The following is a 227,675-nucleotide window of genomic DNA, read 5'->3' on the forward strand; positions in this document are numbered from 1 at the left end:
CCCTCTTGCTGCCACAGGTCATCCTCGAAATGCCTGTCACAGAAATTATCGTGTCTCACTTAAGGGGTGCAGTCCACTGTCCAGTCCCGCCACGAAAAATATTCTTGTTTCTTTTTTTCAGAATTCATGGTTGTATCACCCCATCCCGCCCGATCGAGAGGGGCGCTTCGCGAACGTCACGAAACGTTGGTGCGGGATGCGATGGCCGGTTCTCGTCGCAGCGTGCGTCAAGCGCGCGGACGAACGATGGGAGCCGGACGGCGAAATCGCGTGGTCCTGATACTCCGACGCTAGTATCAAGTTCGCGAAGATGCTTGCGTGTCTCGCGGATGACGGTGGCCAGAAAGCCCGGCGCACCGGGGAGATCGCGTATAAGCCGTAAGCCCGTTGCGCAGGGAAGGCCGGATGTCCGGCTGATCCTGTGGTAACCGCCGCGTGCTTCCTTTTTTGCACGCGGGCCATGGGTGTCAGTCGACGCCCGGCCTTCCCTGTGCCCTCTCTCGATGGAGGGACGAACGGCAGACACATCTCGGACGCCCTGCGCGTCGCGAGGATGCGAGCGGCTGTCCCGTCAGATCTCGCGCGCCAAAAAAACAAAACCTCTCGCGGCACGGGCACATGAGAAACTTTCATCTCCATATGAACAGATCTGCAAAATTGCGCAGGGCTCACGATCCTGCGAATGATCCTGGACAATTGCATGCAACTGCCTGTTTGGGAGATTGCCGAATGACACCATCCTTCAGCGGCCTGCGCCGCGCGCGGCCCTTGCATCTCGCCCGTCGCGGCGTCCTGATGATGGCCGCGGCCCTGCTCGGCGCACTCGCCACGTCGCAAGCCGACGCAGCCGAGACGCTGCGCATCGGCTATCAGAGATCCTCGACCCTGATCGCCCTCCTCAAAACCAATGGCGAGTTGGAGAAGGCGCTGGCGCCGCTCGGCATCAAGGTATCGTGGCACGAATTCTCCAGCGGCCTGCCGCTGCTGGAAGCGATCAACATCGGCAGCATCGATGTCGGCGCCGATGTCGCCGATACCGTCCCGGTGTTCGCGCAGGCCGCGGGCGCGAGGCTCGCTTATGTCGCCGAGGAGGCCGCCTCGCCGTCGGCGCAGGCGATCCTCGTGGCAACGGCTTCGCCGGCCAAGACGCTCGCTGAGCTGAAAGGCAGGAAGATCGCGGTGACCAAGGGCGCCGGCAGCCACTATCTGCTGCTCGCCGCGCTCGCCAAAGCGGGTCTCACCTTCAAGGACATCACCCCCGCCTATTTGCCGCCCGCCGACGGCAGGACCGCTTTCGTCAGCAACAATGTCGATGCCTGGGTCGCGTGGGATCCGTTCCTGACCAGCACCATCCGCCAGTCAGGGGCGCGCGTGCTCGCGGACGGCAGCGACGGGCTTGCCAGCTACAAGCGCTACTATCTCGCATCCGCCGACTACGCCGCCGGGCATGGCGACGCCCTCAACGTCATCTACGGCAAGCTCGTCGAAACCGGCAAATGGGTGAAGGCCAATCCGGCCGCCGCGGCGAGCCAACTCGCTGCCCTGTGGGGCATCGATGCCGCCACCGTCGAGGAGGCCAACAGCCACCGCTCCTACCAGGTCGGCGCGGTCACCGCGGCCGGCCTGTCGGAGCAGCAGAAGATCGCGGATGCTTTCCTGGCGGAGCGCGTGCTGCCGGCGAAGGTGGACACATCTGCGTTGGCGATCTGGACTCCCAAAGCACCGTGAGCCACACAGGAGCCGAGATTGTGCCCCGCAGCGAAGCGCGGCACGAGGCCCGGCGACGAGCCTGAACGAAGGAGACCACCCGTGACTGCCCATCTTCCCCCGCCGACCGACCGCATCACCGAGCATCCGGCGCATCGCATCTTCGTCGATCGCTGGTCGCCGCGCGGCTTCAGCGACGAGGCGCTTCCCGAGACGGAGCTCCTGACCTTCATCGAGGCGGCACGCTGGGCGCCCTCCTCCTACAATTCGCAGCCCTGGCGCTTCCTCTACGCGCTGCGCGGCTCGGCCGAGTTCGACACCTTCCTGGCGCCGCTGGTCGAGTTCAACCGCGGCTGGGCGCAGCATGCCGCGGCGATCGTCTACGTGCTGTCGAAGAAGACCTTCATCCCGGCGGGCAAGACCGAGCCGGCACCGACGCGCACGCATTCCTTCGATGCCGGCGCGGCCTGGGCCAATTTCGCCAACCAGGCGGCGGTGTCCGGCTGGATCACCCACGGCATGAGCGGCTTCGACGTCGCCGCCGCGCAGGCAGCGCTCGGGGTGCCCGACGGTTTCGCCGTGGAGATCGCGATCGCGGTCGGCCGCAAGGGCGATGGCGAGAAGCTGCCGGCCATGCTCAAGGAGCGCGAGAAGCCGAGCGCACGCCTGTCCATCGCCGAGATCGCCTCGGCCGGCCTGTTCCCGCAGCGCTTCGGCGGCTGATCGATGTCTCAGGGGCGGCGCACCGCGCCGCTCCTGACTGACGGCGAAATCTGTGGCAGAAGATGCGATCTGCTTGAGGAGAGTTGATCCGCATGCCGCCGCCGAAACCGCCCGCCTTCGAAACCCTGAGCCTGCACGCGGGCCAGCACCCGGATCCTGCGACCGGCGCCCGCGCGGTACCGATCTATCAGACCACGTCCTACGTGTTCGACGACACCGAGCACGCCGCGGCGCTGTTCAATCTCGAACGTACCGGCCACATCTATACCCGCATCTCCAACCCGACCACGGCCGTGCTCGAAGAGCGGCTCGCCGCGCTCGAAGGCGGCGTCGGTGCCGTCTGCACCGCGAGCGGCCAGGCGGCGCTGCATCTGGCCATCGCCACGCTCCTGAATGCGGGCGATCACATCGTGGCCTCCTCCTCGCTCTATGGCGGCACCATCAACCTGCTCGCGCACACGCTGCCGCGCTTCGGCATCACCACGAGCTTCGTCAAGCCTCGGGATCACGACGGTTTCCGCGCCGCGATCAAGCCGAACACGCGGCTCCTGATCGGCGAGACCCTCGGCAATCCCGGCCTTGAGGTGCTGGACATCCCCAAGGTCTCGGCGATCGCGCATGCGGCCGGCGTACCGCTCCTGATCGATAACACCTTCGCGACGCCCTATCTGAGCCAGCCGATTTCCCAAGGCGCCGACATCGTGATGCACTCCGCGACCAAGTGGCTCGGCGGCCATGGCATCGCGATCGGCGGCGCGATCATCGATGGCGGCCGGTTCGACTGGCGCGCGTCCGGCAAATTCCCGCAGCTCACCGAGCCCTATGCCGGCTATCATGGCATCGTCTTCGACGAGCAGTTCGGCGCGGCCGCCTTCATCATGCGCGCGCGGACCGAAGGCCTGCGCGATTTCGGCGCCTGCCTGTCGCCGACCAACGCGTTCCATCTGCTGCAGGGCGTCGAGACGCTGCATCTGCGCATGGAGCGGCACGTCACCAACACCCGCGCGGTGCTGGAGGCGCTGACGGCCAACAAGGCCGTCGACTGGGTGCTGCATCCATCGCTCGAGACCCATCCGGACCATGCGCTCGCCAAGGAGCTGTTGCCGCGCGGCGCCGGCTCGATCATCTCGTTCGGCATCAAGGGCGGACGTCCCGCGGGGCGCAAGTTCATCGAGAGCCTGAAGCTGATCAGCCATCTCGCCAATGTCGGCGATGCCAAGACGCTGGTGATCCACCCCGCCTCGACCACGCATCAGCAGATGGACGCAGCCCAGCTCGCCGCGGCCGGAATCGGCGAGGAGCTGATCCGGCTCTCGGTGGGCATCGAGGCGGCCAGCGACATCATCGACGATCTCGGACAGGCGCTGCGCGCCTCGCAGAAGGTGTGAGCCATGCAGCTGTCGATCGGAGATCATGAGGTCTTCGCCGCCACGGGCGGCCGCGACTTCGATTCGTCCCTGCCCGCCGTCGTCTTCATCCATGGCGCCGGCTTCGACCATTCGGTCTGGGCACTGCACAGCCGCTGGTTCGCCCATCATGGCTTTGCCGTGCTGGCGCCCGATCTGCCGGGCCATGGCCGCTCGGCGGGACCGGCGCTACCGACCATCGCTGCGATGGCCGATTGGATCGTCGCGCTGTTGCAGGCGTTGAACGCGAAACCCGCTCACCTGATCGGCCATTCGATGGGCTCGCTGATCGCGCTGGATGCCGCGGCACGCCATCCCGATCGCGTGTCGGCGCTGAGCCTGATCGGCACCGCGGCGACGATGACGGTAGGGCCTGACCTCCTGAAGGCCGCCGAAGCCAACGATCACGCCGCTATCGACATGGTCTCGATCTGGGGCCTCGGTTTTGCCGCCGAGCTCGGCGGCAGCCGCGCGCCGGGCTTGTGGATGCATGGCGGCGCGCAGGCGACCTTGGAACGCTGCGCGCCCGACGTGCTGTTCAACGATCTCTCGGCCTGCAATGAGTACCAGGATGCGCTGGCATCGGCGGCCAGGATCAAGGTGCCGACGCGGCTGATCCTCGGCGAGAAGGACATGATGACGCCGCTGAAGGCCGGCAAGGCGCTGGCGGCTGCGATCGCGCAATCGCGCACGACCGTCCTGCCCGGCGCGGGACATACGATGATGACGGAGTGTCCGGATGCGCTGCTCGATGCGCTGATCGATTAGCTTGCGGTCACGGTTCCGGTCCTGGATGCGACCTCGTGCCGCCGACATGCTCCTTCGCGGCGCGGAACGGAGGGCGACGGCGAGCCGTTGCCCCTGCATGGCCAACGAAACGGAAAAGAGCACCCAGATGGATCTGCGCAAGCTTTTGACGGTCGCCACCATCGGAACGATGGCGCTCGCGGCCGCATCGCCGCTCGCCGCAGCGCCGTTGCTGCCGAACCACCCGGCGCCGACCCCAGCGACGCAGAACGCGACCGAGCTGCAGCAGGTGCAATATCGCCACTGCGCGGCGGTTACGGTCATCGCCACGGCTATTACGGCCATCGCTCTTACGGGCATCGCCACGGCTATGGTGCGGGTGCCGCCGCCCTCGGCGGCCTCGCGGCCGGCGCGATCATCGGGGGCGCCATCGCCAACAGCCGCGCCGAGGCCGCCAACGCCCAGGCCTATTGCGCCCAGCGGTTCCGGTCCTACGACCCGGGCTCAGGCACCTATCTCGGCAATGACGGCCTGCGCCGTTCCTGCCCGTAACGACACCAAGGTCGATGCCCCCCGGCATCGACCGCCGCCTGGACCAATGGCGCGTGACAAAACGTCCGCTGCGACAAATGCAACGAAGTTCGTCTCGTCCGGTTGAGCATAGCGCTGAATCAACGGGAGACATCAGGATGGTCACCTTCAAAGCCGCCGCGACGCTCGCCATCGCCGGCGCACTTTCTGTATCCACGCTGCACTCGGTCTCGGCTGCGCCGCTGACGTCGCTGTCAGCAGCCGCCAAACCGAGCGCCGAAAGCTCGAATGCCGTGCAGGTCCGCTACGGCGGCTGGCATGGCGGCTGGGGCGGCGGTGCCGCAATCGGCGCGGGGCTGTTGGCGGGTGCCCTGATCGGATCGGCGATCGCCGCACCCTCCTACTATGGCGGCTACGCGCCCTATCCCTACTACGGCGGGTATCGCTACGCCGCCTATCCCTACGGCTATGGCGGCTACTACCCGGCCTACCGGCCCTATTACGGCGGCTATGGCTACAGCTACGTGCCGCGCCCGATCTATCGCAGCTACGGCTATTCCTATGGCCCGCGGCTGTGGCGGCACAGCTACGGCTACTACCGCGGTCCGGGTTGGGGCCATCATGGCTGGCACGGCGGCCGTCATTTCGGACACCGCTACGGTCATGGCGTGATCCGCGCCCATCATCGCTGGTGATGTGAATTCGCTGGTGCGTGGGGCTCGCCCGACGCACCGGCACGTCGATGCGCAACCTCCGCCGCGCGGATGACGTACTCGTCATGATCGCGCCAGACGAACACGACAGATGTCGCCAACGCCTCATTGCGCCGGGCGCGATTACCCACCAGATCTGCTTGAGAGCCATGAACGTGGCGACGAAGGCGCAGACGACTCCAGTGCGGAATTCCTTGGCAGCTCGACGTCCTGATCATCCTCTTCCCGCAGATGGAGCTGCTGGACTTTCGCGTTTTCCTTGACCCGCCCATACCCACCCCACCGATCCCGCGCAGCGCCGCTGTCGAACGTCGCAATCGCAAGCCAGGCAAGTGAGAGGTCCGCCGACGAGATGCCCGCCAGCGAGCCGCATGGTCTGAATCGGCAGTCCGGCTCTGCTGGGCCCGCACGATGTCCCGAAACTCACCGCAGGTAACTGGCCAGGTTCAGGCTCTGGATCTTGGAGATGGCGGTATAGCTCGCCGTGAGCTGGGCTTGATAAGTCGAGAGCTGGGCGGTGACCGCAGCGACGTCCACGCTGGTCAGGTCGGTCGCCAGACTCTCGGCATAGCTCTTGTAGTCGGTCTGCTGAGACTTCGCGCTCTCGATCCGGGACGCTGCATCGGAGACCTTGGCCTGCACCGTGGCGACATCGTCCACTGCTTGATCGGCAAGCGTCAGCGCGGAGGTGATGTCGGTTCCGGACAGGGTCGAGCTATTCGCAACGAACTTCAGAACACGCATGACCTCCTCGAAAGCAGGGTTGTCGGCGGTCACGCCATACGTCACGGACTGCCCATCGGAAACCCGGACCGAGGAAAGCTCGCTGTCGCCCTGATAATAGCTGGTATCCATCGTGGTCAGCGATCCCGAGCCGGACGCGAAGGTCGAGGTATCGACAGCCGGAGTCGAGGTGCGCCCCCCGCCGAACAGATATTGCCCATCATACTGGGTGTTCAGAATGCCTGTCATCTGCTGCAGCAACTGCTGCGCGGTACTGATCGCCGACGTGGTTCCCGTGCTGCTGCCGGAGCTCGCGGAGCTCAGGGCCGTGCGCAGCTGACTGACGATGTCGGACACCTGCCCCACCGCGGAATACATAACTTGCACCTTGCTGTCGGCCAGGGTCGCAGCATCGATATAGGATTGCGCCCGCGTGACCGAGACCTGAAGATTGACGACGTGCTGGGTGTCGGCGCCGTAGCCGGCGAGATACTCCGATTTCAGCCCCGAGGCTTCCTGCACCTGGAGATTGGCCATGGTCGCCTGCGTCCGCAGCGCGCTCGTGATCATCTGGTCGGAGTTCGAGAATGTCGCAATCCGCATCGTCATGATCTGCGCTCCGGACTAGGTCGATTGCACGGCAGTGAGCAACGAAGAGAACATGCTGTTGATCACGGAGATCAGCTGCGAGGCGGCAGCGTATTTGTTCTGCAGCGAGCTCAGCCGCGCGGTCTCCTCGTCGAGATTGACGCCCGATTGCGAGGACAGCGAGCTGGCATAGCTCGACTGGGCCGTCGACTTCGCGGTGTAGGCAGTGGAGGCCTGCGAAGCCTTGCTGGCGACATTGGCGACGATCGCCGCGGCATAGTCGGCAAACGAGCCGGTCGTTGCGCTCAGGCCTCCGGCCGACGCAAAGCTGGTCGAGCCGGTGAGCTTGTCGATGAGCGCATTGATAACCGTCGCCGAGCCGGCCGTCAGCACCTGGCTGCCGGTCGTCAAGGTCGCAGAACCGTCGAGCGTGCCGGTCGGCAGACCAGAAGCGCCGCTCAAGATGCTGCTGTTGACGGCAAAATTGGCGGCGCTCGTGCCGGTGACGAGATCATTCATGCCGAAATAGTTGGAGAAGCCGCTGCCGCCGACCGCACTAGTCATATCGTTGATCGCGATGCCGTTCGACGACGACGTGGCGCTGATCGACAGGTGTCCGCTGGAGTCGATCGAGGCAGAGACCCCGGAGATGCCGTTGAGTGCCGTGACCAGATCGCCCACCGTCGCGTAGGACGACAGATCGAGATCCTGGTACGAAACGAGATTGCCGCTCTGGTCAGCCACGGCGATGCGGACCGTTCCGGACGCCGACAGGGCGGTCGTGCTGCTGACGCTCGCCGACCCGGTCAGAGTGGCCGGAGGTGGCACGGCCGACGCGCCATTGCTGATCTCATTCAGCGCCGATTTCAGCTGCGAAGCCAACTGATCGAGCTGGGTCTGCGCGGCCGGCAAGGTTTCGTCCCGCAACGTGACCAGCGAGCCGATCTTGCCCGACGTGATCTGGGACGTGACGTCGACGTCGTCGACCATGATGCCGCTGAAGCCGCCGGACGCATAGCTCGAAGCCGCCGAGACATTCGCCGAGGCCGTGTAGCTCAGCGCGTGCGCCGAGCTGTCGACGAGGGCTCGCCCCGACGAGGTATAGACTTGAAGATCGCCATTCGACGCCGTGTAGTAGCTGACGTTCATATAGGACGACAGGTCCTGCAGCGCGGCATTGCGTTCATCCTCGAGATCCGCGGTCGATTGGCCGGACGCTGCCATTCTGCGGATCTCGACATTGAGATCGGCGATCTGCTGCAGGTCGTCGTTGACGCTCTGAACCGACGACGCGATGTCCTTGTCGGCGTTGGCGCGCAACGTCTGCACGCCACCAGAGGTGCTGCGCAGCTGGCTGGCGAAATCGTCCAGAGCGCTGACGACGGCCGATTGCAGCGAAACACTGCTGGGCGAGCTCGCCAGCGACGACAAGGCGGACTCCAGTGATGCAAGAGAGTTTGCCAGCGACGTTCCCGTCGTCGAGGTGCCGGATGTGGACGCGCTGCCGAACAGCTGCTGCAGTTGCGTCAGGTAGTTGTTGGTGGTGTCGGCCGCGCCGAGCTCGGAATTGGATCCGATCAGGGATTTCAGCAGCAGCTTGTCGACATTGCTCGAAATGCCGGTAATCGAAACACCGGTCCCAACTCCTCCGGTCACATTCGTGACCTGGTTGGCCGTCTTCTGCGTATACCCCTTCGTGTCGGCGTTCGAGATGTTCGACGACGCCACGCTGATCTGCAGCTCCGTGGCCGAGATGCCGCTGAACGCGACCAGCCGTGCTATATCGAGCGACATCACCCTACTCCCGCTGCTGGGCGGCCATCATGCCCTGACATTGGTTCCACAGGACGTCGCACGCGCGGTGCGACGTCCGCCTGCGCCATAGGGCGAGGCATTCGCGATCTGCTCGCGGATTGCCTGCATGACTGCCTCGATGCGACGATTGCTGGCTTCGATCGCAGCCCGCAGCCGAACGAGGTTCTCGTCCATCGCGCCACGCAGGTTAAAGATGTGCTCCATGAGCTGTTCGCGCAGGACACGGTCGCGGACGTCGAGACTCGCCGTTCGCCTGGCGCATTCGGCAACCCGCTGCTCAAACAGCCCGGCGAGCCGATTCTTGTCGTCAAGCTGCTTGGAGCGCGAGGCCGGGAGCCCTTTGGCAAGCTCCGCATTCTCCTCCGACACCACCGCGATGAGTTCGTCGATCAGCGCGATCAAGGTCCGCACTTCATCTTCGCTGGCCGGCCGCTGATCGGCCTGAACTGCGTGTTTCATCCTGTCGCTCCCATCCTACTGTTCACGCTGCGGTCGGCGGCTGATCTGCGCGACACGGGCGTAGGTGTTCAGCGCCGTCACCCTCACGGTGGCGACCTTGAGCTCTTCGTCGAGCAGCGCGCATTCACGCAGAAGCTTTCGTCGGACCGTTTCGATATCGTCGATCAAGGCCAACAGTTGCGCGCGGTCATCCTTGCCTGCCGTCGCAGCGCACAATCTCAGCCGCCGCAGCCTCTTCAGCAGAGCCTCGCCCTCGCCGAGCCGCGCCCTCTTCAGGTCGGCCATGATCTACCTCATCGACGAAATCAGTGTGTCGTACATCTTGTTGACGGCCGAGATCACCTGCGATGCGGCCGAATAGGCCTGCTGAGCCGAAATCATGTTGCTGAACTGGCCCGTGGTGTCGGTTGTGCTCGACTCCAATTCACTGCCGTAGATGGTTCCTGCACCATTCTCGCCGGATGCCTGCAGGGTCGCATTGCCCGATGTCGCGGTCGACGTGTACATGCCGCTGCTATGCGCCACGAGGCCATTGGGATCGGCGAAGGTCGCCACCGCGATCTTGTAGATCGGAACCGTCTGGCCGTTGGAATACGTCGCCTCGACGAGGCCGTTCTTGCCGACCGAAATGCTGCTCAGCGTACCGAAAGAGATGCCATCGGAATTGGCACTGAAATTGGAGACGCTCGGCGTCGTGCTGCCGGATGACAGCTGGGTCAGGCCATCGGTGCCGCCGCCCGTCGTGCCGAAGCTGAGCGCGATCGAGCTGGCCGCCGCGCCGTTATTCCAGGTGATGCCGAGATTGGTCGAAGAGACCGTGCTCAGCGAGCCATCTGAGTTGAAATCGATTGTATAGGTGCCGTTCGTCACGGTGCCGTCCGACGCCGTGGCCGGCGCGAAATCGGCGGTCCATTCGTTCGCCGTCGCCCCCTTGGTCCAGGTGACGTTGAGCGTGTGCGATTGCCCCAGCGAATCGTACACCGTCATCGAGCTGCTGAAGGTATCGCCGCTCGCGGCATCGGCCGGCAGGTTGGCGGCGAGCGACGTCTTGGTGGTCGCTCCACCATTCGTCAGCGCAACCTTGGTGTTGATCGATTCGAGCCCATTGCCGACCACGTTGCCGCTCGCATCGGTGCGCCAGCCTTCGAGATAATAGCCGTTGTTCTCAAGGTAGCCGGCATTGTCCGTCGTGAACGCGCCGTTGCGGGTGTAGAAGGTCTCGCCTCCGGCCGAAGTCGAGTTGGTCGCGACGAAGAAACCCGAGCCTTGGATTGCGACATCGGTCGCGTTGGTGGTGGCGGCCAACAGCCCCTGCTGCGTGATATTGGCACGGCCGGAGACCGAGACGCCACCCGAGGAATAGGCTTTCGAGCTACTCGATGCCGTCACCAGCTGCTCGAACAGGCCGGACGTGGTCTTGTATCCGGTCGTATCGGCGTTGGAGATATTGTCGCTGATCATGGCGAGCGATGAACTCTGCGCGTTGAGCGCCGAGATCGCCGATGACAGGGCTCCAGAAAGACTCATGATTGTACTCCGGGTAATGCCGTCAGGAGGTGACGCCGATAATGTTGCTGGCGCTGACAGGAATGCCGCCGACGGTGAGCGACGGCGTGCTGGTCGAGGTGTCGATGCCGGTTACGGTCCCGGTGATCGTCGTGTAGTTGAGAACCGAGGTGCCCGCGGAGTCCGTCGCCGTCACGGAGATCGTGTACTGGCCGCCGTCGCTGAGCTGATTGCCGCTGGAATCGGTGCCGTCCCAGGTGATCGAATTGGCGCCCTTGTTGCCGGTCCCGGTGCCGGTCCAGACCGTGCTCCCGGAGGAATCCTGGATCGATATCGAAACGTTCGATGCCGCCGACGAGAGCGAATAGCCGAAGGTCGCCGAGCCGTTCGAGAGAACGGCGGTGTCACTCTTGGCCTCGACGGTGTGACCGATGTAGTTCACCGAATTCAGCGTCACCAGGCTCGAGAACGAGCCGGCCAGCGAGGTCATGCTGCTGTTGAGCGACTGCTGCGAGGTGTAGTTGGCGTAGGACGTCATCTGGTTGATGAAGTCGGTCACGCTGGTCGCATTGAGCGGATCCTGGTTCTGGAGTTCGCTCACCAGGAGCTGAAGAAAGTCGGTCGAGCTGAGTGTCGTACGAGATGTGTCGCTGGATGATGAGGTCGATGAGGTGGTCGCAGTCGACGAACTCGCGGCAGAAACGGTCATGACAGAACTCCGGCTCGCGCCGCGAACGGCGGCGGGACACAGCACGACCACGCGGTCGTGAAGGCGTTTGCTGATCAAACGGCCGGAGCGCCGATTCCAGGCGCACAATTAGTCGGTCGAATTAGTTGATCCGACGGCAGAATTTGCCGCCGCGCGGTTGCGCTGAGTGGGCGAAAATCGCCTGGTGCGAGGCCCCGCTCTGCATCGGCATCGCGGCGCACTCGGCCGGTGGGCAGGACGAGACCAGCAGAGAGTATGGACGGCGCGACCAGGAGATCGGCTGCAACCGTCGCGTCATCTCTGCGCCACGGCTCGCGTCGTCGCACTCGGGCGCCCCCGACTCATGCGCAAACGAGCTCGACAAATTGAGGGAGATGGCAGCGGTGATGGTGTTGCGGTTCCGGCGCCCACGGCCCAACCGGCCGAAGCGCAGTCGCCCAAGCTCGACCCTGGCGGAGGCTCAGCCGGGCTGGTGGGCGTCAGCCGGGGCGGTTGACGCTTCCTCTTGGGTCAGGCGATGGGCCGCAGCAAGGATGCGCGACGTCAAGCCCGCGGGTGCACGAACCGGCGGCGACGACAGCGCCTCACGAACAAGACGTGCCTCGGACAGCAATCGATCGGCTTCGGGAGAGGATGCAAGCAGATCAGCAGCCGATTGACGCTGCTCGGCTGGCCAGCGCGAGATGTCCTCACCCAGCCTGCCGATCAGATCCTCGAATTCCCTGACGTCCATCGTCCGCCCAATCCAGCGCTTCCGGCTTGGTCATAAAGCATTCAGCCCGCGAACGAAATTGATATCGGCAATTGTGACGATCGACCGCAACCGGACGCAGGAAACTCCGTATTTTTCGGGAGCCGTCTGCACGCGACGCCGCACTGGATACCGAAACGGGAGACAATGCAGCCCGTTTCTGATCGGTTTCCCAAGATTTCCGCGGTGCGCGCAGGTGCCTGATTCGGCCAGAGCTACCGACGGTTGGCCGAATCACCGGCTGCTCGCTTTCCCCGGGCTGCCGCATCGACAGCCTCCCACGCCTCCCGCAGCTCCAGCACACTTTGAGTGATCCGCTGGAAATTCTCGCGCATGTGAGGTCGACCGTAGGCCCGCAGCGCGGCCACGATCAGGGCGTTGTAGGTTCCGAACAGCTGGTCGGCGACCGGCCCGCCGCGCGTCGGATCGAGGTGAAGGCTCAATCCGCGCAGGATGGCGGTCGCCCGGGTCACATGGATGTGCCCCTCCTCGAAGCGGCGAGCCTCCTGCGCCTGCAGCGACTTCTGCAAGCTCATCATCGCTCCGTTGAGCAGCATGATGACGGCCCGCAGCGGCGGAACGGCCACTGCAGCGCCGCGATAGGCCTGACTTGCGAATTGCGCCATCGAATTCTGGGTCATCAGTTACTCGAACTCGCGTTGAGAAGGGCTTTCAGATAAGTGAGCGTGTTGTTGGCGCTCTCGATCGCAGCCTGATATTTGGCGTACTGCGCCGTAAGCTGCGTCTGGAACGTGGCGGCCGAGCTCTTGATGTCATCGACCTTGGCCTGCATCGTGTCGTCCTGCGAGGTCAGATTGTCGATCAGCGTCTGCAGCGATCCCGTGCTGGATGATGCGGTCTTGGCGATCTGGTAGATCTGGGTCGCGAGCCCCTGTGTGGAGGTCACGGTGATCGATTGCGACGTCGAGCCGGCATAGGTGAAGGCCATCCCGGCATAGATCGTCCCGGAATTGCCCACGATCGTGTTGCCGCTGACCGTGAACAGCGAGCTGTCGCCGCCGACCGACGCGGTCGTGAGCGTCCCCGACGAGTCCACGGTCAGATCCAGGGTGAACGACTGCGGCGACGACCCGGTATTGACCACGCTGAGCTGGCTCGACGAGGTCTTGGTCTGCGCCGACAACAACGTCGTCACGCCGCTCAGATTGGTGCTGAGGATCGTCGACAACGTGCCGGTATCGAGCTCGAGCTCGTTCTTCTCGTTGAACGACAGGCCAAGGTCGGCCATCGTCAGCCCGCCGACCGAGGTTCCGAGCACGGCCTGAAGCGAGTTCATGATGTCGCGCATGGTGCCGTCGCCGAACAGGACGGAGCTCGAGGACGCCGTCCCGTCCGAATTGGTGGTCTGCTGCGCGATGACGGCATCGCGGAATGCATTGTAGTCGGTGACGAATGTCTGCAATGCCGACGAGATCTGGCTCGTGTCCGTCCCGATCGTGACGGTCAGCGTCGTTCCGGACGGAGTCGCCTGCAGCAGATCGAAGGTGACGCCGCTGAGAACGTCGGTGATGTCGTTGGTGTTGCGCGTCAGGCTGATCCCATCGAGCGTGAATTCCGCCTCCTGCGCCGTCTGCAGCACGGTCGTGAAGGCACCCGAGCTGTCGGTCACGCCAAGCTTGTTGAGCACGTCGTCGCCGGACGAGCTGGCATAGGTGATGTCAGCGGAATCCTGGGTTCCCGTCAGCACCAGCTGATACGATCCGCTCGATACCTGGACGATCGACGCCTCGACATTGGTCGTGGAGGTCTGGGCATTGATCGCGTCGACGACATCCTGCAGCGACATGCCGCTGGTGATGGTGATGTCGGCCGTGCTGCCGCCGGATAGGCCGAGCGAGAACGTGCCGGAATAGCCGAGCGCCGCGGTCTGGCTCGACTGCGTCGTGCCCGTCACCTTGTGTGCGGTGGCGATCTGGCCGATCGTCAGCGTGTGGCTGCCGGTCGCGGCTCCGTTGCTCACCGACATCGACAGAGCCGATGAGGCGCTGACGTCGCCGGTCGCGCTGATGGTGGCGGCCCGCGTGGCGAAGGCGTTGGTCGCAAGCGAGTTCACCGTCGACGTCGCCAGTGACGACAATCCCGAGGACAGCGTCTTCAGCGCGGTCTGCAGCGTCTGGTAGGCCGTGATCTTGGCCTCATTGGCCGTGATCTTGGTCGAGATCTGGGTCGCTTGGGTGAGCTTGGCATTGACCGCGGATTCGATCAGCGCAGTCCAGTCGATCGTGCTCGTCGTGCTCGTTCCCGACGTCGTGAGCGAGCTGCTCGAACTCGTCGATGATGAGGAAGAAGACGACGTCGTGCTGCTCGTGCTCGAGGTTGCGCTGCTCACCGTCATCTATCGTCGTCCTCCGAGGGAAGGGCCGGACCGGCGTGGCGCCGGCCCGGCAGATCACAACTCAGCCCAGCAGCTTCAGGAGGTACTGCGGGATCTGGTTGGCGGCGGCTTCCGCCGACACCGCGGCCTGGGTCTTCACCTGCGCCGACGACAGTTTCGCCTGCTCCGACGCGATGTCGACGTCCTTGATCGCGGAGTTGGCCGATTGCAGGTTCTGCGTCTGCGTGGAGATCGAGTCCGCCGAGAAGTTGAAACGCGATTCCTGCGCGCCGATGTCGGCGCGGGCCTTCGACACGGTGTCGATCGCGGTGTCGAGAGCGGTCAAGGCTGCGGTCGCGCCGGTCTGGGTGCTGACGTCGAGCGACGAGACGCCGAGCGTGCTCGCGGTGAGATCCGACAGCGTGATGTTGATGGTGTCGGACGCGGACGAGCCGACCAGGACCGAGACGCCCGACGAGAAGGTGCTGGTGCCGTCGAGCAGGCTCTGGCCGCTATAGCGCGTTCCGGTCGCGATCGACGAAATTTCGCTGATCAGCTGCGAGAATTCCGACTGGATGTAAGTGCGGCTGGTTCCGACCGTGGTGCCCGATGCGGACTCTGAGGCCAGCGACTTCATGCGCGCCAGGATGTCGCTGATGTTGGACGCGCCGCCATCCGCGGTCTGCAGGATCGACGTCGCCTGCGCTGCGTTGGTCGCGGCCTGCTGCAGCGTGGTGATGTCCGAAGAGATGCGCGTCGAAATGGCGAGACCGGCCGCGTCGTCCGAGGCTGACGTGATGCGTGAACCGCTCGACAGCTTGGAGAGCGAGCTCGTCTCCTGGTTGGAGTTGATGTTCAGGTAACGGACGGCGGAGTTAGCGGCGATGTTGGTGGAAATTGCGGGCATGGTGAGGACTCCTGAGTGATCGGCAAAGCACGCCGCATCGTGGAAGGACTGACGGTGCGGATCGGCCCCGTCTGACCGATCAAACGGAAGCGCCTGCGGGATTCAGGCGGGAATTCTCCTGCGCCGAGAATTCTATGGTTAGCAATCCGTGAAGGCCCCGCGAATGTCGCGCTCGTGACGCCGCAGCATGTCGCGCAGTTGCTGGCGTCCCCGCTTCAACAGCGACTCCACGGCGGCCACCGTCGTATCCATCACCTCGGCGATCTCGCCGTTGCTCATGTTCTCGTGATACGACAGGATCACGGCGATCCGTTGCTGCTCCGGAAGTCGCTGCATCGCCCCCTCCAGGAGGACGCTGAGCTCCGCACGCTCGATGACGCTCACTGCATCCGGCTTGCCGTCCGCAACCTCGGGTACCACGTCGACATTCTCGGTCCGCGGCTTGCGGCGGATGTCGATGCAGCGGTTGCTGACGACGCGATAGAGCCAGGTCGAGAATTTGGCGCGACCGTGCTGCCACCGCCCCCGGTGAGTCCAGACCTTCAACATCGTGTCCTGCACGACGTCCTCGGCGTCGGCGGCATTGCCGACGATGCGCAACGCAATCGCATAGGCGCGATCGATGTGGCGCTCGACGAGAAGACGAAATGCGAGCTCCTCTCCGGTGGCGAGCCGGTCGAGCAGGTCCTTGTCCTCGTCGAAGACCGCGGTCTCGCCTGGCGGCGCGGAGTCGGGAACGGTGCTGGCCGACTCGCTCGACGACAGCGCCGCGACGTCCGGGGACCCCGGCTCTTTCGAAGATATGCCATCGGCCGGGGCCCAGACGTCCAGCGCGTAGCTCATTTCCGAATCTCCAACCCGCAATGCCGAATGCGGCATTCGCAGACGGCTTCCGATCGTTGAACGCGGCGACCGAAAGAAGCAGGCGAAGATTTTTTGTGACTTTTCAGGTAGTTAGATGGAATGTTTTGCCTAGGGACAGGCAAATTCTGCCGCACGCGGATCGAGCGCCCGACGATCGTTGAGAAAGAGAGGCCGATGTTCGGCATGGCGGGGGATTCATTCCAGAAGACGAATTCAGCAGAAAACGCGAGCTGCAACGCTTACTAACAGCATCCGTGGATGCATACCGCGCACACAAAGTCCGCGGTTGAGCAAGGTTCGGAATTCCTGCGAAACGATCATCTCGCCCGGCAATTTTTTCCGAATCACCTCGACGAAATTATCGCATTTTTCCACTCTGTCAGTTGCCGCGGACGCGATTTTTGAATCGCGTGACGATTTTTTCGACATTGCGCGCCTGATCCATCGCGTTCGTACGTTGTAGTTGCTGATAGCACGATAGATGAAGCGATCGACGCGCCGCGTCGCGCGTCGCCGACGCGCGCGTAGACGGCCATCATGTCTATAGCGTCAACAAATATTGCTGAATGTTTCGATCTGCATCGAGGCTCCAGAGCGTCACCGCACTCGATATATCCGGTGTGAAGCTCGTGATCCGCACTGCGACTTCGTTTGCGAGATCAATCGCCCGCTTCGGTCTTGAAAAGGCGCATCAGATCGAAGTGATTGCGAATACTTCTGCTCGCGCAGCCACGGTGTTGGTCAATCTGTCGCGGCTTCGAGCAGCGCGCCCGGCAACATTGCGAAACGAAGTTCGCGTTTTCCGCGTCGAAAGCCAGGTCTTACTCGCATCATCGCAAGACACCGACGCAAGCGCATGCGCGATCGACGCGCCTGATTGGCCGACGTGGTCCGTTCTATTGTGCGGGAGGGCCCGGCATGACGCGACAAGATCTGAAGACCAACGACCACGACCCGGTGCAAAGCCTGCGCGCTCACGGCGTCAGGCTCGGTCAGCGGCAAGGTGATCGTCTGCAATGGCTGTCGCGAACATTCGGGCCGGTGGTTCACTGCGATGACCTTCCACCGCCTGGCCGTGGTCGCACTATCGTCCTGATCGACCCGCCAACGGGCGCCGGGGCGGAGCTGCTGTACGGCGCGCTGACCTCGCATGACGCCGTGGTGATCCCCTTCGGCGAAAACCCCGCGTTCGATTTCCTGAAATCCAAGTTGACCGAGTTCGGCACCGTCGGCACCTCAGCCGACGGCCCGCACGAATTATGGTGGGGCGGCCGCGACTGGCCTGCGCCGGACGCAGCACCGGCAACTGCGATGCGTGTCGTGTCCTGCCATCCAACGACGGTCGGCGACTTGCACGTCTATCATCTCAGACGCTCGTTGCAGCGGCTCGGGCTCCCATTCGACATCGAGGCGATCGATCGCCGCCCCGGCGAACGCCTGAGCGCTGCGGACAAGGCCGACTTCATCGCGCGGATGTGGCAGCGGAATCGCGAACCGCTGTTGTACGTCGAGGCCGACGTGATGTTCCAAGCACCTCCGGACCTTCCTCATCTGGCAGGCTGCGACTTTGCCGTCCATAAGTGGAACGGCTGGGAGATGTCGCCGCGCACCCTCTATTTCGGCCGGTCCAAGGCGGCCGGGACAATGCTGACGACCTGGCGTGAGATCGCCTCTTCATATCCCGATATATGGGACGGCTATCAGATCGATCAGGCCTGGAGTGCGGTGAGCTCCCAGATCGCGCTCGACACGGTCTGGCTTCCCCGCAGCTACCATGCCGTCGCAGGGGAAGCCGGAGTCCGCAACGCGACGATCGTCCACAATCTGAAGCCGACAAAGGCTGATCTTGGTCCCGACCCGGACTTTGCCGAGGTGGCGCGGTCGCCCCGGCGGGCCGGGCGCGTCGGCGCGTTGGAGTCGCTGCTTGTGGTGCGCTCGAAAGTAAAATCCGGCAGAGGTGTCACGGTCATCCTGCGCGACGTCGGAAGCAGCAGCGCGCGCGCCGCCGCTGACAGCATCGAGAAGCTGACCAGCGCCTTCGTCGCTGATTGCGGCGGCTTTGGCCGCCTCGAGCTCTCACTGTGCTCGTGGCAGCCGGAGGTTCGCATCGCGCGGGAGGCCGCTGTGCTGGCCGACAACATGGTGCTCGAGATCATCCCCGGTCAGGAGCTGCCGGCCAATTTGTTCGCCGCGACGGCCACCTCGGGAGCTGCGCACCGGACCGCCACCTTCAACGCCCATCGCCGCTGACGCCAACCAGGACAAATCATGTTCGACACCATCATTCTTCTCACCGGCAGCCGCGACCAGCAACTCGCGCTGTCGGAGCTGCTACGGGCGCACAACCGTGCACTCGCATTCCGCTGCGCGGTGAGCCTGCAGGACCTCGAAGCCATCGAACGCGATGTGCTCGGCAGATCCCGCCTGCTTGCCTTCACGACCGGCGTCATCGTGCCTGCCGACATCCTTCAGGCGCTCGGCCACGGCGCCTACAATTTTCATCCGGCCCCGCCGGATTATCCGGGCTGGGCGCCGGCTCATTTCGCGATGTACGACGGTGCGACGCGCTTCGGCGCAACGGCCCATGTGATGGAGACCCGTGTCGACTGCGGCCCGATCGTCGGTGTCGAGACGTTCGACATCCCGCGCGGCGTGGATGTCCGTGGTTTAGAGCAGATGACGTTCGTGCGGCTCGCCTATTTGTTCTGGCGCATGTCGCGCGACCTCGCCTGCGACGCCGGCCCGCTGCCGGCGCTCGGCGTCGGTTGGAGCGGAGCGAAGAGCACCAGACAGATGTACGCCGCCATGTGCGACATGTCCGCCGACATCGATCCGGCCGAAATGGCGCGCCGCATCCGCGCCTTTCACGACGACTTCCGCGGCATTCCACTGACCATCAACCTGCACGGCACACGGTTTCAGCTCATGAGCGCCGCGGGCGCTGTTGGCGAGCCAAGGACGGTTGACGCACCGGCGTTGGCGCTCGCATCGTGACCTAGCGCTTGAGCGGCTTGATCACTGTCTGGTCGAGCCGCGTTTCCCAGCCGTGACGCTCCAGTTCGGGATCGTCATGTTCCTCCTGCGGCCAGCCGACGCAGAGATACGCAATCAGGCTCCAGTCGGACGGCAACGCGAGTTCGCGACAGATAGCCGCTGGGTCCAGGATCGACACCCAGCCCACGCCGAGACCTTCGGCACGCGCCGCCAGCCAGAACGTCTGGATCGCCGCCACCACCGAGTAGCGGAGCGTTTCCGGCATCGTGGCGCGGCCGAGCCGATGACCGGTGGCAGCGCCCTCGTCGGCACAGACGGCGAGATGGATCGGCGCCTGCGTCAAGCCTTCCAGTTTGAGGCTCGCATAGAGCGCGCGTCGCTCTCCATCATAACCGGCGAGCGCGGCCTGGTTCGCGCGCTCGAAGTTCTCGATGACCGTCGCGCGGCGTTCGGGACTCTCGACGAGCACGAACCGCCAGGGCTGGCAGAAACCGACGGATGGCGCATGGGACGCGAGCGCGAGCAACTGTTCGATCAGCTCTGGGGAGACCGGATCCGAGCGGAAACGGCGGACATCGCGACGCCAGCGCACCAGCTCGGCAAAGCGCTGCCTGAAGGTCGCGTCGAACTGCGGAGGGCTTCGGCCTGGCTCGCTCATGCGCCCTCCCCGCTCAGGACGTGCAGGAACGATCCGGTCACCGACCCGCGCCGGGCGCCGCGCTCGGCTACGACGCCGCCCGACGCATCGCGGCACGCGATCAGCGGATCGTCGGCCTCGCTCAGGATGGTTGCATAGTGGAATTCGTGACCGTGAACGACGGCGCCCCTTCGGCCGAGGCTGCAATCGGCCAATAGGGTCGCTTGACGGTAGCCGAGATGCAAGCGGCGTCGTGCGAACGAGGTTTCCAGCGACAGCAGCCCCGCCATCGCATGCCGGACACCGTGGGCATCTTCGAGTCCCGCCCCTAGCGTCATGTAGCCACCGCACTCGCCGTGGATCGGCACGCCGCGCAAGGCCATCGCGCGCAGCGCATCGAGGAACGACTGCGCCGAGGCCAACCGTCCAGCATATGATTCGGGGTAGCCGCCTGGCAGCCACACCGCGTCGGCTGCGGGATCGGGAGCCTCGTCGTTCAACGGCGAAAACGGGACGGCCTCCGCGCCCTGAGCGCGCCAGTGCCGCAGGAGATGCGGATAACTGAACGAGAAGGCCGCATCTGCGGCGAGCGCAATGCGCTGTCCGGGCGGTTTGATGCCAAGGCCAGATGTCTGCGCAGCGAGATCGGTAGAGCGGATCGGATTCGCGAGACCCAGCAGCGCCTCGAGATCGACGGCTCCGGAGACGCTTGCCGCGAGACGCTCGAGATGGGCTTCGAGGGCCGTGATCTCCTGGGCCTGGACCAGTCCGAGATGACGTTCGGGAAATGTCAATTGCGCGTCCCGCGCCAGCGCGCCGAGCACCCTGATTCCGATGGTCGCAAACGCCGGCTCGATGAGCGCCCTATGCCGCTCGCTCGCGACCCGATTGAGGATCACGCCGGCCACGTGAACATCGTCGCGAAAACGCGCGCAGCCGAGCGCGACGGCAGCGGCCGTCTCGGTCTGCCCACTCACATCGAGAACGAGCACCACCGGCCAGCCGGTCAGGGCTGCGAGATCCGCGGCCGAGCCGCTGCCCGCGCGTCCGGGATTCGACGCGCCATCGAACAGGCCCATGACGCCCTCGACGATAGCGATATCGGCGTCGGCGGCAACGTCGCGGACAAGCCCCAGCAGTTGCGGCGCCGACATCGCCCAACTGTCGAGATTGTAGCTCGTCCGTCTTGCCGCAGCCGTGTGAAAGGCGAGATCGATATAGTCGGGACCGCATTTGAACGGTTGCACGCACGCGCCGCGCCGACTGAGCGCACGCAATAGCCCGAGCGTGACCGTCGTCTTGCCGGCGCCCGAACGCGGCGCGGCGATGATGATCCCGCTGGGTGTCACCATGGTCATGGCCGCAACGCCGCCGAGGCATGGCAAAATGTGCTATGCGAACGGACATGATGGAAACCGCGGATCCGCCGAACCGACCGCTGAAGCGTGGCTGGACCACCGGCAGCTGCGCCACGGCCGCGGCCCGCGCCGCCTACGAGCTGCTGATCACGGGCAACTGTCCTGCCATGGTCGAGATCGCCCTGCCGGGCGGACGTCGCGTCGGCTTTGCAGTCGCGATGCACGAGGCCGCCGGCGCGAAGGCAACCGCCGGCGTGATCAAGGATGCCGGTGATGATCCTGACGTCACGCATGGTGCGCTGGTCAAGGCGACTCTGCGGCGCGGTGCAGACGACTCCGGCGTGACGTTCCGCGCAGGTCCGGGCGTCGGCACCGTGACGCGCCCGGGGTTGCCGCTGCCGCCGGGAGAACCTGCGATCAATCCGGTGCCGCGGGAGATGATCGCGGCGGCGATCGGCGAAGCTGCCGCAGCGCTCGGCGCGACGGGCGACGTCATCATCGAGATCTCCATTCCTGGCGGCGAGGAGCTCGCCAGGAAGACGCTGAACCCGCGCCTCGGCATCGTTGGCGGCCTGTCGATCCTCGGCACCACGGGAGTCGTCGTGCCGTTCAGCTGTGCCGCCTGGATCCACTCCATTTATCGCGGCATCGACGTCGCGCGCGCCGCCGGCCTGCCGCACATCGCCGGCGCGACGGGAAGCACGTCGGAGAAGGCCGTGCAGCAGCTCCACGGCCTGCCGGAGACGGCGCTGATCGACATGGGCGATTTCGCCGGCGGCATGCTGAAATATCTGCGCCGGCATCCGGTGGCCCGCATCACCGTGGCCGGCGGCTTCGCCAAGATGACCAAGCTCGGCCAGGGCCTGCTCGACCTGCATTCGCGCGCCGGCGAAGTCGATCTCGGCTGGCTCGCGAACACGTTGCATGACGCCGGCGCGCCGGACGCGTTGGTCACGACCGCGCGCACCGCCAACACCGCGCTGCAGGTGCTTCAGGAGGCCGAGCGGCTCGGATTTCCGGCAGGCGAGGTCGTCGCGCACGCCGCCTGGCAGACGGCGCGGCGTGCGCTGGGCGACAACGACATTGCGCTCGATGTCGCCGTGTTCGACCGCGATGGCCGGCTGGTCGGACAGAGTTACGGGCCGGCTCATTCGCCCCTCCCGCGGAAGCGTCGCTGATAATCGGCATCGTACAGCGCGCTATTGCGAAAATCCTCAGCTGCGAGCGCGCGGCCCACCAGGATCAGCGCGGTCCGCTCCACGGCGGAAGTCGTGATCTGCCCGACGATCGTCGCCAGCGTGCCGGTCAGGATCAACTGATCCGGCCAGCTCGCGCGATAGACGATCGCCACCGGACAGTCGTCGCCGTAGTGCGGCCGCAGCTCCTCGACGACTTTGTCGAGAACATGGATGGAGAGATGGATGGCGAGCGTGGCGCGCGACTGCGCGAACAGCGAAAGCTGTTCCGTCTCGGGCATGGCCGAAGCGCGGCCGGAGGTACGCGTGAGCACCACCGATTGTGCGAGTCCCGGTAAGGTCAGCTCGCGACCGAGCGCCGCCGCCGCCGCCGCGAACGACGGCACGCCGGGTGTGATCGTGTAGGGTATCCTCAACGCGTCGAGGCGCCGCAGCTGTTCGCCGAGCGCGCTCCAGATCGAGAGATCGCCGGAATGCAGCCGCGCCACATCTTCGCCCGCGAGCGTGGCACGCTCGATCTCGGCCACGATCTCGTCGAGCGACATCGGTGCCGTATCGACGATACGCGCACCGGGCGGACAATGATCGAGCAGCGCCTGAGGAACCAGCGAGCCCGCATAGAGACACACCGGGCAGCGCCCGATCAGGTCGCGACCACGCAAGGTGATCAGGTCGGCGGCGCCGGGACCGGCGCCGATGAAGTGCACCGTCATGGCGCAGGCTCCGCATCGGTGACAGCCTCGCCCTCCGCCAGCGCGCAGGTCGCCGCGGCGTTTGCGACACGCGCGAGGATCAACCGGGCATTCGCGCCGGCGGCAGCAAGCGCGGCCGTCTCGGCCACCGAAGGTACACCCTTCAAGCGCCTGACGCGATCGCTTCGCGTGATCGCGCGATCGGCGACAGCCGTCATCGCTGCAGAGGCAATTCCGAGCAGCGGACGGCCAAGCCGCTGCGCGGCGCAGATCACGCCAGGCTCGCTGACCTTGTCGGCCGCAGTGGCGAGCACCGCCACGTCCGCGGGTGCGAGGCGCGCAAGCGAGAGCGCATGTGCAATCACCGCCTCGATGTCTGCGACGCTGGCGGCACGGCGGCAGCCAATCCCGAGCGCGATCATGGCTTCGTCACCCGCCACTGCGTGATCGGCATGGCCTGCCGCCAGCCATGCATGCGACCGACCGGTTCGATCCGCGAAACGGCGATGCGGACCAGTTCACCGCCATGCTTGCCGAACAACTCGATCAGCCGCGCCTCGCCTTCGAGCGACACCACGTTGGCGACCAGGCGGCCACCGGACCTCAGCCGTGACCAGACGGCTTCGAACACCCCCGCTTCCGAAATGCCGCCGCCGATGAAGGCCGCATCCGGCGTCTCAAGATCCGCCAGCACCGCCGGCGCGCGCCCCGTCACCAGTTTCAGCTCGGGAGCGCCGAGCGCCAGCGCGTTGCGCATCGCCCGGTCGGCCCGGTCCTGGCGCGCCTCGATGCCGATCGCGCGCAACGAGCCATGACGCAGCAGCCACTCGATTGCCACCGAACCCGAGCCCAGCCCGACGTCCCACAGCAGTTCGCCTGGACGTGGCGCCAGGGCCGACAACGTCACGGCGCGGACCTCGCGCTTGGTCAACTGGCCGTCATGCTCGAACAGATCATCGGCAAGACCGGTGGTCAGCGGGATCACGGGCGCATCAACCTCGGCATCAACGTCGATCGCGATCGTGGTCAACGGATGGATATCGGAAAGATCGAACGCATCCGCCAGCGCGCTTCGCACCCGTTCGTGCGCGCCGCCGATCGCTTCCAGCACCGTCAGGCGCGAGCGTCCCATGCGGCGTGAGGTCAGCAGCGCGGCGAGCCTTGGGGCGGTGGATCCATCCCAGGCCAGCGCCAGAATGCGCGCTCCCGGCGCAAGATGGCGGATGATCCCTTCGAGCGCGCGGCCGTGCAACGTCACCTGCGCCACGTCCTGTAGCGGCCAGCCGAGCCGCGCCGCCGCAAGGCTGAAGGCCGAGGGCTGCGGGACACACAGCATCTCGGCGGACGCGAAACGCTGCATGAGCTGCTTGCCGACGCCGTAGTTGAAAGGATCCCCGCTTGCGAGAACCACGACGGGCTCTCCTCGTCGCGCCGCGATCTGATCGAACGCGAGCTTCAGCGGGCTGGGCCAGGCCAGCCGTTCCCCCGCAATCAACGACGCTGCAAGCTCGATATGACGGGCGCCGCCGACCACGAGGGCCGCCTGCGCAATGAGACGTCGCGCAGGCGCCGAGAGGCCGTCGACGCCGTCCTCGCCGATCCCGACGATGGACAGCCAGCGCTGCGCGTTGCAGGTTGCGGCCGAGTTCACCATGGACGCTTCCCCGCATGCGTATCCTCATTCTCGGCGGGACGACCGAGGCTTCGGAGCTGGCGAAGCTGCTCGCCGGCGACGACCGGTTCGCAGCGACGCTCTCGCTCGCCGGCCGCACCGCTTCGCCCAAACCGCAGCCGCTGCCGACGCGCATCGGCGGCTTTGGCGGCATCGCCGGACTGGAAGCCTGGCTGCGGGATCATGCGATCGACGCCGTCATCGATGCCACGCATCCCTACGCCGACCAGATCTCGCGCCATGCCGTCGCAGCCTGTCATGCGCTGTCGGTGCCGCTGGCGTCGATCCGGCGCGCGGCATGGCAACGCCAGGCCGGCGATCGCTGGATCGAGGTCGACAGTGCCGACGACGCGGCTCCGGCGCTCGGAGCCGATCCGGTGCGTGTGTTCCTCAGCCTTGGTCGCCTGGAGCTCGCAGCCTTCGGGGCAGCCCCGCAGCATCACTATGTCGCCCGAACCATCGATCCGCCTGGCGACGTCCTGCTGCCCCCCGACATTCGCTTCGTCCATGATCGGGGGCCGTTCGACGAGCCGACAGAGGAAGCCTTTCTGATCCAGGAGCGCATCGCCTTCGTGGTGTCGAAAAACTCCGGCGGAGCCGCGACCTATCCGAAGATCGCAGCCGCGCGACGGCTCGCGATTCCGGTGGTGATGATCACCCGCCCCGAGAAGCCGCATGGCGTCGCGCTGGACGGCGCGCGGGCCGCGTTGCTGTGGCTGGAGGCGCAGCTCGCTCATGCGCCGCCCTCGACTTCACGACGCAGCGTATAGGCGAAGGGCGGCTTGCCCCCGCGCGCGATCAGGCGCGTGGCCGTCGATCCGATCAGCACGAGCGTGCGCATGTCCGCCCTGTCGGGATCCACCTCGCCCAGCGTGGTGATGATCTGTCTGACATCACCACTGCCCGCGGCCCGCACCAGGATGACGATGGTCGAAGCCGGCTTGATCTGCCGTAGCAGCGCGAACGCCTCCCCCAGCTGATGCGGGCGCGCCTTGGACAGCGGATTATAGAGCGCGATGACGAAATCGGCTGCAGCGGCCGCCTCCAGGCGGCGGCGGATGGTCGTCCAGCTCTTGAGATTGTCAGACAGCGAGATCGCACAGAAGTCGCCACCGAGCGGCGCCCCGACCTCAGCCGCGGCTGCCAGCATAGCCGTGACACCAGGCTCGACGCGGATGTCGAGGTCGCGCCAGGCTGCCGGTCCCGCCTCGACCGCTTCGAACACCGCTGCGGCCATCGCGAACACGCCGGGATCACCGCCCGACACCACCGCGACCTGCTTGCCGTCGCAGGCGAGCCCGAGTGCGTGGCGGGCGCGGTCGAGCTCGACGCGATTGTCGCTGGCGTGCCGGATCTGGCCCGGACTCGTCGTGGTCACTCTGTCGAGATACGGTCCATAACCGATCAGATCGGTCGCGCGAGCGATGGCGGCCGAGGCGGCCGGCGTGATCAGTTCGGCTCGCCCCGGGCCGACGCCGACAATGGTCAGCGTGCCCGTCATAGCCGCCGCCCCTGTCCGGGGATCAGGATCATCGAGAAATAGGGGCCGCGCTCCAGCTCCACCTCGGCCAGGGGCGCGACACGCTGCGCTTCCATCGTGCCGCGCTCGACATAGAGCGCACGATCGAGCAAGCCGGCGCTGATGATCGCACGCTTCACCTTGGTGAGGTTGCGCCCGACCTTCATGATGACGGCGGCCTCACAACGCGTCAGCCGGTCATGCAGGACGTCCTCGCCCAGCGTGCCCGGCAAAACGGAGAGGACGTCGTCGCCCCAGGTGATCGGAACATTGGCCTTGGTCCAGCAGCCGGACATGCCGGTGACGCCCGGGACGACCTCGACCGGATGATCGCGCTCGAGCCGCCGCCACATATGCATGAACGAGCCGTAGAAGAACGGGTCGCCTTCGGACAGCAGACCGACCGATCGCCCCGCCGCCAGATGCACGGTGATGCTGTCCGACGCACGTCGGTAGAAGTCGGCGATCTGGGACTGATAGGACAGGTCGGCAACGGGCAATTCTTCCGTGACCGGATATTCGAGCCGCAGCTCGTGGCGGCCCGATTCCATCAACGGGGCGACGATCCGCCGCGCATTGCCTTCCATGCCGCGCTTGGCAAAGAACGCCACCACGTCGACGGATCGAACCAGACCAGCGGCGCGCAAGGTCAGATAGCGAACGTCGCCCGGACCGACGCCGATGCCGTACAGCGTACCCGGATCGGCCGAGCCCGCGATGGTGTCGAGCAGGCTCATTCGACGTCGCTCGCGATCGCATTCACCGCCGCAACCGCCATGGCGCTGCCGCCCTTGCGGCCCTTGACGACCAGATACGGTACCCGACCATCGGCCGCGAGCGCCTCCTTGGACTCGCGGGCTCCCACGAACCCCACAGCCGTTCCGATCACCGCCGCCGGTCGCGGCGCGCCCTGATCGAGCATGTCGAGCAGATGAAACAACGACGTCGGCGCATTGCCGATCGCCACCAGGGCGCCGCTGAGATGCGGCCGCCACAGCTCCAGCGCTGCCGCGGATCGGGTCGTGCCGAGCTGCGCGGCGAGCGCCGGCACCTCCGGAGCATCGAGCGTGCAGATGATCTCGTTTTTCGCCGGCAACCGCGCCCGCGTGATCCCCTGCGCCACCATCTTGGCATCGCACAGGATTGGCGCGCCACGATCGAGCGCCGCCCGCGCTTCGGCGGCGAAGTGTTCGGACATGGCGATGTCGGAGGTGATCTCGACCATGCCGCAGGCATGGATGATGCGCACGGCGATCTTCTCTTCCAGTCCGTGGAAGCGCGACAGATCGGCCTCGGCGCGGATGGTCGCGAACGAACGGCGATAGATCTCCGCCCCGTCCTTGATGTAGTCGCGCAGCTCAGACATCGGCCTTTTCTTTCGTTTCGAACAGCCCGTCGACGTCGGTCTCAGTGGGATCGAGCATGCCGCAGGATTCGCTCTTCACCGTGCCGTTGCGGACGATGTGATAACCTTCACCCTCGCCGACCAGCACGACGTCCGCGGCTGCCGAGCGTGCGCAGCCCTTGGCGCAGCCGGAGACGTGCAACGTGCCATTGAATCCGGTCCGGGCCATCGCATCCGCGAGCACGCGGGCATGCTGTCGCGTCGCCAGTCCGGTCGATGGACAGCAGCCGGCGCCCGAGCAGGCGTCGATGCGCATCAATGGATCGGCATCGTCGACGACCAGGCCGAGCCGGGCTGTATCCGCCACCAGTTGCTCCGCGGTCACGGCGCCCGCGGCGACATACAGCGCGCGCCATGGCGACAAGCGGACCTCGGCGACATCGTGTGCCGCAAGCATGGCCGCGAGCCGCGCCAGCGTGCCGCTATCAATGCGGCCGAACGGCACGCCGAGACCGACGGCGCAGGTTTGATCCGTCAGAGCGATGACGCCGCAACGTCGCTGCGAAATGGTTGCTGACGCCGTCGCGATGGCGTTTGAAACATCGAGGCCCAGTTCGGCGCGGATGGCAGCGCTCGCTTGCGGCTGCAACGTCGCGGAACGTCGCGTCGGGCTGTGTTGCAACACCAGCCGCGCGAGGTGAACGGCCGTCGACGCCGCGTCGGTCACGGCTGCCGTTCCCAGCCACACATAGTCGTTCGAACCGGCAATGCCGACGGCGATCCGCCTTGCCTCAGTACCACCACAGCCGACGAGACGAACATCCGCGGCGAGCCCGGTCAGCGGCAGCCTGCCGCCGCCATCCAGCGCAAAGCCGAACTTGGGCGGCAGAGCATGGAGCGCCTGATCCGAGGCCAGCAGCGTCTCCAACTCGGCGGCGACGGGACGCATGTCGACCCATTCGGCCGGGTCGAGTCCTGCCAGCGGATTGACGACGATGTTGCGGATGGCCTCGAGCTCGGCGCTGTCATCGAGCAGTCCGAGCGATGCCATCAGCTCCCACAGCGGCACAAGCGTCTCGGACGATACGCCGCGAATCTGCAGATTGGCACGGCGCGTGAGGTCGATCTGGCCATTGCCGTAGCGCTGAGCGGCCTCGGCAAGCTCACGCAGCGCCGACACCGGCAACGCGCCCCCATGCGGCCGGACACGAACGATAAGCCCGTCGCCGCTCGGCATCGGACGCCGCGCGCCCGGGCACCAGCCCTTGATCTCGACCAAGGCGGTCATGACGCGCTCTCCGCTTGCGTCAGGCGCGTGCGGGCATGCGCAAGCTCATCGGCGACCGCATTCCGGCGCGGCACCCATAGCTGCCGGCGTAGCGCATCCTCAAATCGCGAGACGATCGCGGCGACCGCCGCCGGATTGCGCGCGACCATGTTGTCCAACACAGCCTCGTCACGCAGCAGCGCCCCGTGCGCCAGATCGAACAGGTGCTCGGCGACGGCGTCAGAGGTGGCGGCAAAGGCATAGAGCGCGTCGACGCCCTGCGCGATCTCGGCGACGCCGCGATAGCCATGCGCGAGCATTCCCGCAATCCAGCGCGGATTGGTGAGACGGCCGCGCACCACGCGGGCAATCTCCTCGCTGAAGCTCCGCGCCGCCGGCGCCTCCGGACGGCTGGTGTCGAGATGCAGCAGTACGGGCGACGCGCCGAGCGACGCTGCAGCGGCTGCGAAGCCTCCGGCAAAGTCGGCGACCTCCTCGCCATCGAGCAGGTCGCGCTCACGATCGTCCTGCGGATGCACGAGGGCGTCGGCGCTGCGGACGCGGGCGCGGAACGTGTCGGAAGCAGACGCGCCGTCATGCGTCCCGCCAAAGCTATAAGCGGCGCTCTCGAGATACGCCTCGCCGAGCTGCGACCGGCTCGTCCAGTCCATTCCGAGCGCAAGGTCGGCGGCAACGGCACCGTAGCTGCCAGGCGCCCCGCCGAACACGCGCGCGAGGCTCTCGCCGCGCCGCCGCGCCGCGGCCAGCGGATTGTCGGCATCATCCTCGTCGAGAGACGCCACTTTCTGCACGGCGAGATCGAACAGCGCGATCTGCGCTTCGAACAGGTCGCGAAACAGCCCCGAGATCCGCAGCGTCGCATCGATGCGCGGGCGGTCGAGCATCGCCAACGGCAGTACGTCGACGCCGGTGACACGATTGGAGTTCAGGTCCCAGCGCGGCCGCACGCCCAGATAAGCCAAGGCCTGGGCCAGATCGTCACCGCCGGTGCGCAGCGATGCGGACGCCCAGAGATCAAGCATGAGCGCGCGCGGGTAGTCGCCATGATCCTGCAAATAGCGCCGGATCACCTCGTCAGCCGCGCGTACGCCGACCACAGCGGCGGTCCGGGTCGGGATCGCACGCGGGTCGATCGCGGTGAGATTGCGCCCCGTGGGCAACACGTCGAGCCGGCCGCGGCTCGGCGCGCCGGCGGGACCGGCAGCGACGCGGCGACCGTCGAGTGCCGCGAGCAACGCGCTGCGTTCGGCTGCAGCGCTCGCGGCGATCCGTGCGGCGATGTCGGCGCGATCGACCGTCGCGGCCGCCGGCCCCATGGCCGCCGTGATCGCATCCGCAAGCAGGCCGGTCGCCGCCGTGTCGGGCGCTTCCCCGAACACATGCAGGCGGTCGCGCACCGCGAGCTCCTTGATGTCGCAGAGCTGCGCATCGAGCTGTGCGATCGCCTCGCGTCCGGTCATTGCGCGGTCGAGCCCGCAATCGGCGGCCAGGCCGCTCTGCCAGGCCCGCGCGACAATCTCGTCCTCCAGGAGTCCGAGCCGGCGCTTGTCGAGGCCATCCGCCTCGGCATATTCCTCGACCAGCGCCTCCAGCTCCAGCAAGGGTCCGTGCAGACCGGCCTGCGACAGCGGCGGCGTCAGATGCCCGAGCGTCAGCGCCGACAATCGCCGCTTGGCCTGCATCGCTTCGCCGGGATTGTTGACGATGAAGGGATAGATCACCGGCAGCGGGCCCAGCACGGCCTCCGGCCAGCACGCATTTGAGAGCGCCAGCGCCTTGCCAGGCAGCCATTCCAGCGTGCCATGCGCACCGAGATGAATCAGCGCATCGATCCGCTCGGCCTCACGCAGATGCGCATAGAGCGCGACATAGGCGTGCCGCGGAGGCACGCTCGTGTCATGGTAGCCGGACTTGCGATCGGCGCGATTGCCACGATCCGGCTGTAGCAGGATCGAGAGTTTTCCGGCGTGCAGCACCGAAAAACGAAAGGCGCCATCTCGAACCGCCGGGTCGGCTTCCGCCTCTCCCCAATTGTCATGCAAGGCACGCTGCAGATCGTCCGGCAACAGCGCCAGAGCACACCGATAGGCCGCGAGCGGCACCACGAGCTCATCTGCCTCGTCCCGCAGCAGCGCGTCGACATCTTCGGCGGTCGGAGCTGCGCGGCCGATATCGTACCCCGCCTCCGCCAACTGCCGCGCAATGGCGGCAGCGCTTCCGCTGGTGTCGAGACCGACAGCGTAGCCGCGGCGCCCGCCGCGCGCCGGATAGTCGGAGAGCAGCAGCGCCACGCGCCGCTCGCTTGCCGGCAGCGCCCGCAGCCGCGCCCATCGCGCCGCGAGCCGAGCGACGTAAGCGATGCGGTCGTGTCGGGGCACATAGCGCATCGTGCCGAACTGCAGACGCTCATCCGCGGGCGTTTCGCCCTTGAACGCAATCGGGCGTGCCAACAGCCGGCCGTCGAGCTCCGGCAGAACGACATTCATGGCCAGATCCGTCGGCGACAGTCCGCGCGCCGACGAGGCCCAGGCCTCTTCCGTGCTCTGCGCCTGGATGATTTGCAGAACTGGTGCATCGGCCACGTCGAGCACCGTGGCGCCGTCGTCGCGCAGCGCCGAGAACGCGGTGGCGTTCAAAATGATCGCAGGACGCCGGCGCTGGACGAGTCGCGCCAGTGCATCCCCGATGTTGGGATCCTTCAGGCTGGTCACCGCGACCGCGACTGCCGCCAGCCCTTCACCTTCGAGCGCCCGCATCAGCTCCGCGATCCCCGCCGTATCGGCGGCGAGCAGGCCCGCACGGTAGAACACGATCAACGCGGTGGGCCGCGCATCATTGTGGCCGCAGAGATCATCGATGCCGACGGCTCCGCGATCGGGCATGAAGCCGACGATCGAACCGATCGCGACCGGCTCCGCAAAATGCGCGTCGCGCCCGAGCAGCGTCGCGAGATAGCGCAGGGCCTCGCGCGCATTGCCGACGCCGCCCTCGTGCAGATAGCCGTAGAGACGCGAGGTCGCGTCCTTCGGCAGGGTCGAGAGCGCATCGAGCCTCTCGTCGGCGCGATCGTCACCCGGCAGTGCCGCAAACGGGATGTTGCGGCTGCGGCAGACCGATGCGATGCGCTCCAGCCCGTAGCGCCAATAGTCGAGCCCGCCGAGACAGCGCACGACGACGGCGCGCGCGCCCAGCACGACGCGGTCGACATAGAGATCGACCGACATCGGATGCTTCAGCCGTTTCAAGCTGGCGAGGCGCAGGCTCAGCAGCTCATCCGACGACGCGGTCCAGGCCTCGGCCAGCGCCGAGAGGTCGGTGTCCGAGAACGACAGCACGACGATCTCGGCCGGCGACTGTGCAAGATCCACGGCCTGTTCGAGGTCGTCGAGATCCGCGCCCGTTGTCGCCAGCAGGTGCATCGGTGACGCCTATCCTGTGATCAGGCTCTGGATGGCAGCGGCATCGAGGCCGCGCTCGCCGATGATCACCAGCCGCCCCTGCCGCGATTCGCCCGAGCGCCACGGGCGCTCGAACTGATGCTGGATGCGGCTGCCAACGGCCTGCACCAGGAGGCGCAGCGGCTTGCCGGCGACTTCCACGAACCCTTTCACCCGCAACACATCATGCGCGTCGACGGCGGCCGCGATGCGGTCGACGAGCGCATCGGGCGAAGCCTGCGCCGGAACGTCGAGCACGAAACTCTCGAAATCGTCGTGATCGTGCTCGGCCTCGTTGTCGTGATGTGACGGTCGGGCCGCGAGATCGTCCTCCGCTGCGGCACCGAGCCCGAGCAGAATTGAAGCCGACAGCCTGCCGTGCTCCGTCGCGATCACCTTGACGGCACGCTGCACCTTCGCCGCGATCTCGGCCGCGACATCCTTGCGCTGCTCCTCGCTCATCAGGTCGCTCTTGTTCATCACGACGAGATCGGCGCACAGCAGCTGATCCTCGTAGACCTCCTCCAGCGGGTTGTCGTGATCGAGCGAAGCATCACTGGCGCGCTGCGCGGCGAGCGCCTCGGGATCATCGGCGAAGCGTCCCGCGACCACCGCCGGACCATCGACGACCGCAACGACGCCGTCGACGGTGACGCGCGTCGCGATCTCGGGCCAATTGAAGGCCTGCACCAGCGGCTTCGGCAGCGCCAGCCCCGAGGTCTCGATCACGATATGCTCCGGCGGCTCCTTCTGATCCAGCAGGCTCCTGAGCGCGGGCACGAAATCATCGGCAACGGTGCAGCACAGGCAGCCGTTCGACAGCTCGACGATGCGATCCTCCGGACAATCCGGCACGCCGCAACCCTTCAGGATGTCGCCGTCGATGCCGACATCGCCGAACTCGTTGACGATGATGGCGAGCCGGCGACCGTTCGCGGTCTCGATCAGGTTGCGCACCAGCGTGGTCTTGCCGGCGCCGAGGAAACCGGTGACGATGGTGCAAGGCGTCTTGGCGAACGACTTCGTCATGGCGATACGATCTCTCGTTTCAGCGTGGTGCTGACAGCGCGGGAACGCGCGCAACGGTGTTCTTGCGGATGTATTCGGGACGCTCGCGCCAGGCCGGCAGGCCGGCGTCATGGCGCTGATGCAGCTGGGCGAATGTCAGCACATCCTGAACATGCAGATCCGGATCGAGCGCGCCGAGCACATAGGTCCATTTGCCCGGCGCCGTCACTGCAACCGTGCACGCACGATTGCAGTTGGACAGGCACTCGACGCCGACCACGGCGACACCGGCGCGCTGCGCGGTCGGCAACGTCTCGATCGCGGCGAGCAAACGGGCTCCGGCCCGCGGCTGATCAGGCGGCGTAGGTTCCGTCCCCTGCGAACGGCAGGTGACGCAGACGAACAGCGTCGTCTCACCAGTCTCTGATGCGGTCATCAATCAGCCGATCACGCCGGCCGCCGTCGCCGCGGCGACGCCCCCCACCAGCACGATGGCAGCGCCCGCGAGCCGCAGCGCCAGCGGCGCAGCCGCTTTGGCCTTCGCCGACAGCAGCCTGGTGCCGAGGAACGCGCCGGCGGCGATGAGGGTCTGGATCACGAGCAGGCCGGCGAGATAGGCCCCGAGCGGGGTGTTCTCTGCCCCGACGATCGATTCACCCAGCGCATAGCCGTGGACGAGGCCGGTCACAGCGAACAGGCCGGCGACGGGCAGCACGCCGAAACCGCCACGCATCACCACCACCAGACCGACCACGGCGGTGGTCAGGCCGACCAGCAGCTCGGCAGCCGGGATGTTGGCCTTGGCCACATGAAGACCGACGCCCGCGATCATCGCGGTGGTGAAGGCGAGCACCGGCGCGAAGCCGCGGCCCAGAAATGCTGCGACGATGCCCGCACCGACGATGGCGGCCAGATGGTCGATTCCGATCACAGGATGGCCGAGGCCGGACAGCAGGCCCTGCGCAAACGTCTGCGGCAGCTTGCCCCCCATCATGTGATGCGCGAAGGCGGGATCGGCGGCGAGCAGCACCAGGCTCGCGGCTGCAAAGGTCGTGGTACGGGTCAACTTCATGGCCGTCTCCGTCGCTTGCCGGCTCCCCAGAGGACCGGACGATGCGCTGCATCCGACGGCATCCCACCCATCCCGGCGGGATCAGAACCAGCATCGCGACTCCCCGCGCGACGGGTCGGCCAACAGCAATGTCGACGGCAGGTCTCCTGGCTCTCGGGTCACCGCGTGAAGCCACCTTCCCGGTTTCCCAGTGGTGTCTTGGCCTCACACTCGCCGATTACAGTTGCGGGGGCAGCCACGGCCTTGGGTCAAGAACCCGCACCGTGTTCCCTAAATCTCTCCTTTCGGAGAACCGTCATCTGTTAGATACGGGTCGCGCCAAAGCCCGTCAATCGGAATCGTCCCCCATGGTCCCCGCCCGCCCGCATCCCGCCCTGCCGCGCCTGACCCTGGTGCTCGGCGGCGCGCGTTCCGGCAAGAGCCGTCATGCCGAGGCGCTCGTGACCGCCTTTCCCGCACCTTGGACCTATGTTGCGACCGCGCAGGCGTTCGACGATGAGATGAAGGACCGAATCGCGCAGCACAAGGCGCGCCGCACCGAGGGATGGCAGACGTTGGAGACCACACATGATCTTGCAGGCCTGGTCCGTGCACGGGCAAATTCGAGCGTGCCGATGCTGATCGATTGCCTGACGCTGTGGCTCAGCAATGTGATGTTCGCCGACATGGACGTGGCGGCAAGATCAGCCGAGTTGATCGACGCGCTCAGGAACGCGCATGGCCCGATCGTGGCCGTGTCCAACGAAGTTGGACTTGGCATCGTGCCGGACAACGCGCTCGCGCGCGCCTTTCGCGATGCCCAGGGGCGACTGAACCAGGACGTCGCGGCCGTGGCCGATCGCGTGATCCTGATGGCGGCGGGACTGCCGCTGACGTTGAAGTGACTAGGAGAAAATGTCGATGACCGGAAGCGCCGACGATTCACGCCACAAAGCGAAGATGGAGAACCGCAAAGCGGTGCAGGATGCTGAGGTCGCCTCCAAGACCGTGGAGAAGGGCCTGCTGATCGTTCACACCGGCAAGGGCAAGGGCAAATCGACGGCGGCGTGGGGCTTGATGCTGCGCGCACTCGGTCGCGGTTTTCGCATCGGCGTCGTGCAGTTCGGCAAGGGCGCGTGGGAAACCGGCGAGCGCAAGGCGATCGAGAAGTTCGGCGATCAGGTGTCGTGGCACACGCTCGGGGAAGGCTTTACGTGGGAGACGCAGGATCGGGCGCGCGACGTCGCCGCGGCGGAGCGCGCCTGGGCGAAGGCAAAGGAGCTGATGGCGGATCCGTCGATCCGGTTGCTCGTCCTCGATGAGCTCAACATCGCGCTGCGCTATGATCACCTTGATATCGCAGACGTCGTCGCCACGCTGGCAGGGCGCCGTCCCGATCTGCACGTCGTCGTCACCGGGCGCAACGCCAAGCCGGAGCTGATCGAGGCCGCCGATCTCGTCACCGAGATGAACCTCGTGAAGCATCACTTCGCAGCCGGCGTGAAGGCGCAGGAAGGCATCGAGTACTAGGCTCATGAGCGCGCGCGCCATCATGTTCCAGGGCACCGGTTCCGACGTCGGCAAATCGCTGATCGTCGCGGGGCTCGCGCGCGCGCTGACATTGCGCGGCCTCAAGGTGGCGCCGTTCAAGCCGCAGAACATGTCGAACAACGCCGCCGTCACCGCTGATGGCGGCGAGATCGGCCGTGCCCAGGCGCTGCAGGCGCGCGCGGCGCGGCGGCCGATGACGGTGCACATGAACCCGGTGCTGCTGAAACCGCAGAGCGAGATCGGCTCGCAGGTCGTGGTCCAGGGTCGCGTCATCGGCAACGCCAAGGCATCCGCCTATCAGGCGATGAAGCCGCAACTGATGGCGGCCGTGCTCGACAGCTTCCATCACCTCGCAGCGGATGCCGACATCGTGCTGGTCGAAGGCGCAGGCTCCGCCTCCGAGATCAACCTGCGCGCGGGCGACATCGCCAACATGGGCTTTGCGCAAGCGACGCAGATTCCGGTGGTGCTGATCGGCGATATCGATCGGGGCGGCGTGATTGCAAGCGTGGTCGGCACCAAGACTGTGATCCCGCCGGACGATGCCGCGCGCGTGGCAGGTTTCCTCGTCAACAAGTTTCGCGGCGATCCGGCCTTGTTTGCGTCGGGCATGAACGAGATTGCGCAGCGGACGGGCTGGACATCGCTCGGGCTCATTCCGCATTTTCCGGATGCGCGCCGCCTGCCAGCGGAGGACGCGCTTGGCCTGGCTGAACGCGGATCATCGGGAGGACAACGGCCGAAGGTCGTCATCCTCGCCTACCCGCGCATTTCCAATTTCGACGAGTTCGATCCGTTGCGGCTGGAAGATGGAATCGATCTGCAGTTTTTGCGGCCAGGCACGCCGATCCCCGGCGACGCATCGATGGTGATCCTGCCGGGCTCGAAGGCGACGATCGCCGATCTCGCCGCCCTGCGTGGCGCCGGCTGGGACATCGATCTTATCGCGCATCTGCGCCGCGGCGGTCGCGTGCTCGGCATCTGCGGCGGATATCAGATGCTGGGGCACGTGATCAGCGATCCCGACGGACACGAGGGAGCACCTGGTTCCGTCGCGGGACTTGGCCTGCTCGACGTCGAAACGACATTGACCGATGACAAGGCGTTGCGCGAGGTCCAGGGCACGCTGACGGAAGATCAGCTGTCGTTCCGCGGTTACGAGATGCATATCGGCCGCACTGACGGACCGGCGACACAGAGCCCCTTCCTGACCTTCTCCGACGGCCGTCGCGATGGCGCCATCGCAGCGAATGGCCTGGTTACCGGCTGCTACGTGCATGGCCTGTTCGCCGATGATGGCCTGCGCGCCCATTGGCTGCGCGGCCTCGGCGCGACGACGAGCGGCTTATCCTATGAGACCGATGTGGACACGACGTTGGATGCACTCGCGGCGCATCTCGAGCGCTACGTCGACGTGGACCGAATCCTCGCATTGGCGAGCAAGCCCGCGCCGGCCGTGGCGGCTACAGGATCCTGACCAGGACGAATCCTGCGACGACCAGGACCTGAACCAGACAGGCCAGCCGATAAAGCCGCAAGGCGCTCCGGATGTCGGAGGCGTTGAGATCGGCGCGCCCGTCGCCCATCCAGGCATCGGTGACGAGATGACCGTGATAGACGCGCGGCCCCGCCAGGCGCAGTCCGAGCGCACCGGCCATCGCCGCTTCCGGCCAGCCGGCGTTGGGCGAACGGTGCTTCGACGCATCACGTGCAACAGCTCGCACCGCGGCCGAAGCCGAGGCGCTCGGGATGCAGGCCGCAGCGGCTGCGATCCACAGCGCGGACAGGCGCGAGGCCGGCAAGTTGACGAGATCGTCGAGCCGCGCCGCCGCCCAGCCGAACGCGCGGTGCCGGTCCGAGAGATGACCGATCATGCTGTCCGCGGTGTTGAGAGCCTTGTAGATCAGGATACCTGGAAGACCACCGACGACGAGCCAGAACACAGGTGCGACGACGCCATCGGAGAAGTTTTCTGCCAGGCTCTCGATCGCGGCCCGCGCAACGCCGGCTTCATCCAGCCGATCGGGATCGCGGCCGACGATCATCGAGACGGCTCTGCGGCCGCCCTCGAGCCCCTCCTGCTCCAGTCCCTCTGCAACCGCGGCGACATGCGTGTCGAGACTGCGCTGGGCCAGCAGGCTGCTTGCCGCCACACCAAGGATGATGGTTGCGGCCGGCTCGCCGACGAGCGCCTGCATCACCCATGCTGCGGCGAGGCCGATGGTCATCATGCCGGCCACGAGCAGACAGACGAGCCCGACGCCGCGCGCTCGTCGCGCGGCAAAGCCGTCTGCTGCCCCGTTCCAGCGGCGGTCCGCCCATGCTATCAGCGCACCCATCCACATCACGGGATGGCCGATCCGCCGCACCAGGACCTGGGGATAACCGACCGCCGCCTCGACGAGCAGCGCCGTGAGCGCGAGAGAGACGAACATCGATCTCCGCTGAAGGAAAGACATGTAAAGGAAAGAGATGGACGACAGAGCGACTAGCATGCGCGCGGACCAGCCGGAAGCGATCCTTCACGGCGGCGATCTCGCTGCGATCAGCCGTCGCTATCCGGATGCGCCACAGCCGTGGATCGATCTGTCGACCGGCATCAATCCCGTAGCCTACCCGGTGCCGACCATCCCGCCCGCAAGTTGGGCGCGCTTGCCGGCCCAAGCCGAAGACGACGCGCTGTGTGCAGCGGCTGCTGCGCGCTATGGCGTGGCGGGGCCCGAAATGATCGTTGCCGCGCCCGGCACGCAGGCGCTGTTGCAGATCCTGCCGCAGCTGCGCCCACGCTCGAGGGTTGCCGTGCTCGCCCCGACCTACGAGGAGCATGCGCTGTGCTGGCGCCGCTGTGGGCATCGCGTCGGTCTGGTCGATGATGTCGATGCGCTCGCCGATGCTGATGTTGCCATCGTCGTGAATCCCAACAATCCCACCGGCCGCCTGCTGCCCCGCGATGTGCTGGTCGGATTGGCCGCGACCTTGCGCCGGCGCGACGGCCTGCTGATCGTCGACGAAGCATTCGTAGATCTCCATGCCGCCGATGCCAGCCTCGCAGCCGACCTGCCGCCGGCGACGATCGTGCTGCGCTCGTTCGGCAAGGCCTACGGCCTTGCCGGCGTCCGCCTCGGTTTCGCGATCGGCTCCGCAGACGTCGTCCGCCGACTCCGCGACGAGCTCGGGCCTTGGGCCGTATCCGGACCTGCGCTCGCGATCGGAACGACGGCCTTGGCCGACGCTGCGTGGCTGGAGCAGACACGTGCGCGGCTGGCGAACGACTGTCAGCGCATCGACGATCTTCTGAGCAAGGCCGGCTGCGCGGTCATCGGCGGCACGCCGCTGTTCAGGCTGATCACATCGCCGAACGCGCCTGACATCGCCGAGCGGCTCGCCCGGCACGGCATCCACGTCCGACGCTTTCCGGCTCAGCCGAGCTGGCTGCGCTTCGGCCTGCCGGGCAATGCGTCCGAGTGGCACCGGCTGGCGCCGGCGCTCGGCGATGCCTTCTAACCGAGCACGCAGGCGGCAAGCAGCAGCGTTTCCGTGACCTCGATGCTGGCGCCATGGCAATCGCCGGTGATGCCGCCGAGCCGCCATTGCCAGTAGAACGCGACCGCCGGAACGAGACCAATCGCGATCAGCGTCGGCACCGCGCCGGCCAGCGCGCCGATCGCGAGTGCGCCGCCCCAGGCGACGATGACGTTCCAGCCGACGCTGTTCGAGATGCTCGCCCCCAGCCCCGGCTTCAACGACAGCAGGGTCTTATTGCAGATCAAAGTCCCCCAGCGTGCCCAGGCCGGGATCAGCACCAGCGCCCAGGCCGTCGGGCCCGTCGCCAGCTCGGCGATCAGCACCAGCTTGGCGGCGATCTGCAAGCTGATCGCGACGACGGCAAAGCTGCCGGCATGGGGATCGCCCAGCACGGCGATGAAGCGTTCCGGCTTGCCATGCGAGGCGCCGAACGCATCGGCGACGTCGCCGAGCCCGTCGAGATGCAGCGCGCCGGTGATCCAGATCCAGGCGACCAGCACGGCCAGCGCAACGATCCACGGATCAGCGCCGTGGAGCAGCCGGGCGACCACCGCCAGACAGGCTCCGACCGTCAGCCCGGCTGCCGGAAACCAGCCCGATGCCCGCGCCAGGTCGTCCGGTCGTGACTCCGCGACGTGCGGTGTCGGCAGCCGTGTCAGGAATTGCAATGCGATCCAGAATTCACGAAGCATCATGGCTGGATGATCTCGACGATTTCGCCCCAAGGTACACCATCATTGCCCTGCCCCGCTTCGAGCGTGATCCGCGTGCCGGGCCGGATGCGCAGGCTCCACAGCTGGCGCAGCGGCCATCCGAGTAGCTGCGAGAGCGCTGCGCGCATGGCGCCGCCATGGGTCACCACGAGAACCGGCACAGGCTCGGGCCGGACAAGGATACGACGTGTTGCGCGCGCCACTCGCGCCTGCAAATCGGTCCAGCTCTCACCGTCCGGCGCCCGGACCTCAGCATCGGCATGGAAGGTGTCGAGCAAGGCTTCGCCTCCGGGCTCGGCAGCGATGTCGCGATGCGTCCGCCCGTCCCACAGGCCGAAATCGACCTCGCTCCAATCCACGTCGATGTCCAGCGCGCAGCCGGTCAGCCGGGCATAATCCTCCGCTGCCGCACGTGCGCGCGCCAACGGCGAGCTGACGACGCTGTGCCAGATCCGGCTTTGCGTCTGCCGCCGGAATTGATCCCAGCCGGGTTCGCTGAGCGGTGGGTCGGTGCGGCCGTCGAGATAGCCGTCCCGTCCTGTCGTCCCGTGCCGCAGCAGATCGATCCGCATCAGGACTTGGCTCCCGAGACGGCGGCCTCCGCAAAGGTGGCCATGCCCCCGTGGAGCGCACAGGCCAGCCGGATGATCGGCAGCGCAGTGGCGGCGCCCGAGGCCTCGCCAAGCCGCAGATCGAGGTCGATCAGCGGACGGGCACCGAGCGCGTCGAGCACGATGGCGTGGCCGCGCTCGGCCGAGCGATGCGAGAACAGCAGCCACGGACGGCAGGAGGGATTGAGGCGGACGGCGACCAGCGCCGCGACAGAGACGATGAAGCCGTCGACCAGCACCGGCCAGCGCCGCTGCGCGGCGGCGACGATCGCGCCGGCCATCGCAATGATCTCGAAACCGCCGACGGCGGCCAGGACGTCCGCGACGGCCGCTCCCGTCGTGAGCCCGTGTCGCCCCAACGCATCGGCAATCACCGCAGCCTTCCTGGCCCGTCCGTCGGCGTCGAGCCCAGTGCCGCTGCCGACGATGTCCGCGGGCGCGCATAACAGCAGCGCGGCGGCAATCGCTGCCGCCGATGTCGTGTTGCCGATCCCCATCTCGCCGAAGATCACGAGTTGCGGCGCGTGATCGGCCTGCCGCACCACCGCGCGCCGTCCGGCTTCGGCCGCGAACGCAACCTCCTCCAGCGTCAGCGCCGCCTCGGTGCTGAAGTCGCGCGTGCCGCGCCGCGGCTTGTCGACGATCACGCCGGGCACCGGCTCGCTCGCCAGCGTGCCGACGTCGACCACCTCCAGCGGACAGCCGAGGCTGCGCGACAGCACCGAAATCGCCGCACCGCCGCCGGCGAAGTTGTGGAGCATCTGCACCGTCACTTCAGGCGGATACGCCGACACGCCCCGTGCCGCGATGCCGTGGTCCCCCGCGAACAGCACCACCGGCACCCGGTCGGCCCCTGGACGTTCCGACGCCTGCAGCGCGGCCAAATCGACCGCCACCTGCTCCAATCGCCCAAGGGCGCCAAACGGCTTGGTCAACTGGGCCTGGCGTTCCAGCGCGGCCTGCCGATGGAGCTCGGACGGGGCCACACAATCAAGGCTGATCCATTCGGGAAGCACCACGGATCCTTTCAGCGTCACTCGGGTTCGGGACGATTGCCACTGCGAGGCGGCCGAGACAAGCTCCGTGAGGCGCCCTATTGTCATCGAACCGTCATCGAACGTGACGACAGGTGGCTGCCCACCCAGCCCGAAAGACTCTCATGGAATACTTCCGCCGCTTCACCTTCCTGTTCGCCGCGCCGGTCTTCGATACCGACGATCTCGCCGGCGTCCGCTTCAACCAGATCATCGAAGAGATCCAGCGCTCGGGCTTCGAGGTGGTGCGCGCCCGCAAGCTGGAGGACGCCGAGATCGCCGTGCAGACGGATGCCGCGATCGGCTGCATGGTCGTCGATTGGGGCAAGAAGGGCCTGGAAGGCAAGACGGCGTCGCTGATCAACCTGATGCGCCGTCGCGGACTGGACTTCCCGATCATCCTCCTGATCCGCCGCAAGCGGTTCGAGGATCTGCCGGTCGAGGTGCTCGATTTCATCGACGGCTACGTGTTCCTGTCGGAAGAGACTCCAGCCTTCATCGCCAAGAACCTGGTCAGCCGGCTGAAGCAATATGCCGAGACACTGAAGACGCCATTCTTCGGCGCGCTGGTCGACTACGCCGAGGAAGGCAACCAGCTCTGGACCTGCCCCGGGCACAATGGCGGCGTGTTCTATAGCCGCAGCCCGATCGGCCGGGTCTTCGTCGAGCATCTCGGCGAGGCCGTGTTCCGCGACGATCTCGACAATTCCGTGCTCGATCTCGGCGATCTCCTGACCCATGAGGGGCCGGCGCTGCGCGCGCAGAAGGAAGCCGCGCAGATCTTCGGCGCCGAGAAGACCTATTTCGTCCTCAACGGTACCTCGACCTCCAACAAGGTCGTGCTCGGGGCCCTGGTCACCGACGGCGACCTCGTGCTGTTCGATCGCAACAACCACAAGGCCGCTCATCACGGCGCGCTGCTGATTTCGGGCGGCGTCCCGATCTACGTCCCAACGGTTCGCAACCCCTGGGGCCTGATCGGCCCGATGCGCTGGGATCTGCTGGACGAAGAGCATCTGCGACAGCAGATCCGCGACAACCCGCTGGTCAAGGACCCCGACGCCTGGCGCAAGGAGCGGCCGTTCCGCGTCGCGGTGGTCGAGGAGTGCACCTATGACGGCACGATCCACAGCGCCGAGATGATCCTGAAGCGGATCGGGCATCTCTGCGACTACATCATGTTCGACGAGGCCTGGGCGGGCTTCATGAAATTCCACCCGCTCTACACCGGCCGCTTCGCCATGGGCCTCGGCGACCTCGGACCCGACGCCCCCGGCATCATCGCCACGCAATCGACCCACAAGCAGCTCGCGAGCTTCTCCCAGGCCTCGCAGATCCACGTCAAGGACCGCCACATCAAGGGCCAGCGGCGGCGGGTCGAGCATCGCCGCTTCAACGAAAGCTTCATGCAGCACGCCTCGACATCGCCGTTCTATCCGCTGTTCGCGTCGCTGGACGTCGGCGCGCAGATGATGAAGGGCCGCTCCGGCGAGGTGCTGTGGGACGACACGATCCGGCTCGGAATCGAATTGCGCAAGAAGATCAGGGCGATGCGCCGGGAATTCGAGGAGAAGGAGAAGGATCCGGCGCGGCGCTGGTTCTTCGAGCCGTTCGTGCCGGACCGGGTGTCGATCCCCGATGCGGCCAATCCCGGGGCTAGCCATGACGTGGCCTGGGAGGCGATCTCGACCGACCAGCTCGCAACCGATACCGCGCTGTGGCAGCTCGCGCCGGGCGCGGCATGGCACGGCTTTCCGGATCTCACCCCCGGCTTCGCGATGACCGATCCGAACAAGCTGACCCTGCTGACCCCGGGCTTCGATCGCGCCACCGGCGGCTATGCCGATCACGGCATCCCGGCTCCGATCGTCGCGCAATATCTGCGCGAGAACCGCATCGTGGCGGAGAAGAACGATCTCAACTCGCTGCTGTTCCTGCTGACGCCGGGGGTCGAGGCGAGCAAGGCGGGAACCCTGATCAGTGGCCTGGTCGCCTTCAAGCGGCTCCACGATGACAACGTGCTGCTGGAGGACGCCATTCCGGAGTTCACCCGCAAGCGCTTTGCGCGTTACGGCAAGCTGCGGCTGCGCGACCTCTGCGCCGAGATGCACCGCTTCTACCGCGAAGCCGAGGTGAGCGCGCTGCAGGCAAAGCAGTTCCAGCCGCAGCACATGCCGGAGATCGCGATGTCACCACGCGAGGCGGCGCGTGCGCTGATGCGCAACGAGGTCGACTACCTGCCGATCGATCGGATCGCCGGGCGCATTGCGACGACGCCGTTCGTGGTCTATCCGCCAGGCATCGCCACCATCGTTCCGGGCGAGCGGCTATCCGACCGCGCCCAGCCGATGATCGATTACCTCAAGATGTTCGAGCGGGCATTCAACACCTATCCCGGCTTCGACGTCGAGATCCAGGGGCTGTACAAGGAGCTCGACGAAGCTGGCCGGATCCGGCTCCATACCTATGTCTGCGCAGAGTAATTCGAACGATGGACAGCGCGATCACGGCTCGCGACACCGAGCCGCCGGTCCTCGTCAGGCCGTCACGCGACGGCTATATCGACGCCGATAACGTCGCCTCGCTCGGCATTCATGAGCGCTTCGGGTTCGTCAGGGTGGGGCTGCTGCCGGGAGTAGCCTACCGTTACGGCCGCTGGTGCGACACCGTGATGGTGCAGCGCTCGCTTGGCCCCGGGGCCAGCGACGCACCGGCTGGGCTGGGCCGCTGAGCCGCAGGTCAGGACGGAAAGTCGGCCGCCTTCACCTCAATGCGGTCGGCATGCAGCGACCAGTCGCGCACCTCCTGCTGTTCGCAGAACCTGGACTTTGCGATTTCCGCGGCTTCGCCTTCGCTGTCGGCCTCAACCTCCAACGTGCTCTGGCAAATCTCGCACTGGCGGCCATTCTCGCCCAGCACGTCCTTCATGAAATGGATGACATAGCGCGACATGCAACCTCCTGCCTCTCACGCAGTGCTCGAAGGTGATGTTACCGCGCTTCTCCTCCCGCTGTTCACCGATATCAAGCGGCCGATGCAAATATTTGACGCAGCGGTGGAACCGGCGCTCAGGCGCCCACCGAAGGCAGGCTCGCGGCGGCGATCGCGACGAACTCCGAGACGGCGCGACGGACGCGGCCGTGGGTCGACTTCAGGATGGCGTTCAACCGGCGCATCGGACCAATTTCCCTTCCGCGCCGAGCGAAAAACGTGGCCTAAGCTCATGGCGCCCCTGGAAAAATGATCAGCCACCACTGGGCTGTCGAGACGGCTCCGAAAATAGCAATGTCCGCTTCGCCGAAGCCGCCCTGGAGAGAAGATTTATTGCTGCATCGCAGCTTGCGACGCATGAAATCTTCTCCCCGCAATCTCTTCTCTCCTGGCTACGAGGGCGTCACTCCGAACGCCTCGCGGAAACGAGCGCTGTAGCGCGGCCAGGCCTCGGGATTGATCAGGCGCGGCGGCCGGCCGCCGTCGAGCGCGACGAGCAGTTGCTCGGCCGCGATCCGGCCCATGTTCTGCCGCGCCTCCCGCGTCACGCCGGCGGTGTGCGGGCTCGCCAGCACGTTGTCGAGCTGCAGCAGCGGATGGTCCGGCGGCGGCGGCTCCTTGGCCCAGACGTCGAGCCCGGCGCCGGCGATGCGCTTTTCGCTGAGCGCGGCGAACAGCGCCTCCTCGTCATGGATGAAGCCGCGGGCGGTGGTGACGAAATAGGCGCTAGGCTGCATCAGCGCGAACTCGTGGGCACCGATCATGCCGCGGCTTTCCTTCGTCAGCGGGCAGTTGATCGAGACGAAATCTGAGCTCCGCATCAGGTCATGGAGTTCCACCTTCTCCGCGCCGCGTGCGGCGATCTCATCGGACGACAGATATGGGTCATAGGCCAGCACCGTCATGCCGAGGATGCCGCGGCACAGCTCGGCCACCCGGCGGCCGACATTGCCAAGCCCGACGATGCCGATCGTCCGCCCCTGCACCTCGTTGCCGATCAAATCGTTGCGGTTGACGTCACGCTCCCGGCGCAGCCGGCGGTCGGACTGGATGATGCGCTTCGACAGGGTCAGCATCATGCCGAGCGTGTGCTCCGCCACCGAATGGGCGTTGCCGCCGGACTGGTTCACGACGAGGACGCCGGCCTCGGTGCAGGCGTCGACGTCGACCGGGTCGTATCCGGCCCCGTTGCTGGACACGACGAGGAGGTTTGGGGCGCGGCGCAGCAGGTCTGCATCGACGTGGAAGCGCGGCGCGAGCTCGTCGCGGGCCGCCCCGATCTGGTAGGCGTGAGCCGCCGCGAGGATCGGCGCCGTCTCGGCCTCGGAGCTCTCGTTCTCCAGCCGGTCGAGCCGGACGTCGGGGCGCGCGGCGAGCAGCTCACTGAAGATCGGGTGGGCCAGGTATTTGACGTAGAAGACGCGCTTGGAATTCGCGACCATGAACAGCCGACCTCCTGGTTTCTTGGTTCTTGATTTCGGACTTGAAAGGCGGATGCCTGACCGGCCGGGCCGGCATGTTGACAATCGTTCCGGTGCCGTCAAGCTCAGCGCCAAGCCCCGTGCGCCGGGCCCCATCAGGAACGACCGGAGGAACAGCAATGGCCGCCGATGCCGATGCGGCGCGATCAGCAACCGCTGTGCCGAATTGGCACGAGATCGTGCTGCAGACGTTGAAGCACAACGCCGTCGACCTCATCCCCTACGTTCCCGACCGGGTGCTGACGCCGCTGATCCAGAACCTGCACGACGATCCGTTCTTCACGGCCTTTGCGACTGCGCGCGAGGAGGAAGCGGTCGGCATTCTCGCCGGCGCCTGGATGGGCGGCCGGCGCGGCGCGCTGTTGATGCAGACCTCGGGCTTCGCCACGCTCGCCAACGTGCTGGCCTCGCTGATCGTGCCCTGCCAGATCCCGCTGATCATGATCGTGTCCGAGCGCGGCACGCTGGGCGAGTTCAATGTCGGCCAGTCGCTGGTGTGCCGAACCATGCGGCCGGTGCTCGATGCGCTGGCCATGGAGCACCACACCATGACGCGGCTCGACGAGCTCGAATTCGTCGTCGACCGCTCGATCAAGCAGGCGGTGGCGACCCAGGCGCCGGTGGCGCTCATCCTGTCGCCTTTGCTCACCGGCGGAAAGGTGTTCGCATGAGCGCCCCTCACAGCAACACCAAGATCATGAACCGCTACGACCTCACCTGCCGTCTGGTCGCGAAGCTCAAGCACGAGGAAGCCGTCATCGGCGGCATCGGCAACACCAATTTCGACCTGTGGGCCGCCGACCAGCGGCCGCAGAATTTCTACATGCTCGGCAGCATGGGGCTTGCCTGCCCGATCGCGCTCGGCGTCGCCCTGGCGCAGCCGCAGCGCCGGGTGTTCGCGCTCGAGGGCGACGGCTCGCTGCTGATGCAGCTCGGCTGCCTCACCACGATTGCGACGCTGGCGCCGAAAAATTTGGCCATCATCGTCATGGACAACGGCATCTACCAGATCACCGGCAGCCAGCCGACCTCGGCCCGGCAGGCCGACATTGTCGCCATTGCCGCCGGCTGCGGCATCGGCGCCAGCCATTGGGCCGCAGACGAGGAAGATTTCGAACGCTTGATCGCTCTTGCGCTCGAGTCGCCCGGCCCGGTGCTGATTGCGGCGAAGATCGACGACAAGCCCGGTGTGGGCGCCACCAGGCGCGATCCGGCACAGATCCGCGAGCGCTTCATGCAGGGTCTGGGAGTCCGGCAGCCGATCTGAGGCGCCGGACGAAAGCTGTTCGCGGTACGATGAGAAGGCCATGTTCCGGCTTCCGAGCCACGTTAACTAAACCGGTGCCTCAAGCGACCGTGACCCCGGTTCGTGGCCCGGAACGTGCTAAGCAGCGTCCATGATGATCGTCATTCGCCTCTCGGCCTGGCTGCTCGCCGCAGCCGTTGCCTTCGCAACGCTGGGCCCGCCCAACTATAGGCCACATTCGCACCTGGGACAGGACGGCGAACACGCCCTCGCCTTCATCCTGATCGGCCTTGCCTTCGGCCTCGCCTATCGCAGTCATCGGCTGCTGACCACCGGGATTGCGGTGATCCTGATCGGTGCACTCGAACTCTCGCAGTTCCTGGCGCCGGGACGCCACGCGCGGCTGGAAGACTTCATCGTCGACGCCGCGGCCGCCTGCCTCGGATTCGGCCTGTCCGCGGCCATCGACTGGCTCATCCGACAGATCCGCACGCAGACCGCATGACGAGAGGCCCCGTCGCTGATGCGACGAGGCCCCTGTCCGTCAGAACGTCAGATCACTCGATGATCTTGATGACGCGGCGCGTGCGCGGATCGACGATCACGCGGCGATCGTTCACGACGGCGTAGCGATACTCGGTGTAGCGCGGCACCGGACGCAGCTCGACGGTGGCGGGCAGCGGCTCGCCGACCACGACGCGCTCATGGACGACCACCGACGGCGCGCGCTCGGCCTCGATCGAGTTGATCACCGCGTTCGGAATTTCCAGGCCCGCACCGACGGCGGCGCCGACCGTGCCACCCACCATGGCGCCGACCGGACCGGCAACGGCGCCGCCGGCCGCAGCGCCATTGGCAGCACCTTCGACGGTCGTGGACTGTGCGAACGCAGCGGTCGACGCCAGCAGCGAGGTGGCGATCAGCGAAACGGCAAGACGGGTTCTCATCATTGTCTCTCCTCCAGTGCTTTCGAGATGCCGATCAACACCAAGGGATCGCCTGCAGTTCCGGTTCCAAATGGCCGAAACTTCATCATGCCACCGGAACCAAACCTCGAACTCTTCACCATCGTCGGAGATGATGGAGAGATTGCTCAGTCGCTATCCACGTTTCAAACAACCACGCGCACGTTCGCACTCTCGCGGCGGATCACGCCCGAGTCCTGCGATCGACCGCCCTTCGATGAATCGAGAGGGCGCAGGGAATGCCGGGTGAAGGCCTCACCCATGGCCCGCCTGCGAAAAGAATGCAGGCGGCAGGAACCACAGGTTCAGCCGATCAACCGGCATTCCCTGCGCGGCGGTCTTAACGCTTCCTTCGAGCTCTCCTCGGGGACCGGCTGATTGACCCCGTCGCCCGCGCGAGGGCATGAGCCCTCGTCGCGCGCTTGACCTCGGCACCGGGAGGCCAGGACCACACGACTTCGCGTCCGTGCTGCGTCGTTCGTCCACATGCGCGTAAGCGCATGCTGCGACACCTCACGGCCACCGCATCCCTGCCTCACGTGTCGTGACGATCGCGCGCAACGCCCCTCTCGGCGAGACAGGATGGGTGCATCATGCATGATTTCTGTAAAAAAGAAACATCTATTCTCACTTCCTCAACGGCGATCGATGACATCTGATTGAGCAAGTTAGCGATTTTCGAATCGATTCAAGGACACACCTTCGGCGATCCGACCGCGAAATGGGACGGCGCATGCCAAGTCCCATCAGTGATTTGCCCGACGAGCACGAAAGAAGGCCGCGACACGAGCTCAACTCTGACGTTTCCAAAGACGTTGAAATCAATGACGACAGCAGACACAGCTACTGCTGCTTTGTCTTACGCACATCGTTCCTGATTTTTGTCACGATGGCAGACACTTTATCATGAAACTCCTTCTCCAAAGCCTTCATCTCCACTGGAGCAAAGGACTTTCCATGACTTGAATATGTATCGAAGACAACTTGTCTGTTTCTGCTGCATCCTACGAGTGCCCCTTGCTCAATCGTGTCGATAGGATCTTCGGACGTTTGAGCCAACCGCCGAGCAGTGCCCTCGAGACAGAAGGAATAGGCGCGCACAGCTTGCTCTTCGAACGCCTTATCTGGATCCGTCTTCAAGAGCTGCTCCGTCCGGTGCTGCAGTTCGACGATCCAGGGGATCTCCTTGAAGAATGATCCTACGGCCTCGTCAACGTAGGACCGCTCATCTGCGCGGTGCGCGCTATCCAATGCGCTCTGCCGACAGGCCTAAAACAGGTCATTAACAATGTCAGTTCTTGCACCGTCCTCCGCGCGGTTCAGTCTGTCTGGACCATTTGCGATGACGAAGCGGCGCAAAGTCGCGGGCAGTTCGTGCTTCACGCAGTCGTGGAAATATTGCAGCTCGTCAGCGGCCGTCGCCCGGTGCGGGTGGAGAAGCCCGAGACCCATGACCAAGATGCGTAGAATCATAAGGCACGGCTGAGATGATCGGCTGGGCTTCATTCCAACTCCTCTATCAAGCTCCAATCATATTGACCGCAGATTGATAAGCCATGAAATGATCGCTTCGAAAGACGCGCGATGGTCATGTCTGCTTGCGGCCCGAGGCGGCGGACCTTCCGACTGGACGCAAGAAACGTCTGTTCTCTGAGAGCACCGTTGCGGGGGCTTCATCCACAGCTTGCTGGTCCATGGCGCACCGGACATTTGCACATCGAAGAGGTCGACCCCAAGTTCCCTGTACCCGATCCAGCCGACGGAACATTCCGGGTTGACACCGGTTCGCCCAAGTTCCAGTGCGCTTGGAGCCGACACGCGTTTTCTCAAGGGGTCCGCTGATGTCATCGTCCGATGTGGTCAGGAGTGCTCACGGCCGCCGTCAACGAAGGCTGCTGATCGTGTTGGCCTTGGGATTTGTCGCCTTTGGCGCCGCTGCGGCCGGCCTGTTCTACGTCTTGCAACCCGAGACTCTCCGGATCGCCGTCGGACCGGCGGCGAGCGACGACCACAAGGTGGTCCAGGCGATGGCCGACGCCTTCGGTGAGGAAAGCAGGACCGTCCGGCTCTCCCCGATCACGACCGGCGGAGCGGCTGAATCCCTGGCCCTGCTGGCCGCCGACAGAACCGATCTGGCGGTCGGCCGCGGTGACCTCGGCATGCCGCCCGACGCGCAAACGCTGGCGGTCCTGCGCAAGAACTATGTCGTGCTGTGGTCGCCCTCCGGGCGACGCGGCAGCGAGCCCAAGCAGAAGGCCGGCGGCAAGATCGGAGATATCGCCCATCTGGCAGGTCACAAGGTCGGCATCATCGGGAGGACCGGAGCAAACGTCGCTGTGCTCCAGACCATTCTGGAGGGGTCCGGCGTGCAACCCGATAAGGTTGCCACGGCTCAATTCGGGACAGACGAGATCGAGAAGCTTGCGCAAGACCCCACCCTCGATGCGTATCTCGCCGTCGGTCCGCTCGACAGCAAGATCACGGTGGACGCCATCACCGCGACCTCCCGAGCCCGCGGAGCTCCGACGTTTCTTCCGATCGAAGCATCGGAGGCCATTGCCCTGAAGCATCCGCGCTACGAGGCCGAGGAAATTCCAGCCAGCGTCTTCAACGCGAAACCGGCCTGGCCGGAGGACAAGGTCGACACGATCAGCGTCAATCACCTGATCCTGGCCAAGAAGGAGCTTTCCGAAGCCAAGGCGGCGGCCTTCTACCGGCAGCTTTTCGCGGTCCGCGACACGATCACGCAAGGCCTCGCCGGCGCTTCGCACATCATGAAGCCCGATACCGAGAAGGAGACCGAGCCTTCCGTACATCGAGGCGCCGCGGCGGTGATCAACGGCACGGAGCGAACCTTTCTGGACAAGTACAGCGACTATTTCTGGTTCGCCTTGCTCGTACTTTCCGGCATCGGTTCGGCCGCCGAATGGCTGCGCCGCTATCTGAACCGGGATGAACTGGAGGACGACACCAGCGGCCGCAACCGCATTCTTGCGGTGGTTTCGGAGGTGCGCAATGCCGGCTCAGAACACGATCTGCTGACCTGGCAACGAGAGGTCGACGGGATCATCGCCGAGACACTCAAGGGCTATGACGATGGAGCCATAGAACCAGAGGACTTGGCGGCATTCGGCTTGGTCCTCGAACTCTTCAACCATGCCGTCGCCGAAAGGCGAGCGACGCTGCAGAGCGGCGCCCCCGATCAATCATGGACGACAGGTCCAACCCTCGCCTCTCGGCGATAGGCTCGGCTCATGAGGAGGAGATTTCGTGCGTCGACACCAGTTCGAACGGACCTTGCCACCAGACTTTCTCCATGTTCTGGACGGAGGAAGCCGGCGTGGCGAGCGCGTAGCCGCGTCCGCAAACAGCCATCGGGCGCGACAGATCGACGCCATTGCGATGCCGCCGCGCCGTTCAGTCGATGATGCCTGGCCCTTCGGTCATTGCGCGCGCAACGCCCTCCTTCATCTGCCTCACCACATCCGGCGCGTGCCCCTGCCAATGAACGACCTCGGCAATGACGCGCAGCGGCGCGCGGGATCGATGAGACCGCGTCGGATTTCCCGGGAACTTCTTGTCCGTCAGGTTCGGGTCGTCAACGAACGGACCTGTGGGCTCGACGACGTAGATCCGTCCCCGTCCGTCACCGGTAGCCAACTCGGCGCCCCAGATCGCGGCATCCAGCGTCGCCGTGAAGTAGACCCACGACAGCGGCTCCGCCTCGGTGAAATTGGAGGCATATCCGACCGCGATCATGTCGCCCGGCCGCAAATCGGCTCGCGTGCCGTGAAAGAAGGATTGTGCAAACACGGTCGCAACAGATGACATCGGTGACCTCGGATGGCGTCTTCAGCGGCCGTCATATGTCGCGGCGCGGCGTCGAATGCAAATGATCGTTTCGTCGGTTGAAGACTCTGTCGGCGAGCTACCCGCCTCTCTCGTCCCGCCACTTAGCTGGTCCACCAGCGCCGCGTGGCCTGGCACGTCTCCAGGGCCCGCTGGTAGCCGGCACGGGCGCGCAGCCGCGTCATGTAGGCTTGCACACGATCATCGAACACGACACCGACGTTCTTCCGCGCCATTTCGAGCGCGTAGCCCACGGAAATGTCCGCTGCGGTGAACGCGTCGCCAGCCATGTAGGGCGCGTGCGCCAGTTGCCGCGTCACCAGGCTCAACCGGGTCGTGAACACGTTCATCGCCTGACGCGCGCTCCAGTTGTTGCGCTCGCTTTCAGGCGCAAGGTGCCGGGCTCCCGAAACGAAATAAAGCGAGGCTGCGAGGCCGGCCTCACCGAGGTGGAGAAACTGCTGATAGGCAGGAGAAGCAACATCATGTGCCGCGGGCGCCAGCGCTGTCGGCCCATACCGCCCCAGGATGTACTCCATGATCGCAACGGACTCGACCATCGTGACATCGCCATCGCGGATCGCCGGAATGAATCCGGCGGGATTGATCGCCAGGAACTCGGCGTCGTTCTCGACCCCGGCCAGGAGGTCCACGTCCCGAAGCCGGTATGGGAGTTCCATCTCTTCCAGCAGCCATACGACACGGAAGCCTCTGCCCTCTCCGAACACCGTGATCATCGTTCGCAACCTCCTCCGTTGTCCGCTCCCAGGACGGCCCTCCGTTCGTCAACCCGACATGCGGCCGGAGATTTTCTCAGCGGCTCCTCGAACTCCGGCTTGGCGCAGCACATCGTGATCAGACTCGAAGATGAAAAGACGCACTAAAGATGTCGGCGGCTAGCCATCCCAAACCGTCCAAACAGGTGGGAGCACAGCCCGCTTTCAGGTCTGAAGCAGAAGCAGGCGACCAAGGCCCTCAATGGCTGCATTTGACCCGAAGCGGACCTCCGCACTCAGTCTGCCGCCGACACTTTCACTCTCTTCAGGACTGCACGCGCGAGCGTTTGACTTCATCGCAAGTCGCAGGCAAAGAGGGCTTAGCCGTGATCGTGCAAGCCCGTGTCTAAGACCGTGAAGGTTGCATTCTTGCCGAGCCGTTTACGCCGAAGCCTTGCCAGCCCGCGCTCCACGCAATAGCGGATGACCGGAGGTAGCTTTTTGCGATTGAGCACCAGCACCCCACTGTGAGGAGCCCGACGCTCGGCGTTGACGGTGCGCAAAAACTCCATTGCACGCATATATTTTTTTTGCTTGTCCTTGCTCATCCTGCTTTCTCGATTGGAAGTACCCAGGGGTTGGGAACCAACATCAATTAACGAGACTCTGGTACACCTCTCAGGTGGAGTAAACGACATCTCTTTCTTGTCTGATGTTGGCCCTCAGTAGGCGAACGAAGCCACCGTCGACACGCCGGCCGCACATGATATTCGCCACAGATCAACTTGGCGGCTGCTCCAGCCGCGACCGATGCTTGGCTAGAATAGTACGAACGAAGGGCGTAGCCCAAAACTGCTGCTCTGGGTCGTCAGGGTCCTCAGCATCGAGCACAGACCAATACCAGACAGAATGAGCATGGAGATCAATGTTCTGGTCGAGGATCTCGAGGACGCGTTGCCATCGTGAGTCAGGATCGGGGCGGTCCTCGAACAACTGAAGGTCCTCGAACGACTGAAGGATGGTCTCCATCAGCGTGAAGCGCTCGTCGTCGCTCAGGTCCCCACTCTCGTATGCAGAAAGGAATTCGTCTATCCGCGCCGCATCTGCCACTTCCCACTGCCAATCTTGCATAGAAGGATCGTTCGGGAAACCAAACCGTCGGCACAAGGCGTCAACAGCCTCACGCGTAGGGTATCGCCGGAGGTTCTGATACATGGAAAATCCATCTCGATCGGGCAGATCTCACTGAGGTTTCGCCGCCGACCATGTCCGGTCTACACCTAGGTGCTCGTCAGCGCGAGATGTAAGACGACTTCCGGTTATGGCCCATCGCGAACTGTGGGACAGGCAGCGAAGATGTCCGCTCTCGAGTAAGTGGCCGGAGCACTGAAAGGCGGCTCCTGACCCGGAGCCGACTTCACCACACCGCCTTCGATGCGCATCTATAGGTTGACGTGTCTCAGCGTGACTTAATAGGGTCGTGGTTCGGATGGCCGATAAGAGATGTCAATTTTCTAGATTTGTCCCGGAGATATGATGGGATGCATCGGGGCCGCCGTGAAGGGACGAGAATGACCCATGCCGACGACCTGTCCGCCTATGTGACCTTCGCCCGAAGCGATTGGGCAGCACTACGCTCCAACACATCGCCGACCCTCTCCGACGCCGACCTCTCGCTGCTCCGCGGTTTGAACGAGCCCATCACATCTGCCGAAGTCGCCGACTTCTACTTGCCGCTCACACGCCTGTTGAATCTGCATTTCTCGGCAGCGCGCAACCTCATGCACGTCAAGGCGGAGTTCCTCGGCCGGCCGGCGCGGGGGTCACCTTACATTATCGCGCTGGCAGGGAGTGTTGCGGTCGGCAAGAGCACCTTTGCCCGCGTGCTTTGTGCGCTTTTGGCCCGCTCGGCGGATCGGCCTCGCGTCGAGCTGGTCACGACTGACGGTTTCCTGCATTCCAACGGCGTTTTGGAGGAGCGTGGGCTCATGCGACGGAAGGGCTTTCCCGAGAGTTACAACCTCCCGCGGATGTTGCGCTTCCTCTCGGCTGCAAAGGCGGGCGAACATGAGCTAGAACTGCCCGTATATTCGCATCTGATTGGCGATATCGTGCCTTCGGAACGTCAGGTCGTCCAGCGAGCAGACATCCTGATTTTCGAGGGCCTCAACGTGCTGCATGCGCGCGGCACGGAGCCTGTGGTGGTCTCTGACTTCTTCGACTTTTCGATCTATCTTGACGCAGATGAGGTTGACATCCAATCGTGGTATGTCGAACGCTTTCTTGGCTTGCAGCGAACAGCTTCCGAAACCCCGCTTCATACTTTCACCACTACAGGGACCTTCCACCCAAAGACGCGCGCGAGGTTGCCGACAGGTTGTGGCGTGAGCATCATCGCGCCAATCTCCGAGAGAACATTCAACCCACGCGGATCCGGGCCGACGTTGTGCTGCGCAAGCGATCTGATCATTCGATTGGTGAAGTGTGGTTGCGGGAAACGTAGTTCCGCTTTTGGCCCAACGCGGACTTTTCAGCCGACGCTGGCGACGTCGGCTCGCAGACATTAACTGGAAAAGGCCGGTGAAGGGACCAAGGAATCAAGCTCAGCTCGCGGGAACGACCGCGCGGTCCGTCAGCCACCCTAAGCCCTCTCCCGTCGTCGTCCGCGGCTTGTACTCACAGCCGATCCAGCCGCGATAGCCGATCGCATCCAGATGCCGGAACAGGAACGCATAGTTGATCTCGCCGGTGCCGGGCTCGTGGCGGCCAGGATTGTCGGCGAGCTGGATGTGAGCGATGCGGGCGAGATGCTTCTGCATGGTGCGCGCGAGATCGCCCTCCATGATCTGCATGTGGTAGATGTCGTACTGGACGAACAGATTGTCGGACTCGACCTCCGAGATCAGCTGCAGCGCCTGGGCGGTGCGGTTGAGGACAAAGCCGGGAATGTCGAGCGTGTTGATCGGCTCGATCAGGAGCTTGATGCCCTGCGCCTTCAGTGCGGTCGCAGCGAAGCGCAGGTTGCGCACCAGCACCGCGTTGAGCTCGCGCGGGTCGGCATCATCGGGCGCGATGCCGACGAGGCAGTTGAGCTGACGGCAGTCGAGCGCCCGCGCGTATTCGATGGCGCGACGAACGCCATCGCGGAATTCGTCGACGCGATCCGGCAGGATCGCGATGCCGCGCTCGCCCGTGGCCCAATTGCCGGCGGGCAGATTGTGCAACACCTGCGTCAGCCCGTGGCGCGTCAGCTGCTCGCGCAGCTCCGCCTTGTCGAAATCGTACGGGAACAGATACTCGACGCCGCTGAAGCCAGCCGCCTTGGCGGCGGCAAAGCGGTCGACGAAAGGAAGCTCGTTGAAGAGCATCGTGAGATTCGCAGCAAAGCGCGGCATGTCATGGTCCTCGAATTGGTCCTCGAATGAGAGCGGTCGCTGCGATCAGGCCGGCTGCAAGGTGCGCGGCGGCTCGGCCGGGGTGTCGTCGACCGGCAGGTCGAGCACCTCCTCGAATTCGACGACGTTGTCGATCTCGGTCCCCATCGCAATGTTGGTGACGCGTTCGAGCACGAACTCGACCACGACAGGTACCTGGTACTCCGCCATCCATTCGCGCGCGGTCGCGAACGCCGCCTGCGCCTTGTCGGGATCGGTCACGCGGATGGCCTTGCAGCCGAGACCTTCGGCGACGGCTATGTGATCGACGCCATAGCCGCCGACCTCCGGCGCATTGATGTTCTCGAACGACAGCTGGACCTGGTAGTCCATCGAGAAGCCGCGCTGCGCCTGGCGGATCAGGCCGAGATAGGCGTTGTTCACGACGACATGGATGTAAGGCAGGTTGAACTGGGCGCCGACCGCGAGCTCCTCGATCAGGAACTGGAAGTCGTAGTCCCCCGAGAGCGCGACGATCTCGCGCTTCGGATCGGCAGCGCGCACACCGAGCGCGGCCGGCAAGGTCCAGCCCAGCGGGCCCGCCTGCCCCGCATTGATCCAGTTGCGCGGACGGTGGACGCTGAGGAACTGGGCGCCGCCGATCTGCGACAGGCCGATGACGCTGATGTAGCAGGTGTCGCGGCCGAAGGCCTTGTTCATCTCGTGATAGACGCGCTGCGGCTTGATCGGCACCTGGTCGAAATCGCTGCGCCGGAGCATGCTGCGCTTGCGGTCCTGGCACGCCGCGGGCCAGGCCTGCCGCTCGCGCAATTTGCCCGCCTTGCGCCATTCGCGCGCGACGCTGAGGAACATCTCCAGCGCCGCCTTTGCATCCGAGACGATGCCGAGGTCGGGGTTGAACACGCGGCCGATCTGGGTCGGCTCGATGTCGACATGCACGAAGCTGCGCCCTTTCGTGTAGGTCTCGATCGATCCGGTGTGCCGGTTGGCCCAGCGATTGCCGATGCCGAGGACGAAATCGGACTCCAGGAAATTGGCATTGCCGTAGCGATGGCTGGTCTGCAGGCCGACCATGCCGGCCATCAGCGCGTGATCGTCGGGAATGGCGCCCCACCCCATCAGGGTCGGCACGACCGGCACGTTGACGGTCTCGGCGAACGCGACCAGCAGATCGCTGGCATCGGCATTGATGACGCCGCCGCCGGCGACGATCAACGGGCGCTCGGCGGCGTTGAGCATCTCGAGCGCCTTTTCGATCTGCTTGCGGGTTGCGGCGGGCTTGTAGACCGGCAGCGGCGCATAGGTCTCGTCGTCGAACTCGATCTCGGCGAGCTGCACGTCGAGCGGCAGGTCGATCAGCACCGGCCCCGGCCGGCCCGAGCGCATGATGTGGAAGGCCTGGCTGAACACGCGCGACACGAGCCCTGGCTCGCGCACCGTCACCGCCCATTTGGTCACGGGCTTGGCGATCTGCTCGATGTCGACGGCCTGGAAATCCTCCTTGTAGAGTCGCGCGCGCGGCGCCTGCCCGGTGATGCAGAGGATCGGGATCGAATCCGCAATCGCCGCATAGAGCCCGGTGATCATGTCGGTGCCGGCCGGCCCCGAGGTGCCAATGCACACGCCGATATTGCCGGCCTTGGCGCGGGTGTAGCCCTCGGCCATATGAGAGGCGCCCTCGACGTGGCGGGCGAGAATGTGGCGGATCGATCCACGCCGCTGCAGCGCGGAATAGAGCGGATTGATTGCAGCTCCGGGAACGCCGAAGGCGCAGGTGACGCCTTCCTTCTCCAAGATACGCACCGCAGCATCGATCGCCCGCATCTTCGCCATCTCGCGCCTCCCTCTGGTTGATGCGCGAGCTTCGCTGCTGGCAGCTACGATCTCAATTCACTCGTCGATTTTTCCCACGATGCGGCACGCTCGGCAAAACAGCGGCGGCCTCAGTTAGTTAGGACAGAAGTCAGCTGACATGTCCTAACAGCATGACGGCTCGATCACGCTATTCGAACAGCGGCGCGAGCTCCATCTGCGGCACCAGCACGAGGCCCTTGTCGGTGATACGAATTTCCGGAATGACCGATAGGGGAATCAGATTGAAGCCCATGTAGGGAATGGTGCAGCCCGCCTCCACCCATTCGGTCTTCAAAAGCTTGACCTCATCGGCGACCTCGGTGACGCGCTTGTCCGACAGCAGGCCTGCGATCGGCAGCGGCACCATCGCCCTCACCTTGCCATCGGCAACGACGCAGACACCGCCCTGGTGCGCGCCGATCGCGGCGACGGCCGCCTGCATGTCCGCTTCGTTGGTGCCGGCGACGATGATGTTGTGGCTGTCATGGCCGACGCTGGACGCGACGGCGCCGCGCTTCAGGCCGAAATCCTTCAAGAGCCCATGCGCCACATTGCCAGCCGACTTGCCGTGGCGCTCGATCACCGCGACGAAACAGAGCCCATGGCGCGCGAACAGCGTTTCCCAATCGTTCGCCGGCTCGATCGCGACCTTGTCATGGATCAGCGTGATGCCCGGCAGCGCCGTCTTGATCGCATTCACGGTGCACGCCTTGGTCGGCAGCTCCGGCGTCAGTTTCATCTGCGCCGGCAGCTTCACCGTGGCATAGGCGGCCTTCGGATACTGATAGCGCTGCGACAGCGCCTGATCGAGACGCGGCGTGATCCTGCCCTTGTCGACGACGAGCTCGCCGCCATACCAGGTCGATTGCGGCTTCAGGCCGTCGTCGAGCAGCACAAGGTCGGCGCGGCGCCCGCCGCCGAGGCCGCCGATCTCTCCGTCCATCGCGAAGCGCGTCGCGCCATGCAGCGAGCCCATCGACCACGCCTGCTCCGGCGACATGCCGGCCTTCACGGCCTCGCGCACCACCCAGTCGAGGCCGAACAGCAGGAGATCATCGGCATCGCGATCGTCGGTGCACACGGCCGTGCGCTTGTGCGAGGCGCCGAGCTCGGTGACGGTACGGATCGCCTGCGGCAGGCTGTGCCACGGGGTCGTGGGCGGACCACCGCGCAGAAAAATCCAGACGCCGGCGTCGAGCAGATCATCGGCGATGTCGCGATCGATCGCCTCATGGGTGTCGGTGACGCCGCTCGCGGCATAGGCGGCGACGAATTCGCGGCCATAGACATGGCCTGACACCGGCCGTCCCCGCTGCAGGGCCGCCGCGAGAATGGCATGGCTGCGCTCGTCGCCCATGACAACCGGCACGAAATCCATTTTCTCGCCGAGCGCGACCGCCTCGGGCCAGCGGTCGAACAGGCCTGCGATCTTGTCCGGCGTGAGGTCGCCGCCGGCGGTCTCCAGAGCGGCCGATGTCGCCGGCACCGTCGAGGGCACGGTGAGGAAGATCGACAGCGGCGCCTGCCGCGCATCCTCCAGCATGGCCTCGACGCCGGCGACGTCCATCACGTTGCCGATCTCGTGGCTGTCGCAGAAGATCGTCGTGGTGCCGTTGAGCAGCGCGGCCTCGGCATAGGCGCAGGCCGTCACCATCGAGGATTCGATGTGGATGTGCGGATCGACCAGCCCCGGCGCGATGATGCCGCCGGCCGCGTCATGGATCGCGAACCCGCCGGGAAGCGCCTTGTGCGCCCCGGCAGGCTTGACCGCTGCGACGCGGCCGCCGGTGATCCAAAGCTCGCGGTTCGGGAGGATGCGCTCCGAATAGGTCGACAGCACGCGCGCGCCGGTGATCACGAGATCGGGCGCAACGCGGCCCGAAGCGACATCGGCGAGGCGCCGCGTCATCGTGTGCAGAGGGGCGACCGAGAAGCGGGTGAGTTTGGTCATGGCACGAACTCGCTGGACGTGTTGGGCGATGCACCGCGATGGTTGCGCGATGCACGCGTCCCGGCAAGCCCAAATAGATCGGCAGCCCTGACCACGGCTTGAGCAGCGGGTGAATAGCCCCCTCCTCCCTCCCCTCGAAATGCCCATTGTCGTCGGAGACGGACCGCAACATCGGATTGCCCAACGCTCGAGCCGACGACCAAGGGAGCTCGACAGCAACTCAGGCGGCGCCGAAGCGTCCTTACGGACGCTCCTTCACAACGCGGGAATGCTCACTGCTGCTACGGCGCGCAGTCGCAGGTGCAGCCGTTTGCCGTGAGCCTCATGTGCGGCTTGTTGGGTTTGATGCAATGGTCTTGCGTGAGGACGCAATGAGGTCCCTTCGGGTGCGCACGCTTGACGGCTGTGCAAGTCCCCGGGCCCGGGGCCTGGGCGAATGCCGATTCGGAAGCAAATAACAGGCCGAGGACCAAGGCACCGATGATCGGAATGCTCCCGCCCCTCCTTTGCCGATGCCACGCAGTCAAGTCGTCGTCGTGGTTGGCTGATCGCGATTTCGTCCGCACATGAGTGGCCATATCAAGCTCCCTTCGTTTGCAAGGCCTTCATAATCAGGCCGCGGCTTCAGAACGTTGGCCGGCTTCAGGGCGAACAACATTTGTCATCGCCCGACGCTCCAGCTTTGCGGGACGATCGGCGCACCGACTCCGCTTAGCCTAGTAAGTGTGACAGCAATTTTAAATTACATTTCTCAGCATAGTATCATAGAGATTGTATATCGGCAACGAGCAGAGGCGCGAAATCGCTCAACGGCACGCGAGGAAAGGGTTGAGCTGAATTTTGAACAGAAGGCGCCCCAAGCGACGAACGAGGGAATCATTCCGGTGATGGTGCACTCACCCCTCCGCCCGTGCGTTGGAGTCAGTTGCACTGTCATCGAAACGTTGCACCCTGCCGAAACGTCCTGTTACGGAAACGTTCCGGCCGGCGGCGTCACGCCGCCGAGCGCCGCCGTGAGCTCGGCCGCGACATCCCGCACCATTGCTCCGATCACAGCCACCCGCTCATCGGTCAGCCGGCTCGCCAGACCCGAGACCGAGATCGCCGCCAACGGCTCGCGGCAGGAATCGTGGACGACGGCGGCGATGCAGCGCAGGCCGATGCGCGCCTCCTCGTCATCGACGGCATAGCCCTGACGCCTGACGGTCTCCAGCTCGCGGAACAGGTCGCTGGCGCGGATGATGGACTTCTCGGTCAGGCGCGGCATGCCCTGGCGGTGGATGATGCCGTTGACGTCGTCATCGGAATAGGTCGCGAGCACCGCCTTGCCCATCCCGGAGGCGACCATCGCCAAGCGGCCACCGACCTTGGTCAGCGAGCGCATGATCTCGCGGCTGTCCAGCCGCATCAGCACCATCAGCGATTCGTCATCGACGACGGCGAGATTGGCGGTCTCGCGCGACTGGTCGCGCAGCCTTCGCAGATAGGGAATCGCCAGCGCCACGAAATTGCGCCGGCGCGTGAAGGTCGCGCCGACGGCGAAGCTCTGCGCGCCGACGTGCCATTTCGACTCCATGCGGTCGAACTGCACGAAGCGCCGCTTTTCCAGCGTCGTCAGCAATCGATGGACGGTGGAGGTCGACAAGCCCGCACGCACAGCGAGATCGCTGAGGCGATAGCCTTCATCGTCCTCGGCGAGAATTTCAAGGATCTGCAGGGCGCGTCCGACGGATTGCACGCCGCCGTCGCGGGGCTCGGCCGCGGCATCTGCGCGGGGCTCAATCGTCTTGCGACGGATCACGTGGCGCCTCTTTGCACCGTCATCGAAGGCGGCGCCGTTGCAGGACGGACGGATCTTGCTTGGGTATGCCTACAAAGAAAGTGCCGCTCCGGCGAGGGGCCGGAGCGGCATTCGCGTCAGATCGATCAGAGCAGGCCGGCGCCGCGCGCCCACTTGTACTTGGCGCCGAGCACCTCGACCGGCAGCTCGGTCGAGTAGGCATAGGCCGGGATGCCGTTCTGGTAGAGATATTCGGCGGCTTCCTCGACCTCGACGTCGCCGGCGAGCGAGGCGACGATCGGCTTGACGAAGCCCTTGGCCTCCATCTCCTTCTTCACCTCGACCATGTTGCGCGCGAACACCATCGGCGGGGTCACGATCGTGTGCCAGTAGCCGAGGATCAGCGCGTGGATGCGGTCGTCCGACAGGCCGAGCTTGACCGTGTTCACATAGGTGATCGGCGGCTCGCCACCGGTGATGTCGACCGGGTTGCCGGCGGCACCGAACGGCGGGATGAACTTGCGGAAGGCGGCATCGAGATCCGCCGGCATCGCCATCAGCGACATGCCGTTGTCGACGACGGCGTCGGAGAGCAGCACGCCCGATCCGCCGGCGCCGGTGATGATGACGACGTTCTCACCCTTCGGCGTCGGCAGCACCGGCACGCCGCGGGCGAATTCGAGCAGCTGGCGCAGCGAGCGGGCGCGGATGACGCCCGACTGCTTCAGCACGTCCTCGTAGATCTTGTCGTTGCCGGCAAGCGCGCCGGTGTGCGACGAGGCCGCCTTGGCGCCGGCCGAGGTGCGGCCGGCCTTGAGCACGATGACCGGCTTCTTCTTGGAGACGCGCTTGGCGGCTTCGGCGAAGGCACGGCCGTCCTTGAGGTCCTCGCAGTGCTGCGCGATCAAATTGGTGTTGGGGTCCTGCTCGAAGAAGGCGAGCAGATCGTCCTCGTCGATGTCGGACTTGTTGCCGAGGCCGACGATCGCCGAGACGCCCATCTTGGCCGAGCGCGAGAAGCCGATGATCGCCATGCCGATGCCGCCCGACTGCGACGACAGCGCCGCATGACCCTTGACGTCATAGGCGGTGCAGAAGGTCGCGCAGAGATTGGCCGGCGTGTAATAGAAGCCGTAGATGTTCGGGCCCATCAGGCGGACGTTGTACTTCTTGCCGATCTCGACGATCTCGGCCTGCAGCTCGGGCTCGTTGGCTTCGGCAAAGCCCGAGGGAATCAGCACCGCGCCGGGGATCTGCTTCTCGCCGCATTCGATCAGCGCGCCGGCGACGAACTTGGCGGGAATCGCGAACACCGCCGTGTCGATCACACCGGCCACGTCCTTGACGCTCTTATAGGCCTTGTAGCCGAGGATCTCGGAGGCCTTGGGATGGATCGGATAGATCTCGCCCTTGTAGCCGCCATTGATCAGGTTCTTCATCACCGAGTTGCCGATCTTGCCGTCCTCGGCGGAGGCGCCGATCACGGCGATCGCCTTCGGCATCATGATCCGCTTCATCGCGGTGACGATTTCCTCGTTCGAGCGCGGCGCCGGACGCGGCTTGTAGTCGAAATCGACGACGATGCGGACGTCGGCTGCGATCGCGCCGTTCTTGGTCGCGAACACCGGGTTGAGGTCGAGCTCGACGATCTCCGGGAAATCGCTGACCAGCTGCGACACCTTGACGATGACGTCGGACAGCGCCTCGCGGCTGACCGCGTCGCCGCCGCGCACGCCCTTCAGCATCTCATGCGCCTGGATGCCGTCGAGCATCGACAGGGCGTCTTCCTTGGTGGCGGGGGCGAGGCGGAATGTCACATCCTTCAGCACCTCGACCAGCACACCGCCGAGGCCGAAGGCCACCAGCTTGCCGAACGATCCGTCGGTGATCGAACCGACGATCACCTCGGTCCCGCCGGTCAGCATCTGCTGTACCTGGATGCCTTCGATCTTGGCGTCGGCCTTGTACTTCTTCGCATTCGCGAGAATGGTCTCATACGCCTTCTGCGCGTCGTCAGCGGTCTTGACGCCAACGATGACGCCGCCGGCTTCAGTCTTATGCAGAATGTCGGGCGATACGATCTTCATGACGACCGGGAAACCCATGTCGCCGGCCAGCTTGGCCGCCTCGGCGGCGGATTTGGCCAATCCCTCCTTCGGCACCGGAATGCCATAGGCGTCGCAGACCACCTTGCCTTCGGGGGCGGTGAGGCTGGTGCGCTTGTCGGCCTTCACCCGATCGAGCACTTCGCGGATCGTGGCCTTGGCGTTCGGGATGGCGTCAGACATTGGGGGCTTCCTCCTGGGGATTGGTCGTCGTTTATGGCATTTGGTATGCCAGAAGCAAACTTTGTCAAGCGCATCGAAGATGTGGAAACGCGGAAAAATCGGTCGCCTTGACAGTCTGGCATCTGGCATGCCAAAAATATTGGACGCAAAATGCTGTACACAGGCATCTCCCAAGGAGAGGAGATCGGTCTTGTCTACAGAGAAAACAAACAAGGCATTGCCCATCATGGCCGAGGCCGACATCGCGATCACTCGCATCGCCCCGGAGACGAGCTTCAAGAATAAGGCCTACGAGGCCTTGAAAGAAGCCATTCTCAAGATGGACATCTACGCGTCGCCCGAGCCGGTGATGCTCGACGAGCGCGCTCTGTCCGAGCGCCTCGGTGTCAGCCGCACGCCCATCCGCGAAGCGATCGCGATGCTGGAGCAGGACGGTTTCGTGAAGACCGTGCCGCGGCGTGGCATCGTCGTGGTGCGCCGGACCAAGACCGAAATCGTCGACATGATCCGCGCCTGGGCGGCGCTGGAGAGCATGGCGGCGCGCCTGATCACGACGATCGCGCGCAAGAAGGACATCAGCGCGCTGCGCGACTACTTCAAGGATTTCGGCAAGGACCGCCCGCCGCAGGAGCACATCGAGGAATATTCGAAGGCGAACATCGCGTTTCATCAGGCGCTGATCTCGCTGTCGGAATCGCCCGTACTCGTCGACATGACCAACGACATCCTCCTTCACGTGCGCGGCTATCGCCAGCTCACGATCGGACGCACCGATCGTATCGCGGCCTCCCTGCCCGAGCATCTCGCGATCATCGAGGCGCTGGAGGAACGCAACACCGAGCTCGCCGAGAAGCGCGCCCGTGATCACACGCTGGGCCTTGCGACCTATGTCGAGACGCACGGCCAGGAATTATTCAGCTGACAGGTTCAAACAGAAGAAGACGCCGCAAAGCGCCTTCACAGACGACCAGGGAGAGAGGCGCATGGCGCAGACTGCTGTTAAGACCGAGGCACCGGACACGCACGAGGAGCTCACGGACGGCTTCCATCTCGTCATCGACGCGATGAAGCTGAACGGGATCGACACGATCTACAACGTGCCGGGCATTCCGATCACCGATCTCGGTCGCATGGCGCAGGCTGAAGGCATCCGCGTGCTCTCCTTCCGTCACGAGCAGAACGCCGGCTACGCCGCCGCCATCGCCGGCTTCCTCACCAAGAAGCCGGGCGTCTGCCTCACCGTCTCCGCTCCCGGCTTCCTCAACGGCCTCACTGCGCTCGCGCATGCGACGACGAACTGCTTCCCGATGATCTTGGTCTCGGGCTCCTCGGAGCGCGAGATCGTCGACCTGCAGCAGGGCGACTATGAAGAAATGGATCAGCTCGCGATCGCCAAGCCGCTGTGCAAGGCGGCGTTCCGCGTGCTGCACGCGCAGGACATCGGCATCGGCTTCGCCCGCGCGATCCGCGCCGCCGTCTCCGGCCGTCCGGGCGGTGTCTATCTCGACCTGCCGGCAAAGCTGTTCGGCCAGGTGATGAACGCGCAAGCCGGCGCGGCCTCGCTGGTCAAGGTGATCGATCCGGCTCCGGCGCAGATCCCCTCCCCCGACTCGGTCAAGCGCGCGCTCGATCTGTTGAAGAACGCGAAGCGCCCGCTGATCATCCTCGGCAAGGGCGCTGCCTATGCCCAGGCCGACGAAGCGATCAAGACCTTCGTCGAGAAGAGCGGCGCGCCGTTCCTGCCGATGAGCATGGCCAAGGGCCTGCTGCCCGACCTGCATCCGCAATGCGGCGGCGCCGCACGTTCCACCGTGCTGAAGGACGCCGACGTCGTCATGCTGATCGGCGCCCGCCTCAACTGGCTCTTGTCGCACGGCAAGGGCAAGAGCTGGGGCGAGCTGCCTAAGAAGTTCATCCAGGTCGACATCGAGCCGAAGGAGATGGACTCCAACGTCGAGATCGCAGCCCCCGTGGTCGGCGACATCGGCTCGGTCGTCACGGCCTTCTCCGAGGCGATGGGCAGCAACTGGGCCAAGGCACCGGTCGAGTGGACCTCTTCGGTGCAAAAGAAGCGCGAGGACAACGTCGCCAAGATGGCGCCGCGGCTGATGAACAACAACTCGCCGATGGACTATCACGGCGCGCTCGGCGTGCTCCGCACCATCATCAAGGAGCGTCCGGACGCGATCCTGGTCAACGAGGGCGCCAACACGCTCGACCTCGCCCGCGGCGTGATCGACATGTACCAGCCGCGCAAGCGCCTCGACGTCGGCACCTGGGGCGTCATGGGCATCGGCATGGGCTCGGCCATCGCCGCCGCGGTCGAGACCGGTAAGCCGGTGCTGGCGATCGAGGGCGACAGCGCCTTCGGCTTCTCCGGCATGGAGGTCGAGACGATCTGTCGCTACAATCTTCCGATCTGCGTCGTTATCTTTAACAATGACGGCATCTATCGCGGCACCGATCAGAACGCGGCGAGCGACGACCCGGCGACCACCGTGTTCGTCAAGGGCGCGCGCTACGACAAGATGATGGAGGCGTTCGGCGGCGTCGGTGTCAACGCGACCTCGCCAGATGAGCTGAAGCGCGCCGTCAACGAAGCGATGGATTCCGGCAAGCCGACCTTGATCAATGCCGTGATCGATCCTGCAGCCGGATCCGAGAGCGGCCGTATCGGCAACCTCAATCCGCAGAGCGTGCTGACGAAGAAGAAGTAAGGCCACCCGCAAGACATCACCTGCCCGCGAGTTGCGGGATGACCATTCGTTACGGAGAGCAACACATGACCAAGGCGCTCGAGGGCGTTCGCATTCTCGACTTCACCCACGTCCAGTCCGGACCGACCTGCACCCAGCTGCTGGCCTGGTTCGGCGCCGACGTGATCAAGGTGGAGCGGCCGGGCGTGGGTGACATCACCCGCGGCCAGCTTCAGGACATTCCCAACGTGGACAGCCTCTATTTCACGATGCTGAACCACAACAAGCGGTCGATCACGCTCGACACCAAGAACCCCAAGGGCAAGGAGGTTCTGACCGAGCTGATCAAGAAGTGCGACGTGCTGGTCGAGAATTTCGGCCCCGGCGTGCTCGATCGCATGGGCTTCCCCTGGGAGAAGATCCAGGCGATCAACCCAAAGATGATCGTCGCCTCGATCAAGGGCTTCGGCCCCGGACCGTACGAGGACTGCAAGGTCTACGAGAACGTCGCGCAGTGCACCGGCGGCGCCGCCTCGACCACCGGCTTCCGTGACGGCCTGCCGCTGGTCACCGGCGCGCAGATCGGCGATTCCGGCACCGGCCTGCACCTCGCGCTCGGCATCGTCACCGCGCTCTATCAGCGCACCCACTCCGGCCGCGGCCAGCGCGTCACCGCCGCGATGCAGGACGGCGTGCTCAACCTCTGCCGCGTCAAGCTGCGCGACCAGCAACGCCTCGATCACGGCCCGCTCAAGGAATACAGCCAGTTCGGCGAGGGAGTTCCGTTCGGCGACGCCGTGCCGCGCGCCGGCAACGACTCGGGTGGTGGCCAGCCGGGCCGCATCCTGAAGTGCAAGGGCTGGGAGACCGATCCCAACGCCTACATATACTTCATCACCCAGGCCCCGGTCTGGGAGAAGATCTGCGACGTGATCGGCGAGCCGACCTGGAAGACCGATCCGAACTACGCCAAGCCCGCCACCCGCCTGCCGCGCCTGAACGAGATCTTCGGCCGCATCGAGCAGTGGACCATGACCAAGACCAAGTTCGAGGCCATGGACATCTTGAACGAGTTCGACATCCCCTGCGGCCCGATCCTGTCGATGAAGGAAATCGCCGAGGACGAGTCGCTGCGCAAGACCGGCACCCTGGTCGAGGTCGACCATCCGACCCGCGGCAAGTATCTCTCGGTCGGCAACCCGATCAAGCTGTCGGACAGCCCGGCCGACGTCACCCGCTCGCCGCTGCTCGGCGAGCACACCGACGAGATCCTGCGCCAGGTCCTCGGCTTCAGCGACCACCAGGTCGCCGAAATCCACGACTCCGGCGCGCTCGATCCGCCGCGCAAGGAAGCCGCGGAGTAAGGCGGCAGATCAACGCCTAAAGAAGCCAGGTGCGGCGAGATGGTCGCCCTTGGTCCTCCATCAAACATCAAGCCGCCGGCATCGTCCGGCGGCTTTCATATTGAGCCAAGTCTCTTGCTGGCCAAGACTTACGTGCAAAAACAACGGGGCCGAACTCGAATGTGCGGGTGGTGATTTGTCGGGATCTAGCACAGACGAACAACTGATGATGAAATTGGAAGCGGTCACAGACGCCAGTTCACTCCTGGCGTTCGTTCACGCTCTGGTGGCCGACCGAGAGTCTGCGGTGCAGCGCGAGAAGGCGGAGCCGAGCTCGCCCTGGGGGCCCGATGCAGGTGGTTGGGAGAATATCCGAATCGAAACCTACCTCGAAGCGGCTGCCGCGTGGGCAGAATCTACCGACTTCGGAGTTAACCAGGGGCTCGCCGCAAACAATCTCTGGCGCCGCTTCGCTGAATTCCTGAGCGCCGGAAAAAACTACGAGTAGTCGTATCTCAGCATTTGACCCGAGCCAGCATCACCAGATCCGTGAGCTTCCGTCGGAGACGAATGCGACGGAGCGAAGCCCAACATGGCTGAACGAAATATTCGGCAGCATCGAGACCCGAAGCGATCCGTTGTCGTTTGCCTCTATCGATGGCAGTTTGGCGGTATTGCGCTAGACGCTCCGGGATAGTCGCATGGCAGATCACCTTCGTATCGAAATGTCGCCTCCCGTCGACGGAGGAATGATGCTGCGCATCTCCTCGGGCCCGCAAGAATTTGCGGCGGACTTCACAACACAAGTCTGTCCCTTCTTCGAGGCTTTTTGCGATGCGATTCGCGTTTTGCATGACGGCTTCATCGATGATCGAATCCGACTCCTGATAGGTGCGCCAGAATGCGATCTCCTCCTGCAGGCTGCGGCGCACTCCTCGCAGGCTGTCCTGAAGATAAATCTTTGGCCCGACCACAAGCGCAGCACCTTGGTCCCGGAGCCGACTGTCTTCAGGTTCGAAGGTGCACGACAGGAGATCATATCACCGTTCGTCGCAGCCCTCACGAGCGTGCGAGCAGGCCTGAGCGATGCGGAATTTGCGCAGGCGTATCGAGCGCCGTTTCCAACTGCGGCGTACGCTGCGTTGATGCGGCGAGTGCAAATGACGGCTTCTGACTCGATCCGCACCTAGACATCATTGATTGTGACAGCCCTGCTGGGATCAGGGCTCCAGCGAAGCTTTGCGCATCTACTGGATCATCCCCTCCATTGAAAGGTGAAGAGCTACGTCCTATTGCATTGGCGCACGAAACGTGGCTTGGAAGCCGAGCCTCTCCTTCAAAACTAGGTCGAAGCTCGGGCGCGTCCGTCCGTCCTGGAACACAACGCCGTCCGGGCTGAAGGCGACCTTGCCGAAGCCGCCGTCAAGCGTCTGCCATTTGTATGACAGAGCGACGATGCCATAGGCCGAAACCGGCTCGACCTCGCCGGGGTCTGCGACACCATTGCCGTTGACGTCGCGCCACAGGGCGAGGCCGGCCAGTTCGTTGCCGGTCAAGACTCCGTCGCGGTCGTCGTCTAGTGCGGCCAGCGGCGCATATCCGTTGTTCCAGAACATCCAGAACGTCACGTTGCCGAACAACTGCCGTCCGCTGGTGATCTTGCCATCGCGCGTCGGGTCGCTCACCAGCCAGGCCGCTTTGGGGGTAATCCAGCTCCATTCGCGACCCAGCCCGCTGCCGTCCACGTCGAACGTCACCCCCGCGTCGGGGGCTTCGAGGTCGGCGGGAGTAAGCCCATCGGCCAGCGGCACGGCAACGGGAGTGAGCGCGTACGGCAGCTTCCCCAGGGTGGCGACGCGATCCTTTAATGTCTCGATCTCGCGCTTGTCCCACACGGCGCTGAGAAGCGGGATGAGGTAGGAGGCGACTTCGCCGGTCAGCGTCTGCCCGCTGAGACCAAGCATCGTGAGGCTCTTTTCCTTCTCCCAGGCGGCGGTTGCGATCTTTCGATATAGCTTCACCGCATCGTCCTTGTTGCCGGCCTGCTCGGTCAGCCAAGCGAGGCCGAGCTGGATGACGAGGTCGTCCTTGTCCAGCTCCAGTGCCTGCTTGTAGGCTTTCAACGCGGCTTGGAGATGAGCCCAGGAGGCCGCGTTCAACGCGGGGTCAGCGGCAGACCTGACCACGCCAAAAGGAACGACCGGCGGCGCCATGCCATGGTAGGCCTTCGGCACCGCCAGCGGGTCGGCCTTCTGGGCATAGGCCATGCCATGCGCACGACCAAGGTTCACCCATGCCTCGAGGCTGGCCGGATTGTCCCTGACGATCTTTTCCAGGTTTGCAATGAGCCGGGCGACCGGGACCTGCTCCACTTCCACGGCCACAAACCTGCCGAGCGCCGGCGACGTCGTGGCAAAAACAACCACAAGAAGCAATATACGCACGCAACAACTCCATTCTGCAGGAACCCGTTCACCGACGGCGCGAGCGGCTGGATCACGCCTGTGCCGCACACATGCCCAGCGCCGATTGGTCGTCGGTTGCCGTGGTTCGGGTTCAGAAGGGAACGAGATCTTTTACGAACCTCGCCACGAAGTACCGTGGCAGAAATACGGTGGAACACACGATGACAGTGTATAAAACTCCTTCGGGCCTCGAAGCACATGATCATTCGGCGCGTCGCGCCATCGCCGCCGGGCTGAGTTCAATGCACTGTCACCAAACCTTCGGCGTCCTCCTAAGCCTGCCCATGTGTGACGGAAAGCTGTCGTTGCTCAGCGAGGTTACAAGTCAAAAGGGATCGCGCCAAATGGCTGGAGCTTTCGGAGACAATGCTGACGAAGCGCGGATCGTGATCGCAAGGGTCGCCCGGCGCCTGATTTTACGCTTCGTCGTTGCCGCGATGACCCCGGCCGTGGGTCACGCCTTTGCGCAGGGCGCATTCCCAGCGCCGCTACCGGGGCAGGCCGCCGCCCCTCCACAGTTCGACAGCGCGCCGGCGACTGCTGGCGGCCCTTCGGACGTCTGCAAGGGATTTTTTCCCTTGCGCGAGGAGGCACAGCGGCGCGGGCAGCTGATCAAGGCTGCCGCAGAGCGCCGCGCAACGCCGGAAGACGCCTGTGAACTAATTCGCAGTTTCTCTCAGGCCGAACTCAAGATGATCGAATATGTCGAAGCTCATTCGACCGATTGCAGAATTCGGCCTGACGTCGTGGATATGCTCAAGGCCGGCCACAAGAAAACCGAGACCTTGCAGACGAGAGTCTGCACGATCGCGCAGTCGGGCAGCCTAGGTCAAAGCGACGTCCTGGGGCCGCCCAAAAGAGAACCGGCTGGACCAGTTGGCGATTTCTGGATGTTTCGATAGGCAACCGCACTGCCCCATCAAAGCCTGGTGTGGCGCGAGGGCGGACAGACTCTTCCGTCCAAGTCCGATCACTTCGGACTCTGTGAACCGGGCGGATCAAATCCAGCACGCTTTCGAAACCGCTTCTCGATCATTCGGTGGCGCATCACGCGATGGATGGCTGGGCCGTATTGTTGAGCGCCAAGCGTGTCGCACGTGCTCAGCGCACATACTCCACCAGGGTGTGATCCTCCTCCTCGAGCTCGGCGTCGATGATCTCTGCGATCAGTGTTCAATCACCCTTGGCCAAACCGGCGCCGATCTTCGGATAACCGATTCGGTGCTCGGGATATCTGAGTTTCACTTCCTTCATGACCGCTCTGACGGCAGCGGAATCAACGAGAACGCCGGGCCCGCGCCAGTGGAACTGGGTGACGGTCGCCGCCGATATGGCTCCCACTTTTCGCGGCTGCCCTTCGTCGTCGACAGATCGGCCGCACAGGCCTCGGGAAAGGATCCCTTGATGCGCTTCGCAAGCCCTGCCCCATGGCGCACTGGCAATTGCAACCATGCACGATCACGTCGAAATGCCCGTCCAGCGCGAGTTTCATCAGATCCCCCTTGATGATCTTAATCGAACGCAACTCATACGGTTGCTGTGTTCCGTCGACGCGTCAGGAGCGCTTGAGCTCGGTGAAGTCGGACAGGTCGCTGCAGGACTCCGTTCCGAGAAGAATGCTGCGCATCTCCCCGTCCCGGTAGGCAAAGACGAGATTGTCCCTCACCACGATTCCGAACGCGTTCGCGCGATACAGCGCGACGCACACGGCCGGCATCGTGCCGCCGCGCAGCAGCCCGCCATAGCGCTGGTAGGGCGGCGTGATCTTGGCATCGCGCAGCACGTGGCGATAGCGGTAGAACGCCCGGATCTGCTCGGCCACCAGCGACCGGTAGTTCCTGGGCATCTCGGCCGCAACGGCAGCTGTCTCTCTCGGGTCGGGCCTCTCAGGCGGGAAAAACGCGCGCCGCTCGGCGCTACTGCACGCCATGAGCGTCAACGCACAAACGACAATGCCGCTCAGGGACGCCAACCTCTTCCCCGGCCGCCACGTTCGCCCCATGAACGCCCCCTCGATCCCTGCCAGCCCGATAGCGGGCAACTATCACTACACCCCCTCCTTCACAGTCAACGGATTTCTGGAGCAGCAATGGTCGGCTTGGAGATTTGCCGGCATGTGAGTTGACCGCACCGCCGATCCGCTCGATTCTGCTCGCATGGACGAAAACGAACTGCTCGCCCGCTTCGGTCTCACGCCGGTTGCGGAGGATCTTCCTGAATTCCGCCGTCTCATCCAAGCCGAGACGGCCGACGCCGCTCGCGCCAGCAATGAGCCGTTGCTGCTGCTATGCATACAGCTGTTCTCGGCCGGCAACGCCAGTGATGCTCTTCTGATCTACGACGCCAAGATGTCGTCCTTCGACGCAGGATGCTATATCGACATTCAGTTCGTCTGCGGGGCTGGTCTCGAAGCCACTGAAGAATTCCTGCGTTCGAGCAGCGCCGCCGAAGCGAAAGAGCTTCTTGCCAGACTTCAGGATGATAAGCGCACCGGCGCTTTTGATGGTTTCATGCCGCGGCAACACCTTGCTTTCTACCGGCGCTGCTACGGGCTCGCTTCCTAAGCTGCCCGTGCCTGCTTGATCTAAGCCGTGATCAACGAATGGTGGCTGACGCTCCTGCGCAGCCATGCGGCCCGACGGGCCGTCCTCGAACAGACAAGCTTGCCTTAGACGTCTTCCAGCTCTTTCGAGGTTGAACGCTTACCTGCCGAATATTCCGCCCACCACCCGATGCATCGCGCCGCCGATCGCGCCGATCGGACCTCCCACATTCCGCTGATGTCGCGCGCGTCCCGTGCTGCGACGGGCCTGGCGGTCGGATTTGGCAGCCTCAGTGGCCGCGTCCATCAGCGCCTTGTGCTGGGCGGCGTTGAGGAAGCCGGTCGCGGGGTAGCCGCGCTCCTCCTGCCAATGGGCGAGGGCCGCGCGGGTCGAATCGTCGAACGTCCCGTTGATCTTGGTGCCGAACCCGAGCCGGGTCAGCCCACGTTGCACGGCGCGACGCTTCGCCTTGGTGAGGCCGATCTGATTCTCGGCCTGCTGATTGGCGTCCTGGGCAGCGATCACGGTATCGGCGGGTGCCGACGCTTCACGAGGTGTGCTGCTCAGACCAGCGTGAGCGACCTGCGCGCTTCCGGCGATCGCCAGGATGGACAGTGCCAGGATCAAGGCGCGCATGGCCTTTCCTTCGCCCTCAGGTCTGCTGATGATACGTTTCGAGGAATACAGCGCGACGGACTGAACGATCAACATCCGGCGGCGCCACTCCGCTTCATTGCAGAGTAACTGCGGCCCGGGCAGCACAGTTCCCTCACCTCGGGCCGATTGTTCCGTCGCGTTGCTCGCGGGGGGATAGACGAACGGGATGGCAGCTCTCAGCAGTCGCCGAGATACCCAGACTTTGCCGGCTCGGTCCGCCAAGCAGGATCGAGACGATCCGGTGCCCAGGTTGGGCGGCTCTTTCCATATGAAAATGCCGCCTTCGATAGGGAATTCAAATTGTGGCATTCCTGCTGCAGCGCAAAATCCTCATGCCGCTATGCAATATCACGCGTTGTATCTGGCATCTGGTATACGTAAATTCTCCTCAGTCGGAACGTCGTACCGCCCAACTGATGGAGACAAACCATGGCCAAGACCGCCGCCCTCCCCCTCGTTCAGCCCGTGTCCCTGTTCGGCCGCCTGCTGGCGACCCTCGATCGTGTTCTCATGACGAGCGCCCGCGCCGCCAACCGCAACGGCGACCTGCCATATTTCGGCCTCTGAGGCCGGCGCGCTTCGCGCGCGCAAGCAGCAGCGAAGCCCAATCAAGAGCCCCGGACCTCCGGGGCTTTTGCTTTTGCGCCCCCCCCCCCGCGGCCTGCGACAAATTGGCCCCGTGAGCATCCCAACCGATCTCCTCAATTGCGGTCGGTCACATCTTCATACCAAAATCAAATCGGTCGATTTGCTGCGGATGCACGTCTTGCTGCATGACCCAGGCCGCCACTACAACTTTTGGCTGCATGGGCCTTGCGAGAGAGTCCAAGGCCGGCGACGACCTGAAGCGCGTCACGGTGGAGGATGACACCAGCCGGACTCGACGGTCAGTGGTTCGATTGGGCATAGCGGCCGGAAGAAGCCGTGCGGTCCGGGAATGAAGGGGAGAAAGCGTCGATGAAGCGTTCCATGCGCGTGGCCGTTGTGGCCGGCCTCGCCCTGATGGTGGGGCATATCCCGGCTCTGGCGGGATGGGAGCCCGTCCGGCCCGTCGAGTTCATCGTTCCGGCCGGAACCGGCGGCGGTGCCGACCAGATGGCTCGGACGATTCAGGGCATCGTCACCAAGCACAATCTGATGAAGCAGCCGCTGGTCGTCATCAACAAGTCCGGCGGTGCCGGTGGCGAAGGCTTCCTCGACGTCAAGGCGTCAGCCGGCAACCCCCACAAGATCATCATCACCCTGTCGAACCTGTTCACGACGCCGCTCGCGACCGGCATTCCGTTCAGCTGGAAGGACCTCACACCGGTCGCCATGCTGGCGCTCGACGAATTCGTGCTCTGGGTCAACGCCGACAAGCCCTACACGACCGCCAAGGACTACATCGACGCGGTCAAGCAAGGCGCGGGCACCCTCAAGATGGGCGGCACCGGCTCGAAGCAGGAAGACCAGATCATCACGGTGGCCATGGAGAAGGCGACGGGCGCCAAGTTCACCTACATCCCCTACAAGGGCGGTGGCGAAGTGGCCGTGCAACTGGTCGGCAACCACATCGACTCCACCGTCAACAATCCCATCGAAGCGGTGGCGCAGTGGCGCGGCGGCAAGGTCAGGCCGCTCTGCGTGTTCGACGACAAGCCGATGGGCTACGGCGAGCCGATCACCGACGGCAAGGCCTGGAAGGACATTCCGACCTGCAAGTCGCAGGGCCTCGACATCGAATACCTGATGCTGCGCGGCATCTTCATGTCGCCGCGGGCCACCAAGGACCAGATCGAATACTACGTCGACCTGTTCAAGAAGGTGCGGGAAACCCCGGAGTGGCAGGATTTCATGAAGACCGGCGCCTTCAACACCACCTTCATGACCGGTGCGGACTACGCGAAGTGGGTTGAGACCGAAGAGAAGCGTCACGAGCTCCTGATGAAGGAAGCCGGCTTCCTCGCCTCGAACTGAGCGGCTCGCATGAGAAGCCAGGGAGGATCCGCCGGGCCCAGCCACAAGGCGGTCGAACTCGGCGTCACGCTCGCGATCGCGCTGTTCGGGATCATCGTGATCCTCGGCAGCGTGAAGGCGGGGATCAATTGGGGCGCCGAGGGGCCGCGCGCGGGATTCTTCCCGTTCTACGTCGGCCTGTTCATCATCGCAGCGAGCGCGATGAATGTCCGCAACACGCTGCGCGAGGCTGACGGCAGCGTCTTCGCCGAATGGCGTCAGCTCCGCCAGGTCATGAGCGTGGTGGTGCCGACGGCGATCTACGTCGGCGCCCTGCCCTTCACCGGCCTGTACGTCGCCTCCATGATCTTCATCGCCTGGTTCATGCGCTGGCTTGGCAAATATGGCTGGCTCACGGTGGCGGCGGTCGCGATCGGAATGCCGGTCGTGACCTATCTGATCTTCGAGCGCTGGTTCATGGTCCCCCTCCCCAAGGGGCCGGTCGAGGATTGGCTCGGACTCTGACACGAAAACTCATCCGCTGAGGGTTGCAGGACCAAGCTGGCATGGAAGAACTCGCCAATCTATTTCACGGCTTCGCCGTCGCGCTCCAACCCTTCAACATCATGGTGATGATCCTCGGGATCGTGCTCGGGGTGATCATCGGCGTGCTGCCGGGATTGGGCGGCGCCAACGGCGTCGCGATCCTGCTGCCGCTGACCTTCAGCATGCCGCCGACCTCGGCCATCATCATGCTGTCCTGCATTTATTGGGGTGCCTTGTTCGGCGGCGCCATCACCTCGATCCTGTTCAACATACCCGGCGAACCATGGTCGGTCGCGACCACGTTCGACGGCTACCCGATGGCGCAGCAGGGCAAGGCCGGCGAGGCGCTCACGGCAGCGTTCACCTCGTCCTTCGTCGGCGCGCTGTTCGCGGTCATCATGATCACGCTGATCGCGCCGCTGGTGGCCGGCTTCGCGCTTCAGTTCGGCCCGGCCGAGAAATTCGCCGTCTACTTCCTCGCGTTCTGCAGCTTCGTCGGCCTGAGCAAGGAGCCGCCGTTCAAGACGATCGCGGCGATGATGATCGGTTTCGCGCTCGCCGCAGTCGGCCTGGATTCCATCACCGGCCAGCTCCGGCTCACCTTCGGCATCACCGAGCTGCTCAACGGTTTCGACTTCCTGATCGCCGTGATCGGCCTGTTCGGCATCGGCGAGATCCTGCTGACGATGGAGGAAGGCCTGAGCTTCCGCGGCGGCAACGCGCAGATCAATCTGCGGGTGGTGCTGCACACCTGGAAGGAGATGCCGGCGTATTGGCTGACGTCGCTGCGCTCCTGCGTGATCGGCTGCTGGATGGGCATCACCCCCGCCGGCGCGACACCGGCGTCGTTCATGAGCTACGGCATCGCCAAGCGCCTCTCCAAGCGCGGCAAGAATTTCGGCCATGGCGAGATCGAGGGCGTCGTCGCGCCCGAGACGGCGGCCCATGCGGCGGGCACGGCGGCGCTGCTGCCGATGCTGTCGCTCGGCGTACCCGGCTCCCCCACGGCGGCGGTGCTGCTCGGTGGCCTCCTGATCTGGGGCCTCCAGCCCGGCCCGATGCTGTTCGTCGAGCAGAAGGAATTCGTCTGGGGTCTGATCGCCTCGATGTATCTCGGCAACCTCGCCGGCCTGCTCGTCGTGCTGACCTGCGTCCCGGTCTTCGCGGCGATCCTGCGCATTCCCTTCAGCATCATCGCCCCGCTCATCCTGGTGCTCTGTGCGATCGGCGCCTATTCGGTGCACAGCAGCACGTTCGACGTCGTGCTGATGCTGGTGTTCGGCGTGCTCGGCTATCTGTTCAAGAAGTGTGGCTATCCGCTCGCGCCGCTGGTGCTCGCCATCGTGCTCGGCGACAAGGCCGAGGAGGCCTTCCGGCAGTCGCTGCTGGGATCCCAGGGATCGCTCGCGATATTCTTCTCCAACGGACTGGTCGGCACCATCATGGCGCTCGGGTTGATCGCGCTGTTCTGGTCGGCGATCCAGCAGGGCTACAACCGGTTGCGGGCGGTCGCCGCATAAACTCGCCCCTACTCCGATAGTTGAGCTACAAATATCCTCTGCTGCGTCGTATTGTCGCTGCAGCGATTTGCCTTGCTTCTGCAGGCTTTTTTCGTCGATCGCTGGTCTACCAGACCGCACGGGGTCGATGAATCCGCTTGTCTATTGGCATATCATATACCAAACTCCGCATAGCTGTTAGGACAAAATAGACAGCCCTGGAGGAAACATGACGGACTTGGCTCACGCGGGGGCGCCCGCATCTGCAAGAGTAAGCGACGCCTATCGCTGGACGCAGCTCGCGGTTGGCGTCCTGGCGATGGTGATGATCGCCAACTATCAATATGGCTGGACCTTCTTCGTCCCGGATATCGCCAAGACGTTCGGCTGGGATCGCGCCTCGATCCAGTGGGCCTTCACCCTGTTCGTGCTGTTCGAAACCTGGCTCGTGCCGGTCGAGGGCTGGTTCGTCGACAAATACGGCCCGCGCATCGTCGTGCTCGTCGGCGGCGTGCTCTGCGCGATCGGCTGGATGATCAACGCCTACGCCACCTCGCTCAACGGCTACTATCTCGGCATGATCATCGCGGGCATCGGCGCCGGCGGCGTCTACGGCACCTGCGTCGGCAACGCGCTGAAGTGGTTTCCCGACAAGCGCGGCCTCGCGGCAGGCATCACGGCAGCCGGCTTCGGCGCCGGCTCGGCGCTGACAGTCGCGCCGATCCAGGCCATGATCCGCGACTCCGGCTTTCAGACCACCTTCCTGTATTTCGGTCTCGGCCAGGGCATCATCATCGTCATCCTCGCCTTCTTCCTGTTCGCGCCCAAGGAAGGCCAGGTGCCGGCCGTTGCTCAGAACACGAACCTGGTGCAGAGCCGTCGCAACTACAACCCGACCGAAGTGATCCGTCAGCCGATCTTCTGGCTGATGTACTTCATGTTCGTGATCGTCGGCGCCGGCGGCCTGATGGTGACGGCCAACCTCAAGCCGATCGCCGGCGACTGGAAGGTCGACAACATTCCGGTGACGCTGATCGGCATGACCATGACGGCGGTGACTTTCGCAGCCACCATCGACCGCGTGCTGAACGGCCTGACGCGTCCGTTCTTCGGCTGGATCTCGGACAACATCGGCCGCGAGAACACGATGTTCATCGCCTTCGGCATGGAAGGCATCGGCATCTGGGCGCTGTACATGCTGGGCCATGATCCCGTGTGGTTCGTGATCCTCTCCGGCTTCGTGTTCTTCGCCTGGGGTGAGATCTACTCGCTCTTCCCCTCGACCTGCACCGACACGTTCGGCACCAAGTTCGCCACCACCAATGCCGGCCTGCTCTACACCGCCAAGGGCACGGCCGCGCTGCTGGTGCCGATCGCGAACTACATGCAGCAATCGAGCGGCAACTGGGATCGCGTCTTCATCATCGCGGCCGGCGCCAACATCCTGGCATCGATCCTCGCGATCGCGGTGCTCAAGCCCTGGCGGAGGGTCGTGGTGCAGAAATCGACGCTCTGACGCATCCCTTCGCGCTGCAACAAAAATAAAAAAAACGCTTCCAGATTGACGACGCTCGGCATTTTGCCGAGCGTTTTCTTTTGCTTGGCGGAGATTTCGGTCTCGCTGCAAAGCAACATGTCGCGCCCTGTGTCGCAGGCCATATTGCGGACTGGAATATATTATACCAGAATGGTTCAGTGCGCAGATGAGGAGCGCGCTCGCAGCGGCATCCTCCAAGAGAGCGCGTTTGGGAGGACACATGGTTTCCAGCACAGAGGCAACACCGCCTGTCCAGGCACAGTCCAGCGGCTTCCGCTGGATCCAGCTCGCAATGGGCATCGTCTGCATGGCGATGATCGCCAACCTGCAATATGGCTGGACGCTGTTCGTCGATCCGATCGACGCGAAATATCATTGGGGTCGCACGGCGATCCAGCTCGCCTTCACGATCTTCGTCGTCACCGAAACCTGGCTCGTGCCGGTCGAGGCCTGGTTCGTCGACAAATACGGTCCGCGCGTCGTCATCATGTTCGGCGGCGTCATGATCTCGCTGGCCTGGATGCTGAACTCCTACGCCGACTCGCTCACCCTGCTCTACGCCGGCGCCGTCATCGGCGGCATCGGCGCGGGCGCGGTGTACGGCACCTGCGTCGGCAATGCGCTGAAATGGTTTCCCGACCGCCGCGGCCTCGCCGCGGGTGCCACCGCCGCGGGCTTCGGCGCCGGTGCCGCGCTGACCGTGGTGCCGATCGCCAGCATGATCGCCTCGAGCGGCTATCAGAGCGCCTTCTTCACCTTCGGCATCGGCCAGGGGCTGGTCGTGTTCGTGCTCGCGATCTTCCTGCGGCCGCCGACGGTCGCGGCGCCGGCCCGCAAGAAGCAGCTCAATTTGCCGCAGAGCAAGATCGACTACACCCCGCCGCAGGTGCTGCGCACGCCGATCTTCTGGATCATGTATCTGGTGTTCGTCATGGTGGCCTCGGGCGGCCTGATGACCGCCGCCCAGATCGCCCCGATCGCCCACGACTTCAAGATCGCCAACGAGCCGGTGACGCTCGCCGGCTTCCAGATGGCGGCGCTGACGTTTGCGATCTCGCTCGATCGAATCTTCGACGGCTTCGGCCGCCCTGTGTTCGGCTGGATCTCCGACACGATCGGTCGTGAGCACACCATGTTCATCGCCTTCGGCACGGCCGCTTTGATGCTGCTGACGCTGTCGAGCTACGGGCACAATCCGATCGTGTTCGTGCTCGCGACCGCCGTCTATTTCGGCGTCTTCGGCGAAATCTACAGCCTGTTTCCGGCGACCTCGGGCGATACGTTCGGCAGCAAATACGCCGCGACCAATAACGGCATGCTCTACACCGCGAAGGGCACCGCCTCGCTGCTGGTCCCGCTCGCAAGCCTCGTCTCCGCAAAATATGGCTGGCAGGCCGTGTTCGTGATCGGCGTCGGGCTGAACGCGACGGCCGCATTGATGGCGCTGTTCGTGATCAAGCCGCTGCGCCGCGCCTTCATCCTCGGCAAGGAGCCGGTTACCGAGCCGGTGACGCAGGACGCCCGGATGGCGTGACGCCACTGTTTCTTCCCGCGACTTCGGGAGGCGCACCACGGTGCGCCTCTTTTTTTGCGCAGGAGCAGGACGCTGGCGGTCATATCCGGCAGCTCCGGCAGTGTCGCTGACGTGTTTTTTCGGTGGCCGAGCGCGCGAAAAGCCGTCAAACCCGATTGACTTCTGGAATAACGTATACCAGACTTCCCTCCGTTCACTATCAACAAACGGGAGGGTGCCATGAAAGTCGGAGACATCCTGCGCAACAAGACGGCGCGCGTGATCACGGTGCGAATGAACGAGACCGTCGGCGTCGCGGCGCAGCTGATGCGCGCCAGCAATGTCAGCGCCCTCGTCGTCAAGGACGTCGTCCGCACCGAAGGCAACACCGCGGCCGGCATGTTCACCGAACGCGATGTCGTACGCGCCATCGCCGAGCATGGCGCCGCCGGCGTCAACCTGAAGGTCTCGCAGTTGATCTCGCCGCAGCGGCTGATCTCCTGCAGCACCGAGGATACGCTCGAGCACGTGCGGCACCTGATGAACGTGCACCACATCCGCCACCTTCCCGTCATCGTCGACTTCGCGCTCGCCGGCGTCATCAGCATGCGCGATGTCTCCAGCGCCTTCGACGAAGCGGAAGCTCCGGTCGCCGCCTGACGCGTCCAGCCCCGTCAGCGGAACCAGTTCATGACTGAGAGAGTCTTGTCGGAGCAGCGCGCCGCCTGTTAGGCGGTGCGCAGAGAGGAGCGGCACAGTAAGGTCGCCGCTCATGCCGACCCGACAGGATTCCTCGCGATGAAAGCCTATGTCTACGGCGCCCAGGGCGCCGCGATCACCGATATCGCCAAGCCCGCGCCGAAGGGCACGCAGGTCCTGGTGCGCGTGCGCGCCTGCGGCCTCAATCGCGCCGACCTCGGCATGACAAAGGGGCATGTGCATGGCGCCGCCGGCGGCGTCGGCACCGTGCTCGGCATGGAGTGGGCCGGCGAGGTCGCCGAGCTCGGTCCCGACGCCAGGGGCGTCAAGATCGGCGACAAGGTCATGGGCTCGGGCAGCGCGGCGTTCGCCGAATACACCCTTGCCGACCATGGCCGCCTGTTCCACGCGCCGTCGAACATGAACTTCGACGAGGCCGCCACGCTGCCGATCGCGCTGACCACGATGCACAACGCCGTCATCACCAACGGCGCTTTGCAGCCGGGCCAGCGCGTCCTGGTCCAGGGCGCGAGCTCCGGCGTCGGCCTGATGGCGATGCAGATCGCAAAGCTCAAGGGCGCCTCGCTGGTGATCGGCTCCTCGACCGATGCGATGCGCCGCCAACGGCTCAACGAGTTCGGCGCCGACCTCGCCATCGACTCCAGCGATCCCGCCTGGGTCGATCAGGTGCTGCAGGCGACCAACGGCGAGGGCGTCGATCTGATCATCGACCAGGTGTCGGGCAAGGTCGCCAATCAGAACCTCGCCGCGACCAAAGTCCTCGGCCGCATCGTCAATGTCGGCCGGCTCGGCGGCACCCATGGCGACTTCAACTTCGACCTCCACGCGGCGCGCCGCATCACCTATGTCGGCGTCACCTTCCGCACCCGTTCGATCGAGGAGATCCGTACGATCTTCGACGAGGTGAAAAAGGACATCTGGAGTGCGGTCGAGCAGCGCACGCTGCGGCTGCCGATCGACCGCGTCTTCGCCTTCGACGACATTGGCGCGGCGTTCGCGCACATGGAGGCGAACAAGCATCTCGGCAAGATCGTGGTGACCTTGTGAACGCAACCTTCTGAGATTTAGAAGCACTCGAAACAGCGCGCGGTCCACGCCCATGGACCGCGCGATCCCGGCTTTCATGGTGCGGCCTCGGCTGCTACATCCGCCGCCATGAGAGACGCCGCCTCCCATGTCGATTCCGGGAAAACCCGTGTCGCCGCGATCTCGATCGCGGCGAGCGCCAGCATGGCCGCGGCGAAGTTCATCGTCGGCATCCTGATCGGCAGCCTCGCGCTCGTCTCCGAGGCGCTGCACAGCGCCGTCGACGTCGTCGCCACCGTGATCACCTGGATGGTGGTTCGGGTATCGGACCGGCCGGCCGACGACGAGCATCATTACGGCCACGGCAAGCTGGAGAGCCTGTCGGCGCTGGGCGTCATCGCCCTGCTCTACGTGCTGGCCGGCGGCGTGCTGGTGGAATCCGTCAGCCGGCTGCGCGAGGCGGCACCGCCGCCGTCGCTGTCGGCGATTCCGTTCGTGGTGCTGCTGGTCGACATCGCCGTCAACTTCTGGCGCGCCCGCGCGCTGCACCGCGCCGCGCACGAGACCCACAGCCAGGCGCTCGCCGCCGACGCGCTGCATTTCGCCTCCGACGTGCTCGGCTCGATCGCCGTCATCGCCGGCCTCTTCCTCACCGCGTTCGGGTTCTGGTGGGGGGATTCCGCCGCCGCGGTCGCGGTCGCCCTGATGATCTCCGTGCTCGGCCTGCGGCTGGCGCGCTCCACCGTAGAAACACTGCTCGACCGCGCGCCAGAGGGTGCGGCCGAGAAGGCGCGCGCCGCGATCCGTTCGATCAATGGCGTCGTCGATGTCGAGCGGCTACGGGTCCGGCTCGTCGGCGCGACGCATTTCGTCGACGCCACGGTGCAGGTGCCGCGCACCTACCCGATCGACCGCGTGCACGAGATCAAGCGCGATGCGCAGGCCGCGGTCGATGCCAGCCTGTCCGGCGCCGACGTCACCTTCACGACGGTGCCGGTCGCGCTCAGCAACGAGAGCGTGCGCGAGCGCATCATGGTGATCGCGCGCAATTCCGGCCTCGCGATCCATCACGTCACCGTCCATGACGTCGGTGGCCGCCTGATCGTCGCGATCGACCTCGAGGTCGACGGCGACATGAGCCTGTTCGGAGCGCATGCGATCGCGCACGAGCTGGAACGCAGCATCCGCGACGAATTCGGCGCCGACGTCGAGGTCGACACCCATATCGAGCCGCTCGAGCCCGAGCTGCCATTCGGCGTCGATGCGCCGGCGCAGCGGATCGCCGAGATCGCCGAGGCCCTGCAGCGCCTCGCCGCCGAGACCGACATGTACGACGTGCACAATGTCCGCGTCCGCAACACCGAGGCCGGCGAGATCGTCAACTTCCACTGCCGCGCCGCACCGTCGATGAGCGTGCTGAAGGTGCACGACAATGTCGACCACATCGAGCGCGGGGTGCGTCGCGCCTTCCCGAGCGTCAAGCGCGTCATCAGTCACGCCGAGCCGCCGCACGGCTGAAGCATGAACGTCATGCTGCGTTCCCGCTTCGGACTCACTCTGCCGGCTTTTCGCCATGGCAATTCCGCATTGGATAAGATTTATTAGCTTTTGCCAAATCGTTGACTCTCGACAGCCCGACAAATCTGGATTCAAATCAACTTGATTCGGAAGCGGCTGGGGCTCTTTCGAAATTCGGGTATCCAAGAAGTTTCGGGGGTCTACAGCATGGCGCGTGCGCATGCCGCGAACGCGTGCGTCCAATCTTCTGATTCCATCAAAGGGTTGGCGCAATCGATCGCGAAACCGGCCTATCAAAGACTGCTGACTGCTGAGCCGGTATTGCGTCGTGCTGTCCCTACTTTGATCATCGCCTTTCTCGTCACCATCTGTCTCGGCGCCTTCGTCCAGGTGCTCGACCAGAGCCGTCAGAAGCGCGGCGCGACCAAGCGCGACCTAGCCGCGATCTCCGACCTGCTCGCCGACCGCATCGGTCATCTGGCGATGCGCCCGGACCGCATCGCCCACATCGAGCATCTGCAGAGCCTGCTGCCCGACCTGATCCCCGCCTGGGGAGCGGCGGCCGGACGCCACGTGATCGTCACCGGCGCCGACCACCGCATCCTGGCCCGGGTTCCGGTCGACGCAGCGCTCGGCGAGAACGACCGCATCCTCGATCTGATCTCGACCGCGCAGCTCTTGGCCACGCCCGGCCTGCAGGGCGCGGTCACCGAGATCACCTTGCCGAACGGCCGTCCGGCCTTCGCGGTGTCACAGTTGATCAAGGCGCTGCCCGGCCGCGTCGTCGTGATCCAGGAGAAGCTCGAGCCGATCTGGGGCTCGGACGCCGCGCTCTCCGTAACCTTGTCGGCGACGACGGGCTTCGTCGTGCTGATCCTGGGCTTCGCCTTCCACTGGCAGTCGACGCGCGCCCGCGAGGGCGACCTGATCAACGACGCGGTGCGTGGCCGCATCGACACCGCACTCAACCGCGGCCGCTGCGGGCTGTGGGACTGGGACCTGTCGCGCGGGCGCATCTTCTGGTCGAACTCGATGTTCGCGATGCTCGGCCTCGAAAACCGCACCGACCTCCTCACCTTCGGCGAGGTCAACGCGCTGGTGAACTCGGACGACATCGACCTGTTCGCGATCGCCGACCAGCTCGTCGCCGGCGGCATCCACCAGATCGACCAGAGCTTCCGGATGCGCCACACCGAGGGCCACTGGATCTGGCTCCGGGTCCGTTGCGAGCTCAGCCAGGGCACCTCCGACTCCGGCCTGCACCTGATCGGCATCGCGGTCGACGTCACCGAGCAGAAGAGCCTGGTCGAGAAGACCGTCGAGGCCGACCTCCGCCTGCGGGACGCGATCGAGACGATCTCGGAAGCCTTCGTGCTGTGGGACGCCAACAACCGGCTCGTGCTGTGCAACTCGCATTTCCAGAAGCTGCACAAGCTGCCGGACTCAGCCGTGATCCCCGGCACCTCCTACGAGACCGTCATCGAGGTCGGCAAGATGCCGGAGATCCGCACCCGGCTGCACGACCACAGCCAGCAGGCGCCGGGCGGGCGCACCTTCGAGGCCCAGCTCGACGACGGCAGTTGGCTGCACATCTCCGAGCGCCGCACCAAGGACGGCGGCTACGTCTCGGTCGGCACCGACATCACCCGCATCAAGGAGCACGAGCAGAAGCTCGTCGACAACGACCTGCGCCTGCGCGCCACCGTGATCGACCTGCAGCGCTCGCAGAGCGCGCTGGAGCGCCAGGCGATCGAGCTCGCCGACCTCGCCGAGAAGTACTCGCAGGAAAAGACCCGCGCCGAGGAAGCCAACCAGACCAAGTCGAAATTCCTCGCCAACATGAGCCACGAGCTGCGCACGCCGCTCAACGCCATCATCGGCTTCTCCGAGATCATGGGCAGCGGCATGTTCGGCTCGCTCGGCTCGGAGAAATATCAGGAGTATTGCCACGACATCCTGACCTCTGGTCAGTATCTGCTCGAAGTGATCAACGACATCCTCGACATGTCGAAGATCGAGGCCGGCCGCATGAAGCTCGACATGGAGCCGCTGGACCTCGCCAAGACGCTAGCCGAATCCCTGCGCGTCGTCTCCGGCCGCGCCCAGGACAAGAGCCTGGTGCTCGACGCCGACATCGGAGGCAGCATCCCCGTCGTCGCCGACCGCCGCGCCACCAAGCAGATCATGGTCAACCTGCTGTCCAACGCGGTGAAGTTCACTCCCGAAGGCGGCCGGGTCACGATGCGCAGCCGCGTGTTCGAGGACAAGGTCGTGCTCATCATCGCCGACACTGGCATCGGCATCCCCGCCCAGTCGCTGGCGCGGCTCGGCCGACCGTTCGAGCAGGTCGAGAGCCAGATGACCAAGACCTATCACGGCTCCGGCCTGGGGCTCGCGATCGCCCGCTCGCTGGCCCAGCTGCACGGCGGCTCGATGCGGCTGCGCTCGCGGCTGGAGTTCGGCACCGTGGTCCGCGTCACCCTGCCCCGCGACGCCCATAAGGCAACAGCGAGCATCTCCGTCGCGGCATGAGTTGCGTGCGTGGTGCCGTAGGGTGGGCAAAGGCGCGCCCGCGAGACGCGCGTTGAGCTGTGCTCTCTCGCGCGCCGTGGCCACCGATGTTCGCGACGCAGACGGTGGGCACGCGCCGCCCTGCGGGCGGCTCTTTGCCCACCCTACGCCAGCTACAAAAACGTCGTCGTGCACGGCTGCATCGACAAAGACCGCTGTCGTCCCAGCAACCTCTCGCGGTACATGACGCCCAAGGTCTGCAATCATCTGCCCTTTTCGCCGCGTGCGCTGACATCGGCCTCGCACTTAGTAAGCAACATTGGCAGAATGTGGTATTGACGCACCTGCGCATCGGCAACTAAGGCAATCGCTCCGAAATCTGGAGTGCCGAGCGTGATCATCGCCTTCATTGTCGCCGCCTTTGCCTATCGTTTTGCCATGCTCGCCGTCTCGATCCGCAACGAGAAGCGGCTGCGCGCCAACGGCGCGACCGAATACGGAGCGTCGGTTTCGCGCTGGCTTGCGATCGCCCATGTCGCCTTCTACCTGGCCGCGACGACCGAGGGCCTTGTCCGCGACGCCCCGGTCGACGCCGTCAGCATCACGGGGTTCGTGATCTATCTGTTCGGTGCGGTGATGCTGTTCGTGGTGTCACGGCTGCTCGGCCGGTTTTGGACCGTCAAGCTGATGATCGCGCGGGATCATGCGCTGGTGACGCATCCGCTGTTCCGGATGGTCCGCCATCCCAACTACTTCCTCAACATCCTGCCCGAGCTGATCGGCTACGCCCTGACGCTGCACGCCTATGTCACGCTCGTGGTCGGCATGACCATCTATGCCGTGCCGCTCGTCTTGCGCATCCGGCAAGAGGAGAAAGTGATGCGGGAGAGGTTTGCGGGCTATTAGTCCTGCCACGCCACGATCACCCTCAATTCGGGGGGCGTCAATGGGAGGGCGCGAAGCGGCCTCGCTGACGATGGAAGCTGGAATCTCCATATGGTTCGGGACGGCGGATTCCGAGTTCAAGACCTATAGGTCTTGCCCCGGAGCGATGGTGGCTGTCTGACACATCGGTCGCAGAAAGCGCAATTTTGACCAAGTGCACTGCCACCGGCCTGTGCGAGTTCTCGGGTGAACATCATCACGACGGAGGACGATCAGATGCTGAAGCGTATATGGCGCGGCTGGACCAGGGCGGCGGATGCCGATGCCTATGAGGAGCTGCTGCGGTCAACAATCTTTCCGGCCATTGTGGATCAGGCAATCGAAGGATTTCTAGGCATCGAGCTGCTGCGCAGACCGCTGGAGGCCGAGGTCGAATTCGTGACGATCATGACCTTCGTCGATCAGGCGGCGGTGGTTCGCTTTGCGGGTCCAGCGCATGACACGGCGGTGGTGCCGCCCGCGGCGCGGAAGCTGCTCAGCCGCTATGACGGCCATGCCGCGCATTATGAGCTGAAGACCACGCGCCACGCGCAAGGTCAGGGTTCCGCGACCGCATGAGAGCCCGAAGTCTGCCGATGACGCCAGCGAGGTCGGTGACGACGCCGACCGTCGCCACGGCAGCAACCTGGATTGCCTCGTTGCGCTCGCAATGACGGGAGGAGACAATTTGCGCCGTCATGGCGAGCGCAATCCAGGGGCATTGTTCACCGCCGGTGGTGAGACACGGCGTCAGCGGCAACTCAGCTGCCGGACATGCGCCTCACGCCTGCAGGCTCGGTGCGACCTCGCGCGCGACCTGCACCAGGGCTGCGATCAGCGGCGTCATCGGGTCACGCTGCGGGATGACGAGGCCGATCTGGTAGTTGATCACGGGATCGATGATCGGGATCGAGCGCACCTTGTCGGCGAGGCCGAGCGTCTCGGCAAGCTTGGCCGGCATGACACTGGCCCAGCGGCCGGTCTTCACATGGGTGTAGAGCACGAGCAGCGAGTTCGAGGTGAGCGTTGGCGTGACGTCGTTACCGGCGGCGCGCAGCGCGCGATCGATGATGCGGCGGTTCTGCATGTCCGGCGTCAGCAGGCACAGCGGCACCTGCCCGACCTCCTGCCAAGTCACCTGCTCGCGATCGCCGAACATCGCGTCGGGCGCGGTCAGCAGGCGGTAGCTTTCGTTGTAGAGCGGGATGGTTCTGACACGGCCAATCGGCTCGTTCTCGATGTAGGTCAGGCCGGCATCGACCTCGAGATTCTCCAAGAGGCCGAGCACGTCGGCCGACGTGCACGACATGATGCGGAACCGGACCTCCGGATGCTTGGCGCGGAACGGCGTCGTCAGCGAGGCCACCATGCCGAGCACGGTCGGCACCGCTGCGATGCGGATCTCGCCCGACAGCTTGTCCTTGAGGCCGTTGATCTCCTGGCGCATCGCCCGGAAGTCGCCGACGATCCGGCGCGCCCAATCCAGCGTTCGCTCGCCTTCGGGCGTGAACCCCTGGAACCGCGATCCCCGCTGCACCAGCATCACGCCAAGGATCTCCTCCAGCTGCTTGATGCTCGTCGACATGGTTGGCTGGGTGACGCCGCACGCCTCCGCCGCACGGCCAAAATGACGCTCCTTGGCCAACGCCAGCAGCAGTTCGAGCTTGTCGATCAAGAGGTCGGCCTTCCAGCGGTTGAACGGCCCGGTTCCGCACGTTTTCGGCGTTGCCAGCCATGGTGAAACCCTATCACGACGAGGGGGGCGCCGACATGGTAAAACACGCCGCAGCCCTGTCGCGCGAACGCCTGTTTTTCGTCAACTTCTAGCTATCTCTCGATTGCGTTTCGCTATCGCAGCACGGGACTGCTTTATTGATATCTTGAGCAATTCCAATTTGGATGTGCGAAACGCTTGCAACGCAGAATCGGGATCAGGATGACGCCGGTGTACGAAAGTTGGGACGCGGCGCGCGGCGCCGAGATCATCGCCGAACATAGCAGCATGGAGGGCGCAACCTTGCCCATCCTCCATGCGTTGCAGGAGACGTTCGGCTACGTGCCGGAGGATGCCATTCCGATGATCGCGTCCGCCCTGAACCTGTCGCGCGCCGAGGTTTACGGCGTGTTCACGTTCTACCATGATTTCCGCGCCAAGAAGGCCGGTCGTCACGTGCTGAAGCTGTGCCGCGCCGAAGCCTGCCAGGCCGCCGGCGGTGATGCGCTCGCGGCGCGCGCCGAGGCCAAGCTCGGCGTCGCCCTCGGCAACACCACGGCTGACGAGCGCGTCACGCTCGAGCCGATCTACTGTCTCGGCCTGTGCGCAACCGCGCCGTCGGCCATGCTCGATGGACGCCTGGTCGGCCGGCTCGACGAAGCCCGGATCGATGCTCTCGTCTCGGAGGCCCAGCGATGAGCGTGCGTCTTTTTGTCCCGTGTGATGCCGGCGCGCTCGCTGTCGGCGCCGATGAGGTCGCGCAGGCGCTGCACAAGGCGGCGCTGGAGCGCAATGTCGACATCGAGATCGTCCGCAACGGCTCGCGTGGGTTGTATTGGCTGGAGCCGCTGGTCGAACTGGAGACGGCGCAGGGCCGCTTCGGCTTCGGTCCGGTGACAGCCGACGACGTGCCGTCGCTGCTCGACGCCATCATCGCCGACAAGTCGCACAAGCTCTCGCTCGGCCTGACCGAGGAGATCCCGTGGCTGAAGCGGCAGACCCGCCTCACCTTCGCCCGCTGCGGCATCGTCGATCCGCTGTCACTCGAGGACTATCGCGCCCATGGCGGCTACAAGGGTCTGACGCGCGCGCTAACGCTGTCGCCGGATGCGGTCATTGCCGAGGTCACGACGTCGGGCCTGCGCGGCCGCGGCGGCGCCGGCTTCCCGACCGGCATCAAGTGGAAGACGGTGGCGCAGACGGCGGCCGACCGCAAATACGTCATCTGCAATGCCGACGAGGGCGACAGCGGCACCTTCGCCGACCGCATGCTGATGGAAGGCGATCCCTTCGTGCTGATCGAAGGCATGACCATCTGCGGGATCGCGGTGGGCGCCACCAAGGGCTACATCTACACGCGCTCCGAATATCCGCACGCGATCGCCACCATGACCAAGGCGATCGACATCGCCCGGAAGGCCGGCCTGCTCGGCGACAAGATCGCCGGCTCCAACCACACCTTTGATCTTGAGGTGCGCACCGGCGCCGGCGCCTATGTTTGCGGCGAAGAGACCGCGCTGATGGAAAGCCTCGAAGGCAAGCGCGGACTGGTTCGCGCCAAGCCGCCGCTGCCCGCCCATCATGGCCTGTTCGGCAAGCCGACCGTGGTCAACAACCTGCTATCGTTCGCCGCGATCCCCTTCATCCTCAATGAAGGCGCCAAGGCCTATGCCGATTTCGGCATGGGGCGCTCGCGCGGCACGATGCCGATCCAGATCGCCGGCAACGTCAAGTTCGGCGGGCTGTTCGAGACCGCGTTCGGCATCACGCTGGGCGAACTCGTCGACGACGTCGGCGGCGGCACCTTCACTGGCCGCCCTGTCCGCGCGGTGCAGGTCGGCGGGCCGCTCGGCGCCTACTTCCCGCGCGCGCTGTTCGACACGCCGTTCGACTACGAGGCGTTCGCGGCCAAGGACGGCCTGATCGGCCATGGCGGCATCGTCGTGTTCGACGACACCGTCGACATGTCGAAGCAGGCACGCTTCGCGATGGAGTTCTGCGCCATCGAATCCTGCGGCAAGTGCACGCCCTGCCGCATCGGCTCGACGCGCGGCGCCGAGACCATCGACAAGATCCGCCGCGGCGAGCGCGTCGCCGAGAACATCGCCCTGGTCGAAGACCTCTGCGGCACTATGAAGCTCGGATCGCTCTGTGCACTCGGCGGCTTCACGCCCTACCCTGTGCTCTCGGCGCTGAAGCACTTCCGCGAAGATTTCGGCCCCCAGCAGCCGCGCCTGCAGGCTGCGGAATAAGATATCGGGAACAAGGACACCGACCATGTCGCTCATCCACGAAACCGATTACGGCACACCGCTCTCCAAGTCCGAAAAGATGGTCACGCTCACCATCGACGGCCAGAGCATCACCGTTCCCGAGGGCACCTCGATCATGCGCGCGGCCATGGAGGCCGGGACGCAGATCCCGAAGCTGTGCGCGACCGACATGGTCGACGCGTTCGGCTCGTGTCGCCTCTGCCTCGTCGAGGTCGAAGGCCGCGCCGGCACCCCGGCCTCCTGCACCACGCCGGTGGCCGCGGGCCTCGTCGTCCACACCCAGACCGAGCGGCTGAAGAAGCTGCGCAAGGGCGTGATGGAGCTCTACATCTCCGACCATCCGCTCGACTGTCTGACCTGCGCCGCGAATGGCGATTGCGAGCTGCAGGACATGGCCGGCGCGGTCGGCCTGCGCGACGTCCGCTACGGCAACCAGGGTGAGAACCATGTGTTCGCCGACGCCTGCGGCGAGGCCAATCCGGCCTGGCTGCCGAAGGACGAGTCGAACCCCTATTTCACCTACGATCCCTCCAAGTGCATCGTCTGCTCGCGCTGCGTCCGCGCCTGCGAGGAAGTGCAAGGCACGTTCGCGCTGACCATCTCCGGCCGCGGCTTCGACAGCCGGGTGTCGCCGGGCATGAGCGAGAGCTTCCTCGGTTCGGAATGCGTGTCGTGCGGCGCCTGCGTACAGGCCTGCCCGACCGCGACCCTGACCGAGAAGAGCGTGATTGAGATCGGCCAGCCGGAGCATTCGGCGGTCACCACCTGCGCCTATTGCGGCGTCGGCTGCGCCTTCAAGGCGGAGATGCGCGGCGAGGAAGTCGTCCGCATGGTGCCGTACAAGGATGGCAAGGCCAATCGCGGCCACTCCTGCGTCAAGGGCCGCTTCGCCTATGGCTATGCGACCCACAAGGAGCGCATCCTCAAGCCGATGATCCGCGAGACCATCGACCAGCCCTGGCGCGAGGTCTCCTATGACGAGGCCTTCAAGTTCGCCGCCGACAAGCTGCGCGGCATCCAGGCCAAATACGGCCGCGACTCCATCGGCGGCATCACCTCGTCCCGCTGCACCAACGAAGAAACCTATCTGGTGCAGAAGCTGATCCGCGCCGGCTTCGGCAACAACAATGTCGACACCTGCGCCCGCGTCTGCCACTCGCCGACCGGCTATGGCCTCGCCACCACCTTCGGCACCTCGGCAGGCACGCAGGACTTCGACTCGGTCGAGGACAGCGACGTCATCATGGTGATCGGCGCCAACCCGACCGACGCGCATCCGGTGTTCGGCTCGCGCATGAAGAAGCGGCTGCGCGAGGGCGCCAAGCTGATCGTGGTCGATCCGCGCAAGATCGACCTCGTGAAGTCAGCGCACGTCAAGGCGGACTATCATCTGCCGCTGCTGCCCGGCACCAACGTCGCCATCCTGACCGCGCTGGCGCATGTCATCGTCACCGAAGGCCTCGTCAACGAGACCTTCGTGCGCGAGCGCTGCGACTGGAGCGAGTTCCAGGACTGGGCCGAGTTCGTCGCGCTCGAGAAGAACAGCCCCGAGGCGATCGCCAGCATTTCCGGCGTGGACCCGGAAGCGATCCGCGGCGCGGCCCGGCTCTACGCCAAGGGCGGCAACGGCGCGATCTACTACGGCCTCGGCGTGACCGAGCACAGCCAGGGCTCGACCACGGTGATCGCGATCGCCAACCTCGCGATGGCGACCGGCAATATCGGCCGCCGCGGCGTCGGCGTGAACCCGCTGCGCGGCCAGAACAACGTGCAGGGCTCCTGCGACATGGGCTCGTTCCCGCACGAGCTGCCGGGCTACCGGCACATCTCGGGCGACGCCGTGCGCGACCAGTTCGAGGCGATGTGGAACGTCAAGCTCAACCCTGAGCCGGGCCTGCGCATCCCGAACATGTTCGACTCCGCGATCGAAGGCACCTTCATGGGCCTCTACGTGCAGGGCGAGGACATCCTGCAGTCGGATCCCAACACCACGCATGTGGTGCAGGCGCTGTCGTCGATGGAGTGCGTCATCGTCCAGGACCTGTTCCTGAACGAGACCGCCAACTACGCCCACGTGTTCCTGCCCGGCTCGACCTTCCTGGAGAAGGACGGCACCTTCACCAACGCCGAGCGCCGCATCCAGCGCGTGCGCAAGGTGATGAGCCCGCGCAACGGCCTCGCCGATTGGGAGGTCACGATCGGTCTCGCCAAGGCGATGGGCTTCGAGATGAAGTACAACCATCCGTCCGAGATCATGGACGAGATCGCGGCGCTGACGCCGACCTTTACCGGCGTTTCCTACCAGAAGCTCGAGGAGATGGGCTCGGTGCAGTGGCCCTGCAACGAGAAGTTCCCCGAGGGCTCGCCGATCATGCATGTCGACGGCTTCGTCCGCGGCAAGGGCAAGTTCGTGGTCACCGAGTATGTCGCGACCGACGAGCGCACCGGCCCGCGCTTCCCGCTGCTGCTGACCACCGGCCGCATTCTGTCGCAGTACAATGTCGGCGCCCAGACAAGGCGCACCGACAACGTGGTGTGGCATGGCGAGGACGTGCTGGAGATCCATCCGCACGACGCCGAGCAGCGCGGCATCCGCGACGGCGACTGGGTGCGGCTGACGAGCCGCGCCGGCGAGACCACGCTGCATGCGCTGATCTCCGAGCGCGTGGCGCCGGGCGTGGTCTACACCACCTTCCACCACCCGCTGACCCAGGCCAACGTCATCACGACAGACTATTCGGACTGGGCGACCAATTGCCCGGAGTACAAGGTCACGGCGGTGCAGGTGTCGCAGTCCAACGGACCATCGGACTGGCAGAAGGCCTATGACGAGCAGGCCCGCAACTCGCGTCGCATCGCCCCGATCGTGGAGGCGGCGGAGTAGCATGACCGATGCAGTGCGCATCGCGGATCGTCTGGTCTGGCGCGACGGAGCCCTCACCGAGGGCCACCGCCGCGTGCCGGAGGAGACCGCGGTCGCGCTGACCTATAATGGCGGCACCCAGGCCGTCATGATGGCGACCCCGCAGGATCTCACCGACTTCGCCATCGGCTTCAGCCTCAACGAGGGCATCATCGCCAGCCGCGACGACATCATCTCGCTCGATGTCGTCGAGCTCACCGACGGCATCGAGCTCAGGATGTGGCTGCCGCCGGAGCTTGCTGTGCGCATGGCAGAGCGCCGGCGCAGCCTCGCCGGTCCCACCGGCTGCGGACTGTGCGGCATCGACTCCATCGCGGAAGCGGTGCGGCCGGTGGCGCGCGTGCCCGCGGGCCGGCGCTTCGCGCCGCGCGACGTCATGACCGCGCTCGCCGCGATCGAGCCGCTGCAGAAGCTCAATCGCGAGACCCGCGCCGTGCACGCCGCGGCGTTCTGGACGCCGGCGCGCGGCATCGTTGCGCTCCGCGAGGATGTCGGCCGCCACAATGCGCTCGACAAGCTCGCCGGCCACCTCGCGCAGGCGCGAAGCGTTGCGACCGAAGGCATCGTGCTCATGACGAGCCGCGTCTCCGTCGAGCTGGTGCAGAAGGCCGCGGCGATGGGCGCACCCGTTCTGGTCGCAGTGTCAGCACCGACCGCGCTCGCCATCCGCATGGCCGAGTCCGCCGGGATCACGCTGATTGCGGTGGCCCGCAACGACGGCTTCGAAATCTTCACCCATCCCGACCGGATCGTCGCGAGCGCCGAGACCGGCGCGCGATCAACACAGACGGACAACACCCATGTCGCATAACCCCTCCGAGCGCCTCGTCTACATGGCCAACCAGATCGGCAAGTTCTTCCAGAGCCAGGGGCAGGAGAAAGAGGTCGCCGGCGTCGCCGAGCACATCAAGAAGTTCTGGGACCCGCGGATGCTCAAGACGATCTATGCGCATCATGATGCCGGCGGCGCCGGCCTCGACCCGGCGGTCAAGGAAGCGATCGGCCGGCTGAAGCAGGCGGCGGTCACCAAGGAAAAGGCATAGGCGGCCGGCTGTCCTACCGCGCGCCTGGTCCGGTCATCCCTCCACGAGTGCGGTGAACACGCGCCGCACCTCGGTCTGCGTTTCGCGCAGCCTCGCCTCGAGCGCCGAGAAATCCGGCGCGTCGCCCGCCCGGGTCATCACCCGCAGCAGGTCCTCGCCGGCCTGATCCGGCTTGAACTTGTCGCTGACGCACAGCCGCACGATCTGCGTCAGATCGTGATACAGCCGCGCGGCCTGACGCAGGATCACGGCTTCAGCACGCGGTAGCACGCCGAGCCGCTCGGCATTGTCCAGCACCGCAAGCGTGCTGACATCGAGAATCTCCGGCTTCGTCGCAGCATGGACGAGCTGCAGATATTGGGCGACGAAGTCGATGTCGACCATGCCGCCGGCGGCGTGCTTGAGATCCCACAGATCGGCCTCGCCCTTCTCGGCCGCGATCGCGCGGCGCATGTCGGCGACGTCGCGCGCGATCGCGCTCCTGTCGCGCGGCCGGCGCAGCGCCGCCTGGATGATCTCCTCGATGCGCGCCCGAAACGCCGGCGACGCCGAGATCACCCGCGCGCGCGTCAGCGCCATGTGCTCCCAGGTCCACGCCTCGTGCTCCTGGTAGTGCGCAAAGGAGTCGATGTGCGAGGCCAGCGGACCGGCGCGACCCGACGGCCGCAGCCGCATGTCGATGTCGTAGAGCACGCCGTAATTGGTGCGCGACGTGAAGGCCGAAATCAGCCGCTGGGTGAAGCGTGCAAAATAGTGCGCGCCCTGCAGCGAGCGCTCGCCGTCGGAATCCGGCGCGTCGGCATCGAAATCATACAGCAAAATCAGGTCGAGATCGGAGGAGGCCGTCATCTCGCGCGCGCCGAGCCGCCCCATCGCGACGATCGCGGTCTCCTGGCCCTTGATGCGGCCATGCTGGGCGGCAAAGCGGTCGGTCACGAGGTCATGCACGGTGTGCACGATGCCCTCGGCGACATCGGCGAACGCGGTGCCGGCCTGCTGCGCCGACACCGTCCCGGAGAGGATGCGCGTGCCGATCAGGAACAGGCTCTCCTGGCCGAACAGCCGGAGACGATCGAGAAACTCCTCATAGGTCCCGGCATCCTGCAGCGTCGACGCCAGCCGGTCCGACAATTCGCGCCGGTCCGGGATGGCGCCGAAGAAGCGCGGATCGATCAGACCGTCCATCAGCCGCGGCTGCCGCGCCAGCATGTCGCCGAGCCGAGGCGCCGCCCCGAGCACGAGCGCGACGAGCGCGACGAGATCGCGGTTCTGCCCGAGCAGGGTGATCAGGCGGCCGCCGAGCTGCAGTGCCTGCAGGAAACGGTCGAAGGCGACGACCGCGCGATCCGGCTCGTCGGCATGGGCGAGGCCATCGATCAGCGCGGGCAGAAAATCGGTGAACGCGGTGCGCGTCGCATCGGTGCGGAACACGCGGTACTCGCCCGCGAGCCATTGCTGCAGGGTCTTGGCGACCATCACCGGATCGCGGAAGCCCAATCCGGCAAGATGCTCCATCAGGCGCGGCTCGTCGGGACCGGCGCCGTAGTTCACCGCCGGCAGGCTGACGGTGCCGGTGGGATCGCCCTCGAACAGCCGGGCGTAGTGTCCCTGCACGACGTCGAGATGGAACAGCAGATCGGTCGCGAACCGCTCGCGGCTTTCATAGCCGAAAAAGCATGCGAAGCGGCTCACGCCCTCGATATCGTCGGGCAGGCTGTGGATCTGCTCGTCCGCCATCATCTGCAGCCGGTGCTCGACCCGGCGCAGGAACTCATAGGCCGTGGTGAGCTCGTCACGCGCCTGCTCCGTGATCCACTTGCTGGCGGTGAGCACGTCGAGCGCCTGCAGGGTCGGACGCACCCGCAGCTCGGGGTGGCGGCCGCCGGCGATCAGTTGCTGGGTCTGGGCGAAGAACTCGATCTCGCGAATGCCGCCGCGCCCGACCTTGACGTTGTGGCCCTCGACCGCGATCTCGCTGTGGCCGCGGTAGACCTGCATCTGCCGCTTCATGTCGTGGACGTCGGTCAGCGCCTGGAAGTCGAGATGCTTGCGCCATACGAACGGTGACAGCTCCGCCAGCATCGCCTCGCCCGCGACGACGTCGCCGGCACAGACCCGCGCCTTGATCATCGCGGCGCGCTCCCAGGTGCGGCCCTCGCGCTCGTAGTAGTGCAGCGCCGCCTCGGTCGACATCGCCACCTGCGTCGAGGCCGGATCCGGCCGCAGCCGGAGATCGACGCGGAACACATAGCCGTCCGCGGTGCGGCTCTGCAGCAGCCGCGCCATCGCTTGCGTCACGCGGACGAAGAACGGCTGCGGCTCGATGTCGCGCGCCAGCGAGTTGATCTCGGGATCGAAAAACACGATCAGGTCGATGTCGCTCGAATAGTTGAGCTCGCCCGCCCCCATCTTGCCCATCGCGAGCACGAACAGGCCGCTGCCGTGCTCCGGATCGTCGGCATCAACGGGCGCAAGCCGGCCGCGCACCGTCTCCAGGCGCAGCAGATACCGCAGCGCCATCTGCACCGAGGACACCGCGACGTCGGTCAGCGCCGCCGTCACCTGCATCACCGGCCAGACGCCGCCAATGTCGCACAGCGCGATCAGCAGCGCCGCCTCGGATTTCAGCCGCCGCAGCAGGCTCATCACCTCGGTTTCGCTGGAGGCGGCGAACACCTCGCGGCCGGTGCGGGCGATCAGCTCGGCGAGATGCGCCTGCGGCTCGCTGCGCAGAAGACGGTCCAGACGATGGCCGTCGGCGCGCACGAGATCGAACAGATAGGGCGAGCACTCGGCAATCCCGAGCAGGATGGTTCGCGGCCAGCCGCCGGCGAGCAGCGCGCGGAGCGAGACGGCCAAGGACGGCTCGAGCTCGGCGAGCCACTCGTGGAGGCGGTGTTCGGCTTTGTCGGGCGCACGGACATGCGGGCCGGCAACGAAACGTTCGGCCAGCATCTGCCCGTCCGCGTTTCCCGGCGCGGATGAGGTCATGCGGCCTTCTGTGGCACATCCTGCGCCGGCGCCGCAAGCTTCGCGGGCACGCCGGCACCGGCCGGCAGCACCAGGGTCGCGATCAGGCCCGGCTTGGCATCGCCGAGCCGGAGCTCGCCGCCATGCAGGGTCGCCACCGCGGCGGCGAGGCTGAGGCCGAGGCCGGACCCCGGCAAGGTGCGGGACGCCTCAAGCCGGACGAAACGCTCGACGGCGCGCTTGCGCTCAGCCTCGGGAATGCCCTCGCCATGATCGGTGACGCTGAGCAGCACCTGCCCGCCCTCGCGCCGCGCCTCGATCAGGATCTCGCGGCTATCAGCGGCGGCGGCGGCATCGAGCGGCAGCGCGGCCGGCTTGCCGTATTTGATCGCGTTCTCGACGAGATTGGCGAGCGCCTGGCTGATCAGCTCGCGATTGCCATGCACCGGCGCGGCCGCGGCCTTGACCCGCAACGTCATCTCATTGTCCTCGGCCAGCGGCTCGTACAATTCGTGGATGCCGCCGGCAACCTCGGCCGCGTCGAACTCGACCATGTCGCCGCGCGCCTGCCCCGACTCCGCCCGCGCGATCATCAAGAGCGCGTTGAAGGTGCGGATCAGGCCGTCGGATTCCTCGATCGTGCGCTCCAGCGCGGCGCGATATTCGTCCTCGGAGCGCGACTTCGCCAGCGCCTCCTCGGCGCGGTTGCGCAGCCGCGTCAGCGGCGTCTTCAGGTCATGCGCGATGTTGTCGGAGACCTCCTTGAGGCCGGTCATCAGCGCCTCGATGCGCTCCAGCATCGCGTTGAGATTTTCCGCCAGGCGATCGAGCTCGTCGCCGCTGCGCCCGACCGGCAGACGGCCGGAGAGATCGCCATCCATGATCCGCCGCGTCGTGCCGGTCATGGCATCGATCCGGTGCAGCACGCGCCGCGCGACGAAGATGCCGCCGCCGATGCCGAGCACGACCACCACCAGCACCGACCATTGCGCCGCCTTGGCGACGATGCCGAACAGGCGGCGGCGCTCCTCGAGATCGCGGCCGATCAAAAGCCGAAAACCGCTGGAGAGCTGCGTGACATAGACCAGCGCGCGGTGGCTATGCTCGGTGCTGTCGTCGAGCCGCCGGTAGAACGTCTCCGACCAGCCGGACGAGCCCATCACGCCCGGCGCCAGCGAGCCGACATTGCCGGCGATGGCCTGCCCGGTCGGCGTGGTGATGAGATAGAGATTGGCGCCGGGCCGGAGCGCGCGGCTCTCGATCGCGCCGACGATTCCGCGCAGGCCCCAGCGGGCGAAGATGTCGGTCATCTCGCTGATCTCGGAGGTGACCGTGGTCGAGATCTGCTCGGTGATGAGGCGGCGGGTGTTCCAGGCGAAATAGCCGAGCAGCGAGGCTGCGAACAACGCAAACAACAGCAGATAGACCAGCGTCAGCCGGAACGCCGTGGTGCGGATCAGCTTACCGAAGGCCGTCACGGATCATGTACCCCGCGCCGCGGATGGTGTGGAGCAGCGGACGGTCAAAACCCTTGTCGATCTTGGAGCGCAGCCGCGAGATGTGGACGTCGATCACGTTGGTCTGCGGATCGAAGTGATAATCCCAGACGTTCTCGAGCAGCATCGTGCGCGTCACCACCTGCCCCGCATGCTTCATCAGATATTCGAGCAGGCGGAACTCGCGCGGCTGCAGGGTGAGCTCGTCCTTGCCGCGCGCGACCCTGTGAGAAAGACGGTCGAGCTCGAGATCGCCGACCTTGTAGGTCGTCTCCTCCGCCGGTCCGCCATGGCGGCGCGACAGCACCTCGACGCGGGCGAGCAGCTCGGCAAAGGCGTAGGGCTTCGGCAGATAGTCGTCGCCGCCGGCGCGCAGGCCCTTGATGCGGTCGTCGACCTGGCCGAGCGCCGAGAGGATGAGCACCGGCGTCCGGTTGCCCTCGTCGCGCAGCGCGCCGATCAGCGACAGGCCGTCGCGCTTGGGCAGCATGCGGTCGACCACCAGCACGTCGTAGTCCCCGCTTTCGGCCATGGCGAGCCCCTCCTCGCCGTCGCTGGCGAGGTCTGCGACATGTCCGACCTCGCGGAACGCCTTGACCAGATAGTCGGCGGACTCGCGGTCGTCTTCGATGATCAGGAGGCGCATTGCGGAAACGGGGGCGGTGGTCACGGTTGGTGTCCATCTACATGGACCGGCCGCGGTTTCCGTGCAAGGCGGCGTGGGCCCGGGGTTGATCGGCAGCAAAGTGGGCGGTGAGGTTGGGGGACCTCACCGCCCGAGTTCCTTCCGACGGAGGGGGGCGTTGTCCAACGGAAGGTCTGTGGGAGCGGAACTTTAAGCCCGCCCCAGGGAGAGCCGCCGACGCGGGGGCACTTGCCGGCGGCCTCCCATCTCGTAAGGGCTCTTAGCCCTTGGCCAGCGGCACCGCGACGAAGCGCGACTGGCCGCCGCTCTTCACACGCATCAGCACGCTGTTCTTGTTGTCGGCCTTCGCGGCGTTGATGGCCTCGCGGACGTCGCCGGCCGAGGTCACCGACTTGCCCGCGACCTCCAGGATGACGTCGCCTTCCTTGAAGCCGCGATCGGCGGCCGCGCTCTTCGGATCGACCTCGGTGACGACGACGCCGTCCTTGCCGGCGCCGGCAACGCTCGACGCGGGCGCGACGGTCATGCCGAGCTTCGGCACGTCGGCGCCGCGGGTCGGGCTCGCATTGTCGCCGCCGGTGTCGGCCTTGGCCTCGATCGTGTTCGGCAGCTTGCCGAGCGTCAGGTTGATGGTCTTCTCCTGGCCCTTCTGCAGGACGTTGAGCTTGACCGAGGCGCCCGGCGCAATGCCGCCGATGGTGCGGGCGAGCTCACGCGCGTCCTTCACCGGCTCGCCATTGACCGCGGTGATGACGTCGCCGGACTGGATGCCGGCCTTCGCCGCCGGACCATTGGCCTGGGGCTCTGCGACCAGCGCGCCCTCGGCCTTCTTCATGCCGAGGCTGTCGGCGATATCCTGCGTCACCGGCTGGATCTGCACGCCGATCCAGCCGCGGCTGACCGAGCCGCTGTCCTTGAGCTGCGCGATCACGCTCTTGACCGTCGAGGCGGGGATCGAGAACGCGATGCCGACGCTGCCGCCGGACGGCGAATAGATCGCGGTGTTGACGCCGACGACATTGCCGTCGACATCGAACGCCGGACCGCCGGAGTTGCCCTTGTTCACGGGGGCGTCGATCTGGATGAAATCGTCATAGGGGCCGTTGCCGATGTCGCGGCCCACCGCCGAGACGATGCCGGCCGTCACCGTGCCGCCGAGGCCGAACGGATTGCCGACCGCCAGCACCCAGTCGCCGATGCGCGGCTTGCCGTCGGCGAGCTTGGCGAACGGGAAGTTCGTGCTGCCCTCCACCTTGATCAGCGCCAGATCCGTACGCGGGTCGGTGCCGATCACCTTGGCGCTGTAGGTCTTGCCGTCGTCGGTCGTCACTTCGACCTTGTTGGCGCCATCGACCACGTGGTTGTTGGTCACGGCATAGCCGTCGGCGGAGATGAAGAAGCCGGAGCCCTGCCCGGTCACGGCGCGACCACCGCCGCGGCCGCCGCGACCCGGCATGCCGGGAATGCCGTTCTCACCGCCGAAGCGGCGGAAGAAGCGCTCCATCGGCGAGCCCGGCTGGAACGGCGTATCGTCGTCGCTGTCGTCCTTGGCGACCTTCTCCGCGATGTTGACCTTGACCGAAATCACCGACGGCTTGACCCGCTCCACGATGTCGGCAAAGCCGACCGGGCGCGCGACCTTGCTGACCTCGTTCGCGACCTGCGCGTGCGCCGAGGTCGAGAACAGATCGACCGGCGCCCCCTGCGGCGACAGGCCATAGGCGGCGACGCCGAGGCCCGCGACCACGGAGGCCATCAGCGCGAACTTGCGCGCCGAGAACAGCCCGCGCCGGGGCTGGCGATAGGACGGAAGCGAGGACAGGTCGGTCGGACGGTCAGTCATACGGTTTTCTCCGCAAGCGATTTTGGTCAAGGTCTAAACTTGGGTCCCGGGCTGTGCGCCCCGTTCGCCAGTGAAGATGGGGGCCGCCGCCTTACGGCGTGCTGGCTGCGGCGTTAAACTTCTGTAATGGATGGACACGAACACTGCGGCGGAATGGCGCAGATGCAGGGCCGCGGACGAAAAGACGTTTAAGCCCAATAGCTTGCCAAAGCCTCGGTCGCCCTCTGGCGGCCATCATTTTGGCCGCTCCAACCAAAGTCGCACCCCGCGCCCCTCCCTCGCTCCAGGGCAGGTTAGCCGCAGGGCTAATCCTGCCGCCACGCCCCCGGCTCCGCAAAACGGCGGACGACGCTGGCGCTCATCGGCCCTCCTTATCCCGCCCGCGTCGGCGACCGGCCGTAGCCCGCATGAGCGAAGCGACATGCGGGGATCACCGAAGCTGCGAATGTCGCGCAAACCCCCACCCCACCCTCACCCGTCATTCCCCGCGAAAGCGGGGAATCCAGTACGCCGCGCCCTCTCGGCTCACAATGACCGCCTCGGCGTACTGGATCCTCCGCTTTCGCGGAGGATGACAGCGGTGCTTGAGGCTTACTACTTGCCCCCGACTCCGTCATTGCGAGCGGAGCAACATCCCGATCCACATTGTCAAACATCACTCGGAGATGCGTAACGACGAGAGACGAGCCCTATCATCCTCGCGACGCATCCCGCGCCCGAGCTATGCCCTTGAACTCGCACCCTCGCATCGAGGGCACAGGGAAGGCCGGGCGCTGGCCGCGCCCGTGGCCCGCCTGCGGAAAAAAATGCAGGCGGCAGGTACCACAGGTCTGGCCGAACACACCCGGCCCTCCCTGTGCGATGGTTTTAACATTTATACGTGCTCTCCCCGGGGACCGGCTCATTGACCCCGTCGCCGGCGGATCATCACCACCGGCTTGGCCTCAGCACCGGGAGGCCAGGACGACACGATTTCCTGTCCGCAGTCAGCCGTTCGTCGGCGAGGCAAAACCCCGCTGCAGCCGCCCGCATCCATCGCATTCCGCAACCCGCGTCCGTGACGATCGCGATACGCTCCCTCAGCGGTACGGAACGGGCGGAGCATACGGGTGATTTGGGGTGGGAGGCAAGAGGATTTTCGTTTTTCGGAATGCATTGACTGCTTTTCCGAAGAACGGATGATCTAGGCGACGGGCAAGGGGTGAAGTTGGTACTGCCCTATCCAATACTCGGACGACAACCAAGCCTTAGACAAAAGCCGTTCGGAAATCCTCCGTTTCGCTTCTGCAAAGCTTCTGATTACCACAGGGTTCATAGGTTCAATGAGGCTGCCATGTGTTCATTTCCGAAGTTCGACCCTGCGGAGCCGACATTTCGATCTCGGCGCAGCGATTCATTGCTCTGTACTTTATGGGTACTCTCCGGCCGTAAAGGCTTATACTAAGAGTGGTGGGGAAATGGGATGGCACATCGAACTGCATCGGCACTTGTTGCTGGCCTGCTGATTTTGGGGGCAACACCCTGCCACGCGGGCGCGATTTGGTACTGCTCGATTCTTGATGACGGCAAGCCAAAGGTTGTGAAGTATACAATCAACCAAAGCCAAGTGGTCGTTGAAGACGGGACCACTCAAGGTCAATCTCAAAAGCGACTCACGCTTATTGAAGATAACGCCAATGGCCTAATAGCGGTGGCTTTGGGCGTATCAACCGAGCCGTCAAACGAACTTATCGAAAAATATCTCAACGGCGGCAAGCCCGACTACAGGACACGAGTGCTGATCTTGAACAAGAAGACTGGCGAGATGAGCGATGTGCAGGTATCAACTCGTGACAAGCCTGTTGAAACTACCGGATCGTGCAAAGACTGAAGATGGACACTGGTAGGAGCACCGTGCTGCATGCCAGCAAGCTTAGCCCGGACGAGGGTAGCGACATCCGGGTTCACCTCTACAGGTCGTTAGATCCCGGATATCGCTGCGCTCATCCGGGCTACGAATATCTCCTCAACTCGCCTTCACGCTCACTATGAACGCATCCACCTCGCGCTTCAGCGTCTCGGCCTGTTGCGACAGCTCGCCGGCGGCGTCGCGAGCCTCAGAGGCGAGGCGGCCGGTTTCGGCCGAGGTGGAGGTGATCTGGGCGATGTGGTTGGAGACGTCGAGGGTGCCGCGGGCGGCTTCCTGGACGCTCTTGGAGATGTCCTGGGTGGCGTTGCGCTGCTGCGAGGTGTCGACCTCGATGCCGGACATGATGGCGCTGATCTCGGAGAGCGTGGTCGAGATGCCGTCGATGGCGCCGCGGGTCTCGGCGGTGATGCCCTGGATGCTGGCGACGTGGGCGGAGATCTCGTCGGTCGCCTTGCTGGTCTGGTTGGCGAGGTTCTTCACCTCCGACGCCACGACCGAGAAGCCCCTACCGGCCTCGCCGGCGCGGGCGGCCTCGATGGTGGCGTTCAGCGCCAGCAGGTTGGTCTGCGAGGCGATCGCCTGTACCAGCTGGACGACGGCGCCGATCTTCTCGGCGGCGTCCGACAGCGAATGGATGGTGTTCTTGCTCTTCTCGGCCTGCGACGCCGCGCCCTCGGCGCGCTGGGTGGCGTCGGAGACGCGGCGGCTGATGGTGCCGATCGAGCTCGACATCTCCTCGGCCGAGCCGGCCACCGTCTGCACGCTGCGATTGGCGTGGTTGGCGGCGGCCTCGACCGCATTGGCCTTGGCGGAGGTGTCGTTGGCGGCGCGCGACAGGGTCTCGGCATTGCTCTTCAGCCGGACCGCCGAGGACGCCACGCTGCCGACGACGCTGGCGACGAGCTCGTTGAAGGAATGGATGCGGCCGTCGAGAAAGCGCGAGCGCTCGCCCTGGCGCTGCGCCTCCTGCAGCTCGCGCTCCGTGAGGCGCTGGCGCTCGATGCCGTTGGTCTTGAACACCTCCAGCGCGCCGGCGAGCTGGCCGATCTCGTTGCTGAGGCCGAGGCCGGGAATGCGCGTGTCGAATTTCTGGTCGGCGACGTCGCGCATGGCGCTGACCATCGCGGCGAGCGGGCGCAGGATGCCGTTCTGCACGGCGGCATAGGTCATCAGGCAGACGGCGCTGGCGAACACGGCAATGGCGACGCAGGCCATGAGGAAGTAGGAGAACGCCGACTGCGCCTGCTGATAGGTCAGCATCGCATGATCGCGCGCGGGGCCGCTGAGACTGGCGAAATCCGACGACAGGCTGGTGATCTGGTTGTTGAGATAGAGCACCGCGATGAAGCCGGTGCCGCCGCCGATCGCCAACAGCATGAGGAGAGAGGCCACGACGCCCCCCACGAGGAAGCGGATCGTCAGATTACTGTTGGAGAACATCGGATTTGCCCGGGTACGTCAGACGGAATGTCAACGCACACTTCCAGACAAAGGTAAAATAAGATGAAAGCACGGGGGCGGGGCGAGCACGGGGTTTTGCGGGCTACCGGCCGAAGCAAGATGGAGCATCGAAGGCATGCTGGACGCTGACCATGAGCACTCCGGCCACGTTCTGCCTTCCGCTCCTCACCCTGAGGAGCCCGCCGCAGGCGGGCGTCTCGAAGGGCGAGGCCCGCGCTGTGGCCTCATGGTTCGAGACGGCGCTGCGCGCCTCCTCACCATGAGGGTGAGCTCCGAAACCGGCGCGGCGCATCGACCATAAGTCGCGCACTTCATGTCGCCGGCGGCGGCTTTTCCGCGGCCATCAGCGCCGCAAGCCGCGCCTCCTCCTCCGCCGTCAGCTTCGGCGTGGCCTCCGGGCCGCGCTGGCCGCGGCGGCGCACCTGCAGCCACAGCGCAAGCCCGCCGCCGAGCAGCAGCACCGGCGGCAGCAGCCACAGCAACAGGGTCTGGCGCTCGAAGCGCGGCTTCAGCAGCACGAACTGGCCGTAGCGCGCGACCAGGAAATCCAGCACTTGATTGTCACTATCACCGGCGGCGAGACGCTCGCGCACCAGGAGGCGCAGGTCGCGCGCCAGCGGCGCATCGGAATCGTCGATCGACTGGTTCTGGCAGACCATGCAGCGCAGCTCGCGCGACAGCGCGCGGGCGCGCTGCTCCTTGGCCGTGTCGGCCATGACCTCGTCGGGCTGCACCGCATGCGCCACCGGCGCCGCGACCAGCAGCAGCGCGAGCGCCGCGAGACCGAGAATGCGTCGCATCCGCCCTACTCCGCCGGCTGCAGCGCGTGCGCGGCACGCGCCGGCCGCGGCGCGCCGACGCGCAGGCGCCGGTCGGACAGCGACAGCAGGCCGCCGAACGCCATCAGCACCGGACCGAACCAGATCAGCAGCACCAGCGGCTTGTGATAGATGCGCACGGCGAGGCCGCCGTCGGCGGTGGCATCGCCGAGCGAGACGTAGAGCTGGCTGACGCCGCGGGTCATCAGCGCCGCTTCCGTCGTCGACATGCCGCGGGTGGCGAAGCTGCGCTTGCTCGGCGTCAGGACGCTGAGCTGCCTGCCGTCCTCGCTGATGACGAAGGTGCTGACGACCTCGCTGAAGTTCGGGCCCTGGCGCTGGGTCATGCCGTCGAACTTGATCTGGTAGCCGGCGAGATTGCGGACGTCGCCGGGACGGAGCGTGCTGATCAGCTCGCTGTTCCAGGTGGTCTCGCAGACGATGCCGAGCAGCGCGACGCCGAGGCCGGCATGCGCGAACGCCGTGCCCCACACCGAGCGCGGCAGGCCGCGGGTCCGGTGCAGCGCGGTCCTGAACGGCACGCGGGCCACGCCGCTGCGCTCGACCAGATCAACGACGGAGCCAGTGATCACGAACACACCGAGGCCGATGCCAACAGGCGCCAGCGCGCTGCCGCCGCGCGCCCACGCCCAGACGATCGCGATCGCCACCAGCGCGGTGATGCCGGCCGCGAGCAGCCGCTGCATCGCGGCGACGAGATCGCCGCGCTTCCACGCCAGCATCGGGCCAAACGGCACCATCAGCAAGAGCAGCGCGAACAAGGGGCCGAAGGTGATGTTGTAGAAGGGCGCGCCGACCGAGAGCTTGAAGTCGAGCGCCTCCATGATGACCGGATAGAGCGTGCCGAACAGCACGGTGGCACAGGACACGGTGAGCAGCAGATTGTTCAAGACCAGCGCGCCCTCGCGCGAGATCGGCGCGAACAGGCCGCCCTGCTTCAGCGCGGTGGCCCGGCCGGCGAACAGCGTCAGGCTGCCGCCGATGAACAGCACGAGGATGCCGAGGATGAAGACGCCGCGCGTGGGATCGCTGGCGAAAGCGTGCACCGAGGTGATGACGCCGGAGCGCACCAGGAAGGTGCCGAGCAGCGACAGCGAGAAGGTCAGGATCGACAGCAGGATGGTCCAGACCTTGAGGGCGTTGCGCTTCTCCATGACGACGGCGGAGTGCAGCAGCGCGGTGCCGGCGAGCCAGGGCATCAGCGAGGCGTTCTCGACCGGGTCCCAGAACCACCAGCCGCCCCAGCCGAGCTCGTAATAGGCCCAGTACGAGCCCATGGCGATGCCGAGCGTCAGGAAGATCCAGGCCATCAGGGTCCACGGCCGCACCCAGCGCGCCCAGGCGGCATCGATGCGGCCCTCGATCAGCGCGGCGATGGCGAACGAGAACGAGATCGAGAAGCCGACATAGCCGAGATAGAGCATCGGCGGATGCACGGCGAGGCCGATGTCCTGCAAGACGGGGTTGAGGTCGCGGCCCTCGATCGGCGGGGTGGCGAGGCGCGTGAACGGGTTCGAGGTGGTGAGGATGAACAGATAGAACGCGGTCGCGACCCAGGCCTGCACGGCGAGCACGCGGGCGCGCAACGACAGCGGCAGGTTGTTGCCGAAGGCCGCGACCATGGCGCCGAACAGCGCCAGGATCGACACCCACAGCAGCATCGAGCCTTCGTGGTTGCCCCACACGCCGGTGACCTTGTAGAGCAGCGGCTTCATCGAGTGCGAGTTCTCGAACACGTTGGCGACGGAGAAATCCGAGGTCACGTGCAGGGTGATCAGCGCGATGAAAGACAGGCCGGCGAACAGCAATTGCGCCAGCGCCGCCGAGCGGCCGACATTCATCAGCGCGACGTCGCGCTGGGCGGCGCCCAGCATCGGCACGGTCGACTGGATCAGCGCCAGCGCGAGCGCCAGCACCAGGGCATAATGTCCGCTCTCTGCAATCACTGCGTCGCTCCTGCCGCGCTCTTGTCAGCCCCCTCGCGCATCGACACCGGGCTTGGTGTGGCTGCGCCGGCTGGCTTGGCGCCGGCTTGCGGCTTGCCGTAATCGTCCTTCCAATGACCCTGCTTCTTCAGGCTGTCGGCGACTTCCTTGGGCATGTAGGTCTCGTCATGCTTGGCGAGCACGGTGTCGGCCTTGAACACGCCGTTGGCATCGAGCGCGCCCTCGGCGACGACGCCCTGCCCTTCGCGGAACAGATCCGGCAGGATGCCCTTGTAGGCGACCGGCAGCTTGGCGCCGCCGTCGGCGACCTCGAAGCTGATGTCGAGATCGTCGCCGCGCTTCAGCGAGCCCGGCTGCACAAGGCCACCGAGCCGGAAGCGCTTGCCCGGGCCGATATGCTTCTCCGCCACCATGGTCGGGGTCGAGAAGAACACGATGGAGTCGCGCAGCGCATTGAGCACCAGCCCTGCCGCGACCGCGAGCACGAACAGCGCACCGCCGATGATCGTCAAACGCCTCTGCTTGCGTGTCATCCCGTCATCCCGTTGGCGGCGGAAGCGCCGCTCATCCATCCAAGCCGAAAGTCTTCACGCCCTCGTTGAGCTGCCGCAACCGCTCGGCATCGCCGGACACCGCCTGCCGCGCATCCGACAGCGCCCCCTTGGCCTTGTCGAGATCGCCCATCACGACATAGGCGCGCACCAGGCGCAGCCAGCCCTCGACGTCGTCGCCGTTCTGCTTCAGCCGCGCCGCCAGCCGGTCGACCATGCCGCGGATCATCGTCTCGCGGTCACCGTCGCTCATGCTCTTGGCCGCGGCCATCGCCTCGCTCGGCAGCGCCGGCACCTCGCCGCCGCCGACCCGGCCGAGCGCCGCCGTCACCAGCGGCCGCCACGGCGCATCCGCCGGCGCCTTGCCCAGCATCGCCCGCCAGATCGCGCCCGCATCGTCCTTGCGGCCGTCCTGCTCGGCGGCGAGACCGAGATAATAGTTCGACTTCGGCTCGTCGGCCTCGAGCGCATGCGCCCGCTCGAACTCGGCCTTCGCCTCGGCGGTGACGACGCCGCCGGCGGCGGCCGTGATCACCTCGCCGAGATCGGCGCGCTTGGCCGCGCCGTCGCCGGCATAGGTGATCATGTTGCGGTAGGCGCGAATCGCGTCATCGGTGCGGCCAAGCCGCGCCAGCACCGGGGCGAGCACGGTCCAGCCGCGGCCGTCGGTCGGGTTCTTCTGCAGGTGCTGCTCGACCTGTGCCACCAGCGTTTCCAGCGGCTGCGTCCCGGTGGGCGGCGCCGCGCGTGCGGTGAGCGGGAAATCCGGCAGTTGCGGCGAGCCGAGCGGCAAATAGACCGCGAGCGCCACGATCGGCACGCCGATCAGCGCCAGCACGGCCGACGCGCGGCGCAGGCCGAGGCTCGGCTTCACCGTGGCCTCGCCCTCCTGGTCCGCAGCGGCCAAAAGGCGGCGGCTGATCTCGACCCGCGCGGCCTCCGCTTCGACCTTGCCGATCAGCCCGGTTTCGACGTCGCGCTCGATCTCGGCCAGCTGGTCCTTGTAGACGACGACCTCGCGACCGTCCGACGAGGCCCGCGCGCCCAGGCCGAGCGGCAGCAGGACGGCGAAGATCGCCGCGGCCGTCATCACGGCGAACACGAACCAGAGAGTCATCGGACAGAGTTCCAGTCAGCGCCCACCGGCAGGCGCGCCTCGCGCCGCTTTTAACCAGCACCGTTCCCGGCGGCAATTCACATTTGCCGCCGTGGTAGCCCAGCCGTCCGCGCCAAAAAACTCAGGAGGATTACGTAATTAGGGGACCTCGAACTCGGCGCTCTTGGCGAGAAAGCTGCCGCGCCCGTTCAGGGCCACCAGGAAATAGGTCCCCGGCCTGACATGGTCGGTGAGCCTGATCCGCAGCGACCCGACCGGGACCGGAGAGGCGATGGTGGTGACGGGATCGGCGAGTGGCGCCCCGCTCGTCTTGTCGACGAGCACGACCTTCGCCTTGATCATGAGGTTGCGATAGGTCGCGCGGACAACGCGGTTCTCGACCTCGACGAAGTTGATGACGGAAATCATGGTCTTGATGAAAAAGGATGGAACCTGGCGGGAACCTATGCGTGGCCCCGGGGCGGGGTCAACCTGAAATTGCAAAATCAAAAACGTAAACAGATTAGCAGAAAATCTCAGCCGGCGCGCGAGGATTTTCGCTCGCCGTTCATCGCGTTCTCGGCCGCCCTGCTCATCAATTGGGCGTAGTCGTTGCCGAACAGGACGTGACAGAAGCGGATCGCCGCCGACACCTGCGACTGCCGATAGGCGCGCGCCCGCGCGTCGCCCGAGCGCAGCGACTGCACCAGCGCTTCGGTGGCCTTCTCGACATATTGCTGCAGGTCGGAATAGGTCCGCAGCGTCACCTCGTTGATCGCGAGCTCGCTGGCATAGTTGCGGCAGACGGCGACGAACTCGATCAGCGCCGCCACCTCCTCGACCTCGCTGCCGTCGACGCCGGCGCCGGCCGGAATGTCCTTGTCGGCGCGCTGGCGCAGGATGCGGCGGACGCGGCCCGGCACGCTGTCGATCTCCGATTGCAGGGCATTGGAGATGTCGGCGCGGATCGCGGTGAGCTGCTTGCCCCAGTTCGATTCCGAGCGCAGGTCGAGCTCGGTGCGCAGGCCGCGAACGCCGTCATGCAGCGTCTTCAGCGTATCGCCGAGATTGGAGAAATGACCGCGCCGGATGTCGGCGCGCAGCACCGAGGCGAGCCCGGCGAGATCGTTGAGCGCGATGGTGACGGCGACGCCGAACGGAGTCGCCGCCACGCGGATCTCATCGTCCGATGCCGCGATCTTGGTGGCGAGCCGGATGATCTGCCAGGGCGCGGCGAGCCGCTGCATCACCAGCGACAATGCAAACGGCAGCATCAAGGGCGTCTGCAGCGACGGCACGTTGATGGCTTCGGTGACGGAAGCAATCTGCGAATCGCCGAGCACGCGGATGATGCCGGGCAGCCGGCCGTTGAGGCCGTCGAGCGCCTCGCGATTCTGCAGCACCAGCGCGATCGGCAGCAGATCCTCGATCACGCTGGGGGCGCCGATGCGGGCCAGCGCGCGCTGGCGGTCGCCGGTCGCGTTGGGGCCGACGAGGTTCATCAGCGCGTCGGCGGCGGCGCGCTGCAGCTTGCGCGCGGCCATCTCGACCTCGCGCGAACTGTCGCTGGAGACCGCCATCGCGGCCTCGAATTCGGCGTAGCGCTCCGGCGCGCCTTCGCGGCCGAGCCACTGCCAGACCGGCAGCAGCGAGGCACGGCGGATCTGGCCGGGACGGAGAGGACCGGTGGAATCGGTGAGGAACGGGTCGAGCGGCCGGAACAGCCGACGCGGGCCGTCGCCGCTCTGGCGGCGCTCCTCGCGGGCCTGCGGACGGGCGATCTCGATGGCGGGTTGGGGCCGCGCCGGGTCGGCAGATGGAGCGGGAGCCGCCGGCGCGACGGGACGCACCACCTTGCGCAACTGCTCGAGCACCAGGGTCGCCACGGCGACGTCCTGGCCGCGCTCGATGGCGCGCTCGAATTCGCGCATCAGGAGCGACTGCGCGTTCGGCGGCAGCTGCCCGAGATATTCCCTTAACCGCTCGTGAGCTGTCTGACCCATGCGCCGGCGTGCAAATTTCCACGGCGAGAGCGCACATCGCGCACCCCTGCCCGAACCATAGCGTCCGCGGTATTAAGAACACCTTTAGGATGGCGAAATTCGCCGCCCCGTCAAACGCCGGGCAATCTCAGCTCCGCCCGCAGTCCCCCGGTCGGGGCATCGCCCAGGGTCAGGCGGCCGCCATAGAGCGCGGCCAGATCGGTGACGATCGACAGCCCGAGCCCCGATCCCGGCTTGGATTCGTCCAGCCGCTGGCCGCGCCGCAGCACCTGGGCGCGCTCGGCGGCCGAGAGGCCGCGGCCATCGTCGTCGACCACGATCCGCAGCATCGGCGACGCCCCGGACTGGGCCGGCGGCTCCACCGTGAGCTCGACCGAAACCCGCGAAGCCGCCCATTTGCAGGCATTGTCGACCAGATTGCCGACCATCTCCTCCAGATCCTGGCGCTCACCGCGAAACCTCGCGGCGGGATCGGCGGTCGCCTCGACCACGATGCTGCGGTCGCGGTAGATCTTTTCCATGGTGCGCCGCAGCGCCTCGATGGCCGGCGCCACCTCCGTCACGGTGGATACGATGGTGACGCGCGCGGCGATCCGCGCCCGCTCGAGGTGGTGGGCGACCTGGTCGCGCATGACGTCCGCCTGCTCCATCACCTTGGCCGCGAAGGGGTCCGCCGCATGGGTCGCCGCTTCGTTCACGATGACGGAGAGCGGCGTCTTGATGGCATGGGCGAGATTGCCGACATGCGTGCGCGCCCGCTCGACGATCTCGCGATTGGCGTCGATCAGGGCATTGGTCTCGCGGGCCAGCGGCGCGATCTCGACCGGAAACTCCCCTTCCAGCCGCTCGGCGCGCCCGGACCGGATGTCGGCGATCGATTCGGAGATGCGTTTCAGCGGCGCGAGGCCATAGCGGACCTGGAAGATGGTCGTGAGCAGCAGCACGATCCCGAGCGCCGTGAAGGTGCCGCCGAGGTAATAGTCGAAGCTGCGGGTCTCGTCGAAGATCTCCGATGCATCGCCGGCGACGCTGACCAGGAATTTGCCGTCGGAGCCGAGATCCACCGGGCGCTCGACCATGCGCAGGTCCTGGTTCTCCGGCCCCTCGACATAGCCGATCCGGATCCCGGCCGCCGTGAGCTCGACCCCCTGCTCCTCCAGCTTGGGCAGCTTCTTGTCCCACAGCGAGCGCGAGGCCCGTACCTCCGGCTTCTCGGCGTCGGTACGGGTGATCTGCCAGTACCAGCCGGACAGCGGCAGCTCGAACAGCGGCTCGCCCAATGACTGGAATTGGCGGTCCGGTGGATCATCGGGGGTGGCGACCTCGGCGATCAGGGTGCGCAGATAGAGGTTGAGCCGTCGGTCGAAGGCGCGCTCGGTCGCGTTGCGATAGACCGAGGACAGCACGATGCCGGTGATAGCGAGAATGACCACGAGCCACGCGGTCGCGGACAGGAACAACCGGGTGGCAAGTGAACTCTGGCGCATGACCGCAAACTAGCGAAACGGCCGGCGCCCGGCCACCTCGAATGGCTGGCTCCGGAAATGGATCAGGCGCCTGCGGCCGGCGGCGGGGTCAGCAGGTAGCCGAGGCCGCGCACGGTCTGGATGACGTCGCAGTCGAGTTTCTTCCTGATGCGGCCGACGAACACCTCGATCGTGTTCGAATCGCGGTCGAAGTCCTGGTCGTAGAGATGCTCGACCAGCTCGCTGCGCGAGACGACGCGACCGGAATGATGCATCAGATAGGACAGCAGGCGGTATTCGTGTGAGGTCATCTTGACGGGGTTGCCCGACACGCTGACCTTGCCGGTGCGGGTGTCGAGGGTGACCGGCCCGCAGGTCAGCTCGCTCTGGGCATGGCCGGCCGAGCGGCGCAGCAGCGCGCGGATGCGCGCCAGGACTTCCTCGAGATGGAACGGCTTGGCGACATAGTCGTCGGCACCGGCGTCGAAGCCCTGGACCTTGTCGCTCCAGCGGTCGCGCGCGGTCAGGATCAGCACGGGCATCGCCCGGCCATTGCGCCGCCAGGCTTCCAGCACCGAGATGCCGTCCATCTTGGGCAGGCCGATGTCCAGCACGACAGCGTCGTAGGGCTCGCTGTCTCCCAGATAGTGCCCTTCCTCACCATCGAACGCACGGTCCACAACGTAGCCGGCGTCGCTCAGGGCCGTGGTGAGCTGACGGTTGAGATCCGGATCGTCCTCGACAACGAGCAGACGCACGCTTGCCTCCAAAGCTGAACTGCACGATTTCCGCCCTCAAGATGAACCGGAAGGCCGTGAACCGTGCATGAACGGAACCCGAGCGACCAAGTTACTTTTTGGTCATCTCGATCCGGACCGCCGGCAAGGGCCGACAGAATTGGGGCGGATATAAGCTCTGGAGGATGGGCATGTGAAGACCCGCCGCGCCGATGGCGGGGCTCGAACGCGGACCTGCGGGGACGCGGACGGACGTTGCTCCCCCGGTCCCCTCCCCGGCCACGCAACTGAGCGGGTCGAACGGTCCTCGTGTCAGGTGCGGAAGAACACGAACCAGATCAGGCCGAGGACCAGCAGCGCCAGTCCGGTGGAGATGGCCAGGATCGCCAGGACCGACGGTCCAGGCTCACCCTGCCGCGCTTCGGTGGGGGTCTCGACGATCTGCGTCGGTCGTCTGGCTGCCATGGTGCCCTCAGCTGACTGTTATCCGCGTTCGAGCGGTAAAGCGCTCTGTCACGCACTCTCGTTGGCAACGTCGGCAGCCAGGTGATGTTCCGGTACGGCGCCCCCCTGCGACGGGTTAACGCCGATCCGAGAATCTGCCGGCCAGCTTGTTGAATCCGCAGCCTCGGGTGTTATCCTCGCGGCTGCCGCGAGCACGACGTCCGCAGCAGCCCGGTTCGGAGCAAGCCGTTAGTTCGGAGTTAAGTGGAGTAGGTCATGGCCCCGCGCGCCAATTGGAAGGGTTTTCTGCGCCTGTCGCTCGTGACCTGTCCGGTCGCGCTCTATCCGGCGACGTCGGAGTCCGAGAAGGTCTCCTTCAACCAGATCAACCGCAAGACCGGCCACCGCATCAAATACAGCAGGGTCGATGCCGAAACCGGCGAGGAAGTCGCCAATGACGACATCGTCAAGGGCTACAAGGTCGACACCGACACCTACATCGAGGTCACCAAGGACGAGCTCGAGGACATCGCGCTGGAATCGACGCACACGATCGAGATCGACGAGTTTGTGCCGCGCACCGACATCGACAGCCGCTATCTGATCCGCCCCTATTACCTCGTCCCTGACGGCAAGGTCGGCCATGACGCCTTCGCGGTCATTCGCGAGACCATCCGCAGCATGGACAAGGTCGCGATCGGCCGTGTCGTGCTCACCAACCGCGAGCACATCATCGCGCTGGAGCCGCTCGGCAAGGGCCTGATGGGAACGCTGCTGCGCTACCCCTACGAAGTGCGCAACGAGGAAGAATATTTCGACGACATCCAGGATGTGAAGATCACCAGCGACATGCTGGATCTCGCCAAGCACATCGTCGAGAAGAAATCGGCCGACTTCCAGCCGGAGAACTTCGAGGATCACTACGAGGCCGCGCTGATCGAGCTCATCAACAAGAAGCGCAGCGGCGTGACGATCGCCGCCAAGACCGCGCCGAAGTCGAGCGGCAACGTCATCAACCTGATGGACGCCCTGAAGCGCAGCCTTGCCAGCGAGGGTGACAAGGCGCCCGCCGCGGCCGCCCCCGCGCCGAAGGCCAAGGCCAAGAAGCCGAAGAAGCGCGTCGAAGGCCAGCGCGAGATGCTGCTGCCGATCAGCGGCAAGAAGGCCAAGGACGAGACGAAGAAGGCCGAGGAGCCGAAGAAGTCGGAGAAGCCCGTGCGAACCACCGCACGCTCACGCAAGGCGAGTTGAGGCTTCGATACGGCGAGCGACCTCCGGACCTCTGCACGGCGTACGGGTCCTCTGCATAACGGTCGCTCGGCCGCGACTGCCGCGAGTTCCAGGTGTTGCAGCGGGCACGCCACACCGCGCGTGGCGCCACAGGTCTGTCATCCTCCAAGGACACCGCATCGATCGCTGCCGTCCCATTCACGGCGGAAACATCTGCCTTGGTCAGGTAAGTTGATCCTGCGACGGTGATCCAGCGATCAGGCGCGGATTTGTGATCGTTTCGACATCGCTCCGATGCTTGCGGAATGATCACGTCGCGCCTAGCTCTGCGGCGCGGGATGGTGATCCGGGCGTACAGCTTCCTGATGGAAGATCGATGTGCCTGGTCGGTCGGGACGACGCTGGCGAAGTCGTCCCAGCCGCACGACGCGGCGTATCAGGGGGATATGGATGTTTCAGCACGATGCGGACCAACGCCGGGCGCAGTACGCCTAGCGATGGCACGGGTTCAGCTGTCCGAGCTCTCCGCTTTCGCAGCCGTCGCGGATTCGTTGAGCTTCACCAAGGCCGCCGCTTATCTCGGCTGCTCCTTGCCCACCATCAGCCAGACCATCAAGAGCCTCGAGGAGCGGCTGGACGTCAGGCTGTTCAACCGGACGACACGCAGCGTGGCCCTCACGGAGGCCGGCGAGCGCCTGCTGGCGGAGATCCAGCCGATTCTCGAACGGGTCGACCAGGCCATCGAGAGCATCAACGCGTTCCGCGACAAGCCGATGGGCACCCTGCGCCTGACCGTATCCCGCGTGTTCGCCGTAAGGGGGCTGGGCCCCCTGATCAGGTCATTCCTCGCCGAATACCCGGACATCCATATCGAACTGGCTGTCGACGACACCAACAGTGACATCGTGCGCAATCGCTTTGATGCCGGCATCAGATCCGGACACCGGGTGGAGCGCGACATGAAGGTCATCCGCGTCTTCGACGAGTGCAGCTTCGTTGCGGTTGCCGCCCCCGGCTATCTCGCGGCGCATCCCGCGCCGGCCGTTCCCGAGGATCTCCAGGCCCATAATTGCATCCGGCATCGGGTCCCTGCCGACGATACGCTGCAGCCCTGGATCTTCGAAAAGGGCGGCGAGCGCACCGAGATTGCAGTGGACGGCTCCCTCATCGTCAACGACTTCGATCTTGCGCTGAATGCCGCGCTCGACGGCATCGGCGTTGCTTATCTCGTCGAGCCGATGATCGAGCCGCATCTGGCCGAAGGACGGCTAATGCGGCTGCTGCCCGGCTGGAGCTACGCGACGCCCGGACTGTTCCTGTACCATCCGAGCCGCCGGCAACCGCCGATGCCGCTGCAGGTCTTTCTCGACTTCGTCAAGCGCTGGCGCAGCGGCGTCACCCTGGACGCGATGTCGCGCGCGGCGGATTACGGCGCACACGGGTTGGTAGCAGCGACGTCACATCGAACGTCGATGCACGTCGAGCCCAACCGCCGCTGAGATCACGTGCGAGGCCGGAGAGATCATTCGCGCGTCGGCAGCGACGCTGCGAAACGCCATGATGCGCGCAGTTTGCGATGTGCAGCGGGATTGTTCGGGATTCCCATCTAACCTATTCACGATTATCACCATTAACAAATCGACACAGCGAGGCCAAAACCGCGGCGTGACCGCGTCGACGCTGGTGCGTGCGAGCAGCGTGTTAACGACGATCGAGTGTGCCTCGAACAAGCAGAGCACATTCATCAAATCGAAATTGGCTCATGCACACTGCATTCAACCATTCCGCCAGTCGCGCCGATCAAGCCGTCGACGGAATCAAATGTGTGAGAGCAGCAATCTGGCGAAGCCAGAGGCGACACGCGGGGGGCCGTGTGCATCGCCGTCAACCGGAGAAACGGAAATGAAGACGTTGAGGGGCCTGCTACTCGGGACGGGAGCAGTGATACTGTCCGCCGCAGCGGCTCAGGCCGCGGATCTTCCGCTGAAGGCCAAGGCCGTCGAATATGTGAAGGTGTGCTCGCTGTATGGCACCGGCTTCTACTACATTCCCGGCACCGACACCTGCATCAAGCTCGGCGGCTATCTGCGCGCCGAGACCGCGCTGTGGACCAACAGCAACTACGGTGGCGCCTATTCAGGCCAGGCCGGCGCAGACAACCGCCTGAGCAACCGCTATCAGACCCGTTCGCGCCAGGATCTGAACATCGATACGCGCACCGCGACCGAATATGGCGTGGTGCGCACCTACTTCGAGACCGTGCTGAACTGGACTTCGGGTTCCTATGGCGGCGCGGGCGCCGGCGCCACCTCCTACACTGGCGATGCCATCTCGGGCGGCATCGTCGGCGTCTACTACGCCTTCATCCAGTTCGCCGGCTTCACGATGGGCAAGGCTGTGTCGACCTTCGACGCGCCCTGGACCAACTATCCCGGCAACAATTTCGACGGCCTGGTCGGCGGCAGCGGCTCCAACAACGGCGTCAACCAGTTCACCTACACCGCCGATTTCGGCCAGGGCATCACCGCCGCGGTCTCGCTGGAAGACCAGACGCAGTTCTTCACCACCAACATCTGGAACACCTCGGGCATCACCGCGGCGGGCGTGCTCGGCGGCGCCTACGGCACCAGCAGCATCGGCGGGAACGTGTCTCCCGACATCATCGGCATGGTTCGCGTCGACCAGGCGTGGGGCATCTTCCAGGCGTCGTTCGCCGCGCATGACAACCATGCCGCCTATTACGGCGCGACCGAGACCTCGGGTCATCCCTCCGACAAGTGGGGCTGGGCCGCGCAACTGGCGCTGTCGATCAAGAACATCCCGACCGGTCCGGGCGACGTCGTCAACCTGCAGGCGGTCTACACCGACGGCGCGAGCCGCTACAACTTCCAGAGCCTCGCCAATACGACCTACGCGATGTACGGCGGCACCAACGTAGCCGGCGCCTATCAGAGCATCGGCTTCGCCGGCGTCGCCGACGCGGTGTTCGGCACCGGCACGGGCCTGTCGACCGTGCAGACCTGGGGCATGCGCGGCGCCTTCACCCACAATTGGGATCCGCGCTGGAATACGGCGCTGTACGGCGCCTATGCCCAGGTGCGCTATGGCCAGACGGGATCGAGCCTCATCTGTGCCGGCATTGCCGCCACCGCGATGCTGACGGCGGGCTCGACCTGCAACCCCGACTTCAATCTCGGACAGATCGGCCTCATCACCCGATGGACGCCGGTCAAGGGCCTGACCTTCTCGGCCGACGTGACCTACAGCCACCTCGACCAGAAATATTCGGGCACGGCGATTGCTCCGGCCGTCACGAGCACGGCGAAGCCGGCCGCGATCTACCAGCTCAAGGACCAGGACACGGTGAGCATGCTGCTGCGCGCCCAGCGCAACTTTTGAAGCTGGGCTGTTGAACCTCTGACTGCTCGACGAGCTTCCGGCGATGCCCCCGCCGGAAGCTTCGTTCGTGGAGACTGGCGGCGCGTCGCATGCAACAGAATGGGATGGGGCACAATGCAGCAGGCGTCGTGCACAATCACGACGCCTGTGACTTGATCGGCCAATGAGTTGATCACGCGCCGACTTGATCGCGCGGCAATTTGACCGGCGGGCTACTTGATCGAGGTGTTGATCGCGGTGAACTTGCTGCTCAGTCCCGAGCCCAGGCCATTGACGGCCGCCAGGATCACGATGCTCAATCCGCCGGCAATGATGGCGTATTCGATCGAGGTCGCGCCAGCCTGATTCTTCAGGAAGCTCGCAATCAACTGCCGCATCTACCTCTCCGGTCGGGCTCGATCATCTGACGCGCCGGAAGGGCGCGCCGAGGCCGGGATGGACGCCCCGCCGGAAACCCTCCGTCATCGGCTTGAACAATCGGTTAACCCGATGAGGTACCTGCTCGGCCCAGATTCGGAGCCGGCATTCCATCGTAGGCCCGCCCTCACCCGACGTCCGAGATCCGAACCGGAGTGCAAGCAACTGAACTTGCTTCGCTTTATTCTCAGTCCGCGGCCCCCTGGCCGGTTGGCGGCAAAGCCGAGCCGCTGAATCCTCGTCCGACACATTCAGAAAAAATTCGGCTTATCCGCCAGATGCCACGTCATGATCTGGGTCAACGGCGATGGCGTGGACCGCCTTAAAGGTTATCCTGGTCGCCATGAGCACAACAGATTCCGCCCGCCCCCAGCTCAAGATCCGCAGCGTCGCGCTCGACACCGGCCGCGAGAACGTTGTCGTGATCTCCCGCCGCTCGAAGGCGCTGCGGCCCGAGGTCTTCCGCGGCTTCAGCCGCGTCGAGCTGCGCTGCAACTCGCGGACGCTGCTGGCCACACTCCTGATCACCGACGACGACGCACTGATCGGGCCCGACGAGATCGGCCTGTCGGAGCCGGCGCTGCGGCGCTTTGCCGAGCCGGCCGGCACGCTCGCGACCGTGTCGCCCGCGACGCCGCCCGACAGCATGGAGGCGGTCCGGGCCAAGATCCGGGGCGAGACCTTGAGCGACCAGGCGATCGCTGCCGTGATCGAGGACCTCACCCACTACCGTTACTCGGACATGGAGATCGCAGCCTTCCTGATCGGGTCGGCCAGCTTCATGACCTCGGGTGAGCTGCTGGCGCTGACGCGCGCCATGGCCAATGCAGGCACTCAGCTCAAATGGCCGGACCCGGTCGTGGTCGACAAGCATTGCATCGGCGGCATCCCCGGCAACCGCACCTCGATGGTGGTGGTGCCGATCGTCGCCGCCCACGGCCTGACCATCCCGAAGACCTCCTCGCGTGCGATCACCTCGCCGGCCGGCACCGCCGACACGATGGAGGTGCTGGCGCGGGTCAATGTCGGCGCGGAGGAGATGAAATCGATCGTCGCCGCCTGCAATGGCTGCGTGATCTGGGGCGGCCACGTCAACCTGTCGCCGGCCGATGACATCCTGATCTCGGTCGAGCGCCCGCTCAGCCTCGATACCCGCGAGCAGATGGTCGCCTCGATCATGTCGAAGAAGCTCGCTGCCGGCTCGACGCATCTGCTGCTCGACCTTCCGGTCGGCCCGACCGCCAAGCTGACCAGCGGCGCGGACGCGATGCGCCTGCGCAAGCTGTTCGAGTTCGTCGGCGACAGGTTCGGTCTCAAGGTCGAGGTGATCACCACCGACGGCCGCCAGCCGATCGGCAACGGCATCGGGCCGGTGCTGGAGGCGCGCGACGTGATGGCGGTGCTGGGCAACGAGCCGTCGGCCCCGGCTGACCTGCGCGAGAAATCGCTGCGGCTGGCGGCGCATCTGCTCGAATATGATCCGAAGCTGCGCGGCGGCGCCGGCTATAACAGGGCGCGCGAGCTGCTCGACAGCGGCGCGGCGCTCAAGCAGATGCTGAAGATCATCGATGCGCAGGGCCCACCGGAATGCCGCAGCGAGCTCGGCGATCTCGCCTTCGACGTCAAGGCCGAACACGACGGTATCGTCTCCGCGATCGATTGCCTGCGGCTCAATCGCCTCGCGCGCACCGCCGGCGCGCCCGTGAACAAGGGCTCCGGGATCATGCTGTTCAGGAAGATCGGCGATCGTGTCGACCGGGGTGAGCCACTCTATCGCGTGTTCACCTGCGATCTGTCGGAGCATGATCTGGCCGCAGCCGCGGCCGCCGCCAACCACGGCTATAGCTTCGCCGACGGCGCGAACGGTCGTTCGTGATGAACCGTCGTCGAGCATCGATCCATCGTCCTCGGGAGACCGCCGCATGAGTGTGACCGTTCGATTCTGCGGTGCGGCGCACACCGTCACCGGGTCCTGCTATCTGGTCCGGACCGACAACGGACAGATGCTGATCGACTGCGGCCTGTTCCAGGGTCAGAAGACGCTGAAGGAGCTCAATTACGGCGACTTCCCATTCCGTCCCGCCGAGATCGACGCAGTGCTGCTGACGCATGCGCATATCGACCATAGCGGCCTGCTGCCGAAACTGGTGCGCATGGGCTTCGACGGCAAGATCTTCGCGACGCGCGGCACCATCGATCTCTGCTCCTGGATGCTGCCCGATGCCGGCAACATCCAGGAGCAGGAGGTGCTGGCGCTGAACCGCCGCAACACCGCGCGCGGCCGCGGCGAGGTCAGCCCGATCTACACCCAGGACGACGCCATCGCCGCGCTGCAATACTTCCAAGCCGTCCCCTACGAGACCTGGACCGAGATCATTCCCGGCGTCCGCGCCCGCTACTGGAATGCCGGGCATCTGCTGGGCTCGGCCTCGATCGAGATCGAATTCGCAGGACAAGGCGCCGACGGCGCGCCGCTGCGGCTGCTCGCCTCCGGCGATGTCGGGCCCGACGCCAAGCTGCTGCAGCCGGACCCGAAAGCGCCCGAGGGCTTCGACTACGTGATCTCGGAGGCGACCTATGGCGACCGCATCCGTGAGCCGACCACGCCGGAGCTGCGCCGCGGCCGTCTGGCCGGCGAGGTGCGCGACGCGGCGGCGGCCCAGGGCGCGCTATTGATCCCGGCCTTCGCGGTGGAACGGACGCAGGAGCTGATCGTCGATCTGGTCGGCCTGATGGAGCGTGGCGAGATTCCGGCCGCGCCGATGTTCCTGGATTCGCCGCTGGCGATCCACGCCACCGAGGTGTTTCGCGCGCACACCGAGAGCCTCGACGGCGGCAGCGATGTCGGCCGTCTGTTGTCGTCGTCGCATCTGCGCTTCACCGAGACCGTCGATGAAAGCAAGGCGATCGCCAAGCTGACCGGCTTCCACATCATCATCGCCGCCAGCGGCATGTGCGATGCCGGTCGCATCCGCCATCATCTCAAGCGCTGGCTGTGGAACAACCGCGCCACCGTGCTGCTGGTCGGCTACCAGGCCAACGGCACGCTTGGGCGCTTCCTGCAGGACGGCGTCAAGGCGGTGCGCATCCAGGGCGAGGAGATCAAGGTTGCGGCGCGCATCCGCATGATCGACGACTATTCCGGCCACGCCGACGGCGCCGAGATCGCGCGCTGGATCGCGGCCCGCCGCCCGATCGCGCGTGGCCTCTTCCTGTCCCACGGCGAGGACGCTGCGATCGCGGCGCTGGCGACCCGCGTCGCCGAGCGGATCGTGCCGGCGGCGAAAGTGTTCTCGCCCCTGCTCGACGACGTCTATGAGCTGACGAGCGCAGTGCCGACGCCGCTCGACGTCGCGCGCCGACGGCGGCTGGCGCCGGAGGCGGTCACCCGGCTGGACTGGCACAACGACATGTCGGGTCTGCTGCTCGACATCCACGAGCGGATCGAGCAGGCCGCCGACGATCGCGCCCGCGGCGTCATCATCCGCCGCCTGCGCCGGGCGCTGGAGGAGTGATACGCTCCGCATTGTCGGGACGGCTGCCCGGTTGCGGTCTTCGTCGTCGAACGGTCATACTTTGATCGCACCCTCAGGAGGGATGGACGCGGCCGAGGTTCGCAGACGACGACGCTCTCACAGCTTGTGCATAGTGAAGGACACAACGTGCCGACGGCTGGTCTCGGATGGCTGTTCTGATAGGCTCGGCACGTGGTTCATGACAACGGATCGATCCGGGTGAACCGGGCGCAGGTGGGGAAACGAGGGGCTCTCACATGCATCAACCATCGAAATGGTGGGCAGGACTGATCGCTGTTGCCGTGCTGTGGCTCGCGGCCATGAGCTTCAAGACGGCGGGGGTCGAGGACGATATCGCACCGCGGGCACGTGCCGCCGTTGCCGCCGCCGTCCCCCACACAGCCGCGGCTCTCAAGGTCTCGGTCGCGGGGCGTGACGTTCGCATCGAAGGGCCGGAGTTCAGTCCCGATCAGTCGACGAAACTGGAGGACGCCGCGTCGGTCAACGGCGTTCGGCTCGTCGACGGCACCTACGACAAGCTGCCGACACCGAAGCCGTATGCCTTCCGCGCCACGCGAAACGGCGGCCAGCTCGTGCTCGAAGGCGCGGTGCCGACGCCCGCCGTTCGGAATGCCGTGCTCAATGCCGTCCGTTCGTCCGGCGGTGAAGTGGTCGATCGCCTCGGCTATGCGCTGGGAGCTCCGGCCGACTTCGCGGCCATCGCGAGCCACGGATCGGTCCAGGCCGCCAAGCTCAACGGCGGCACGTTCGCGCTCGCGGACAAGGCCTATTCGATCGCAGGTGCCGCCGCATCGTCGGACGCCTATGAGGCCGCCATCGCCGCGACGCGGCAGTTGCCGGGCGGCGCCGTGCTCGACAAGGTGGCGATCCTGCCGCCGGAGGCAAAACCGTTCATCTGGAGCGCGGTTCGCGAGGGCAACACGCTGGTGATGTCCGGCGTCGTTCCGGATGACGACATCAGGCGCGCGCTCGAGGCCGCCGCGATCAAGGCCTGGCCCGGCGCGTCGGTGATGCATCACATGCAGATCGCGCGTGGCGCGCCTGCTGGCGATTTTGGTGCCTACACGTCCTATGCGCTGACGGAGCTCACCAGGCTGAGCACGGGCCGCGTCGTCATCTCCGACGCCACCTACACGATTTCGGGCGAGGCGCCCTCGACCGCCGCCTATGACGAAACGATGGCCGGTGTCGGCAAGCTGCCGACCGGGCTGACCTTGGCGAAGGCCGACATTCTGCCGCCGGAGATCAAGCCCTATCGCTGGTCGGCGGAGTTCGACGGCACCGGCTTGAGCCTCACAGGTCTCGCGCCGAGCGGAGCGGCCCGCGATGCGATGCTGGGCTCCGCCAGCGGACAGTTCGACGGCAAGCCGATCAAGAGCCAGATCGGCATCGCCCGCGGCGCCCCGGATGGCGACCTTGCCAAAGCGAGCGCGAGCCTGCTGCAGCAGCTCGCCCGGCTTTCGCAGGGGCGCGCCGAGATCAACGACACCCAGGTCTCGCTCAGGGGCGTCGGACTCGCCAACGTCACCGGCGCAGCCGTGCGCGAGCAACTGGCCGGCGCCCTGCCCGCGCCGTTCGCACTCGCGTCCATCGACGTCCGCGACGGCCCGGTCTCGCCTTACGCGTTCGGACTGCAGAAGCAGGACGGCCGTGTCATGCTGAGCGGCTACGTGCCTGATGATGCCGCCCGCCGCGATCTCGTCGACGCCGCCACGTCGACGTTCATCACCGAGACGGTCGAGGACGGCCTGAAGATCGGCGACGGCGCGCCAAAGGATTACGTGCAGTCGCTGAAGGCGACGTTCCCGGCGCTGGCGCGGCTATGGTCCGGCGCGCTGACGGCGAAGGACGCGGCGATCACGGTCGACGGGCTCGCCATCTACGACAAGTCGGCAGAGCAGGTCCGCAAGGAGCTCGCCGATGCGGTCGGCAGCGGCTTCAAGCTCGACGACGTCAAGATCGGCCTCAAGCCGGAAAGCCCGCCACTCGCGGTCGCGGAGTGCCAGCCGGCGTTCAACGGGCTGCTCGCCAAGGGCCGCGTCCGCTTCAGCACCGGCAGCGCCGAGCTCAGCCGCGAGTCGCTGGCGCTGCTCGATCACTTGGTCGAGGTTGCGCAGCGCTGCAAGGATGCCGAGATCGCGATCGAAGGCCACACCGACAATGTCGGCGACGAAGATAACAACATGGACCTCTCCAAGCGCCGGGCGGCGGCGGTGGTCGGCTATATCGGCGACGCCGGCATCGACACCTCGCGCATGACCTCGGAGGGCTACGGCCAGACCAAGCCGGTCGCCTCCAACGACACGGCCGAAGGCCGCGCGCAGAACCGCCGCATCGAATTCGTCGTCAAGTGAGGCGCTGACATCATGATGTACGACCTTACGACATTTCCGTTCTGGATCATCCTCGCCGTCGGCATCGGCGGCTTTGTCGGCTGGCGTACCTGGTCGGACGAGCCGCGGCCGGATTGGCTGAGAAGCTGGCTGCTGCCGGCGACGCTCGCCCTCGTCATCGGGATCGTGATGGCGCTGCTGAGCGTGCTGCCCGGACGTGCCGGCCTGTGGCTCGAGGTCGGCCTGCTGATGGTCGGCGCCTATCTGCTCGGCTGCCTGATCGGCGGACAGCTCAAGGACTATGTCGGGCTGGGTGACACCAGTGCGATGTCGCCGGGCGGTCCTGGACACAGCGTTGCGTTCGCCGGCGCAACGGCGGCGGCCAGTCCTTGGGCGGACAGCCCATCCCCGGCTGCGCAAGCCGCAGCCAGCGTCGAGGCCGATCGCCTCGCCACTGAAGCCGCCGCAAAAGCCGAAGCCGAAGGTGTTGCGGCCGAAACCGCGGCACGGGCGGAGGCCGAGCGTCTAGCCGCCGAAACGGCCGCAAAGGCCGAGGCTGAGCGGCTCGCCGCGGAAGCCGCGGCAAGGGCCGAGGCTGATCGTCTGGCGGCTGAAGCCGCAGCGAAGGCCGAAGTTGAACGTCTCACTGCCGAGGCGGCGGCGAACGCCGAGTCCGAGCGCCGTGCTGCGGAGGCCGCCGCGAAAGCCGAAGCCGACCGCCTTGCTGCGGAAGCAGCCGCGAAAGCAGAGGCCGATCGTGTTGCGGCAGAAGCGGCCGAAAAGGCCGAAGCTGAACGCTTGGCCGCCGAAGCAGCGGCGAAAGCCGAAGCGGACCGTCTTGCGGCGGAGGCCGTTGCGAAAGCCGAGGCGGAAGCTCAGCGTCTCGCGGCCGAAGCGACCGCCAAGGCCGAGGCCGATCGCCTGGCCGCCGAAGCGGCCGCAAGGGCGGAAGCCGATCGCCTAGCCGCAGACGCCGAGGCGGACCGGCTTGCAGCCGAGGTCGCCGCATCATCGGCGCCGGAGATCCCGGCCACAGCCGACGGCAGGCCGCCGGCCCTGCCTGCGCCCAACGGTGCCGCCGATGATCTCAAGCTGATCAAGGGCATCGGACCCAAGAACGAGCGCGTCCTCAACGACATCGGCATCCACCATTTCAGCCAGATCGCGGCCTGGTCGCCTGACCATGCGAGCTGGGTCGGCCATCACATGGCCTTCCCCGGCCGCATCGAGCGCGAGCATTGGATCGCGCAGGCCAAGCTGCTCGCCGCGGGCCTCGACACCGCGCATTCGACTGCGGTGAAGTCCGGCGCGATCACGATCGATGATCAGGCCGACGCGCCGCTGAGCGAGGACGAGGCCAGCTACCTCCTGGCCCACCTGCCGGCGCTGATGCCGCCCGTCGAGAACGAGGACGCCCATGGCGGCAGCCGGCCGCTCGGGCTGGCGGCGCCGCGCGGCGGGCAAGCCGACGATCTCAAGCTCATCAAGGGCATCGGCAAGCAGAACGAGGCCCGGCTGCACGGCCTCGGCATCTGGCATTTCGAGCAGATCGCAGCCTGGACCGCCGAGCACGCCAAATGGGTCGGCTCGTATCTGGCGTTCGCCGGACGGATCGAGCGCGAGCGATGGATCAGCCAAGCCAGGGAGCTGGCGAACGGCCGATCGACCGAATTTGCGAAACGCGTCGAGGCTGGTCTGGTGAAGTCATCGCTCGACGACGGCTCGCGCGGGCAGGACAACATCGAGATCCTTCAGCCGCGCGAGTAGCGGCCCCAACTGACGAACCGTAGGGTGGGCAAAGGCGATGCTGTGCTCTCTCCTCACGTCCCATCGTGGTGACGCCGTGCCCACCATCTCGCCGCGGGCTGTGCTTGACGACGGTGGGCACGGCGCGCGACAGGGTGCCTTGGAACAACGGCTGTGCCCGGCGCCTTTGCCCACCCTACCTGTCTTTCCTATTCCGCCATCTCCACCGGCTCGGTGCGCGACGGGCCGGCCAGCGGCCGCTCCTCCATCAGCATCATGCAGACCGAGGCGCAGGCCAGCATCGCGGTGGCCGCGGCATAGACGAAGCGGAAGGCATGGATCATGTCGGCTTCCGCGATGCCGCTGACCGCGCCATGGGCGCCCTCCGCCAGCGAAATGTCGGCGCCCAGCGCCATCAGCAGGATGGCGCTGAAGGCCGCGACCGTGAACGAGGACATCATCGAGCGGAAGAAGTTCATGGCGCCGGTGATGGTGCCGATCTGGGAGCGGTCCACCGCGTTCTGCAACGACACCACGGAGATCGGGAATGCGGTGCCGAGCCCGATGCCGTAGATCGACAGCAGCGCCATCAGCACCCAGAGCGAGGGCGTCGTCACCGTCATGACCGCGGCGGCGATGGTGCCGATGATCGTGCCCACGATGGCGACGCGCTTGTAGTGCTTGACGCGGGCCATGGTGCGGCCGGCAATCGCCGCACCGAAGGTCGAGATCGCCGCGATCGGAATCAGGCCGAGGCCGGCCTCGCTCGGCGTCAAATGATAGACCAACTCGTAATAGAGCGGCAGATGGACCGTGAGCCCGATCAGCGCGCCGAGTGCGCAACCGCTTGCCAGCATGCCGTAGGGCACCACCGTGCCGCCCATCAGCGACAGCGGCAGGAACGGCTCATCGGCCCGTTTGGCGTGCCAGACGAAGGCCAAGCCCAGCGCCACCGCGCTGCCGATCATCGCCAGCAGGGTCGGCGACAGCCAGGCCAGCTTGTGGCCACCCCAGGTCAGCACCAGCATGAACACGACGGCCGAGGCCATCAGCAGCAGGCCGCCGGCCCAGTCGACCTTGCGCAGCCGGTGATAGACCGGCAGCCGGCCCATCTTGGGCAGCAGCAATGCGAGAGCGGCGATCGCGAGCGGGACATTGATCCAGAAGATCATCGACCAGTGCAGATGGTCGGCGAAGAAGCCGCCGATCACCGGCCCGAGCAGGCCGGCGAGCAGCCAGACGCCGCTGAAATAGGCCTGGTACTGGCCGCGCTCGCGCGGGCTGACGACGTCGGAGATCACGGTCTGGACCACCGGCATGATGCCGCCACCACCCAACCCCTGCAGGCCGCGGGCGAGGATCAGCACCGGCATGTTCGGCGCCAGCGCGCAGACCACCGAGCCGACCACGAACAGGCTGAGCGCGGTGACGATCATGGAGCGGCGGCCATAGATGTCGCAGAGCGTTCCGAACACCGGCGCCACCGCGGTCGATGCCAGCAGGTAGGCGGTGATCACCCAGGAGAGATTGGTGACGTCCTGGAACTCGCGGCCGATGGTCGGCAGCGCGGTCGCCACGATGGTCTGGTCGAGCGCGGCCAGGAACATCGTCAGCAGCAGGCTCATCAGGATGGTCCGCACCTCGGCCTGGGTCAGCGGCACCGGCGGAGCGAGCGGCGGCGCATCCTCGATCGCCTGCACCTGCGGCGGAATGGCCGGCAGCTCGGCGGCGATCTCTTCGGGCAGGGATTGGGACGCGGCAGGACAATGGCTCTGCCGATCGAACTTGTTCATGGGATGAATGCTATGCCGGGCGCGACGAACGCCGCGCGGATTCGCTGACTGGCGAACTACTTAAGGCATAAATTTCCCCCGCGGCAGCCGGCCGGGCGCATGGGTGCATCCCGACAGCACGAGAACGGTCGCATCATCGTGATTTGCTGCGAACGCGAGGTGATCGAGCCTATTTCGGCCGTCGCTTCAGCTTAGCCCGCTTCGGCAGCAGCACCGGCCATTGCACGATGTGGTCCTCGAGCTGGTCGTCCGGAACGTCGTCCTCGGTCCCTTCGACCCGGCCGCGCACCGAGACGCCGGCTTCATGCACCGTCTGAGGATCGCCCGAGATCAAGGGATGCCACCAGTAGAGATCGCGCCCCTCGGCCACGAGTCGGTAGCCGCAGCTCGGCGGCAGCCACGTCAGGGTGCGGACGTTCTCAGGCGTCAGGCGAACGCAATCCGACACTTGTTCGGAACGATTCGGGTAGTCCTTGCAGGCACATAGCCCGGCATCCAAGAGCTTGCACGAGATGTGGGTGAAGTAGATGTCGCCGGTATCCTCGTCTTCCAGCTTCTCCAGGCAGCAGCGCCCGCAGCCATCGCACAGGCTTTCCCATTCTGCCTCGGACATCTCTTCCAAGATCTTGGTTTTCCAGAACATTCCCTCCTGGCCCGAGGGACGTTTGAGCGGTGCGGTCATTCGGGCGATTCTCAAGGAGGGCGTGGCGTGGCCGCCATCTAGGTGCCCGGCCCCGAGCCGCGCAAGGGGCTTTGCCGATTACGGCGGCAGGTTAGCTTTGTGCATCAAATTGTGAGCGGAACCATTGGTTTGTGACCTCCGCTCGGCTAGATAGATGGTTGAGTCACTCCGGCGCGGCGCCGGCAACGCGGCTTGGGGTCAGGTGCTCGGGTTCGGGCGGCTGACTGTGCAGTGCCATGGGTTTGCCGCAACAATCGCGCAAGACCCTTCGATGGCCCCCAGCCCCACTTGCTGAGTGCTTTCGAAGCCAGCTGACACGCTTTCGAAACGACCAGGGTTCCCGTGCGGCAGATCATTCCAGACGATTGGAAGAAGCGGATCAACAATTTCCGCCTGGATCTCGACGCCCGCTTCGATTCGGCGCTGTTCTCCTCCCTGCGCGGCACCCGCGAGCTGTATGAACGCTATTCGGCGTTCATGGACCGCTTCTATGTCGGCGGCTGGAAGCGCTGGGTGTTCGTCGAGCCGTTCTCGGAGGCCGCCACCATCGGGCTGGGCGGCCTGGTGCTGATGCTGGCGCTCGCGATCCCCGCCTTCCGGGAAACAGCCGACGAGGACTGGCTGAAGAAGTCCGACCTCGCCGTCACCTTTCTCGACCGCTACGGCAACCCGATCGGCAGCCGCGGCATCAAGCACAACGACTCGATCCCGCTGGAGGACTTTCCGGACAATCTGATCAAGGCGACGCTCGCCACCGAGGACCGCCGCTTCTACGATCATTTCGGCATCGACATCGCCGGCACGGCGCGCGCCCTCGTCACCAACGCCCAGGCCGGCGGCGTCCGCCAGGGCGGCTCCTCGATCAGCCAGCAGCTCGCCAAGAACCTGTTCCTGTCCAACGAGCGCACCATCGAGCGCAAGGTCAACGAGGCGTTCCTGGCGATCTGGCTGGAAACCCGGCTGACAAAGAACGAGATCCTCAAGCTCTATCTCGACCGCGCCTATATGGGCGGCGGCACCTTCGGCGTCGACGGCGCGGCACACTTCTATTTCAACAAGTCGGTGCGCGACATCAACCTCGCCGAAGCCGCGATGCTGGCCGGCCTGTTCAAGGCGCCGACCAAGTTCGCCCCCCACATCAACCTGCCCGCCGCCCGCGCCCGCGCTAACGTCGTGCTCGACAATCTGGTCGACGCCGGCTTCATGACCGAAGGCCAGGTGTTCGGCGCCCGCCGCAACCCGGCCTTCGCGGTCGACCGCCGCGATGAGAGCTCGCCGAACTACTTCCTCGACTACGCCTTCGACGAGATGCGCAAGCTGGTCGACACGTTCCCGAAGTCCTACACCGAGCGCGTCTTCGTGGTGCGGACCTCGATCGACATGACCGTGCAGCATGCGGCCGACGAGGCGATCGAGAACCAGTTGCGCCAGTTCGGCCGCGACTATCATGCGACCCAGGCGGCGACTGTCGTCTCCGACCTCGACGGCGGCATCCGCGCCATGGTTGGCGGCCGCGACTACGGCGCCAGCCAGTTCAACCGCGCCGTGGACGCCTACCGGCAGCCGGGGTCATCTTTCAAGCCCTATGTCTACACCACCGCGCTGCTGAACGGCTTCAAGCCGACGTCGATCGTCGTCGACGGTCCGGTCTGCATCGGCAATTGGTGCCCGCAGAATTATGGCCATTCCTATTCCGGCTCGGTCACGCTGACGCAGGCGATTACGCGCTCGATCAACGTCGTGCCTGTGAAGCTATCGATCGCGCTTGGCGGCAGGGAGGGACCAAAGGCCGGCCGCGCCAAGATCATCGAGGTCGCCCGGCGCTTCGGCCTCAAGGCGCCGCTGCCCGACACGCCGTCGATGCCGATCGGCTCCGACGAGGTCACGGTGCTGGAGCACGCGGTCGCCTATGCGACCTTCCCGAACAAGGGCAAGGCGGTGACGCCGCATTCCGTGCTCGAGGTCCGCACCGGCGGCGGCGACTTGGTCTGGCGCTGGGACCGCGACGGCCCGAAGCCGAAGCAGGCGATCCCGGCCTCGGTTGCTGCCGACATGGCGGGCATGATGAGCCACGTCGTCAGCGAAGGCACCGCACGCCGCGCCGCACTCGACGGCATTCCGACCGCCGGCAAGACCGGCACCACCAATGCCTATCGGGACGCCTGGTTCGTCGGCTACACCGGCAACTTCACCTGCGCGGTCTGGTACGGCAATGACGACTATTCGCCGACCAACCGTATGACCGGCGGCTCGCTGCCGGCACAGACGTGGCACGACATCATGGTCGCCGCGCATCAGGGCATCGAGGTCAAGGAGCTGCCCGGAGTCGGCATGGGCGAGAAGCTGCCGCCGCAGCCCGCGTCCGCCGCGATGGCGCAGGCCGGCCAGCCGAAAACGCTGGAGATCAAGCCCGGTCCACCGCCGGTCCTGACCCGTCGCGGCGCCGACGTCCTGGTCCAGGTCGAGAAGATGCTCGACGACGCCGCGCGCGTGGCCGAAAAGGCGGCGCCCGTCGATCCGCGCAAACCCGCCAAGCCGGTGTCGTCGAGCGCGCTGGCCTTTCCTGAAAACTACGTCGCAGCAACGGCCGACGGCGTAACCACCCCTGCCCTGCGCAAGAACTGACGTCAGCGAATTCCCGTGCGGCTGCTCATCATCACCCTGCTTACGCTCCTGATCGCCACCGGCGTCGGCATCGGCGCGACCTGGATGACCACGACCCGCGGCACCGAATTCGGCACCTTGACGATCGGCGCGTGGACGGCGCGTCCGAAGACGGGCACGGCCGACGTCGACCCCTATGCCCGCGCCACCATCACCCGCAACGGCGAGCTGCCGATCGGCACCGGCGACGGCGTCGCCTTCACCGCCATCGCCGACGACAAGAAGAAGCCGCTCGACGGTCGCTGCGACATCCTCGTCAGCGGCGTCACGCCCCCCGCCCGCTTCTGGACGCTCACGCTGTACGACCGCAAGGGCCACCTCGTCGCCAACACGCTGCAGCGCTACGGCTTCACCAGCCAGGAGCTGGTGCGCGGTGCCGATGGCTCCTTCGAGATTCGCGTCGCCGCGCGCTCGCGCTCCGGCAACTGGCTGCCGACCGGCGGCATCGAGCGCTACGCGCTGATGCTGCGGCTCTACGACACGCCAGTCGGTGTCGCGACCCGCACGCAGCGCGACGCGCCGATGCCGTCGATCACGACAGTGGGCTGCCCATCATGATCCGGCTGCTGTTCACGGTCGTCGTCGGCGTGCTGCTCGGCGGCGTGGTCCATCTCGTCAGCGTGCTGGCGTTGCCGCGGATCTCGACCCAGGACGCCTATTCCCGGCTGACGCCGATGACCAAGCTGAACGCCGTGACGCCCTTGCCGCTCGCCGATCCCGGCAATTCGCCGATGCCGTTCATGGACCCGGCTTTCGCCATGGCGATCTGCCGCTACGATCTGTCCGACGGACCGCTGAAGCTCACGGTTCCGGTGAGCCAGGCCTATACGTCGGTGTCGTTCTACACGCGCAACGAGATCGCCTACTACGCCATCAACGATCGCTCCGCCGGCAAGCGCGTGATCGAGCTCAACCTGATGACCGAGGCGCAGCATGAAGACCTGCCCGAGGACGAGGAGATCACGGCCGCCGACCGGCTGATCATCGATTCGCCGACGACGACCGGGTTGATCGTGCTGAAGGCCCTTGCCGCCGAGCCGGGTCTCATGCCGCAGGCGCAGGCCTCCCTTGCAGCGGCAAGCTGCGGCGTACAGACCGAGGCACCAGCCAAGGCCGAGAAGCCGCGCGGCAAACGATAAGTCAATACGACGTCCTGGATGAATTCGACAACAGTCTCTTCATCCTTGGTGGCATAGTCGTTGTCGCGCGCCGCTGCTATGACGTATCAGGACGGCGGCGCTTCGCTCAACATCAGGTCATGGCTCTCGAAATCGAACGGAAGTTTCTCGTCAAGTCCGATGCTTGGCGGGATCAGGCGACGCACAGTGAACGCCTGCGCGACGGGCTCGTCGCACGTCAGGACGGCCTCAAGGTTCGCGTTCGCTGCTATGGCAACCGGACGACGCTGTGCGTGAAGAGCGGCCGCCGCGGCCTGACCCGAGATGAATTCGAGTACGATATTCCAGCGGACCACGCCGCGGTGCTGTTCGCGCATTGCAATGGGCGCATCCTCGAAAAGACGCGTCACTACGTGCCCGCGGAAAGCGGCGTCTGGGAGGTCGACGTCTACCACGACGCGCTCGAGGGCGTCGTGATCGCCGAGATCGAGCTGCCGACCGAAACGACCGTCGTGCCCCTTCCGGACTGGGTCGGCGACGAGGTCACCGGCGACCCGCGCTACAGCAAGGCCAACATGCTGACGGAGCGCTCGCGCGCCGCGAAGGTCCGGGAGCTGCGGCGCGCGCGCCTTGCAGGGCTGTGATGCACGCACGGGCCGTTGCGGCTTGACCCCTGTCAAATCACCCGTCGAGGGCCCACCTTAAACAGCGCGGACTTGGCGGTCTGAACGATCGCGCATGGAGTTTGCACGATGAGTTCATCGCAGGTGATGTCACAGGCGCTGCGCGCCAAGATCATGTCGGCGGACGAGGCTGCCGCGCTGGTCGAGCCCGGCAACCATGTCGGCATGAGCGGCTTCACCGGATCGGGCTACCCGAAAGCGGTGCCGCTCGCGCTGGCGCGCCGGATCGAAGCCGCACATGCGCGCGGCGAGCCGTTCCGCATCGGCGTGTGGACCGGGGCAAGCACCGCGCCCGAGCTCGACGGCGCACTCGCCCGGGCTGATGGCATCGACCTGCGCCTGCCCTATCAGTCCGATCCGGCGACACGACAGCGCATCAACGCCGGCAGCATCGACTATATCGATCTGCATCTCAGCCATGTCGCACAGTTCGTGTGGTTCGGCTTTCTCGGCCATCTCGACGTCGCCGTGATCGAATGCGCCGGCATCCTGCCAGACGGGCGGCTGATCCCATCGACCTCGATCGGCAACAACAAGACCTGGCTCGATCTGGCGGACCGCGTCATCATCGAAGTCAATTCGTGGATGAACCCGGCGCTGCTCGGCATGCACGACATCTATTACGGCACGCGCCTGCCGCCACATCGCAAACCGATCCCGATCGTGGCGCCCGGCGACCGCATCGGCGAGACCACCTATCGCTGCAATCCGGACAAGGTCATCGCGGTCGTCGAGACCCACGCGCCGGACCGCAACACGAGCTTTGCCGCGCCCGACGATGTCTCCGGCGCGATCGCCGGGCACATCCTGGAGTTCTTCGCACACGAGGTGAAGCAGGGCCGCCTCCCGCGCAATCTGCTGCCGCTGCAATCCGGCGTCGGCAATGTCGCGAACGCCGTCATGGCCGGGCTCGACGACGGGCCGTTCCCGCATCTCACCGCCTACACCGAGGTGCTGCAGGACGGCATGCTGAATCTGATCCGCTCGGGCCGGATGGATCTCGCCTCCGCGACCGCATTGTCGCTGAGCTCGGAAGCTGCGATCGAATTCAATCGCGAGATCGAGTTCCTGCGCGACCGCATCGTGCTGCGGCCGCAGGAGATCTCCAACCATCCCGAGGTGATCCGCCGGCTCGGCGTCATCGCCATGAACGGCATGATCGAGGCCGACATCTACGGCAACGTCAATTCGACCCATGTCCGCGGCAGCAGCATCATGAACGGCATCGGCGGCTCCGGGGACTTCGCCCGCAACGCCTATCTGTCGATCTTCATGACGCCCTCGACGGCAAAGAATGGGACGATCTCCTGCATCGTGCCGATGGTCACCCATGTCGACCACACCGAGCACGACGTACAGGTTCTCGTGACCGAACGCGGCCTCGCCGATCTGCGCGGCCTGTCGCCGAAACAGCGGGCCCGCGCCATCATCGACCAGGCGGCGCATCCCAAATTCCGGCCGGCGCTGGCGGACTATTTCGAACGCGCCTGCCGTGATTCGACCGGCAAGCACACGCCGCATCTGCTCGAGGAGGCGTTCCGCCTGCTCAGGCCGGAATGAGCGCTGCGGTCCGATCACCGCAGCGGCACATCTCGTAGGCAACAGGATCGTGGCTGTTCACGATCGTGACCCGGTCGCCATGGTCGCATTTCAGGCGCCGCAGCCGCTCCTGGTTGGCGATCCGCATCGTGCGATCCTGATCGCCCTTGCGCTGGAATAGCCCGAGCAGCAGCGGCATGCGTGGCCACGGATCAAGCTGGCCGTGGAAGAAATAGGCATCGCCGGCGTGCAGCAGCCATTTGTCGCCGCGACGCACGGCGACGCCGCAATGCCCGCGCGTATGGCCCGGCAGAGGAATAATCAGGATGTCGCCGCTGCGATCAGCGGCAGCGCGGACACCACGAAAGCCGAACCAGTCCTCGCCGTCATCGCCGTAGAACTGCCAGTCGGGACGATGCCGCCATTGGCCGGCGACGTAGCGGCCGCGCGGCGGCGCCGGAGCCCCCTCGACGGCCATCGCATGCTCCGCGTGATGAACGTGCACCTTGGCCTTCGGGAAATCGCCGATGCCACCGGCGTGGTCACGGTCGAGATGAGTGAGCAGGATGTGCCTGACGTCATCGGGCGAGAAGCCCAATGCCCGCACCTGCTGCAGCGCCGTCTCCGACGCATCGAGAAGCGGCGCGGCCTGCCTCACCCAGCGTGCCCCCAATCGTGCGGGCGCGGCGATGTCGCCAGTGCCGATGCCGGTGTCGACGAGGACCAGGCCGTCATCGCTTTCGATCAGCAGGCAGTGGCAGACGAGGCGGGCGCGCGCGAACAGGCCGCCGCTGCCGCTCACCAGCCGACCGCCGCGTGGACACATCGTGCCGGTGTTGAGGTGGTGGACGCGCATCGATCTCCTCCTTCATTGCCGATATCGGGCGCATCCTTGCGTGCCGGCCTGAGATAAGTAAAATATTGATCAGTGATACGCATCATAGGCAGCTCCTATGGATATCCGCGAGCTCCGTTATTTCTCCGCCGTGTTCGAGGAACGCAGCTTGACCAGAGCCGCGGCGCGCTGCTTCGTCTCGCAGCCATCGATTTCGCTGGCGATCGCCAATCTCGAGGCCGAGCTCGGCACCGAACTGTTCCTCCGCCACCGCAAGGGTGTCGTGCCGCTGGAGGCGGCTGAACGCCTGCAGCCGATCGCCCGCCGGATCGTCGGCGAGGCCGATGCCGCCCGCAACCTGTTCCGGCACCGCGCGCCGAAGCAGGCGCTCAAGCTCGGGCTCATGCGCACCCTTGACGGACGCCGCGTGACCGCGCTGCTCAAGCCGCTCACGGCGCGCGAGGATCTCAGGCTTCACATCGTCGGTCCGACCGAGCGGGCCGACGGACGCATCGTCTCAAAAAGCCTGGTCGGCGACGGCGAGCATTTCCTGCCGCTGTGGAGCGAGCACTATGTCGCGGCGCTCCCGCTCGCGCATCCGCTCACGCTGAAGCCGCGCTTGCGCGCGGCCGACCTCGCCGACGTGGCGATGATCGACCGCTGCCATTGCGAGCACAGCGCACTGGCGAGACGCAGCGGCGGGCCGCGCGAGATCGCCGCCATTGCTGAAACCGAGGATTGGGCCCTGGCGCTGGTCGCCGCCGGCGTCGGCGTCGCGATCGTTCCCGAAGGCGTCGTGCACGGCCGAAGCGACGTTGCGGTCCGCGAGATCGAGATGACGTTGAAGCGCCAGGTCGGCCTCGCCTACTCCGCCTCGCGTGCTCCATCCGAGGCGCTGAAGATCCTGATCGCGACGCTGCGCGCGGCGGCGCCGCAGAAGCTCCGTGCGACAGCAGGGCGGCAAAAGGGAGCACCGGCCAAGCGAGGCCGGCGCCGGAGCAAGGTCGCGCCGGGCTAGCCCCGCGTCGTCAGCGGCCGTTCGATCAGGGGCCGCGCCGCGACCGGCGGATTGGCGGTCTGAGCCGCCAGTTCATAGATCAGGCGATCGGCGTCGGCGGCCAATCCGTCGGGAGCCTGGAGCACCAGGCGCTCCAAGGCCCAGCGGTAGGACGAGACGCGCTGCTCCAGACTGATCTGCACCCATTGCACGATCAGCGAGTTCTCCTGCATGCGCGCGACCGCATCGGCTTTCTCGCGCGGCGAGAGCTCGGTCATGTATCTCATGCTGGCATCGCGCTTGCGGTCGAGATCGATGACGCGGATGGCCGATGCGAAGAACGGCTCGAAGCGGGTGATGTCGTCACGCACGTCGTCGATCAACTGGGCGTAGCGCGAGGCGTGCGAGCGGTGCGGCTCGTCGATCAGGGCGCGGCCATAGGCGGTGCGGTCGAACACGACCTTCTGGCGCCAGGGCGAGGCCGACGGCTGATAGTCGCCGAACACGCTCTTCCAGGCAGGGCGCGAATGCGGCGGCTCGATCAGCGGATAAGCGAGATCGCGCAGTTGGCGCTCGTTGTCGGTCAGTTGGAACTGCGATGGGTTGACGCCCACGCTGGCGGTGGCTTCCGCCCCGATCCATTTGTGCATGTCGTCATTGCGCATGTCGGCGCGGGTGCGGCCGAAATCGCCGCCGCTGCAGGCGCCGAGCAGTCCGCCGACGAGAACGAGTGCGAGGACCGGCAGCGCGCGCCGGACCGGATTCACGATGGCCGGCATTCCCGTTTCCCCCGACCTTGTCAGCGGCGACGGCGGCGGCGGCTTGGCGCTGTGCCCTCGCGGGGCCCGCGGTCGTCGGTCGGGGTCTCGCGCTCGATCCGAACGACGGGAAGAATCAGGATCGTTCCCATGCCCTCCTGCGGCGCGCCGGTCACGGCAGGCCGCGCGCGACGCGCAACGTCCGCCGGGAATTCAATGATGGTCGCCATGTTGACTCTCTTTCGTGCCCGAAGTTCTGACCCCCTGAAAACTCCCTGTCGCCCGAACTTCGCAGGCAAGAGGGCACGCAGAACTGACGATCACGAATGCCGGCGCATGAAGCTGCACTTTGGCATTCGGCGCGGCGAAGATCAGGCTGGCCGCGTGACGCGGCCAAGGCGAGATCATCGAACGGATCGATTAAGATCAGGACGTGGTTAAGAGGATATTAATGCGCGGGCCGCCCAACACGGATCGCGTGTACCGGCGGGAGAGAAGGCAAGCCAGCGTGGCGCCTTTGTCTCACCGGGTCATTTCGGCCCATCTTCACCGATTGTTTTCCTTAACGCCGCATTAAAACAACTCCGCTCTAATCGGCGCAACGATTGCCGAAGTTGCGTACCCCGACATGACAAGATCATCGCTGTTCCCCGGCTTCGACGGGTTGCTCACGCTCTCGCGCCGCGAGGGCGTGGACATCAAGCCCACTCTGCTGCGCGTGCTGACCGACCTCTATGTCCAGGCGAGCGCGCATTCCGCCGACGAGGAGCGGCAGTTCGTCGAATTGGCCTCCCGTCTGGTCGACGACGTCGATGATGCGACCCGTGCGGCGGTGCGAGCGCGGCTGGCGATCTATCCGGCGACGCCGATCGAGATTTTGAACAAGCTGGGCTTGCGCCCGGCGCAGAGCGAGCCGACGCCGCCGCTCGCCGGCCCCATTCCCGCATCGCTTCGCTCGTCGTCTCCGATCCCGCCGCGCGACGACGCGGCGTCCGGATTGTCGATGCAGCCGAAGGATGCCGCCGAGCTCAGCGAGATGTTCATGCGCGCCGCCTCGCACGAACGCATCGCCATCCTGCAGAACCTCGCCACCACGCCGCTGAGACCTGCCGCGCCGACGCCGTTGCACCGCGCGGTGCATGCGATCGAGGCGCTGGAGATGGCCGCCTTCAACGCCGACGTCGAGACGTTCACGATCGAGCTCGGCGAGAGCCTGATCCTGCCCTCACGCATGACCCACGAGGTCGTCAACGACCCGAACGGCGAGCCGCTGGCCTGCGCCGCAAAGGCGCTCGGCATGCCGGCGCCGGTGTTCGAGCGCGTGCTGCTGTTCCTCAAGCCGGAGATGGGCCAGTCGGTCCAGACCGTGTTTCGGCTGTCACGCTTCTACGAGCGCCTCAGCGAGCGCGCGGCGCTGATCATGCTGGCGGCCTGGCGCGGCTCCGGGATGGCCGCGATCAGGGCCAAGCATCGCACGGCGCTCTATGACGACGAACGTCAGCACGTCCGTGGCAGCACGGCGCGGGCCGGCACCGCGACGAGGCCGATCGTGCGCACGGGGACCGACGGCTTCAAGCGATGACGCGCGATCGCTGTCCCGAATCTTGGCGATGATCAGGGACGCTCGCGCACGAGATCGAGAAAATGACGGCCCTGCCTGTCCTCGGTCTCGATGATCCAGGCGTCGGGATCGAAGCGCAGCTCCTTGACCAGGCGTTCCTCGATCTGCGCTTCCTCGATCGGCTGCGGCGATATCGGTACGAAGAAGCGGTCGATCGGCCGGCTGTCGTCATAGACGGTCTGCGGCGCGGGAACATAGAGCTGGGCGGTGCCGTCCATCAGCGCGACCTTGACGAACACCGCGCCGGCTTCCTCCGCGCCACGGTGGCGGATCGCGCTGAACGCGCCGGCCGACTGGCAACGCCGCAGATAGGCGCTCACCCAGATGCTGCTCTTCAATCGCATGATGGTTCGATGCAGGTGCAAGCGCGCTGCAAGTCGCAGCCGCCCCTGCTCTATTCGATCGGATGACCGATGACAATCGCAAGCTCGCGCACCAGGCGGTCCGACACCTGGCCCGTCACCGGCAGCTTGCGCTCGCGCTCGAACTTCTGGATCGCGGCCTGGGTGTCGGAGCCGACCATCCCCGTCGGCTTCAACTGGCCATAGCCGTATTCGGTCAGCGCACGCTGGACCGCGGCGACACGGCGGACATTGCCGCCCTGCTGCGTCGGCTGCGGACGCGGCACGTTGCCCTGACCGCCGCTGACCGAGCGGACGAGATCAGCCAGAGGATCGGCATATTTCTGATCCGGACGCGCCTCGGTGGCGCGCTGCTCAACCGCCCTCTGCTCTGCAGCCCTGGTTTCAGCGGGCCGCGTCTCGATGACCTTCGGATCCAAGGGCGAGATGTCCATCGGCCGGGGCCGCGGCAGCGGATTGGAGCTCGTCAGATTGGGCGGAATGGTCACGATAGACCCGAACATCGGCGCCGGATGCGGTCCGGATTGCAGGAACAGGGCATTGACGATGATGGCGCTGCCGGCCGCGCAGGCCAGCAGGCCCGCAAACAGATCCTTGGGGCTGTAGAGCATGGCCCGCAGCAGCCAGCCGCGCTCGTCCGCGACGACGGCCGCAGCCGCGGCAGCGCGCTTGCGACGGCGCGGCGGCGCCGGATCATCCTCTGCAGCTCGTCTAGGCACTCTTCTTCACCTGCATGACCTGCCCTGGCAGGGCGGAGCGCGAGGGCGACAGCGGCGTGATGGTGGCGCCCGCGGTCGCCTCGGCCACGAAGTTGATCGGCAGCGCGATCGTGACCGTGGTCCCCTCGTCGATCTTGCTTTCTATCGACATTTCGCCGCCGTGCAAGTTCACAAGGCTCTTGACGATCGACAGACCGAGGCCGGTTCCCTCGTGACGGCGCTGGTAGGTCTTGCCGGCCTGGAAGAACGGATCGCCGATGCGCTTGAGATCATCGGCGGCGATGCCGACGCCGGTGTCGGTGATTCGCAGCAGCAGGCGCGCGCCGTCGACGCCGGCAGAGACCGTGACACGGCCGCCGCGCTCGGTGAACTTGATGGCATTGGAGACGAGGTTGAGCACGATCTGCTTGAAGGCGCGCGGATCACCGGTGACCATCGGCAGGTCCTGCGGCACGTCGGCCGACAGATCGACACCGTTCTCGCGCGCCCGCAGCGCCAGCAGGTTGCAGCAATTGATCAGCGCCGCGCGCGGCGCGAACGGCTCCGGCGTCAGCTCGAAATTGCCGGACTCCATCTTCGACATGTCGAGAATGCCGTTCACGACCGACAGCAGATGCTGGCCTGAATCGTTGATGAGCTGCGCATATTCGCGGCGCCGCGCGGCGTTCAGCACCAGCACCTGCTCCTGCATCAGCATCTCGGAGAAGCCGATGATGGCGTTCAAGGGCGTGCGCAGCTCGTGGCTCATGGTGGCGAGGAATCGCGTCTTCGCGGCGTCGGCGCGCTCGGCGGCGCTGCGCGCCAATTCGAGCGCCTGCTCCTGCAGCTTGCGGTCGGTGACGTCGCGCATGACCGCGACCACCTCCTGCTCCGATCCGCCCGGCGCCACGCCGGTGCGGTCGAGGGGGCGGCAACGCATTTCGACCCAGATGAAATCGACCGGATGCTGAAAGCCGCGCCCCTCGCCCGGCGCATCGCGGCGCAGGCGGAACTCGACGCTCGAGGCTTCGCTGCCGCCTGCCGCCTCCGACAGCGCCGTGAGATAGGCCGGCCGGTCGGCAACATGGACACGTTCGAACAGGCCATGGCCGTGCAACTGCGCGACCGGCGCGCCGAGCAGCGTCTCGACCGCGGGCGAGATGAACATGACAGCGCCGTTGCGGCGATGACGGGAGATCACGTCGCTCATGTTGCGCGCGAGCAGGCGATAGCGCTCCTCCTCCATCGACAGCAGCGTCACGCTGGTGCGCGCGAGCGTATCGGCGGCAAAGGCGAGCACGGCCGCATAGAGCGTCGCGGAGGCGACGCCGAAGGCGAGCAGCACGGTGCGCAAGGCGGGGGTGGTCTCGGGCTTCGGCAGCCAGCCGAAATGACCGATGAGGATGAGCAGCAGCGCGCAGCACAGCGCGAGCCCCGCGGAGAACACGACGACGCGGCGCGAGGCCGAGAACGAGGCTTCCAGGGGAACGACGATCAGCCACACCGCGGCAAAGGATTCGATGCCGCCGGTCCCGATCGAGACCGCCATGATCAACGCCGACAACGCCAGCGACGACAGCGCGCAGGCGCTCTCGTAGCGGCCGGTGCGCGACAGATACCAGGACAGCAGGATGGGCGCGATCAGCCACGACAGCGCGCCGACCTCGAGCGCGCTCGGCGCACCGCGCATCGCGAGATAGGCAGGAAACACGGCGAAGACGGCGAGGCTGCCCAGCAGGCGCGGCGCGATGAAGGCGCGGTGACGCGCGCGCGTCATCGCATCAGTTCGAGCCGATGGATGCAATAACGCATCGAGACAATCGCGGATGATACTCAACACAATCACGGCTCTCGCGCCTCGGCCTGTCGGTCGTTCTCACAAAGAGAACGCGCCGGGACGCCCCCTGTCGTCGGAAGTCACCGTGTCAGACTCGCATTAAGCGAACGCTAAGGGCCAGACTGCGGTGAGCCCGCCATTCGGCCGGGATGGTGAATGCATCGTTTCCGGCCGGGCCTGCGGTTGCGAAAGCTGTGCGATCTACAGCCGGTTGCGCGGCGCATGCGGCCCGCGCCAATGAAAAATTTACTCCGAAGAAAATCCGGCCTCCGGCTTCGCGAAATCTCAACCAATTAAGCCCAATGCAAGCAGTCGCGACATAGAACAATCAGCTGCGATCCCGGTTGCGCGATTTGAGCACGCGAGATCAGCAGCACGGTCGGGGTTGCGTGATGTTCTTTCTGCTTCGGATGGCATTCTGGCTCGGGCTCGTGCTGGTGCTGCTGCCGCGCGAGAAGAGCCAAGACGCCGACAAGCTGCCGCAGATCAATGCGCACGAAGCCGTGCAGGCTGCGACCGCCGCCGTCTCCGACATGAGCCAGTTCTGCAAGCGGCAGCCGCAGGCCTGCGAGGTCGGCGGCCAGGCCGCGACCGTAATCGGCCACCGCGCCCAGGAAGGCGCGCGCAAGATCTACCAGATCATCACCGACAAGGCCGATGCCGCGGAGAAGCCGGCCGGCGCCGACAAGTTCATCGGCCCGGTGAAACCAGCCATACTCGACAAGCGCGGCAACGATCACACGGGCTCGATCGACGCCCCCATGGTCGAGGAGGTTCCCCCGGGCGACGCGCCGGCCGACACGCTCTCGGCCGACGATCTCGCCGCCGAATGGCAACTGCCGCCGACGCCCTGAACCGGCGGAACCGACTGTCGCTTTCGCCGTCCCGAACGCCTATATGAAGGCCGATATCGGGACCGAAGAGCATCATGACGATCGACGACATCCGCGACAATTTCGCCCTGCTCGACGACTGGGACGACCGCTACCGCTACGTGATCGAGCTCGGCCGCACCTTGGCGCCGATGCCGGAGGACGAGCACTCCGCCGCGAACAAGGTGCAGGGCTGCGCCAGCCAGGTCTGGCTGTCGAAGCACGTCGATCGCAGCAGCGCCGTGCCGGTGCTGAACTATCTCGGCGACAGCGACGCCCATATCGTTCGCGGTCTGATCGCAATTCTGCTCACGCTGTATTCTGGGCGGACGCCGCAGGAGATCATGACCATCGATGCGCCCGCCGTGTTCGACGAGCTCGGGTTCCGCGAGCACCTGACGCCACAGCGCTCCAATGGCCTGCGCTCGATGGTCGAGCGCATCCGTGCCGACGCCCGCGAAGCGCTCGCCACGGCGTCCTGATCGGTTCGGCTACTTCTCCCGCTCGGGCCGCTGCTGGCCCAGGCCCATCTTCTTGGCGAGCTGCGACCGGGTGACCGCGTAGTTCGGCGCCACCATCGGGTAGTCCGGCGGCAGGTTCCATTTGTCGCGGTATTGTTCCGGCGTCATGTTGTACTGCGTGCGCAGATGCCGCCGCAGGGACTTGAAGCGCTTGCCGTCCTCGAGACAGACCAGATAGTCCGGGTGGATCGATTTCTTGACCGGCACCGCCGGCCGCGCCGGCTCGGGCGCGGGCTCGCTTCGTCCCGCCGCGACCCGTGTCAACGCGGCATGCACCTGGCTGATCAGCGAGGGAATCTCCGCCGCCGGGGTCGGGTTGTTGCTGAGATAGGCCGACACGATGTCGGCCGTCAGATCGATAAAGCTCTTGCCGGCCGCTTCGGTCATCGAACCCTCATCCCGCTCCGCCCTGTGACCGTCGATCGCAAAGTATCCCTCGATCGCAAGTATCACTCGCGCCGAGTGACAGCGTTGTCTCGCGATTCTACAAGCAATATGGGCAATTGACTGGCAAAATGACAAGATAGTGAGGACTTCTTCTTGAGAAGTCTGTCACCTGCCAAGTACTGTGTACCACATTCCAGACGCGCTCAACCTGACCGTGTGGTCTGGCCCGTCAGGAGCGGCCTTCGAGATGGGTGCGCAGTTCGTCGATCGACGCGAAGCGCATCATCCCTTCGGGCATCTGCGCCTCGATCGACCCGTCGGAATAGAGCGAATAGGCCATCCCATCCACCACGCCCGACTTGACGATGCTGACGGCCGGCGCGTCCAGGTCCTTCGGCTCGGGCGGCGGCGGGGTTGGCTCGGGCTCGACGAAGGCCGGTGCGGCCCGCGCCAGTCGCCGCGGGAATGGCGGGCGCGGAGGCTCCGGCGTCCGCGTCCGCTCCGGTCGCGACCAGCCATTGTCGAACGACGAATCCGATTCGGTTGCGGCGGGCTCGTCCAGCGGCACGGGCGGCGGGTCGCTGAGGGGCGGAGACCGGAAATCCGTCGGCAGCGGCTCGGCGCCGCGCTTCTCGGCGCGCTCCCGTTCGCGGCGCGACGAAGACGCAAACAGCAGGTTGCGCTTAGGCCGCTCGGCGGGTTCGGCCGGCGGCTCATCCGAGGCCGGCTTCGACTCGCGCAGCGAGGCCGACAAGGGAGACGAGGACAGTGGCGATGACGACACCCCCGAGGACAAGGGAGACGACAGGTCCGGCATGCGGGGACGGGGACGTGGCGAGCCGCCCTCGCGCCAGACGTCCTCCGTCGGCGGCACCGGGGCGGTCTCGAAGTCGGTCTTGCCGGCGGCGAGCGGGAGCTGAAGAGGCCTGGGTTCGGACTCAGCGCCCGGACGCGACCGTAGCCGGCTCGAGATCACCTTGAGTTCGCTCAGGACGGCCGACAGTCCGAACAGGATCAGCCCGCTGCAGACGCCAAGGGTCCCCGACAGGATCAGCGTGTTACCGACGCTGAACTCCTTGACTGGAATTCCCCAGGCGATCGCCCCGAGCCCGGCCAACACGGCGAGGGCCCCGGCGGCCAACATTGCACTCATCATCGAACTCATCCCCTAATGCGCCGGTTCCGGACGGTGTCCCGACCGAAATCACATTAGATAAGCTGCGGTTGCCCGCGTCCTTGAATCCGGTTTCTAGTCCAAATCCGCGACAATTTGCAGCGGAAGTTCGGCCAATCCTGCTGAAGTTCTCGTCCGCCGTGCAGCCATCGTCATGATGCCGCCACAATATACATCGGCCAACCCTCGGCATTCATTGAGGTTCCTCCCGGGTTCTTCCGGCCCCTGTGGTTCAGCGGGCGTTCATTTGACTGTGCCAATATGGCGCTCAGCAGCCGAAATTCGGGTCCCCGCTGCGCTGCGAGAAGCATGCCTTCCCATAATTCCGACACCTCGGAAGCCGGGACGCGCTATACGGAGGCGGGGAATACAGGCCTGAAACGCGGAAGCGGGGTCGCCAGGGGACGCCGGGTCACACTCAGCCATGACAACGATAACCACTTCGGTCCTCGAGACGCCGACGCGGCGGTCCCTTGAGAGGACGTATGACGATCTTGCCATGTTCGTGCTTGCCGCAGTCGCGGTGGTGGCCGGGCTCACATTCCGGGATTACGGCCTCGGCTGGGATGATTACACCCATGCCGAATATGCCGATCTGTTGCTGCGCATGTACGGTTCCGGTTTCAGGGATCAGGCGGCGCTGTCGTTCGCCAACCTTTATATGTACGGCGGCGGCTTCGACATGGTTGCAGCCCTGCTGCACAAGATCCTGCCGCTGGAGCTGTTCGAGACCCGCCGGCTGGTCGGCGCCATCGTCGGGCTGATCGGCCTTGCCGTGACCTGGCGCCTGGCGCGCCGCATCGGCGGCCCGGTGGCCGGCCTTGCCGCCCTGCTGCTGCTGGCGCTCTGCCCGATCTTCTACGGCCACATGTTCATGAACCCGAAGGATGCGCCCTTCGCGGTGGCGATGGTGGTGCTGCTGATGGGCCTGGTCCGCCTCGCCGATGAGTATCCCTACCCCTCGCCGCGCACCATCCTGATCCTGGGCCTGGGGGCCGGCTTTGCGATCGGCTCGCGCATCCTGGGCGGCATGGCTGTCGTCTATGCGATGGTCGGCTTCATGCCGCTGTTCATGGAGGAATACCGCACGCAAGGGCCGCGCGAGGCGATCCGCCGCTTCGCCCACGTGCTCTATGTGCTGATCCCCGGCCTGATCCTGGGCTACCTGATCATGGGGCTGATCTGGCCCTGGTCGATCATCGAGCCGGCCAACCCGTTCCGGGCCCTGACCTACTTCTCGCACTTCTTCGAGAAGCCGTGGAAGGAGATGTTCGACGGTGCGCTGGTCTCGGTGCCGGACATGCCTTGGTCGTACCTGCCGACGCTGTTCGCGCTGCAACTGCCGGAATTGATGATTGCGCTGTTCGTCGCCGGCGTCGTGGCCTCCATCATGTCGCTGTCGCGGCCCGACGTGCCGGCACGCCAGAAGAGCATCCTGTTGATGCTGACGCTGGCGGCGACGCTGCCGATCCTGATCGCGATCGTCAAACGCCCGGCGCTCTACAACGGCATCCGCCACTTCGTGTTCGTGATCCCGCCGATGGCGCTGCTCGGCGGCATCGCCTTCTCCTGGCTGCTGTCGTGGCTCAACGCCGACGAGCGCCGCAGCTGGCAGCCGGTGGCGATCGCCGCGTTCTGCTTCGGCCTGCTGCTGCCGCTGGCCGAGATGATCCGGCTGCATCCCTATCAGTACACCCACTTCAACTTCATCGCCGGCACCGTGCGCGAGGCCGACACCCGCTTCATGCTCGACTATTGGGGGCTGGCGTTGAAGCAGGCCTCCGACGGGCTGAAGGAGCAGCTCGACGAGCGCCAGGAGGTGCCGCCGATCGGGCACAAATGGAAGGTCGCGGTGTGCGGCCCGCAGCGTCCCGCCCAGGTCGCGCTCGGCCCCGATTTCACGATCGGCTGGGACAGCCATGCGGCCGACTTCGCCATGACGCTCGGCGAGTTCTACTGCAAGGGACTGACTGCCCCTGTCATGGTCGAGATCAAGCGCGACGACGTCGTGTTCGCCCGGGTCTACGACATCCGCGGCCGCAGCATCTCCAGCCTGCTGTCGATCCCGGCGCCCTGAGCGGCCTGCTCAGCCAAACGACATGACTGCTCCCCCTGCCCCGCGCCTTGTCGCGCGGCGGCGTGCCGCCTAGGCTCCGGTCAACCCTGGAAATCGGAGAATGCCATGTCGCCAGCCGAAGCGCGCCTCAAGGAAGTGCCGTCGAACATGACCGAGGCCGAATGGTCGCAGCGGGTCAATCTCGCCGCCGCCTACCGCCTGGTGGCGCTGTTCGGCTGGGACGACCTAGTGGACACTCATATCTCGGCCCGCGTGCCCGGCCCCGAGCATCACTTCCTGATCAACCCCTACGGCCTGCTGTTCGAGGAGATCACCGCCTCCAGCCTGATCAAGGTCGACCTCTATGGCAATCAGTTGTCCGAGAGCGAGTACAGCATCAATCCCGCCGGCTTCACCATCCATTCCGCGATCCATGAGGTCCGCGAGGATGCCGGCTGCGTGATCCATCTGCACACGCTCGACGGCGTCGCGGTGTCGAGCTGCGCCGACGGCCTGCTGCCGCTGAACCAGATCGCGCAATACGTGACCCACGACCTCGCCTATCACGACTACGAGGGCGTGGCGCTGGACCATGACGAGCGGCCGCGGCTGCAGCGCGACCTCGGCAGCAAGAACCACATGCTGCTGCGCAATCACGGCACGCTGACGGTCGGCCGCTCGGTCGCCTCCGCCTTCGAGCGGATGTATCACCTGGAGCGCGCCTGCTCGATCCAGGTGCGCACGCGCACGCTGGGACCCTCGGCCTATCCGGTGCGCGACGAGGTCATCGACAAGAACGCGAAGCTGTTCGACAATGAGGATCGCGTCGAGCTGCGCTCCAATCAGCTGGTCTGGCCGCCGCTGCTGCGCCGGCTCGACCGGGTCAACCCCGGCTACCGGACCTGACGACCGGGCCTGACGGTCGCAGGACGGGCCGCATGACGATCCTGGTGACGGGCAGCTCCGGCCATCTTGGCGAAGCGCTGATGCGGACCTTGCGGGCGCAGGGCCGCGCCGCGCTCGGCGTCGATTGCCGTCCCGGCGCTTTCACGCAGCGCGTGGGCTCGATCACCGACCGCGGCTTCGTCCGCGCCGCCATGGCGGGCATGACGGCGGTGCTGCATGCCGCGACCCTGCACAAGCCGCATGTGGCAACCCACAGCCGGCAGGACTTCATCGATGTCAATGTCACGGGCACGCTGAACCTGCTCGAAGAGGCGGCAGCTGCGAAGGTCGAAGGCTTCGTCTACACCAGCACGACGAGCGTCTTCGGCGACGCGCTGGTGCCGCCGCCGGGGCAGCCGGCCGCCTGGATCACCGAGCAGGTCACGCCGGTGCCGAAGAACATCTACGGCGTCACCAAGGCCGCCGCCGAGGACCTCTGTCAGCTGTTCGCGCGCAATGACGGCCTGCCCGTCACCGTCCTGCGCGTCTCGCGCTTCTTCCCCGAGCAGGACGACGATCCGGCAACGCGTGCGCGGCGCGCCGACGCCAATATCAAGCTGAACGAGTTCCTGGCGCGCCGGGTCGACATCGAGGACGTGGTCGAGGCGCATCTTTGTGCGCTGGCGCGCATGCCCGCGGGATTTGCAGAGTACATCATCAGCGCGACGACGCCGTTCACGCCCGCCGATGCCGCCGAGTTGCGCAGCCGCGCACCGGACGTGCTCCGCCGCATCATCCCGGAGCACGCCGCGATCTATGCCCGGCACGGCTGGACCATGTTCGAGGGCCTCGACCGCGTCTATGTCAACGACAAGGCCCGCCATGAGCTCGGCTGGCGGCCGCGTCATGATTTCCGCGCCGTACTGGCCCGGATCGCAAGCGGCGGCAACATCGCCAGTCCGCTGGCGCAGGTGATCGGCAGCAAGGGCTACCATGACGGCGACGGGACGACGCGTGAGATTGAGGAGCACGCGGTTCCGAAATGAGGTGCCGTCGGCTGTCATGGACAGCGCCGACCGAGGGTGCTACATTTCCGCCATCACCCTCTACGCTGTCTGGAATGAAACGCCGCCCAATTCCGGGCGGCGTTTTCGTTATGCGCGGGCTGTTCTCATCCGCGCCGGTCGATCGGGATCAGCAGCGTCCGGCGCGGGCGAAGCCGCGCCGCTCCGGCAGGGGATGCAACTGCTGCAGCTCCTCGGCCAGCCGACGCTCGACAAAGCGGCGCTCATGGTCGGCAAGCCGGGTGGCCAACAGCTTGCGATAGCGCCGCACATTGGCTTCGCGGGAGAACCGCACGCGGGCGGCCGGCAGCATCCGGACGTCTGATCCGGACGCAACGTCCGTTGCCGAGCCATCCGCTTCGACGTCGACGGGCGGAACGATGCGCATGGCGGCCCCGCCGCGCGGGCGCGGTGGCTGATCTTCGCGGTCGAGCTGACGCAGCGCGCCGAGCACGTCGGCCAGATGCAGCGGCCTGGCGATGCCGGGAATCTTGCGCAGGCCGGGCTGCGACTCGACGGCATACATGTCCGACGCCCAGGACGACAGGATCAGCCGCTTCTCGGCCAGCGACAGCTTGCGGTCATTCAGCAGGTCTGCCGGCGACTCGTAGTGTGAGACCGGATGGAATCCGGCACTGCCGGCGGTGATCGAAAAACGGTGCTCGCTCATGGCGTCTCTCCTCTTCCACTCCTTTCACAAGAGACAGTTGCTGCAAGGGCGCGGGCGACATTCCGCCCGCGCCGCAGCTCGAACAAGGCGTCAAGCCGCCTTCTGCTGCGCGATCTGCTCGACCGATGCCGTGCCGATGGCAATGCGGCGGGGCTTCATCGCCTCGGGGATCTCGCGTACCAGCTCGATCCGCAGCAGGCCGTTGTCGAACGCCGCGTTCGTCACCTGCACGTAGTCGGCGAGATTGAACTGCCGCTTGAAGGGACGCGACGAGATGCCCTGATAGAGATATTCGCGGGTCTCCTTGTCGGCCTTGCGCCCTTCCACCGTGAGCACGTTGTGCTCGGCGGTGATGGACAGCTCGTCCGGGGCGAAGCCTGCCAGCGCCAGCGAAATCTGGTAGCGGTCGTCGCCGAGCCGCTCGATGTTGTACGGGGGATAGTTGTCCTCGACCGCGCGCTGGGTCTCGTCGAGCAGGTCGAACAGACGGTCGAAGCCGATGGTCGAACGCCACAGCGGAGAGAAGTCGTAGGTCCTCATAGCCAAGTCCTCCTAAGAGCAAGATGGATACGAAGGAGCGCCGAGCCGATGCAGACTTCAAAGTCCCAGAAACTTCTGAGTACCAGACGACCGGTCAGCGCCCAGATATCGACCGGGCCCTTACGGCACCCGGCGCCGCCGAAGCGGCAGCAGACGACTTAGAACAGCCGACATCCGTTTCAAGAGGGAAAATCGAATTTTTTGTCGCAGCCTCTATCGCAGCGCAACACCCATCAGGCGGCCACGGCGGACAGCCGTTGCAGCCGCATCGTCGCCTCCCGGAGCACGCTGACCAGCCGGTCGCGCTCGCGCTGATCGATGTCGCCACGCGACAACACGGCCTGGCAGTGCGCCACCACGCGTTGCTCGCTCTCGATCAAAAACCGCGTCAAGCGACGGGGATCACCCATGCTCATGACGGAGGTCGGGTTGGGCGGCGGATGATCGTATTGCCAGGCTGGCATGATCGGGCCTGCGAGCTCGCGCTGCGCTGCTGATGAGACCGGGCGGCGCGACAGCGCTCAACCACACCTCCCGTGAACCGTCGATCCATTCACAGTCCAGCCGCATGGCAATTGTGGCCGGTTCTGGACCGATTGCGGTCGTCAACCTGATTGATAGCTGCGCGTTGTGGCCGATCCACGACCGCACAGGGCAGCGATCAGTTGTTTGTAGATATTTCCTTCAGGCAGCCGGGGCTGGTTGCGGCCAGCCCCGGCTTCGTCTGATCAGAAGTCCATCGACGGCGCAGCCGCGGCGGCCTCCGGCTTCTTCGGCTTGTCGGCCACCAGCGCCTCGGTGGTGATCAGCAGCGAGGCGACCGAGGCCGCATCCTGCAGCGCGGTACGGACCACCTTGGCGGGGTCGATCACGCCGGCCTGCACCAGATCCTGGTACTCGCCGGTCGCGGCGTTGAAGCCCCAGCCATAGGCATCCTTCTCCAGGAGCTTGCCGACCACCAGCGAGCCGTCCTCGCCGGCGTTCTGCACGATCTGCCGCACCGGCACCTGGATGGCGCGCCGGACGATGTCGACGCCGGCCTTCTGGTCGGCGTTAACAGTCTTGACGCCGTCGAGCACCTTGGTGGCGCGCAGCAACGCCACGCCGCCGCCGGGCAGGATGCCCTCCTCCACCGCAGCGCGGGTCGCGTGCAGCGCATCGTCGACGCGGTCCTTGCGCTCCTTGACCTCAACCTCGGTGGCGCCGCCGACCCGGATGACCGCGACGCCGCCGGCGAGCTTGGCGAGCCGCTCCTGCAGCTTCTCGCGGTCGTAGTCGGAGGTGGTCTCCTCGATCTGCAGCTTGATCTGCTGCGCGCGCGCCTCGATGTCCTTCTTGGCGCCGGCACCATCTACGATGGTGGTGTTCTCCTTGTCGATCACGACCTTCTTGGCGCGGCCGAGCATCGACAGCGTCACGTTCTCCAGCTTGATGCCGAGATCCTCGGAGATGGTGGTGCCGCCGGTGAGGATCGCGATGTCCTCCAGCATGGCCTTGCGGCGATCGCCGAAGCCGGGCGCCTTGACAGCTGCGATCTTCAGGCCGCCGCGCAGCTTGTTGACGACAAGCGTCGCCAGCGCCTCGCCCTCGACGTCCTCGGCGACGATCAGCAGCGGCTTGCCGGACTGCACCACGGCCTCGAGCAGCGGCAGCATGGTCTGCAGGCCCGACAGCTTCTTCTCATGGATCAGGATGTAGGGATCCTCGAGCTCGACCCGCATCTTCTCGGAATTGGTGACGAAGTACGGCGAGACGTAGCCGCGGTCGAACTGCATGCCCTCGACCACTTCGAGCTCGGTGTCGAGGCTCTTGGCCTCCTCGACCGTGATCACGCCTTCATTTCCGACCTTCTGCATGGCCTCGGCGAGGAAGCGGCCGATTTCGTTGTCGCCATTGGCCGAGATGGTGCCGACCTGCGCGATCTCGTCATTGCTGGTGATCTTCTTGGCGTGCGACTTGAGATCTGCCACGATCGCGTCGACCGCGAGGTCGATGCCGCGCTTGAGGTCCATCGGGTTCATGCCGGCAGCCACCGACTTGGCGCCTTCCTTGACGATGGCCTGCGCGAGCACGGTTGCGGTGGTGGTGCCGTCGCCGGCGAGATCGGCGGTTTTCGAGGCCACCTCGCGCACCATCTGCGCGCCCATGTTCTCGAACTTGTCCTCGAGCTCGATCTCCTTGGCGACCGTCACGCCGTCCTTGGTAATGCGCGGCGCGCCGAACGATTTCTCGATCACGACGTTGCGGCCCTTGGGACCGAGCGTGACCTTCACGGCATTGGCGAGGATGTCGACGCCGCGCAGCATGTGGTCGCGCGCGTCGGTCGAAAACTTCACGTCCTTGGCAGCCATGTTCGTCGTCTCCTTTCTCTCGATGACTGTCAGTTGAGGGAATCAGGCGGCCTTCTTCGCCGCCACGGGAGCTTCGATGACGCCGAGCAGATCGCTCTCCTTCATGATCAGGAGATCCTTGCCGTCGATCTTGACCTCGGTGCCCGACCACTTGCCGAACAGCACCCGGTCGCCGGGCTTGACGTCGAGGGCGACCTGCTGCCCCTGCTCATTCCGCGCACCTGGACCCGCGGCGACGATCTCGCCCTCCTGCGGCTTCTCCTTGGCGGTGTCGGGAATGATGATGCCGCCCTTGGTCTTCTCCTCGGCCTCGATGCGGCGCACGAGCACGCGGTCGTGCAATGGACGGAAATGCATGCACATCCTCCTTTACAGATCAGCGATGTCATAAGCCTCGGGTCCATCCGGCCCCCGGGCGAGCAACGACCTAGGAAAGCCGAACTTTTCGTTCAAGAGGGTCACGCAAATTTTTTGGCACTCTCGGGGAACGATTGCCAGCGCGGCTCTTGAACCGGGCCGGCTGCTTTCCCAGCTCTGTCGTCGCCAAAAGAACCTGATCGCGCTTGTTGGGGATCACGATGCAGCTTCCGCCTTCTCTCCGGGCCGTCCTGGCGCCTGCCATCCTGTTTTGCCTGATGACCGGGCCCGCCCTGGCCCAAATTCCCGATCTCAAGCTCGGCCGGGTGCCGACGCTCGCGCCGCTGGTGAAGGAGGTGACGCCGGCCGTCGTCAACATCTCGGTCGAAGGCAAGGTCCGCCAGGACAACCCACTCTACCAGGACCCGCTCTTCCGCGAGTTCTTCGATGTCCCCAAGCAGGTCGAGAAGCAGATCAGCGCCACCGGCTCGGGCGTCATCGTCGATGCGCAGCGCGGCTACGTCATGACCGCCAATCACGTCGTCGAGCACGTCACGACAGCGCAGATCCGCACCAAGGATGGCCGCAAATTCGCCGCCCGCCTGATCGGGCGCGATCCCGCCACCGATATCGCGCTGCTGCAGATCAGGGACCCCATCGACCTCAAGACCATCTCGCTTGGCGACAGTGATGCGCTCGAGGTCGGCGACTTCGTGATCGCCGTCGGCAACCCGTTCGGCCTTGGCCAGACCGTCACCTCGGGTCTCGTGAGCGCGCTCGGGCGAACCGGCCTCGGCAAGCAGGGCTACGAGGACTTCATCCAGACCGACGCGGCGATCAATCCCGGAAATTCCGGCGGCGCGCTGATCAATCTGCGCGGCGAGCTGGTCGGCATCAACACCGCGATCATCTCGCCCGGCGGCGGCAATGTCGGCATCGGTTTCGCCGTGCCCATCAACATGGCGCGGCGGGTGATGGAGCAACTGGTCGCCAACGGCCGCGTCGACCGCGGGCGTATCGGCGTGACCCTGCTCGACCTGGATGCGCCGGCCGATGGCCGGATTCAGGGTGCGCGCGTCGCCGACGTCACCGTGGGCTCGCCGGCCGAACGCGCGGGACTGCGCAAGGGTGACATCATCGTGAAGGCGAACGACATGCCGGTGCGCAGCGCCACGCAGGTTCGCAACCTGATCGGCCTCACACCGGTCGGGCAGCGCGTCCGTCTCGTGTTCGAGCGCGACCGCGCGCTCGGCAACGCGACGGTGGAGGTCGCGCCAGTCACCGAAGAACGTGCGCGCGCGAGAACCTCGGGCTGAGAATTCAACTTCTGTTCGCTGTTAGCTGCGCATACCACGTGGAGTAAATTTTTACCGTGCATCAAGCATGCAGCGAGACGCCGATACCTCTCTAAACGCCTGTTAAGTGCCATCGCGCTTATTGCAACCCCGCGGAGGTATTGAAATGCGGGGTGATGGTTTGGCGTTCAGTTTGCCACGCTGGCGCGTGACGCGCTGGCTGGCCGACCCGGGATATCCGGTGTCATCAGATATCCGACTCGCATTGACGGGTGAGCTGTACGGCTGCTGGTCGGTTTTCGCCGGCGGCGCCATCAACACCGTGGCGGTCGCCGCGGCGCTTGCGCTGCGCACGCCGACCGCCCTCTTCATCACATGGTTCGTGATGGAAGTCGTAATCTGCCTGTCGCGACTGATCGTGATGATCATTGCCTACCGCCGCGCGCGCGAGCGGCTAACGACGCCGACCGACATCCACATCCTGCTGTCGGTGGCATGGAGCGCCAGCGTCGGCTTCGGCGTCGGCATCAGCCTCGCCTCCGGCGACTGGGTCGCCGCGTCACTCACCTGCATCTCGTCGGCCGCCATGGTGGGCGGCATCTGCTTTCGCAATTTCAGCGCGCCGCGCCTCGTCGGCACCATGATCCTGTTCAGCATCGGCCCGGTCATCCCGGGCGTCGCGACGTCGCATGAGCCGCTGTTGTTCGCGATGTATCTGCAGATGCCGGTCTACTTCCTCGCGATGACCGGCGCGGCGTTCCGGCTCAACAAGATGCTGGTGGCGGTCATGCAGTCCAAACGCGAGAGCGACGAGCGGGCGCGGCGCGATCCGCTCACGGGCCTGTCCAACCGCGCCGGCCTGATCGACGCGCTGCAGAGCAGACTCACGGACAAGGCCGGCGGCGACCGGAGCTTCGCCGTCCTGTATCTCGATCTCGATGGCTTCAAGCCGGTCAACGACACCTTCGGTCACGCCGCAGGCGACGAGCTGCTGAAGATCGTCGCCAATACGCTGCGGCGGACCGCCTCTCCGGACGACGTCATCGCCCGGATCGGCGGCGACGAATTCGTGGTGCTCGCCGGCGATCCGGCGATCGACCACGCACTGGCGCTCGGCGAGCGGATCATCGAGGTGATGGCCGCCCCGATGGTCATGCCGGGTGGTGCGCATGTCCAGATCGGCATCAGTATCGGCATCGCCGTCGCGCCCGAGCACGGCACCGATCCGGAAGCCCTGCTGTTCGCGGCGGACGCCGCGTTGTATGAAGCGAAATCGAGCGGGAAATCCTGCTGGCGGTTGGCCTCGGCCGAAGCCAACCTCGCAGCGCTGCGCAAAATCGCCGGCGGCGATCTCGCTGCGAAGTCGGTCGCCAGCGCAGCGTGAGTTCAGCCTCGTGCAAACAATCAGCGCCGTAGCAGTCGTAGCCCGGATGAGCGAAGCGACATCCGGGATCTCACGCGCTGCCGCGTTGCCCCCGCATGTCGATTCGCTCATGCGGGCTACGGACACATGCGAGGGCCAGCGGATCTACCGCGGCATCTCCGCGAGCGCAGCGAGGATGCGGGCCCAGGAGCGGATGCCCTTGTGGTAGCTCTTGAGGTCGTACTTCTCATTCGGCGAATGGATGTTGTCGTCGTCGAGACCGAAGCCGACCAGCAGTGAATCGAGACCGAGCGTCTTCTTGAAGTCGGTCACGATCGGGATCGAGGCGCCCGAGCCCATCAGGATGGTCTCCTTGCCCCACTCCTCGGTCAGCGCCTGCCTGGCAGCCGCCAGTGGCTTCATGGTCCAGTCGAGCGCGATCGCGGCACCTGCGGAATGATCGCCGAACTCGACCGAGCAGTCGCCGGGGATGCGCGCCGACACGTAGTCGCGGAACGCCTTGCGTATCTTCAGCGGGTCCTGGCCCTCGACGAGCCGGAACGAGACCTTCGCATGGGCCAGCGACGGGATCACGGTCTTCGAGCCCTCACCGATATAGCCGCCCCAGATGCCGTTGATGTCACAGGTCGGCCGCGACGAGATCTGCTCGATCAGCAGACGATCCTTCTCGCCTGCGGGGATCGACAATCCGATCGGCTTGAGGAAGCTTTCGGGAGTGAGGTTCAGCTTCTTCCACTGCTCCAGCACCTCCGGCGGAACGTCCTTCACGCCGTCATAGAAGCCGGGAATGGTGATGCGGCCGTCGGCGTCGAACAGGCCGCCGAGGATTTCCGTCAGCACCCGGATCGGATTGCGCGCGCCGCCGCCGAACACGCCCGAATGCAGGTCGCGGTTGGCGGCCTTGATCTTCACCTCTTCATAGAGCAGGCCACGCAACGAGGTCGTGATCGCCGGCGTGTTCGGGTCCCACATGCCGGTGTCGCAGACCAGCGCGAAATCGGCCTTGAACTCGTGCTTGTTGGCTTCGAGGAACGGCACGAAGTTCTTGGAGCCGACCTCCTCCTCGCCTTCGATCACCACGGTGACGTCGAGCGGTAGCGCGCCCGTCACCTTCTTCCAGGCGCGGCAGGCCTCGACGAAGGTCATCAGTTGGCCCTTGTCGTCCTCGGCGCCGCGCGCGACGATGATCTTGCGGCCGTCGGCGTGATCGGCGACGACAGGCTCGAACGGCGGCCGGTGCCACAATTCGAGCGGATCGACCGGCTGCACGTCGTAATGACCGTAGAACAGGACATGCGGCCTGGCGGCGCCATGGCCGTTGCTCTTGCCGACCACGGCGGGATGGCCGGCGGTCGGCCGCACCTCGGTCGCAAAGCCGAGCGTCGCAAGATCCTTGGCGAGGTGGTCGGCCGCCACCTTGCAATCCTCAGCGAAGGCCGGATCGGCCGAGATCGACTTGATGCGGATCAGCGCAAACAGCCGTTCCAGGCTGTTGTCGAAATCAGCATCGATGTGGTCGAGAACGGATTGAAGCTGCGCATTGGCCATGGCCACGAGATCCCTTAAGCAATTGACGACGATCGGCCCGCTTGTAGCTCCGTTGCGCGGTCCGGGCCAGCCTCCCGCGGCGAGAGCATCGCGCCGAAGGAGAGCTGCCTGGATCATCGCCGCAGCAATCCCCCAAGCGCGCCGCGCACCAAAGAGCGGCCGATCGAACTGCCCAAGGAGCCGCCGACCTGCTTGCCGAGATCGGCCGCAATCCCGCCCACCACCTTGTCGGAGACCGAGCGGGCGACGTTGCGCGCAATCACCTGTGTCGTCGAGAGCTGGCCGCGCTTGACGTTGGTGCCGAAGATCGTCGCGGCGATGTCGCCGATCTTGCCGAGCACGCTGCCGGACGAGGCTTCCGTCGTCACGGCGGTTCCGCTGATCCGCTTCTGCAGCAGCTCATAGGCGGACTCGGCGTCGATCGCGGTGTCGTATTTGCCCTTGACCGGGCTCGCAGCGATGACCGCCTTGCGCTCCTCCGGCGTCACCGACCCGATCCGCGCCGACGGCGGCCGGATCAGGACGCGCTCCACCATCGCCGGCGTGCCGTTGCCCTCCAGGAACGAAACCAGCGCCTCGCCCTTGCCGAGCTCGGTGATCACCTTGGCGGTGTCCAGCTTGGGATTGGGGCGGAAGGTGTCGGCGGCGGCGGCCACCGCCTTCTGATCGCGCGGCGTGAAGGCGCGCAGCGCGTGCTGCACGCGATTGCCCAATTGCCCGAGCACCCGGTCCGGAACATCGAGCGGATTCTGCGTGACGAAATAGACGCCGACACCCTTCGACCGGATCAGCCGCACCACCTGCTCGATCTTGTCCATCAGCGCCTTCGGCGCATCGTTGAACAAGAGGTGCGCCTCGTCGAAGAAGAAGACCAGCTTGGGCTTGGCGAGATCGCCGACCTCCGGCAGCTCCTCGAACAGCTCGGACAGCATCCACAGCAGGAACGTCGCGTAGAGTCGCGGGCTCTCCAGCAGCCTGTCGGCAACGAGGATGTTGATCATGCCGCGGCCGTCGCGGTCGGTCTTCATGAAGTCGGTGAGCATCAGCGCCGGCTCGCCGAAGAACTTCGTGCCGCCCTGGTTCTCGAGCACGAGCAACTGCCGCTGGATCGTGCCGACGGTAGCGCGGGTGACGTTGCCGAACGACTGCGCCGCCTTGCGGATCGGCACCAGCGGATCCGCCTCCGCGTCAGCGCCCTTCTTGCCGGCTTCCGGAATGATCGCGTCGAGCAGCGCGCGCAGATCCTTCATGTCGATCAGCGCGAGGCCGTTCTCATCGGCGACGCGGAACGCCACGTTGAGCACGCCCTCCTGAACGTCGTTGAGATCGAGCATCCGCGCGAGTAGCAGCGGACCCATCTCGGTGACGGTGGCGCGCACCGGATGGCCCTGCTCGCCGAACACATCCCAAAATACCGTCGAGAACTGATCGGGCTGATAGGTGAGCCCGAGTTCTGTCGCGCGCTTGATGATGAAGTCCTTCGCTTCGCCGGTTTGCGAGATGCCCGAAAGGTCACCCTTGATGTCGGAGGCGAAGACCGGAACACCTGCACGAGCAAAACCTTCGGCCATCACCTGTAGCGAGACGGTCTTGCCGGTGCCGGTTGCGCCGGTGACCAGGCCGTGGCGATTGGCGAGCGCAAGCGTCAACCAGGCCGGCTGCTCACCGGCTCCCACGAAGATCTTGTCGTCGGTATCAGCCAGGGATTTTCCGGATGGTGCCATGATGATCCATCTTTCGAGAGTGATTGTTTCGCATCGCACGTGGAGCGGAGCATCTCGTGCAGTAACATAGTTGAGTTTCGCGAATGGGAACTAGGGTCAGGCTGCCTTACCTCTTCGCACGACACGCACTCTTCTTAACATTGGTGCTGCGGGATACGCAGGTTTGAGCCGTGGATTCAACATCTGGTCTTGCATCGCTGCAACAGTTCCTCGTCGATCGCGAATCGATTCGCGCACCGGACGGGCTCCTCGCTTGTAATTCACGGATCGTCCGATCAAGATGAATTCAGCGAGAGGACGTTCGGTCTTGGGGGACCGGATGATACGGGGTTCACATGAACGAGTTGATTGAGCCGCTGGCCAGAACGGCCGGCATCGGTAGAGTCGTGGCTGAAATCATCGGCACCGAGCCCGACCTCCTCAGCGACAATGGTCGGCAACGACGGGAGCAGCAGCGATCCGCCGGTGAACTTTTCAAATTCGGCCGCGACCAAACCGAAGCGGATCAGTTGGCACGATCGCGACAGGCACACCCGGCCTGAGCCGGTTGCCCAAAGCCCAACCGCCTGGGCCAGATCACCTGAAGCACCTTCGCGCGCGCCGAGCATCATGACATATCCGATCACCGAACTCGAAGGCATGACGGCCTTCTATGCTGCCAAGCTGAAAGCTTTGGGCATCCGCACCACCGACGCATTTCTCGAAGCCGCCCGGACCGTGAAAGGGCGCAAGGCGCTTGCCGCCACGACCGGCATCAGCGAGCAGCAACTGCTCGATTGGGCAAATTCCGCCGACTACATGCGCATTCCCGGCATGGGCAAGGCCAAGGTCTGCCTCGTCCGCGCGGCCGGCGTGACCACCGTGCGCGAGCTGGCGCACCGCAACCCCGCCCGCCTGGCGCAGAACATCAAGGAAGTGAACACCCGGCGGAAGCTGGTTCGCATCCTGCCGTCGGAGAAGTCGGTCGGCCAGCTCATCGAAAAGGCGCGCCGGCTGGAGCCGAAGATCAGCTATTGACCAGCCTCTAGATTGACCGCGCTTGTACGGCGCGACACCTTGACTTGACGGTGGCAACCGCGCAAAGCGGCGCCCATGAGCGCCATTTCGCCGTACTCCGCCTCGGACCTCACGTCGAGCCACCCGCTGCTGCGGCCGTGGCTGGCGCGTCCATTCCCGGCGGTGATGGGCATCCTGAACGTCACGCCGGATTCGTTCTCGGACGGCGGCCGTTTCGATGCACCGGAGCGGGCGATCGCGCAGGCCGAGCGCATGATCGCGGCCGGCGCCGACATCATCGACATCGGCGCCGAGTCCACCCGGCCCTACAAGGGCGCGGTGCCGGTCACGGCCGAGGAGGAGCTGGCGCGCCTGCAGCCGATCCTGCCCGCGATCGTCGCACTCGGCGTCCCCGTGTCGATCGACAGCATGAAATCTCAAGTTGTAGACTACGCGCTGAACCATGGTGCTGCGATCGCCAACGATGTGTGGGGTCTGCAGCGCGACCCCGCGATGGCCACGATCGTCGCCGCGCATGGCGCGCCGGTCGTGGTGATGCACAACCGCGCTGCCGTCGACCCGGAGATCGACATCATCGAAGACATGCTGGGCTTCTTCGCGCGCTCGCTCGACACCGCCGCCAAGGCCGGCATCCCCATTGGTGACATCGTGCTCGATCCCGGCATCGGCTTCGGCAAGACGGCGCAGCAGAGCATGACCGCGCTGGCGCGGCTCGACGCATTCGCGCGCTTCGGGCTGCCGCTGCTGGTCGGCGCGTCGCGAAAACGTTTCATCAGCACCGTGGTCGCGTCGGAGCCGCAGGAGCGGCTCGGCGGCTCGATCGCGGCGCATCTGATTGCGGCTCGGCGCGGTGCTGCAATCATCCGGGCGCATGACGTCGCCGAGACGGTTCAGGCCGTGCGCGTGGCCGCGGCAATCGAGGCACTGGGATGACCGACACGATCTTCATCAAGGGCGTTCTCATCCACGCGCGTCATGGCGTGATGGAACATGAGAGCGAGGTCGGCCAGCGCTTCGTCATCGACCTCGAGCTCTACACCGATCTGTCGGACTCCTCGCGCAGCGACCGCCTCGCCGACACCGTGTCCTATTCCGACGTAGTGGAGACCGCGACCGCGGCGTTCAAGGACGTCAACTACCGCCTGCTCGAACGCGCGGCCGGCGCGGTGGCCGATGCGATCCTGTCGACCTTCGCCCGCATTCGCGCCGTCAAGGTCACGGTGCATAAGCCGCATGCGCCGATCGCCGCCATCTTCGAGGATGTCGGCGTCGTGTTGACGCGCTCGCGGCATCCATGACGGCGATGGCGAGCGCGCTGATTGCTCTCGGCGGCAATGTCGGCGACGTCAGGGCGACGTTCCGGCGCGCCATTCCGGAAATCTGTGCGCGCGCCTCGGCGGCGCTTGTCGCGAGGTCGTCCGACTACATCACTCCGCCATGGGGCGAGGAGCAGCAGCCGCCTTTCATCAATGCCTGCATCGAGATCGCGACCGCGATGCCCCCACGGCCGCTGCTCGGCATTCTGCACCAGGTCGAGCGCATGTTCGGCCGCAATCGCGCGCAAGAGACGCGCTGGGGCCCGCGGACGCTGGACCTCGATCTGATCGCCTATGACGACGTCGCGATCGACACGCCCGATCTCACGCTGCCACACCCCCGGCTGTTCGAGCGCGGCTTCGTACTGGTGCCGCTGGCCGAGATCGTGCCGGCGCGACGGATTGCCGGCCGCCGGGTCGATGAGGCCCTGCGCGCCGTTTCGCGCGACGGAATCCGGCCGCTGCCAGCCGAATAGCTGACGTCTCCGGCCAAACAACCGTTTGGCTTGGCCCCCCTGACGTGGCATTTTGCGCCACAACAATCGCGATAACAGACGCCCCGGGAGACGCGTGCCGACATGACGACCGAGACCGACGATCTGCGACTGGCTGCCGATTTTGCTCCGGCCAGCGAGGCGGACTGGCGCAAGCTGGTCGATGGCGTGCTGAAGGGCGCGGCTTTCGAGAAGCTGGTCGGCAAGACCTATGACGGGCTCCAGATCCAGCCGATCTATCCGCGCGCCAAGCATGCCGCGCCGGTCGCAGGCCGCTCAGCATCGGCGCCATGGCAGATCATGCAGCGCGTCGATCATCCCGATCCGGCCAAGGCCAATGCGCAGGCGCTGATCGACCTCGAGAACGGCGCGACCGGCTTGTCGCTGGTGTTCGCCGGGTCGAATGCCGCACACGGCTTCGGCCTCGCCGCCAGCGCCGACGCAGTGGCGCGCGCGCTCGACGGCGTGCATCTCGATGCTGCGATTGCAATCGAATTGCAGCTCGGTGAATCGGTCTCGGCCGCCTCGCTTCTCGCCGACTACGTCAACCAGCGCGGCGTCGAGGCCGCTGGCTGCGACATCCGATTCGGCCTCGATCCGATCGGGGATGCTGCCAGTCGCGGCGCAAGCTCACATGACGCATCGATGCTCGGCGGCAACTCGGGCGCGCTGGTCAAGCAACTGCACGAGGCCGGCTTCAAAGGCCCGTTCTTCGCCGCGGACGGCCGGGTCGTGCACGACGCCGGCGGATCGGAGGCGCAGGAGCTCGCTTTCGTGCTCGCCTCTGGTGTCACCTATCTGCGGGCGCTCGAAGCCGAAGGCATCGCGCTCGAGACCGCGCGCGGCATGATCTATGGCCGGCTCGCCGCCGACACCGATCAGTTTCTCACGCTGGCAAAATTCCGCAGCCTGCGGCGGCTGTGGGCGCGCATCGAGGAAGCGTGCGGGCTGGCACCGAAGCCGCTCTTCATCTCGGGCGAGACAGCCTGGCGCATGCTCACCCGGCGCGACCCTTACGTGAACATGCTGCGCGCAACCATTGCGACGTTCGCGGCGGGATTGGGCGGCGCCAACGCCGTGACGGTGCTGCCGCACACGGCCGCACTCGGCCTGCCCGACGCGTTCGCGCGCCGTGTCGCCCGCAACACGCAATTGGTGCTGCTGGAGGAGAGCAATCTCGCCCGCGTCGCCGATCCCTCCGCCGGCGCCGGCGGCATCGAGGCGCTGACCAGCGAGTTGTGCGTTACCGCCTGGGCACTGTTCCAGGAGATCGAAAAGGCCGGTGGCGTCGTGGCTGCCTTGCAGGCTGGGCTGATCCAGTCCAAGGTCGCCGCGGTGAAGGCGGCGCGGAATGCCAACATCGCCAGGCGTCGCGACGTGCTGACCGGCGCCAGCGAGTTTCCAAATCTCAACGAGGCCGAAGTCGCGGTCGAAGCGGTTGCACCGCTGGCTCCGCAGGCGACAGCCAAGGCTGCGCTCACCTTCACGGCGCTCGCGCCTATCCGTCTCGCAGACGGGTTCGAGAAGCTGCGTGATCGCTCCGACGCCCTGTTGAAGAGCAAGGGACAGCGCCCCTCGATCTTCCTCGCCAATCTCGGCACCGCCGCCGATTTCACCGCACGCGCGACTTTCGCCCGCAGCTTCTTCGAGGCCGGCGGCATCGCGGCGATCGATGGCGCGGGCGCTTCGGATCCGGCCGCGCTGGCTGCCGCCTTCCGCGCCTCCGGCGCCGCCATCGCCTGCCTCTGCTCGTCCGACAAGGTCTATGCCGACGCCGCGGTTCCGGCGGCCAAGGCCCTTCAGGCCGCGGGCGCGCGACATATCTATCTGGCAGGCCGCGGCAGCGAGCAGGAGGCCGCGCTGCGCGAGGCCGGAATCGGCAGCTTCGTGTCCGCCGGCGGCGACGCGCTGAAGACGCTCGAAGACGCCTATACGCATCTGGAGTGAGCATGACCGACGACACCAAGCCTCTCCTGACCGGCGGCTGCCAATGCGGTGCCGTCCGCTTCGCGTTCAAGACCACGCCGAACAAGGTCAGCATCTGTCATTGCCGGATGTGCCAGAAAGCCTCCGGCGCGCCGTTCGCCTCGTTCGCTGAGATCGACCGCGAGCACTTCGCCTGGACGCGCGGTCAGCCCGCCGCGTTCCGTTCATCCACGATCGCCGAGCGCTTCTTCTGTCCCGCCTGCGGCACGCCGCTCGGCTTCGGGCGTATTGATGGGCCGCGGATCGAGATCATGACCGGCAGCTTCGACCGGCCGGACCGGGTGGTGCCGACGCGACAATATGGCTCGGAGTCGCGACTTGGCTGGGTGGTCGCGATCGCCAATCTGCCGAGCCAGACGACACAACAGAACTATGGACCGGAGAAGATGGCGACCATCGTCAGCCATCAGCATCCGGACCACGATTGAGACGAGGACGCCGGGCCATGAGCCGCATTCCCGATTTCACCGCGATCGCGTTCGAGCCCACGGCCACGCCGGCTCCCGCAGGCCCAGCCGAGCCGTGGCTCACGCCCGAAGGCATTCCGGTGAAGCCCGCCTATGGCGAGGCCGATCTCGCCGGCATCGACTTCCTCGACACCTGGCCGGGCATCGCGCCGTTTATGCGCGGTCCGTACCCGACCATGTATGTCAACCAGCCCTGGACGGTCCGGCAATATGCCGGCTTCTCCACGGCGGAGGATTCCAACGCGTTCTACCGCCGCAACCTCGCCGCGGGCCAGAAGGGCCTGTCGGTCGCGTTCGATCTCGCCACCCATCGCGGCTATGATTCCGATCATCCGCGCGTCGGCGGCGATGTCGGCATGGCCGGCGTCGCGATCGACTCGATCTACGACATGCGAACCTTGTTCGCCGGCATTCCGCTCGACCAGATGAGCGTGTCGATGACCATGAACGGCGCGGTGCTGCCGATCCTCGCTTTGTTCGTGGTCGCCGCCGAGGAGCAAGGCGTGCCGCCGGAAAAGCTGTCGGGCACCATTCAGAACGACATTCTGAAAGAGTTCATGGTGCGCAACACCTACATCTATCCGCCGTCGCCCTCGATGCGGATCATCTCCGACATCTTTGCCTTCACCTCGCAGAAGATGCCGAAGTTCAACTCGATCTCGATCTCCGGCTACCACATGCAGGAGGCCGGCGCGACGCAGGATCTCGAGCTCGCCTACACGCTCGCCGACGGCGTCGAATATCTGCGCGCCGGCATCGCCGCGGGTCTCGACGTCGACCGCTTCGCACCACGGCTGTCGTTCTTCTGGGCGATCGGCATGAACTTCTTCATGGAGGTCGCCAAGCTGCGCGCCGCGCGGCTGTTGTGGGCGAAGCTGCTGAAGCCGTTCAACCCGAAGGATCCGCGCTCGCTGTCCTTGCGCACCCACAGCCAGACGTCGGGCTGGTCGCTGACCGCGCAGGACGTCTACAACAACGTCGTGCGCACCGCCGTCGAGGCGATGGCGGCGACCCAGGGCCATACGCAGTCGCTGCACACCAACGCGCTCGACGAAGCGCTCGCGCTGCCGACGGACTTCTCCGCGCGCATCGCCCGCAACACGCAATTGTTCCTGCAGCAGGAGAGCGGCACCACGCGCATCATCGATCCCTGGGGCGGCTCGTACTACGTCGAGCGCCTCACCCGCGATCTCGCCGCAAAGGCCTGGGGCCACATCCAGGAGATCGAGGAGCTCGGCGGCATGGCGAAGGCGATCGAGGCCGGCGTGCCGAAGCTGCGCATCGAGGAGGCCTCGGCCAAGACGCAGGCCCGCATCGACACCGGCCGCCAGTCGGTGATCGGCGTCAACAAGTTCAGGCCAACCGATGAGCCGCCGCTCGACGTGCTCAAGGTCGACAATTCCACCGTCCGCCGGCTGCAGATCGACAAGCTCAGCCGGCTGAGATCCGAGCGCAAGCAGGCCGAGGTCGATGCGGCGCTGTCGGCGCTCACGCGCTCGGCCGGCGACGGCAACGGCAATCTGCTGGCGCTCGCGATCGACGCGGCGCGCGCCAAGGCCACCGTCGGCGAGATCTCCGACGCGCTGGAGAAGGTGTTCGGCCGCCACCGCGCCGAGATCAAGTCCATCACCGGCGTCTACAAGCGGGAGATCGCCGCCATGTCCGGCAAAGCCGAGAAGCTGCAGGCGCTGATCGAGGCGTTCGAGGAAGCCGAGGGCCGCCGGCCACGCATCCTGGTCGCCAAGATCGGCCAGGACGGCCACGACCGCGGCCAGAAGGTGATCGCGTCGGCCTTCGCCGACATCGGCTTCGACGTCGACATCGGGCCGCTGTTCGCCACCGCCGACGAGGCGGCGCGGCAGGCGGTCGAAAACGACGTCCACATTCTCGGCGTCTCGTCATTGGCGGCCGCCCATCTCACCGCGGTGCCGGAGTTGAAGGCCGCGCTCAAGAAGCAGGGCCGCGAGGACATCATGATCATCGTCGGCGGCGTCGTGCCGCCGCAGGATTACGACGCCCTCTACAAGGCCGGCGCCGAGGCAATCTTCCCGCCGGGCACCGTCATCGCCGACGCCGCCGAGGAGCTGATCCAAAAGCTCAATGCGCGCCTCGGCCACAGCGAGGCGGCGGAGTAGTCCGACTGCGTCACACCCCACCGTCATTCCGGGGCCAGGCCAAAGGCCTTGAACCCGGAATCTCGACATTGTCTTGCGTCCATTCCTGAGAGCGTCGAGCTATTGACGCGCTGTAATCAATCGCCGCGCGTTCGATCTGGGCACGATCGAACCTTTGCGGTACGTGCGCGCACAGACAACCAAACCCGGATCACAAGTCTCATGTATTCTACCAAACTGCTTGTCGCCGCCCTGTTCGGCCTGCTCACCCTCTCGCCGGCGATCGCCGCCGAAGCCAAGCCCGATGCGTCGATCAAGACCAAGGCCGCCGAGGCCAGCGTCACGCTGAGTGCCGACATCAAGGCCGATCCGGCGCTCGCCGCGAATTGCCTCGCCGAAGGCCGCAAGTGGATGGACAAGCAGGCCGCGGACGCCGCCAAGGACTACAAGGCGGACAAGGAACTGTTCCGCGACGGCCCTTACACCTATGGCCGCGACTATTCGGTGCGTTCGATCGTCGCCGATCGCTATGTCAGCGTGCTGCGCAACGACTACATGGACACGCATGGCGCCCATCCCAACCGGACGGTCGACACCATCCTCTGGGACAAGGCCGCCGCCAAGCGCATCTCGATCCGCCCGTTCTTCAACGAGACCGCCGACAACGGTCCGACCATGACCGCGATCAGCAAGGCGATCATCGCCTCGCTGCGGGCGGAGAAGAAGGCGCGCGACGCCGGCGACACCGACGAGTGGTGGTCGAAGGGCATCGAGCCGAAGCTGCTCGGCATCGGCGCCGTGACGCTCGCGCCCTCGACCGTGGCCGGCAAGAGCTCGGGCCTCACCTTCCATTATCCGCCCTACGCCGTGGGTTCCTATGCCGAGGGCGACTATGTCGCCTTCGTGCCGTGGGAATCGCTGAAGTCCTATCTCAGCGCGGAGGGTCAGGCGATCTTCGGCGGCAGCCGGCCGAAGGGCGATGCGGAGGAGAACTAGCTGGCCGCGCCGCGCGCATCCGCTATAACGGGCGCATGTCCTCCCGCTCCCCTGCTCTGCCAAGCACGACGGCCTTGGCTGACGATATCAGCACCGGCAGCCGCGCCGCGCTGGCGCGCGCGATCACGCTTGTCGAGAGCCGCCGCGCCGACCACCAGGCCGCCGCGCGCGAGCTGGTGCAGGCGCTGCTGCCACGGACGGGGCATGCGATCCGGGTCGGCATCACCGGCTCGCCGGGGGTCGGCAAGTCGACGACGATCGATGCGCTCGGCATGTACCTGATCGGACAGGGCCACAAGGTCGCGGTGCTCGCGGTCGATCCGTCCTCGGCGCGCACCGGCGGTTCGATCCTCGGCGACAAGACGCGGATGGCGCGGCTGTCGCACCACGAGCACGCCTTCATCCGGCCCTCGCCCTCGTCCGGCACGCTCGGCGGCGTCGCCGCCAAGACGCGCGAGGCGATGCTGCTGTGCGAGGCCGCAGGCTTCGACGTGATCCTGGTCGAGACGGTCGGCATCGGCCAATCCGAGACCGCGGTCTGCGACATGACCGATTTCTTCCTCGCCCTGATGCTGCCGGGCGGCGGCGACGAGCTGCAGGGCATCAAGAAGGGCCTGGTCGAGCTCGCCGACATGATCGCGATCAACAAGGCCGATGGCGACAACGTCAAGCGCGCCAACATCACCGCCGCCGACTATCGCGGCGCGCTGCATCTGCTCAGCCCCCGCTCCGAGCACTGGCATCCGCCGGTCGTGACCTATTCGGCGATATCAGGCACGGGCATCGCCGAGCTGTGGCAGAAGGTGCTCGATCATCGCAAGGCGATGATCGCCTCCGGCGAGTTCGCCGCCCGGCGGCGCGACCAGCAGGTGAAATGGATGTGGACCATGCTGGAGCAGCGGCTGATGGCGCGGCTGCGCACCGATCCGTCCGTCCGCGCGAAAGTGAAGAAGCTGGAGACCGACGTCGCCGAGGGCCGCGTCGCGCCGGCGCTGGCCGCCGAGCAGCTCGCGGAGATGCTGACATGAGCGAGCGGCCGCGCATCCTGATCACCGGCTTCGGCCCGTTTCCCGGCGCGCCGTCCAATCCGACCATGCCGCTGGTGAGGCGGCTGTCGGAGCTGCGGCGGCCGGCGCTGGACGACGTCGACATCACGAGCCACATTTTTCACGTGACCTATGCGACCGTGGATCGCGAGCTGCCCGCCCTGATCGCCGAGCGGCGCCCGCATGCGCTCCTGATGTTCGGCCTCGCCGGGCGAACATCATACCTGCGCATCGAGACCCGCGCGCGCAATGCGATCACCACGACCTTCCCCGATGCCGATCGCCACGTCGCGCGCAAGGGCGTGATCGCGCCGGGCGCACATCCGGCGACGTTCGGTCCGCACATGGCGCGGCTGCTGCGCGCGGCGCGCGCCACCGGCATCGATGCCCGGGCCTCGCGCGATGCCGGCAGCTATCTCTGCAACTATCTGAGCTGGCGCGCGATCGAGGCGACCAAGGCCGCCGAAGGGCCGCGGGTCGCCGCCTTCATCCATATTCCTCCCTTGCCGCGCGCCGGCATGGCGTTGCCGCAAGGCAGTTCGCGCATCACGCTGGAGGGGCTGGTCGATGCCGGCGAAGCGATGCTGATGGAGCTGGTCAAGCTCGTGCGACAGGCGACCTGTCGCACGAGCTGACGTCGATAGTGGTATGACCGCTGACCGTGAGCGCCGTGTCAGATGCTCCAACGGCGCCGACCGCCAAATCCCCCGCCGATCAGGCGCAGCAGGAGCAGCAGGACCACGGCGCCGATGAAGGCGTTGATGATCGCGGCGACCAGTCCGACGCCCAGATGGATTCCGAGCTGCGGCAACAGCCAGTTGCCGATGAAGGCGCCGACGAGACCGACGACCAGGTCGCCGATCAGGCCGAAACCGCCGCCCTCCATGACGCGGCCCGCGAGCCACCCGGCGACGATGCCGACGAACAGAATAACCAGTAGACTCTCATTGGACAGATGCATGACCCTCTCCTCGCCGATCCATTGCGGGAACAATGTCCGCGAGTCCCATTGGTTCCCTCGGGAGAGGCTCACCGGTTCGACGGGCAACCCCACGCCAGCGGCGATCTGACGTGAAGATTTAACCCTACCGCCAACAATCCCGGGCGCAGGCGCTCATCCTCAGCATCAGCATTGAGGCTTTCAGCTTAAGTCGTGGACGCACATCATCTTTTGCGTGAGACGCTGACCATGGATGTCAATCGCCGCCGCATTCTGGCTGGATCGGCTGCCGGCGCCGCCGGGGCATTGGCCCTGCCGGCGGATGCCGCACAGGCCGCCCCCTTGATCTCCGCGCTCGGGCGCGACGCCACACAGTATGGCGTCAAGCCCAACAGTCCCGACGACCAGACCCGCGCGCTGCAGCGTGCGATCGACGAGGCCGCCCGCGCGCAGGCGCCGCTGGCGCTGCCGCCAGGCACCTACCGGACCTCGATGCTGCGCCTCGCCAGGGGCAGCCACTTGGTCGGCGTCCGCGGCGCCACCAAGCTCGTGTTCACCGGTGGCGGCCCGTCGATGCTGTCAGCAGAAGGCGCTGACGGCCTCGGCGTCAGCGGCATCGCGCTCGACGGCGGCGGCATCACCCTGCCCCAGCGCCGCGGCCTGCTCCATGTCGCCGCTAGCCGCGACGCCCGTATCTCCGATTGCGAGATCACCCGCTCCGGCGGCAGCGGCATCTGGCTCGAGCAGGTCTCGGGCGACGTCAGCGGCAACGTGATCACCGACATCGCGGTCACCGCGATCGTGTCGTTCGACGCGCTCGGCCTGATCGTGTCGCGCAACACCATCAACGGCACCCGCGACAACGGCATCGAGATCCTGCGCACTGCGATCGGAGACGACGGCACGATGGTGCTCGACAATCGGATCGAGGACATCAAGGCCGGCCCCGGCGGCTCGGGCCAGTACGGCAACGCCATCAACGCCTTTCGCGCCGGCAACGTCATCATCAGCGGCAACCGCATCAGGAACTGCGACTACTCGGCAGTGCGCGGCAACTCGGCCTCGAACATCCAGATCGTCGGCAACAGCGTCAGCGACGTGCGCGAGGTCGCGCTCTACTCGGAGTTCGCATTCGAGGGCGCCGTCATCTCAGGCAATACGGTGGATGGTGCCGCCTTCGGCGTCTCCGTCTGCAACTTCAACGAGGGCGGCCGCATCGCGGTGGTCCAGGGCAACATCATCCGCAATCTGATCCCGAAGCGGCCGATCGGCACAGCACCTGACGACGATGCCGGCATCGGCATCTATGTCGAGGCGGACTCCGCGGTGACCGGCAACGTGGTCGAGAATGCCCCGTCCTACGGCATCGTCGCCGGTTGGGGCCGATATCTCAGGGACGTGGTGATCTCCGGCAACGTCATTCGCAATGCGCTCGCGGGCGTCGGCGTGTCCGTCATTCCGGGCGCGGGCACGGCGCTCGTCAGCAACAACATGATCTCCGGCACCCCGCGCGGCGCGGTGATCGGGCTCGATCACATCAAGCCGGTGACATCGGACCTGACGCGCGACGGGACGCAAGGTTATGCGCAGCTCTTGGTCAGCGGCAACGCGGTGCGACGAAGCTGAGCCGCCGCTTCAAATCGGCCGAGCGCTCGGCCTCACTTGTGTGATCGCGACGCCGGTGATCGCCAGCAGCCCGCCCGCAATCAGCTTCGGTGTCAACCGCTCGTCCAGGAACAATACGCTCGAGATCAAGGCGAACACCGGAAGCAGCAGGCTGAACGGTGCGACGCGGCTCATGGAGTAGCGGGCGATCAACCAGAACCAGACGCCAAACCCGACAATTCCGCCGATGAAGACCGTGTAGGCGAGCGCCAGCCATCCGCGTTCATCCGCCGCGGCAAGGCTCGCCACCTGGCCATATTCGAGGAACGACGACATGACCATGACTTGCGGCACGGTGAGCAGCGACGACCATCCCATCAGCATCAGCGGTTCAAAAGGGCCGTAGCGCTTGGTCAGGACGTTGGACACCGCGAATGCGAAGGCTGCGCCAACCACCAGCAGCAGCGGGAGCACGTTTGCCGTCAGACCCGGCTCGGCCGCCAGCACGACCACGCCGGCGAATGCAAGCCCTACTCCAGCGCATGTGGAGAGGGACGGCTTCTCCGCCAGTAGCGGCCACGCCAACAGGACGGTGAAGGGCGTGGCGAGTTGATAGGCGACGGCTGACATGCTTCCCGAGCCGAGCCCAAGACCAACATAGAACAGCCCGAAGTTCAGGCCGCCCAGGAAAACGGAAATGACTGCGATGTGACCGAGCTGTTGACGCGTCGGCCTTTTGACGAACGGAACGAGCAGCAGCGCGATGGCCAGAAATCGAAGCGCGAGAAAGAATAGCGGCGGAAACTCCGTCACCCCCACTTTGATGACGACGAACTGATAACCCCACAGTAATGGAACGGCCACCGAGCAGAGAATCTGGACGATGGTCATGGCATTCTCCATTTAAGGACTGATCAGTCCAGATATAGGCGGCTCAACAACAAGGCGCTCAACGGTCTCTATCGAATGACGCGGTCGAGAAGCGCGTCAACGGTGGCTTGCGATGTGATCGGCGCCGGCCCCGTCTTTCCGACCACGCGCAGCCCCTCAACGAAACAGACGAGAATTCGCGCGGCACTCGAAGGTTCGACACCCTCGGCCAGTTTGCCCGCCATCTTCGCGCGGGACAGTGCATCCGCCACCCGGATCTCCATGGCCTTGAAGAAACTCGCGATGCGCCGACCAACTTCGGTGTCCTGGCCAGCAAGCTCCATGGCTGTCGCCACCAGCAGGCAGCCGCGCCGACCATTGGCCCCGCAGGTGCGGTCGACGTAGCCGGCAAGATAGGCCCGCAGGCCGTCGACCGGCTCCCTGCTTGGGTCGAGCTCGGTATCCATCCGGGCCAGGGCATCGGCGATGTAACGGTCAAGCGCGAGCAGGAACAGCGAGTGTTTGTCACCGAACGCGGCGTAGAGGCTGCCACGCGAGAGCTTCGTCGCCTGAAGAAGATCAGGCAGCGCCGTCGCGTGATAGCCACGCGACCAAAACACACCCATTGCCCGCTCGACAGCGGCGTCCATGTCGAAACTTCGCGGGCGCCCACGCGGCAACTGCATCGGAGTCTGGCGGCTCATCACCGATATATGAACCATTCGGTCTTGAAATCAAGTGACCAGATTGAGGGCGGCTTGCGGCCCCCTTGGCTGCGATGCGGAGTGGGTCTGGAGCTCGCCCTGCGCCTAGAACGCGACCGCCAGCGCGGGATAGCGGCGCTCGATGGCGTCGAGATCGACCACCGGCTCGTCATACTCGGCGTCGGATTGAATGCCGATGCTCAACGCCTGCTCCAGGGCGAACATGTCGATGCGGGACGGCGCGACGGTCGGCTCCGGCGCGATGGCATCTTCGGACACATAGTCGGGTTCGATGACGTCGTCCGGTTCCAGATCATCCGCGGCCAGCTCGATCTCGGGCTCGACGATGATCTTGGACTCCGCAAGGATGGTTTCGAGCGAGGGCGGCAGCGCGATGGGGCGCCGCTCGATGGGATGATTCTCGTGGAGACGGAATTTGATCGGCTCCGGCTCGGCGAGGCGTGCGGGCGCAGCCACCATCGCAGCCGGCCGCTGGCTCGGCACGATGCTCACCTGCTCGGGCTCGGCGCGGGATAGCGCCTGCCAGGTCTGCACCGCGGCCTTGGCTTGCCGGATATCGTCGAGGAGCGACTGCTCGGTGTAGTAGCGGCGCCAGCGGCCGCTCTGGAACAGCTCGGTCAGATGGTCCAGGCGCCTTTCGGCAAGCGCGCACCAGCGTGCAGCCAGTTCGCGGCTGCAAGCCACGTCCGGTCGATGTGTCATGGGGGAGCCCGCGAGATAAGGGGACGGACGCACTCGGCACGAATCAACGCAACGTGACGTGAATATTTTGTGGAAAAGGTTAACAAAGTCTAGCTAATGCCATGTTGTTTGGCGGCCAAACCGTAGTCGTGCGGAAATTTTCTCCGTGTTTTTTCGGAATCCGGCCTAGTGCAGCCACGCGAACGCGGCCAACGACATCGCCTGACACCCGAAGATGTGCCCATCGGGCGGGCGAACACTGCCGGATATCAATGTCGCCGGGATTTGACCTGGCCCAGAAATGGAAGACCCGTCCGGGGGGACAACCGGACGGGTCGAGCCATATGGGCGCTTGGGGTGGATGGGCGCTCGCGCCGTATATAGCCTTGGGGAGGGGATCACCGCTCCCACATGCTTTCTGTCGTGACCGCCCCGCTGCACGTTCAAAGCGAGCGGGAGAATTTCGGAACGTTCACGAAAACGTTGGCGTCATTGCTGCGCCGGCCGAAGCGCGTCGCCGGCTGGAGATGCCTCGGTCACCGCGGCCGGCGCCGGGCGCAACTCGCGGGCCGCCGCGGGCTCCGTTTGCAGCCCCGCGGAAGGCACAGCAGCAGCGGGCGCATCCTGCGGCGAGACCACGGCCTGGACCGCCGCCAACGCATCCGCCCCCCCTGCCCCGAACAGATCGTCGCGTCCGGGGGTCCCGAGATCGCGCGCGGTCCCGGTCAGCACGATCCGCACCGTTTCCGGCTTCAACGCGGGATTGCGCTCCAGCACCAGCGCCGCAAGCCCGCTGACATAGGCCGCGGAAAACGAGGTGCCCGAGATGATCTGATATTTTCCGTCCGGCGCCGGCAGGAAGATCTCGGCGCCGGGCGCGGCCAGCGCAATGTAATTGCCGCGGTTCGACGCCGGCAGCAACTGATCCCTGTCATCGGTCGCACTGACGGCGATGACGTTCGGATTGCCCGCAGGATAGAGCGGCGGCGACTTGGCCCCGGCATTGCCGGCCGCAGCGACCATCACGACGCCCTTGGAAGCGACCGCCGCAATCGCGCGCTCGATCACCGCATCCTTCGGGCCGGCGAAGCTCATGTTGACGATCTGCGCACCATGCAGGGCCGCGTAGTCCAGCGCCTTCAGGATCACATAGGAGCTGCTCTCCGGCCCGCCGCCTTTCTTGGCCATGCCGAAGGCGCGGACAGCGATGATGCGTGCATAGGGCGCGCTGCCCATCAACCGCTTGTGCGACACGATCACGCCAGCGATGCCGGTGCCGTGCGCATGCGGCCCCTCGTCACCGCCGAGCGCGTCGAATGCGTCGAACGACGCGTCGGCGAATTCCGGGTGCTTGAGATCGATCCCGGAATCGATCACTGCGATGGTGACATTGGAGCCCTGGGCCAGCCTGTGCGCTTCGGGCAGCCGCAGCTTCGCCAGCGCGTATTGCGCCGGATCGCCCTCGACAGGCGGCGCACTCTGCTGCTGCAGCGTATAGCGGTAGTTCGGCTGCACCGAACGCACCCTGGCATCTGCCGCGAGCGCACGGCTGACCGCCTGCACCGAGCGGCGATCGGTGATCCTGAACAGACCGATGGTGGCGCCGATCAGCGGAAAGCGCTGCGAGCTGATACGCTGCAGGCCATGGCGGCGCGCCAACGCGTCGGCCTGATCGGCCGAGAGACCGTCATCGATCTCGGCGACGATCTCGTTGGCGACGGTCCGCGGATCGCCAGCGGCCGCAGCCTTGGGCTCGCGCGGTTGCGTCACCTTGGCGGACCTGCCTTTGTCCAATCTTCCTTGGGCTTGCTGGCCCTGCCCGTCCTCCGTCACCGACCGGCGGTCGAGACATTCACCCGACACGCTGCGATCCGCCGGGTTGCAGGACGCCTGCAGGTTCGGTCCAAATCGCGCATTGGGAAAGGTCGGGCGCAAGGCCATCCCGGTCGGCGGCGGCACACGCATCGCGGTGCCCGGGTTGATGCTCGGCACCCGGCTCGGGATGTTGATGTTGGGCGAACGCATCATCGCCTGGGCATGGGCACTGAGGTCGCCACCCGCGAAAGCAGGCATTGCGACGACAATCAGTATCGCGACCGATCTGGCGAACTGTAGCGGCGAAGTGGACGACATGGAGCCTCCGAATGACGTTCGGACGGCGCGGGCCTATTGCGCGGCCACCGCGAGGCTGACGATCTTCTCGCGCGCCAGACGGCCGATCAGGCTGTCGGCCTCGGCCTTCGACAGCGGCCGATCGCCGAGTTGCAGCTTGAACAGGCCGCCTCTGGCGCCCTCGACGATCGACGCCTGGTAGCTGTCGAGCAACGCGGAGATGTCGGCCATGCGCGCATCCGGCGCGAACCGCACCAGCGCATAGGCGGGCGCGGTCGATCCGGCGACCTGCGGTCCAAGGCCGCGGATCAGCGGAGCGGCCGGGGCCGGTGCTTCTGCCATCCGCGAACGCGTCATGCTCTCGGGCGTCCGCTCCGCCGGGGCCGGCGCAGCAGCGCTCGGCGGCGGTGGCGCGGCCATCGGTTTGCTCGCGGGCTCGGGAGCTGCGTTCTTGTCCTCGACCGAGGCGGTCTGATAGGTCGCGGTCTGGGAGCGCATCAGCACGGCGCCGATCACGCCGGCCTGCGCCAGCACCAGAAGCGCGCCGAGGCTGACGGTCCACGCCAAGGTCCGCGGCGACAGGCTGTCGAAGAAATCCATCAGCCGCGCGCTGAAGCCGCGCGGCGCGGCAGGCTTCTGCATCGGATCTGCCTCGATCGCCGCGAACAGCTTCTGCATCGCGCGCATCGAGGGCGCGCCGAGGCTTTCGTTCAGCGCGATGGTCTCGGCATATTCCTTCTGGATCTCCGCATACTGCCTGGCGAGATCGGCATCGTGGGCAAGCACCTCCTCGACCCGGCGCATGTCGCGCGCGCTCAGCGTGCCCGCGGCGTACCACGGCAGCAGGAGTTCGATCTCTCCGGGCTCTTGCTCCAGCATCTTGCTCAAAGCCATCATGGCCAGCCTCTTTCAATGCCGGCCGCTTTCAGGAGTTCGGCCAATTTCTTGCGCGCATAGAACAGGCGCGTCTTGACGGTGTTTTCCGGAATTCCGACGATCTCGGCCACCTCCTCCACGGACTTCTCGTGGTAGTAGACGAGATCGACGATCTCCCGGTGATCAGGCGAAAGCGCCGTCAGGCACTTGCGCAATGCTTCGCCGGTATTCTTCTTCTGGACCGCGACCTCCGGATCGTCGGACGTATCCTCGATCGCGTTCGCGGCCTCGTCTTCCAGCTCAACGTCCTTCCGGCGCCGAAGTGCCGACAGGGCCTTGAACCGCGTGATCGCCAGGAGCCAGGTGGAGACGGCAGAACGGCCTTCGAACTTGCCGGCCTGACGCCACACGTCGAGAAAGACCTCGCTGATGAGGTCTTCCGCGACCTGCTCGTCCCGCACGAGCCGGAGCCCGAAACGGTACACCCTGACATGGTGCCGTCCGTACAGCACCTGCATGGCGAGCCGGTCGCCTTGAGCGATCCGGGCAATCAGGGTTTCATCTGACGCCGCTGCTGTCACGCTCAATGGCCGTCTCGCAAGATTGGTCTGGAGGATTGACGTCGCGGTTCGAATACAACCGCAAAAATCTTCAAAATACCGGAAAGATACGTCCCGAAATGTGAGTTGGCGCACAGACTTGCAGATTTCGCTGCAGCGCGCAGGTCGATCGCGACCAGCGGGTTCCCGCCTACCATGTTCCGCCCGTTCCCGCCAACTGCGCGTCCTGAAAGCCGTAGATTCCCCGTCGCAGCACGACGCCGGCGGCCTCTTCGTCCATGTCCATAGATACCAAAGTTAAATGCTTTCCCACGTAGATTTTGAGCCAACGACGAAGAATCGCGAGCACATGGGCACGACGGCACCGCCTTTTCCCAGTCCGAATGTCGCTGAGGCCGGGGACGCGCAGCCGTCTCCGTCCAGCGACCTGCGCGCGCGTCGTGCCGGGCGGCGCCGGCAGATGCTGGCGCTGGTCGCCGGATGCTACCTGATCGACGCCGTCATCCTGCTGATCTACGCCCAGGCGGGAACCGTCCCGGTCACGATCGCGCCAGCCTATGCAGCGATCGGCGTTCTCACCGTCGCGTTGTGGACCGCTTTGTCGGAGAGCGGTTTCAACGACCGTTTCCGCGACCACTACCTCGTGGTGCCGCAATCGCTCGCCAGCATGATGATCACGGTCGCGTTCTGCTACATCGCGCCCGAAGTCAGCATCCTGTTCCTGTGCACGCTGTACATCGTCGTCGCCTTCGCCTCGCTGCGCGCGACGCCGCGCCAGAGCGCGATCTGCTGGACGTTCCTCGCGATCGGGCTGGCGGGATTGTTCCTGCTCACCGACAAGCCGCTCGGCATGCCGCACGACAGCGGCCTCGAGCGGCTCGCGACGCTCCTGGTCTTCCTCCTCACCATCGCCGGCTGCATGTTCCTCGGCATCTTCTCCAGCGCACTGCGCGAGACGCTGTACCAGCGCGGACAGAAGCTCAAGGAAGCCTATCGCCGCATCGAGGAGCTGGCCGAGATCGACGAGCTCACCGGCGCGCTGAACCGGCGCTCGATCATGGATGTGCTGGACGAGGAGATGGCGCAGGCGCGGCAGGGCGGCCAGCCCTGCTCGGTCGTGCTGATCGATCTCGACTGGTTCAAGCGCATCAACGACACGCATGGTCATCCGACCGGCGACGACGTGCTGCGCACCTTCGCCATCACGATCTTCGCCAACATTCGCGGCAGCGACCGCTTCGGCCGCTACGGCGGCGAGGAATTCCTGCTGGTGCTGCCAGGCGCGCCGGCGGACGCCGCCGCGCGGCTCGCCGAACGATTGCGCCAGATCATCGCCGGCCTCGACTGGAGTGCGTTTTCGACCGGCCTGCAGGTCACGTTCTCGGCCGGCGTGGCCACCCCGCGCGGCGACGAGACCGCCGATTCGCTGCTCACCCGGGCCGATCATGCGCTCTACGACTCGAAGGCGCAGGGCCGCAATCGCGTCACCAGCGCCTGCGCCGTCCCGGCATGACCCCGAAACCCGCCCCGAACGAAAGCCTGCTCGACGAGCTCGAGGACACGCTCGCGCACGGCACCGTCGCGCGGCGGGTCGAGACCCTGCGCAAGGTGACGGACCTGTTCGTCGACGGCGCGACGGACTTCGCCGATGACCAGGTCGCGCTGTTCGACGACGTATTCGAATGCCTGATCGACCACATCGAGATCTCGGCCCGCGCGCTGCTCGCGCGCCGGCTTGCGCCGCTTGCGTCGGCGCCGCCGCGGACGCTGCACCGGCTGGCGGATGACGACGCCATCGATGTCGCAGGCCCCGTGCTGTCGAAGTCGGAACGGATCGATGAAGCCGCGCTGATCCGCACAGCCGAGACCAAGAGCCAGGCGCATCTGCTCGCGATCTCGCTCCGGCGCGTGCTCAGCCACGCCGTCACCGACATCCTGCTCAGGCGCGGCAACGACGAGGTCGTTCACAGCACCGTCAGCAATCCCGGCGCCGACTTCTCGGGGACCAGCCTCGACACGCTGGTCGATCGCGCCGCGCTGGACGAAAACCTCGCCGCGTGCCTCGCCATGCGGCCCAATCTGCCGCGCCACCTCTATCTGAAGCTGGTCGCCAAGGCGTCTGCCACGGTCCGCACGCGGCTCGAGGCGGCAAATCCGAAGCTCGCGCAGGAGGTCTCCTCGGCGGTGCGCATGGCGGGCCGGCGGGCGCGATCGAGCGCGGTGGCGCTGACCAGCCAGACCGAGATCGCGCACGCGCTGGTGCGCTCGCTGCATGCCGAGGGCCGGCTCGACGACCGTCTCGTCGTGCAGTTCACCGAGCAGCGCAAGTTCGACGAGGCCAATGCCGCCGTCGCGGCCATGGCCAACGTGCCGGTCGCGGTCGCCGAAAGCATCATGATCGAAAGCCGTGCCGAGGGCGTGATGATCCTTGCCAAGGTCGCAGGGCTGTCCTGGCCAACGGTGAAATCGATCATCCTGATGCGCGACGAGCTCGCCACCACCGCGCCGGCCGATCTCGACGCCTGCAAGGCGACCTATGAGCGGCTCCGGCGGTCCACCGCGCAGCAGGTGTTGCGCTTCCACCGCGTGCAGGACGCCGCGGCGCCGATGCAGGCGTAGTCGCGACCTCGCTCGTCGCGCAGCCCCCTCAATAGCGCAGGACCCTTGCGCCGATGAGCGCGCCGAGCCCGGCCACGATCAGCGCGGCCACCGTGTACCAGGTCGCCACGAACAGCGGCGAGTCGTCGGTGCAATGCGCGGCATAGAGCGTCGCCGCGATCCCCGCCGAGACCAGGCCGGCGATCGCGCCCGTCATCGCCGGACGCGACGGCGCGCCATGGCGCAGGGCGAACAGCGCGGCGGCCAGCAGCGGCAGCGACAGCACGGGAATGGCGCTCATGCACACCATCGAATTGTGGCCGACCAGCCGCGCCATCATCGGCGTGCGCTGCGGCAGCATCGTCTCCGCCGCCATGCCGCCGATGAGGACGACGATCGGCGCGATCAGGAGCCAGCTCCAGCCCTGCAGCGAGGCTTCGGGGCGCGACAGATGCAGGCCGATGATCAGCGCCGGGATCGCCAGCGCCGTGGTGACGACGAACTTCAGGTCGAAGAACGGATTGCGCACCGCGAGCCAGATGTCCGGCCGGACGCCGAGGCCGATGAGCAGCATCGCGGTCGATACCGGCGTCGCCGCCATCAGGGCCAGCGCCAGCACGATGCCGACCGGCTGCGCGCGTTGCGCATTGTCGGCCGCGAGGGTGCGGATGAGCTGATCGGTGTCCATGGTCAGGTATCCCGTAGCTTGGCCGTGAGGCTTGCGAGCGCCCGGTGCAGCGCCACCCGCACCGCGCCCTCGCTCATCGAAAACTTCTCCGCGGTCTGCTTGATCGAGGCGGCCTCGACCGCGATCGACTGCAGCACGTCGCGCTGGCGCTGCGGCAACGTCTTCAGCTGCGCCTCGACCTCGCTGGCCGAGACGGTGGGCGCCGGCGGCGCGTCGGCCAGCGTCTCCGAGAAATCGTCGATGTCGACGAACACCCGCCGGCCGCGCCGGCGCAGCATGTCGATCAGCTTGTTGCGCGCGATCGCGAACAGCCAGGGCGCGAACGGCGCGTCGACGTCCCAGGTGTGCCGCTTCAGGTGAACCGCCAACAGAATTTCCTGCACGATGTCCTCGGCCTGGTCGGGGGGCTGGCCGGCGCGCGCCAACCCCCGCCGTGATGCTGCGCGCAACACCGGCGTGATCGCCCTCAGCAGGCGATGATAGGCCTCGTCGTCACCGGCGACGGCCTGGCGCATCCAGCCCGTCCACTCGTCGTCACGCTCGCGCAACTCCGCTCCACCCCCAGCAATTCGCCCGAAACACTCAGTTTGTTACTCTCGCTCCATCCTCATCACTAATTCGTGATGAAGACATTGGCCTCGGAACCATCCGAGTTACGCCACACCGAGAGCACGCCACCGGGCAAGTCTTGGAACCGCTCCATAGCACCGAATCGCGAGGTGCATGATCAGGTTTGATGGGCAGCGTCGCAAAGTGCGGCGGCGCCCAGCTTTTGCCGTGAGCGGCAGGAAGATACCCATTTTCTGCCCCGTTCTCGACATCTGTCGGGGTCTCACTCCGGCTTGGGCTGGCGGGATGGGGAGAAAGCCGACGATGACGATCCAAGCCAGTGGACGTTCAGCATTGATCATTGCCGCCGCGTTCGTTCTGGGCCTCGTTGGCACTGGATTCGCGCGCGCGGCCGAACAGCAGAGCTACAGTCCGTTCTTGCCGGTGGGGTCCGAGAGCGCTCCGGCGGCGAAGCAGGACGGCTTCCCGGCGCCGCTGCCGGCCGAAGCCCAGGCTCAGGCCGCACCTGCGGCGCAAGCGGCCGACGCCGCGCCGAGCGATGCGCCGGCGGCCTCGGACGTCACCGTGAACATGGTCACGGTCAGCAATGACGACAGCTCCGGCTGGGACAAGGCCTCGATCATCGGCAAGATCTTCATCGCCTGCGGCACCCTGCTCACCCTGGGCTCGGCGGCGCGGATGTTCATGATCTGAGGCGCCGCGCGGCGCCGCACCTACTTGATGCGCATCGATCCAGCGGGCACATTGCCCGCTGTTTTGATTTGCGGGGTTGGCATCATGAGCGTCTACGAGCACATCATCGTCGAAGGCAAAGGCGCGGTCGGTGTCATCACCCTGAACCGGCCGAAGATGCTCAACGCGCTGTCGTTCGGCGTCTTCCGCGAGATCGCCGCCGCCGTGGACGACCTCGAGGCCGACGACGCCATCGGCTGCATCGTGATCACCGGCAGCGAGAAAGCGTTCGCCGCCGGCGCCGACATCAAGGAGATGCAGCCCAAGAGCTTCATCGACATGTTCTCGAGCGACTTCACCGCGATTGGCGGCGACCGCGTCGCGCGCTGCCGCAAGCCGACCATCGCGGCCGTGTCGGGCTACGCGCTCGGCGGCGGCTGCGAGCTTGCGATGATGTGCGACTTCATCATCTGCTCCGACACCGCGAAATTCGGCCAGCCCGAGATCACGCTCGGCACCATTCCGGGCATCGGCGGCACCCAGCGCCTGACGCGCGCGATCGGCAAGGCCAAGGCGATGGACCTCTGCCTCACCGGCCGCATGATGGATGCGGCCGAGGCCGAACGCTCCGGCCTCGTCAGCCGCATCGTGCCGGCCGACAAACTGATGGACGAGGTGATGGCTGCGGCCGAGAAGATCGCAGCGATGTCGCGCCCGGCGGCGGCGATGGCCAAGGAGGCCGTCAACCGCGCCTTCGAGACCCCGCTCTCCGAAGGCATGAATGTCGAGCGCAACCTGTTCCACGCCACCTTCGCGCTGGAGGACCGCGCCGAGGGCATGGCTGCCTTCATCGAGAAGCGCAAGCCGGTGAACAAGAACCGTTGAGATTGCTGCGGGTCACTCGCAGCTGAACGAATCGATCTGCCTCTGATGTCCACGGGTGCCCCCTCACCCGCCTACCGAGCGCGTATCCGTGCGGCCATGTCGCAGCACTGCGACAAACGGTCTGTGGCGAGCACGCCACAACAAACCATGGAAAAGCCTGCCAGATTCCACATCCGCGGTTTGTGTGTGGCCGCCATCCGCCCTAAACAGGTAAACAACTGGTTAAGACAGTGGGACGCGGCGGAGTCGGATGGTGGGTCGAGCCAAGGAATTTGGCGTCGGCGGGGTGCGTGCGCGAAGGATCGGCCTCGGCCTGACCCTCGCGGCCAGCCTTGTCGTCTGCTCGCCCGTGCGCGCCGAGGATCTCGCGGCCGCGCTCGCGAAAGCCTATCAGACCAACCCGGCGCTCAATGCCGAGCGCGCGCGCCAGCGCGCGACCGACGAGAACGTGCCGCAGGCGCTGGCCGGCTATCGCCCGCAACTGATCGCGAGCCTCGGTGCCGGCCTGCAGGCCGTGCGCAACCTGCTCCCCAACAACACGATCCAGACCGCGACGCTGAAGCCCTGGACCATCGGCGTGACCGTCACGCAGACGCTGTTCAACGGCTTCCGCACCGCCAACAGCGTGCGCATGGCGGAGCTGCAGGTGCAGTCCGGCCGCGAGGCGCTGCGCAATGTCGGCCAGGGCGTGCTGCTCGACGCCGTCACCGCCTACACCAACGTGCTCGCCAACCAGTCGCTGGTCGAGGCACAACGCTCCAACGTCGCCTTCCTGCGCGAGACGCTCTCCGTCACGCAGCGCCGCCTCAATGCCGGCGACGTCACGCCGACCGACGCCTCGCAGGCCGAGGCGCGGCTGTCGCGCGGCCTGTCCGATCTCAACGCCGCCGAGGTCAACCTCGCCATCAGCCAGGCGACCTATGCCCAGGTCATCGGCATGGCGCCAGGCCAGCTCCGCGCGGCCGACCCGATCGATCGCCTGCTGCCGCGCAGCCGCGAGGACGCGGTTGCGCTCGGCAACAAGGAAAATCCGGCCGTGGCTGCGGCGAGCTTCGACGTCGACGCGGCCTCGACCTCGATCAAGGTCGCCGAGGGCGCGCTGCTGCCGAGCGTGACCTTGCAGGGCGGTGTCAGCCGCAGCCGCGATTCGGATCAGACGCTGGGCACCTTCGGCACCGACCAGGCCTCGATCGTCGGCAGCGTCACCGCGCCGATCTATGACGGCGGCACGGCGGCGTCGCAGACCCGCCAGAGCAAGGAGCTCGCGGCGCAGAGCCGCCTCGTGCTCGACCAGGTCCGCAACCAGGCGCGCACCGCGGTGGTCAGCGCCTGGGTCGCCAATGAAGGCGCCAAGGTCGCCGTCAGCGCCTCCGAGGCCGAGGTGAAGGCCGCCACCGTCGCGCTGCAAGGCGTCTCGCGCGAGGCCCAGGGCGGCCAGCGCACCACGGTCGACGTGCTCAACTCGCAGGCCGATCTGATCCAGGCCAAGGCACGGCTGATCGGCGCCCAGCGCGACCGCGTCATCGCCTCCTATACGCTGCTCAGCGCGATCGGCCGGCTCGACGTCAAGAACCTCAATCTGAATACGCCGGACTATCTGCCCGAGGTGCACTACCATCAGGTGCGCGACGCCTGGCACGGCCTGCGCACGCCCTCGGGACAGTAGTGCGAGCGGTCATCGCTCAAGGCCGACGACCTTGCTTTGCCGATATTGCCGGATAGTCTGACGCACGAGCGACTCCGGGGCTGTCATGACCGCATTGCGTTACCTGTTGTTTGTTCTCGTTCTCATCAGTTCAGGCAGCACCGCCGCACTGGCGGACAAGCGCGTCGCGCTGATCATCGGCAACTCCGCCTACAAGACTGTCGCCCGGCTATCGAACCCGGCCAACGATGCGAAGCTCGTCGGCGACATGTTCCGCAACGCCGGTTTCGAGCGCGTCGACGTCAGGCTCGATCTCGGCGTGCAGGAGATGCGCCGGGCCTTGCGCGAGTTCGGGGCGCGGGCGCGCGAGGCCGACGTCGCGGTGATCTACTACGCCGGCCACGGCATCGAGCTCGACGGCACCAACTATCTGATCCCGACCGATGCCGCGCTGGAGGCGGACAGCGACGTTCTCGACGAGGCGATCGCGCTGGAGCGCGTGCTGTTCGCGATCGAGCCGGCCAAGCAGTTGCGCCTCGTCGTGCTCGACGCCTGCCGCGACAATCCGTTCGCCAAGACGATGAAGCGCAGCGTCGCCTCGCGCAGCATCGGACGCGGCCTCGCCAAGGTCGAGCCGCCGAACCCGAACACGATGATCGCATTCTCGGCCAAGGCCGGGTCGACCGCCGCCGATGGCGACGCCAGCAACAGCCCGTTCGCAACGGCGCTGGTGGCGCATCTGCCAAAGCCCGGCCTCGATCTGCGCCGCGCGTTCGGCTTCGTCCGCGACGACGTACTGAAGGCGACCGGCTATCGCCAGGAGCCCTATGTCTACGGATCGCTCGGCGGCAACGACGTGGCGCTGGTGCCGGCCGTGCAAGCTCCGAGCGCGGCGGCCGATCCCGACGCAGCGATGCGGCGCGACTACGAGCTCGCCGAGCGCATCGGCAGCGAGGCGGCGTTCGATGCCTTCATCGAGAAGTATCCAAGCGGATTCTACGCCGCGCTCGCCAGGGCGCAGCGCGCCAAGCTCGCGCCGGCGGCAGCCAACGTCGCCGCGCCCGCCACGACCGACGTCACGCGCAGCCCGCCCGAAGCGTCAGGGCAACGTGCGGACAAGCCGCCCGCGGCGTCCGAGCCAGCCAAGCCCGCGATGGTCGCGGCGTTGCCGCCGCCCGCGGACAAGGTCGCGCCGCCGGACCCGGCACGCGAGCTTGCCAGCGAACTGCGGCGCGTCGGCTGCAGCACCGCCGACAGCGACGGCACCTGGGACCTCAACGCGCGCCGGGCGCTGGAGCGCTTCAACAAGCAGGCCGGCACCCGGTTCGATACCAAGCTCGCCAGCCTCGACGCGCTCGACGCCGTCAAGGCGAAGACGGCCCGTGTCTGCCCGCTGCTCTGCCCCAAGGGCCAGCGCGCCGACGGCGAGAGCTGCGTCGCGATCGCCTGCCCCGCCGGTCAGGCGCGCGATGCCGACGGCGACTGCGTGCGGCGCAAGGACGAGCCGGTCGCGAAGAAGCCGGACGAGTCGGCGCGCAGGAAGGAGCCGGCGGTGGCGACGCGCGCCGAGCCCGAGCCGAAGCGCGTCAGCGGCGGCGGCCGCTGCACCAGCATCAGCCAGCGCTGCGCGATCGAGATCGGCGGCCGCTGCAATCCCGCCACCGGCCATTGGGAATACGGCCGCAACGGCGCCGGCGGCAACACGATGTCGTTCAACAACTGCATCGGCCGGATGATGGCCGGGCGGCGGTGAGCCGCGTCGGGCAATCACCAAACCGGCAGTTGCCGGATCGAGCCGCCGCACGTCGCGCAGCCGCGGATTGCCCTGCGTCTCGCCCGAGCTTACGCTGCCCGGATGAAAGGTGGTCGACATGACTCAACGGGATCGAGAGTTTTGCAATCAGGCGCTCGCCCATCTGAAGCGCGCGCTTCCGAAGGACGAATCGGATCCGGCGAAGATCGAGCTTTCTCTTGAGGACTCACCGGTTCTGACCGATCTGAACAACGGGCTGATGGCTGCCTACCTCGTCGACGCGGCTGATCGCTACCAATACGTTCAGAACGGGCATCTGGCCCGCGCTGATCTTACACAAGCCGAGCTGCACCGCCTGGGCGTTGCGAACCTGTTGGCCCTGTTCGAACAGCGATCCCTCCGGATCGAAGCTTTCGGAAACTGCTTCGCGGTCCTGTGCGGCGGCGATTTCGAGGCATCCGCCTTGCTGATCGATACGTTCTGGGACGAAGGGCTGGCTGATCTCGCCCCAAACGGCTTCATCGCAGCCGTCCCATGTCGCGACATCCTCGCGTTCTGTGACGCTGCGAATCCGTCCGGTCTGCAAGAACTGCGTCAGCTCATCGAGCGAGCGCGCAATGCCGACCACCCCATCTCATCAGCGCTCTATCGGCGGAGTGCGGCAGCATGGGAGCCATATCTCGATTGACCGCTCGGCCGGACGCGGCAGGCACAAGGAAGGGACACATGCTGTTCATGGTGATCGAACGTTTCAAGGACCGCGATCCGATCCCGGTCTATCGCCGCGTCCGCGATCCCGGCATCACGTTTCCCGACGGGCTGAAATATCTCGGCAGCTGGATCGAACCCAATTTCGACCGCTGCTTCCAATTGATGGAATGCGACGACGCCCGATTGCTGCAGCAATGGATTCTCTCCAATGCTCGCGACTCCGGCATGACGTTCGAGATCGTGCCGGTGGTGACGAGCGCTGAGACGCGCGAGGTGGTGGCGCCGTTTCTGGACGAGGCGTGAACGGCGGAGAAGTCCGCGTAGGGTGGGCAAAGCAGCAGGCGGCTGCGTGCCCGCCGTCTTTCCACGAACTCATCAGCAGGATGATGGGCACGGCGCCACCACGATCTCGAACGTGGAGACAGCGCGGCTGCGCCTTTGCCCACCCTACTGAATGCCCTACCCATCGAACGAAAACAGCTCGATCGGGTCGTTGAATCCGCGCACCGGGAATTCGCCGACGCGCTCCAGCGCGAACGGGCCTTCGACGAGCTCTGCGAAATCGCGCGACAGCAGCACCGGCCGGCCCACCTGCTTGGTCAGCGCCTCCATGCGCGAGGCCATGTTGACCGCGGGGCCGATGACGGTGAAATCCAGCCGGGTGCGCGAGCCGATATTGCCGTACATGACGTCGCCGACATGGACACCGATGCCGTAGTTCAGCGGCGCGCGGCCGGTCTCGCCGTTGCGCGCGTTCAGCTCGGTCATCGCCTTGCGGGCGCCGCTCACGGCGTGCAGCAGGTTGGCGCAGGCAGCGGGCTCGGTGAGCGGAAAGATCGCCAGCAGGCCGTCGCCGATGAACTTCAGGATCTCGCCGCCGTGCTGCGTGATCGGCTCCACCATGGCATCGAAATAGCCGTTGAGGAGATCGATGACGTCGTCGCGCGGCCAGTTATCGGAGATGCGGGTGAAGTCCCGGAGGTCGCAGATCATGATGGCGGCGCGCACCGTGGTGCCGCTGCCGCGCCGGGTGGCGCCGGCCAGCACCATCTCGCCGGCATGCGGCCCGACATAGGTTTCGAGCAGGGTCCGCGCCAGGCGGTTCTTGACGCGGATCTCGCTGACCAGCGCCAGCACCGGCACGAGCCGCAACAGCGCATCGATGTGCGCCTGGTCGAAGCCGCCGCGCCGGTCGGTCGCGAAGGTGACGATGTGGCGCTTGCCCAGCGTGTGATACATCGGCCAGGCGACATAGTCGGTCAGGCCCTGCGCCCGCATCTCGTCATAGATCGCGTGCCGACGGCCGAGCTCGGGGTCACGCGCAAGGTTCTCACGGATCTCGACGGCGCCGTCGTAGATCTCGCTGGCGGGACTGCCGATATATTCGGAGCGCTCCCGGACGTCGTAATCGACGCGGGCAATGTCGGCGCCCTGCATGCCGTCGCTCCACAGCATGCGCGCGCCGAGCCACTGCGGATGATTGATCTGGACGTGCAGCGAGGCCCGCTTCACCGGAATGCCGGCGCGCTGCAGCCGGTTGCACATCTGCCCGAAGATGTTGTCGATGAAGCGCTCGTCGCGGGTGCCGTTGGTGAGCCAGTCCACGACCTCGTCGCCCAGGCGTCGGCCGGCAACGGGATGGGTGTCTGTTGCGGTCATGGCGGTCTCCTGGCAGGTCGGCGGCGCGACCCAGGAGATGTCGTGCCGCAATGCGAAAGAGTCAATCGACGTCATCGCATCGCGGCCCACCCGAATGGGCAGGATGCGCCAGCTCCGCATCGGATCGGTGAGCCGGATAGCCGAGACGCCTCGCGCAGATGGGGCGGATGCTGCACCTCCGCCCCATCGGCTCACATCGCAGGATCAGAAGTGCACGACCGTCCGCAGGCCGAGCACCACCGCATTGCCGGTCTTCACGCCGGCGGCGTTGAAGCCGCGTCCGCCCGGATTGATGACATACTGGGCGTCGAACTTCAGGTTCATCCAGCCGGTCGCCTGCCAGCCATACCAGGCCTCGATCGGCACCTCGTTGCCGCCGGCATTCGGCGTCAGCGCCGCCGAGTTGACATGCGTCGTGCCGACCGCGAAGCCGACCTCATCGTCGGGACGGAACGAGAAGGTGCCGGTGTGCTTGACGCCCCAGGAGATCTGGTAGTCCTGATACGAGGTGCGGTGATCAGCGACGCTGGTGTTGAGGAAGGTGTACCAGCCCTGCGCCTTGGGACCCTCGACCGTCAGCCGCTGCAGGATCGATTCATAGAAGCCGTAGCGGCCGCGCTGGCTGCTGAGATTCTGATCTCCCACGCCGGGACCACCGGGGACGACGGCGACGATGCCGGGCAAGCCGCCATCGATCGTCGACGCGCTGTCATACCAGCCGCCGAAGCGCCAGGTGCCGTTCAGCGGACCGCTCGGCTCCCACACCACTTCCACCGGCACCAGCACGCCCGAGGCGGGAGTGGAGCGCGGAATGCCCGGCGCGAGGTAGACGCCGGCGTCCGACGTCGTCAGGTAGTTCGGATTGGCATCGTAGACGCCGACCGACAGCTTCCACTCCTTGGTGAAGTTGTAGTGCACGACGCCGGCCCACTGGCTCACCGGCCAGTTGTAGATGTAGCCGCCCTGGATGTTGCCCGGCTGGCCGCCGCAGAAGGTCAGGTTGATGAACTCGCACTGGCCGAAGAAGAAGTCGGAGCCGACCGGCAGCCGGCCGCCCTTGAGCACGAGGCGGTCGTCGAACAGCTTCTGCTGATAGTAGAACTCGGTGAGGCGCAGGATGTTGCCGCGGCCGAACACCTCGTTGGTCAGTTGCAGCGCCGGAATGCCGGCCTCGCTGTTGAGATTCTTGCCGAAGCGATCGACCAGCGTCACGCCGATCATGCCGCCCTGGATGCCGGCGAGCTTGGCCATGTCGAACTTGGCCTCGAACCACAATTGCCCGGCATTGGCCGCGGTGTTGCGCGAGCCACCCGACAGATTGGTGACGGCTTCGTCGCCGAGCGTGAGCGCGAGCGAGATGCCCTGCTCCTTCAGCCTGGTCCGGCCGAGATCGCCGAACAGATACGGCCGCGTCCAGAAATCATCGACACCCGCATAGGGAATCGGCGGCGCCTTCATCGGCAGATCGGCCGCGACCGCACCACCGCCCCCCAACAAACAAGACAAAGCAACCCCTACGCCGCACATGCGCGCGGTCGTCGCAAACCCACTCATTTTTCCTGCTCCTCGCAGCGTCCCCAGGCTCTGGATGTTGTTCTGTCGCGTCCGGCCCAGAGCCTCCGTCCCGGCACGCGCTTCCCCACGGCTCAATCCCGGCCGCCGCTCATTCGAGGAGCGATTTCGTCAACCTGAGATTGGATGGCAATCCTAGCAAGCACCAGGGCGCCCTTGAATAGTCATATTATATTTGGGAGTCGGTATAACCGTAACTGTGACACGAGTGTCACATCCCGCATTGAGGAATAAGGCTGAGGAGCCAATTCCAAGAGCGATCAGATCTGCGCGCGGGCACGCGCGATCCATCCGCGAGCAGGACATCGATCCGGCCGTCGAAATAGCGTTCGGAGTTGATCTCAGCTCCAAGCTCCATCACCTGCGGCCGCTGCACGCGCCGCATGCATCATGCCCGCACCGCGCTTCGGAAGGCCGCCACGAGGGCATCGAGCGCCGCGCGCGCCCGGCCATCCCTCACCCGCGTGTGCAGCACGACCGGCAGCCGGGGCAGCTCCGGCAATCCGAGCCTTGCGCCGACATCGACCGCACCCGATGGCAGCATGCGCGGCGCGAGTGCGGCAACGCCGAGCCCGGCCGTGACGGCCGCGACGACCGCCGCAACGCCGCCGCCGACGAAGATTTCGGCCCAGGACACGCCGGCCGCATCGAGATGCTGCGCGGCCATCGCGCGCACGCCGCACGGCTCGGCCATGGTCGCGACCGGCAACGGCTCGCCCGCGCGCGGCTCCCAATCCGGGCCAGCGAACCAGCCGAACTTCTCCTCGGCCACGAGGTCGCCATCGCTGCGTCCGGCATGCAGGCGGACGATCACCGCCTCGAGCTCGCGCCGGTCGTAGCTCTGCAGCAGGTCGGCCGACGATCCAATGCGGATCTCGACCACGAGATGCGGATCATGGTCGTTCATGCGCGCGATCAGCGCCGGCAGCTCCGGCCCGGCGACATGGTCGCTGATGCCGATGATCAGACGCTGCCGCACACCGGCGAACACCGCGAGCGCGCGGTCGTGCGCTGCCAGCAGCTGACGGGCAGGATCGAGGAAGACCCTGCCCCGCTCCGAGAGCTGCACATGACGCGGCGTGCGCTCGATCAGCCGGCACCCCAGCCTGTTCTCGAGCCGCCGCAGCTTCAGGCTGATCGCGGCCTGGGTCGTCTGCATCGCCTCGGCGGCACGGGTGAAGCTGCCGAGCTCGGCGATACGGACGAAGGCCTGGACCTCGTCCAGGTCGAGCGGGTGTTCGGTCATTTCCAGCCATTATGACTGATATCTCGATCCCCAGCATACCCGAACCGCACCGCCGCATCTAACCTCTCAGCCGACATCACGGATGAAAGGACTAGGGATGCCGCTGCTTCACATCTCGCTGCGCGCGGGCAAGCCGGAGGCCTACCGGCAGGCGATCTTCGACAGCCTCTACCGGGCGATGCGCGAGGCGCTCGACGTGCCGGAGGACGATCAGTTCATGACCATCACCGAGCACGATCCTTCCAACTTCCGCTATGGCAACGCCTTCGGCATCAACCGCAGCGACGATCTCGTCTACATCCAGATCACCGTCTTCAACACCCGCACCCCGGAGCAGAAGAAGGCGCTGTTCCGACGCATCGCCGACCTGCTCGGGGACAGCCCCGGCATCAGGCCGGAGGACCTGTTCATGACCATCCTCGACGCCGCCAAGGAGAACTGGTCGGTCGGCCACGGCCTCGCGCAATTTGCGTGAGGCGATCGGTGGCGAGCGGCTCGCCTGGAAGCACGATGTCTGCGCGCGTCATTGCGAGCGCAGCGACGCAATCCAGAATCCTTCGGAGAGACAGTTTGGAATGCTTCGCTGCGCTCGCAGTGACAAGGAGAGAGCGCGTCGTACGTCCTAGCGAGGCTGCGCATCTTGAATGAAGGCATTCCACTCATCGCGAACGACGCCCCGAAGCAGACCAGGAGGGATCGTGCCCACGTTTGCTGGCCCAAGATAACTGGGCGGTGGGCCGCATGTCTCGATGAAGAAGTTGACGGCGTCGCCTGCTGTCTTAACCCCAGCGGCTTTGGCCGTTGGTGCATGCGTGCGGACGCAGGCTTTGAGGTTTGAGATCACTTGACGTAATTTGTCGTTCTCGGCCCGTGCGGACACTGACAGCGCAACTGCAACAAGCAGCAATGCAATTGCCGTTCTCAAAGCATCGATCCCATGAAATCCAACCCACCAGAATTGCATCGGCAATTGCGGTTCAAGTTTGTAAACACCAGTTACGCGCCGGCTGGCGGGTCAGCCGCCTTCGGGTCAGAAACTGCGTTGTCGTGTCACTGTCGGCTTGCTTACAGTTGAACCTCGATCGCGTAAACTTCCGCCGCGGACCGAAATGCCCGAGATGGATCAGAACCGCCCTTGGTCTCCGGGTGAAGTCGAGGCATGATCTGGCTGTGAGGAACGCGTCGGACTTGCACTTGTCCTTGTGGAAACAGGCGCTCGGCGCCGTGCCGGATCATGTCTGGGATCGGACGAATCTGCAATCGCTCGTGCTGGCCGACAATCGCCTAGTGGAGATCTCGGACAGGGTCGGCGAGCTACGCGCCCTGAGAACGCTGGACCTGGGCCACAACCTGTTACGGCAGGTTCCGGCTGCGCTAGGCGAACTCGTCGGCCTGAGCGACTTCCTGTACTTGCACGACAATGCGCTGAAAGAGCTTCCGTCGTCGTTGGGGCGACTTACCCGGTTGCGCTACCTCAACATCAGCGCAAACGAATTCGAAAGACTGCCCGACGCGGTTACCGAGATGTCAGGACTTCTCGAACTTCGCGTAACCGACAATCGCCTGACGACTCTGCCGACGACCATTTCCAAGTTGACGCGGCTGCGTGAGCTGCATCTCAGGAACAATAGCTTGACCCATTTGCCGGAAGAGATCGGTTCAATGGTGGAGCTGCGGCAGATCGACTTGAGAGGGAACCCTGTCGCCGCCTTGCCGGAAGCGCTGCTCAAGCTTTCACGTCTCGAAAAGCTTGACCTGCGCTGGGTGACGACGATCTCACGCCCGAACTGGTTCGCTGAGCTCGAAGAACGAGGTTGCGCGATTTACCTGTAACGCTTGCGTTTGCAACGTGCACTCTGGTCACAAGCTGCCGTCTCGAACGCCTGAGCGCCATGGCCGTTGTACCGCAGACAGCCGCCGGCTTGCTGCGCCGCGCAGGTCAGAGCGATGGGGTCGAATTCGGTCGTGACCTCCTGTTCGTTGATTTGCCCGACGAGCAGCGTCCCTGCCTTTCATGCAACGAAATCGGTCTCCGCCGACCCCCGATCGGCGCTCGCCGGAACGGCGCGTTTCGTCAGCGACTTCAATATCATCGCTCATTTCAAGAGCTTCGCGCAAAAATAAACCACTTCCGAAAATCAGCAGATCATGTCTATGCTCCCTTCGTTCCGGTCCGGATGAGGGGCGTACGCGTCGTCACGAAACGTTGGGCCGGCAATGCGGTGGACGTGAGGGCATCAGCGCGCTTCATGCGCGGACGAATGATGCGCTTGCGGACGTGAAGTCGCGTGGTCCTGACACCCCGAAGCTGGTGTCCCCGCGGCGGCGGGCGAGAAGCGCGTCGTCGCGCACGGTGGCCAACAAGCCCGGTGCACCGAGGAGATCGCGTATAAGCGTTAAAACCGCCGCGCAGGGAATGCCGGATGAACCGGCTTTGCCTGTGGTACCTGCCGCCTGCATTTTTTTCGCAGGCGGGCCATGGGTGAGGCCCTCACCCGGCATTCCCTGCGCCCTCATCATGTTTCGAGGGCGAATGCTTTCCGCATCCCCCGGGCGCGACCGCGCCGCGGGACCGCGTGTGTATGCCCGGCTGTTTGACTGGTTGGTAGATGAGATAAAGCTCGTAGCTGCGCCACTCCCCGCTCGCCGCAGCGAGGACGTTGATGGGCAATCTGTCTTGGGCGGCGATCTCGGTCTCACCCTCCCCTAGAGGGGGAGGGTCGATCGCACGCGAAGCGGGCGAGCGGGGTGGGGTGAAGCCACGGATGCTGGTGCTGCCGGAGAGATCACCCCGCCCCGCCTCACGTCTCGCTTCGCTCCCCGCGAGGCGCCCCTCCCCCTCCAGGGGAGGATGACAGCGGGACTCGTTGTTCGGACCTACCCGTCCGTCTGGTCGTCGTGCTCGGCCTGCGACAGCTCGGCGAGGGCGAGGTCGCCGGAATCGGCCATGCGCGCCTTGGCGATGGTCCGGACATGCGCGGCCAGCGCCGGCATCCGCGCGATCAAGGCGTGGAAATCCTGCGCGTCGAGCACCAGCAGCCGGGTCTTGCGTGTCGCCGTCACGGTGCCCGAGCGCTTGGTCCGATGCAGCAGCGCGATCTCGCCGAAGAACGTGCCGTCGGCGAGCTTGACGCATTGCGTCGGCAGCTCGATCTCGACCTCGCCGGCAGTGATGAAATACATCGAGGAGGCGGCATCGCCGCGCCGCACCAGCACCTCGCCGGACTCGATCGTGCGCGCGCGCAGCAGCCGCATGATGTCGGCGATTTCGGACGCCGAAAGATGCGAGAACAGCGGCACCCGCGCCAGCATGCCCCAGGTGACGACGAAGTCGCGCCGCTTGATCTCCTCGGCGAACGCGGTCGAGATGATCGCGACCGGCAGCGCGATCATGGCAAAGCCCCAGATGATCGCGAACACCGTGATGATGCGGCCGAGCGGCGTCACCGGCACGACGTCGCCATAGCCGACGGTGCCGAGTGTCACGATCGCCCACCACATCGCATGCGGGATGGTGCCGAACTTGTCCGGCTGGACGTCGCGCTCGACCGCGTAGAGCAGCGAGGCGAACAGCAGCACCGCGCCGGCCAGGATGACGAGGCAGCCGATCAAGATGCGCCGCTCGGCCTGCACCGCCGACAGCAGCGAGCGCAGCGCCGGCGAATAGCGCACCAGCTTGAGGAACGGCAGCACGATGCACACCGCTTCCAGGCTGCGGTCGCCAAGCACGAGCGCAATCGCGGCCGGCACGAAGGACAGGAGGTCGACGACGCCGAGCGCGGAGAAGGCGTAAGCGAAGCGATCCTGGCGCGGCGACTGCCGCCGCGGCATGTGGCCGGCGACGCTCCAGAGACGGGCGACATACTCCGCGGCGAAGACGATCAGCGCGCCGATCTTGATCGCGCGCAGCAGTCCGCCAATGGCGGCCGCGATGTCCGGGTCCGATGCCAGCACCACCGCCAGCACGTCGAGCGTGATGACGAGCACGATGAACTGGACGACGCGCGAGCCGTGCGTGCTCGGCAGATGGTCGTGCTCGAGCAGCTCGTACAGCCGGTCGCGCAGATCGGGATCGCGAACGCTCTCGCCCGGCCCGAGCGGCGGCACGATCAGCCGGCCTTGCCGATCGCGCTCTCGATCGCGGCCAGCGCGGCCTCCGCCTTGCTGCCGTCGGGGCCGCCGGCCTGGGCCATGTCGGGACGGCCGCCGCCGCCCTTGCCGCCCAACGCCTCGGACGCGGCGCGCACGAGGTCGACCGCATTGAAACGCGATGTGAGATCGGCGGTGACGCCGACCACGACGCCGGCCTTGCCGTCCTCGGTGACACCGACGATCGCGGCGACGCCCGAGCCGAGCTGCTTCTTGGCCTCGTCGGCCAGCGACTTGAGATCCTTCATCTCGATGCCCGAGACGGCGCGGGCCATCAGCTTGATGCCGCCGACGTCGCGGATCCCGGCGGGAGCGCCGTTGCCGGTCTCCTGGCCGCCACCCATGGCGAGCTTCCTGCGCGCGTCCGACAGCTCACGCTCGAGCTTCTTGCGCTCCTCCATCAGCGCGGTGATGCGCGCCGGTACGTCCTCGACCGTGGTGCGCAGCTCGGCCGCGGCGGCCTTGGCGAGCGACAGATTGTGGCTGGCATGCGCGCGGGCGCCGCGCGCCGTCAGCGCCTCGATGCGGCGGACGCCGGACGCCACCGCGCTCTCGGAGGTCACCGCGATCAGGCCGATGTCGCCGGTGCGCCTGACATGCGTGCCGCCGCACAGCTCGACCGACCAGCCCATCGCGTTCGAGCCCTGCTCGCGCGCGACGTTGCCCATCGAGACGACGCGGACCTCGTCGCCATATTTCTCGCCGAACAGCGCGCGGGCGCCGGCCTCGCGGGCATCGTCCAGCCCCATCAGGCGGGTCGTGACCTCGGCATTCTCCAGCACGACGTCGTTGGCGATGTCCTCGACGCGGGCGAGCTCCTCCGGGGTGATCGGCTTCGGATGGACGAAGTCGAAGCGCAGGCGGTCGGGCGAGACCAGCGAGCCGCGCTGGGCGATGTGGTCGCCGAGCACCTGGCGCAGCGCCTCGTGCAGGATATGGGTCGCCGAATGGTTGGCGCGGATCGCCGAGCGCCTGCTGTGATCGACGTCGAGTTGCAGCGCGGAGCCGAGCTTGAGCGTACCCTGCTCTACCGTGCCGATATGCGCGAACAGGTCGCCGGCCTTCTTCTGGGTGTCGGTGATGCGGACGCGGACGCCGTCGCCGGTCATGAGGCCGGTGTCGCCGACCTGGCCGCCGGATTCGCCGTAGAACGGGGTCTGGTTGAGCACGATGACGCCGCTCTCGCCGGCCTTGAGGCTCTCGACCTCGGCGCCGTCCTTGACCAGCGCGGTCACTGCGCCTTCGGCGGTCTCGGTCTCATAGCCGAGGAACTCGGTGGCGCCGAGCTTCTCGCGCAGCGGGAACCAGACGGTCTCGGTCGCAGCCTCGCCGGAGCCGGCCCAGGCGGCGCGCGCCTTGGCGCGCTGGCGGTCCATGGCGTCGGTGAAGGAAGCCTGGTCGACGCTGATGCCGCGCGACTTCAGCGCGTCCTGCGTGAGATCGAGCGGGAAGCCGTAGGTGTCGTACAGCGTGAAGGCGACGTCGCCGTCGAACATGTCGCCCTTCTTCAGAGTGGCAGACTTCTCGTCGAGGATGGCCAGCCCGCGCTCCAGGGTCTTGCGGAAGCGGGTCTCTTCGAGTCGCAGCGTCTCCTTGATGAGCGCCTCGGCGCGGATCAGCTCCGGATAGGCCTGGCCCATCTCGCGGGAGAGCGTACCGACCAGCTTGTGCATCAGGGGCTCGCGGGCGCCGAGCAGCTGGGCGTGGCGCATCGCGCGGCGCATGATCCGGCGCAGCACATAGCCGCGGCCTTCGTTGGACGGCAGCACGCCGTCGGAGATCAGGAACGACGAGGCGCGCAGATGGTCGGCGATGACGCGCAGGCTCGCCTTCTGCGGGCCCTGCGGGTCGGCATTGGTGAGGTCGGCGATGGCGCGGATCAGGGCGACGAACAGGTCGATGTCGTAATTGTCGTGCTTGCCCTGCAGCACCGCGGCAACGCGCTCCAGGCCCGCGCCGGTGTCGATCGACGGCTTCGGCAAGGGATTGCGGGCCCCGCCCTCAAGTTGCTCATACTGCATGAACACGAGGTTCCAGATCTCGATGAAGCGGTCGCCATCGGCCTCCGGCGAGCCCGGCGGGCCGCCCCAGATCTTGTCGCCGTGGTCGTAGAAGATTTCCGAGCACGGGCCGCACGGGCCGGTGTCGCCCATCTGCCAGAAATTGTCCGAGCCGGCGATGCGGATGATGCGGGATTCCGGCAGGCCGGCGATCTTCTTCCAGAGGCCGAACGCCTCGTCGTCGTCGATATAGACGGTCGCGGTCAGCTTGTCCTTGGGAAGGCCGAACTCCTTGGTGACAAGCTTCCAGGCGAGCTCGATGGCGTTCTCCTTGAAGTAGTCGCCGAACGAGAAGTTGCCGAGCATCTCGAAGAAGGTGTGATGCCGTGCGGTGTAGCCGACATTGTCGAGGTCGTTGTGCTTGCCGCCGGCGCGCACGCACTTCTGCGACGTCGTAGCGCGGTTGTAGAGCCGTTTCTCGACGCCGGTGAAGACGTTCTTGAACTGCACCATGCCGGCGTTCGTGAACATCAGGGTCGGGTCGTTGCGCGGCACGAGCGGCGAGGACGGCACGATCTCGTGGCCGTTCGCGGCGAAGAAGTTGAGGAAGGTCGACCTGATCTCGTTGACGCCGCTCATAGCAATCCAATCGAAGAAGTCCGGGAATTCGGCGGTGATGCTTTTAGACAAGGGGACTTCGCGTGTCCAGAAACTGTGCAGAAACATCATGGGGTTGCTGCACGGCTCCTAAAGCTGGTTGAAAGCCCGAGTGACGCGTTGACAGCCTGCGCGGGCTGGTGTTTGGTCCGGGACATAGACGACAGTCGCGTCGGGAGAGACCGGTCTTCTGAGGTTCTGGTTGAACTTCAAGGGTCGGCGCCGAAGGAGCAACCGCCCCGGAAACTCTCAGGCAAAAGGACCCTCGCGACTGCAACTGCATCTGGAAAGAGACGCTGGCCGGGCTTTGACCGGACCGAGTCCGCCGACGGGATAATACTCTCAGGCACAGCGACAGATGGGGCTTCGGTGGCGTTTTTCGGGACTGGTCCCGAGGAACCGCGCGAGGACCCCTGATCGATGGCTGAACCGGCTGCCCCCCTTTCTTTGAAGCGAACGCCGCTCCATGCGCTGCATGTCAGCCTTGGCGGCAAGATGGTGCCCTTCGCGGGCTATGAGATGCCGGTGCAATACGCCCCCGGCGTGCTCAAGGAACACCTCCATACCCGCAGCGCGGCCGGACTTTTCGACGTGTCCCACATGGGCCAGGTCGCGCTGGTGCCGAAATCCGGCAAGGTCGCCGACGCCGCAGCCGCGCTCGAGCGGCTGGTGCCGCAGGACATCGTCGGCATCCCGGCAGGCCGGCAGCGCTATGCCCAGTTCACCAACGCCGACGGCGGCATTCTCGACGACCTGATGGTGGCAAATTTCGGCGAGCACCTGCTGCTGGTGGTCAACGCCGCCTGCAAGGACGCCGACATCAAGCTGCTGCGCGACGGGCTGTCCGACGTTTGTGACGTGCAGCCGCTGACCGACCGCGCGCTGCTGGCGCTGCAGGGGCCGAAGGCCGCGAGCGTGCTGGCGAAATTCTGTGCAGACGCCGAGGGCATGCGGTTCATGGACGCCGGCCCGCGCATGGTCGACGGGCTCGCCTGCTATGTCTCGCGCTCCGGCTATACCGGCGAGGACGGCTACGAAATCTCCGTTCCGGCCGACAAGGCCGAGCAGCTCGCCGAGGCCCTGCTGTCCGACAAGGACGTGCTGCCGATCGGGCTGGGCGCCCGCGACAGCCTGCGGCTCGAGGCCGGGCTCTGCCTCTACGGCCATGACATCGACACGACGACGACGCCGGTCGAGGCCGCGCTGGAATGGTCGGTGCAGAAGGTCCGCCGCACCGGCGGCGCGCGTGCTGGCGGCTTCCCCGGCGCCGACAGGATCCTGGTGCAGTTCGATGGCGGTGCGACACGCCGCCGCGTTGGCTTCAGGCCCGAGGGCCGCGCACCGGTGCGCGAGGGCGCGCCGCTGTTCGCGAGCGCCGACGCGGCCGAGCCGATCGGCCAGGTCACCTCCGGTGGCTTCGGACCGACGCTGAATGCGCCGGTCGCCATGGGCTACGTGCCGACCGCCCTCTCCGCAATCGACACCCGGCTGTTCGCCGATGTGCGCGGCCAGCGCCTGCCGCTGCGCGTCGCCGCCATGCCCTTCGTTCCCAACACCTACAAGCGCTGAAGGACATCCATGACCACGCTCTACACCTCCGACCATGAATGGCTCAGAATCGATGGCGACACAGCCACCATCGGCATCACCGACTATGCGCAGGCCCAGCTCGGCGACGTCGTGTTCGTGGAGCTGCCGCAGGTCGGCCGCGCGCTGAAGAAGTCGGAAGCTGCCGCCGTGGTCGAGTCGGTCAAGGCCGCCTCCGACGTCTACGCGCCGATCAGCGGCGAGGTGGTCGAGGTCAACCAGGCGATCGTCGACGAGCCTGCGCTCGTCAACACCGACGCCGGCGGCAAGGCCTGGTTCTTCAAGCTCAAGATCGCCGACCGGGGCGAGCTCGGCGGCCTGATGGATGAGGCCGCCTACAAGGCGCATACGGCGTGAGACGTGCGGTGCGGCGATACTCACCACTGTCATCGCCCGGCTCGACCGGGCGATCCACTACGCCGCGCTCTCTCCGCCTGATCTCACCATCGATGTTTACTGGATGCCCCGCCGTCGCGGGGCATGACGAGGCATAGAGGATTTGCTCATGACCACGCCGCTCAAGCCGCTCGATGATGCCGCCACCAGCTTCGCCCGCCGCCATATCGGTCCTTCCCCCCGCGACGTCGCGGCGATGCTGGAGACCGTGGGCGCCAAGAGCGTGTCGGAGCTGATGGCGCAGACGCTGCCCGGCACGATCCGGCAGACGGCGCCGCTCACCCTCGATCCGGCGCTGAGCGAGCCCGAAGCATTGTCACACATGCGCGCACTCGCCGCGCGGAATCAGGTCTTCACCTCGCTGATCGGCCAAGGCTATTCCGGCACGCTCATGCCGGCGGTGATCCAGCGCAACATCCTGGAGAACCCGGCCTGGTACACGGCCTATACGCCCTATCAGCCGGAGATCAGCCAGGGCCGGCTGGAGGCGCTGTTCAACTTCCAGACCATGATCTGCGATCTCACCGGGCTCGACGTCGCCAATGCCTCGCTGCTGGACGAAGCCACGGCGGCGGCGGAGGCGATGGCGCTGGCCGAGCGGTCGGCGCGGACCAAGACCAAGGCGTTCTTCGTCGATCAGGATGTCCACCCGCAAACGCTGGCGGTGCTGCGCACCCGCGCCGAGCCGCTCGGCTGGCAGCTGATCGTCGGCGACCCGGCCAAAGATCTGGACAGCGCCGAGGTGTTCGGCGGCCTGCTGCAATATCCGGATACGACGGGCGCGCTGCGCGATCCGCGCCCCGCGATCGCCCGGCTGCACGACAAGGGCGCGCTCGCGATCCTCGCTGCCGACCTGCTGGCGCTGACATTGATCGCCTCGCCGGGCGAGCTCGGTGCCGACATCGCGATCGGCTCGGCGCAGCGCTTCGGCGTGCCGATGGGCTATGGCGGACCGCATGCGGCCTATATGGCGGTGCGCGAAGCGCTGAAGCGCTCGCTGCCCGGCCGCATCGTCGGCCTGTCCGTCGATTCGCGCGGTGCGCCCGCCTATCGGCTGGCGCTGCAGACCCGCGAACAGCACATCCGCCGCGAGAAGGCGACCTCGAACATCTGCACGGCGCAGGTGCTGCTGGCGGTGATTGCTGCGATGTACGCGGTCTATCATGGCCCCGACGGGCTGAAGGCGATCGCCCGCACCGCGCATCGACGGACCGCAGTGCTGGCTGCAGGGCTGCGCAAGCTCGGCTTTGCGCCGGAAAGCGAGACCTTCTTCGACACGGTCACCGTCGAGGCCGGCGCCAAGTCCGATTCGATCATCGCCCTCGCGGAAGGCGAGCGGATCAATCTCGGCCGCGACGGCAGCAGGCTGCGGATCGCGCTCGACGAGACCACGACGGCCGATGTCGTCGAAGCCGTCTGGCGCGCTTTCGGCGGCGACCTCTCCTACACGGCGATCGAGGCGGAAGCGCGCGAGGCGCTGCCGGCCGAGCTCAAGCGGCAGCGGCCGTACCTGACCCATCCGGTGTTCCACGCGCATCGCTCCGAGACCGAGATGCTGCGCTATCTGCGCAAGCTCGCGGACCGCGACCTCGCGCTCGATCGCGCGATGATTCCGCTCGGCTCCTGCACGATGAAGTTGAACGCGACGACCGAGATGATTCCACTGACGTGGCCGGAATTCGCCAGCCTGCACCCGTTCGTGCCGCGCGCGCAGGCCGCCGGCTATCATACGATGTTCGCCGATCTGACCGACTGGTTGTGCCGGATCTCCGGCTATGATGCCGTGTCGCTGCAGCCGAACTCGGGCGCGCAGGGCGAATATGCCGGCCTCCTGGCGATCCGCGGCTACTACGCCGCCCGCGGCGAGGGCCATCGCACCATCTGCCTGATTCCTTCCTCCGCCCACGGCACCAACCCGGCCTCGGCGCACATGGCCGGCATGGAGGTGGTCGTGGTCGGCTGCGATGCAGGCGGCAATGTCGATCTCGCCGATCTCAAGGCCAAAGCGGAAGCGCATAGCGCCAAGCTCGCCGCCATCATGATCACCTATCCCTCGACGCATGGCGTGTTCGAGGAGCACATCCGCGACATCTGCGACATCGTCCATGCCCACGGCGGACAGGTCTATCTCGACGGCGCCAACCTCAATGCGCAGGTCGGCCTCTCCAGACCCGGCGATTACGGCGCCGACGTCAGCCATTTCAACCTGCACAAGACGTTCTGCATTCCGCATGGTGGCGGCGGCCCGGGCATGGGGCCGATCGGCGTGAAGGCGCATCTGGCGCCCTTCCTGCCCGGTCACCCTGCGACCGATGGCGCGAGCGCGCATCCGATCGGGCCGGTCTCGGCGGCGCCGTATGGCTCCGCCTCGATCCTGACCATCTCCTACATCTACATGCTGCTGATGGGCGGCGACGGCCTGACCCGCGCCACCGAGATCGCGATCCTCAATGCCAACTACGTCGCGGCACGGCTCGATTCGCATTTTCCGGTGCTCTACCGCAACGAGCGCGGCCGCGTCGCGCATGAATGCATCATCGATCCGCGGCCGCTCAAGCAGAGCAGCGGCGTCACCGTCGACGACATCGCCAAGCGACTGATCGACTACGGCTTCCATGCGCCGACCATGAGCTTCCCGGTGGCGGGCACCTTGATGATCGAGCCGACGGAATCGGAGTCCAAGGCGGAGCTCGACCGCTTCTGCAACGCCATGATCGCGATCCGCCAGGAGATCGCCGAGGTCGAGCAGGGCCGCTTCGGAATCGAGGCCTCGCCGTTGCGCCACGCGCCGCACACGGTGCACGACATCGCCGACGACAATTGGAACAGGGCCTACCGGCGCAGCGAGGGCTGCTTCCCCGCGGGCACCTCGCGCACCGACAAGTACTGGTGCCCGGTCGGCCGCGTAGACAACGTCTACGGCGACCGCAATTTGGTGTGCTCATGCCCGCCGGTGGCGGACTACGCCCAGGCGGCGGAGTAAGCCTCCTCACGCATGCTCCAAGGGATCGGGCGCCACGGCTCGCGACAATCAATGACGTGAGGCGTGCCAGGATCCGGAGCGATGAGCATCGCATGCCAACGCCAGAGATTGGCGTTGATCAATTCGGTGCCGCCCCACCAGCGCCGGATCGGATTTTGGCTGCTGAAATCCTCCTCGCCGGCGAGGATTGCCTTGCCGAGCGGTGTCAGCGACAGCGTGCTGGCCTTGTAGCGCTCGAGGCGTTCACGTCTGTCGTGCATCTCGACCGAGAATGGCCATTCGGCGAGGCCCGAAATTGCGGGCACCGGCGCGAGCGCCAGACCGTCGAGCAACGTGCCTCCTTCCCAATAGTCATAGACGCGGCGTTGAAAGCGATCCCGATGATGCGGCAACAGGTCGAACGGCTGGTGATAGCCGGCTGACAGCAATTCGAGGATTCTCAGCTCCGACGCTCCGAGGCCCGTCGCAACACCGGGAAGCTCATCGAGCATCTCCTGCACGCAGCGGCGAAGCTGCGGCAGGGCACTGAGATCCTGCTTCAACAGATCGAACCAGGCTTGCGGCGTCGGCGCTCGAAACGCCCGCCATGCCAGATGACCCAGGTCGAGATGCTCACGTGCGAGCTCTACGCCGGCAATGGTCCGACCGGCGAGTCGCCCGGCCGGGGCATCGAATAGCGGTACATCGACATGCCGCAATACGATCTTCGTCGCGATCTCCGCGTGATGGCGCAGATAATCCAAGAGCCAGATCAGTACCAACTGGTCGTTCGGACGGGTCCCCATCCACAGCTCGACGCTATCGCAGCGGTCAACAAGTTCGAGAAAACTGTGACTCCGCCCGCCAGCCGCCATGACGTCGCCACGCGAGGCGAAATCCAACCAATGCCCCCTCTTCCGTCGCGTGGTGCGCTGGATGAGATACGCCGATAATTCGGCATCGGATGGCAGCGGTCCCCACACGAAACGATGGAGAATCGGCACCACCAGGTCGGCAAAGCCGCCCCTCCGAAGCGCTCCGGCGCTCGGATCATCGGCCGCTAGAATCAAACGCGTCATGCTGTTGGCTCCGGCACGGCCCGATTGGCTCAAGGCGCTATCAACATATTCGCGATCGGCTCCCGACGCCCAGGATCGGCGTCGGAAATCCCGGTGCTGCCGCGCGGATCCGGTCCGCTCGTCCGCGCACGCGCTTTCAGTTATTCGCGTTGAAGATCGTATCCGGCGCTCAGAGACGCATTCTCGCTGCATTCGGGAATGCAGCAGCCGCAGATTTCGGCAGAGCACCACACATCTGCAAACGGGCGCTGGAACGTCGGCAACTCAACGTCCACGGCGCCCGCCGCCGCCGTACTCCTACTCTTCCGCCGGCTCCTCACCGTCGGCGTCGCGCTCGGCATTGCCGGCCAGGATCTGCTCGGCGATCAGGCCGGAGTTCTGGCGGATCGCGGCTTCGATCTTGGCGGTCATGTCCGGATTGGCCTTGAGGAACGATTTCGAATTCTCGCGTCCCTGCCCGAGACGCTGGCTGTCGTAGGAGAACCAGGCGCCGGACTTCTCGACGATGCCGGCCTTGACGCCGAGATCGAGGATCTCGCCCATCTTGGACACGCCCTCGCCATACATGATGTCGAACTCGACCTGCTTGAACGGCGGCGCCAGCTTGTTCTTCACCACCTTGACGCGGGTGGTGTTGCCGATCACCTCATCGCGCTCCTTGATCGCGCCGATGCGACGGATGTCGAGGCGCACCGAGGCATAGAACTTCAGCGCGTTGCCGCCCGTGGTGGTTTCCGGCGAGCCATACATCACACCGATCTTCATGCGGATCTGGTTGATGAAGATCACCATGGTGTGGGATTTGTTGATGGAAGCGGTCAGCTTGCGCAGCGCCTGGCTCATCAGGCGGGCCTGCAGGCCGGGCAGCGACTCGCCCATCTCACCCTCGAGCTCGGCCTTGGGCACCAGCGCCGCGACGGAATCGACGACCAGCACGTCGACCGCCCCCGAACGCACCAGCGTGTCGCAGATTTCCAGCGCCTGCTCACCCGTATCCGGCTGCGAGATCAGGAGTTCGTCGATGTTGACGCCCAGTTTGCGCGCATAGACCGGATCGAGCGCGTGCTCGGCATCGATGAAGGCGCAGATGCCGCCCTTCTTCTGCGCCTCGGCCACCGTGTGCAACGCCAGCGTGGTCTTGCCCGACGATTCCGGCCCGTAGATCTCGACCACCCGCCCTTTTGGCAGCCCGCCGATCCCCAACGCGATGTCGAGCCCGAGCGAGCCGGTCGACACCGTCTCGACATCCATCGAGCGGTCGTTCTTGCCCAGCTTCATCACCGAACCCTTGCCGAACTGACGTTCGATCTGGGACAGCGCAGCAGAGAGCGCCTTACTCTTATCCATTGAGGAACCTTCGACGATACGCAGGGCGGTGGCGGACATTGGCGCTCCTTATGGCGGGGATTCGCGAGATGGACAAACGGTTAACGAGGTCGGCCAGCAATCTTGAGGTGAATGTACTCCATCCGTTCTTTGTTCGCAATATGTTCTTCTCAACAATCACCGCTCTCAGCCCCCCTGACAACCGCGGGGACACGCCTGCCACTCGGGGGCCGGCGGCGCAGTCCACCGAGCAGCAGCGAGGGAGCGCTGCCCGATCAGCGCGCCCAGAAGCGAAGTACGGGGTGCTGGATGACGGCGACCGCGAAAGGATCCTGATCCGGCTGGAGGCGGAAGCCATGTGCGCGAGCGGCGCAGCCGCCGACCGGCGATCGCGCGGATGATGACCAGCCTGTCCGAGCGCTCCAACCTCGCCCACCGCGCCTGCGGCAGACATCAACTCAATTATAAGTTGTTAGTGTCGTCCCGGCCGTGCCCCATCATCCTGCTGGTCGTTCTCTATGAGCCTCGCACACCGCTTCCAATTTTCGGGACCAGCATGACCGGATCCAACAACGAACAGACCCTCACGCTGTGGCGCCCCGTCGGCCCAAAGGAGCTTGCCTTGATCGAGGCGTCGGGCATGCGTGCGTTTCCGCCGCGCCTTCCGGAGCAGCCGATCTTCTACCCGGTGCTCACCGAGGACTATGCCGTGAAGATCGCACGGGACTGGAACGTGCCGGCGAGCGGCGCCGGCCACGTGCTGCGCTTCGCGATCCTGCGAGGCTTCATCGACACCTACGAGGTGCGCGAGGCCGGCGGCCGCAAGCATCGCGAGTACTGGATTCCCAGCGAAGACCTCGCCGACTTCAACGCCGCAATCGTTGGACCGATCGTGCTCGTCAGGTCTTTTCCTTTAAACTACCAACTCCTACACGCGTGCGTAGATCGCACATTCCGTGGTTCTCCTGACAGGAACGAAGTTCCCTCGCCTCTTCTGCTTTTGTTCGGCTCATCGTGCGTGCAGGCGCACGGTTTCGATGCAGATGCGCATGCAATGCTCGGCCGCGCGCAAGCTGTGTCCGGCCATGAAGTTCCGCCACAGAAGCGTCCGCGGATCTGCCGCGGCTTTCTGAAGCAGAATGGCACCCAGCGTTCCGACCGAAGCAATGGCCGGCGCGCGAACAGCTCGACGGCCGCCATATGACGAGCGACAGATGAAACGGCGAACCCCAGGACGCTGTCTCGTGCCATGCCAGAGGGAGCCACGAGGGCCGTTCGCGCAGCCCCCTATGACCGGGCGAATGAGTGGGCCGAATGGAAGCCGGCGTGATCCGCATCACGCAGCACTCACGACATCTTCAAGCCACAAACCATTGTCATAAACTTTGGGTTGCGTTATAGAATCGTGGTTGTCGTACGTCTGAGCAAATTTTTGATCAGCCCCGGATTTGTTTGTTCGTTGCGATGATGGTCGCCGCACATTGTCAGTGGTGTATCGCCTTTGGTGTATCGCCCGTGGTGCCGTCGACCGATCCCTTGCAGCCTGCCAGCTACAATATTTGCAGGCTCCGTCACCCGTAGGCGCCCGGCCCTGAAACCATCCGCGCCGAAAGAAAGCCCCGGACGACGTCCGGGGCTTTCGACGTTGATAGCTCCGCGCGGGATGCATCCCCCGTCATTGTCGTGATGTCGGAGAACGGATCGCTTGCGTTGCGCTTCATATTGGCGATGACAAGAGATGACGTGACGTGCCCGTCCTGCAGGGCCGGCCTTCAAAGGATCGAGCTTCACTCGCAGCAAGGCGCCGCGGGAGAGAGGCGTTGTCCGGCATGCGATGAACTCTTGGAAATGGTCGACGGCGCGACGCAGATCGCCTACCGACTGACAGTCATGCCGGAACGGATCTTCGATCACAGCTAGGCGCGCGTCCCACGGCGATTGATCGAGATGGCAACCTTGATCTGACGCAAGGCACGCCTACAAGTTTCGCACTAGTCTAACTACGTCATTGCCGAACTGCCCTCGCTGGGAAGCTACGACGTTGACGCCGAGCCTCGGACCGCGGCGGTCCGAGGCTCATTCGTTGGCCCGCAATCCGTCCGGTTGCGCCGCACATCCTCAACGGCAATCAGCTCAACCGAGCGGACAGCGCGACCGACCGTATTTTACCGGAATTGATCCGAGGGGGTTTTGCGCTTCCATTTGCGATGCGTACATCAAACCCAGCGGCCTGGGGCGGTCAGGGCTCACCGGTTTTGGCAATGCCGCTCTATTTCTTTCGTATCCGTAACGGCCACTTCTCAGGCGCGTCCGAGTATGGGACCGAGTGCGCCGACCGCAACGCAGCCTGGAAAGAGATGACCACCGTCTGTGCCGACATGGCCAGCAGCATCTCGCGCAAGCTCGCCGAAAACTCCGAATGGCAGATGGAGCTGCTCGACGAGGCACGGCAGCCGGTCTTCCGCATCCGGATCGTCGCCGAGTCGCTGGATCAGGCCTGACGGCCCGCCACAGCTCTTGTAGATCGTCACCGACGAGAACCACAACCGAAGCCTGTGGCCGGCGAGGTGACTGCGCGTCATTTCGCCAGCCGAGCTTGATCCAGATCAAAATGCCTGTCTGCATCCTGGCAGACATTTAAATTTGTATGGGTAATCTGATCTTCAAATGTCCGCGAACGGGGATGAACGTGCAGCATTGGCTGGAAGAGCCGAAGCCCGGCGATCCCGCGTACGCCTATGAAACCGTGGTCTGCAAGGCCTGCACGCGGCTTCATTTCATCAATCGCGACACGCGCAAGCTTCTCGGCGAGAAGGAATGAGGCGCTAGCCGGAATGATTCAATCGGCGCTGGGAAGCCGCCGCATCGTGAACTCGATGGCCCCATCGGGAAGCTCGCGCCAGCTTTCGACGGCGCTCATGTAGCCGGCCTTGGGATAGCGGGTCAGATAATCGCGGGCCTTGGCGCGCGCTTGCTCGCGCGGCAGCGTGAACGTGTCACGAACGTAGCCGTCGCGAACCGGGCCCGCGCTCTTCTTCTGGCGCCGGGCCGCCATCCGGCCGGCAATGTCTCGAGGACGCATCCCCATCGACGAACTCCAACGCGCTGCCACACCGTCAATATAGACGGGGCCGCGAGGAATCCGAGTCCGCAATCGGCAAGCGGGTCCGGGAGGGTCAGAGCCCGCCCGACCCGAACGCGATAAATCTCAGTTGGTGCTGCCGACAGCCTTCGGCTTCTTGGCCGCGGTGGTCTTCATGGCAGGCGCCGCCTTGGGCTGCTCCGCCGCCCGGACGTTGCCCCAGGGATCGGCGCTCGTCTTGGCGTCCGGAATCTTGCGCATGGTGTCCTTGTAGGCCTGCTCCCGCGCCGCTTCGGCCTCTTTCTCCTCGGGCGACTTGGAGGGACCGTCGGCGAGAAGGTTGATGTTGGGCATCTGCGCCATTGCGGGAACCGCCCAGCCGGCCAGCACGGCGACCGCCATCGTCACGATCAGCTTCTTCATTGGTTACTCCCCGGTATAGGCGCCTTATACCATCGCTTCGCCATGCGCCAAGCCCGCGGCACTGTGCCGGAACGGTGGACCGCAGGTCGGGATGTTCACGGCCGCATCGTCTGCGCGCACCTGCCGTCTGTTCCACGGTGTGCCCTCATCATAGTTTTCCAACTCCGGCCTTTTCAAGCCGCCGCTCTGCGGCAACATTCCGGCGGCTCCGCCGATCGCGGCGAGGCAAGTCGATGCCAAGACAAATCGATGACACGATCATGGAAGGACCTCCGCGCGTGCCGAACGAGACCCTGAACTTCACCACCGACGACGCGAGGCGCATCCTCGATGACGCGTTCGCGCCCTGGATCAAGGATCTTGGCTTGATCGTCGAGGACATCGCGCCGTCTCCGCAGGGCGAAGCCGGCGCCATCCTGCGCATGCCGTTCTCGCCGCGGCTCTGCCGCGACAATGGCGTCGTCTGCGGCCAGGCGCTGATGGCTTTTGCCGATACCGCGATGGTGATCGGGATGGTCACGGCGAGCGGCGGCTACCGGCCGATGACCACTGTCGACCAGACCACGCATTTCATGCGCGCCGTTGCCTCCGCTGACGTGCTGGCGGATGCGCGCGTGGTGCGGATGGGCCGCACCATGAGCTTCGGGCGGGTCACACTGACCAGCGCCAGCGATGGCAAGCCGGTGGCCATGGTGTCGAGCGCCTTCGCGATGCTCTGATCTGCGGCCTCTCTGATCGGCGGCCCGGCGGGGGGTTAACGAAACATGAAGGCGACGGCCCGGGCTTCGCAGGCCGGATTCATCTGATCGAAACGCGAGACTGATTTATTTTAGGTGCTTTTGACGCGAAAGGTGACGCCATTCGGCACCGGGTTACAGGCCATGAGCGAGACGAGTGACAAGCGCATTGCACCGAGGCATCGGGTGCTGAAGCAGGGCAGGCTGGCGTTCGACGGCGGCGGCGCGGTCGATTGCATGGTCCGCAACATGTCCGACACCGGCGCCAGGGTCGAGGTGGTCAGCCCGGTCGGTCTGCCCGAAGCCTTCACGCTGGTGATCCCGGCCGACAAGTTCACGCGGCGCTGCCACGCAGTCTGGAGCCACGACAAGCGGATCGGCGTGGCATTCGACTGATCGCGACGCGAGAGGGCTAGGCCCGCCGCAGGCGCCATCGCCACGATGCAACCAACAGGCCACCCAGCACCACGGCCGCGAGCAGGGCGCCGGCGGCGAACCGTCCGCCCGGACGATCAATCGTCCGTGACCACAGCGAGGGCCCTTCGCCATCGCGCGCCAGCCGAAACGCCACGACGCTGTCGCCGAGCGATGTGCCCGCCTCCGAATGGCCGCCCGCTGCGATCACCACGAATTGCTCGCCCTTCCATTCATAGGTCATCGGATTGGCGACGCCCGGCGCGGGCAACCGGCCCTGCCAGAGCTCCTGACCTGAGACAGCATCAAAGGCGCGCAGATAGGCGTCCATTGCGCCGGTGAAGACGAGGCCGCCGGCTGTGACTACGACGCCGTTGACGAGCGGCGTGCCCCATTTGAACGCCAGCCCGAGCGGTGCGCGATCCTCGGTGGTGCCGACGGTCGAGCGCCACAGGATCTTGCCGGCCTTGAGATCGACCGCGACCATTTCACCCCATGGCGGCCGGTTGCACAACAGGCCGAGCTTGGACATGGCGACCACCCGCGTCACCGCGAACGGCGACCCGCGCTGCAGCCCGACATCGACACCGCGCGGCGGCGTCATCCCGTCAGCTTCCGCGCGCGGGATCAGCCTCACGATGTGGATGGCGCGGCTGACATTGGCGTAAAGGATCTGATGAACGGGATCGAACGCCGCTCCGCCCCAGTTCACGCCGCCGCCGGTCATCGGAAACAGCAACGCGCCCCGGGTCGTCGGTGGCGTGTAGAGACCATCATTGCGCAACGCCGCGAGCTGATCGTCACAGGAGGAATCGACGACGCGCGGCACGGCCCTGAATACCTCTGCCACTTCGAAGTGCTGATTCAGCAGCGGCGGCACATGGGTCGGGAACGGCTGCGTCGGCGACAGAACCTCACCTTCGACGGCGCCCTGCGGCACCGCGCGCTCCTCCACCGGCCAGATCGGCGCGCCGGTGTCGCGGTCGAGCACGAACACGAAACCCTGCTTGGTCGGCTGCATCACGACGTCACGTGCACCCTGCCCGGTCTCGATCCGCGCCAGGGTCGGCTGCGCCGGCAGATCGTAGTCCCAGACGTCGTGATGCGTGGTCTGAAACGACCAGGCCAGTGCGCCGCTCTCGATCCGCAGAGCGACCACGGAATCGGCGTGCCTGTTGTCACCCGGACGCGCACCGCCAAAGAAATCCGGACTGGGCGAGGATGTCGGAAGGAACACGAGGCCGCGCACCTCGTCGACCGACATCGGCGCCCAGACGTTCGCATGTCCCGCCGCGATGCCGTCATGGATCAGCGGATCGAAACGCCAGCGCAGCTCGCCGGTGCGCGCATCGAAGCCGCGGACCGTGCCTTCGGGCGCATCGACCCGCACATTGTCGCCGATCGATGAGCCGACCACCACGACGCCCCTGCTCGCCACCGGCGCCGAGGTGATCTGGAATTCGCCCGGCCACAGCAGATCCTTGGCGATGTCGATCCGCACTTCACCGTCTGCTCCGAAGCCGGCGCAGGGCTGCCCTGTCCGGGCATCGAGGGCGATCAGGCGGGCATCGACCGTGCCCATGAACAACCTGCTGCGGCACGCCGCGCCGGCCGGCGCCCGCTCGTCCACCCAATAGGCAACGCCGCGGCAGGCATAGCGATTGGCCGGGCGCCGTCCGTTGCCGACCTTGGGATCGAAACGCCAGCGCTGAACGCCGGTGCCGGGATCGAGCGCCACCACCTCGTTGAACGGCGTGCAGAACACCAGGCTGTCCTCGACCAGGATCGGCGTCGCCTCGAACTTGGTCCGCAAGGCGGCCGCGGGCGGCCGGCTCTGCAGATCCCCGGTGTGATAGTCCCAGGCAGGCACGAGCCGATCGACATTGGAAGGCGTGATCTGCGCCAGCGGAGAGAACCGCGTCCCACCGGCATCGCCGCCCCAGTGCTGCCAGGAGACGGCCGGCACCACCATCAGTTGGCTCCAGATGACGACCGCGCAAACACCCGCTCGACGCAATGACATGGACCTCTTCCTCCCGCAAACTGCATCCGAGGCGACGCAGCCGGGCCATGAAAGCAGCCTGCGCAGGCGGATCGAGCGGGATGGGACGGGCGGCGGCATCCGCGGGACGAGTGGTGGTGGGCGATGACGGATGGCGGAACCGAGAGGATGACCCGAACGAACCTCTCAAACGTCAGTGGCCGCCCCTGCGGACGGCCACATCGATGCGCAGAGGTCAGCGAGCTTCAGTAGCCGTAACCACGCCGTGTCGGATAGCTCTGCGGAGCCCGCCCATAACCACCGCCATAGCCACCGCCGATACCGATCCCGATACTGACCGGCGGTGCCACGCGCACCGGCGGTCCATAATACTCGCGCGGCGGAGGCGGCGGCGCATAGACGACGACATCATCTGGATCGCGACGGGGTGTGCGGCTGGCGCGCCTGGGCGGATCCTCGTCGCGCTTTCGGGCCGGCTTCTCTTCGACCCGCTTCTGCGTCTCGGACTTCCGGGCCGGCGGAGGCGTCTGCGAGCATGGACAGGTGGGACCAGCCGCGGCAACGGCCGGCACGACCGGCGGGGTTGCCGGAGCGGCGGCCGGGATCGCTGCGTTGGCGGCCGCCACCACCGGCGTCACCACAGGCCGGTTGCGCAAGCGCTCGATCAGCTTGCGCGCGGTCGGGGTCAGGTCGCTGTTCGGATAGCGGTCGAGAAAGCCCTGATAGGACGCCACCGTATTGATCAGCACCGCCTCGTTCCAGGCTGCCATCCTGTTGTGGAGGTCGAGCCATTCGCGCGCCTGCGGGCCATAGGGCGGCGCGGTGTAAAGCGCCACGAAGGCCTCGTACGCCTCGACGCTGCCGTCGCCGACGATGATTTCGTTGGCGGCCTCGATCGGCTTGCCCTGCAGGCTGCGCTTCCACTCGTCGACGCTGCGCTTGGCGACGACCGGCCGCGGGCCGGCATCGGCAGCGCCCGCATCCGCCGACACCACGAAGCGAAAATCCTCCGTCAAGGACGACGAATCCCACGGCGTCTGCCGACCCTCGGTGACCTTGTTCACCGCGACGCGCACGCGCTTGAACGCCTGCTCGATCGGAAGGCCCGGTTCCCGCGCCGCCTGCAGCAGCGCCGTGGTGTAGGGGCTGTTGGCGCCGGTGCCATCCTCGGCTTCTGCGCCAGGCGAGGTCGAGTAGGACAGGAACGTGCCCGGTGCTCCGGTCTTGGTGTCCACCAGCGCAAGGCCGCGGCCCGCGTTCTGGCTGATGGCAGGAAACGGATTGTTGCGGCAGGCATCGAGCAGCAGGATGCGCATCCGGCTCGGCACAGAATTCAGCGTGTTCAGGAGATCGTTGAGACGCACGGCCTGCAGCGGAATGTCGGCTTCACGTCGCGGATCCACGTCGACGGGCACGAGATAGTTCTCGCCATCGATCTGCAGGCCGTGGCCGGCATAGAACACCAGCGCGACCGTGTCGGGTCCCTTGGCCGCGATCTTGGCGGCAAAGTCGCCCACCTCCCTGTTGAGGTCCCGCTGCGACAGATCGGCGGCCGTCGTCACCTCGAACCCCGCCTCCCCCAGCATCTGCGCCATGACCTTGGCGTCGTTGGCGGGATTCGGCAGCGGCGTCACCGAACGATAGGCCGACTGCCCGATCACCAGCGCCAGCCGGCTGGTTTCGGCCAATGCGGGAGTGAGGCCGGCAAGCAGGCCGCCGGCGAGCAATGCAGCCCTGAGAGCGTGCCGAAACATGGGACCTCCAATCTGCTCATGGCGTGCCTGTTGGTCGGGCCGGTTCGTGACCCGGTTCATCCCGACGGGCACAATCCGGTGAGCACGATGCCGCACGGCCGGCGCCGTTCGCGCCCTTGCTGCATCCGCCCGCGGCCGGACATCGTTGCTGCACGAGATCCCCGTAGCAATGCCGCGATCGCTGGCTAGCGTGCGCGCCGCAACGGGGGCGATGAGACATGCGGCGGATTGCGTCACAGGTGGGGCTGCTCTCGGCCCTGCTTCTGGCCGGCTGCGCCGCCGACAGCAATGCGCGCCTGCCGGCCTTCATGCGCGCCAAGGCGCCCGCGCCGCCGCAGCCCGAAGCCGCGCCGGATGTCGCACTTCTGGTGCGCAAGAATCTCGACATGATCTTCGTCGCAACGACGCTGCCGCGCGATCTCGAGGCCACATCCGCCCGACAGACGGATGCCGGCGATACATGGACCGCCTGCGTGCGGGCCGGAATCATCTCGGTGAGCGGCGCCGCGCTCCGGCGCCAGACCTATCGGCTCACGATCAGGCACAACGAGATCATCGACCGGCGACGCGCGGCGTCCGTCGACGACTGTGTTTCTGAAGATTACAAAGCCGTCCTGCCGACAAAGTGATTTGACCCGAAGGCGATCTGGATCCGCCACGTCGACTGGAACTCGCCACGTCAGTTGGCGTGCAGGAACGGGCTACCGCATCGGTTGCGGATTGTTAGTTCTTAGCTAACGCAATTCCGCAACCGCACAGCGAACGAATGGCTCAAATTTAACGATTCCTGCGGAACATCTGGTTCGCAAAAGCGCGGAATGACCCTGGACGCGGCTTTCCATGAACGTTCACCTCGTCGGCGATGACACAGCCAAGCTCGCTCTGCTTCGCGGCATGCTGGCCGAGCGCTGCTCGCTCACATCTGAACTGATCGGTAACGCCGACTTCAAAGGCGGAGACATCGACGCGATCGTCGTGGCCGCCGATCTGCGCCACGTCGACAACATCACCGCATTGAAGGAGATCTCCGACCGGCTCTCGCGTATTCCGCGGCGGATCTTCCTGACCAACAACAAATCCCGTCTGTCGACGGTCCAGGCCTATGCGCTCGGCGCGACGAGCGTGCTGTCGAGCATGCCGAGCCGCAATCAGTTGCTCGGAAAGCTGCTCGATGTGCGCCCCGGTTCTGCGGCCAAGAGCATCGCGGTCGACGACCGACAGGCCGCATTTGCCGGCGCGTCCTGCATCGCCTCGATGTTTGCAGCCGTGCTGGGCGGTGCAGCGATCGACGTCGAGGAGACCCGGCGCGCCGGCAAGCGGATTGCCGAATGCATTGCAGAAAACGGTCTGTCCGATTGGCTCGCCACCGTTCGCCGCCATCACGAGGGCACCTATCAGCACTGCCTGCTGGTGACCGGCATCACCGTGGATTTCGGCTTGAGCCTCGGCGTCCACAGTTCCGATCTGGAGCGTCTCTACATGGCCGCGATGTTCCACGACATCGGCAAGGCCAAAATCCCGCTGACCATTCTCGACAAGCCGGGACGGCTCGACGTCAAGGAACGCACGCTGGTGGAAACCCATCCCGTGGCCGGCTACGAAGCGCTGAAGGACAACGCAGCGATCACCGACGAAGTGCTCAAGGCGGTGCGCCACCATCACGAATTTCTCGACGGCAGCGGCTATCCCGATGGGCTGATGGCCGACAACATTCCAGATCTGACGCGCATCCTCACCATCTCCGACATCTTCTCTGCGCTGATCGAATATCGCAGCTACAAGCCGGTGATGACGCGCGAGAAGGCCTATGAGATCCTCCAGGGGATGGAGGGCAAGCTCGAGAAACCCCTGATCGGCGCCTTCCGCGAGGTGGCGCTGATCCGCTGATCGCAGCCGGCGATAGGCTGAACCGGCCGTTAACGCATCGATTCGAATTGTCTGCCAACGTCAAGTGTCTCTTGTCAGCTTTGCGCTAGTGTCGCCCGCGCGGTGCGGGTTGTCCGCGCCGCGAGGGGACCATCGGGACGTGGCCGAGATCATCGATCGCGCGATTGCGACTGCTTCATCGACGGCAAGGGACCACCAGGCCGATCCGCTCGCGCGCGTGCGCGCCGCCGATCTGGTGCCGATCGAGACCATTTCACCGCAGGCATGGCAGGATCTGGCGGAGCGTGCGCGCGAGCCGAACGGCTATTACCTGCCCGGCTGGGAACGCGCGGTGAACGCCACGGCGCGTGGCCGCACCGGAACATCGGCGCTCTGCGCATGGGACGACGATCAGCCCTCGCGTCTCATCGGCCTGATGCCCACGACCTCCCTATGGCATGCCTGCAGGCTTCCACTGCCCGCGCTCACCAGTGGCCATCCCTACGGCACTTTGTGCACGCCGCTGCTCGACGCAGGGAGCGCGGAGCCGGCTGCGGCGCAGATGCTCGACGAAGCGCGACGAACAGGCGCTCGCGCCGTGCTGCTGCGCGACATGTCGCTGGCAGGCTCCGTGATGCAGGCGTTCGACGCGGCCCTTCGTCGCGGCGGCCTGCGCCCGCGCATGCTGCATTGCTATGAAAGAGCCTTTCTCGATGCGACCGGGGACGCCGACCAAGTGCTGCATGACGCGCTCGGCGCCAAGAAGCTGAAGGAGTTGCGCCGCCTGCGTCATCGGCTGGCCGAGCATGGCGCGGTTCGCTTCGAGGTCGCGCGCTCTCCCGGCGACGTCTCCGCTGCGCTGGAGACGTTTCTGGTCCTGGAGGCGAGCGGCTGGAAGGGACGCCGCGGCACTGCGCTGATCCAGCACGACGGTGACGCGGCGTTCATCCGACGCGCGTCACCAGCACTGGCGCAGCACGAGGCTTGCGAGATCATCAGCCTCCTGACGGGCGACACCACCGTTGCCGCGGGCCTCGTATTGCGCCATCAGGACCGCGCCTTCTTCTTCAAGCTCGGCGTCGACGAGCGCTTCGCGAAATACTCGCCCGGTGTCCAGCTGACGCTCGACCTGACACGGCACCTTTGCGCGGATCCGAAGATCAACGCCGCCGACTCCACTGCCGGTCCCGACCATCCCATGATCAACCCGATCTGGCGCGAACGCCTCGTCATCGGCGATGTGCTGATCCCGCTCTACGCGCGCGATCCGATCGTCGAGCTCATTCATGCCGCGTTGACGGCACGACGCGAAGGCCTGGCCATCGCACGTCGCGCGGTGCATGCGATCCGCGCTATCCGAAGGCGCCGGCCGACTACTCAGCCGCCTCGGCGTTGACCTCCGCCGACACCTGCCGGATGGCGCGCGCCAGCATCTGCGGATCCTGCGCGCCGGAGACGGCGTATTTCTGCGCGAAGACGTAGGTCGGAACTCCCGAGATGCCCTTCTCTGCGGCCTCCTGCGCCTGGGCAGAGACCAGCGCCACATCCTCGTCGGTCGCCAGCATCTTGCGGACCACCTGGGCATCGAGCCCACAATCCGCTGCGGCCTGCACCAGCACATCGATATCGGTGAGATCGCCGCCGTCGCGGAAATACAATTCCATCAGCCGCTGCTTCATCTCGGGCGCCTTGCCGATCTCGGCGGCCCAGCGGATCAGGCGATGACAATCGATCGTGTTGGGCTGACGGGCAACACGATCGGGATGATAGCTCAGCCCTTCCTGCTCCGCGGCCGCTACCACGCGGCCCGCGATGCCCTTGTAGGCCTCGACCGATCCGAACTTGGTCGTCAGGTACTGCTCGCGGCTGATGCCCTCGCGCGGCACCCAGGGATTGAGGAAGAACGGCCGGAAATTCACCTCGACCGGGACGTCCGGCACGAGCTCCAGCGCGTCCTCGATGCGCTTCTTGCCGATGTAGCACCAGGGACAGACGACGTCGGAGACAACATCAATGATCAGCGGCTTCAAGGTGCTCATGCGCCTCGCTCCAGGTTCGCTTGCGATCCGCGCAAGATAAGCCTCTGCATCGCCGAGACAAGCGCGGTCACGGCGAGGTAACCATCTCCTTCAGCCTGATGGCCGTGAGCTCATCGGCCGGAAAGAAGGTCTCCAGCGCCAGCTCCGACAACGTGATGTCGACCGGCGTGCCGAACACCATCGTCGTCGAGAAGAAGCTCAGCACGTCGGTCCCGACCCGCAGCCGCAGCGGGATCGCGACGCTGTCGGCCGCGAGCGGCGCCGATCGCGCCGGGAACGGATAGGACTTCAACTCCTGATAGAGCTTCAGCAAATCGGCATCCGCGGTCGCCTCGCATTGCCGGTGCAGCCGCTCGAGCAGATGTCCGGACCATTCGGCGAGATTCACCGTCCGCGCTGCGAGCCCCTCCGGATGCAGCGCCACGCGCAGCACGTTGAGCGGCGGCGCAAGCAGTCGCGGTGGGACGCCTGACAGCAGCGGCGCGATCATCCGGTTCGCCGCGACCAGGTTCCAGTACCGGTCGATCGCGAGTGCAGGGTTGGGCTCATGGGCCTTGAGCACGAGGTTCATCGCCTCGCGCGCGGGCTTGAGCGCCGGATCATCCAGCGGGCGCTGCTGGAAGGCGGGCGCGTAGCCGGCCGCCACCAGCAGAACGTTGCGTTCGCGCAAGGGCACGTCCAGTCGCTCCGCGAGTTTGAGGACCATGTCGCGCGACGGCGCGGCGCGGCCGGTTTCCACGAAGCTCAGATGGCGCGCCGAGATCTCGGCATCGAGCGCGAGATCGAGCTGGCTGAGATGCCGGCGCTGCCGCCATTGCCGCAGGTGCTCACCGACATGAACGGGTCTGGCGCGGTCGGCGCGCGCCGAAGCAAGCTGTGCATTCATGGGCCAAGACCTATCACGCCGACGTCAGCGCCTCCATGACCTGCCAGGTAATCGAAATGCCTCCCGGCGCAGGTCATCGTCCTCACCACAGGAGAGATGACGATGAGCAGGCAGCGCAATCCCGAGACCTTTCCCTTCACCGCAGTCGGCCACTGGCTGGCGGGTCTCGCGACATCGCTGCTGGCGCGCTCGCTCAACCTGCCGGAGCCGCTGCTGCACGTCACGGGCAGCCTCGTCTTCGCGCAGGTCTATGCCATCGAGACAAGGGCAGCACGCTCGCTGCGCCCGGCGCGCCTGCGCCGTCAGCTCCTGGCCTGGTTCCGCTGAACCGCCCTCCCCCCAACCAAAGGAGACCCGACATGATCACCTCGTCCGCCCTGCTCCGCCGCGCCCTGCTCGCCGATGCCGCCTTCAGCGGCATTGCCGGGCTCGCGCTCACATTCGGCGCCTCGCCGCTGGCGGCGCTGCTGCAACTGCCCGACGCGCTGCTGCGCGAGACCGGTCTGTTCCTGATCGTCTACGCGGCCTTCGTCGGCTGGCTGGGCGCGCGGCCGATGGCGCCAAGGCCGCTGATCCTTCTGGTCATCGCCGGCAATGCGGCGTGGACGGTCGGCAGCATCGCGCTCCTGTTCTCGGGCCTCGTCACGCCGAACGCGCTCGGCGAGATCTTCGTCGCGGCCCAGGCGGTGGGCACCGGCGTCTTCGCCGAGCTGCAATATATCGGCTTGCGCCGCAGTGCCGGCACCGTAGCGGTGTGACGCCGATCGGTGATGAGCGCCGGCCATCGTGCTCGCGCGGGCCGGCGCTCCCGCCCCAACCGATATTTGACATGCGCGGCGAATGCACCTTCGGCATAATCGGCGACCGACAGGAGATCGCAGCGATGCCGCCGCAGGTGAGCGGAACGGAAGGCTACGCCGCCGAAGCCGACAGTCTCTTCGCGCGGTACGAGAGCATCCCGTCGGAACAGGTTCATGCCGCCGTGCTTCATCTGCTGCCGAATACGCCCGCACGCGTGCTCGACATTGGAGCGGGCACGGGGCGCGACGCCGCGTGGTTTGCAGGCCTCGGACATCAGGTGGTTGCCATCGAGCCGACCGATGCGCTGCGCGTCGGCGCCACGCGGCTGCATGTCTCACCTGCGATCACCTGGACCGACGACAGCCTTCCGGAGCTCGCCACACTGGCCGCTCGTAATGAGCAGTTCGACCTCGTGATGCTGACCGCCGTCCTGATGCATCTCGATGAGGAGCAGCGGCGACGCGCGCTTCCCAACATCGCGGCGCGGATTGCTCCCGGCGGAATGCTGATCATGACGTTGCGGCATGGTCCGGTGCCGCCGGGCCGCCGGATGTTCGAGATCGCGGCCGAGACGATCGTTGAGCCGGCGCGGCAGCTCGGGCTGACGCTCCAGCTCAACCGGCATGGCGAGTCGCTCGGCGCAGAGAACCGGGCTGCCGGCGTCACCTGGACGACGCTGGCCTTCGGCAAGCCGTCCTGAGAAATCTCGAAAACGAGCTGATCGGCTCAGGCCGCCTTGGCGCGGCTGGTCAGGGTCTTCGCCGGGGTGGATCTGGTCTTGCCGCGATTGCCGGCAGCCGGGCGCCGGGTCTTGGCCTTGCCGCGAGCAGCCTCGCCGCCCGATTTGGCTCTGGCCTTGGGCCGCTGCTTGGCCTTGTCCTTGACGGGCTTCTCAGCCTTCTTCTTCGCCTTCTTCTCGGCCTTCGCCTTCACCCGCGTCCGCTCGGCACGCGCCTCAGCCTTCTGCTTCGCCCGCTTCTTCTCGCAGGCGTCGCATTTGCAGCCGATCGGCTTCAGATAGGCTTTGAAGTAGTCGGTGCCGTAGTCGTAGTTGATCTCCTCGCCCGGCTCGATGTTCTTGATGGCCCGGATGAAGATCTTCTTCTTGCGCGGCTTGACGTCGGACTCGGCGTTCGGCTTGCAGGAATGATTGATGTAGCGGGCGACGTTCTCACGGACCGAGCCGTCGATGGTCCAGCGCTTGTCGAGCTCGAACAGATATTTGTTCTCGATCGCGTCCTCGTCCGCCTTCTTCGAATCCAGCAGCGGACCGAAATAGCGGACGATCTTGGTGCCCTTCTTGATCGGCTGGGTTGCGAACAGGCCGAGCCCCGTCTTGGAGCGGCCGATGCGATAGGGTTTGGTCGGCGGGATGACAGGCATGATCGATGAGAAGAGATGAACCTCGCGAGGCCGCCGTTCTAGGATAATTTGGCGACGCTGTCAGGTGTTTCCGGCCGCCGTTTCGAGCCGTCCCCAGTTTGCGCGGGCCGCAAGCCGCTTTCTCCCGCATTCCTGGTCCTCATCCCGCGACTTGCGCGCCAGGCGGCAGCTTCGACACGGTGGCCTTCAGCATCGCCTCGAGCAGCGATTCGGCGTTGGTGCCAGCAGGCGAGCGGCGCAGGATGTCGGCGAGACGGCCGTCGAGCAGCAGCATCGTGTAGCCGTGCACCAGCGACCAGGCGCGAGCGATCGCGGCGGCCTGATCGAGCGACAGCTCCTCGTTGCCGACCTGGCCTTCGCTGCGTGCGGCCACCGAGCCCGCCAGCCCGGCGAACGAAGCCTCGGCCGCCTCGTGCAGCGACGGCCGCGAATAGTCGAGCCGCTCGGTGCGGAACATCAGCCCGTACATGCCGGGATTGGCCTGCGCATAGGCGACATAGGCGCGGGCGCGCGCCATCGCGCGCTCGATCGGCGTGCCCGGCTGCTCGCCCGCCGCCTTCATCGCGGCGTTGAAGCGCGTGAAGCCGATCGCGGCGAGCTCGCTGACGAGGCCGGTGAGATCCTTGAAATGATGCGTCGGCGCCGCATGCGACACGCCGGCCTCGCGCGCCACTGCGCGCAAGGTGAGTCCGGCGAGCCCGTCGCGCTCCAGCACGCGCTCGGCCGCCTCCAGCAGCGCATCACGCAGAGCGCCGTGATGATAGGGCGTCGCCGCCTCGCCCGCAGTGCCGGCCGCCCGCCGCACCCGCGCCCGTGCCGCCGATGTCGCGATGCGTCGAGGCTGCGCCCGGACCTTTTCAGTCTTGCTCGTCATGAGCCTCCTTATACAAGCAATTTTGACAGCGTAAAGATTTGGCTTGACCCCGCCATGTTCGCCCGCTAGCTTTATCTTTACAACGTAAAGATAAAGTGGAGGAACGACCATGAGCGACGCTACGCCGACGACCGCCCGGCAGACTCGGAAGGAGCGCAGCAATCTCGCGCCGATCCCGTTCGAATGCGACGCGCCGTTCCTCGCAATCACCGGCGAGCTGCCGCGTGAGCTGAACGGCACGCTCTATCGCAATGGCCCCAACCCGCAATTCGCTTCGCCCGGCTCGCACTGGTTCGTCGGCGACGGCATGCTGCACGCCTTCCATCTCGAGAACGGCCGCGCGTCCTATCGCAACCGCTGGATCCGCACGCCGAAATTCGAGGCAGAGCGCAAGGCCGGCCACGCCCTGTTCGGCGGCTTCGGCCGCCGGCTGGCGGACGCGCCCGCCGACGTCACCGATGGCGGCGTCGCCAACACCAACATCATCGCCCATGCCGGCCGCCTGCTCGCGCTCGAAGAGGCGCATCTGCCGACCGAGATCGAGCCGGGCACGCTCGCCACCCGCGGCTACCACGATTTCGGCGGCCGCCTGCGCGGCGCCTTCACCGCGCATCCGAAGACCGATCCGGTCACCGGCGAATTGCTGCTCTTCGGCTACAACGCCGCCGGTCCGCTGACGCCGGCGCTGTCCTACGGCACGGTCGATGCGGCCGGCAAACTGACGCGCATCGATCGTTTCGAGGCGCCCTATGCCAGCATGGTGCACGACTTCATCGTCACGGCCAACCACGTGCTGTTTCCAATCCTGCCGCTCACCGGCAGCATCGAGCGCGCAATGTCCGGCAAGCCGCCTTATGCCTGGGAGCCCGACAAGGGCGCCTATGTCGGTGTGATGAAGCGCAGCGGCGACATCAAGGACATCGTCTGGTTTCGCGGTGACGCCTGCTACGTCTTCCACATCATGAACGCCTGGGAGGACGGCAGCCGCATCGTCGCCGACGTCATGCAGTTCGAGGAAGCGCCGCTGTTTCCGCATCCCGACGGGCGCCCGACCGATCCGGCAAAGTCGGTCGCGCGGCTGTGCCGCTGGAGCTTCGACCTCGCCGGCAGCACCGACCGCTTCACGCAAACCTATCTCGACGACCTCACCGGCGAATTCCCCCGCATCGACGACCGCCGCGCCGGGCTCAAGAGCCATCATGGCTGGTACGCATGCGCCAATCCGGACGGGCCGCTGTTCGGCGCGCTGTCCGGCCTCGCCCATGTCGACGGCGCCGGCACGCGCCAGGCGACGCATCTGCTGCCCGCCGGCGACACCCTGTCCGAGCCGGTATTCGTGCCGCGCAGCCGCGATGCCGCCGAGGGCGACGGCTGGCTGCTGACCGTGGTCTGGCGCGCCGGCTCCAACACCAGCGACCTCGCCGTCTTCAACGCCACCGACATCGGCGGCGGTCCCGTGGCCCTGGTGCATCTCGGACACCGCGTGCCCGATGGCTTCCACGGCAATTGGGTCGGCAGCGAAAATACAAACCATTGATCAGCCTGGATTAATTCGCGATCTCACGAAATTTTGACACTGTCAAGATTTGCTTGACGCGGCGCCGTCCGCGCCCTATCAATCTTGGCAGTGTAAAGATTGACCAGACCAACGCCATGACGATCTTCCTTATCCTTGCGCCCTACGGCGTCTACGCTGCGCTGATGATGGTGGTCTCGGCCACGCTCAGCCTGGCCGTAGCCACGGTGATGTGCCTGGCCGTGATTGCGCTCGACGTCGCCAAGGGACGTTCGATCAAGATCCTCGGCCTGGGCTCGGCGATCGTGTTCGCAAGCGTAGCCGCCTACCTCAGCCTCATCGACCCGACGCTGAGCGCCTCGGCGGTGCGCCTCGCGGTCGACTGCGGCATTTTCGCGCTGTCGCTCGGCTCGATGCTGCTGCGCACTCCGTTCACGCTGCAATATGCGCTCGAGGCGGTCCCGCCGGAAACCGTGGCGATTCCCGGCTTTCTGCGCGCCAATTACGTCATCACCGGCGCCTGGACGCTGTCGGCGCTGCTGATGATGGTCGGCAACCTGATGACGCTCTACGTCCCCGGCCTGCCCTATTGGACCGGCCTCGCCATCGCCTTTGCCGCACGCAACAGTGCACTTTATTTCACGCGCTGGTATCCTGAGTATCGTAAGACGAAAGACATCGCCGCACAGACTGCGGCCGCAATGTCCGGCCAGGATTCGTGACGGGGTGTGCCCCAGGGAGACGTGCGTGAAGGACGTGTTTGCCAAACTGACGGCCGACTTCCTGTCGGCTGCGGTCTTCTTCATCCTGTATATCGCTACCGATAACGTCGTGCTGGCCACGGCCGCCGCGGTCGCCGTCGCGGTGGTCCAGGTGGTCTACGCCCGCGTCAGGGGCGTGAGCCTCAGCTTCATGGCCTATGCCAGCGTCGGCCTCGTCATCGTGCTCGGCGGCGTCACGCTGCTGACCAACGACCCGCGCTTCATGTTCGCCAAGCCTGCGATCGGCCATTTCGCCATCGGCCTCATCATGCTCAAGCGCGGCTGGATGCTGCGCTACGTTCCGCCGATCGTGGCGGAGACCATTCCGGAATACGTCAACGTCGCCGGCTTCGCCTGGGCGGCGCTGATGTTCGCGCTCGGTCTCGGCACCATCGCGGTCGCCATGACCGGCGACATCAAGCTGTGGGTGCTCTACATCACCGTGGTCGCGGGCGGCGCCAAGGTCGCGGCTTTTGCACTGCAGTTCGTCGCCTTCCGCTTCGTGGTCGCCAACCGGTTGCGGGCCGCGCGCGCGTGACGCAACCGATCGCCGTATTGGGCTTATCAGCAAAGATGCGCTATAGGGGCGCCCCGAGGCTTCCTCGAACAGTGCTTCGGGGTGCGGGATGGCAACGCCAGGAGAACGATCGATGGCTGTGGACGGCAACTGGAATCTGACCTTGAATACGCCGATGGGCGAGCGCAGCGCGACGCTGAGCGTGAAGAGCTCGGGCGCGACGCTGACGGGGACCCAGGCCGCGGAGGGCGATTCCGCCGAGATCTTCGACGGCACCGTCAACGGCGACGACGTCGCCTGGAAGGTCTCCATCACCAGCCCGATGCCGCTGACGCTCGACTTCAAGGGCAAGGTCGCCGGCGACACCATCTCCGGCGAGATGGGCATCGGCTTCATGGGCAGCTTCCCGTTCACCGGCGCGCGGGCCTGATCACCGTTCTGAAGGGTGGGTAAAGGCACGCCACGCCGCCGCCGCTTCGTGGCGGCCCCACGCGCGCCGTGCCCACCATTAGCTCCGCAGTGCGCCAATCGACGGTGGGCACGCACCCGCCCCGCGGGCGGACGCTTTGCCCACCCTACGGCAGCGTTTGTCCGGCTCGTTCCGCTTCACATCTCAAACAGCCCGGACACGCGAACGCAGCCTCGCAGCGAACATCGCCCGAGGGATGCATCGACATGTCCCTCTTCAAAATGCAGAGGGCGCAGGGAAGGCCAGGCGTCGGCTGACGCCTGCGGCCCGCCTGCGAGAAAAAATGCAGGCGGCAGGTACCACAGGTGCAGCCGAGAAACGCCCGGCCTTCCCTGCGCGATGGCTTCACGCTTATACGCAGTCTCCCTGGTGCGCCGGCTTGTTGGCCACCATGATCCGCGCGATGCGCTCAGCACCGCACGAACGTGACACCAGCTTCGGGGTGTCAGGACGCTGCGACTTCGCGTCCGCGCCAAGCCGTTCGTCCGCGTATCCGAAGACACGCTGCGGCTCCATCGCGGCCATCGCCTCCCCGCCTCGCGTGTCGTGACGATCGCGCGCAACGCCCCTCCGCAGTGAGGCGGGATGGCGGGATAAAATCACGATTTCGGAAAAATCACAAGCGATTTATTTTTTTTAGAACATCCCCCTTGGAATCGGATCGAACATTGGCCTATGGCCCGTCAGGGAAGCCGCGCCCCCTCATTGAGGTCCGGCCAGCGGGAGAGTGCGCGCACTTGTTTGTATTTCGACCCCTGGCAGGCATCGAAGCCATCAACCGTGAGGCGGGGACTTCCTATATCCATCGCTACGGCTGCCGAAATGGCTCAAGCGGTCATCGTTGCGGTCGCGATCGGAATCTGATTGGATCACCTAACTCACATTCGAGCTAGGAATTGGGTAATCATAGTCCAACCTGCTTCATTGGAACTACAATGAGATATCTCTTACTTCTTTCGGTACTACTTTCCGGTACCGCCGCGGCAGAGGCCGCTCCGCAATCGAGTTGCGCAGCCAAGTTTATCGGTGACTGGCGACACTCAGGCAGTGGCAACAGAGGTACGCTACTCCCTGACGGCAGAGCATTGTGCAGCGAACACCCGGCTTGTGTCCAGGGTACGTGGACCTGCTCGGGAAACGTATTGACCTATACGAACAGCGCGGGGACATGGAACTACACGCTCGAGCCGGACGGAAAGTCCATGTCCACGAATGGCGGCGCCGCCACCGCTGTCCGCATCGGAGCGGTACCGGCAAACGCTCGTTCCCGGGATCTTGGCTCTGCAGCGAAGAATGTGACCGCTGACATTCTCGGCGTGGACAGAACGCAGCCGAATCCGGCAGCAACTCCCATTACCAAGCCCGTTGCCGAGCCACCATCAAGCGTAGTTCGACCGCCGCGGACAGTCAGTTCGGCCCCACAATCAGATCCAAGCCAGTGCGTGGTAGAGAAGGCGTGGCCGAAAGCTCCTGGGGTCAACTGGTACAGCCTGAAGAACAGCTGCAAGCGGCGGGTGACGTTGGATTATGACGACTGCGACCTGAATCTCAGCACGAACATGGTTCAGTGCTCAACAAAGACGCTCCCTCTTGCACCACGCAGCGAATTCGGCCCGGTGCCCAACCACAAGCACCCGCTCAACGCACGCGATTTCCGCTAGCAGCATCTCGAAACTCGACGGCCTAGCCCT

The 227,675-nt window shown here is 65.8% G+C and carries 211 protein-coding genes, 4 pseudogenes and 2 riboswitches; of the genes and pseudogenes, 109 read left to right on the forward strand and 106 right to left on the reverse strand.

The features are described from left to right. Positions 1-798 precede the first annotated feature (798 nt). From QW881_RS20690 to QW881_RS20715, 6 genes and pseudogenes are all read left to right on the forward strand, one after another. Positions 799-1,728 (forward strand): aliphatic sulfonate ABC transporter substrate-binding protein, encoded by a 930-nt coding sequence (locus tag QW881_RS20690; protein WP_315756572.1) that lies wholly within the window; start codon positions 799-801, stop codon positions 1,726-1,728. A gap of 81 nt (positions 1,729-1,809) precedes the next feature. Beyond that, positions 1,810-2,430: a nitroreductase family protein gene (locus tag QW881_RS20695; protein WP_315756388.1), complete on the forward strand. Its 621-nt coding sequence runs from the start codon at positions 1,810-1,812 to the stop codon at positions 2,428-2,430. 92 nt (positions 2,431-2,522) lie between these two features. Then, positions 2,523-3,818, forward strand: coding sequence for an O-acetylhomoserine aminocarboxypropyltransferase (locus QW881_RS20700; RefSeq protein ID WP_315756389.1), 1,296 nt, complete (start codon positions 2,523-2,525; stop codon positions 3,816-3,818). Between the two features lie 3 nt (positions 3,819-3,821). Further along, the gene (locus QW881_RS20705) at positions 3,822-4,604 is read left to right on the forward strand and encodes an alpha/beta hydrolase (protein ID WP_315756390.1); all 783 of its coding nucleotides are present in this window, start codon (positions 3,822-3,824) and stop codon (positions 4,602-4,604) included. A 127-nt stretch (positions 4,605-4,731) separates the two neighbouring features. Further along, positions 4,732-5,135 (forward strand): annotated as a pseudogene (locus QW881_RS20710) (BA14K family protein). Positions 5,136-5,272: 137 nt separating this feature from the next. Continuing rightward, on the forward strand, positions 5,273-5,809 hold the full coding sequence (locus QW881_RS20715; RefSeq protein ID WP_315756391.1) for a hypothetical protein: 537 nt from the start codon (positions 5,273-5,275) through the stop codon (positions 5,807-5,809). Between the two features lie 441 nt (positions 5,810-6,250). Here QW881_RS20715 and QW881_RS20725 read toward each other — a convergent pair whose 3' ends face one another. The 11 genes from QW881_RS20725 to QW881_RS20775 all read right to left on the reverse strand — a co-directional run bounded on the left by QW881_RS20725 (position 6,251) and on the right by QW881_RS20775 (position 16,463). Then, positions 6,251-7,120, reverse strand: a complete 870-nt coding sequence (locus QW881_RS20725; protein WP_316159173.1) for a flagellin — start codon at positions 7,118-7,120, stop codon at positions 6,251-6,253. A gap of 54 nt (positions 7,121-7,174) precedes the next feature. Continuing rightward, on the reverse strand, positions 7,175-8,932 hold the full coding sequence (flgK, locus tag QW881_RS20730) for a flagellar hook-associated protein FlgK (RefSeq protein ID WP_315756393.1): 1,758 nt from the start codon (positions 8,930-8,932) through the stop codon (positions 7,175-7,177). Positions 8,933-8,959: 27 nt separating this feature from the next. Then, positions 8,960-9,412 carry a flagellar protein FlgN gene (locus tag QW881_RS20735; RefSeq protein WP_315739743.1) on the reverse strand — a complete coding sequence of 151 codons (453 nt, stop codon included), beginning with the start codon at positions 9,410-9,412 and terminating at the stop codon, positions 8,960-8,962. A gap of 15 nt (positions 9,413-9,427) precedes the next feature. Further along, the gene (locus tag QW881_RS20740; RefSeq protein ID WP_315756394.1) at positions 9,428-9,697 is read right to left on the reverse strand and encodes a hypothetical protein; all 270 of its coding nucleotides are present in this window, start codon (positions 9,695-9,697) and stop codon (positions 9,428-9,430) included. A gap of 3 nt (positions 9,698-9,700) precedes the next feature. Then, positions 9,701-10,939 (reverse strand): flagellar hook protein FlgE, encoded by a 1,239-nt coding sequence (gene flgE, locus QW881_RS20745; RefSeq protein ID WP_315756395.1) that lies wholly within the window; start codon positions 10,937-10,939, stop codon positions 9,701-9,703. Between the two features lie 22 nt (positions 10,940-10,961). Next, on the reverse strand, positions 10,962-11,627 hold the full coding sequence (locus QW881_RS20750) for a flagellar hook assembly protein FlgD (RefSeq protein WP_315756396.1): 666 nt from the start codon (positions 11,625-11,627) through the stop codon (positions 10,962-10,964). A 460-nt stretch (positions 11,628-12,087) separates the two neighbouring features. Beyond that, positions 12,088-12,360, reverse strand: a complete 273-nt coding sequence (locus tag QW881_RS20755) for a hypothetical protein (protein ID WP_315756397.1) — start codon at positions 12,358-12,360, stop codon at positions 12,088-12,090. A 233-nt stretch (positions 12,361-12,593) separates the two neighbouring features. Further along, on the reverse strand, positions 12,594-13,019 hold the full coding sequence (locus tag QW881_RS20760; RefSeq protein ID WP_315756398.1) for a flagellar export chaperone FliS: 426 nt from the start codon (positions 13,017-13,019) through the stop codon (positions 12,594-12,596). Next, positions 13,019-14,734, reverse strand: coding sequence for a flagellar filament capping protein FliD (gene fliD / locus QW881_RS20765; RefSeq protein ID WP_315756399.1), 1,716 nt, complete (start codon positions 14,732-14,734; stop codon positions 13,019-13,021). The genes QW881_RS20760 and fliD overlap by 1 nt, the downstream gene beginning before the upstream one ends. Positions 14,735-14,795: 61 nt before the next feature. After that, positions 14,796-15,620 (reverse strand): flagellin, encoded by an 825-nt coding sequence (locus QW881_RS20770; RefSeq protein ID WP_315756400.1) that lies wholly within the window; start codon positions 15,618-15,620, stop codon positions 14,796-14,798. A 138-nt stretch (positions 15,621-15,758) separates the two neighbouring features. Further along, on the reverse strand, positions 15,759-16,463 hold the full coding sequence (locus tag QW881_RS20775; RefSeq protein WP_315756401.1) for an RNA polymerase sigma factor: 705 nt from the start codon (positions 16,461-16,463) through the stop codon (positions 15,759-15,761). Positions 16,464-17,402: 939 nt separating this feature from the next. On the opposite strand from QW881_RS20775, the gene QW881_RS20780 reads away from it, so the two are divergent. Beyond that, positions 17,403-18,734: a hypothetical protein gene (locus QW881_RS20780; protein ID WP_316159172.1), complete on the forward strand. Its 1,332-nt coding sequence runs from the start codon at positions 17,403-17,405 to the stop codon at positions 18,732-18,734. Positions 18,735-18,752: 18 nt separating this feature from the next. Beyond that, on the forward strand, positions 18,753-19,478 hold the full coding sequence (locus tag QW881_RS20785) for a formyltransferase family protein (RefSeq protein ID WP_316159171.1): 726 nt from the start codon (positions 18,753-18,755) through the stop codon (positions 19,476-19,478). A gap of 1 nt (position 19,479) precedes the next feature. Here QW881_RS20785 and bluB read toward each other — a convergent pair whose 3' ends face one another. Further along, positions 19,480-20,136, reverse strand: coding sequence for a 5,6-dimethylbenzimidazole synthase (bluB, locus tag QW881_RS20790; RefSeq protein WP_316159170.1), 657 nt, complete (start codon positions 20,134-20,136; stop codon positions 19,480-19,482). Then, a complete protein-coding gene (locus tag QW881_RS20795) occupies positions 20,133-21,473 on the reverse strand; it encodes a cobyrinate a,c-diamide synthase (RefSeq protein ID WP_316159169.1) in 1,341 nt (446 codons plus the stop codon). Before QW881_RS20795 ends, bluB begins: the two co-directional genes overlap by 4 nt. 47 nt (positions 21,474-21,520) lie before the next feature. Between QW881_RS20795 and QW881_RS20800 the strand changes: the two genes are divergently transcribed. Further along, complete coding sequence (locus QW881_RS20800) at positions 21,521-22,651, forward strand: cobalt-precorrin-5B (C(1))-methyltransferase (RefSeq protein WP_316159168.1); 1,131 nt, start codon at positions 21,521-21,523, stop codon at positions 22,649-22,651. Here the strand turns inward: QW881_RS20800 and cobM are convergent. Genes cobM through cbiE form a run of 3 tightly spaced genes read right to left on the reverse strand, consistent with a single transcriptional unit; the run spans position 22,621 to position 25,015 of the window. Next, entirely contained in the window at positions 22,621-23,382 is a 762-nt protein-coding gene (gene cobM / locus QW881_RS20805) for a precorrin-4 C(11)-methyltransferase (RefSeq protein ID WP_316159167.1), read from the reverse strand. The two genes, QW881_RS20800 and cobM, sit on opposite strands and share 31 nt — an antisense overlap. Beyond that, the gene (locus QW881_RS20810; RefSeq protein WP_315739759.1) at positions 23,379-23,783 is read right to left on the reverse strand and encodes a cobalamin biosynthesis protein; all 405 of its coding nucleotides are present in this window, start codon (positions 23,781-23,783) and stop codon (positions 23,379-23,381) included. The genes cobM and QW881_RS20810 overlap by 4 nt, the downstream gene beginning before the upstream one ends. Continuing rightward, positions 23,780-25,015, reverse strand: a complete 1,236-nt coding sequence (gene cbiE, locus QW881_RS20815) for a precorrin-6y C5,15-methyltransferase (decarboxylating) subunit CbiE (RefSeq protein ID WP_316159166.1) — start codon at positions 25,013-25,015, stop codon at positions 23,780-23,782. The genes QW881_RS20810 and cbiE overlap by 4 nt, the downstream gene beginning before the upstream one ends. A 14-nt stretch (positions 25,016-25,029) precedes the next feature. Here cbiE and QW881_RS20820 point away from each other — a divergent pair, with 14 nt between their 5' ends. Then, positions 25,030-25,803 carry a cobalt-precorrin-6A reductase gene (locus tag QW881_RS20820; protein ID WP_316159165.1) on the forward strand — a complete coding sequence of 258 codons (774 nt, stop codon included), beginning with the start codon at positions 25,030-25,032 and terminating at the stop codon, positions 25,801-25,803. Here QW881_RS20820 and cobJ read toward each other — a convergent pair. The 8 genes from cobJ to QW881_RS20860 are packed head-to-tail and all read right to left on the reverse strand — an operon-like array spanning position 25,767 to position 34,702. After that, positions 25,767-26,534 (reverse strand): precorrin-3B C(17)-methyltransferase, encoded by a 768-nt coding sequence (gene cobJ / locus QW881_RS20825; RefSeq protein ID WP_316159164.1) that lies wholly within the window; start codon positions 26,532-26,534, stop codon positions 25,767-25,769. The genes QW881_RS20820 and cobJ overlap by 37 nt on opposite strands. Next, positions 26,531-27,289 (reverse strand): precorrin-2 C(20)-methyltransferase, encoded by a 759-nt coding sequence (locus tag QW881_RS20830; RefSeq protein WP_316159163.1) that lies wholly within the window; start codon positions 27,287-27,289, stop codon positions 26,531-26,533. Before QW881_RS20830 ends, cobJ begins: the two co-directional genes overlap by 4 nt. Beyond that, positions 27,286-27,918: a precorrin-8X methylmutase gene (locus tag QW881_RS20835; RefSeq protein ID WP_316159162.1), complete on the reverse strand. Its 633-nt coding sequence runs from the start codon at positions 27,916-27,918 to the stop codon at positions 27,286-27,288. Before QW881_RS20835 ends, QW881_RS20830 begins: the two co-directional genes overlap by 4 nt. Then, positions 27,911-29,185, reverse strand: coding sequence for a precorrin-3B synthase (cobG, locus tag QW881_RS20840; RefSeq protein WP_316159161.1), 1,275 nt, complete (start codon positions 29,183-29,185; stop codon positions 27,911-27,913). The genes QW881_RS20835 and cobG overlap by 8 nt, the downstream gene beginning before the upstream one ends. Continuing rightward, positions 29,182-32,604, reverse strand: a complete 3,423-nt coding sequence (gene cobN, locus QW881_RS20845) for a cobaltochelatase subunit CobN (protein WP_316159160.1) — start codon at positions 32,602-32,604, stop codon at positions 29,182-29,184. The genes cobG and cobN overlap by 4 nt, the downstream gene beginning before the upstream one ends. A gap of 9 nt (positions 32,605-32,613) precedes the next feature. Then, the gene (gene cobW, locus QW881_RS20850) at positions 32,614-33,651 is read right to left on the reverse strand and encodes a cobalamin biosynthesis protein CobW (protein WP_315756416.1); all 1,038 of its coding nucleotides are present in this window, start codon (positions 33,649-33,651) and stop codon (positions 32,614-32,616) included. Positions 33,652-33,670: 19 nt separating this feature from the next. Next, complete coding sequence (locus tag QW881_RS20855) at positions 33,671-34,066, reverse strand: DUF1636 domain-containing protein (protein WP_315756417.1); 396 nt, start codon at positions 34,064-34,066, stop codon at positions 33,671-33,673. A gap of 3 nt (positions 34,067-34,069) precedes the next feature. Next, positions 34,070-34,702: a HupE/UreJ family protein gene (locus tag QW881_RS20860; RefSeq protein ID WP_315756418.1), complete on the reverse strand. Its 633-nt coding sequence runs from the start codon at positions 34,700-34,702 to the stop codon at positions 34,070-34,072. Between the two features lie 118 nt (positions 34,703-34,820). Then, positions 34,821-35,014: riboswitch (cobalamin riboswitch) on the reverse strand. 35 nt (positions 35,015-35,049) lie between these two features. On the opposite strand from QW881_RS20860, the gene cobU reads away from it, so the two are divergent. The 3 genes from cobU to QW881_RS20875 are packed head-to-tail and all read left to right on the forward strand — an operon-like array spanning position 35,050 to position 37,709. After that, positions 35,050-35,586: a bifunctional adenosylcobinamide kinase/adenosylcobinamide-phosphate guanylyltransferase gene (gene cobU, locus QW881_RS20865; protein WP_315756419.1), complete on the forward strand. Its 537-nt coding sequence runs from the start codon at positions 35,050-35,052 to the stop codon at positions 35,584-35,586. Positions 35,587-35,602: 16 nt separating this feature from the next. Then, positions 35,603-36,211 (forward strand): cob(I)yrinic acid a,c-diamide adenosyltransferase, encoded by a 609-nt coding sequence (cobO, locus tag QW881_RS20870; RefSeq protein WP_315756420.1) that lies wholly within the window; start codon positions 35,603-35,605, stop codon positions 36,209-36,211. Positions 36,212-36,215: 4 nt separating this feature from the next. After that, a complete protein-coding gene (locus QW881_RS20875) occupies positions 36,216-37,709 on the forward strand; it encodes a cobyric acid synthase (RefSeq protein ID WP_315756421.1) in 1,494 nt (497 codons plus the stop codon). On the opposite strand, the gene cbiB is transcribed toward QW881_RS20875, so the two are convergent. Beyond that, positions 37,696-38,667, reverse strand: a complete 972-nt coding sequence (gene cbiB / locus QW881_RS20880) for an adenosylcobinamide-phosphate synthase CbiB (RefSeq protein WP_315756422.1) — start codon at positions 38,665-38,667, stop codon at positions 37,696-37,698. The two genes, QW881_RS20875 and cbiB, sit on opposite strands and share 14 nt — an antisense overlap. Before the next feature lie 37 nt (positions 38,668-38,704). Here cbiB and cobD point away from each other — a divergent pair, with 37 nt between their 5' ends. Beyond that, a complete protein-coding gene (gene cobD, locus QW881_RS20885; protein WP_315756423.1) occupies positions 38,705-39,736 on the forward strand; it encodes a threonine-phosphate decarboxylase CobD in 1,032 nt (343 codons plus the stop codon). On the opposite strand, the gene QW881_RS20890 is transcribed toward cobD, so the two are convergent. From QW881_RS20890 to cobT, 3 genes are read right to left on the reverse strand one after another with little or no spacing between them, the layout of a single operon-like run. Beyond that, positions 39,733-40,452: an adenosylcobinamide-GDP ribazoletransferase gene (locus QW881_RS20890; RefSeq protein WP_315756424.1), complete on the reverse strand. Its 720-nt coding sequence runs from the start codon at positions 40,450-40,452 to the stop codon at positions 39,733-39,735. The genes cobD and QW881_RS20890 overlap by 4 nt on opposite strands. Next, positions 40,449-41,042 carry a histidine phosphatase family protein gene (locus QW881_RS20895; protein WP_315756425.1) on the reverse strand — a complete coding sequence of 198 codons (594 nt, stop codon included), beginning with the start codon at positions 41,040-41,042 and terminating at the stop codon, positions 40,449-40,451. Before QW881_RS20895 ends, QW881_RS20890 begins: the two co-directional genes overlap by 4 nt. Then, positions 41,042-42,097, reverse strand: a complete 1,056-nt coding sequence (gene cobT / locus QW881_RS20900; RefSeq protein ID WP_315756574.1) for a nicotinate-nucleotide--dimethylbenzimidazole phosphoribosyltransferase — start codon at positions 42,095-42,097, stop codon at positions 41,042-41,044. The genes QW881_RS20895 and cobT overlap by 1 nt, the downstream gene beginning before the upstream one ends. 143 nt (positions 42,098-42,240) lie before the next feature. On the opposite strand from cobT, the gene QW881_RS20905 reads away from it, so the two are divergent. Both QW881_RS20905 and QW881_RS20910 read left to right on the forward strand, forming a co-directional pair. Continuing rightward, positions 42,241-44,598: an Orn/Lys/Arg decarboxylase N-terminal domain-containing protein gene (locus QW881_RS20905; RefSeq protein ID WP_315756426.1), complete on the forward strand. Its 2,358-nt coding sequence runs from the start codon at positions 42,241-42,243 to the stop codon at positions 44,596-44,598. A 71-nt stretch (positions 44,599-44,669) separates the two neighbouring features. After that, positions 44,670-44,846: pseudogene (locus QW881_RS20910) on the forward strand (N-acetyltransferase family protein); the annotation flags it as partial. 8 nt (positions 44,847-44,854) lie between these two features. Here the strand turns inward: QW881_RS20910 and QW881_RS20915 are convergent. From QW881_RS20915 to QW881_RS20925, 3 genes are all read right to left on the reverse strand, one after another. Continuing rightward, a complete protein-coding gene (locus QW881_RS20915; protein WP_315756427.1) occupies positions 44,855-45,067 on the reverse strand; it encodes a hypothetical protein in 213 nt (70 codons plus the stop codon). Positions 45,068-45,336: 269 nt separating this feature from the next. Continuing rightward, positions 45,337-45,465: a hypothetical protein gene (locus tag QW881_RS20920; RefSeq protein ID WP_315756428.1), complete on the reverse strand. Its 129-nt coding sequence runs from the start codon at positions 45,463-45,465 to the stop codon at positions 45,337-45,339. A 33-nt stretch (positions 45,466-45,498) separates the two neighbouring features. Continuing rightward, entirely contained in the window at positions 45,499-46,548 is a 1,050-nt protein-coding gene (locus tag QW881_RS20925; RefSeq protein ID WP_315756429.1) for a hydroxyacid dehydrogenase, read from the reverse strand. Between the two features lie 158 nt (positions 46,549-46,706). On the opposite strand from QW881_RS20925, the gene QW881_RS20930 reads away from it, so the two are divergent. The 3 genes from QW881_RS20930 (at position 46,707) to QW881_RS20940 (ending at position 48,338) form a co-directional block, all read left to right on the forward strand. Then, positions 46,707-47,258 carry a thiamine pyrophosphate-binding protein gene (locus QW881_RS20930; RefSeq protein ID WP_315756430.1) on the forward strand — a complete coding sequence of 184 codons (552 nt, stop codon included), beginning with the start codon at positions 46,707-46,709 and terminating at the stop codon, positions 47,256-47,258. Beyond that, positions 47,255-47,854 carry a thiamine pyrophosphate-dependent enzyme gene (locus QW881_RS20935; RefSeq protein ID WP_315756431.1) on the forward strand — a complete coding sequence of 200 codons (600 nt, stop codon included), beginning with the start codon at positions 47,255-47,257 and terminating at the stop codon, positions 47,852-47,854. Before QW881_RS20930 ends, QW881_RS20935 begins: the two co-directional genes overlap by 4 nt. Positions 47,855-47,984: 130 nt before the next feature. After that, entirely contained in the window at positions 47,985-48,338 is a 354-nt protein-coding gene (locus tag QW881_RS20940) for a VanZ family protein (protein WP_315739787.1), read from the forward strand. A gap of 52 nt (positions 48,339-48,390) precedes the next feature. On the opposite strand, the gene QW881_RS20945 is transcribed toward QW881_RS20940, so the two are convergent. Then, positions 48,391-48,780, reverse strand: coding sequence for a DUF1236 domain-containing protein (locus QW881_RS20945; protein ID WP_315718467.1), 390 nt, complete (start codon positions 48,778-48,780; stop codon positions 48,391-48,393). Between the two features lie 27 nt (positions 48,781-48,807). Between QW881_RS20945 and QW881_RS20950 the strand changes: the two genes are divergently transcribed. Further along, positions 48,808-49,176, forward strand: coding sequence for a hypothetical protein (locus QW881_RS20950; RefSeq protein ID WP_315756432.1), 369 nt, complete (start codon positions 48,808-48,810; stop codon positions 49,174-49,176). A 465-nt stretch (positions 49,177-49,641) separates the two neighbouring features. Here QW881_RS20950 and QW881_RS20955 read toward each other — a convergent pair whose 3' ends face one another. Then, positions 49,642-50,049 (reverse strand): hypothetical protein, encoded by a 408-nt coding sequence (locus QW881_RS20955; protein WP_315756433.1) that lies wholly within the window; start codon positions 50,047-50,049, stop codon positions 49,642-49,644. A gap of 590 nt (positions 50,050-50,639) precedes the next feature. On the opposite strand from QW881_RS20955, the gene QW881_RS20960 reads away from it, so the two are divergent. Beyond that, a complete protein-coding gene (locus QW881_RS20960) occupies positions 50,640-52,043 on the forward strand; it encodes a TAXI family TRAP transporter solute-binding subunit (RefSeq protein ID WP_315756434.1) in 1,404 nt (467 codons plus the stop codon). A gap of 172 nt (positions 52,044-52,215) precedes the next feature. Here the strand turns inward: QW881_RS20960 and arr are convergent, their stop codons facing one another. The 4 genes from arr to QW881_RS20980 all read right to left on the reverse strand — a co-directional run bounded on the left by arr (position 52,216) and on the right by QW881_RS20980 (position 54,578). After that, positions 52,216-52,629, reverse strand: a complete 414-nt coding sequence (gene arr / locus QW881_RS20965; protein WP_315756435.1) for an NAD(+)--rifampin ADP-ribosyltransferase — start codon at positions 52,627-52,629, stop codon at positions 52,216-52,218. A 122-nt stretch (positions 52,630-52,751) separates the two neighbouring features. Then, a complete protein-coding gene (locus tag QW881_RS20970; protein ID WP_315756436.1) occupies positions 52,752-53,384 on the reverse strand; it encodes a glutathione S-transferase family protein in 633 nt (210 codons plus the stop codon). Between the two features lie 359 nt (positions 53,385-53,743). After that, positions 53,744-53,971: a hypothetical protein gene (locus tag QW881_RS20975; RefSeq protein WP_315756437.1), complete on the reverse strand. Its 228-nt coding sequence runs from the start codon at positions 53,969-53,971 to the stop codon at positions 53,744-53,746. Positions 53,972-54,143: 172 nt separating this feature from the next. After that, a complete protein-coding gene (locus tag QW881_RS20980; RefSeq protein WP_315756438.1) occupies positions 54,144-54,578 on the reverse strand; it encodes a hypothetical protein in 435 nt (144 codons plus the stop codon). A gap of 356 nt (positions 54,579-54,934) precedes the next feature. Here QW881_RS20980 and coaA point away from each other — a divergent pair. Continuing rightward, a pseudogene (coaA, locus tag QW881_RS20985) lies at positions 54,935-55,866 on the forward strand (type I pantothenate kinase). A gap of 100 nt (positions 55,867-55,966) precedes the next feature. Here the strand turns inward: coaA and hyi are convergent. The 5 genes from hyi to QW881_RS21010 form a co-directional block, all read right to left on the reverse strand. After that, positions 55,967-56,758: a hydroxypyruvate isomerase gene (gene hyi, locus QW881_RS20990; RefSeq protein ID WP_315756439.1), complete on the reverse strand. Its 792-nt coding sequence runs from the start codon at positions 56,756-56,758 to the stop codon at positions 55,967-55,969. Between the two features lie 45 nt (positions 56,759-56,803). After that, positions 56,804-58,591, reverse strand: coding sequence for a glyoxylate carboligase (gene gcl, locus QW881_RS20995; RefSeq protein ID WP_315756440.1), 1,788 nt, complete (start codon positions 58,589-58,591; stop codon positions 56,804-56,806). A 169-nt stretch (positions 58,592-58,760) separates the two neighbouring features. Continuing rightward, a complete protein-coding gene (locus QW881_RS21000) occupies positions 58,761-60,563 on the reverse strand; it encodes an adenine deaminase C-terminal domain-containing protein (RefSeq protein WP_315756441.1) in 1,803 nt (600 codons plus the stop codon). A 967-nt stretch (positions 60,564-61,530) separates the two neighbouring features. Continuing rightward, positions 61,531-62,364 carry an IclR family transcriptional regulator gene (locus tag QW881_RS21005; RefSeq protein WP_315756442.1) on the reverse strand — a complete coding sequence of 278 codons (834 nt, stop codon included), beginning with the start codon at positions 62,362-62,364 and terminating at the stop codon, positions 61,531-61,533. A gap of 125 nt (positions 62,365-62,489) precedes the next feature. Further along, positions 62,490-64,631 (reverse strand): acetate--CoA ligase family protein, encoded by a 2,142-nt coding sequence (locus tag QW881_RS21010; RefSeq protein ID WP_315739805.1) that lies wholly within the window; start codon positions 64,629-64,631, stop codon positions 62,490-62,492. Between the two features lie 226 nt (positions 64,632-64,857). On the opposite strand from QW881_RS21010, the gene QW881_RS21015 reads away from it, so the two are divergent. The 5 genes from QW881_RS21015 (at position 64,858) to QW881_RS21035 (ending at position 69,860) form a co-directional block, all read left to right on the forward strand. After that, a complete protein-coding gene (locus QW881_RS21015) occupies positions 64,858-65,553 on the forward strand; it encodes a GntR family transcriptional regulator (RefSeq protein ID WP_409998125.1) in 696 nt (231 codons plus the stop codon). Between the two features lie 61 nt (positions 65,554-65,614). Next, complete coding sequence (gene oxc, locus QW881_RS21020) at positions 65,615-67,348, forward strand: oxalyl-CoA decarboxylase (protein ID WP_315756443.1); 1,734 nt, start codon at positions 65,615-65,617, stop codon at positions 67,346-67,348. 65 nt (positions 67,349-67,413) lie between these two features. Beyond that, positions 67,414-68,691 (forward strand): formyl-CoA transferase, encoded by a 1,278-nt coding sequence (frc, locus tag QW881_RS21025; protein ID WP_315756444.1) that lies wholly within the window; start codon positions 67,414-67,416, stop codon positions 68,689-68,691. Positions 68,692-68,896: 205 nt separating this feature from the next. Next, the gene (locus QW881_RS21030; protein ID WP_315756445.1) at positions 68,897-69,178 is read left to right on the forward strand and encodes a hypothetical protein; all 282 of its coding nucleotides are present in this window, start codon (positions 68,897-68,899) and stop codon (positions 69,176-69,178) included. A gap of 193 nt (positions 69,179-69,371) precedes the next feature. Further along, positions 69,372-69,860, forward strand: a complete 489-nt coding sequence (locus QW881_RS21035; RefSeq protein ID WP_315756446.1) for a hypothetical protein — start codon at positions 69,372-69,374, stop codon at positions 69,858-69,860. Between the two features lie 99 nt (positions 69,861-69,959). Here QW881_RS21035 and QW881_RS21040 read toward each other — a convergent pair whose 3' ends face one another. Beyond that, positions 69,960-71,114 (reverse strand): tetratricopeptide repeat protein, encoded by a 1,155-nt coding sequence (locus tag QW881_RS21040; RefSeq protein ID WP_316159159.1) that lies wholly within the window; start codon positions 71,112-71,114, stop codon positions 69,960-69,962. Positions 71,115-71,185: 71 nt separating this feature from the next. Between QW881_RS21040 and QW881_RS21045 the strand changes: the two genes are divergently transcribed. Further along, the gene (locus QW881_RS21045) at positions 71,186-72,037 is read left to right on the forward strand and encodes a hypothetical protein (protein WP_316159158.1); all 852 of its coding nucleotides are present in this window, start codon (positions 71,186-71,188) and stop codon (positions 72,035-72,037) included. A 271-nt stretch (positions 72,038-72,308) separates the two neighbouring features. Here QW881_RS21045 and QW881_RS21050 read toward each other — a convergent pair whose 3' ends face one another. Further along, positions 72,309-72,587 carry a hypothetical protein gene (locus QW881_RS21050; protein ID WP_315756449.1) on the reverse strand — a complete coding sequence of 93 codons (279 nt, stop codon included), beginning with the start codon at positions 72,585-72,587 and terminating at the stop codon, positions 72,309-72,311. Positions 72,588-72,690: 103 nt separating this feature from the next. Further along, positions 72,691-72,981, reverse strand: coding sequence for a hypothetical protein (locus QW881_RS21055; RefSeq protein ID WP_315756450.1), 291 nt, complete (start codon positions 72,979-72,981; stop codon positions 72,691-72,693). A 310-nt stretch (positions 72,982-73,291) separates the two neighbouring features. Between QW881_RS21055 and QW881_RS21060 the strand changes: the two genes are divergently transcribed. Further along, positions 73,292-73,699, forward strand: a complete 408-nt coding sequence (locus QW881_RS21060; RefSeq protein ID WP_315756451.1) for a hypothetical protein — start codon at positions 73,292-73,294, stop codon at positions 73,697-73,699. Positions 73,700-73,837: 138 nt separating this feature from the next. On the opposite strand, the gene QW881_RS21065 is transcribed toward QW881_RS21060, so the two are convergent. Then, positions 73,838-74,314 carry a peptidoglycan-binding domain-containing protein gene (locus QW881_RS21065; protein WP_315756575.1) on the reverse strand — a complete coding sequence of 159 codons (477 nt, stop codon included), beginning with the start codon at positions 74,312-74,314 and terminating at the stop codon, positions 73,838-73,840. 450 nt (positions 74,315-74,764) lie between these two features. On the opposite strand from QW881_RS21065, the gene QW881_RS21070 reads away from it, so the two are divergent. The 8 genes from QW881_RS21070 to QW881_RS21105 all read left to right on the forward strand — a co-directional run bounded on the left by QW881_RS21070 (position 74,765) and on the right by QW881_RS21105 (position 83,132). Continuing rightward, positions 74,765-74,902 (forward strand): hypothetical protein, encoded by a 138-nt coding sequence (locus tag QW881_RS21070; RefSeq protein ID WP_315739810.1) that lies wholly within the window; start codon positions 74,765-74,767, stop codon positions 74,900-74,902. Between the two features lie 402 nt (positions 74,903-75,304). Next, complete coding sequence (locus QW881_RS21075) at positions 75,305-76,291, forward strand: Bug family tripartite tricarboxylate transporter substrate binding protein (RefSeq protein ID WP_409998990.1); 987 nt, start codon at positions 75,305-75,307, stop codon at positions 76,289-76,291. A 9-nt stretch (positions 76,292-76,300) separates the two neighbouring features. Further along, entirely contained in the window at positions 76,301-76,795 is a 495-nt protein-coding gene (locus tag QW881_RS21080) for a tripartite tricarboxylate transporter TctB family protein (protein ID WP_315739812.1), read from the forward strand. A 41-nt stretch (positions 76,796-76,836) separates the two neighbouring features. After that, complete coding sequence (locus tag QW881_RS21085; RefSeq protein WP_315756453.1) at positions 76,837-78,336, forward strand: tripartite tricarboxylate transporter permease; 1,500 nt, start codon at positions 76,837-76,839, stop codon at positions 78,334-78,336. A 208-nt stretch (positions 78,337-78,544) separates the two neighbouring features. After that, positions 78,545-79,831, forward strand: coding sequence for an oxalate/formate MFS antiporter (oxlT, locus tag QW881_RS21090; RefSeq protein ID WP_315739814.1), 1,287 nt, complete (start codon positions 78,545-78,547; stop codon positions 79,829-79,831). A gap of 241 nt (positions 79,832-80,072) precedes the next feature. Further along, positions 80,073-81,386, forward strand: coding sequence for an oxalate/formate MFS antiporter (gene oxlT, locus QW881_RS21095; protein WP_315756454.1), 1,314 nt, complete (start codon positions 80,073-80,075; stop codon positions 81,384-81,386). Between the two features lie 219 nt (positions 81,387-81,605). After that, the gene (locus QW881_RS21100; protein WP_172114347.1) at positions 81,606-82,025 is read left to right on the forward strand and encodes a CBS domain-containing protein; all 420 of its coding nucleotides are present in this window, start codon (positions 81,606-81,608) and stop codon (positions 82,023-82,025) included. A gap of 138 nt (positions 82,026-82,163) precedes the next feature. After that, on the forward strand, positions 82,164-83,132 hold the full coding sequence (locus tag QW881_RS21105) for a zinc-binding dehydrogenase (RefSeq protein WP_315756455.1): 969 nt from the start codon (positions 82,164-82,166) through the stop codon (positions 83,130-83,132). Positions 83,133-83,206: 74 nt separating this feature from the next. Here the strand turns inward: QW881_RS21105 and QW881_RS21110 are convergent, their stop codons facing one another. Beyond that, positions 83,207-83,335: a hypothetical protein gene (locus QW881_RS21110; RefSeq protein WP_315716165.1), complete on the reverse strand. Its 129-nt coding sequence runs from the start codon at positions 83,333-83,335 to the stop codon at positions 83,207-83,209. On the opposite strand from QW881_RS21110, the gene QW881_RS21115 reads away from it, so the two are divergent. Beyond that, positions 83,316-84,629 (forward strand): cation diffusion facilitator family transporter, encoded by a 1,314-nt coding sequence (locus QW881_RS21115; RefSeq protein WP_315756456.1) that lies wholly within the window; start codon positions 83,316-83,318, stop codon positions 84,627-84,629. The two genes, QW881_RS21110 and QW881_RS21115, sit on opposite strands and share 20 nt — an antisense overlap. Positions 84,630-84,836: 207 nt before the next feature. Further along, on the forward strand, positions 84,837-87,161 hold the full coding sequence (locus tag QW881_RS21120) for a PAS domain-containing sensor histidine kinase (protein ID WP_315739819.1): 2,325 nt from the start codon (positions 84,837-84,839) through the stop codon (positions 87,159-87,161). A 242-nt stretch (positions 87,162-87,403) separates the two neighbouring features. On the opposite strand, the gene QW881_RS21125 is transcribed toward QW881_RS21120, so the two are convergent. After that, complete coding sequence (locus QW881_RS21125) at positions 87,404-87,550, reverse strand: hypothetical protein (protein WP_315756458.1); 147 nt, start codon at positions 87,548-87,550, stop codon at positions 87,404-87,406. Between QW881_RS21125 and QW881_RS21130 the strand changes: the two genes are divergently transcribed. After that, positions 87,534-88,046: an isoprenylcysteine carboxyl methyltransferase family protein gene (locus QW881_RS21130; RefSeq protein ID WP_315739821.1), complete on the forward strand. Its 513-nt coding sequence runs from the start codon at positions 87,534-87,536 to the stop codon at positions 88,044-88,046. The two genes, QW881_RS21125 and QW881_RS21130, sit on opposite strands and share 17 nt — an antisense overlap. Before the next feature lie 255 nt (positions 88,047-88,301). Beyond that, positions 88,302-88,643 (forward strand): antibiotic biosynthesis monooxygenase, encoded by a 342-nt coding sequence (locus tag QW881_RS21135; protein ID WP_315756576.1) that lies wholly within the window; start codon positions 88,302-88,304, stop codon positions 88,641-88,643. Positions 88,644-88,845: 202 nt separating this feature from the next. Here QW881_RS21135 and QW881_RS21140 read toward each other — a convergent pair whose 3' ends face one another. Next, complete coding sequence (locus tag QW881_RS21140) at positions 88,846-89,739, reverse strand: LysR family transcriptional regulator (RefSeq protein ID WP_315739822.1); 894 nt, start codon at positions 89,737-89,739, stop codon at positions 88,846-88,848. A gap of 261 nt (positions 89,740-90,000) precedes the next feature. Between QW881_RS21140 and QW881_RS21145 the strand changes: the two genes are divergently transcribed. The 5 genes from QW881_RS21145 to QW881_RS21165 are packed head-to-tail and all read left to right on the forward strand — an operon-like array spanning position 90,001 to position 96,017. Continuing rightward, entirely contained in the window at positions 90,001-90,477 is a 477-nt protein-coding gene (locus QW881_RS21145) for a formate dehydrogenase subunit gamma (protein ID WP_315739931.1), read from the forward strand. Continuing rightward, positions 90,474-92,030, forward strand: a complete 1,557-nt coding sequence (locus QW881_RS21150) for an NADH-quinone oxidoreductase subunit NuoF (protein ID WP_315756459.1) — start codon at positions 90,474-90,476, stop codon at positions 92,028-92,030. Before QW881_RS21145 ends, QW881_RS21150 begins: the two co-directional genes overlap by 4 nt. A gap of 25 nt (positions 92,031-92,055) precedes the next feature. Further along, entirely contained in the window at positions 92,056-94,935 is a 2,880-nt protein-coding gene (fdhF, locus tag QW881_RS21155; protein WP_315756460.1) for a formate dehydrogenase subunit alpha, read from the forward strand. Position 94,936: 1 nt separating this feature from the next. Next, the gene (gene fdhD / locus QW881_RS21160) at positions 94,937-95,785 is read left to right on the forward strand and encodes a formate dehydrogenase accessory sulfurtransferase FdhD (RefSeq protein ID WP_315756461.1); all 849 of its coding nucleotides are present in this window, start codon (positions 94,937-94,939) and stop codon (positions 95,783-95,785) included. Further along, entirely contained in the window at positions 95,775-96,017 is a 243-nt protein-coding gene (locus tag QW881_RS21165; RefSeq protein WP_315739826.1) for a formate dehydrogenase subunit delta, read from the forward strand. Before fdhD ends, QW881_RS21165 begins: the two co-directional genes overlap by 11 nt. A 33-nt stretch (positions 96,018-96,050) precedes the next feature. On the opposite strand, the gene QW881_RS21170 is transcribed toward QW881_RS21165, so the two are convergent. The 4 genes from QW881_RS21170 to QW881_RS21185 all read right to left on the reverse strand — a co-directional run bounded on the left by QW881_RS21170 (position 96,051) and on the right by QW881_RS21185 (position 102,972). Then, on the reverse strand, positions 96,051-99,008 hold the full coding sequence (locus QW881_RS21170; RefSeq protein ID WP_315756462.1) for a bifunctional [glutamine synthetase] adenylyltransferase/[glutamine synthetase]-adenylyl-L-tyrosine phosphorylase: 2,958 nt from the start codon (positions 99,006-99,008) through the stop codon (positions 96,051-96,053). Further along, a complete protein-coding gene (locus QW881_RS21175; protein WP_315756463.1) occupies positions 99,005-100,465 on the reverse strand; it encodes a sensor histidine kinase in 1,461 nt (486 codons plus the stop codon). Before QW881_RS21175 ends, QW881_RS21170 begins: the two co-directional genes overlap by 4 nt. Further along, positions 100,449-101,129: a response regulator transcription factor gene (locus QW881_RS21180; RefSeq protein ID WP_315739932.1), complete on the reverse strand. Its 681-nt coding sequence runs from the start codon at positions 101,127-101,129 to the stop codon at positions 100,449-100,451. The genes QW881_RS21175 and QW881_RS21180 overlap by 17 nt, the downstream gene beginning before the upstream one ends. 259 nt (positions 101,130-101,388) lie before the next feature. Further along, positions 101,389-102,972 (reverse strand): Do family serine endopeptidase, encoded by a 1,584-nt coding sequence (locus QW881_RS21185; protein WP_316159157.1) that lies wholly within the window; start codon positions 102,970-102,972, stop codon positions 101,389-101,391. Positions 102,973-104,434: 1,462 nt separating this feature from the next. On the opposite strand from QW881_RS21185, the gene QW881_RS21190 reads away from it, so the two are divergent. After that, positions 104,435-104,842 carry a hypothetical protein gene (locus tag QW881_RS21190; RefSeq protein ID WP_315756465.1) on the forward strand — a complete coding sequence of 136 codons (408 nt, stop codon included), beginning with the start codon at positions 104,435-104,437 and terminating at the stop codon, positions 104,840-104,842. A gap of 135 nt (positions 104,843-104,977) precedes the next feature. Here QW881_RS21190 and QW881_RS21195 read toward each other — a convergent pair whose 3' ends face one another. After that, positions 104,978-106,321 (reverse strand): methyl-accepting chemotaxis protein, encoded by a 1,344-nt coding sequence (locus QW881_RS21195; RefSeq protein WP_315756466.1) that lies wholly within the window; start codon positions 106,319-106,321, stop codon positions 104,978-104,980. Positions 106,322-106,473: 152 nt separating this feature from the next. Here QW881_RS21195 and QW881_RS21200 point away from each other — a divergent pair, with 152 nt between their 5' ends. Then, positions 106,474-106,605: a hypothetical protein gene (locus tag QW881_RS21200; RefSeq protein ID WP_315739833.1), complete on the forward strand. Its 132-nt coding sequence runs from the start codon at positions 106,474-106,476 to the stop codon at positions 106,603-106,605. A gap of 48 nt (positions 106,606-106,653) precedes the next feature. Here the strand turns inward: QW881_RS21200 and QW881_RS21205 are convergent, their stop codons facing one another. The 9 genes from QW881_RS21205 to QW881_RS21245 all read right to left on the reverse strand — a co-directional run bounded on the left by QW881_RS21205 (position 106,654) and on the right by QW881_RS21245 (position 115,445). Continuing rightward, positions 106,654-107,142, reverse strand: a complete 489-nt coding sequence (locus QW881_RS21205; protein WP_315756467.1) for a cytochrome c-type biogenesis protein — start codon at positions 107,140-107,142, stop codon at positions 106,654-106,656. Between the two features lie 5 nt (positions 107,143-107,147). Further along, positions 107,148-109,127, reverse strand: a complete 1,980-nt coding sequence (locus tag QW881_RS21210; RefSeq protein ID WP_315756468.1) for a heme lyase CcmF/NrfE family subunit — start codon at positions 109,125-109,127, stop codon at positions 107,148-107,150. Beyond that, the gene (gene ccmE / locus QW881_RS21215; RefSeq protein WP_315756469.1) at positions 109,124-109,660 is read right to left on the reverse strand and encodes a cytochrome c maturation protein CcmE; all 537 of its coding nucleotides are present in this window, start codon (positions 109,658-109,660) and stop codon (positions 109,124-109,126) included. Before ccmE ends, QW881_RS21210 begins: the two co-directional genes overlap by 4 nt. Positions 109,661-109,691: 31 nt before the next feature. After that, entirely contained in the window at positions 109,692-110,795 is a 1,104-nt protein-coding gene (gene ccmI, locus QW881_RS21220) for a c-type cytochrome biogenesis protein CcmI (protein WP_315739837.1), read from the reverse strand. A gap of 138 nt (positions 110,796-110,933) precedes the next feature. Beyond that, entirely contained in the window at positions 110,934-111,203 is a 270-nt protein-coding gene (locus QW881_RS21225; RefSeq protein WP_315756470.1) for a hypothetical protein, read from the reverse strand. A 107-nt stretch (positions 111,204-111,310) separates the two neighbouring features. Continuing rightward, positions 111,311-112,777, reverse strand: coding sequence for a hypothetical protein (locus tag QW881_RS21230; RefSeq protein ID WP_315756471.1), 1,467 nt, complete (start codon positions 112,775-112,777; stop codon positions 111,311-111,313). A gap of 110 nt (positions 112,778-112,887) precedes the next feature. Then, a complete protein-coding gene (locus QW881_RS21235; protein WP_315739840.1) occupies positions 112,888-114,264 on the reverse strand; it encodes a sensor histidine kinase in 1,377 nt (458 codons plus the stop codon). 62 nt (positions 114,265-114,326) lie between these two features. Next, complete coding sequence (locus tag QW881_RS21240) at positions 114,327-115,001, reverse strand: response regulator transcription factor (RefSeq protein ID WP_006614547.1); 675 nt, start codon at positions 114,999-115,001, stop codon at positions 114,327-114,329. A gap of 291 nt (positions 115,002-115,292) precedes the next feature. Beyond that, entirely contained in the window at positions 115,293-115,445 is a 153-nt protein-coding gene (locus QW881_RS21245; RefSeq protein WP_315756472.1) for a hypothetical protein, read from the reverse strand. Between the two features lie 255 nt (positions 115,446-115,700). On the opposite strand from QW881_RS21245, the gene QW881_RS21250 reads away from it, so the two are divergent. The 3 genes from QW881_RS21250 to QW881_RS21260 all read left to right on the forward strand — a co-directional run bounded on the left by QW881_RS21250 (position 115,701) and on the right by QW881_RS21260 (position 120,053). Beyond that, complete coding sequence (locus QW881_RS21250; protein WP_315756473.1) at positions 115,701-116,675, forward strand: Ku protein; 975 nt, start codon at positions 115,701-115,703, stop codon at positions 116,673-116,675. Positions 116,676-117,151: 476 nt separating this feature from the next. After that, positions 117,152-118,153: a LysR family transcriptional regulator gene (locus QW881_RS21255; protein ID WP_315777567.1), complete on the forward strand. Its 1,002-nt coding sequence runs from the start codon at positions 117,152-117,154 to the stop codon at positions 118,151-118,153. Positions 118,154-118,556: 403 nt separating this feature from the next. Next, on the forward strand, positions 118,557-120,053 hold the full coding sequence (locus QW881_RS21260; protein WP_315777566.1) for a porin: 1,497 nt from the start codon (positions 118,557-118,559) through the stop codon (positions 120,051-120,053). Between the two features lie 212 nt (positions 120,054-120,265). Here QW881_RS21260 and QW881_RS21265 read toward each other — a convergent pair whose 3' ends face one another. Beyond that, positions 120,266-120,430, reverse strand: coding sequence for a Flp family type IVb pilin (locus QW881_RS21265; RefSeq protein ID WP_315716136.1), 165 nt, complete (start codon positions 120,428-120,430; stop codon positions 120,266-120,268). Between the two features lie 383 nt (positions 120,431-120,813). Between QW881_RS21265 and QW881_RS21270 the strand changes: the two genes are divergently transcribed. The 4 genes from QW881_RS21270 to QW881_RS21285 all read left to right on the forward strand — a co-directional run bounded on the left by QW881_RS21270 (position 120,814) and on the right by QW881_RS21285 (position 128,106). Beyond that, complete coding sequence (locus QW881_RS21270; RefSeq protein WP_316158999.1) at positions 120,814-122,346, forward strand: thymidine phosphorylase family protein; 1,533 nt, start codon at positions 120,814-120,816, stop codon at positions 122,344-122,346. A gap of 46 nt (positions 122,347-122,392) precedes the next feature. Then, on the forward strand, positions 122,393-123,985 hold the full coding sequence (locus QW881_RS21275; RefSeq protein ID WP_316159001.1) for an MBL fold metallo-hydrolase: 1,593 nt from the start codon (positions 122,393-122,395) through the stop codon (positions 123,983-123,985). A gap of 257 nt (positions 123,986-124,242) precedes the next feature. Next, a complete protein-coding gene (locus QW881_RS21280; RefSeq protein WP_316159003.1) occupies positions 124,243-126,360 on the forward strand; it encodes an OmpA family protein in 2,118 nt (705 codons plus the stop codon). A 12-nt stretch (positions 126,361-126,372) separates the two neighbouring features. Continuing rightward, complete coding sequence (locus tag QW881_RS21285) at positions 126,373-128,106, forward strand: cell envelope biogenesis protein TolA (RefSeq protein ID WP_316159004.1); 1,734 nt, start codon at positions 126,373-126,375, stop codon at positions 128,104-128,106. Positions 128,107-128,294: 188 nt separating this feature from the next. On the opposite strand, the gene QW881_RS21290 is transcribed toward QW881_RS21285, so the two are convergent. Both QW881_RS21290 and QW881_RS21295 read right to left on the reverse strand, forming a co-directional pair. Beyond that, positions 128,295-129,878 (reverse strand): MDR family MFS transporter, encoded by a 1,584-nt coding sequence (locus QW881_RS21290; protein ID WP_316159006.1) that lies wholly within the window; start codon positions 129,876-129,878, stop codon positions 128,295-128,297. 169 nt (positions 129,879-130,047) lie between these two features. Then, positions 130,048-130,560: a YcgN family cysteine cluster protein gene (locus tag QW881_RS21295; RefSeq protein ID WP_315739849.1), complete on the reverse strand. Its 513-nt coding sequence runs from the start codon at positions 130,558-130,560 to the stop codon at positions 130,048-130,050. Between the two features lie 342 nt (positions 130,561-130,902). On the opposite strand from QW881_RS21295, the gene QW881_RS21300 reads away from it, so the two are divergent. The 5 genes from QW881_RS21300 to QW881_RS21320 all read left to right on the forward strand — a co-directional run bounded on the left by QW881_RS21300 (position 130,903) and on the right by QW881_RS21320 (position 136,585). Next, positions 130,903-133,185, forward strand: coding sequence for a PBP1A family penicillin-binding protein (locus QW881_RS21300; protein ID WP_315756480.1), 2,283 nt, complete (start codon positions 130,903-130,905; stop codon positions 133,183-133,185). A gap of 15 nt (positions 133,186-133,200) precedes the next feature. Beyond that, positions 133,201-133,782, forward strand: a complete 582-nt coding sequence (locus QW881_RS21305; RefSeq protein WP_315756481.1) for a DUF1214 domain-containing protein — start codon at positions 133,201-133,203, stop codon at positions 133,780-133,782. Next, positions 133,779-134,363, forward strand: a complete 585-nt coding sequence (locus QW881_RS21310) for a DUF1254 domain-containing protein (protein WP_315739852.1) — start codon at positions 133,779-133,781, stop codon at positions 134,361-134,363. Before QW881_RS21305 ends, QW881_RS21310 begins: the two co-directional genes overlap by 4 nt. 119 nt (positions 134,364-134,482) lie before the next feature. Then, positions 134,483-134,986 (forward strand): CYTH domain-containing protein, encoded by a 504-nt coding sequence (locus tag QW881_RS21315; protein ID WP_315739853.1) that lies wholly within the window; start codon positions 134,483-134,485, stop codon positions 134,984-134,986. A 108-nt stretch (positions 134,987-135,094) separates the two neighbouring features. Further along, the gene (locus QW881_RS21320; RefSeq protein ID WP_315739854.1) at positions 135,095-136,585 is read left to right on the forward strand and encodes an acetyl-CoA hydrolase/transferase family protein; all 1,491 of its coding nucleotides are present in this window, start codon (positions 135,095-135,097) and stop codon (positions 136,583-136,585) included. Here the strand turns inward: QW881_RS21320 and QW881_RS21325 are convergent. Beyond that, positions 136,572-137,420 (reverse strand): MBL fold metallo-hydrolase, encoded by an 849-nt coding sequence (locus tag QW881_RS21325; protein ID WP_315756482.1) that lies wholly within the window; start codon positions 137,418-137,420, stop codon positions 136,572-136,574. The two genes, QW881_RS21320 and QW881_RS21325, sit on opposite strands and share 14 nt — an antisense overlap. A gap of 97 nt (positions 137,421-137,517) precedes the next feature. Here QW881_RS21325 and QW881_RS21330 point away from each other — a divergent pair, with 97 nt between their 5' ends. Then, the gene (locus tag QW881_RS21330) at positions 137,518-138,417 is read left to right on the forward strand and encodes a LysR family transcriptional regulator (RefSeq protein ID WP_315756483.1); all 900 of its coding nucleotides are present in this window, start codon (positions 137,518-137,520) and stop codon (positions 138,415-138,417) included. Here the strand turns inward: QW881_RS21330 and QW881_RS21335 are convergent. Together QW881_RS21335 and QW881_RS21340 are read right to left on the reverse strand one after the other, a co-directional pair. Then, positions 138,414-139,175: a hypothetical protein gene (locus tag QW881_RS21335; protein ID WP_315756484.1), complete on the reverse strand. Its 762-nt coding sequence runs from the start codon at positions 139,173-139,175 to the stop codon at positions 138,414-138,416. The two genes, QW881_RS21330 and QW881_RS21335, sit on opposite strands and share 4 nt — an antisense overlap. Positions 139,176-139,195: 20 nt before the next feature. Further along, the gene (locus QW881_RS21340; protein ID WP_315756485.1) at positions 139,196-139,384 is read right to left on the reverse strand and encodes a hypothetical protein; all 189 of its coding nucleotides are present in this window, start codon (positions 139,382-139,384) and stop codon (positions 139,196-139,198) included. Between the two features lie 398 nt (positions 139,385-139,782). On the opposite strand from QW881_RS21340, the gene QW881_RS21345 reads away from it, so the two are divergent. Then, positions 139,783-140,736 carry a DUF2336 domain-containing protein gene (locus QW881_RS21345; protein WP_315739859.1) on the forward strand — a complete coding sequence of 318 codons (954 nt, stop codon included), beginning with the start codon at positions 139,783-139,785 and terminating at the stop codon, positions 140,734-140,736. A 32-nt stretch (positions 140,737-140,768) separates the two neighbouring features. On the opposite strand, the gene QW881_RS21350 is transcribed toward QW881_RS21345, so the two are convergent. The 3 genes from QW881_RS21350 to QW881_RS21360 are packed head-to-tail and all read right to left on the reverse strand — an operon-like array spanning position 140,769 to position 143,612. After that, positions 140,769-141,119 carry a DUF1491 family protein gene (locus tag QW881_RS21350; protein WP_315739860.1) on the reverse strand — a complete coding sequence of 117 codons (351 nt, stop codon included), beginning with the start codon at positions 141,117-141,119 and terminating at the stop codon, positions 140,769-140,771. 50 nt (positions 141,120-141,169) lie between these two features. Then, positions 141,170-141,856, reverse strand: coding sequence for a peptidoglycan-binding domain-containing protein (locus QW881_RS21355; protein ID WP_315756486.1), 687 nt, complete (start codon positions 141,854-141,856; stop codon positions 141,170-141,172). After that, on the reverse strand, positions 141,849-143,612 hold the full coding sequence (locus QW881_RS21360; RefSeq protein WP_315756487.1) for a PAS domain-containing sensor histidine kinase: 1,764 nt from the start codon (positions 143,610-143,612) through the stop codon (positions 141,849-141,851). The genes QW881_RS21355 and QW881_RS21360 overlap by 8 nt, the downstream gene beginning before the upstream one ends. Before the next feature lie 452 nt (positions 143,613-144,064). On the opposite strand from QW881_RS21360, the gene QW881_RS21365 reads away from it, so the two are divergent. Both QW881_RS21365 and QW881_RS21370 read left to right on the forward strand, forming a co-directional pair. Continuing rightward, the gene (locus QW881_RS21365; RefSeq protein ID WP_315756488.1) at positions 144,065-144,526 is read left to right on the forward strand and encodes a DUF5330 domain-containing protein; all 462 of its coding nucleotides are present in this window, start codon (positions 144,065-144,067) and stop codon (positions 144,524-144,526) included. Between the two features lie 74 nt (positions 144,527-144,600). After that, entirely contained in the window at positions 144,601-145,026 is a 426-nt protein-coding gene (locus QW881_RS21370; protein ID WP_315739864.1) for a SufE family protein, read from the forward strand. Positions 145,027-145,035: 9 nt separating this feature from the next. Here QW881_RS21370 and QW881_RS21375 read toward each other — a convergent pair whose 3' ends face one another. Continuing rightward, positions 145,036-145,452, reverse strand: coding sequence for a MucR family transcriptional regulator (locus tag QW881_RS21375; protein WP_172112134.1), 417 nt, complete (start codon positions 145,450-145,452; stop codon positions 145,036-145,038). A gap of 229 nt (positions 145,453-145,681) precedes the next feature. Continuing rightward, a complete protein-coding gene (locus QW881_RS21380; RefSeq protein WP_315756489.1) occupies positions 145,682-146,608 on the reverse strand; it encodes a hypothetical protein in 927 nt (308 codons plus the stop codon). 442 nt (positions 146,609-147,050) lie between these two features. Between QW881_RS21380 and QW881_RS21385 the strand changes: the two genes are divergently transcribed. From QW881_RS21385 to QW881_RS21395, 3 genes are all read left to right on the forward strand, one after another. After that, entirely contained in the window at positions 147,051-148,703 is a 1,653-nt protein-coding gene (locus QW881_RS21385; protein WP_315756490.1) for a glycosyltransferase family 39 protein, read from the forward strand. Positions 148,704-148,808: 105 nt separating this feature from the next. Beyond that, positions 148,809-149,588 (forward strand): class II aldolase/adducin family protein, encoded by a 780-nt coding sequence (locus tag QW881_RS21390; RefSeq protein WP_315756491.1) that lies wholly within the window; start codon positions 148,809-148,811, stop codon positions 149,586-149,588. 32 nt (positions 149,589-149,620) lie between these two features. Continuing rightward, positions 149,621-150,613: an NAD(P)-dependent oxidoreductase gene (locus tag QW881_RS21395; protein ID WP_315756492.1), complete on the forward strand. Its 993-nt coding sequence runs from the start codon at positions 149,621-149,623 to the stop codon at positions 150,611-150,613. 148 nt (positions 150,614-150,761) lie between these two features. Here the strand turns inward: QW881_RS21395 and QW881_RS21400 are convergent, their stop codons facing one another. From QW881_RS21400 to groES, 5 genes are all read right to left on the reverse strand, one after another. After that, positions 150,762-151,301 (reverse strand): hypothetical protein, encoded by a 540-nt coding sequence (locus QW881_RS21400; RefSeq protein ID WP_315756493.1) that lies wholly within the window; start codon positions 151,299-151,301, stop codon positions 150,762-150,764. 90 nt (positions 151,302-151,391) lie between these two features. Beyond that, on the reverse strand, positions 151,392-151,841 hold the full coding sequence (locus QW881_RS21405) for an Hsp20 family protein (RefSeq protein WP_315756494.1): 450 nt from the start codon (positions 151,839-151,841) through the stop codon (positions 151,392-151,394). Positions 151,842-152,074: 233 nt separating this feature from the next. Then, a complete protein-coding gene (locus QW881_RS21410; protein WP_315716108.1) occupies positions 152,075-152,305 on the reverse strand; it encodes a hypothetical protein in 231 nt (76 codons plus the stop codon). A gap of 264 nt (positions 152,306-152,569) precedes the next feature. Next, positions 152,570-154,192, reverse strand: a complete 1,623-nt coding sequence (gene groL, locus QW881_RS21415; RefSeq protein WP_315756495.1) for a chaperonin GroEL — start codon at positions 154,190-154,192, stop codon at positions 152,570-152,572. 42 nt (positions 154,193-154,234) lie between these two features. Then, positions 154,235-154,549, reverse strand: coding sequence for a co-chaperone GroES (gene groES, locus QW881_RS21420; RefSeq protein WP_315756496.1), 315 nt, complete (start codon positions 154,547-154,549; stop codon positions 154,235-154,237). Between the two features lie 221 nt (positions 154,550-154,770). Here groES and QW881_RS21425 point away from each other — a divergent pair, with 221 nt between their 5' ends. Then, the gene (locus QW881_RS21425; protein ID WP_316159011.1) at positions 154,771-155,865 is read left to right on the forward strand and encodes a trypsin-like peptidase domain-containing protein; all 1,095 of its coding nucleotides are present in this window, start codon (positions 154,771-154,773) and stop codon (positions 155,863-155,865) included. A 145-nt stretch (positions 155,866-156,010) separates the two neighbouring features. After that, positions 156,011-157,228, forward strand: coding sequence for a GGDEF domain-containing protein (locus QW881_RS21430; RefSeq protein ID WP_315756498.1), 1,218 nt, complete (start codon positions 156,011-156,013; stop codon positions 157,226-157,228). 144 nt (positions 157,229-157,372) lie between these two features. On the opposite strand, the gene QW881_RS21435 is transcribed toward QW881_RS21430, so the two are convergent. The 3 genes from QW881_RS21435 to QW881_RS21445 form a co-directional block, all read right to left on the reverse strand. Further along, the gene (locus QW881_RS21435; RefSeq protein WP_315756499.1) at positions 157,373-158,776 is read right to left on the reverse strand and encodes a M20/M25/M40 family metallo-hydrolase; all 1,404 of its coding nucleotides are present in this window, start codon (positions 158,774-158,776) and stop codon (positions 157,373-157,375) included. A gap of 113 nt (positions 158,777-158,889) precedes the next feature. Next, positions 158,890-160,500, reverse strand: coding sequence for a helicase HerA-like domain-containing protein (locus QW881_RS21440; RefSeq protein WP_315756500.1), 1,611 nt, complete (start codon positions 160,498-160,500; stop codon positions 158,890-158,892). Between the two features lie 275 nt (positions 160,501-160,775). Then, positions 160,776-161,111 (reverse strand): hypothetical protein, encoded by a 336-nt coding sequence (locus QW881_RS21445; protein ID WP_315756501.1) that lies wholly within the window; start codon positions 161,109-161,111, stop codon positions 160,776-160,778. Between QW881_RS21445 and QW881_RS21450 the strand changes: the two genes are divergently transcribed. From QW881_RS21450 to QW881_RS21495, 10 genes are all read left to right on the forward strand, one after another. After that, the gene (locus QW881_RS21450; protein WP_315756502.1) at positions 161,110-161,517 is read left to right on the forward strand and encodes a DUF4332 domain-containing protein; all 408 of its coding nucleotides are present in this window, start codon (positions 161,110-161,112) and stop codon (positions 161,515-161,517) included. The genes QW881_RS21445 and QW881_RS21450 overlap by 2 nt on opposite strands. Before the next feature lie 75 nt (positions 161,518-161,592). Continuing rightward, positions 161,593-162,450 (forward strand): dihydropteroate synthase, encoded by an 858-nt coding sequence (gene folP, locus QW881_RS21455; RefSeq protein WP_315756503.1) that lies wholly within the window; start codon positions 161,593-161,595, stop codon positions 162,448-162,450. Further along, complete coding sequence (gene folB / locus QW881_RS21460; RefSeq protein WP_009028138.1) at positions 162,447-162,815, forward strand: dihydroneopterin aldolase; 369 nt, start codon at positions 162,447-162,449, stop codon at positions 162,813-162,815. Before folP ends, folB begins: the two co-directional genes overlap by 4 nt. A 5-nt stretch (positions 162,816-162,820) precedes the next feature. After that, complete coding sequence (folK, locus tag QW881_RS21465) at positions 162,821-163,309, forward strand: 2-amino-4-hydroxy-6-hydroxymethyldihydropteridine diphosphokinase (protein WP_315756578.1); 489 nt, start codon at positions 162,821-162,823, stop codon at positions 163,307-163,309. Positions 163,310-163,411: 102 nt separating this feature from the next. Beyond that, on the forward strand, positions 163,412-165,274 hold the full coding sequence (locus tag QW881_RS21470) for a methylmalonyl-CoA mutase subunit beta (protein WP_316159014.1): 1,863 nt from the start codon (positions 163,412-163,414) through the stop codon (positions 165,272-165,274). Positions 165,275-165,276: 2 nt separating this feature from the next. Next, positions 165,277-165,741, forward strand: coding sequence for a GFA family protein (locus tag QW881_RS21475; protein ID WP_315716096.1), 465 nt, complete (start codon positions 165,277-165,279; stop codon positions 165,739-165,741). Between the two features lie 17 nt (positions 165,742-165,758). Next, positions 165,759-167,915: a methylmalonyl-CoA mutase gene (gene scpA / locus QW881_RS21480; protein WP_315756505.1), complete on the forward strand. Its 2,157-nt coding sequence runs from the start codon at positions 165,759-165,761 to the stop codon at positions 167,913-167,915. Between the two features lie 201 nt (positions 167,916-168,116). Then, entirely contained in the window at positions 168,117-168,890 is a 774-nt protein-coding gene (locus tag QW881_RS21485; RefSeq protein WP_316159016.1) for an RsiV family protein, read from the forward strand. 35 nt (positions 168,891-168,925) lie between these two features. Then, complete coding sequence (gene meaB, locus QW881_RS21490) at positions 168,926-169,918, forward strand: methylmalonyl Co-A mutase-associated GTPase MeaB (protein ID WP_316159017.1); 993 nt, start codon at positions 168,926-168,928, stop codon at positions 169,916-169,918. Then, positions 169,915-170,571: a pyroglutamyl-peptidase I gene (locus tag QW881_RS21495; RefSeq protein ID WP_316159019.1), complete on the forward strand. Its 657-nt coding sequence runs from the start codon at positions 169,915-169,917 to the stop codon at positions 170,569-170,571. The genes meaB and QW881_RS21495 overlap by 4 nt, the downstream gene beginning before the upstream one ends. 38 nt (positions 170,572-170,609) lie before the next feature. Here QW881_RS21495 and QW881_RS21500 read toward each other — a convergent pair whose 3' ends face one another. Beyond that, positions 170,610-170,897 (reverse strand): GlsB/YeaQ/YmgE family stress response membrane protein, encoded by a 288-nt coding sequence (locus QW881_RS21500; RefSeq protein ID WP_315739884.1) that lies wholly within the window; start codon positions 170,895-170,897, stop codon positions 170,610-170,612. 228 nt (positions 170,898-171,125) lie between these two features. Between QW881_RS21500 and QW881_RS21505 the strand changes: the two genes are divergently transcribed. Beyond that, the gene (locus QW881_RS21505) at positions 171,126-172,502 is read left to right on the forward strand and encodes a TIGR03808 family TAT-translocated repetitive protein (RefSeq protein ID WP_316159020.1); all 1,377 of its coding nucleotides are present in this window, start codon (positions 171,126-171,128) and stop codon (positions 172,500-172,502) included. 9 nt (positions 172,503-172,511) lie between these two features. Here QW881_RS21505 and QW881_RS21510 read toward each other — a convergent pair whose 3' ends face one another. The 6 genes from QW881_RS21510 to QW881_RS21535 all read right to left on the reverse strand — a co-directional run bounded on the left by QW881_RS21510 (position 172,512) and on the right by QW881_RS21535 (position 178,332). Further along, positions 172,512-173,372, reverse strand: a complete 861-nt coding sequence (locus QW881_RS21510) for a DMT family transporter (RefSeq protein ID WP_316159021.1) — start codon at positions 173,370-173,372, stop codon at positions 172,512-172,514. Between the two features lie 68 nt (positions 173,373-173,440). Further along, positions 173,441-174,037, reverse strand: a complete 597-nt coding sequence (locus tag QW881_RS21515) for a TetR/AcrR family transcriptional regulator (RefSeq protein ID WP_315756579.1) — start codon at positions 174,035-174,037, stop codon at positions 173,441-173,443. Positions 174,038-174,160: 123 nt separating this feature from the next. Then, positions 174,161-174,778 carry a TIGR03809 family protein gene (locus tag QW881_RS21520; protein WP_316159022.1) on the reverse strand — a complete coding sequence of 206 codons (618 nt, stop codon included), beginning with the start codon at positions 174,776-174,778 and terminating at the stop codon, positions 174,161-174,163. Positions 174,779-175,246: 468 nt separating this feature from the next. Beyond that, a complete protein-coding gene (locus QW881_RS21525; protein ID WP_316172820.1) occupies positions 175,247-176,890 on the reverse strand; it encodes a S8 family serine peptidase in 1,644 nt (547 codons plus the stop codon). A 33-nt stretch (positions 176,891-176,923) separates the two neighbouring features. Then, positions 176,924-177,766: a hypothetical protein gene (locus tag QW881_RS21530; RefSeq protein ID WP_315756513.1), complete on the reverse strand. Its 843-nt coding sequence runs from the start codon at positions 177,764-177,766 to the stop codon at positions 176,924-176,926. Next, the gene (locus QW881_RS21535; protein ID WP_008961196.1) at positions 177,763-178,332 is read right to left on the reverse strand and encodes a sigma-70 family RNA polymerase sigma factor; all 570 of its coding nucleotides are present in this window, start codon (positions 178,330-178,332) and stop codon (positions 177,763-177,765) included. Before QW881_RS21535 ends, QW881_RS21530 begins: the two co-directional genes overlap by 4 nt. Before the next feature lie 322 nt (positions 178,333-178,654). On the opposite strand from QW881_RS21535, the gene QW881_RS21540 reads away from it, so the two are divergent. Both QW881_RS21540 and QW881_RS21545 read left to right on the forward strand, forming a co-directional pair. Next, the gene (locus QW881_RS21540; RefSeq protein WP_315756514.1) at positions 178,655-179,818 is read left to right on the forward strand and encodes a GGDEF domain-containing protein; all 1,164 of its coding nucleotides are present in this window, start codon (positions 178,655-178,657) and stop codon (positions 179,816-179,818) included. After that, a complete protein-coding gene (locus QW881_RS21545; protein WP_315756515.1) occupies positions 179,815-180,924 on the forward strand; it encodes a DUF2336 domain-containing protein in 1,110 nt (369 codons plus the stop codon). The genes QW881_RS21540 and QW881_RS21545 overlap by 4 nt, the downstream gene beginning before the upstream one ends. Positions 180,925-180,952: 28 nt before the next feature. On the opposite strand, the gene QW881_RS21550 is transcribed toward QW881_RS21545, so the two are convergent. After that, positions 180,953-181,591 (reverse strand): DUF1109 domain-containing protein, encoded by a 639-nt coding sequence (locus QW881_RS21550; protein ID WP_315756516.1) that lies wholly within the window; start codon positions 181,589-181,591, stop codon positions 180,953-180,955. A 2-nt stretch (positions 181,592-181,593) separates the two neighbouring features. Beyond that, positions 181,594-182,139, reverse strand: coding sequence for a sigma-70 family RNA polymerase sigma factor (locus QW881_RS21555; protein ID WP_315756517.1), 546 nt, complete (start codon positions 182,137-182,139; stop codon positions 181,594-181,596). A gap of 325 nt (positions 182,140-182,464) precedes the next feature. On the opposite strand from QW881_RS21555, the gene QW881_RS21560 reads away from it, so the two are divergent. The 6 genes from QW881_RS21560 to QW881_RS21585 all read left to right on the forward strand — a co-directional run bounded on the left by QW881_RS21560 (position 182,465) and on the right by QW881_RS21585 (position 188,130). Then, positions 182,465-182,854 (forward strand): hypothetical protein, encoded by a 390-nt coding sequence (locus tag QW881_RS21560; RefSeq protein WP_315756518.1) that lies wholly within the window; start codon positions 182,465-182,467, stop codon positions 182,852-182,854. An 84-nt stretch (positions 182,855-182,938) separates the two neighbouring features. Further along, positions 182,939-183,718, forward strand: a complete 780-nt coding sequence (locus tag QW881_RS21565; protein WP_315756519.1) for an enoyl-CoA hydratase — start codon at positions 182,939-182,941, stop codon at positions 183,716-183,718. 250 nt (positions 183,719-183,968) lie between these two features. Then, the gene (locus tag QW881_RS21570) at positions 183,969-185,384 is read left to right on the forward strand and encodes a TolC family outer membrane protein (RefSeq protein ID WP_315756520.1); all 1,416 of its coding nucleotides are present in this window, start codon (positions 183,969-183,971) and stop codon (positions 185,382-185,384) included. A gap of 85 nt (positions 185,385-185,469) precedes the next feature. Further along, a complete protein-coding gene (locus QW881_RS21575) occupies positions 185,470-187,116 on the forward strand; it encodes a caspase family protein (RefSeq protein ID WP_315756521.1) in 1,647 nt (548 codons plus the stop codon). 109 nt (positions 187,117-187,225) lie between these two features. Further along, positions 187,226-187,804: a hypothetical protein gene (locus QW881_RS21580; protein WP_409998989.1), complete on the forward strand. Its 579-nt coding sequence runs from the start codon at positions 187,226-187,228 to the stop codon at positions 187,802-187,804. Positions 187,805-187,842: 38 nt separating this feature from the next. Further along, entirely contained in the window at positions 187,843-188,130 is a 288-nt protein-coding gene (locus QW881_RS21585) for a DUF3303 domain-containing protein (RefSeq protein ID WP_315739898.1), read from the forward strand. 156 nt (positions 188,131-188,286) lie between these two features. Here the strand turns inward: QW881_RS21585 and QW881_RS21590 are convergent, their stop codons facing one another. From QW881_RS21590 to QW881_RS21600, 3 genes are all read right to left on the reverse strand, one after another. Then, on the reverse strand, positions 188,287-189,486 hold the full coding sequence (locus QW881_RS21590) for an adenylate/guanylate cyclase domain-containing protein (RefSeq protein ID WP_315756522.1): 1,200 nt from the start codon (positions 189,484-189,486) through the stop codon (positions 188,287-188,289). A 204-nt stretch (positions 189,487-189,690) separates the two neighbouring features. Beyond that, complete coding sequence (locus QW881_RS21595) at positions 189,691-191,040, reverse strand: carbohydrate porin (RefSeq protein WP_315739900.1); 1,350 nt, start codon at positions 191,038-191,040, stop codon at positions 189,691-189,693. A 406-nt stretch (positions 191,041-191,446) separates the two neighbouring features. Beyond that, entirely contained in the window at positions 191,447-192,304 is an 858-nt protein-coding gene (locus QW881_RS21600; protein ID WP_315716073.1) for a LysR family transcriptional regulator, read from the reverse strand. A gap of 97 nt (positions 192,305-192,401) precedes the next feature. Between QW881_RS21600 and QW881_RS21605 the strand changes: the two genes are divergently transcribed. After that, entirely contained in the window at positions 192,402-192,779 is a 378-nt protein-coding gene (locus QW881_RS21605; RefSeq protein ID WP_315756523.1) for a tautomerase family protein, read from the forward strand. 719 nt (positions 192,780-193,498) lie between these two features. Then, on the forward strand, positions 193,499-194,137 hold the full coding sequence (locus tag QW881_RS21610) for a leucine-rich repeat domain-containing protein (protein WP_315756524.1): 639 nt from the start codon (positions 193,499-193,501) through the stop codon (positions 194,135-194,137). A gap of 1,044 nt (positions 194,138-195,181) precedes the next feature. On the opposite strand, the gene QW881_RS21615 is transcribed toward QW881_RS21610, so the two are convergent. Both QW881_RS21615 and alaS read right to left on the reverse strand, forming a co-directional pair. Next, entirely contained in the window at positions 195,182-196,411 is a 1,230-nt protein-coding gene (locus QW881_RS21615) for a cyclic nucleotide-gated ion channel (RefSeq protein WP_315739936.1), read from the reverse strand. Positions 196,412-196,413: 2 nt separating this feature from the next. Further along, positions 196,414-199,092 carry an alanine--tRNA ligase gene (gene alaS, locus QW881_RS21620; protein ID WP_315756581.1) on the reverse strand — a complete coding sequence of 893 codons (2,679 nt, stop codon included), beginning with the start codon at positions 199,090-199,092 and terminating at the stop codon, positions 196,414-196,416. A 181-nt stretch (positions 199,093-199,273) separates the two neighbouring features. Then, a riboswitch (glycine riboswitch) is annotated at positions 199,274-199,385 on the forward strand. A 145-nt stretch (positions 199,386-199,530) separates the two neighbouring features. Here alaS and gcvT point away from each other — a divergent pair. The 3 genes from gcvT (at position 199,531) to gcvP (ending at position 204,076) form a co-directional block, all read left to right on the forward strand. Then, complete coding sequence (gene gcvT, locus QW881_RS21625; RefSeq protein WP_316159029.1) at positions 199,531-200,679, forward strand: glycine cleavage system aminomethyltransferase GcvT; 1,149 nt, start codon at positions 199,531-199,533, stop codon at positions 200,677-200,679. Positions 200,680-200,688: 9 nt separating this feature from the next. Continuing rightward, a complete protein-coding gene (gene gcvH, locus QW881_RS21630) occupies positions 200,689-201,054 on the forward strand; it encodes a glycine cleavage system protein GcvH (protein ID WP_315756526.1) in 366 nt (121 codons plus the stop codon). Between the two features lie 148 nt (positions 201,055-201,202). Next, positions 201,203-204,076: an aminomethyl-transferring glycine dehydrogenase gene (gene gcvP, locus QW881_RS21635; RefSeq protein WP_315756527.1), complete on the forward strand. Its 2,874-nt coding sequence runs from the start codon at positions 201,203-201,205 to the stop codon at positions 204,074-204,076. Here the strand turns inward: gcvP and QW881_RS21640 are convergent. Both QW881_RS21640 and recA read right to left on the reverse strand, forming a co-directional pair. Further along, positions 204,055-205,134 (reverse strand): DUF1835 domain-containing protein, encoded by a 1,080-nt coding sequence (locus QW881_RS21640; protein WP_315756528.1) that lies wholly within the window; start codon positions 205,132-205,134, stop codon positions 204,055-204,057. The two genes, gcvP and QW881_RS21640, sit on opposite strands and share 22 nt — an antisense overlap. Before the next feature lie 297 nt (positions 205,135-205,431). After that, positions 205,432-206,520 carry a recombinase RecA gene (gene recA / locus QW881_RS21645; RefSeq protein ID WP_315739908.1) on the reverse strand — a complete coding sequence of 363 codons (1,089 nt, stop codon included), beginning with the start codon at positions 206,518-206,520 and terminating at the stop codon, positions 205,432-205,434. Between the two features lie 562 nt (positions 206,521-207,082). On the opposite strand from recA, the pseudogene QW881_RS21650 reads away from it, so the two are divergent. The 3 genes and pseudogenes from QW881_RS21650 to QW881_RS21660 all read left to right on the forward strand — a co-directional run. After that, a pseudogene (locus tag QW881_RS21650) lies at positions 207,083-207,373 on the forward strand (ADP-ribosylation/crystallin J1); the annotation flags it as partial. Positions 207,374-208,721: 1,348 nt separating this feature from the next. Further along, entirely contained in the window at positions 208,722-208,961 is a 240-nt protein-coding gene (locus QW881_RS21655) for a DUF6894 family protein (RefSeq protein ID WP_012045383.1), read from the forward strand. Positions 208,962-209,143: 182 nt separating this feature from the next. Then, the gene (locus QW881_RS21660) at positions 209,144-209,281 is read left to right on the forward strand and encodes a hypothetical protein (RefSeq protein ID WP_315739909.1); all 138 of its coding nucleotides are present in this window, start codon (positions 209,144-209,146) and stop codon (positions 209,279-209,281) included. Positions 209,282-209,299: 18 nt separating this feature from the next. On the opposite strand, the gene QW881_RS21665 is transcribed toward QW881_RS21660, so the two are convergent. After that, complete coding sequence (locus tag QW881_RS21665) at positions 209,300-209,548, reverse strand: hypothetical protein (RefSeq protein ID WP_315756529.1); 249 nt, start codon at positions 209,546-209,548, stop codon at positions 209,300-209,302. A 120-nt stretch (positions 209,549-209,668) separates the two neighbouring features. Beyond that, positions 209,669-209,965 carry a hypothetical protein gene (locus QW881_RS21670; RefSeq protein ID WP_315739911.1) on the reverse strand — a complete coding sequence of 99 codons (297 nt, stop codon included), beginning with the start codon at positions 209,963-209,965 and terminating at the stop codon, positions 209,669-209,671. 260 nt (positions 209,966-210,225) lie between these two features. Between QW881_RS21670 and QW881_RS21675 the strand changes: the two genes are divergently transcribed. Continuing rightward, positions 210,226-210,684, forward strand: coding sequence for a PaaI family thioesterase (locus QW881_RS21675; RefSeq protein ID WP_315756530.1), 459 nt, complete (start codon positions 210,226-210,228; stop codon positions 210,682-210,684). A gap of 162 nt (positions 210,685-210,846) precedes the next feature. Then, positions 210,847-211,098: a PilZ domain-containing protein gene (locus QW881_RS21680; RefSeq protein ID WP_315716061.1), complete on the forward strand. Its 252-nt coding sequence runs from the start codon at positions 210,847-210,849 to the stop codon at positions 211,096-211,098. 16 nt (positions 211,099-211,114) lie between these two features. On the opposite strand, the gene QW881_RS21685 is transcribed toward QW881_RS21680, so the two are convergent. Both QW881_RS21685 and QW881_RS21690 read right to left on the reverse strand, forming a co-directional pair. After that, positions 211,115-213,088: a pyrroloquinoline quinone-dependent dehydrogenase gene (locus QW881_RS21685; RefSeq protein WP_315756582.1), complete on the reverse strand. Its 1,974-nt coding sequence runs from the start codon at positions 213,086-213,088 to the stop codon at positions 211,115-211,117. 275 nt (positions 213,089-213,363) lie between these two features. Then, on the reverse strand, positions 213,364-214,872 hold the full coding sequence (locus QW881_RS21690) for a caspase family protein (protein ID WP_315756531.1): 1,509 nt from the start codon (positions 214,870-214,872) through the stop codon (positions 213,364-213,366). Positions 214,873-215,180: 308 nt separating this feature from the next. On the opposite strand from QW881_RS21690, the gene QW881_RS21695 reads away from it, so the two are divergent. From QW881_RS21695 to QW881_RS21705, 3 genes are all read left to right on the forward strand, one after another. Continuing rightward, on the forward strand, positions 215,181-215,501 hold the full coding sequence (locus QW881_RS21695; RefSeq protein ID WP_316172823.1) for a hypothetical protein: 321 nt from the start codon (positions 215,181-215,183) through the stop codon (positions 215,499-215,501). Between the two features lie 211 nt (positions 215,502-215,712). Continuing rightward, entirely contained in the window at positions 215,713-216,759 is a 1,047-nt protein-coding gene (locus tag QW881_RS21700; RefSeq protein WP_315756533.1) for an HD-GYP domain-containing protein, read from the forward strand. A 217-nt stretch (positions 216,760-216,976) separates the two neighbouring features. Then, the gene (locus tag QW881_RS21705; protein WP_315756583.1) at positions 216,977-218,134 is read left to right on the forward strand and encodes a GNAT family N-acetyltransferase; all 1,158 of its coding nucleotides are present in this window, start codon (positions 216,977-216,979) and stop codon (positions 218,132-218,134) included. Here the strand turns inward: QW881_RS21705 and QW881_RS21710 are convergent. Both QW881_RS21710 and QW881_RS21715 read right to left on the reverse strand, forming a co-directional pair. After that, positions 218,112-218,777 (reverse strand): DsbA family oxidoreductase, encoded by a 666-nt coding sequence (locus tag QW881_RS21710; protein ID WP_315756534.1) that lies wholly within the window; start codon positions 218,775-218,777, stop codon positions 218,112-218,114. The genes QW881_RS21705 and QW881_RS21710 overlap by 23 nt on opposite strands. Positions 218,778-218,844: 67 nt before the next feature. After that, positions 218,845-219,663 carry a helix-turn-helix transcriptional regulator gene (locus QW881_RS21715; protein ID WP_315756535.1) on the reverse strand — a complete coding sequence of 273 codons (819 nt, stop codon included), beginning with the start codon at positions 219,661-219,663 and terminating at the stop codon, positions 218,845-218,847. A 102-nt stretch (positions 219,664-219,765) separates the two neighbouring features. On the opposite strand from QW881_RS21715, the gene QW881_RS21720 reads away from it, so the two are divergent. From QW881_RS21720 to QW881_RS21730, 3 genes are all read left to right on the forward strand, one after another. Further along, a complete protein-coding gene (locus QW881_RS21720; RefSeq protein ID WP_315739917.1) occupies positions 219,766-219,990 on the forward strand; it encodes a hypothetical protein in 225 nt (74 codons plus the stop codon). 32 nt (positions 219,991-220,022) lie between these two features. Beyond that, entirely contained in the window at positions 220,023-220,421 is a 399-nt protein-coding gene (locus tag QW881_RS21725; protein ID WP_315756536.1) for a hypothetical protein, read from the forward strand. 125 nt (positions 220,422-220,546) lie between these two features. After that, positions 220,547-221,164, forward strand: a complete 618-nt coding sequence (locus tag QW881_RS21730) for a class I SAM-dependent methyltransferase (RefSeq protein ID WP_316159035.1) — start codon at positions 220,547-220,549, stop codon at positions 221,162-221,164. A 26-nt stretch (positions 221,165-221,190) separates the two neighbouring features. Here QW881_RS21730 and QW881_RS21735 read toward each other — a convergent pair whose 3' ends face one another. Both QW881_RS21735 and QW881_RS21740 read right to left on the reverse strand, forming a co-directional pair. Then, on the reverse strand, positions 221,191-221,847 hold the full coding sequence (locus QW881_RS21735; protein WP_315756537.1) for an SET domain-containing protein: 657 nt from the start codon (positions 221,845-221,847) through the stop codon (positions 221,191-221,193). 139 nt (positions 221,848-221,986) lie between these two features. Continuing rightward, complete coding sequence (locus QW881_RS21740) at positions 221,987-222,721, reverse strand: TetR/AcrR family transcriptional regulator (RefSeq protein WP_315777518.1); 735 nt, start codon at positions 222,719-222,721, stop codon at positions 221,987-221,989. A 109-nt stretch (positions 222,722-222,830) separates the two neighbouring features. Here QW881_RS21740 and QW881_RS21745 point away from each other — a divergent pair, with 109 nt between their 5' ends. From QW881_RS21745 to QW881_RS21765, 5 genes are all read left to right on the forward strand, one after another. After that, a complete protein-coding gene (locus QW881_RS21745; RefSeq protein ID WP_316159036.1) occupies positions 222,831-224,258 on the forward strand; it encodes a carotenoid oxygenase family protein in 1,428 nt (475 codons plus the stop codon). A 116-nt stretch (positions 224,259-224,374) separates the two neighbouring features. Next, entirely contained in the window at positions 224,375-224,959 is a 585-nt protein-coding gene (locus tag QW881_RS21750; protein ID WP_316159037.1) for a hypothetical protein, read from the forward strand. Positions 224,960-224,984: 25 nt separating this feature from the next. Beyond that, complete coding sequence (locus QW881_RS21755) at positions 224,985-225,536, forward strand: septation protein IspZ (protein WP_315739924.1); 552 nt, start codon at positions 224,985-224,987, stop codon at positions 225,534-225,536. Between the two features lie 112 nt (positions 225,537-225,648). Continuing rightward, the gene (locus tag QW881_RS21760; protein WP_315739925.1) at positions 225,649-225,945 is read left to right on the forward strand and encodes a hypothetical protein; all 297 of its coding nucleotides are present in this window, start codon (positions 225,649-225,651) and stop codon (positions 225,943-225,945) included. A 1,181-nt stretch (positions 225,946-227,126) separates the two neighbouring features. Continuing rightward, positions 227,127-227,645, forward strand: a complete 519-nt coding sequence (locus tag QW881_RS21765; protein ID WP_315756542.1) for a hypothetical protein — start codon at positions 227,127-227,129, stop codon at positions 227,643-227,645. The last annotated feature ends 30 nt before the right edge of the window (positions 227,646-227,675 follow it).

The sequence above is a fragment of the Bradyrhizobium sp. SZCCHNS3016 genome, from assembly GCF_032484535.1.
In the GTDB taxonomy this organism is placed as follows: domain Bacteria; phylum Pseudomonadota; class Alphaproteobacteria; order Rhizobiales; family Xanthobacteraceae; genus Bradyrhizobium.

Bases quoted from the DNA above. Each gene is read 5' to 3' on its own strand.
- QW881_RS21125 (WP_315756458.1), bottom strand. From the start codon at position 87,550: ATGAAGGCGATGATCACGCTCGGCACTCCAGATTTCGGAGCGATTGCC.
- QW881_RS20895 (WP_315756425.1), bottom strand. From the start codon at position 41,042: ATGCGGATCGATCTGCTGCGGCACGGGACGACAGGACGGGACGGCTAT.
- frc (WP_315756444.1), top strand. From the start codon at position 67,414: ATGACCAAGGCGCTCGAGGGCGTTCGCATTCTCGACTTCACCCACGTC.
- QW881_RS21760 (WP_315739925.1), top strand. From the start codon at position 225,649: ATGGCTGTGGACGGCAACTGGAATCTGACCTTGAATACGCCGATGGGC.
- QW881_RS21560 (WP_315756518.1), top strand. From the start codon at position 182,465: ATGACGATCCAAGCCAGTGGACGTTCAGCATTGATCATTGCCGCCGCG.
- QW881_RS21190 (WP_315756465.1), top strand. From the start codon at position 104,435: ATGGCACATCGAACTGCATCGGCACTTGTTGCTGGCCTGCTGATTTTG.
- QW881_RS21720 (WP_315739917.1), top strand. From the start codon at position 219,766: ATGAGCAGGCAGCGCAATCCCGAGACCTTTCCCTTCACCGCAGTCGGC.
- QW881_RS21345 (WP_315739859.1), top strand. From the start codon at position 139,783: ATGACAAGATCATCGCTGTTCCCCGGCTTCGACGGGTTGCTCACGCTC.
- fliD (WP_315756399.1), bottom strand. From the start codon at position 14,734: ATGACGGTGAGCAGCGCAACCTCGAGCACGAGCAGCACGACGTCGTCT.
- QW881_RS20915 (WP_315756427.1), bottom strand. From the start codon at position 45,067: ATGTCGCGCTATGTCATCCATTTCATGAAGGACGTGCTGGGCGAGAAT.
- QW881_RS21515 (WP_315756579.1), bottom strand. From the start codon at position 174,037: ATGCAGTTGCCGCGTGGGCGCCCGCGAAGTTTCGACATGGACGCCGCT.
- cobU (WP_315756419.1), top strand. From the start codon at position 35,050: ATGGTCCCCGCCCGCCCGCATCCCGCCCTGCCGCGCCTGACCCTGGTG.
- meaB (WP_316159017.1), top strand. From the start codon at position 168,926: ATGTCCTCCCGCTCCCCTGCTCTGCCAAGCACGACGGCCTTGGCTGAC.
- QW881_RS20740 (WP_315756394.1), bottom strand. From the start codon at position 9,697: ATGGCCGACCTGAAGAGGGCGCGGCTCGGCGAGGGCGAGGCTCTGCTG.
- QW881_RS21575 (WP_315756521.1), top strand. From the start codon at position 185,470: ATGACCGCATTGCGTTACCTGTTGTTTGTTCTCGTTCTCATCAGTTCA.
- arr (WP_315756435.1), bottom strand. From the start codon at position 52,629: ATGTCATCTGTTGCGACCGTGTTTGCACAATCCTTCTTTCACGGCACG.
- QW881_RS21715 (WP_315756535.1), bottom strand. From the start codon at position 219,663: ATGAATGCACAGCTTGCTTCGGCGCGCGCCGACCGCGCCAGACCCGTT.
- QW881_RS21590 (WP_315756522.1), bottom strand. From the start codon at position 189,486: ATGACCGCAACAGACACCCATCCCGTTGCCGGCCGACGCCTGGGCGAC.
- QW881_RS21390 (WP_315756491.1), top strand. From the start codon at position 148,809: ATGTCGCCAGCCGAAGCGCGCCTCAAGGAAGTGCCGTCGAACATGACC.
- flgE (WP_315756395.1), bottom strand. From the start codon at position 10,939: ATGAGTCTTTCTGGAGCCCTGTCATCGGCGATCTCGGCGCTCAACGCG.
- QW881_RS21530 (WP_315756513.1), bottom strand. From the start codon at position 177,766: ATGATGGCTTTGAGCAAGATGCTGGAGCAAGAGCCCGGAGAGATCGAA.
- oxlT (WP_315739814.1), top strand. From the start codon at position 78,545: ATGACGGACTTGGCTCACGCGGGGGCGCCCGCATCTGCAAGAGTAAGC.
- oxlT (WP_315756454.1), top strand. From the start codon at position 80,073: ATGGTTTCCAGCACAGAGGCAACACCGCCTGTCCAGGCACAGTCCAGC.
- QW881_RS21675 (WP_315756530.1), top strand. From the start codon at position 210,226: ATGGAAGGACCTCCGCGCGTGCCGAACGAGACCCTGAACTTCACCACC.
- QW881_RS21445 (WP_315756501.1), bottom strand. From the start codon at position 161,111: ATGATGCTCGGCGCGCGCGAAGGTGCTTCAGGTGATCTGGCCCAGGCG.
- QW881_RS21450 (WP_315756502.1), top strand. From the start codon at position 161,110: ATGACATATCCGATCACCGAACTCGAAGGCATGACGGCCTTCTATGCT.
- QW881_RS21180 (WP_315739932.1), bottom strand. From the start codon at position 101,129: ATGCGCCTCCTGATCATCGAAGACGACCGCGAGTCCGCCGACTATCTG.
- QW881_RS21485 (WP_316159016.1), top strand. From the start codon at position 168,117: ATGTATTCTACCAAACTGCTTGTCGCCGCCCTGTTCGGCCTGCTCACC.
- bluB (WP_316159170.1), bottom strand. From the start codon at position 20,136: ATGAGCGAGCCAGGCCGAAGCCCTCCGCAGTTCGACGCGACCTTCAGG.
- QW881_RS21030 (WP_315756445.1), top strand. From the start codon at position 68,897: ATGATGAAATTGGAAGCGGTCACAGACGCCAGTTCACTCCTGGCGTTC.
- oxc (WP_315756443.1), top strand. From the start codon at position 65,615: ATGGCGCAGACTGCTGTTAAGACCGAGGCACCGGACACGCACGAGGAG.
- QW881_RS20775 (WP_315756401.1), bottom strand. From the start codon at position 16,463: ATGAGCTACGCGCTGGACGTCTGGGCCCCGGCCGATGGCATATCTTCG.
- QW881_RS21380 (WP_315756489.1), bottom strand. From the start codon at position 146,608: ATGATGAGTGCAATGTTGGCCGCCGGGGCCCTCGCCGTGTTGGCCGGG.
- QW881_RS21550 (WP_315756516.1), bottom strand. From the start codon at position 181,591: ATGGACACCGATCAGCTCATCCGCACCCTCGCGGCCGACAATGCGCAA.
- QW881_RS21035 (WP_315756446.1), top strand. From the start codon at position 69,372: ATGGCAGATCACCTTCGTATCGAAATGTCGCCTCCCGTCGACGGAGGA.
- QW881_RS21700 (WP_315756533.1), top strand. From the start codon at position 215,713: ATGAACGTTCACCTCGTCGGCGATGACACAGCCAAGCTCGCTCTGCTT.
- QW881_RS21570 (WP_315756520.1), top strand. From the start codon at position 183,969: ATGGTGGGTCGAGCCAAGGAATTTGGCGTCGGCGGGGTGCGTGCGCGA.
- QW881_RS20690 (WP_315756572.1), top strand. From the start codon at position 799: ATGGCCGCGGCCCTGCTCGGCGCACTCGCCACGTCGCAAGCCGACGCA.
- QW881_RS21015 (WP_409998125.1), top strand. From the start codon at position 64,858: ATGGCCGAGGCCGACATCGCGATCACTCGCATCGCCCCGGAGACGAGC.
- QW881_RS21640 (WP_315756528.1), bottom strand. From the start codon at position 205,134: ATGACGCGTTTGATTCTAGCGGCCGATGATCCGAGCGCCGGAGCGCTT.
- hyi (WP_315756439.1), bottom strand. From the start codon at position 56,758: ATGCCGCGCTTTGCTGCGAATCTCACGATGCTCTTCAACGAGCTTCCT.
- fdhF (WP_315756460.1), top strand. From the start codon at position 92,056: ATGTCGCTCATCCACGAAACCGATTACGGCACACCGCTCTCCAAGTCC.
- QW881_RS20785 (WP_316159171.1), top strand. From the start codon at position 18,753: ATGTTCGACACCATCATTCTTCTCACCGGCAGCCGCGACCAGCAACTC.
- alaS (WP_315756581.1), bottom strand. From the start codon at position 199,092: ATGAGCGGCGTCAACGAGATCAGGTCGACCTTCCTCAACTTCTTCGCC.
- QW881_RS20770 (WP_315756400.1), bottom strand. From the start codon at position 15,620: ATGCCCGCAATTTCCACCAACATCGCCGCTAACTCCGCCGTCCGTTAC.
- QW881_RS20945 (WP_315718467.1), bottom strand. From the start codon at position 48,780: ATGAGAACCCGTCTTGCCGTTTCGCTGATCGCCACCTCGCTGCTGGCG.
- QW881_RS20800 (WP_316159168.1), top strand. From the start codon at position 21,521: ATGATGGAAACCGCGGATCCGCCGAACCGACCGCTGAAGCGTGGCTGG.
- QW881_RS20970 (WP_315756436.1), bottom strand. From the start codon at position 53,384: ATGATCACGGTGTTCGGAGAGGGCAGAGGCTTCCGTGTCGTATGGCTG.
- QW881_RS20920 (WP_315756428.1), bottom strand. From the start codon at position 45,465: ATGCGTCGCAAGCTGCGATGCAGCAATAAATCTTCTCTCCAGGGCGGC.
- QW881_RS21695 (WP_316172823.1), top strand. From the start codon at position 215,181: ATGCGCGCCAAGGCGCCCGCGCCGCCGCAGCCCGAAGCCGCGCCGGAT.
- gcvP (WP_315756527.1), top strand. From the start codon at position 201,203: ATGACCACGCCGCTCAAGCCGCTCGATGATGCCGCCACCAGCTTCGCC.
- QW881_RS21370 (WP_315739864.1), top strand. From the start codon at position 144,601: ATGACGATCGACGACATCCGCGACAATTTCGCCCTGCTCGACGACTGG.
- QW881_RS20935 (WP_315756431.1), top strand. From the start codon at position 47,255: ATGAGCGCCCCTCACAGCAACACCAAGATCATGAACCGCTACGACCTC.
- QW881_RS21385 (WP_315756490.1), top strand. From the start codon at position 147,051: ATGACAACGATAACCACTTCGGTCCTCGAGACGCCGACGCGGCGGTCC.
- QW881_RS20750 (WP_315756396.1), bottom strand. From the start codon at position 11,627: ATGACCGTTTCTGCCGCGAGTTCGTCGACTGCGACCACCTCATCGACC.
- QW881_RS21235 (WP_315739840.1), bottom strand. From the start codon at position 114,264: ATGCGCCAGAGTTCACTTGCCACCCGGTTGTTCCTGTCCGCGACCGCG.
- folK (WP_315756578.1), top strand. From the start codon at position 162,821: ATGGCGAGCGCGCTGATTGCTCTCGGCGGCAATGTCGGCGACGTCAGG.
- QW881_RS21170 (WP_315756462.1), bottom strand. From the start codon at position 99,008: ATGACCTCATCCGCGCCGGGAAACGCGGACGGGCAGATGCTGGCCGAA.
- QW881_RS20725 (WP_316159173.1), bottom strand. From the start codon at position 7,120: ATGATCACGAGCGCGCTGCGGACGCAGGCGACCATGGCCAATCTCCAG.
- QW881_RS21195 (WP_315756466.1), bottom strand. From the start codon at position 106,321: ATGTTCTCCAACAGTAATCTGACGATCCGCTTCCTCGTGGGGGGCGTC.
- QW881_RS21395 (WP_315756492.1), top strand. From the start codon at position 149,621: ATGACGATCCTGGTGACGGGCAGCTCCGGCCATCTTGGCGAAGCGCTG.
- QW881_RS21725 (WP_315756536.1), top strand. From the start codon at position 220,023: ATGATCACCTCGTCCGCCCTGCTCCGCCGCGCCCTGCTCGCCGATGCC.
- QW881_RS21050 (WP_315756449.1), bottom strand. From the start codon at position 72,587: ATGGTTGCAATTGCCAGTGCGCCATGGGGCAGGGCTTGCGAAGCGCAT.
- QW881_RS21200 (WP_315739833.1), top strand. From the start codon at position 106,474: ATGAGCACTCCGGCCACGTTCTGCCTTCCGCTCCTCACCCTGAGGAGC.
- QW881_RS21245 (WP_315756472.1), bottom strand. From the start codon at position 115,445: ATGGCAGCCAGACGACCGACGCAGATCGTCGAGACCCCCACCGAAGCG.
- QW881_RS20855 (WP_315756417.1), bottom strand. From the start codon at position 34,066: ATGACCGCATCAGAGACTGGTGAGACGACGCTGTTCGTCTGCGTCACC.
- QW881_RS21745 (WP_316159036.1), top strand. From the start codon at position 222,831: ATGAGCGACGCTACGCCGACGACCGCCCGGCAGACTCGGAAGGAGCGC.
- QW881_RS21265 (WP_315716136.1), bottom strand. From the start codon at position 120,430: ATGCGGCAGTTGATTGCGAGCTTCCTGAAGAATCAGGCTGGCGCGACC.
- QW881_RS20960 (WP_315756434.1), top strand. From the start codon at position 50,640: ATGTCATCGTCCGATGTGGTCAGGAGTGCTCACGGCCGCCGTCAACGA.
- QW881_RS21365 (WP_315756488.1), top strand. From the start codon at position 144,065: ATGTTCTTTCTGCTTCGGATGGCATTCTGGCTCGGGCTCGTGCTGGTG.
- QW881_RS21405 (WP_315756494.1), bottom strand. From the start codon at position 151,841: ATGAGGACCTACGACTTCTCTCCGCTGTGGCGTTCGACCATCGGCTTC.
- scpA (WP_315756505.1), top strand. From the start codon at position 165,759: ATGAGCCGCATTCCCGATTTCACCGCGATCGCGTTCGAGCCCACGGCC.
- QW881_RS21010 (WP_315739805.1), bottom strand. From the start codon at position 64,631: ATGTCTGACGCCATCCCGAACGCCAAGGCCACGATCCGCGAAGTGCTC.
- QW881_RS21470 (WP_316159014.1), top strand. From the start codon at position 163,412: ATGACGACCGAGACCGACGATCTGCGACTGGCTGCCGATTTTGCTCCG.
- QW881_RS21655 (WP_012045383.1), top strand. From the start codon at position 208,722: ATGCCGCTCTATTTCTTTCGTATCCGTAACGGCCACTTCTCAGGCGCG.
- QW881_RS21475 (WP_315716096.1), top strand. From the start codon at position 165,277: ATGACCGACGACACCAAGCCTCTCCTGACCGGCGGCTGCCAATGCGGT.
- QW881_RS21315 (WP_315739853.1), top strand. From the start codon at position 134,483: ATGGCTCTCGAAATCGAACGGAAGTTTCTCGTCAAGTCCGATGCTTGG.
- QW881_RS20905 (WP_315756426.1), top strand. From the start codon at position 42,241: ATGGAATACTTCCGCCGCTTCACCTTCCTGTTCGCCGCGCCGGTCTTC.
- QW881_RS21330 (WP_315756483.1), top strand. From the start codon at position 137,518: ATGGATATCCGCGAGCTCCGTTATTTCTCCGCCGTGTTCGAGGAACGC.
- QW881_RS20715 (WP_315756391.1), top strand. From the start codon at position 5,273: ATGGTCACCTTCAAAGCCGCCGCGACGCTCGCCATCGCCGGCGCACTT.
- QW881_RS21275 (WP_316159001.1), top strand. From the start codon at position 122,393: ATGAGTGTGACCGTTCGATTCTGCGGTGCGGCGCACACCGTCACCGGG.
- flgK (WP_315756393.1), bottom strand. From the start codon at position 8,932: ATGTCGCTCGATATAGCACGGCTGGTCGCGTTCAGCGGCATCTCGGCC.
- groL (WP_315756495.1), bottom strand. From the start codon at position 154,192: ATGGCTGCCAAGGACGTGAAGTTTTCGACCGACGCGCGCGACCACATG.
- QW881_RS21325 (WP_315756482.1), bottom strand. From the start codon at position 137,420: ATGCGCGTCCACCACCTCAACACCGGCACGATGTGTCCACGCGGCGGT.
- QW881_RS21185 (WP_316159157.1), bottom strand. From the start codon at position 102,972: ATGACTGACCGTCCGACCGACCTGTCCTCGCTTCCGTCCTATCGCCAG.
- QW881_RS21680 (WP_315716061.1), top strand. From the start codon at position 210,847: ATGAGCGAGACGAGTGACAAGCGCATTGCACCGAGGCATCGGGTGCTG.
- QW881_RS21070 (WP_315739810.1), top strand. From the start codon at position 74,765: ATGGCCAAGACCGCCGCCCTCCCCCTCGTTCAGCCCGTGTCCCTGTTC.
- gcl (WP_315756440.1), bottom strand. From the start codon at position 58,591: ATGGCGAAGATGCGGGCGATCGATGCTGCGGTGCGTATCTTGGAGAAG.
- recA (WP_315739908.1), bottom strand. From the start codon at position 206,520: ATGTCCGCCACCGCCCTGCGTATCGTCGAAGGTTCCTCAATGGATAAG.
- ccmI (WP_315739837.1), bottom strand. From the start codon at position 110,795: ATGACTCTCTGGTTCGTGTTCGCCGTGATGACGGCCGCGGCGATCTTC.
- QW881_RS21375 (WP_172112134.1), bottom strand. From the start codon at position 145,452: ATGACCGAAGCGGCCGGCAAGAGCTTTATCGATCTGACGGCCGACATC.
- cbiB (WP_315756422.1), bottom strand. From the start codon at position 38,667: ATGTTCGTCTCTCTCGCGCTCACGGCGCTGCTCGTCGAGGCGGCGGTC.
- QW881_RS21115 (WP_315756456.1), top strand. From the start codon at position 83,316: ATGGCCGCGGCGAAGTTCATCGTCGGCATCCTGATCGGCAGCCTCGCG.
- QW881_RS20930 (WP_315756430.1), top strand. From the start codon at position 46,707: ATGGCCGCCGATGCCGATGCGGCGCGATCAGCAACCGCTGTGCCGAAT.
- QW881_RS20705 (WP_315756390.1), top strand. From the start codon at position 3,822: ATGCAGCTGTCGATCGGAGATCATGAGGTCTTCGCCGCCACGGGCGGC.
- QW881_RS20760 (WP_315756398.1), bottom strand. From the start codon at position 13,019: ATGACCCAGAATTCGATGGCGCAATTCGCAAGTCAGGCCTATCGCGGC.
- QW881_RS21435 (WP_315756499.1), bottom strand. From the start codon at position 158,776: ATGGCCAATGCGCAGCTTCAATCCGTTCTCGACCACATCGATGCTGAT.
- folB (WP_009028138.1), top strand. From the start codon at position 162,447: ATGACCGACACGATCTTCATCAAGGGCGTTCTCATCCACGCGCGTCAT.
- QW881_RS21320 (WP_315739854.1), top strand. From the start codon at position 135,095: ATGAGTTCATCGCAGGTGATGTCACAGGCGCTGCGCGCCAAGATCATG.
- QW881_RS20860 (WP_315756418.1), bottom strand. From the start codon at position 34,702: ATGAAGTTGACCCGTACCACGACCTTTGCAGCCGCGAGCCTGGTGCTG.
- QW881_RS21230 (WP_315756471.1), bottom strand. From the start codon at position 112,777: ATGGGTCAGACAGCTCACGAGCGGTTAAGGGAATATCTCGGGCAGCTG.
- QW881_RS21505 (WP_316159020.1), top strand. From the start codon at position 171,126: ATGGATGTCAATCGCCGCCGCATTCTGGCTGGATCGGCTGCCGGCGCC.
- ccmE (WP_315756469.1), bottom strand. From the start codon at position 109,660: ATGACACGCAAGCAGAGGCGTTTGACGATCATCGGCGGTGCGCTGTTC.
- QW881_RS21710 (WP_315756534.1), bottom strand. From the start codon at position 218,777: ATGAGCACCTTGAAGCCGCTGATCATTGATGTTGTCTCCGACGTCGTC.
- QW881_RS21085 (WP_315756453.1), top strand. From the start codon at position 76,837: ATGGAAGAACTCGCCAATCTATTTCACGGCTTCGCCGTCGCGCTCCAA.
- QW881_RS21060 (WP_315756451.1), top strand. From the start codon at position 73,292: ATGGACGAAAACGAACTGCTCGCCCGCTTCGGTCTCACGCCGGTTGCG.
- QW881_RS20980 (WP_315756438.1), bottom strand. From the start codon at position 54,578: ATGTATCAGAACCTCCGGCGATACCCTACGCGTGAGGCTGTTGACGCC.
- QW881_RS21205 (WP_315756467.1), bottom strand. From the start codon at position 107,142: ATGCGACGCATTCTCGGTCTCGCGGCGCTCGCGCTGCTGCTGGTCGCG.
- QW881_RS21145 (WP_315739931.1), top strand. From the start codon at position 90,001: ATGACGCCGGTGTACGAAAGTTGGGACGCGGCGCGCGGCGCCGAGATC.
- QW881_RS20940 (WP_315739787.1), top strand. From the start codon at position 47,985: ATGATGATCGTCATTCGCCTCTCGGCCTGGCTGCTCGCCGCAGCCGTT.
- QW881_RS21225 (WP_315756470.1), bottom strand. From the start codon at position 111,203: ATGATTTCCGTCATCAACTTCGTCGAGGTCGAGAACCGCGTTGTCCGC.
- QW881_RS21605 (WP_315756523.1), top strand. From the start codon at position 192,402: ATGCCGCTGCTTCACATCTCGCTGCGCGCGGGCAAGCCGGAGGCCTAC.
- QW881_RS21595 (WP_315739900.1), bottom strand. From the start codon at position 191,040: ATGAGTGGGTTTGCGACGACCGCGCGCATGTGCGGCGTAGGGGTTGCT.
- QW881_RS21600 (WP_315716073.1), bottom strand. From the start codon at position 192,304: ATGACCGAACACCCGCTCGACCTGGACGAGGTCCAGGCCTTCGTCCGT.
- QW881_RS21685 (WP_315756582.1), bottom strand. From the start codon at position 213,088: ATGGTGGTGCCGGCCGTCTCCTGGCAGCACTGGGGCGGCGATGCCGGT.
- QW881_RS20875 (WP_315756421.1), top strand. From the start codon at position 36,216: ATGAGCGCGCGCGCCATCATGTTCCAGGGCACCGGTTCCGACGTCGGC.
- QW881_RS21075 (WP_409998990.1), top strand. From the start codon at position 75,305: ATGCGCGTGGCCGTTGTGGCCGGCCTCGCCCTGATGGTGGGGCATATC.
- QW881_RS21250 (WP_315756473.1), top strand. From the start codon at position 115,701: ATGGCCCCGCGCGCCAATTGGAAGGGTTTTCTGCGCCTGTCGCTCGTG.
- cobN (WP_316159160.1), bottom strand. From the start codon at position 32,604: ATGCACCTGCTGGCGACAACGGGCGCGGATCTCGACGACCTCGAACAG.
- QW881_RS21120 (WP_315739819.1), top strand. From the start codon at position 84,837: ATGGCGCGTGCGCATGCCGCGAACGCGTGCGTCCAATCTTCTGATTCC.
- QW881_RS21260 (WP_315777566.1), top strand. From the start codon at position 118,557: ATGAAGACGTTGAGGGGCCTGCTACTCGGGACGGGAGCAGTGATACTG.
- QW881_RS21540 (WP_315756514.1), top strand. From the start codon at position 178,655: ATGGGCACGACGGCACCGCCTTTTCCCAGTCCGAATGTCGCTGAGGCC.
- QW881_RS20810 (WP_315739759.1), bottom strand. From the start codon at position 23,783: ATGATCGCGCTCGGGATTGGCTGCCGCCGTGCCGCCAGCGTCGCAGAC.
- QW881_RS20830 (WP_316159163.1), bottom strand. From the start codon at position 27,289: ATGAGCCTGCTCGACACCATCGCGGGCTCGGCCGATCCGGGTACGCTG.
- cobO (WP_315756420.1), top strand. From the start codon at position 35,603: ATGACCGGAAGCGCCGACGATTCACGCCACAAAGCGAAGATGGAGAAC.
- QW881_RS21545 (WP_315756515.1), top strand. From the start codon at position 179,815: ATGACCCCGAAACCCGCCCCGAACGAAAGCCTGCTCGACGAGCTCGAG.
- QW881_RS20755 (WP_315756397.1), bottom strand. From the start codon at position 12,360: ATGGACGTCAGGGAATTCGAGGATCTGATCGGCAGGCTGGGTGAGGAC.
- QW881_RS21255 (WP_315777567.1), top strand. From the start codon at position 117,152: ATGGCACGGGTTCAGCTGTCCGAGCTCTCCGCTTTCGCAGCCGTCGCG.
- QW881_RS21080 (WP_315739812.1), top strand. From the start codon at position 76,301: ATGAGAAGCCAGGGAGGATCCGCCGGGCCCAGCCACAAGGCGGTCGAA.
- QW881_RS21065 (WP_315756575.1), bottom strand. From the start codon at position 74,314: ATGCGCGCCTTGATCCTGGCACTGTCCATCCTGGCGATCGCCGGAAGC.
- QW881_RS21290 (WP_316159006.1), bottom strand. From the start codon at position 129,878: ATGAACAAGTTCGATCGGCAGAGCCATTGTCCTGCCGCGTCCCAATCC.
- QW881_RS21670 (WP_315739911.1), bottom strand. From the start codon at position 209,965: ATGAAGAAGCTGATCGTGACGATGGCGGTCGCCGTGCTGGCCGGCTGG.
- QW881_RS21735 (WP_315756537.1), bottom strand. From the start codon at position 221,847: ATGCCTGTCATCCCGCCGACCAAACCCTATCGCATCGGCCGCTCCAAG.
- cobD (WP_315756423.1), top strand. From the start codon at position 38,705: ATGGACGACAGAGCGACTAGCATGCGCGCGGACCAGCCGGAAGCGATC.
- QW881_RS21360 (WP_315756487.1), bottom strand. From the start codon at position 143,612: ATGACGCGCGCGCGTCACCGCGCCTTCATCGCGCCGCGCCTGCTGGGC.
- QW881_RS20795 (WP_316159169.1), bottom strand. From the start codon at position 21,473: ATGACCATGGTGACACCCAGCGGGATCATCATCGCCGCGCCGCGTTCG.
- cbiE (WP_316159166.1), bottom strand. From the start codon at position 25,015: ATGGTGAACTCGGCCGCAACCTGCAACGCGCAGCGCTGGCTGTCCATC.
- QW881_RS21165 (WP_315739826.1), top strand. From the start codon at position 95,775: ATGTCGCATAACCCCTCCGAGCGCCTCGTCTACATGGCCAACCAGATC.
- QW881_RS20835 (WP_316159162.1), bottom strand. From the start codon at position 27,918: ATGTCTGAGCTGCGCGACTACATCAAGGACGGGGCGGAGATCTATCGC.
- QW881_RS20925 (WP_315756429.1), bottom strand. From the start codon at position 46,548: ATGGTCGCGAATTCCAAGCGCGTCTTCTACGTCAAATACCTGGCCCAC.
- QW881_RS20820 (WP_316159165.1), top strand. From the start codon at position 25,030: ATGCGTATCCTCATTCTCGGCGGGACGACCGAGGCTTCGGAGCTGGCG.
- cobG (WP_316159161.1), bottom strand. From the start codon at position 29,185: ATGACCGCCTTGGTCGAGATCAAGGGCTGGTGCCCGGGCGCGCGGCGT.
- QW881_RS21285 (WP_316159004.1), top strand. From the start codon at position 126,373: ATGATGTACGACCTTACGACATTTCCGTTCTGGATCATCCTCGCCGTC.
- groES (WP_315756496.1), bottom strand. From the start codon at position 154,549: ATGCATTTCCGTCCATTGCACGACCGCGTGCTCGTGCGCCGCATCGAG.
- QW881_RS20950 (WP_315756432.1), top strand. From the start codon at position 48,808: ATGCCGATCAACACCAAGGGATCGCCTGCAGTTCCGGTTCCAAATGGC.
- QW881_RS21280 (WP_316159003.1), top strand. From the start codon at position 124,243: ATGCATCAACCATCGAAATGGTGGGCAGGACTGATCGCTGTTGCCGTG.
- QW881_RS20700 (WP_315756389.1), top strand. From the start codon at position 2,523: ATGCCGCCGCCGAAACCGCCCGCCTTCGAAACCCTGAGCCTGCACGCG.
- QW881_RS21750 (WP_316159037.1), top strand. From the start codon at position 224,375: ATGACGATCTTCCTTATCCTTGCGCCCTACGGCGTCTACGCTGCGCTG.
- QW881_RS21665 (WP_315756529.1), bottom strand. From the start codon at position 209,548: ATGGGGATGCGTCCTCGAGACATTGCCGGCCGGATGGCGGCCCGGCGC.
- QW881_RS21730 (WP_316159035.1), top strand. From the start codon at position 220,547: ATGCCGCCGCAGGTGAGCGGAACGGAAGGCTACGCCGCCGAAGCCGAC.
- QW881_RS21335 (WP_315756484.1), bottom strand. From the start codon at position 139,175: ATGCCGGCCATCGTGAATCCGGTCCGGCGCGCGCTGCCGGTCCTCGCA.
- QW881_RS21495 (WP_316159019.1), top strand. From the start codon at position 169,915: ATGAGCGAGCGGCCGCGCATCCTGATCACCGGCTTCGGCCCGTTTCCC.
- QW881_RS21440 (WP_315756500.1), bottom strand. From the start codon at position 160,500: ATGGCACCATCCGGAAAATCCCTGGCTGATACCGACGACAAGATCTTC.
- QW881_RS21105 (WP_315756455.1), top strand. From the start codon at position 82,164: ATGAAAGCCTATGTCTACGGCGCCCAGGGCGCCGCGATCACCGATATC.
- QW881_RS21000 (WP_315756441.1), bottom strand. From the start codon at position 60,563: ATGACCAAACTCACCCGCTTCTCGGTCGCCCCTCTGCACACGATGACG.
- QW881_RS21055 (WP_315756450.1), bottom strand. From the start codon at position 72,981: ATGCCCAGGAACTACCGGTCGCTGGTGGCCGAGCAGATCCGGGCGTTC.
- QW881_RS21270 (WP_316158999.1), top strand. From the start codon at position 120,814: ATGAGCACAACAGATTCCGCCCGCCCCCAGCTCAAGATCCGCAGCGTC.
- QW881_RS21410 (WP_315716108.1), bottom strand. From the start codon at position 152,305: ATGCCAGCCTGGCAATACGATCATCCGCCGCCCAACCCGACCTCCGTC.
- QW881_RS20735 (WP_315739743.1), bottom strand. From the start codon at position 9,412: ATGAAACACGCAGTTCAGGCCGATCAGCGGCCGGCCAGCGAAGATGAA.
- QW881_RS21110 (WP_315716165.1), bottom strand. From the start codon at position 83,335: ATGAACTTCGCCGCGGCCATGCTGGCGCTCGCCGCGATCGAGATCGCG.
- cobM (WP_316159167.1), bottom strand. From the start codon at position 23,382: ATGACGGTGCACTTCATCGGCGCCGGTCCCGGCGCCGCCGACCTGATC.
- QW881_RS21430 (WP_315756498.1), top strand. From the start codon at position 156,011: ATGCGGGGTGATGGTTTGGCGTTCAGTTTGCCACGCTGGCGCGTGACG.
- QW881_RS21340 (WP_315756485.1), bottom strand. From the start codon at position 139,384: ATGGCGACCATCATTGAATTCCCGGCGGACGTTGCGCGTCGCGCGCGG.
- gcvT (WP_316159029.1), top strand. From the start codon at position 199,531: ATGGCTGAACCGGCTGCCCCCCTTTCTTTGAAGCGAACGCCGCTCCAT.
- QW881_RS21510 (WP_316159021.1), bottom strand. From the start codon at position 173,372: ATGACCATCGTCCAGATTCTCTGCTCGGTGGCCGTTCCATTACTGTGG.
- cobJ (WP_316159164.1), bottom strand. From the start codon at position 26,534: ATGACGGGCACGCTGACCATTGTCGGCGTCGGCCCGGGGCGAGCCGAA.
- QW881_RS21100 (WP_172114347.1), top strand. From the start codon at position 81,606: ATGAAAGTCGGAGACATCCTGCGCAACAAGACGGCGCGCGTGATCACG.
- QW881_RS20780 (WP_316159172.1), top strand. From the start codon at position 17,403: ATGACGCGACAAGATCTGAAGACCAACGACCACGACCCGGTGCAAAGC.
- QW881_RS21520 (WP_316159022.1), bottom strand. From the start codon at position 174,778: ATGACACATCGACCGGACGTGGCTTGCAGCCGCGAACTGGCTGCACGC.
- QW881_RS20975 (WP_315756437.1), bottom strand. From the start codon at position 53,971: ATGAGCAAGGACAAGCAAAAAAAATATATGCGTGCAATGGAGTTTTTG.
- cobW (WP_315756416.1), bottom strand. From the start codon at position 33,651: ATGACGAAGTCGTTCGCCAAGACGCCTTGCACCATCGTCACCGGTTTC.
- QW881_RS21500 (WP_315739884.1), bottom strand. From the start codon at position 170,897: ATGCATCTGTCCAATGAGAGTCTACTGGTTATTCTGTTCGTCGGCATC.
- QW881_RS21565 (WP_315756519.1), top strand. From the start codon at position 182,939: ATGAGCGTCTACGAGCACATCATCGTCGAAGGCAAAGGCGCGGTCGGT.
- QW881_RS21350 (WP_315739860.1), bottom strand. From the start codon at position 141,119: ATGCGATTGAAGAGCAGCATCTGGGTGAGCGCCTATCTGCGGCGTTGC.
- QW881_RS20890 (WP_315756424.1), bottom strand. From the start codon at position 40,452: ATGATGCTTCGTGAATTCTGGATCGCATTGCAATTCCTGACACGGCTG.
- QW881_RS21310 (WP_315739852.1), top strand. From the start codon at position 133,779: ATGATCCGGCTGCTGTTCACGGTCGTCGTCGGCGTGCTGCTCGGCGGC.
- QW881_RS21135 (WP_315756576.1), top strand. From the start codon at position 88,302: ATGCTGAAGCGTATATGGCGCGGCTGGACCAGGGCGGCGGATGCCGAT.
- QW881_RS21585 (WP_315739898.1), top strand. From the start codon at position 187,843: ATGCTGTTCATGGTGATCGAACGTTTCAAGGACCGCGATCCGATCCCG.
- QW881_RS21150 (WP_315756459.1), top strand. From the start codon at position 90,474: ATGAGCGTGCGTCTTTTTGTCCCGTGTGATGCCGGCGCGCTCGCTGTC.
- QW881_RS21400 (WP_315756493.1), bottom strand. From the start codon at position 151,301: ATGAGCGAGCACCGTTTTTCGATCACCGCCGGCAGTGCCGGATTCCAT.
- folP (WP_315756503.1), top strand. From the start codon at position 161,593: ATGAGCGCCATTTCGCCGTACTCCGCCTCGGACCTCACGTCGAGCCAC.
- gcvH (WP_315756526.1), top strand. From the start codon at position 200,689: ATGACCACGCTCTACACCTCCGACCATGAATGGCTCAGAATCGATGGC.
- fdhD (WP_315756461.1), top strand. From the start codon at position 94,937: ATGACCGATGCAGTGCGCATCGCGGATCGTCTGGTCTGGCGCGACGGA.
- QW881_RS21045 (WP_316159158.1), top strand. From the start codon at position 71,186: ATGCCCAGCGCCGATTGGTCGTCGGTTGCCGTGGTTCGGGTTCAGAAG.
- QW881_RS21660 (WP_315739909.1), top strand. From the start codon at position 209,144: ATGAACGTGCAGCATTGGCTGGAAGAGCCGAAGCCCGGCGATCCCGCG.
- QW881_RS21295 (WP_315739849.1), bottom strand. From the start codon at position 130,560: ATGACCGCACCGCTCAAACGTCCCTCGGGCCAGGAGGGAATGTTCTGG.
- QW881_RS21525 (WP_316172820.1), bottom strand. From the start codon at position 176,890: ATGTCGTCCACTTCGCCGCTACAGTTCGCCAGATCGGTCGCGATACTG.
- QW881_RS21690 (WP_315756531.1), bottom strand. From the start codon at position 214,872: ATGTTTCGGCACGCTCTCAGGGCTGCATTGCTCGCCGGCGGCCTGCTT.
- QW881_RS21425 (WP_316159011.1), top strand. From the start codon at position 154,771: ATGCAGCTTCCGCCTTCTCTCCGGGCCGTCCTGGCGCCTGCCATCCTG.
- QW881_RS21740 (WP_315777518.1), bottom strand. From the start codon at position 222,721: ATGACGAGCAAGACTGAAAAGGTCCGGGCGCAGCCTCGACGCATCGCG.